Origin of the sequence: Streptomyces sp. NBC_01485 (assembly GCF_036227125.1) — a bacterium.
GTDB lineage: Bacteria > Actinomycetota > Actinomycetes > Streptomycetales > Streptomycetaceae > Streptomyces.
The window spans coordinates 7,038,972-7,269,657 of record NZ_CP109435.1; the positions used below are offsets into that span (position 1 = coordinate 7,038,972).

Consider the following 230,686-nt stretch of genomic DNA (forward strand, 5'->3'; position numbering starts at 1 on the left):
GGGATCGGTCCGGGGACGCCTTCCCCGTCCTGTGCCATCCTCGGCCGCTTCACCCGCACGCCCGTCGGACCCCGCAGAACCCGTCACGGGGACTGCGGGGTCCGACGGCCGATGTGGCCTGGATTCGGCCGCGGAGGCCCGATAGGCGCCACGGGTGACCTCTTCTGCCCGCGTCTGACCGTTTATGAACGCTTACGCGGTGTGACTCGGGCCACGAAGATTGGGCGTAACGCTTGTGGAAACAACGCGATGACCTAAGAGGTGACTGCCGCAGAGGGAATACGGACGCCGTTCAAGGCGCTGTGCATCCTCCCGGCCCCCGCCCGCGCCGTCGGCCCACCCCCAGGCCGGTGGTCGGCTCCTGTCCATCATGGACGGGGCCGGAAGCCGTTTTCCAACGTTCCGAGAGGTTGTTCGTGTCGGCCAGCACATCCCGTACGCTCCCGCCTGAGATCGCCGAGTCCGTCTCTGTCATGGCGCTCATTGAGCGGGGAAAGGCTGAGGGGCAGATCGCCGGCGACGATGTGCGTCGGGCCTTCGAAGCTGACCAGATTCCGGCCACTCAGTGGAAGAACGTACTGCGCAGCCTCAACCAGATCCTCGAGGAAGAGGGTGTGACGCTGATGGTCAGTGCCGCGGAGCCCAAGCGCACCCGAAAGAGCGTCGCAGCGAAGAGTCCGGCCAAGCGCACCGCCACCAAGACGGTCGCGGCCAAGACGGTGACCACCAGGAAGGCCACCGCCAGCACGGCCGCCCCGGCCGGACCCGCTGTGGACGACGCCGCAGAAGAAGCCGCCCCTGCCAAGAAGGCGGCTGCCAAGAAGACGACGACCGCCAAGAAGACGGTCGCGAAGAAGACCGTCGCCAAGAAGACGGCGGCCAAGAAGACCGCCAAGGGCGACGACGCCGAGCTGGTCGAGGAAGAGGCCATCGAGGACGCTCCCAAGCCTGGTGAAGAGGAGGAGGAAGGGGCCGAGAACAAGGGCTTCGTCCTCTCCGACGACGACGAGGACGACGCGCCGGCGCAGCAGGTCGCCGTGGCCGGCGCCACCGCCGACCCGGTCAAGGACTACCTCAAGCAGATCGGCAAGGTCCCGCTGCTCAACGCCGAGCAGGAGGTCGAGCTCGCCAAGCGCATCGAGGCCGGTCTGTTCGCCGAGGACAAGCTGGCCAACGCCGACAAGCTTGCCCCGAAGCTCAAGCGCGAGCTGGAGATCATCGCCGAGGACGGCCGACGGGCCAAGAACCACCTCCTGGAGGCCAACCTCCGCCTGGTGGTCTCCCTGGCCAAGCGCTACACCGGCCGCGGCATGCTCTTCCTGGACCTCATCCAGGAGGGCAACCTCGGTCTCATCCGCGCGGTGGAGAAGTTCGACTACACCAAGGGCTACAAGTTCTCCACGTACGCCACCTGGTGGATCCGTCAGGCGATCACCCGCGCCATGGCCGACCAGGCCCGCACCATCCGTATCCCGGTGCACATGGTCGAGGTCATCAACAAGCTCGCGCGCGTGCAGCGTCAGATGCTCCAGGACCTGGGCCGCGAGCCCACCCCGGAGGAACTGGCCAAGGAACTCGACATGACCCCCGAGAAGGTCATCGAGGTCCAGAAGTACGGCCGTGAGCCCATCTCCCTGCACACCCCGCTGGGCGAGGACGGCGACAGCGAGTTCGGTGACCTCATCGAGGACTCCGAGGCCGTCGTCCCGGCCGACGCGGTGAGCTTCACGCTCCTGCAGGAGCAGTTGCACTCCGTTCTCGACACCCTGTCCGAGCGTGAGGCGGGTGTCGTCTCCATGCGGTTCGGTCTCACCGACGGTCAGCCGAAGACCCTCGACGAGATCGGCAAGGTCTACGGCGTGACGCGCGAGCGCATCCGCCAGATCGAGTCCAAGACCATGTCGAAGCTGCGCCACCCGTCCCGTTCGCAGGTGCTGCGCGACTACCTCGACTAGGTCGTAGCCGTACGACACGAAGGCCCGGTTCCCCTGGGGGAGCCGGGCCTTCCGCGTGGGCGCGCGGGTGCGTGGTGACGCGCACTGAATCACCCTGGGTGTTCACCGATCACTCCAGAGTGAGGAGCGCGCATGCCTCGTCCCTTTGTCCGGGCCTTGTCCCGGCCGTTGATCCTGGCGGCCGTGGCGATGGCCATACCGTTGGCCTCCGCCGCCCCTGCGGCCTCCGACGGCGTCGTCGTGGGCGGTTTCCCGGTCGACGTCTCCCAGAGCCCGTGGACGGTCGCGCTGTCCAGCCGTGACCGGTTCGGAGGTATGCGCTCGGGGCAGTTCTGCGGAGGCGTGGCGGTCGGCCCGTCGACCGTGCTCACGGCGGCCCACTGCATGGCCGAGGACGTCCTGGGAGCGCCGCCGGGACGGGTGGCCGACCTGGAGGTCGTCGCGGGCCGTACGGACCTGTACGCGGACACGGGCCAGGAGGTCTCCGTGCGCAGTGTCTGGGTGAACCCGGGCTACGACAGTGCCAGCAACGCCGGGGACTTCGCCGTGCTCACCCTTGCCGAGCCGCTCCCGGCGGCAGCGGTCGTCGCCATGGCGGCGGAGGGCGATCCGGCGTACGCGTCCGGCGCGGAGGCCGTCGTCTACGGCTGGGGCGACATCACCGGGTTCGGTGCGTACGCCCACACCCTGCGGGCGGCTCGCGTGCATGTGCTGGCCGACGCGCTCTGTGAGCGGGCGTATCCCGGTTCGGCAGACGGCACGTACATCGCGCGGAGCATGGTCTGTGCCGGAGAGGTGCGGGGCGGCCGTGACGCCTGCCAGGGGGACAGCGGCGGGCCGCTGGTCGCCGGGGGTCGGCTCATCGGGCTCGTGTCGTGGGGCAGCGGCTGCGGACGGCCGGGGAGCCCGGGCGTCTACACGCGGGTCTCCGACGCCGTACGGACGCTGGGCTGGGGCGCAGGGAATCGGAGCCCCCACGGGGCGCCCGACCGCGCCTGAGCGGGTCTCCCTGCGCGGTCGCGATCTCTTCGTGCTGCGAGAAGCGGGTGGCCGTCCCTGAGAGCAGGGACGGCCACCCGCACATCGGCCTGTGCCGATTCTCGCTCGTCGTGAACGCGCAGGATCAGCGCTCTTCTTCGGGGACGGATGCCGGAACGGTCGTCAGCCGCTCCGTCTCATCCTGTATCTCGGCGGCGATCTTCTTGAGTTCCGGCTCGAACTTGCGGCCGTGGTGGGCGCAGAAGAGCAGTTCTCCGCCGCTGAGCAGGACGACGCGTACGTACGCCTGGGCGCCGCAGCGGTCGCAGCGGTCAGCGGCCGTCATCGGGCTCGCGGGGGTCAGAACAGTAGTCACGTCGCCTCTTCTCTAGCTCGACGAGCTGTCGTACCAGGGTCAACATCCAACCAGCCCCAAAACGTTCCCGCTCGTGGCTTCTCCTCGAAAAATCTTTCCGAGGCGGCCGTCTGCTGCCGGTTTGGCGGCGAATGTGCCGTATTGCGTGGTCTGTGGTGCTTACGGTTTCGCGCTGTCGGTCATGGTCCGATCCTCCCGGCTGGCTTGCCGGTTTGTTCATGAGGACGTGCCCGGAGCCTAAATGGTTCATGCCCCGAAGGGAACGTGATATGTACTTCACTCCAACGAGGGATCGAACACGCATGCGACGCTGGACTAGTCTGAGTTTCAGACCGAGGGTGGCGTTACAACGGCTCTACCAGGCCTCGGTACCCTCTTGGCGGCAACCCAAGCCGTGCCCTTACCCAGAAGGGCCTCAACTGAAATTCAGCGAGGAGCGAACCGCGTGACCGCCGAAACGTCCGTGCCGTCCACAGCGCTGCTGGCAGGAGCAGACCGGGACGGTTCCAACTACACCGCGCGGCACCTGCTCGTCCTCGAGGGCCTCGAGGCCGTGCGGAAGCGCCCGGGTATGTACATCGGCTCGACCGACAGCCGTGGTCTGATGCACTGCCTGTGGGAGATCATCGACAACTCCGTCGACGAAGCCCTGGGCGGATATTGCGACCACATCGAGGTGATCCTCCACGACGACGCCTCGGTCGAGGTCCGTGACAACGGCCGTGGCATCCCCGTCGACGTCGAGCCCAAGACCGGGCTGTCCGGTGTCGAGGTCGTCATGACCAAGCTGCACGCCGGCGGCAAGTTCGGCGGCGGCTCCTACGCCGCCTCCGGCGGTCTGCACGGCGTCGGCGCATCCGTGGTCAACGCCCTGTCCGCCCGACTCGACGTCGAGGTGGACCGCAGCGGCAACACGCACGCGATCAGCTTCCGGCGAGGAGTCCCGGGCTCCTTCGGCGCGGACGGCCCCGACGCCAAGTTCGAGACGGGCGGCCTGCGCAAGGTCAAGAGGATCGCCAAGAACCGCACCGGCACGCGCGTGCGGTACTGGGCCGACCGCCAGATCTTCCTCAAGGACGCCAAGCTCTCCCTGGAGCATCTCCACCAGCGGGCCCGCCAGACCGCGTTCCTGGTGCCCGGCCTGACCATCGTCGTCCGCGACGAGTACGGCCTCGGTGACGGAGGCAGCAAGGGCGAGGAGTCCTTCCGCTTCGACGGCGGCATCAGTGAGTTCTGCGAGTACCTGGCCACCGACAAGCCTGTCTGCGACGTCCTCCGCTTCACGGGGCAGGGCACGTTCAAGGAGACGGTCCCGGTCCTGGACGAGCACGGGCAGATGACCCCGACGGAGGTCACCCGCGAGCTCGGCGTGGACGTGGCGATGCGTTGGGGCACCGGCTACGACACGACACTCCGGTCGTTCGTCAACATCATCGCCACGCCCAAGGGCGGCACCCATGTGGCCGGCTACGAGCAGGCGGTCGCCAAGACGATGAACGAGGTGCTGCGCGCCAAGAAGATGCTGCGCGTCGCCGAGGACGACGTCGTCAAGGACGACGCCCTGGAGGGCCTGACCGCGGTCGTCACCGTCCGCCTCGCCGAGCCGCAGTTCGAGGGCCAGACCAAGGAGGTCCTCGGCACCTCGGCGGCCCGGCGCATCGTGAACACCGTGATCTCCAAGGAGTTCAAGGCGTTCCTGACCTCCACCAAGCGCGATGACGCAGCTCAGGCGCGGGTCGTCATGGAGAAGGCGGTCGCCGCCGCGCGGACGCGCATCGCGGCCCGGCAGCACAAGGACGCGCAGCGCCGCAAGACGGCACTGGAGTCCTCGTCCCTGCCCGCGAAGCTGGCCGACTGCCGCAGCGACGACGTCGAGCGCAGCGAGCTCTTCATCGTCGAGGGAGACTCCGCGCTCGGCACGGCGAAGCTCGCCCGGAACTCCGAGTTCCAGGCGCTGCTGCCGATCCGGGGCAAGATCCTCAACGTTCAGAAGTCGTCCGTGACCGACATGCTCAAGAACGCGGAGTGCGGCGCGATCATCCAGGTCATAGGAGCGGGCTCCGGGCGCACCTTCGACATCGACGCGGCCCGCTACGGCAAGATCATCATGATGACCGACGCCGATGTGGACGGTTCCCACATCCGGACTCTGCTCCTGACCCTGTTCCACCGCTACATGCGTCCCATGGTCGAGTCCGGCCGGGTGTTCGCCGCGGTGCCGCCGCTGCACCGCATCGAACTCGTCCAGCCCAAGAAGGGCCAGGACAAGTACGTGTACACGTACTCGGACCGTGAGCTGCGCGACAAGCTGATGGAGTTCCAGAGCAAGGGCGTCCGGTACAAGGACTCCATCCAGCGCTACAAGGGTCTCGGCGAGATGGACGCCGACCAGCTGGCCGAGACGACGATGGACCCCCGTTACCGCACTCTGCGGCGCATCAACCTCTCCGACCTGGATTCCGCGGAGCAGGTGTTCGACCTGCTCATGGGCAACGACGTGGCGCCGCGCAAGGAGTTCATCTCCAGCTCGGCGGCGACGCTGGACCGGTCCCGCATCGACGCGTAGCCGCTGCACCCGGCTCGGCGCGCAGTTCTACGGCTCCGCAGTCGGGACGGGCAGGCCCGGGTTCTCCACCCGCGGGTGGAGAACCCAGGCTCCCGCATATCCACCCACGATCCACCCCAGCGCCGATCTGCGGACCGGCATGGTTCCGTAGCGTCGAAGGCGTCGGCAGCACTCGCTGTCGGCACCCCCTTCCCGCTCACGGAGGCTGTGATGTCCGGGCTCGTCAACGCACTGGTGATCGTGGTCGTGGCCGCAGTGGTGATCGTGCGGCAGTTCCGCGCAAGCCGCATCGACACGGACCGGCGATGGTGGCTCCTGCCCGGGATCCTGGCCGTCATAGCGCTGCGCGAGCCCGACCTGCTCGACGCCCGTCACCACACCGCCTCGGCTCTGGTGCTCGCCGCCGAAGTGATCGTCGGCCTGGCCATGGGAGCCGCCTGGGCCTGGACCACCCGCGTCTGGGTGGAGCCGGACGGCGCCGTGTGGAGCAAGAGCACCAAAGCGAGTGCGGCCGTCTGGGCCGTTGGCATCGGTCTGCGGATGGGCCTCTTCGCGGTCGGTGCGCTGATGGGCATCCACCAGCACAGCTCGGCCCTGATGCTGGGGCTCGCGGCCACCCTGCTGGTCCGCTCCGGGATCCTGATCCGGCGCACGCAGTCTCTGAACCAGGCTCCCGCGCACGCCACGGCGTACGGTGACCACGTGCCCCGGTCCGCGTGGAAGGAGCGCGTGTGACGGAGAACGTCTGGACCCGCTGGCCCTCACGGGAGGCGCTGGGTCCCAAGGAGATCTCGCGGCCGAGGCGGCTGCTGGCCTGGGCCGTGCGGCTGCTGGTGCTGGGCGCGTTGCTGTGGAGCGCCTTCCACGACAGCCGCGTCCATGGGTGGGTCGCGGTCGCCGGGGCCGGCGGAGCACTTGTCGCAGGTGGACTGGCGTGGGCTTTGTTCCGCACCACGCTCGAGCACCGCCTGTGGCCGTCCCTGGCACTCGTCCTGATGCTGCTGGGGTTGGCGGCCGGAGTCGAGGCCGTCGACTTTCGCACCCCAGCCGTGGTCCTGTGGTGCGGGTGTGCCATCGCGGCGCTGGAGCGACTGCCTCTGGCGGCCGCGCTGCCGGTGGCCGCGCTCGCTTTCGCCGCCTTCGCCACGGTCAACGACGACACGGGGCTGACCTCGGCCGCCTCCATCGGAGGAATGGCCCTCGCCGGATACGCACTGCGTCTGGACGCCGAAGCCAGAGGCAACGCACAGCGACTGCTCGCCCAGGAGCGGGCGGCGCGTGCGGCCGAGGCCGAGTCGGCCGCACTCGCCGAGCGCGCCCGCATCGCCCGGGAGATCCACGATGTCCTGGCCCACAGTCTCTCGGCGCAGCTCGTGCACCTGGAAGCGGCCCGACTGCTGATCGAGCGGGGTGCGGACCGCGAGCAGATCCTCGAACGCGTGGTGGCGGCACGCGGGATGGCCCGAGACGGTCTCGAGGAGACCAGACAGTCGCTCTCCGCGCTGCGCGGTGAACTGACGCCGCTGGAGGACTTCCTGACCGACCTCGTCCGCACATCGGACGGTGCCGAGGTCACCGTGGGGGGTGAACGCAGACCGCTGCCGGTCGAGGCGTCGCAGGCGGTGCGCAGGGTCGCCCAGGAAGCCCTGACGAACGCCCGCAAACACGCACCGGGCGCGAAGGTACGCGTGCGGCTGGAGTACAGCCCGCGTGAAGTCACCCTGGATGTGCGCGACTCGGGGGGTTCGCCGGGCGAACTCGCCCAGGCGGGAGGCGGGTACGGTCTGCTGGGTATGCGGGAGCGCGCCGAACTGCTGGGCGGGTCGCTCGCTGCCGGACCGGACGAGGAAGGCTTCGTGGTGACGCTGAAGGTGCCGGTATGACGGAGGAGGCGGAGAAGAAGCCCGCCAGGGTGGTGGTCGCGGACGATCAGACGGTCGTCCGGGAAGGCATCGTGATGCTGCTCGGGCTGTTGCCGGGGGTCGAGGTCGTGGGCGCCGCCGGGGACGGGGACGAGGCGGTGCGGCTCGTCGCCGAACTCGCTCCCGACGTGGTGCTGATGGACCTGCGCATGCCCCGCTGCGACGGAGTGGAGGCGACTCGGCGCATCCGGTCGGAGCATCCCGGAACACAGGTCGTGGTGCTCACGACCTTCGCGGACGACGAGTCCCTGTTCCCGGCGCTGAAAGCGGGAGCGCGGGGATACCTCACCAAGGACGCGGACGGGGACGAGATCGTCAGGGCCGTGCACAGCGTGCTGTCCGGGGACGCGGGGCTGTCGCCGAGTGTCCAACGGAGGCTGCTGGAGCGTCTGTCGGCACCCGAACCGGAGCCGGCGGAGCCCGCTGCGGCCCCCGACGGGCTGACGACCCGGGAGGCGGAGGTGCTGGTGCTGATCGCCGAGGGTCTCAGCAACCAGGAGATCGCGCGCAGGCTGAGCGTGTCCACCGCGACCGTGAAGACCCACATCAACAACATGTTCACCAAGACGGGCATCAAGGGCCGTGCCCAGGCGGTGCGTTACGCATACCGGAAGGGGCTGGTGCGGCCGCCGACGGGGTGAATGGCTCTTTGGTCACCTGATGGGGTGAAGCGTGCAGGGAAGAAGTGTCGGGGATCTTCCCGTTCTGTCCATCCTTGGGCATGCAGTCAAGCAACGGCCGTGCCCGCGCCGACGGGGACGGCCCCGAGACCGGCGATCCCGCGCCCTCCGTGGGCGAGAACCACCAGAGTCAGGCCCAGGCGTTCGTCGAAGCGCCAGGAGAAGTGCGCTACGAGGACCCGTGGTACGACGCGCTCGCCTCGGGTTGGGGCGAGTCGGCCACCATGGGCCCGCCCGGGACAGAGTTTCCGGCGGCACGTCGCGAGCAGAAGACCGGAGCCGTGGCAGCGGCCCAGGTCTACCTCGAGGTGCAGCGCAGCGCGGCCTTCCAGGAGGTGCGCAGCCGGTACAGGCGGTTCGTGGTGCCTGCGGTCGCCGGGTTCTTCGTCTGGTACGTGGCGTACGTCGTGACCGCGACGACCGCGCCCGCGTTCATGGCGCGGCCGGTGGCGGGCGCGGTGAACGTGGCGTTGCTCGCCGGGCTCGGACAGTTCCTCAGCACGTTCCTGCTGACCTGGGCCTACGCCCGGCACGCGCGGCTGCACAGGGACCGGGCGGCGCTAGAACTGCGCTGGGACACCCAGGAGCTGACGCGCGGCGCGAGGGGTGGTGCGTCATGACCGGCAACCATCAGACGCCGGCGTTGCTGCTGTTCAGCGCCTTCGTCGCGGTCACGCTGGGGATCACGACCTGGGTGAGCCGCAACAGGCAAGGTTCTCAGGAGGAGTTCTACGCCGGAGGGCGGCTGTTCTCCCCGATGGAAAATGGTTTTGCCATCGCGGGCGACTACATGTCGGCCGCCTCCTTCCTGGGCGCCACCGGGCTCATCGCGCTGTACGGATACGACGGTCTGCTGTACGTGGTGGGCTTCCTCGTGGCCTTGCTGGTGGTGCTGTTCCTCGTCGCCGAACTGGTGCGCAACTGCGGGCGGTTCACACTCGCCGACGTGGTCGCCGCGCGCATGAGCGAGCGGCCGGTGCGGATCGCGGCGGGAACTTCCTCGGTCACTGTGTCCGTTCTCTATCTGGTGGCGCAGATGGTGGGCGCGGGCAGCCTGGTCGCGCTGCTGCTGGGGAACACCGGCGAGGCGGCCCAGTCCTGGGCCGTCATCGGGGTCGGTGCGCTCATGGTGATCTATGTGTCGTTGGGAGGGATGCGGGCCACCACGTGGATTCAGATCGTGAAGGCGGTTCTGCTGCTGGGCGGCACCATCGTGCTCACCGCGCTCGTCCTGGTGCGCTTCCACGGTGACTTCGACCAGTTGCTGCGCACGGCGGCCGAGCGCAGCGGGCACGGTTCCGCGTTCCTGGCACCCGGGCTGAAGTACGGCGGGGACTGGACCTCGCGCTTCGACTTCATGAGCCTGGGGCTCGCACTGGTGCTGGGCACGGCGGGGCTGCCGCACATCCTGTCCCGCTTCTACACCGTGCCGACCGCGCAGGCCGCCCGGCGCTCCGCCGTCTGGTCGATCGGGCTCATCGGCGGCTTCTACCTGATGACGATCGTCCTGGGCTTCGGTGCGGCGGCGATCGTCGGCCCGGAGGCCGTACGCGGCTCGAACGCGTCCGGGAACACGGCGGTTCCGCTCCTTGCCCTCGACCTGGGCGGCGGCGCCGACTCCACGGGGGGAACCGTCCTGTTCGCGGTCGTGGCGGCCATCGCCTTCGCCACGATTCTCGCCGTAGTCGCAGGGATCACGCTCGCTTCCTCGGCGTCGGTGGCGCACGACCTGTATGCCTCCTTGCGTCGCCGGCACGCCGAGCCTCGCAGCGAGGTCGCGGTGGCGCGGGTCGCCGCCGTGGGCATGGGCGTGGTCGCGATCGCTCTCGGCCTGCTGGCCCGCGATCTCAACGTCGCGTTCCTGGTCGGGCTCGCCTTCGCCGTCGCCGCGTCCGCGAACCTGCCCGTCCTGATGTACTCGCTGTTCTGGCGGGGCTTCACCACGCGGGGTGCCGTGTGGGCGGTGTACGGGGGGCTGGTTCCTGCCCTGGCGCTCGTCGTGCTGTCGCCGGTGGTGTCCGGGAGCCCCGAGTCGCTCTTCCCGACCGTCGACTTCCAGTACTTCCCCCTGCAGAACCCCGGCCTGGTCTCGATTCCGCTGGGCTTCCTGGCGGGCTGGCTCGGTACGGTCACCTCGGCCGAGGTCGCGGACGAGGCCAAGCACGCGGAGACCGAGGTGCGGTCACTGACGGGGGCGGGTGCCGCCTAGGTCCTGTCTGGAGTTCGGATCACGAGTGTGGTGCGATGCTGCGGAGCCAGAGCATCGCACCACACAGGTGCAGTCCGGCCTCGTAGCTCTCCGGGGTCTTGTCGTACCGGGTAGCGATGCCGCGCCAGTTCCGCAGCCGGTTGATGCACCGTTCCACGGTGTTGCGCTCTTTGTAGAGTGTCGCGTCGTGCGAGACCGGCCGGCCGCCGGCGCTGCCACGCTTCTTGCGGTTCGCGGCCTGGTCGACCTTCTCCGGGATCACGGCTCGGATCCCGCGTCGTCGCAGGTAGCGGCGGTTGTGTCGGGACGAGTACGCCTTGTCCGCGGCCACCGCATCCGGCCGGGTCCGCGGGCGCCCGATCGGGCCGCGCACCTTTACCCGTTCCAGGACCGGGGCGAACTGCGGACTGTCGCCGGCCTGCCCGGGCGTGAGGACGAACGCAAGCGGGCGACAGCGTCGGTCAGCCGCCACATGGATCTTGCTCGTCAGTCCGCCCCGGGAACGCCCCAGCTCGGCGGCTTTCAAGCGGGCCCGGTGTCGTCGGCGGACCCGTCGCCGCTCGACGCGCGCCTCATCCTCGGCCTGTCCGTCTTGCGTTCTTTGCTCCTTGTCCTCGCCCCCTTTTCGGCCTCGACGGCCAGTTCCAAGGCCGCCAGCTGCTCGGAGTCCAGGGCCATCCCGGCGGCGTGATGGTGGGCCCGGGCGGTCGCCGAGTCCACGCTGACCAGGCCCAAGTCGGCCTGGCCGCGGGCGGCGGCCTCGGCGATCACTGTTTGCATCAGGTCCTGGAAAACGCCCCGCGTCGCCCAGATCCGGAAGCGGTCGTAGGCGCTCTGCCAGGGCCCGAACTCGGCCGGCAGGTCACGCCAGGGGCTACCGGTCCGGAACCGCCACATCACCGCGTTGAAATGTTTCCGCAGGTCAGGGATGGGCCCAACCGCGGCAATCGGGAGATGGGGCTCGATCAGGGCCCACTGCTCATCGGTGAGATCGCCTCGCGCCATGACTGACGGCCTATCAAGACCGAGCCCTCGCGCGCAGGCGATCTGCCGAACTCGTGATCCGAACTCCAGACAGGACCTAGCGCGCGGCTCCTGCGCCCCGCCGTACGTGCCGCCGCGCGCTCGCCGTACTGCATCGCCCGTACGCGCCGCACTCTCCGTATCGCATCGGAGCCACGGCCTGTGGCTACGGCGCCACCCACGCGTACCGGTGTTCCGGGCGGCCCGTGTCGCCGTACTTGAGGGAGAGGTGCAGGCGGCCGGCCTGTTCCAGGTGGCGGAGGTATCGCTGGGCGGTGGAGCGGCTCAGGCCGGTCTCGGCGGCGACCTCGTGGGCCGACAACGGGTGGTTCGCGCGGTGCAGGACGGCGCAGATCAGGTCCGTGGTCGGTTCCGAGTGGCCGCTCGGCAGGCCGGGCGAGGACGGTACCGGTCCCGTGCGCAGGGCACCGAACATCCGGTCGACCTGCTCCTGGCCGGCGATGCCGTGACCGCCCGCCCGGTCCACCGTGCGGCGCAGGGCGGCGTACGAGTCGAGGCGCGTGCGCAGCGCGGCGAAGGTGAACGGTTTGACCAGGTAGTGCAGGGCGCCCAGGCGCATCGCGGTCTGTACGGTCGTGACGTCGCCGGCCGCCGTGATCATGATGACGTCGGTACCGTGCCCCTGTTCCCGCATGTGGTGGACGAGTTGGAGGCCGGTCTGGTCGGGCAGGTAGTGGTCGAGCAGCACCAGGTCGATGGTTCCGCGCTCGACGGCGGCCAGCGCCTGCGCGGCACTGTGTGCGCGGGCGGTCACCCGGAAGCCGGGAACCTTTCCCACGTACTTGGCGTTGATCTCGGCGACACGGAAGTCGTCGTCCACGACCAGGACGTCAATCATCGGGCCTCTCTCCGTGAAGGCCAGGCGGGCGTCAAGCCCGTGTCTCGGCTTCGCTGTTGTAGCGCGAGCAAAACGAGCACAACAGGCTACTGCAAGCATGGCGTTCAACCCGAACATCCAGAACACCGACGCGGGCCTGAGCAAGACCTGCACGACCGAGTTCGTCGACAAGTCGGTGGGCTGACGGTCGAGCAGGCGGCGGGTCGGGATCCGTATCCCAGGAGGGGCACGGTTCCTTCCCCCGCCGTCAAGAATCGGGCCCTCAGGCGCGGGTCGCCCACACGTAACGGTGTTCCGGGCGGCCCGCGTCGCCGTACTTCAGGGTCAGCCGGGCCCTTCCCGTGCGCTCCAGGAGCTTCAGGTAGCGCTGGGCGGTCTGGCGGCTCACCCCGGTCCGGTCGGCGATCTCCTGGGCCGACAGAGGCCCTTCGGCGTTCATCAGGGACTGGCGCACGAGTTCGGCGGTGGTGGGGGAGTGCCCTTTGGGCAGACCGGGCTCCGAGGGGGCGGAGAGCGCGCCGAAGATGCGGTCTACGTCGGCCTGTTCGGCCTCGCCGCCGCCGTCGAGCGTGCGGCGCAGGTCGGCGTACGCCTCCAGCTTGGCGCGCAGGCCCGCGAAGGCGAACGGTTTCACCAGGTACTGGAGGGCGCCCTGGCGCATCGCCGCCTGCACCGTCGAGACGTCCCGGGCGGCGGTCACCATGATCACGTCGGTCTGGTGGCCTCGCCGGCGCATCTCCTGGACGACCTCCAGACCCGTCTCGTCGGGCAGGTAGTGGTCCAGCAGGACGAGGTCCAGACGGGGCAGCAGTTCCAACTGGCGCAGCGCTTCGGCCGCGTTGTGGGCCTCACCGGCGACATGGAAGCCGGGCACCTTCTCGACGTAGGCGGCGTTGACCCGGGCGACCCTGGTGTCGTCGTCCACGACCAGGACCTCGATCATCGCGACTCCTCCTCGACGGCGACCTGCGCCGGTGCGGCCCATGCGGGTTCCGGGCCGGGTTCCAGACCGGCGTCCGGGCCGGGTTCCAGGTCGGGATCGGTCAGCGCCTCGGGCAGGACGACGGTGAACTCGGCGCCCCCGCCGGCCGCTTCGCCGACCGCCGCGCTGCCGCCCTGCCGCTCGGCGAGCCTGCGCACCAGGGAGAGCCCGATGCCGCGCTTGCCATGAGCCGGCGGCTTCTTCGTCGACCAGCCCTCGGTGAAGATCAGTTCCCGCTGCTCGGCCGGGACGCCGGGGCCGGTGTCCCACACCCGCAGTACGACGGCATGGCCCTCTGTGCGCAGTTCGACCTCCACGCGCGCGTGCGGCTTGCCGGCGACGGCGTCGAGCGCGTTGTCCACGAGGTTGCCGACGACCGTGACCAGCCCGCGCGGGTCGATCAGGCGGTCGGGCAGCCGGGTGCGGTCGGAGACCCACAGGGCGACGCCGCGCTCGGCCGCGACGGTCGCCTTGCCGACCAGCAGCGCGGCGAGCAGCGGGTCCTCGATCTTCTCGGTCACCTGCTCGGCGGTGGCCCGGTGATCGCCGACCACTTCCCCGACGAACTCCACGGCGTCGTCGTACATCTCCAGTTCGAGCAGCCCCAGCAGCGTGTGCATGCGGTTGGCGTGCTCGTGGTCCTGGGCGCGCAGCGCGTCGATCAGGCCGTGCGTCGAGTCGAGCTCGCGGCCGAGCTGTTCCAGCTCGGTGCGGTCGCGCAGGGTGGCCACGGCGCCGCCGTCGTCGGTGGGCATGCGGGTGACGACCAGGACGCGCTGTCCCCGGACGGCGATGAGGTCCGTGCCGGTCACCCGGCCGGCCAGGACGTCGGCCGTACGCCCCTCGCCGAGCGCCTCGTCGGGCGACGCGCCCACCGTCTCGTTCCCGATGCCGAGGAGGCGCTGGGCCTCGTCGTTGAGCAGCCGGACGCGGCCGGCCCGGTCCAGGGCGACGACGCCCTCCCGGATGCCGTGCAGCATCGCCTCGCGCTCGGCGAGCAGCGCCGAGATGTCCGAGAAGGCCAGGTCACGCGTCTGGCGGTGGACCCGCCGGGAGATCACCCAGGCGGCCAGCGCGCCCACGGCGAGGGCGCCTCCGGCATAGGCGAACAGCCCGGGGATCGCGTGGATCAGGCGGGCCCGCACGCTGTCGTACTCGATGCCGACCGAGACCGCGCCGATGATCCTTTCCTCGCTGTCGCGCAGGGGCACCTTGCCGCGGGCCGAGCGGCCCAGGGTGCCGCTGTCGATCTCCATCACGTCCTTGCCGGCCAGAGCCTCGCTCGGGTCCGTCGAGACGTGGCCGCCGACCTGCTTGGCGTCGGCGTGCGACCAGCGTGTGCCGTTGAGGTCCATCACCACGACGTACTCGGCGCCGCTTGCCTTGCGGATCCGCTCGGCCTGCCGCTGCACCGGTCCGCCGACGGTCGGCCGTGTGCTCCGGAGGTCCTCGGCGATCTGCGGTACCGCGGCGGTCGTCTGCGCGATGGCCAGGGCACGGCGCATCGCCTGGTCGTCCAGTTGATCGCTGAGCGGGGCGAGGAACAACCCGGTCGCGAGCACCACGACTCCCGCGGCGATCGCCAACTGCATCAGCAGCACCTGCGAGAACATGCGCCGCGGCATTCCGAGGCGCAGGCGACGGGCGGGGGGAGTCGGGCTCATACCCAAGACGGTACGTGGGCGGGCCGGTGCAGCCGTAGGGGTGGGTGGTGTGGATCTCTTGACCCGGTCAAGAGGAAACGGTTCGCCACTGTCCGCGCGGGGTGCGGTCGAGCCGTGTCCGGGGGTGTGTCAGCCCGCCAGTGCCGTCCCCGCCGGTTCACGCACCGCGACCACATCCATCCGCGCAGGTGAACCGAGGACCGACGTGCCGCAGCTTTCCGGCCGGGGTGGCCGGGAGTCGCCCTGAGCCACGTCGACCAGCCAGTGGCGTCCGTCGGTGTGTGCGACGGTCACCTCCCAGTGCGGCGCGCCGCCGGTGGTCCGCACGACTCTCAGCGCCTCCGCCGCGTCTTCGCCGGTGGCCGCGCGCACCGCCAGCTCCGCCGCCTGGCCGGGCCGCTCCCAGGCCGAACTCCCCCGGCACCCCTCCACGACGATCCGCCCCTCCTGGACGCCGTGCAGGACCTCCTTGACGGCATGGGCCTCGGCGCGGCCGTACGCGTACCCGTGCGGCAGGACGAGCAGGGTGGGGGAGAAGCGATGACCCCCCAGATGGGTGACCTCCCAGGCGCCCCGCACCCCGGAGGCGGCGAGTTCCGCGGCCAGCGGACGGCCGAGGAGGGCGCAGCAGCGGTCGCGCTTGCCGTTGGTGCAGACGAGGGCGAGGGGGTCGCCGGTGTGCGGCCGGCCCCGGAGCGCGCTGTCGAAGGTGTGGCGGTCGCCCCGGCCCAGCGCGGCGAAGTCGAGGTCCAGCAACTGCCGGGGGTCGTGGGTCGTGGCGCTGTGCAGCCACACCCTGCCGGGGACGGTGTGGGCCGCGTACACCTGCCGCAGGCGCGGTGCGCCGACGTCGGCGTGGCGTCCGGGCCGCCGGATGAGCGCGACGCGTACGCCGGTGTCCTGCGCGGCGGTCTCCAGGGCGCGGCCCAGGACGGGATCCAGGTGGCTCGAGACCAGCGCTTTCGCACCCCAGGGGCCGGGCTGTTCCAGGAGGAGCCAGGTCGTTGCCGTGGCCGCGGTTCCGGAGATGGGCTCGTCGAGGTCCCGAGAGACGGTCGCGCACGTACTCACAGAGGTGAGCCTAACCTGACTTGAAGCGGGGCGACTTCCGGGCGCGGCCCGGCCGGGGCACGTGTCCCGGCCGGGGCACGTGTCCCGCCGCACGGGTACGCGTGCGTGTGCCGGTGCGGGGCGTGACGGGGTGTTGCCCTGCTCGGGGACGAGGCGCACCCGCTGTCCCGGCCCGCCCTTGTCCTCTCCTGCCCCGTTCCTGCCCTGTCCCCGGGCGGCGCCGAGTAACCCGCGCGCGTGATCGGCCCCGCTACTCCGGCAGCGGCTGCGGCTGCGGCGGCTTAGGCCCCACGTAGTGTCCGCTCGGGCGCATCCGTAGCGGGCGTTCGCCGTATTCCTCCAGGGCGTGGGCGATCCAGCCCGCCGTGCGGGCCACGGCGAAGATCGTCTCGCCGGCCGAGGACTCCATCCCGCAGGACACCGTGAGGACGGCGAGCGCCAGGTCCACGTTGGCGTGCAGCGGCGCGTGGCGGGCTGTCGTGGCGACGATGTCCCGGGCCGCGGCGAGGGCGGGCGCGGCCTCGGGGATGTCGTCCAGGAGGGCGAACAGGGCACGCGCGCGTGGGTCCTCGCCGGGGTAGAGCCGGTGGCCGAGGCCGGGGACGCGGCGGCCGGCCCGCAGCTCCTCCGCGATCACCGGGGCGGCGCTGCCGAGGTCGAGCACCTCGAGCAGCATGCGGTGGGCCAGCCCGGCGGCGGCGCCGTGCAGCGGTCCCTCGATCACACCGAGCCCGGCGGAGACGGCCGCGTAGGCGTGCGCGCGGGCCGAGGCGGCGACGCGCACCGCGAGCGTCGAGGCGGCCAGGTCGTGGTCGACGAGCAGGCCGAGTGCCGTGTCGAGGGTGTGCAGCCGCGCTTTGTCGGCGGGGCGTCCGCTGAGCCGTGCCCACAGGCGCAGGGCGAGGGAGCCCTCGTCGCGGTGGCTGGGCCGCTTCGGGGGCAGGGCGGCGACGAGCGTGGGGATCAGGATGCGCGCCGTACCGAGCACGGCGTCCTCGGACAGGTCGAACCGCAGGGGGTCCGCGGCCGCGGCGGCGACGGCGGCGACCCGCAATCGATCGGTGGGACCGGTGTGTTCGGGCAGGGCCTCCACGACCCGGCGGGCGGCCGCGACGGATTCCTCGGGCGCGGTGAAGGTGATCCCGGTGCGCAGCCGACCGGTCCACAGCCACTCGGCGACCTCTTCGTACGAGTGCCGGGCGGCCAGTTCGACCGCGTCGACGCCCCGGAAGTAGTAGCGGTCCTTGTCGATGAACGTGACATGCGTGCGCACGGACAGCTCCGACCCGGACCCCGGACTCCCGCTGCCCTCCCGCCTGTTGCGCCGGGCGAGCGCCTCGACCTCCTTGGCGTCGAAGGTGCTGCCCCGGCCGCCGGGCGTGCGTCTGCTGCTCAGTTGGCCGCGGCTGACGTACGCGTACACGGTCTCGGGCTTCACGCCCAGCAGCTCGGCGGCCTCCTTGGTGGTCAGCCGTCGTTCGGGGTGGCCTGGGCCGGGTTCCTGATCACGCATGAGGGTCACCGTATCCACAAGGCACATGTATTGATTCAATCAATATTGACAGAGATTGAGTCAAGCATGGACAGTCAAATCAAGTCCAGGGAGGAAACATGTCCGTCAACATGGCCGCAACCACACGCCCCGACGTGCCGCGGGGCCTCGCGGGTGTCGTCGTCGCCGACACCGAGGTCGGCGACGTCCGGGGACGCGAAGGCTTCTACCACTACCGCCAGTACTCCGCCGTGGACCTCGCGCGCACCCGCCGGTTCGAGGACGTCTGGCACCTCCTGGTCCACGGCGCTCTGCCCGACGCGCGACGGAGCGCCGCCTTCGCCGCCGAGACCGCGGCGCTACGGCGCCTGCCGGACGCGGTGGCCGCCGCACTGCCCGCCATCGCGGCAGCCGGTGCGGACGCGAACCCGCTCGCCGGGATGCGGACGGCGCTGTCGCTGCTCGGCGCGGCGAAGGACTTCCGGCCGGTGTACGACGTCGACGCGGACCGGCGCCGTGAGGACACGGTCGTGGCGGCCGCGGCCGTACCGACGCTGCTCACCGCGCTGTACCGGCTGGGGTGCGGGCTCGACCCCGTCGAGCCGCGCGAGGACCTGTCGTACGCGGCGAACTACCTGTACATGTTGACCGGCGTCGAGCCCGATCCAGAGCGCGCCCGGGCTGTCGAGCAATACTTGATCGCCACCATTGATCACGGCTTCAACGCATCAACCTTCACGGCGAGGGTCATCGCCTCGACCGGGGCGGACATGGCCGCGTGCCTCGTGGGGGCGGTGGGGGCGCTGTCGGGGCCGCTGCACGGCGGCGCGCCCAGCCGCGCCCTGGACACCCTGGACGCGATCGGCACTCCCGACCGCATCGACCCGTGGATCCGTGAACGCGTCCTCGCCGGTGAGCGCATCATGGGCTTCGGGCACGCCGTCTACCGCACGGAGGACCCGCGTTCGCGCATGCTCCGCGCGATCGCCCTGCGCTTCGGGGGCCCGCGAGTCGCGTTCGCCGTCGAGGTCGAACGGCACGTCGAGGCCATCCTCGCCGAGCTGAAGCCGGGCCGGGAACTGCACACCAACGTGGAGTTCTACGCCGGCGTGGTCATGGAACTGTGCGGGCTGCCCCGCGAGATGTTCACTCCGACCTTCGCGGCGGCGCGGGTGGTGGGCTGGAGCGCCAACATCCTGGAGCAGGCGGAGGACTCGAAGATCATCCGCCCGGTCGCGCGGTATGTGGGGCCGGAAGCGCCGGCGGAGGTGCCGGCCCTGACCTGAAGAAGTCCCGTTCGAAGAGCGGGCGGACGCGAGGAAAGGCCCGGTGTCGCGGGCGGGCGAGCCGGGCCGTTTTGCTCGGGAGGCCTATCGGTGGCCTATCAGTGGCCTGTCGGAGGCCTATTGGGAGGGTCCAGAGGATCTAGAGGTCCGGAATATCGGCCTTCGCGCGGAGAAGAGTCTCGCGCGTGATGACGACAATGCGCTCGTGACCGCCGCGCGAAGCGTCGGCGGGAAGGTCAGGGTCCAGTGAGTTCGTGACGTCCGCGCCGATGACGGCGAAATTGCCGTCGGCAAGTTCGAAGATATCGGGGCAGTTTGCTCCGCTCACGCTCCCTCGATCGCGCGGAGACGCACCGATTCGTCGAATGATCTGGCTCACTGTTGCTTCCCTCGGGTCCGTTGGCTTGCGCACGACGACTGCGCGGTGCAAGGCGGGCCCTGTGGGGTCGCTCGTCATCCGGCGGCGTAGGCGACGATCTGGTGGGGTCCTCTACGCGATCAAGCGCGAGTCAACCTCCTGGCATCCCCCTCAACTCCCAACTTGACCTGTTCGTTATGGGCCGAGGGTGTGAACTCCGGGCGCGGGGAGTGCGGGCGAGCGCGTGAGCCCTCGGCCTCCGGAGTGCGCCGCGCGCGCCCGGCGCTCACGGGCTCGGCGGCTCGCCCACCACCCACCATTCGTCCGCGTCCGACTCCTCGAGTTGCGTCAGGAGTTCGTCCACCATGCGGCCGAGTTCCGCCTCGTCCGAACCGTCGGCCATGGTTGCCCGCTGGTGTCTCGTCGCATACCAGTACTCCCGTACGACAGAGTTCTGCAGAATGCCCCGGATGTACCCGAAGAACTCTTCGCGGGAGATATTGCCGATCCGGTAATAAAACAGCGCGTTCGTGTAGAGGGCGTTGGCGTAGAGGTACTGGCGCCGCTGCTTGGTGGAAACGGGGGCCTCGAAGAGGTCCAGCACTTCCGCCAGTTCGGGGTCGTCGATGGCTTTGCTCAGCAATTCCCAGTGCAGGCGCTGCTGGTTGGCCAGGTTGGTGTGCTGCTGGGAGTGGGCGGTCCGTTCCAGGTGTTCCAGTCGCACGCGGAGTGCCTCCAGCGCATGGCGTTGTGCCGCCATGGTGAGGAGTGCACCCGCGGCCATGCCGACGGCCGCAGCGGCGGCGGCACGAAGTCCGCGTACCCCAAACCTTTGTGTGGCCATGTCAAAAACCCCCGATCGGGCGGCCGTGCGCCGGTCGTCGGGGTGCGGGTGGACGTGACGGGGACCGGCGAGCGGTGGGCGGCGCTTGCCGTCTCCCAGAGTGCCGAGCGGCTCTGATCGGCGGGGGAGGCGGAGGGGAGGCGCACAGAGGGAAGCGAGGGTCGCACGCCAGGGCGCCTTGCCAGACGTCTGCCCCGCGAGTGCTGCTAACAATCGTTCACTTCGCGGTGTTTCTTCCGGCTCGTATCCTGGTGCCGCATTCAGTTCTCGTACGTGCGCCGGGCCGTGAGCCGGTGCACGCGTAGGTGTCAGAGAGGTCGCACGTGTCGCAGAGTCGCAGTCCGCAGCAGATCCCGGTCGTCGTACTCGCCGGATTCCTCGGCTCCGGCAAGACGACCCTGCTCAACCATCTCCTGCATCGCAGCGGCGGCAGCCGGATCGGCGCGATCGTGAACGACTTCGGCGCGATCGAGATCGACGCCATGGCGGTGGCCGGCGCGCTCGGCGACTCCACCGTCTCCCTCGGCAACGGCTGCCTGTGCTGCGCCGTCGACGCCAGTGAACTCGACGTCTACCTCGAACGGCTCGCCGCGCCGGCTGTCGGCATCGACGTCATCGTCATCGAGGCCAGCGGTCTCGCCGAGCCCCGGGAACTCGTGCGGATGGTGCTCGCCAGCGAGCATCCCGGCATCGTCTACGGCGGGCTCGTCGAGGTCGTCGACGCCGCCGAGTTCGACGAGACCCGGGCCAGGCATCCCGAGGTCGACCGGCACCTCGCCCTCGCCGACCTTGTCGTGGTGAACAAGCTCGACCGCGCGCCCGACGCCGAGCGCGTCCTGGGGCTCGTCCGGTCCCTCACCGACCGGGCCGCCGTCGTCCCCGCCACCTACGGCCGCGTCGACCCCGAGTTCCTCTTCGACTGCCGGCCGAGCGAGGAGCGGGTCGGGCAGCTCTCCTTCGACGACCTGCACGACCACACCGGCGGCGACCACACCGCGGACGATCACACCGACCACCTCCACACCGCCTACGACAGCCTCTCCTTCACCGCCGAGGCCCCCCTCGACCCGCGTCGCCTGATGGGGTTCCTCGACAGCAGGCCCGAAGGGCTGTACCGGATCAAGGGGTACGTCGACTTCGGCCCGCACGACCTGGCCAACCGGTACGCCGTACACGCCGTCGGCCGCTTCCTCCGCTTCTACCCGGAACCCTGGCCGGCCGCGGCCGCCCGCCTCACCCAGCTCGTCCTGATCGGTTCCGGCATCGACACCGCCGCCCTCGGCAAGGAACTCGAAGCGTGCGTGAACGACGCCCCACACGCCGACGAACACGGCATGTGGGGCGTCCTGCGCTTCGTCCAAGGCCCCGAGGAAGAGGCTTTCCCTGAAGCCGAAGCCGAAGCGGAGGCAGAAGCCGAGGTTTAGACCCAGCCCCCAGACCGAGGCTTAGACCGGGCCCGCCACCACCGAGATCGTCTTCGGCAGGGACACGCCCGATCCGTCGCGGCGCGGGTCGATCTCCGGCAGGTCGACCGGCAGGCCGTTCTTCTGGGCCGCCTTGGCGGGGACGGGGCCCGCCCAGGCCAGGGACAGGCAGTCCTCGCCCTTCAGGAACCGCTGGCAGCGCACACCGCCGGTGGCGCGGCCCTTGCGCGGATACTGGTCGAAGGGGGTGAGCTTGGCGGTCGTCTGCACGGAGTCGTCCAGGGTGCCGCGCGAGCCCGCGATCGTGAAGACCATCGCGTCCGCCGCGGGGTCCACGGCCGTGAACGAGATCACCTTCGCGCCCTCGGTGAGCTTGACGCCCGCCATACCGCCCGCCGGACGGCCCTGCGGGCGCACCTGCGAGGCCTGGAAGCGCAGCAGTTGGGCGTCGTCGGTGATGAAGACCAGGTCCTCCTCGCCGGTGCGCAGCTCGATGGCGCCGACGATCCGGTCGCCGTCCTTGAGGGTGATGACCTCCAACTCGTCCTTGTTGGTCGGGTAGTCGGGCACGACCCGCTTGACCACGCCCTGCTCCGTGCCGATGGCCAGGCCCGGGGACGACTCGTCGAGCGTGGTCAGACAGACCACCGTCTCGTCGCCCTCCAGGGAGACGAACTCCGCCACCGGGGCGCCGCCCGAGAGGTTCGGCGCCGCCGCCGTGTCCGGGAGCTGCGGCAGGTCGACGACGTTGATCCGCAGCAGCCGGCCCGACGAGATGACCGCGCCGATCTCCCCGCGCGCGGTGGCCGGCACCGCCGAGACGATCACGTCGTGCTTGGTGCGCTTGTCGTCGGCGTTCTCGGTGTCTTCGGCGTCCTCGGCGTTCGCCGCGAAGGGATCGCCGTTCGCCGTGCGGGCCAGCAGCCCGGTGGAGGACAGCAGGACGCGGCACGGGTCGTCCGCGACCTGGAGCGGTACGGCGGAGGCCGTGACGCCCGACGACTCCAGCAGGACCGTACGCCGCTCGGTGCCGAACTTCTTCGCCACCGCGGCCAGTTCGGCCGAGACCAGCTTGCGCAGCTCCGCGTCCGAGTCAAGGATCCGGGTCAGCTCGGCGATCTCCGCGTTGAGCCTCTCCTTCTCCGCCTCCAGTTCGATGCGGTCGAACCTGGTGAGCCGGCGCAGCGGGGTGTCCAGGATGTACTGGGTCTGGATCTCCGACAGCGAGAAGCGCTCCATCAGGCGCTCCTTCGCCTGCGCGCTGTTGTCGCTGGAGCGGATCAGCCGGATGACCTCGTCGATGTCGACGAGCGCCGTCAGCAGGCCATCCACCAGGTGCAGCCGGTCGCGGCGCTTGGCGCGGCGGAACTCGCTGCGGCGGCGCACGACGGTGAAGCGGTGGTCGAGGTAGACCTCCAGGAGCTCCTTGAGGCCCAGCGTGAGCGGCTGGCCGTCGACCAGCGCCACGTTGTTGATGCCGAAGGACTCCTCCATCGGCGTCAGCTTGTAGAGCTGCTCCAGGACCGCCTCCGGCACGAAGCCGTTCTTGATCTCGATGACCAGACGCAGGCCGTGCGCACGGTCGGTGAGGTCCTTGACGTCGGCGATGCCCTGGATCTTCTTCGAGCCGACCAGGTCCTTGATCTTGGCGATGACCTTCTCGGGGCCGACGGTGAAGGGCAGTTCGGTGACCACCAGGCCCTTGCGACGGGCCGTCACCGTGTCCACCGACACCGTGGCACGGATCTTGAAGGTGCCGCGGCCGTTCTCGTAGGCGTCCCGGATGCCGGAGAGGCCGACGATCCGGCCGCCGGTGGGCAGGTCGGGGCCCGGAACGTACTTCATCAGGGCATCCAGATCCGCGCCCGGGTAGCGGATCAGGTGCCGGGCGGCCGCGATGACCTCGCCCAGGTTGTGCGGCGGCATGTTCGTGGCCATGCCGACCGCGATCCCGGACGCGCCGTTGACCAGCAGGTTCGGGAACGCGGCGGGCAGCGCCACCGGTTCCTGCTCCTGGCCGTCGTAGTTGGGCGTGAAGTCGACCGTGTCCTCGTCGATCGACTCGGTCATCAGGCTCGTGGCCTCGGCCTGGCGGCACTCGGTGTACCGCATGGCGGCCGGCGGGTCGTCGTTGCCCAGGGAGCCGAAGTTGCCGTGGCCGTCGATCAGCGGCACGCGCATGGAGAAGGGCTGCGCCATGCGCACCAGGGCGTCGTAGATCGACGCGTCGCCGTGCGGGTGCAGCTTGCCCATGACCTCGCCGATGACCCGGGCGCACTTCACATAGGCGCGCTCCGGGCGCAGGCCCATCTCGTTCATCTGGTAGACGATGCGGCGGTGCACCGGCTTGAGGCCGTCGCGGGCGTCCGGCAGGGCGCGGGAGTAGATGACCGAGTACGCGTACTCGAGGAAGGAGCCCTGCATCTCGTCGACGACGTCGATGTCGAGGATCCGCTCCTCGTACGACTCGTCGGGCGGCGGGGTCTTCGTGCTGCGGCGGGCCATCGCTGCCGGCTCCTTGCTGGGGCGTGTGACGGGATCTGACGCGGACCATTGTGGACCGTGGCACTGACAGTGCGGGCGAGGGCCTGGCGTCGGCCGTCCGGCCCTGCGCCAGGAGGCATCTCCTTCACGGTTGCCCGCAGGCTACGCGATCTCGCTCTGGGCGTACGCCGTCCGGGAACTTCGCCGACCGTCCGCGCGCTTGCATACAGTGGCAGGACCGGCAGGAAAACCGCGGTTTCGACGACCGCGTCCGCGATCGGAAGGGACGTACATGCCCATGGGTCACACCGCCACAGCCCAGGCAGGCTCCGGGGGCCTGACAGCGACCGAGCACCGCCTGGCCAACGGCCTGCGCGTGGTGCTCTCGGAGGACCACCTGACCCCCGTCGCGGCGGTGTGCCTCTGGTACGACGTCGGCTCGCGCCACGAAGTCAAGGGGCGTACGGGCCTTGCTCACCTTTTCGAGCACCTGATGTTCCAGGGCTCCGGCCAGGTCAAGGGCAACGGCCACTTCGAACTGGTCCAGGGTGCGGGCGGTTCGCTGAACGGCACCACCAGCTTCGAGCGCACCAACTACTTCGAGACCATGCCCGCCCACCAGCTGGAGCTCGCCCTCTGGCTGGAGGCCGACCGGATGGGCTCCCTGCTCGTCTCGCTCGACGACGAGTCGATGGAGAACCAGCGCGACGTCGTCAAGAACGAGCGCCGCCAGCGCTACGACAACGTCCCCTACGGCACGGCGTTCGAGAAGCTGACCGCCCTCGCCTACCCGGACGGCCACCCCTACCACCACACGCCGATCGGCTCGATGGCCGACCTGGACGCGGCGACCCTGGAGGACGCGCGCGCGTTCTTCCGGACGTACTACGCGCCCAACAACGCGGTCCTCTCCGTGGTCGGCGACATCGACCCCGAGGAGACCCTCGCCTGGGTCGAGAAGTACTTCGGCTCCATCCCGGGCCACGACGGCAAGCCCGCGCCCCGGGACGGCTCGCTGCCCGACGTCATCGGCGGGCAACTGCGCGAGATCGTCGAGGAGGAGGTCCCGGCCCGCGCCCTGATGGCCGCCTACCGCCTGCCGCAGGACGGCACGCGCGCGTGCGACGCCGTCGACCTGGCGCTCACGATCGTGGGCGGCGGCGAGTCCTCCCGCCTCTACAACCGGCTCGTGCGCCGCGACCGTACGGCCGTCGCGGCCGGCTTCGGCCTGCTGCGGCTCGCCGGCGCGCCCTCCCTGGGCTGGCTGGACGTGAAGACGTCCGGTGACGTCGAGGTGCCCGTCATCGAGACCGCCATCGACGAGGAGCTCGCCCGGTTCGCCGAGGAGGGCCCCACGGCCGAGGAAATGGAGCGCGCCCAGGCCCAGTTGGAGCGCGAGTGGCTCGACCGGCTCGGCACGGTCGCCGGCCGCGCGGACGAACTGTGCCGCTACGCAGTCCTGTTCGGCGACCCGCAGCTCGCCCTGACCGCCGTCCAGCGCGTGCTGGACGTGACGGCCGAGGAGGTGCAGGAGGTCGCCAAGGCCCGCCTGCGCCCCGACAACCGCGCGGTGCTCGTCTACGAGCCGACCGCCGCCGAAGCCCCCGCCGACCAGGACGAGAACGAGGAGGCGGCCCGGTGACCGAGCTCGCCACGATGGACTACCGCCCCCAGCCCCAGGCGGGCGAGGCCAAGCCGTGGGCGTTCCCGGCGCCCGAACGCACCGAGCTGGCCAACGGCCTGACGGTCCTGCACTGCCACCGCCCCGGCCAGCAGGTCGTCGCCGTCGAGATCCACCTCGACGCGCCCCTGGACGCCGAACCGGCCGACCTCGACGGCGTCGCCACGATCATGGCGCGCGCCTTCGCCGAGGGCACCGACAAGCACTCCGCCGAGGAGTTCGCCGCCGAACTGGAGCGCTGCGGCGCCACCTTCGACATGCACGCCGACCACCCCGGCGTCCGCCTCAGCCTCGAAGTGCCGGCCTCGCGTCTGCCCAAGGGCCTCGGTCTGCTCGCCGACGCCCTCAGGGCGCCCGCGTTCACCGACAGCGAGGTCGAGCGCCTCGTCCACAACCGCCTGGACGAGATCCCGCACGAGCTGGCCAACCCCTCCCGGCGCGCCGCCAAGGAGCTCTCCAAGGAGCTGTTCCCGGCCACCGCGCGCATGTCCCGCCCGCGCCAGGGCACCGCGGAGACGGTCGAGAAGATCGACTCCGTAGCCGTACGCGCCTTCTACGAGAAGCACGTCCGCCCCGCCACGGCCACCGCCGTGGTCGTCGGCGACCTCACCGGCGTCGACCTGGACGCGCTCCTCGGCGACACCCTGGGCGCCTGGACGGGCTCCTCGGCGCAGCCGCGGCCGGTGCCGCCGGTGACCGCCGACGACACCGGCCGGGTCGTCATCGTGGACCGCCCCGGCGCCGTCCAGACGCAGTTGCTGATCGGCCGGATCGGCGCCGACCGGCACGACCGCGTGTGGCCCGCGCAGGTGCTCGGCACGTACTGCCTCGGCGGTACCCTCACCTCCCGCCTGGACCGCGTCCTGCGCGAGGAGAAGGGCTACACCTACGGCGTCCGTGCCTTCGGGCAGGTCATGCTGTCCGCCCCGGACGGCTCGGGCGCCGCGATGCTCGCCATCAGCGGCTCCGTGGACACCCCGAACACCGGTCCCGCGCTGGAGGACCTGTGGAAGGTGCTGCGCACCCTCGCCGCCGAGGGCCTGACCGACGCCGAGCGTGATGTCGCCGTGCAGAACCTGGTCGGGGTGGCGCCGCTGAAGTTCGAGACCGCCGCGGCCGTCGCGGGCACCCTGGCCGACCAGGTCGAGCAGCACCTGCCCGACGACTACCAGGCGACGCTGTACCAGCAGCTCGCCGCGACCGGCACCGTGGAGGCCACAGCGGCGGCCGTGAATGCCTTCCCGGTGGACCGGCTGGTGACCGTCCTCGTCGGCGACGCGGCTCAGATCAAGGAGCCGGTCGAGGCCCTCGGCATCGGCGAGGTGAAGGTCGTCTCCGCCGAGTAGCCGGCACGACGGACGCGGGCAACGGCACGCGCGCGTAGGGGCCCTGGTCGACGGACACGTCACCAGGGCCTCCTGGTGTCCGAATTGAGGTGGAGGCTGCCTGTCTGCCCTGTGGGATGCGCTACAAAAACCGGGATTCGTTTGAGGATTCAAAGGTGTCCCGCTTAGCTTCGTCCGGACTGTTCGTCAGGCAGTGCGCCGCAACCGCGGCACCGGACAGCCATCGCCGAGTCCCCGTACGGCGCGAGCCAGGGGAGCCGGGGACCCTCCCTCCTGTCGCCGCCTTCGCGGCTGGAGGGGCCCAGAAGTCCCTGGGGTGAATCGGACGCCCGCGCGAGCCGCGAGGGGGCCCGTAGGAGACCTTCCTGCTCCGAACCCGTCAGCTAACCCGGTAGGCGAGAGGGAAGGAAAGGACACCCCCCGCTTCATGGCGTCCACCAGTGCCGTCCGCTCCGGGAAGCACCGTCGGCCCAGCCGCATGCAGCGCACCACCGCGCGCGCGGCGGGCGTAGCGGCGCTCACCACCACCGGTGTCATGGCCACCGTCGCCTCCGTTCCGGCCTTCGCCGCCGAGCCCGCCCCCGAGCAGACCGGGCTGATCCCCGTCGTCACCGCCGGCGAATCCGTCATCGAGCAGATCGACGACCAGGTCGCCGTGCAGAAGAAGGCCGCCTACGAGGAGGCCGCGCGCGAGGCGGCCGCCAAGAAGGCCGTGGAGGAGCGCGAGGCACGCGTGCGTGCCGCCCGGGAGGCCGAGCGCAAGCTGCTCAACGCCTTCGTGCCGCCGATCACCGGCTCCTACGTCTCCACCGGCTACCACGCCAGCAGTTCCCTGTGGTCCTCCGGCAGCCACACCGGCATCGACTTCCACGCCGCGACCGGCACCACGGTGCACGCGGTCGGCCTGGGCACCGTCGTCGAGGCCGGCTGGGGCGGTTCGTACGGCAACCAGATCGTCATCAAGATGAACGACGGCACGTACACCCAGTACGGCCACCTGTCGTCCATCGGCGTCTCGGTGGGCCAGCAGGTCGCCCCCGGCCAGCAGATCGGCCTGTCCGGCGCGACCGGCAACGTCACCGGCCCGCATCTGCACTTCGAGGCCCGCACCAGCGCGGAGTACGGCTCGGACATCGACCCGGTCGCCTACCTCCGCCAGCACGGCGTGAACGTCTGACGACGCACGGCGACAGATCGTCCAGCCCCGGCCCTTCCGGCCGGGGCTTTCGCCGTTTTCGATGCCTTCCTGTCCAAAAAATATCCCTGGATTCCGGCCCGCCATCGGAAATTCCCGCTCATTGCAATAGAGTCACGGAACACACGTCAATCGTCGACGTTTCACGGGGATTAAGGCGGAGGTCCGTCATGCGTATTCCGGCGCACTCGGTGTGCACGGCCATCCGGGACGACATCGTCGCGGGTGTCTACGAGCGCGGCAGCCGCCTCACGGAGGAACTCCTCGCCCGCCGCTACGGCGTGTCCCGCGTCCCCGTCCGGGAGGCGCTGCGCACGCTGGAGGCGGAGGGCTTCGTCGTCACGCGGCGGCACGCGGGCGCGTGCGTCGCGGAACCGACCGAGCAGGAGGCCGCGGACCTGCTGGAGATGCGCATGCTCCTGGAGCCGCTCGGCGCCTCCCGGGCCGCCCAGCGGCGCACGGAGGCCCACTTGAAGGTGCTGCGCGGCCTCGTCCGGCTGGGCCAGGAGCGGGCCAGGAGGGGCAACAGCGACGATCTGCGCTCCCTGGGGGGCTGGTTCCACGAGACGCTCGCCCAGTCCTCCGGAAGCCACGCCCTGACGTCGATGCTCACCCAGCTGCGCCACAAGATCGCCTGGATGTACGCGGTGGAGGCGCCGGTCAACCCGGTGGAGTCCTGGGCGGAGCACGGCGCGATCGTGGACGCGGTGGCGCGCGGCGACGGGGAGCGCGCGCGGGCCGTCACGGCGCTGCACACCGAGCGCTCGACCGCCGTGCACCGGCTGCGCTTTTCCGGCGGACCGGAGCGCGCCGACCGCGTGAGGACTTCGCAACCTCCCGTAAACATGACGGGCCTGCGGCATTAACACGGGAGCCGTATACAAAGAGGGGGATAATTCGCGGGGGATTATTTCCGCTGCCCGTCAACGGGAAATGCGAAGGGCTCGCCCGATAATTTCGGACGAGCCCTTCGGAGTTTGCGGGACGACGTCTTTCAAGTGACGAGCACCGCGCCCCTCGAATAAGACAAGGCCTGCTCGGCCGGTCCTTGCTCAGACGGTCTCGGGGAGCTCCTCGAGACCCTCGGCGACCAGCTTCGCCAGCCGGTCGAGGGCGGCTTCCGCACCCTCGGCCTCGGAGGCGAGGACGATCTCCTCGCCGCCCGTGGCGCCCAGGCCGAGAACGGCCAGCATGGAGGCCGCGTTGACGGGGTTGCCGTCGGCCTTGGCGATCGTCACCGGGATACCTGCGGCCGTGGTGGCCCGGACGAAGATGGAAGCGGGGCGGGCGTGAAGGCCCTCGGCCCAGCCGACGTTGACGCGGCGCTCAGCCATGTGATGCTGCCCTTCAGTGTTCAGGTTGTCTAGACCAGTGTTCCACACGTGAAGCGTGTGAGGGACGGGTCCTCGCGACCCGTCCCGGTGCGCGGACGTCGGATCGCGGCCTCGATCCGACGTCCGTCCTCCACAGACTGCCTCGCGCCGTCGTCAGATGCGAGCCGTACTCTGGGCCCCATGCAGAGCGCGTCGGACCGGCACGAGTACCCCGCCCACTGGGAGGCCGACGTGGTGCTGCGCGACGGCGGCACCGCGCGCATCCGCCCCATCACCGTCGACGACGCCGAACGCCTGGTCAGCTTCTACGAGCAGGTCTCGGACGAGTCCAAGTACTACCGCTTCTTCGCGCCCTACCCGCGCCTGTCCGCGAAGGACGTCCACCGCTTCACGCACCACGACTTCGTGGACCGGGTGGGACTCGCGGCCACGGTCGGCGGCGAGTTCATCGCAACCGTGCGCTATGACCGCATCGGTGCCGACGGCATGGCCGCCTCCGCGCCCGCCGACGAGGCCGAGGTCGCCTTCCTCGTGCAGGACGCCCACCAGGGGCGCGGTGTCGCCTCCGCGCTCCTCGAACACATCGCGGCCGTCGCGCGCGAGCGAGACATCCGCCGCTTCGCCGCCGAGGTGCTCCCCGCCAACTCCAAGATGATCAAGGTGTTCACGGACGCCGGCTACACCCAGAAGCGCAGCTTCGAGGACGGCGTCGTCCGCCTGGAGTTCGACCTCGAACCCACCGAGCGCTCCCTCGCCGTGCAGCGTGCGCGGGAGCAGCGCGCCGAGGCACACTCCGTACGGCGGCTGCTGGCGCCCGGCTCCGTCGCCGTCGTCGGCACCGGCCGGACGCCCGGCGGCGTCGGCCGGAGCGTTCTCGGCAACCTCCGGGAGGCCGGGTTCACCGGCCGCCTGTACGCCGTGAACAAGGCCTTCCCCGACGACCTGAAGGAACTCGACGGAGTGCCCGCCCACCGCTCGGTGCGCGACATCGACGGGCCTGTCGACCTCGCGGTCCTCGCCGTACCGGCCGAGCACGTGACGGAGGCCGTCGCCGAGTGCGGCGAGCACGGCGTGCAGGGACTCGTCGTCCTCTCCGCCGGCTACGCCGAGAGCGGCCCCGACGGGCGCGAGCGTCAGCGCCAACTCGTCCGGCACGCGCGCGCGTACGGCATGCGGATCATCGGCCCCAACGCCTTCGGGATCATCAACACCTCCCCGGAGGTGCGGCTCAACGCCTCGCTCGCCCCGGAGATGCCGAGACCCGGCCGCATCGGCCTGTTCGCCCAGTCCGGCGCCATCGGCATCGCCCTGCTGTCCCGGCTCCACCGACGCGGCGGAGGCGTCACCGGCGTCACCGGGGTGTCCACCTTCGTCTCCTCCGGCAACCGCGCGGACGTCTCCGGCAACGACGTCGTGCAGTACTGGTACGACGACCCCGACACCGACGTCGCCCTCATGTACCTGGAGTCCATCGGCAACCCGCGCAAGTTCACCCGCCTCGCCCGGCGCACGGCGGCCGCCAAGCCCCTGGTCGTCGTCCAGGGCACCGGTTCCGCCCCACAGGGGCATGCCGTACGGGCGACGCGGCTGCCGCACGCGACGGTGTCGGCGCTGCTGCGGCAGGCCGGCGTGATCCGTGTGGACACCATCACCGAGCTGGTCGACGCGGGCCTGCTGCTCGCCCGTCAGCCGCTGCCGACGGGACCGCGGGTGGCCATCCTCGGCAACTCCGAGTCGCTGGGTCTGCTGACGTACGACGCCTGCCTCTCCGAGGGCCTGCGCCCGCTGCCCCCGCTGGACCTGACGACGGAGGCGTCCGCGCAGGACTTCCACGCGGCGCTCGCGCGGTCGCTGGCCGACGAGACCTGCGACGCGGTGGTCGTGACGGCGATCCCGGCGATCGGGGAGGCGTCGCCCGGGGACGCGGAACTGGCGCAGGCCCTGCGCTCGGCGGCGGCCGCGGCTCCCGCCAAGCCGGTGCTCGTCGTGCACGTGGAACTCGGCGGCCTCGCGGCCGCCCTGTCCGCCGCGACGAGCACCGCACCCCGTGCGGAAGCGACCCCACGCGCGCGTGCCGCCACGGAAGACACCGGCGCCCAACGGCCCACCGCCGCCGTCGAGGCGCCCGAGGGAACGCACCTCATCCCCGCATTCCCCGCCGCCGAACGCGCCGTCCGCGCCCTCGCCGAAGCTGTGAAGTACGCCCAGTGGCGGCGCGAGGCGGCCGACCCCGGCAAGGTGCCCGAGTACGAGGACATCGACGAGAAGGGCGCCGCCGAACTGATCGGCGGGCTCCTCGCGCGCGGGCAGGGCCTCACCCTCGGCACCGAGGAGACGTGCGAGCTGCTCGGCCGCTACGGCATCCGCACCCGCCGCGCGATCCCCGCGCCCACCCCGGACGAGGCCGCGCGGGCCGCCGGCGCCCTCGGCTACCCCGTCGCCCTCAAGGCCACCGCCCCGCACCTGCGCCACCGCGCCGACCTGGGCGGCGTACGCCTCGACCTGGCCGACGAGGAGCAACTGCGGCGGGCGTACGCCGAGTTGGCCGAGCTGTTCGGCAGACCGGAGGAGCTCCGCCCGGTCGTCCAGTCGATGGCCCCGCGCGGAGTCGACACGGTCGTCCGCGCGGTCATCGACCCGGCGGCCGGAGCCGTGCTGTCCTTCGGCCTCGCCGGAGCCGCCTCGCAACTGCTCGGGGACATGGCGCACCGCCTGGTCCCGGTCACCGACCGCGACGCGACCTCGCTGATCCGCTCCATCCGGACCGCCCCGCTCCTCTTCGGCTGGCGCGGCTCGACACCCGTCGACACCCCGGCCCTGGAGGAGCTGCTGCTGCGTGTGTCCCGGCTGGTCGACGACCACCCCGAGGTCGTCGCGGTCACCCTGGAGCCGGTCGTCGTCGCCCCGCACGGCCTGAGCGTCCTGGGCGCCTCCGTACGCCTCGCGCCCCCGCCCGCGCGCGACGACCTCGGACCGAGAACGCTGCCGGCGTACTGAAGAGACGGAAAGACCGGACAGCGGGCCTACGGAAGGGGCCGCGAGCGGTGCCTCGCAGGCAGTGGGTCCCCGTAGGATGGAGGGCATGGCCAAGACCAGTACGACGACCCAGGGGCTGCGCGCGGCGATCGAGCGCAGCGGCTACTACCCGGCACTCGTGGCCGAGGCGGTGGAGGCCGCTGTGGGCGGCGAGCCGATCCGGTCGTTCCTGGTCCACCAGGAGACCACGTTCGACCAGAACGAGGTGCGTCGCCACGTGACCGTGCTGGTCCTCACCGGCAACCGCTTCATCGTCAGCCACACCGACGAACAGGCCGCCGACACCACCTCCCCGACGCCGTACGCCACGACGTCGACCGAGTCCGTGAAGCTCGGCCGGATCTCCTCGGTCGTACTCAGCCGCGTGGTCGCCAACCCGGAGTCGTACACGCCGGGCACCCTTCCGCGCGAGGTCGTGCTGACCATCGGCTGGGGTGCCGTCGCCCGCATCGACCTGGAGCCGGCCGCCTGCGGCGACCCCAACTGCGACGCCGACCACGGCTACACCGGCAGCTCGACGGCGGACGACCTGAGCCTGCGCGTCAGCGAGGCCGGGGACGGCCCGGAGACGGTGCGCCAGACGCTCGCCTTCGCGCAGTCCCTCTCCGAGGCCACCGCGGACGTAACCCGCTGATGTCCCACCCGTCTCCCCCCTCCGCCCATGACCGAGGGCGCTCCGCGCCCACCCCTTCTGATTCCGTCCCCTGGGACTACCCCGAACCGCTCGCTGTCGGCTCCGCCCCCGTCCCCGAGTACGGCTCCGGCTCCCTCGCCGACCTGCTGCCGACGCTGGCGGCGGGCATGGGCGTCCCCGGCATGACCGCCGCGATCCCGGAGCTGACCCCGGCCGACCGCAACTGCGTCTTCCTGATCGACGGCCTCGGCTGGGAGCAGATCAAGAGCCACCCCGACGAGGCGCCCTATCTGCACGCGCTCCTCGGCAGCTCGCGCGGCGGCACCGGACGCCCGCTCACCGCCGGCTACCCGGCGACCACCGCGACCTCCCTCGCCTCCGTCGGCACCGGCCTCCCGCCGGGCGCCCACGGCCTGCCCGGCTACACCGTGCGCGACCCGGCCACCGGCGGGCTGATGAACCAGCTCCGCTGGCAGCCGTGGACCTCGCCGGGCGCCTGGCAGCCGTACCCCACGGTCTTCCAGCTCGCCCACGAGGCGGGCGTGCACGCGGCCCAGGTGTCGTCCCCCGCGTTCCAGAACACCCCGCTGACCAAGGTCGCGCTCAGTGGCGGAACGTTTCACGGGCGGCTGACCGGCGAGGAGCGCATGGACCTCGCCGCCGAGCAGCTCGCCGCCGGCGACCGCTCCCTCGTCTACACGTACTACGCCGAACTGGACGGCGCCGGGCACCGCTACGGCGTCGCCTCCGACACCTGGCGCGGCCAGCTCATGTACGTCGACCGGCTCGTCCAGCGCCTCGCCGAGCAACTCCCGCCGCGCAGCGCGCTCTACGTCACCGCCGACCACGGCATGGTCGACGTGCCCTTCGACGAGGAGCACCGCATCGACTTCGACGCGGACTGGGAGCTGCGTGCCGGCGTCGCCCTGCTGGGCGGCGAGGGCCGCGCCCGCCACGTCTACGCCGTACCGGGCGCCCAGGACGACGTCCTGACCTGCTGGCGCGAGGTGCTCGGGGAGCAGTTCTGGGTGGCCTCGCGGGACGAGGCGATCGCCGCGGGCTGGTTCGGGCCGCAGATCGACGAGCGGGTGTACGACCGCCTCGGCGACGTGATCGCGGCCGCCCGCGACGACGTCCTGATCATCGCCTCCGAGCGGGAGCCCAAGGAGTCGGCGATGGTCGGCAACCACGGCTCGATGACCCCTGCCGAGCAGTTCGTCCCTCTGCTCGAAGTACGCTCCTGAAGCTCCAGACCCGTTTCTCCCCTCCTTCATCTTCACCGAAAGGCGCTCGACTCCCCATGCCCGAGCTGGTGTTCTTCTCCGGAACCATGGACTGCGGGAAGTCGACGCTGGCTCTCCAGATAGAGCACAACCGCTCCGCGCGCGGGCTGCAGGGCATGATCTTCACGCGCGACGACCGCGCGGGCGAGGGCAAGCTGTCCTCCCGCCTCGGCCTGGTCACCGACGCGGTCGAGGTCGAGGACGGCCAGGATCTGTACGTCTCCCTCGTCGACCACCTCTCGCAGGGCGGCCGCGCGGACTACGTGATCGCGGACGAGGCGCAGTTCCTGGCCGAGGAGCAGATCGACCAGCTCGCGCGCGTGGTGGACGACCTCGACATCGACGTCTACGCCTTCGGCATCACCACCGACTTCCGCTCGAAGCTGTTCCCCGGCTCCCAGCGGCTCGTCGAACTCGCCGACCGTGTGGAGGTCCTCCAGGTCGAGGCCCTGTGCTGGTGCGGCGCCCGCGCCACGCACAACGCCCGCACGGTGGGCGGCGTCATGGTCGTCGAGGGCGCACAGGTCGTCGTCGGCGACGTGGACCAGGCCGACACGGTCGGTTACGAGGTCCTGTGCCGACGCCACCACCGGCGCCGGATGACCTCGGCATCGGCGCGGGCGGCAGCCCTGTCGCCGGACGTGCTGCCGGTGCAGCAGGCCTAGGAACCGCCGGAACCGCCCCTCAGCGCGGATCCTGGACCAGGACGAAGCGGGCCCCCTCGGGGTCGGTCACGGTCGCCACGCGCCCGTGCGCGCCGTCCTGGGCCGGCCCGAGGACGTGCCCGCCGAGGCCGGCGACGAGGGTGAGCGCCGCGTCGGTGTCGGCCACCTCGAAGTACGTCGTCCAGTGCGGGCCTTGGTCGCGGGGCAGGGCGCCGCCCACGCCGTGGATGCCGGCGACCGGGCGGCCGTCGATGTGCAGGGTCAGGTGGTCGGAGTCGGCGGACACCACCGACTCCTCCTCGTACCCGAAGACCGTCTCGTAGAACTTGCGGACGCTCGCGGTCTCGTACGTCACCAGCTCGTACCAGGCGGGGGTGCCGGGCACGCCGGTGACGGCCGTGCCGACGAGTGACGCCGCCTGCCAGACGCCGAAGATCGCGCCGGAGGGGTCCGAGCCGATCGCCAGGCGCCCGGCTTCGGAGGCGTCCAGGGGGCCGACCCCGATCGTGCCGCCGCACAGCCGGACCGTTTCGGCGGTCGTGTCCACGTCGTCCGAAGCGAGGTACGGCGTCCAGGCCACGGGGAGGTGGCGGTCCAGGGGCAGTTGGCCGATGCCGGCCACCTCACGGCCGTCGAGCAGCGCCCGCACGTAGGGGCCGAGCTGCTGCGGACCGGGTTGGAATTCCCAACCGAACAGCGCACGGTAGAACTCCTGCGTCGCGGTCAACCCGTGCGCCATCAGACTCACCCAGCAGGGTGTGCCTGGCGCGTACCGAGCGTGTGCTGCGCCGATCGGGCCGGCCGACCCGCCTGCCTCGGTCATCGTCACTCTCTCCTCGGCCCCTCGTGGCGGCCGTGTCGCTTCCGCCCTCGGAGGATGCCTGATGGGGGGTTTCTCATCGGTTCACGGGCGGTTGTCGCCGTATGCCGATCGCCTGTACGGCATGTGCCCGATCCCGTACGCCCCGTGATCGAGCCTGTCCGGCCGAGCAGAGTAGCCGGACATGAGCGACAGGGCCACCCCGTGCGCGAGGATGGTGACCATGAACGCCATCATCACCGCATCGGAACTGGCGGGCGACCTGGCGGGGGAGAACCCGCCCGTCGTCCTCGACGTCCGCTGGCAGCTCAGCGTGGCGAAGGCGGCCGGCGAGCCGCCCTTCGACGGCCGCGCCACGTACGGCTCCGGGCATGTGCCCGGCGCGGTCTACGTCGACCTGGACCGGGAGCTCGCGGGCGCGCCGGGCGGGCGTGGCCGGCATCCGCTGCCCGATCTCGGGGAGTTCGGCGCGGTGATGCGCCGAGCGGGTGTCTCGGCCGGCCGGCCCGTGGTCGTGTACGACGGCGGGCAGGGCTGGGCGGCGGCACGCGCGTGGTGGCTGCTGCGCTGGACGGGTCACCCGGACGTGCGGGTCCTCGACGGCGGGTTGCCGTCGTGGCAGGGGGACCTCTCGGTCGACGTCCCCGCGCGCGTGGAGGGCGATTTCGAGCCGATGCCGGGCGCCACAGGCCTTCTCGACGCGGACGGGGCCGCGGCGCTCGCCCGCTCCGGAGTGCTGTTCGACGCCCGCGCGGGAGAGCGGTACCGGGGCGAGGTCGAGCCGATCGACCGGGTCGGCGGTCACATTCCGGGTGCCGTGTCCGCGCCCACGAACGACAACGTGGCCCCAGGCGGCGGCTTCCTGCCCGCCGAGGACCTGAAGGCCCGCTTCAAGGCGCTGGGAGCGCCGGACGGCACCGAGGTGGGCGTGTACTGCGGTTCGGGCGTCTCCGGGGCCCACGAGGTGCTGGCTCTGGCCGTCGCCGGGATTCCGGCGGCTCTGTACGTCGGGTCCTGGTCGGAGTGGTCCTCGGATCCGGCCCGTCCGGTCGCCGTGGGCCCCGACCCCCAGTGACCGACCGCGCGGACACGTTCGGGGAGGGCCGCACCGAACAGGTGCGGCCCTCCCCGACGTATGTACCCACGTGCGAACCGACATCCGCGAACCGGCGGGCGCCCCGGGCGAGTTGCCCGGGGACCGCTCACGCCTGCCGTGCTTGTTACTCCTGCTTCTTCCGCCGTGTCCCGAACACGATCTCGTCCCAGCTCGGTACGGCGGCCCGGCGGCCCGGACGGACGCCGTCCGCTTCGGCCTGCCGGTCGGTCGCGCCGACGAGACGGTCGCGGTGACTGCCGACGGAACGCGGCATGAGGACGTCCGCGTAGGCGGAACCGGCGGAGGCGGCGGGCGCCGGGGGTTCCTCGGCGACCGGCTCCTGCTCGTCGGGCTCCTCCGTGGCGGGCTCCGCCGGGCGCTCCGGGACGACCATGTCGCCCCGGAAACTCGGCACCGCCTCCAACAGGCTGGTCAGCGAGTCCCGTTCGCGCTCGCCGATGTTCTCCTCGGCCGGTTCCGACGGCTGGGCCGGCAGACTCGGCCGGTCGAGGGCGCGGTCCAGCGGGCGATCGCGCGGCAGCCGGGCGATACGCGGGACGAACGGAAAGCTGGGCTCGGGGGCGGCCAGGTCGTCGGACTCGCCGATCAGCGAACGCGCCTCGTCGTCGACGGCCTGGACGAGCCGCCGGGGCGGGTCGTACGTCCAGCTCGCCGAGTGCGGTTCGCCCGCGACCAGGTAGACCAGCAGGACTTCCCAGGTGCCGTCGTCGCGACGCCACGAGTCCCACTGGACGGTGTCCTTCTCGGCGCCGCGCATCAACAGCCGTTCCTGGACGGCCTCGCCGAGCTGCGGCCCGGCGTTCTCACCGGGCCGACGGACCGGAGTCTTCCGGGCCCGCTCGGCCATGAAGGCGCGTTCGGCCAGCACGGGACCCTCGAAGCGGCGCACACGGTCGACGGGGATGCCGGCCATCTGCGCGACTTCTTCCGCGGTCGCACCGGCACGTATACGCGCCTGGATGTCACGGGGGCGGAGATGGCTCTCCACCTCGATCTCGATCTGGCCGAGGCGGGGACGGTCGCCGCGTACAGCGGCGCGCAGACGCTCATCGATCGGAAGCGTGTACTCCGTGCTGTCCGCAGCCTTCAGCACCAGCCGTGTGCCGTCATTCGAGACGGCCACGACACGCAGTTCGGGCATGGGGACCTCCCGGGTGGTGCCTGCCGACGTCACGTGCGTCGCTGCTTCCGCTAGTCGAGTGTGGCCTGCCCGGGTGCAGCCTGCCACAACCTTGCCGAGTTGCCCGGCGTGTCGGGCACAGGTCCTGCGCCGTCGTTATGGCACGGTTACCTATTCACCACGCTAAGTGACCAAGGCCGTCACCCTGTGCAACTAGTCCCCCTCCGGACGTTCCGGCGAGGCCCCGGACATCCTGGCGGGAGACCGGGCTCAGGGCTCGCAACAGTACTCCATTTGGGCCACGTGCGTGGATTGGCGCGCCACTCAACTTCTGGCAAGAGGTGGGACTTGACTGTCCGTGGCGCCCTTTTTGCGTGCCTGCGCGAGGCCGCCTTCACGTGATCTCCCGAAACGGAAGCAGTCGCTTCGTTCGTACGTATCGTCCGGCCGTACGTCCCCGCGCGCCCCCTCCGGCGGGGTCCGCTACGCCCCCAGGACCCGCCGCAAGTAGTCGTTCTGGAACCGGCGGTCGGGATCCAGCCGGTCCCGCAGCTCCGTGAACTCGCCGAAGCGCGGATACACCCCGGCGAAGTACTCCGCGTCCCGCGTGTGCACCTTGCCCCAGTGCGGCCGGCCCTCATGGGCGGTGAAGATGCGCTCGGCGGTGGTGAAGTACCCCTGGTAGGGCGTGCCCTTGACCATGTGGACGGCGATGTACGCGCTGTCGCGGCCGGAGGCGGTGGACAGGGTGATGTCGTCGGCGGGCGCGGTGCGCACCTCCACTGGGAAGCTGATCCGCAGGCCCGAGCGCTCGACCATCGTCTTCAGCTCGCGCAGCGTCTCGGCCACGGCCTCGCGCGGGACGGCGTACTCCATCTCCACGAACCGCACCCGGCGCGGAGACGTGAAGACCTTGTAGGGGATGTCCGTGTAAGTGCGCGCGGACAGGGCCTTGCTGGAGACCCGGGCGATCGTCGGGATCGTGGCGGGCACCGCCCGGCCGACCCACTGGGCCGCCTGGAAGACGCCGTTGGAGAGGAACTCGTCCTCGATCCAGCCCGTGACCGGGCTCACCGGCCTGGCGGGACCGGCGCTGCGGTTGTTGCGCTTGGTGTTGGTGCTGCCCGTGTGCGGGAACCAGTAGAACTCGAAGTGCTCGTTCTCGGCCCACAGTTCGTCGAAGTCGGCGAGGACCTTGTCGAAGGGCATCGGCTCCTCGCGCGCGGTGAGCAGGAAGACCGGCTCCACGGCGAAGGTGATCGCGGTGACGATGCCGAGGGCGCCCAGGCCGATCCGCGCCGCCGCGAAGACATCGGGGTTCTCCTTCTCGGAGCAGGTGAGCACCGAGCCGTCCGCCGTGACCAGCTCCAGGCCCCTGATCTGGGCGGCGATCGAAGCGGACTCGCGGCCGGTGCCGTGCGTGCCGGTGCTGGTGGCCCCCGAGACCGTCTGCTCCATGATGTCGCCCATGTTCGTGAGCGACAGCCCCTCGCGCGCGAGGGCCATGTTGAGTCTCTTGAGCGGTGTGCCGGCCTGGACCGTGACGGTCATGTCGTCGCGGTCAATGTTGCGGATGCCGGTCAAGAGTTGAGGGCGGATCAACACCCCGTCGGTCGCGGCGATCGACGTGAAGGAGTGGCCGGTGCCGACCGCCTTCACCGTCAGCCCGTCCTCGGCGGCCCGGCGCACGGCCGCGGCCAGTTCCTCGACGGAGGCGGGCATGACCTCCCGCGCGGGGCGTGCGGTGACATTGCCGCCCCAGTTACGCCACGTGCCGTTCTTCCCGCTCGCTGTGCTGCTCAACGGTGCCTCCCCGCCCCGGTGCCGGCCTGCTCAGCCGGCGGTACCCCAGGAAACCGACCGCGACCGCGACGGCTCCGGACACCGCCGGAACCCCGTACCCGGCCCGCGCGCCGGACGAGTCGATGACCCAGCCGGCGATGGAGGACCCGAGCGCGACCCCGACCGCGAGCCCGGTGCTGATCCAGGTCATGCCCTCGGTCAATTGTGCGCGTGGTACGTGCTCTTCGATGAGGGACATCGTGGTGATCATCGTCGGAGCGATGGCCAGGCCCGCAAAGAAGAGCGCCACGGCCAGGAACGGCAAGTTTCCGACCAGTAGGAGGGGGATCATACTCACGCCCATCATGAACACGCCCAGCAGCCAGCGCCGTTCCGGCGACCCCTTGAGGCGCAGCAGGCCGAACACGAGCCCGGCCGCGCAGGAACCGGCCGCGTAGAGCGCCAGGACGACACTGGCGGCGCCCTTGTGGCCCTGCTCGTCGGCGAAGGCGACGGTGACCACGTCGACCGCCCCGAAGATCGCCCCGGTCGCCACGAACGTGGCCACCAGGACCTGGAGTCCGGGCGAGCGCAGCGCCGAACCGCCGCCGCGCTGCTCGCGCGGGTGCGGCTGCGGCTCGGTGGCCCGCTGGGCGGTCAGCCAGAAGACGCCGACGGCGAGGAAGCAGGCGGCCAGCAGCGGTCCCGCCTCCGGGAACCAGACGGTGGACAGGCCGATGGAGATGATCGGCCCGAAGATGAAGCACACCTCGTCCACCACGGACTCGAACGAGTACGCCGTGTGCAGTTGGGGCGTGCCCCGGTACAGGGCCGCCCAGCGGGCCCGGATCATCGCGCCCAGGCTGGGCACGGTACCGACACCGGCGGCGCTCACGAACAGCACCCAGTCCGGCCACTCGAAGTGCGCGGCCAGCAGCAGCCCGGCCGCCGCGGCGAGCGCGACCAGCGTCGCCGGGCGCAGCACCCTGCGCTGCCCGTGCCGGTCCACCAGGCGCGAGATCTGCGGCCCGAAGGCCGCGGCCGCCAGCGCGATGGTCGCCGACAGCGCGCCCGCGAGCCCGTAGCGCCCGGTGAGCTGGGAGACCATCGTGACCACGCCGATGCCCATCATGGACAGCGGCATCCTGCCGAGGAACCCCGCGGCGGAGAAGCCCTTGGAGCCGGGGGCGGCGAACAGGGCGCGGTAGGGGCTCGGCACGGGGTCTCCGGTGGTCCGGTTCACGCGCGCGTGGCGGCTCGGCGCGACGTGAAGGAAGGCGGCTCGGCAGGGCTCGGTGCGGCGTGCGGTGAACCCGGCAGAACCGGTAAGGCGTGACTGCAGCTCATACAGCTTACGAAGTTAGGCAACCCTAACGCACAAGGGCGTACGGATGACGCGCCCCGACCGACCCCCGCCGTTTCCCGGCTGTCAGAGGCGGGTGGCAGGATCGACCCATGCGAGACGAGCACGATGCCACCCCCTACGACGCCCTGCTCCTGCTCTCCTTCGGCGGCCCGGAAGGCCCGGACGACGTGGTCCCGTTCCTGGAGAACGTGACCCGCGGGCGCGGCATCCCCAAGGAACGCCTCAAGGAAGTCGGGCAGCACTACTTCCTGTTCGGCGGGGTCAGTCCCATCAACGACCAGAACCGCGCCCTGCTGGACGCCCTGCGCAAGGACTTCGCCGAACACGGCCTGGACCTGCCGATCTACTGGGGCAACCGCAACTGGGCCCCGTACCTCACGGACACCCTGCGCGAGATGGCCGCCGACGGCCGCCGCCGCATCCTCGTCCTCGCCACCAGCGCCTACGCCTCGTACTCGGGCTGCCGCCAGTACCGCGAGAACCTCGCCGACTCGCTGGCCGCGCTGGAGGCCGAGGGCCTCGAACTGCCGAGGGTCGACAAGCTGCGGCACTACTTCAACCACCCGGGCTTCCTGGCGCCGATGATCGACGGCGTCGTCGAATCCCTCGCCGACCTCCCCGAGGACGTCCGCGCGGGTGCCCACATCGCCTTCACCACCCACTCGATCCCGACGGCCTCGGCCGACAGCTCCGGACCGGTCGAGGACCACGGCGACGGCGGCGCGTACGTGCGACAGCACCTGGACACCGCGCGGCTCATCGCCGACGCCGTCCGCGAGCGCACCGGCGTGGACCGTCCCTGGCAGCTCGTCTACCAGTCCCGCTCCGGTGCCCCGCACATCCCGTGGCTGGAGCCCGATATCTGCGACCACCTGGAGGAGCGGCACGCGGCCGGCGCCCCCGCGGTCGTGATGGCCCCCATCGGCTTCGTCTCCGACCACATGGAGGTCCTCTACGACCTCGACACGGAGGCGAAGGCCAAGGCGGAGGAGCTCGGCCTGCCGGTACGCCGCTCGGCCACCGTCGGCGCCGACCCGCGCTTCGCCGCCGCGATCCGCGAGCTCGTCCTGGAGCGCGCCGCGCAGGAGAGCGGCCTGGAGGTCACCCCGTGCGCCCTGGGGGCGCTCGGCGCGAGCCACAACCTGTGCCCGGTGGGCTGCTGCCCCGCCCGCGCCCCCAAGCCCGCCGCCGCGGGCGCCGACACCCCCTACGCGGGAGGAGCGGCGTGACCGACCCCCTGCACACCGAACTCCTCGTGCTCGCCAAGGCGGCCGCCCGCCGGGCCGGTGAGTTGCTGCGGGACGGCCGCCCGGCCGACCTCGCGGTCGCCGCCACCAAGTCGAGCCCGATCGACGTGGTCACCGAGATGGACATCGCCGCCGAGAAGCTGATCACGGGCCTGCTCTCCGAGCACCGCCCCGACGACGGCTTCCTCGGAGAAGAGGGCGCCTCCAGCGAGGGCAGCAGCGGCATCCGCTGGGTGATCGACCCGCTGGACGGCACGGTCAACTACCTCTACGGGCTGCCCACCTGGTCCGTCTCCATCGCGGCCGAACAGGACGGCGAGACGGTCGTCGGCGTCGTCGAGATCCCGATGCGCGGTGAGACGTACCACGCGGTGCGCGGCGGCGGTGCGCGCGGGACCGGGGCCTGGGAGGGCGAGCGGGTGCTGTCCTGCCGTCCGGCGGCGCCCCTGGATCAAGCCCTGGTCTCCACCGGCTTCAACTACGTCACCGAGGTCCGCGCCCACCAGGCCGACGTCGTGCAGCGGCTCATCCCGCTGCTGCGGGACATCCGGCGCGGCGGCTCGGCCGCGGTCGACCTGTGCGACGTGGCCGCCGGCCGCCTCGACGGCTACTACGAACGCGGCCTTCACCCCTGGGACCTCGCCGCGGGCGACCTGATCGCCCGGGAAGCGGGCGCGCTGACCGGTGGACGGCCCGGAGAGCGCCCCGCACGCGATCTGACGGTCGCGGCCACGCCCGGCGTCTTCGAGCCCCTCCAGCGACTCCTGGACGACTTCGGCGCCTGGCACGACTGAGCCGCCCTGGCGCGGACACGTGGAAGGGCCCCGGCGCTGGATTCGCCGGGGCCCTTCCGTCGTGCGCGGGAATTCCGTAGGAACTGCTCAGACGCTTGTCGCGCCGACCTCGACACCGTGCTCGGCGGCGAGGCGGCGCAGGTCGTCGAGCTCGGCCTGCTCCACCTCGGCGAGGAAGTCGTCTCCCTCGTCGCGAGCCCGTGTCAGGTCGGACTCGGTCGCCCTTATGCGCTGCAGAAGTCCTGCGGTGAATGCGTCCATGCTGCGCCCCCTCGTCCTGGGTCGTGGGTCGGTGGCACGGGGGTGTGCCGGTTGGGAAGGGGCGATCACGTCTGCGAACGGGTGCCCAGCGCTGCCTGCCGGGCGGCGACGGTGCCGGACACCCACGCCCACTCTGCGGCAAGCGGAACGCGGCGTACCACATGGTGCTGTGGCACATGCAGAGCGTGATCGCGGGGTGTAAAGCCGTCCTCCCCCCGCTCCCTTCCACGGAAACCTCAACCCGACGAGAAAATCTCGCATTCCCGGGCTTCACACCGGTCCTTCATCTGCCGCGCACCCGTCTTACCGCCGACTTATGGCCGAAACGGGCAGGATGGAGGCCACACTCACCAGGACTCCTGCCCATGTGCGCTCACGGAGCGCTACGCGGGTGGACAGAGGAAGGACAAGCGACGTGCGCGTACTCGTCGTCGAGGACGAGCAGCTGCTCGCCGATGCGGTGGCCACCGGACTGCGCCGGGAGGCCATGGCCGTCGACGTCGTGTACGACGGTGCGGCCGCCCTGGAGCGCATCGGCGTCAACGACTACGACGTGGTCGTCCTCGACCGCGACCTCCCCCTCGTGCACGGCGACGACGTCTGCCGCAAGATCGTCGAACTCGGCATGCCCACGCGCGTGCTGATGCTCACGGCGTCCGGCGACGTCAGCGACCGGGTCGAGGGCCTCGAGATCGGCGCCGACGACTACCTCCCCAAGCCCTTCGCCTTCAGCGAGCTGATCGCACGCGTGCGTGCCCTCGGCCGGCGCACCAGCGTGCCGCTGCCGCCCGTCCTGGAGCGGGCCGGCATCAAGCTCGACCCCAACCGCCGCGAGGTCTTCCGCGACGGCAAGGAGGTCCAGCTCGCGCCCAAGGAGTTCGCAGTCCTGGAGGTCCTGATGCGCAGCGAGGGCGCCGTCGTCTCCGCGGAGCAGCTCCTGGAGAAGGCCTGGGACGAGAACACCGACCCGTTCACCAACGTGGTGCGCGTGACGGTCATGACGCTCCGCCGCAAGCTCGGCGAACCTCCGGTGATCGTCACCGTCCCCGGTTCCGGCTACCGGATCTGATCCGCCGTGGCATCGACGCCCGCGCCTCCCCAGACGCCCCCGAAGCCCACCTGGGACCCCAGGAGGCCGCAGCCCGCGCTCCCGTGGCTGCGCCCGACCATCCGCATACGCCTCACGCTGCTGTACGGCGGCATGTTCCTGATCGCCGGCATTCTGTTGCTGTCGATCATCTACCTGCTCGCAGCGCAGGCCATCAGCACGGGCAACCAGCCGCCGTTCAAGATCGTGAGCGCCACCGGCGAGGTCAAGGTCGCCAGCGCCGGCTGCCCCGCGGTCACCAACGAGACGGGCCTGGCCCAGTTCAACTCCGTGATCAGCGCCTGCATCGACCACCAGCGCCAGGTGACCCTGGACAACCTCCTCAGCCGCTCCCTGCTCGCCCTCCTCGGCCTCGCGATCATCGCCTTCGCCTTCGGCTACGCGATGGCCGGCCGTGTGCTGTCGCCGCTGGGCCGGATCACACGCACCGCGCGCGCGGTGGCGAGCTCGGACCTGTCCCGCCGTATCGAGCTGGACGGCCCGGACGACGAGCTGAAGGAGCTCGCCGACACCTTCGACGAGATGCTGGACCGCCTGCAGCGCGCCTTCACCGCCCAGCAGCGCTTCGTCGGCAACGCCTCGCACGAGCTGAGAACACCGCTGGCGATCAACCGCACGCTGCTCGAAGTGCACCTCTCCGACCCGGGCGCGCCGATGGAGCTGCAACAGCTCGGTAAGACGCTGCTGGCCACCAACGAACGCAGCGAGCAGCTCGTCGAGGGCCTGCTGCTGCTCGCCCGCAGCGACAACCAGATCGTCGAGCGCAAGCCGGTCGACCTCGCGGAGGTCGCCGAACAGGCCGTCGACCAGATGCACGGGGAGGCGGCGGCCAAGGGCGTGGTGATCCGCGGCGAGCAGAAACCCGCCGTCGTCCAGGGCAACGGCGTCCTGCTGGAGCGGATCGCCCTCAACCTCGTACAGAACGCCGTACGGTACAACGTGCCGGACGGCGGCTGGGTCGAGGTGACCACCGACGTCCAGCACGGCCAGGCGGTTCTGGTCGTGTCGAACACCGGGCCGGTCGTGCCGGCATACGAGATCGACAACCTGTTCGAGCCCTTCCGCCGGTTGCGTACGGAGCGGACGGGTAGCGACAAGGGTGTCGGGCTCGGCCTGTCCATCGTGCGCTCCGTGGCCCGGGCGCACGGCGGCCATATCGCGGCACAGCCGCGCGAGGGGGGTGGGCTCGTGATGCGGGTCACTCTGCCCGTCTGAGATCATGTCGCCGACACACGCGAGGATGTTCGCTTTGCGCTGAATTTTCTGGGCCTCGACCGGGCCTGGTCGTGTGTGATCGATCACAAGGGCGAATTTCCGGCCATCTACTCTCCGTGATCATGATTGCTGCCCTAAAGCCCGGAAAATCCGGGTTTTCGGGGGTCCTGATCACGGGAAGTACACGGTGAGACGCCTTTGAAGTGCGGCATTCGGACCGTGTACGGTCCCGATCGCCATCCAAGCCGATCACTCGTGAGGAGTCCGGTTGGGTGTCGATTGAGTAACAGACCTTGATGTGAGGCAAAATCTCCGCCTCGAGGCGGGCACAAGTCCGGCCTCTCACGCGTTACGTGCGCTGGAGACACCGCAGAGACACCCAGAGGGGGAGAGGCGAAATGGCTACCGATTACGACACCCCACGCAAGACCGACGACGACGTCGATTCCGACAGCCTTGAAGAGCTGAAGGCACGGCGGAACGACAAGTCGGCCTCGGCCGTGGACGTTGACGAGTTCGAGGCCGCAGAAGGCCTTGAGCTGCCCGGCGCAGACCTCTCGAACGAGGAGCTGGCCGTCCGGGTGCTGCCGAAGCAGCAGGACGAGTTCACCTGCATGAGCTGCTTCCTGGTGCACCACCGCAGCCAGCTGGCCCGGGAGAAGAACGGCCAGCCGATCTGCCGCGACTGCGACTGAGGAGGGGTCGGCCGTGACTGGCTCGACCCCACCTCGGAAGCGCCGATTCCCCCTACGGGGAACGGACAAAGGGCCCTCCCGGGGCCCTCACGGCGTGCGTGACGGCGAGCGAGGCTCATCCGGAAAGGGAGCGATCCCCGCAGGATCGGCCTCGCTCGAACCCGCGACTGACCAGGGTGACCTCCCGGCGCCTACGCGGAACGCCGCCCCCGTCGCCAGGATGGGGGTCCCCCCGCTCGAGCGCAGTCGAGAGTGGGGGAGGGCGGCGGTCATCGGGGCGAGAGCCACGGTCCTGGCCAGGGAAGGCGTCCGCAAGGGCGGGAACCGCGCCAGGGCGGGGCTGGCGCATCTCGCCGACCGGATCATCGAGATCGCCCCGAGGATCCCCGTACGGGACCTCCAGACGCTCCGCAGACAGTTCCCGGGTCTCGGGCCCGAGCGGCTCGCGGACAAGCTCGTGACGGGCGCGGCGAACGCCACGTCCACCGTCGGCGCGGGCATCGGGGCGGCGGCGATGCTTCCCGTGCCGCCCGCGATGCCGGCCGAACTGGCCGCGGAGATCACCGGGGTCGCCGCGATCGAGCTCAAGCTGATCGCCGAACTCCACGAGGTCTACGGCGTGCGGCCGACGGGCGGCCTCAAGGACCGCAGCACCGCCTATCTGCGCTCATGGTCGGGCGAACGCGGGGTCGACGTCCTCAAGCCGTCCTCGATCAACGCGGCGCTCGGCGGCCAGATGAAGCGCGAGTTGCGCCAGCAGATCATGAAGCGCATGGTCCGGGACCTGCCGAACCTCATGCCCTTCATGGTGGGCGCCGCCGTCGGCGCGGTCATGAACCGGCGGGACACCAAGAAACTGGCCGGGAAGGTCCGGGCCGACCTGCGGAAGATGCAGGTGCCGTGGGACGCGCTGCCCGAACTGCCGCCCCTGGAGAAGCCGGTGGATCCACTGGCCCTGGGGGAGATCCCCAGGAATCCCCTGAACCCCGAGGGCACCGAGACCCCCGAAAACCCTGAGAAGCCCGAGAACCCCAGGGAACTCGGGCGCTGAGGCCTGTTCGAGGTCGCCGGCTACGCCGTCGTCTCGCGTGCTGCCTTGAGGGCCTGTGCGAGGCGCTCCGGCTCCCGCGTCGACAGGTACAGGTAGGGCGTGGGGTCGTCGGGGTCGGTGACCTCCACCCGCAGCGCCGTGGGGATGTAGGAGCGCAGCAGCAGGAAGGCCCGGGTGTCGGCCTTGTACGTGCGCCAGGCGCGCGCCTCCTCCGCGTCCAGGATCTCCGCCTCGCCCAGGGCCGCGACCGGGATCTTCGCCTCGCCCGCGATCAGGGAGTCGCCCACGACGCGGATGCGGAGGGATCCGTAGGAACTGGCCATGACCGCCGCGACCGCCGTGCCGCCGGCCAGGCCGCCGAGCAGGGGCAGGGTGCCGAAGGGCAGCAGGATCAGGGCGCACGAGACGCCCACCAGGAACGAGATGAACCACCAGGAGCGGGGGGCGGTGAGACGTTCGTCGTAGGGGGTGGCGGAGAGCTGCATGGAGCCAAGCTTGGCACGGTGAGGGTGGGCGACGGGCGGGCGGGTAAGGTCTGCGGCTGTGAGTGGTACTTCCGCAGCTCTTGAGCCTCCGGCCAATGCCGTGAAGCCCGTCCGGCACCCCGATGCTCCCGCGCCCGGCGAGCTTCTCGGCGCCCACTACGAACACTGTTTCGGATGTGGCGGCGAGCAGACTCACGGGCTGCACCTGGAGGCGCGGGCCGGCGAGGAGGTGACGGTCACCGCCGAGTTCACCGTGCAGTCCGCCCACCAGGGCGCGCCCGGTCTGGCGCACGGCGGAATCCTGGCCTCCGCCCTCGACGAGACGCTCGGCTCGCTGAACTGGCTGCTGCGGACCGTCGCCGTGACCGGACGGCTGGCGACCGACTTCGTACGGCCCGTGCCCGTCGGGACCACGCTGCACCTGGCGGCCGCGGTGACGGCGGTGGCCGGGCGCAAGATCTACTCGACCGCCACCGGGCGGATCGGCGGCCCCGACGGGCCCGTCGCCGTCCGGGCCGACGCGCTCTTCATCGAGGTCGCGGTCGAGCACTTCGTGAACCACGGCCGCGAGGAGGAGATCCGGGCCGCCATGAGCGACCCGGACCAGACCCGGCGTGTCCGCGCCTTCGAGGTGAACCCGTGAGCAGTGACTCCCTGAACGTGCTGATCCGGCGCATCGACCCCGACGTACCGCTTCCGGCGTACGAGCACCCGGGGGACGCGGGAGCCGATCTGCGCACCACGGAGAGCCGTGAACTGGCGCCAGGGGAGCGGGCCGTGCTTCCCACGGGTGTTTCCATCGCCCTGCCCGAGGGGTACGCGGCCTTCGTGCACCCACGTTCGGGGCTCGCCGCCCGGTGCGGCATCGCCCTCGTGAATGCCCCGGGGACGGTGGATGCCGGGTACCGTGGGGAGATCAAGGTGATCGTGGTGAATCTCGACCCGCGCGAGTCCGTGCGGTTCGAGCGCTTCGACCGGATTGCCCAACTGGTCGTCCAGCAGGTCGAGAGGGTCCGCTTCCAGGAGGTCGCGGAACTTCCCGGCTCGGCGCGGGCCGCGGGGGGCTTCGGGTCCACCGGCGGGCATGCCGCCGTGGGCGGCGCAAGCGGTACAAGCGGTCAGACCGCCGTAGGCGGCGCGACGGGTGGGAATCGATACGCTTCGGTCGTATCCGACCGGGAAGGACAGTGACGTGTTCGGACGTCGCAAGAAGAAGGGTGCCGCCGAGGACGCGGCCGGCGAGGCCGAGCAGGTCGTCGACAGTGTCGACGCTGAGGCGGACGACGTAGCGGGCGAGGGTGAGGGCCGGCGCGAGCGTGCGCGGCTCGAGCCCGAGCCGCGGCCCGACGGACCCTGGGACGACTCCGAGGTGCGCGACCCCGCCGAGGGCCGCGTGGACCTCGGCGGGATCTTCGTGCCCGGGGTCGACGGCATGGAACTGCGGGTCGAGGTCGCCGGTGACGCGATCGTCGCGGCGACCGTCGTGCTGCGCGACAGCGCCGTCCAGTTGCAGGCCTTCGCCGCTCCCAAGCGCGAGGGCATCTGGGGCGAGGTGCGCGAGGAGATCGGCTCCGGCATCACCCAGCAGGGTGGCATCGTCGACGAGGTCGAAGGCCCGCTGGGCTGGGAGCTGCGGGCGCAGGTGCCGGTGCAGTTGCCGGACGGCACGGGCGGCTTCCATGTCGTGCGGTTCGTCGGCGTGGACGGTCCCCGCTGGTTCCTGCGCGGGGTGATCTCGGGCCAGGGTGCGGTGCAGCCGCAGGCGGCCGGGCTGCTCGAGCAGATCTTCCGGGACACGGTCGTGGTTCGCGGCGAGGGCCCGATGGCGCCGCGCGACCCGATCGTCCTGAAGCTGCCGAACGACGCGCAGATGGTGCCCGAGGGCGTCCAGCAGCAGGACGACAGCTCCCGCTTCTCCGGCGGCATGGGCCAGTTGCAGCGCGGACCGGAGATCACCGAGGTCCGCTAGTCGGACCTCGGACGGCAGATCGACGGACGGCAGACCGTACGGCCGAAGGGGCCGCATCCCGATCAGGGGTGCGGCCCCTTCGCGTTCCCGTGGGGTGCGGCGACCCATGGGACCGATGGACCGATGGGTGTGAACCGATTCGGGGGGCTCGTCCGATGAAGGGGTGAGGGCCGCCGGTGTTCGTCTCACCGCGTCAGGGTTGTGTCAAAGGCGTCCCTCGCCTTTCAGCTCGTCCCTTTTGTCAGAACTGTTGGCCGTAAGGTCGACGCTGCGTACGCAGTAGTTACTGGAAGACAATGAGGCCATGGCACGCGGAAAGCTTCGGATCTACCTCGGTGCGGCACCGGGCGTGGGCAAGACGTACGCGATGCTGTCCGAGGCGCACCGGCGGGTGGAGCGCGGCACGGACTGCGTGGTGGCGTTCGTCGAGCACCACGGGCGGCAGCGCACCGAGGTGATGCTGCACGGCCTGGAGCAGGTCCCGCGCCGCGAGCTGGAGTACCGGGGCGGCGTCTTCACCGAGATGGACGTCGACGCGGTCCTCGCCCGCGGCCCGCAGGTCGCCCTGGTGGACGAACTCGCCCACACCAACGTCCCGGGTTCGCGCAACGCCAAGCGCTGGCAGGACGTGGCGGAGCTGCTCGCCGCCGGAATCGACGTGGTCTCGACGGTCAACATCCAGCACCTGGAGTCGCTGGGTGACGTCGTGGAGTCGATCACGGGGGTACGGCAGCAGGAGACGGTGCCGGACGAGTTCGTGCGGCGGGCCGACCAGATCGAGCTGGTGGACATGTCACCCCAGGCGCTGCGGCGGCGGATGGCGCACGGAAACATCTACAAGCCGGACAAGGTCGACGCGGCCCTGTCCAACTACTTCCGGCCCGGCAACCTCACCGCCCTGCGGGAGCTGGCCCTGCTGTGGGTGGCCGACCGGGTCGACGAGTACCTGAAGCAGTACCGCAGCGAGCACCGGGTGTCGGCGATCTGGGGTTCGCGCGAGCGGATCGTGGTCGGGCTGACCGGCGGCCCGGAGGGGCGCACCCTGATCCGGCGGGCGGCGCGGCTCGCGGAGAAGGGCGCCGGCGGAGAGGTCCTGGCCGTGTACATCGCCCGCAGCGACGGGCTGACCTCGGCCTCGCCCAAGGAGCTGGCGGTCCAGCGCACCCTCGCGGAGGACCTGGGCGGCACCTTCCACCACGTGGTCGGTGACGACATCCCGGCCGCGCTGCTCGACTTCGCCCGCGGGGTCAACGCCACGCAGATCGTGCTCGGCTCCTCACGCCGCAAGACATGGCAGTACGTCTTCGGCCCCGGAGTCGGCGCGACGGTCGCCCGCGAGTCCGGGTCCGACCTCGACGTGCACATCGTCACCCACGACGAGGTCGCCAAGGGGCGCGGGCTGCCGGTGGCCCGGGGCGCCCGGCTCGGGCGGGCCCGGATCCTCTGGGGCTGGCTGGTCGGAGTGGCGGGCCCGGCGCTGCTGGCACTGCTGCTGAACACCGTCCACCTCGGCCTCGCCAACGACATGCTGCTGTTCCTGGCGGTGACCGTGGCCGCGGCGCTGCTCGGCGGACTGCTGCCCGCCCTGGCCTCGGCGGCCGTGGGCTCGCTCCTGCTGAACTACTTCTACACACCGCCCCTGCACAGATGGACGATCGCCGACCCGAAGAACATCGTCGCCATCGTGATCTTCGTCGGGGTGGGGATCTCGGTGGCGTCGGTGGTGGACCTGGCGGCCCGGCGTACGCATCAGGCGGCCCGGCTGCGGGCCGAGTCGGAGATCCTGTCCTACCTGGCGGGCAACGTGCTGCGGGGCGAGACCAGCCTGGAGGCGCTCCTCGAGCGGGTGCGGGAGACCTTCGGGATGGAGTCCGCGGCGCTGCTGGAGCGGACGGAGGGCAGAGCGCCGTGGACCCGCGCGGGGCACGTCGGGGTCGGACGCCCGGTCGAGCGGCCCGAGGACGCGGACGTGGACGTGCCGGTCGGCGACCACCTGGCGCTGGCGCTCACCGGGCGCGTGCTGCCCGCGGAGGACCGGCGGGTGCTGGCCGCGTTCGCCGCTCAGGCGGTCGTGGTGCTGGACCGGCGGCGACTGCAGGAGGAGGCCGACCGGGCCCGTGCGCTGGCCGAGGGCAACCGCATCCGCACGGCGCTGCTGGCCGCCGTCAGCCACGACCTGCGCACGCCGCTGGCCGGCATCAAGGCGGCGGTCTCCTCGCTGCGCTCCGACGACGTGGCCTGGTCCGAGGAGGACCAGGCGGAGCTGCTGGAGGGGATCGAGGACGGTGCGGACCGGCTCGACCACCTGGTGGGCAACCTGCTGGACATGTCCCGCCTCCAGACCGGTACGGTCACGCCGATCATCCGCGAGATCGACCTCGACGAGGTGGTGCCGATGGCGCTCGGCGGGGTCCCGGATCCGCAGGAGAGCGTGGAGCTGGACATCCCGGAGACGCTGCCCATGGTCGCCGTGGACGCCGGGCTGCTGGAGCGTTCGGTCGCCAACCTCGTGGAGAACGCGGTCAAGTACAGCCCGGTCGGCGAACCCGTGCTGGTCTCGGCGAGCGCGCTGTCCGAGCGGGTCGAGGTGCGGGTCGTGGACCGTGGGCCGGGCGTCCCCGACGAGGCCAAGGAGCGGATATTCGCGCCCTTCCAGCGCTACGGCGACGCCCCGCGCGGGGCCGGGGTGGGGCTCGGCCTCGCGGTCGCCCGCGGCTTCGCCGAGGCGATGGGCGGCACACTGAACGCCGAGGACACCCCCGGCGGTGGCCTCACCATGGTCCTCACCGTCCGCGCGGCGGGCCCGCGCCCCGAGCCACAGCCCGTACAGCCCGATCCGCAACCCGTGCAACCCGACCCGCAACCGGTGCAACCCGCACAACCCGAGAGGCAGGCCTCATGCTGAGCCCGGCTGGGGCGACACCCCAGGCCCCCACGAGGGTGCTCGTGATCGACGACGAGCCGCAGATCGTGCGCGCCCTCGTGATCAACCTCAAGGCCCGCAAGTACGAGGTCGACGCCGCTCACGACGGCGCCACCGCCCTCCGGCTCGCCGCCTCCCGCCACCCGGACGTGATCGTCCTCGACCTGGGGCTGCCCGACATGGACGGCGTCGAGGTGATCAAGGGGCTGCGCGGCTGGACCCGGGTGCCGATCCTGGTGCTGTCCGCCCGGCACACGTCGGACGAGAAGGTCGAGGCGCTCGACGCCGGCGCCGACGACTACGTCACCAAGCCCTTCGGCATGGACGAGTTGCTGGCCCGGCTGCGGGCCGCCGTCCGCCGGGCCGAACCCGCCGGGGGCGGCGAGGACGAGGTGCTGGTGGAGACCGACGGCTTCACCGTCGACCTCGCCGCGAAGAAGGTCCAGCGGGCCGGGAAGGACGTACGGTTGACGCCCACGGAGTGGCATCTGCTGGAGGTGCTGGTGCGCAACTCCGGCCGGCTGGTCAGCCAGAAGCAACTGCTGCAGGAGGTGTGGGGGCCGTCGTACGGGACGGAGACCAACTATCTGCGGGTGTACATGGCGCAACTGAGACGGAAGCTCGAGGCGGACCCCTCGCATCCCGCGCACTTCGTCACGGAGCCCGGGATGGGGTACCGGTTCGAGCGCTGACACGGCAGCGATAGGCCAGCGATACGGCAGGTGGGAGGGCGGGTACGGCGGCGGGTACGGCTCTGTCGGTGCACCCCGGTACGCTTCAGATATGAGTGCTGTTCCTCGTCCCCAAAAGTCGGTGGGCCGGTTCCGGCGCATGCTCGACCGGCTCTCCTCGTCGCAGGAGGATCTGGAGTCCGAGGAGCTGCGGGAGGACACCGAGACGGCTGGCTGTACGCGGATCGGAGACTGCCAGGACCGCCAGATAGTGTCGGTTACTGGTACCTTGCGCACGGTCACCCTGCGGCCGCGTGCCGGAGTGCCGGCCCTGGAGGCCGAGCTGTTCGACGGCAGCGCCGCGCTGGACGTGGTGTGGCTGGGCAGGCGGTCCATCGTGGGGATAGAACCGGGACGCAGACTCATCGCATCGGGCCGGGTCTCCATGAGCCGGGGCCGCCGGGTGCTGTTCAACCCCAAGTACGAACTGAGACCCCTGGGTAGGGAGTAGCCGGTGACGTCGCTCGACAAGCCGACCGAAGACACGACTGCGGAAGACACCGCCGCGGCCGACGCCCGGGCGGTGACCGAGGCCGCCCTGTTCGAGGCGTTCGGCGGCGTGCGCGGCATGGTCGAGACGGTGGTGCCGGGCCTGCTCTTCGTCACGATCTTCACGATCAACAAGGACCTGCACATGTCCGCGATCGCCGCGCTCGCGGTGTCGCTGGTCCTGGTCGTGGTCCGGCTGGTGATGAAGGACACGGTCAAGCACGCCTTCAGCGGGGTCTTCGGCGTCGCCTTCGGCGTCGTCTTCGCGATGATGACCGGCAACGCCAAGGACTTCTATCTGCCGGGCATGCTCTACACGCTGGGGCTGGCGCTGGCGTACATCATCACCACGCTGTGCGGGGTGCCGCTGATCGGGCTCATCCTCGGGCCGGTGTTCAAGGAGAACCTCTCCTGGCGCACCCGCAATCCCGGCCGCAAGAAGGCGTACGCGAAGGCCAGTTGGGCGTGGGGGCTGATCCTTCTCGCCAAGTGCGCGATCCTCTTCCCGCTGTACTGGTGGGCGAACACCGCGCAGCTCGGGTGGGTGCTGGTGGCGCTGAAGATTCCGCCGTTCCTGCTGGCCGTGTGGCTGACGTGGGTGTTCCTCGCGAAGGCGCCCGCGCCGATTGATGTGTTTGCGGAGATGGAGGCGGAGGAGAAGGCGGAGGCTGAGCGGGAGGCTGCCGCCGGGGCCTCGGAGGTTGGGGCGCGGCACCGTCGGGAGGGGTAGTTGCCGGGGTTCGCTGACCGTCCCTGGGGGCTGCCGCCCCCAGACCCCCGCTTCGGCCCTTAAGGGGCCTCGTCCTCAAACGCCGGACGGGCTGAAAGGCCCTGACCGACGCTGGAAAACCGGCAATTCGCTGGAAACCTGACAACTGGAAACCTGACAAGGGGCGCCCTGAGAATTCAGGGCGCCCCTTGTCGCCGTCTGTCCCGAAGGTCAGTTGCCGGTGCCGGGCTTGCGTACCGACAACAGGTCCTCGAGTTGTTCCTCTCTTGCCTGGGCGGCGACGAAGAGTAGTTCGTCGCCCGGTTCGAGGGAGTCCTCGCGGGACGGGGTCAGGACGCGGGTGCCGCGGATGATGGTGACCAGGGAGGTGTCCTCGGGCCATTCCACGTCGCCGACCTGGGTGCCGGCCAGGGCCGATTCCTCGGGGAGGGTCAGTTCGACGAGGTTGGCGTCGCCGTGGCTGAAGCGGAGCAGGCGGACCAGGTCGCCGACGCTCACCGCCTCCTCGACCAGGGCGGACATCAGACGCGGGGTCGAGACGGCCACGTCCACGCCCCAGGACTCGTTGAAGAGCCACTCGTTCTTGGGGTTGTTGACGCGGGCGACGACGCGCGGAACGCCGTACTCCGTCTTCGCCAGCAGCGACACGACCAGGTTGACCTTGTCGTCGCCGGTCGCGGCGATGACGACGTTGCAGCGCTGGAGCGCCGCCTCGTCCAGCGACGTGATCTCGCAGGCGTCGGCCAGCAGCCACTCCGCCTGGGGGACGCGCTCGACCGAGATGGCGGTCGGCGCCTTGTCGATCAGCAGGATCTCGTGGCCGTTCTCCAGCAGTTCGCCCGCGATCGAGCGGCCGACGGCTCCGGCTCCGGCAATGGCGACCCTCATCAGTGACCGCCTTCCCTCGGGCCCTCGGCGAACGACGCCTCGACCTTCTCGAGCTCGTCCGTGCGCAGCATCACATGCACCAGGTCCCCCTCCTGCAACACCGTCTGCGAGGTGGGCAGGATCGCCTCGCCGAGGCGGGTCAGGAACGCCACACGGACGCCCGTCTCCTCCTGCAGCTTGCTGATCTTGTGACCGACCCAGGACGGGGCGGCGTGCACCTCGGCGAGCTGGACGCCCCCGGTGGGGTCCCGCCACAGCGGCTCGGCCCCCGAGGGGAGCAGCCGGCGCAGCATCTGGTCGGCCGTCCAGCGGACGGTGGCGACGGTCGGAATGCCCAGGCGCTGGTAGACCTCGGCGCGCCGGGGGTCGTAGATGCGGGCGGCGACGTTCTCGATGCCGAACATCTCGCGGGCCACGCGGGCGGCGATGATGTTGGAGTTGTCCCCGCTGGAGACGGCGGCGAAGGCGCCCGCCTCCTCGATGCCGGCCTCGCGCAGGGTGTCCTGGTCGAAGCCGACCCCCGTGACACGACGGCCGCCGAAACCGGAGCCCAGTCGTCGGAAGGCGGTGGGGTCCTGGTCGATCACGGCGACCGTGTGCCCCTGTTGCTCCAGGGTCTGGGCGAGAGCGGAACCCACTCTGCCGCAGCCCATGATGACGATGTGCACGACCGTCCTTCCGAGGTCAGGAAGTCAAAAAGATGTCAAGAAGTCAATGAGTTTTCTGGCCTGGCCGTTGGGGGGCGGCCTTGAACAGGGTCTCAGACCGTCGCCCAAGCTACACACGCGCGGTCCCCGCCGGGCACCCCCGTGCACGGTCCGTGCCCGGTGCTTGCGCGCTGTGCGCGATCAGCGACGGCTGATGCTCCAGAGACTGAGGAAGGTAAGGACTCCGAGGCCGACGAGGGTGCCGATGGCGCCGATGAGCTCCGCGGTCGTGTGCATGGACCCTCCGAGTGGGCGGCAGCGGGCAGGGATTGTCATATAGACATGTCGATCGGCGCGGCTGTGGAATCCGCAGCGCGGACCTGGCTGATTTCACCCGTGAGGCAGACGCGGCGGCCCCTCCGCCGGCCGAGCCAGGGGGAGGGTGGGCGGTCCCGTGTTCGAAGGCTTACGATCCTCTGTTGTGTCCAAACTGACCGACGTGCCCAAACGCATTCTGATCGGGCGCGCACTGCGCAGTGATCGGCTGGGGGAAACCCTCCTGCCGAAGCGCATCGCCCTACCCGTCTTCGCTTCCGACCCGCTGTCCTCCGTGGCCTACGCGCCCGGGGAGGTGCTGCTGGTCCTGTCCATCGCGGGCGTGTCGGCCTACCACTTCAGCCCGTGGATCGCCCTCGCGGTCGTCGTGCTGATGTTCACGGTGGTCGCCTCCTACCGGCAGAACGTCCACGCCTATCCCAGCGGCGGTGGCGACTACGAGGTGGCCACCACCAACCTCGGCCCCAAGGCCGGGCTGACGGTCGCGAGCGCGCTGCTCGTCGACTACGTCCTGACCGTCGCCGTCTCCATCTCCTCCGGCATCGAGAACCTCGGCTCCGCGATCCCGTTCGTCGTCGAGCACAAGGTGGCCTGCGCCGTCGCCGTGATCGTGCTGCTGACGCTGATGAACCTGCGCGGGGTCAAGGAGTCCGGCAAGCTCTTCGCGATCCCGACGTACGTGTTCGTCGCGGGCGTCTTCGTCATGATCGCGTGGGGGGCGTTCCGGGGACTGGTGCTCGACGACCAGATGCGGGCGCCGACGGCCGAGTACACGATCAAGGCCGAGCACCAGGGCCTGGCCGGTTTCGCCCTTGTCTTCCTGATGCTGCGCGCCTTCTCCTCCGGCTGTGCGGCGCTCACCGGTGTCGAGGCGATCTCCAACGGCGTCCCGGCCTTCCGCAAGCCCAAGTCGAAGAACGCGGCGACCACGCTGTTGGCGATGGGCCTGCTGGCCGTCACCATGTTCTGCGGGATCATCGTGCTGGCCCTGGTGACCAAGGTGCGGATGGCCGAGAACCCGGCCGTCGACCTGCTCGAGAACGGCGTCGGGGTCGGCGCCGACTACGTCCAGAACCCGGTGATCACCCAGGTCGCCGAGGCCGTCTTCGGCAAGGGCAGCTTCTTCTTCGTCGTGCTCGCCGCGGCCACGGCCCTGGTGCTGTTCCTGGCCGCGAACACCGCCTACAACGGCTTCCCGGTGCTCGGCTCGATCCTCGCCCAGGACCGCTACCTGCCCCGCCAGCTGCACACCCGCGGCGACCGCCTCGCGTTCTCCAACGGCATCGTGCTGCTGGCCGGCGCGGCCATGCTGCTGGTGGTCATCTACGGCGCCGACTCCACGCGTCTGATCCAGCTGTACATCGTCGGCGTGTTCGTGTCCTTCACGCTCAGCCAGATCGGCATGGTCCGGCACTGGAACCGGCACCTGGCGACCGAGACCGATCAGGCCAAGCGCCGCCACATGGTCCGCTCCCGCGCGATCAACACCTTCGGTGCCTTCTTCACCGGCCTGGTCCTGGTCGTCGTCCTGGTCACCAAGTTCACCCACGGCGCCTGGGTCGCCCTGCTCGGCATGGTCATCTTCTACGCGACGATGACCGCGATCCGCCGCCACTACGACGGCGTGGCCGCGGAACTCGTCGCCCCCGAGGGCCCCAGCGACGACAGCGTGCGCCCCTCCCGGGTCCACTCGGTGCTGCTCATCTCGAAGATCCACCGCCCCACCCTGCGCGCCCTCGCCTACGCCAAGCTGATGCGCTCCGACACGCTGGAGGCGCTCACCGTCAACGTCGACCCGGCCGAGACGAAGGTGCTGCGCGACGAGTGGGAACGGCGCGGGATCGACGTCCCGCTGAAGGTGCTGGACTCGCCGTACCGCGAGGTCACGCGGCCGGTCATCGAGTACGTCAAGAGCCTGCGCCGGGATTCGCCGCGCGACGCGGTGTCGGTGATCATCCCCGAGTACGTGGTCGGCCACTGGTACGAGCACCTGCTGCACAACCAGAGCGCGCTGCGGCTGAAGGGCCGGCTGCTGTTCACGCCGGGCGTCATGGTCACGTCCGTGCCGTACCAGCTCCAGTCCTCCGAGGCGGCGAAGAACCGGGCCCGCAAGCGGCAGGAATGGAACGCCCCGGGTTCGGTGCGGCGCGGTCCGCTGCAGGAGGGGCATCCGAAGGAGCCGTCGGGTACGTCCGGCGGGGGTAAGGCGGGGGCGGGCACGTCCGGTGCCGGTACGACCGGCGGGGGTACGTCGGCGGCGGGCAAGACCGGCGCGGGTACGTCGGGGGCGGGTACGTCCGGCGCGGGTTCTCCGGGGGCGGGTTCTTCGGACTCGGACGCCAAGAGCTGATCCGCCTCCCGAGCCCCCTGCTCCTTCCGAGCATCCCGCGCCCCGGCTCGTGGTGAACGGCCGGACGACAGCCACGTAGACTGGTCGGCTGTTGTCCGGCCGTTCCTCGTTCGACGTTGTGGAGTCACCCCGCCATGCAGGCAGAACCGAAGAAGACGCAGGCGGAGCAGGCGGTGCCGGCGGAGCAAGCGGTGCCTGCGGTGTCACTCGTGGGCGAGGAGTACGAGGTCGAGATCGGGCCCGTCGCCCACGGCGGGCACTGCATCGCCCGTACCGACGCGGGCCAGGTCCTGTTCGTCCGGCACGCGCTGCCCGGCGAGCGGGTCGTGGCCCGGGTGACCGACGGCGAGGAGGGCGCCCGGTTCCTGCGCGCGGACGCGGTGCGGGTGCTGGAAGCGTCCAAGGACCGGGTCGAGGCCCCCTGCCCGTACGCCGGCCCCGGCCGCTGCGGCGGCTGCGACTGGCAGCACGCCAAGCCGGGCGCCCAGCGCCGCCTCAAGGGCGAGGTGATCGCCGAGCAGCTCCAGCGCCTCGCTGGCCTCACCCCCGAGGAGGCCGGCTGGGACGGCACCGTGATGCCGGCCGAGGGCGACAAGCTGCCGCCCGGCGAGGTGCCGCAGTGGCGGACGCGCGTGCAGTACGCGGTGGACGCCGACGGCAACGCCGGACTGCGCCGCCACCGCTCCCACGAGGTCGAGCCGATCGAGCACTGCATGATCGCCGCGCCCGGCGTCAGCGAACTGGGCGTCGAGGAGCGCGACTGGTCCGGCATGGCGTCGGTGGACGCGATCGCGGCGACGGGTTCCCAGGACCGCATGGTGATCCTTGAGCCGCGGCCCGGCGCCCGCCTTCCCCTCGTCGAGCTCGACAAACCCGTCTCCGTGATGCGGGTCGAGGAACACGACGGCGGCATCCACCGCGTCCACGGCCGCGCGTTCGTGCGCGAGCGGGCCGACGGCCGTACCTACCGCGTCGGCAGCGGCGGCTTCTGGCAGGTCCACCCGCAGGCCGCCGACACCCTGGTCAAGGCCGTCATGCAGGGCCTGCTGCCGCGTAAGGGCGACATGGCGCTCGACCTGTACTGCGGCGTCGGCCTCTTCGCGGGCGCCCTCGCCGACCGCCTCGGCGAGAAGGGCGCGGTCCTCGGCATCGAGTCCGGCAAGCGCGCGGTCGAGGACGCCCGGCACAACCTCGCCGGCTTCGACCGGGTACGGATCGAGCAGGGCAAGGTCGAGGCGGTGCTCCCGCGCACCGGCATCACCGAGGTCGACCTCGTCGTCCTGGACCCGCCCCGCGCCGGCGCCGGCAAGAAGACCGTCGAGCACCTCTCGTCGCTGGGCGCCCGAAAGATCGCCTACGTCGCCTGCGACCCGGCCGCCCTGGCCAGGGACCTGGGGTACTTCCGGGACGGCGGATACCGGGTGCGGACGCTTCGGGCGTTCGATCTGTTTCCGATGACGCATCACGTGGAGTGCGTGGCGATTCTGGAGCCGGTAGCCAAGGTGTCCTGACCTGCGGTTTTGCGTGTGCGCGTTATGTGCGGTGTGGGCGTTACGGGCGATATCTTGACGCTGAAATGACGCTCGTGACGCTCATTTGACGCTCGTTCTGATGGGGTGTCAGGTGGCATGCTGAGCAGGTCGGACCCTGCCAAGTGGCGAGTGCCGATGGGGTGCCGAGGGTGGGCGACGCTGAGTGAAAAGCTGTTGGTTTCTGCTGATCGGATGTGGTGTGAGGGGTCGGGCGTGATCAGCCGATGTCCGGATCGTCGGCCTCTTCGAGGAGACGGGCCGCGAGGTCGTCGGCCCACTCCACGGCCCAAGCGCGGAGCGCGATGATCGTGGCGTCATCGAGGCCATAGGCGGCGAAGGCTTCGTCGTCGGTCCACTCGGCGCCCGTGAGGTTCGACTGCAGATCCTCGCGCTCGAAGCGGCCGCGGGCGTGGCGGCGGCCGAACTCCTCGAGCTCGGCATTGGTCCAGCGGCGGGAGGCTGCGAACACGTCGATCAGGTCGCGGGGCGCTCCGCGGTCGGCGAGGGCGCGGACCTTGGTCCCGATCACGTCCTCCTCCGCGAGGACGGGCCCGTACGCGCTCTGGGTGACCGGCCGCCAGAAGATCTCCTTGAGGATGTCGACTTCGCATTCTTGCCCGGTGGCCGGGTCGGTCACGGTGAAGCGGGCGGACAGCGGGGCGGTCTCCAGCGCGTGCACCTTCCACCCGCGCGACTCCAGGCCGGCGCGGAGCGTGGCGGCGATGTCGGCCATGGGCGCCGGGTTCTCGGTGGCGACGTCGAGGTCCTGGCTGGGGCGGTTCACGAGGCGGTGTGCTCGCACGGCGTATCCGCCGGTGAGGACCAGGGGGTATGGGGAGCCGAGGGCGATCACGTCCGCTAGGAGCCGCGTGTGCAGCTCCGGCATGTCCGTCACGCCGCTGCCTTGGTGGGGGTGGCGAGCTGGGGGAAGGCATCTTCCCATACGGTGCGGACGGTGCGGCCGACGAGTGTGCGCAGCACCGGCCACAGCTGGAGGAGCAGGTCCTGGTTGAGGTAGCGGGGCAGGTCGTCGTGCAGGCCCTCGTGTAGGACGGTGCGGTACAGGCCCATGCGCTGGCGAGGTTTGCCCAGGTCGTACGAGGTCATCCCGGACCAGGCCACGTGCAGGGGAAGCTCCACGACCCCATGGGTCGGGCCGTGCAACTCGTCGAGCGACTCCGGCAGACGCCGCCGGAACTTCTCCCGGTACAGCGCCAGGTCGTCGGCGTCCGCGCCCGGGAGGTCCCTCGGTGGGGGTGCGGCGTGCTGTGAGCTGGGGGGCATGAGTCCATTATGGCGGCCGGATGACGGGCGCGGGTCATGATGAGCGAGCCGGGTCCGGAGTGCGAGGGGCAGATCCTGCTGGGGGAGCTGGTTGTGACAGCTTCGTCTGCCCCGAGTAGGTGGGATGGGCTTTCGGCCGTGACGCTCGTTTGACGCTCTGGGCGCCCGCACGCCGCGCGATGAGCCGAGAAAGCGGCTCTGACCTGGTCTTTTCTCTGAATCACTCAGGCCGACATCTTTCCGATGACGCATCACGTGGAGTGCGTGGCGATTCTGGAGCCGGTGGGGAAGAGTGCCTGACCTCTGACCCGTTCCCCAGCTCCGGCACCGCCGCGCTCACTGCTGAGGGGCTCGGTGCCAGGGTGATCGCCGGGTCGTCGGGTCGCCTCCGTCGCGGTGATCCGTCAGAATGGGCGGCCCTTCGTTCGTATCGAAGCATCGAGGTTTTCCGTGACGCACTCCGTGGCTCGTGAGCCGCAGCGGCGTAATTCGCGGTCCAACCGGGCGCGGATCCTGGCCACGGCGCGTCAGGAGCTCGGCCGGAATCCGGACGTCACCCTGGAGGAGATCGCGCGGGCCTCCGGGGTCGTACGGCGTACGCTCTTCGGGCACTTTCCCGGGCGGGCCGCGCTGTTGGAGGCGCTTGCGGAGGAGGCGTCCGAGGCGTTGCGCGGGGTGCTGGCGGTCGCGGCGGGGCCTGAGGTGCCGGCCGAGCGGGCGCTCGCGCACTTCGTGTACTCGATCTGGCCGGTCGGCGACCGCTACCGGCTGCTTCTCTCGCTGGCCCAGCGTGACCTGGGCGTCGAGCGGGTGGCCGAGATCCTCGCCCCCGCTCGCGACGAGGTCACGGCCATCCTGGCGCGCGGGCAGCGCGACGGTGTCTTCCACACGCAGTTGCCGCCCGCCGTGCTGAGCGCCGGGCTGGAGGGGATGCACATCGCGCTGCTGGAGGAGGTCAACAGCGGGGCGCTGGAGGACGACGGGACGCGTACGGCCGTCGCCACGCTCGTCGCGGCGGGGGTGCCGGAGGGACGGGCTCGGCCCGTGGTCGACGACGTCCGGTCGGCGGCGGTAGCGGCAACAGCGGCGGTCGCGGACGATGTGGCAGCGGCGACCGGCTTGGAGCCGGGTGCCGCCGGGGTCTGAGGCAGGGTGAGACCCGTGGCGGGGCCTCGGTCTCGGTGGCGGTCTCGGTGGGGGTGGCAGCGGCGGTGTGAACGACATGCGCTGGCGATCGTGAAGGACTCGGATGCCCGCGTGGCGTCCTCCGTGCGCCGTCAGCCGCGTTGACCCGCCCCGTCGACGATCTCGGAGGAGACGCGGGTCGCTGTGGCGATCACCGTGCCCTTTGCCACGAAGGGGCCCCGGAGGCCTTGCCGCCCTGTTCGGAGTACAGGTCGGAATGCAGGTCGGAGGGGTGGTCAGCAGGGGACGCCAAGCTGGACGCGCACCTGCGCGGTGCGGACTTCTTCGACGTCGACAACCACCCCGAGATCATCTTCGCCGTGCGCCGACACCGTCACCCTGGATGCCGAATTCGCCGTGGACCGGGACGAGTTCGGCCTCGGGCGGAACTGAATGGGCATGATGCGCGGCCTGGCCACGGCCACCGTCAATACCATGCTCCGCTTCACGCGCACGACAGTCTGACGTAGCGTCAGCGCAGCGCTGTGCGGAGGGTGTTTCCCAAGTCCGTGCTCGACAACGTCTGCGGGGTCCCCGTGAAGGCCCGCAGTCGGATCCGGACATCGGCGCGAGGGAGGTGGAACTTCTCGGTGGGCGGCCGGAGTTCGTAGACGGCCGTGGTGTGGGCGGGGAGTGTGTGGGGGCCCTGGGTGATCGTCCAGTACGGGGTCATGCCCTGGCCGGTGGTGAGCGTGAAGTGGGGTACGAGGGCGTGGTCGCCGGTGTTCTTCACCTGAAGTGTCAACAGTGACACGGCAGTTGGCGTTGGCGAGGCGCGTCGGACGGACGTGACGCGCATGTCCAGCGGTGGCGTTCCCGTCGCCGCCGTTGTCGCGCTCGCCAGGGCCGGGACGACGACCAGCACGGCCGCGGCGATCCGGGCCGGGCGCCGGTGCGCTCCCGCCAGCGGGCGCGGGCGCGGCTGCCACGCGCCGGCGAACTCCGGCAGGGGCGCGGTGATCGCGGCTGCCAGCCACAGCGGCGTCATCATCAGGTAGTAGCCGTCCTGGGACCGCGTCGCCAGGAAGAAGGCACACCAGGGCAGCACGGTCGCCGCCGGACCGAGCCGCCGCACGAACAGCACGAACAGCGCCAGAAGTCCCGCCGCGAGCAGCTTGCTCGCATGGCCGTACCAGTCGAGCCGGTCGCTGCCGTTCGTGAAGTACAGGGAGACGTCCACCAGGCCCTGCCCGTGGATCACCGCGTCCTGGGTGAGCGGCAGCGCGATCCCGCCGAGCCAGGTCCGGGGCTCGCTCACGACGAAGTACGCGTTGATCAGCAGCCATACGGTGACGGCGATCCCGGCGACCCGCAGCAGCACGCCCGCCGCGGCTCGCGGCCCAGCTCACCGCGGCGTACCGCGTAGAGGCCGGCCAGCAGGAACGGCGTGACGAACCACGGCAGTTGCTGCGCCGCGCACGCCGCGCCCAGACACGCCGCCCGCGCGATCCCGGCCCCGCCGAGCCGCCCGCCCCGGCCGATCCGCGGCCAGCGCACCACCACCGGGATGAGCAGCGCCAGCGCCAGGATCGCCGGGTAGCCCTGGCGCCCGTACATCGGCAGGAAGGAGAAGCCGAGGCACACCATGGTCGCCGCCGGCCGCCACGGCGTCGGCAGCATCCGCCACAGCACCACCGCGCCGACCACGAGCGCGCCGGTCGCCAGGGCGGTCGCCGGGGCGCCGTCGTGGCCGATCCACAGCAGCGGCGCGGTCAGCAGCGGGGCGAGCGGGGGATAGCCGTACGTGTAGTCGTAGCCGCCGTGCATCGTTGGGGTGAGCGCGATGCCGTGGCCGAAGAGCCAGGGCCAGGGCTGTCCGTAGACGGGGTCGCCGTCGACGAGTGCCCGGGCGGCCTGGGCGGTGAGGACCGCCTCGTCGTTGCCGTGCGGGTTCATCACCCACGCGCACAGCACGAGCGTCACGGCGGTGAGCAGTACGGAGAGGTCGATGCGGGCCAGTGAACGGCTGCGCCGCACCGTCAGAGCGAGCACCCCGCAGACCAGGATCGACGCGTAGCACAGCGAGATGGCCGCGGCGACGAGGAGTCGGTGACTGGCCGCCTGCGCCCAGATCGTGCGGGTGCCGATGAAGAGGCTGACGGTGGCGAGCAGGGTCAGGGCGCGATGCCACTGCGGGGCCGGCTCCTGAGGGGTGGAAGTGGCGGAGGCGGCGGAGGCAGCGGATGTGGCGGACTCCGCCGGGTCGGGTGTTCGGCCGGGTGTCACCAGCGGGGTATCTGCCAAGTGCACGGTTCCACAACGTAATCAGGGCTGGTGAACGGGGTGTGCCTGGAGGTGAAGGTTCCGGTGTCGCGGGGGTAAGAGGCGGTTGTGCGCCATTTCGGGCTGTGGCGGTCCGTGTCGCTGTTGGGCCGAACGGGTGACTTGGCGTAAGAATTGACTGGTGCAGGCATTGAAGGCGAGTCAGTTCGGGGGGTGCCGGTGAACCGTTACGACGTCACCGATGAACAGTGGGAAGGGCTCGCACAAGTCGTTCCGTTGCGCGGCCGGGATGCGTGGCCTTCGGCGGTGGACCATCGCTTGCTCCCCGATTCGGAGACGGAGACCCGGCGCCGCTTCGTGGTGCTGCGGGTCAACGTCTTCGCGGATGCCCGCGAGGTCGCCGAGACGCTGATGTCGGGCATCCCGGTGCTGCTCGACCTCACGGGTGCGGAAACCGACACCGCCAAGCGCGTCCTGGACTTCTCCACGGGCGTGGTCTTCGGCCTGGCCAGCGGCATGCACCGGGTCGACCGCAACGTCTTCCTCCTCACCCCACCGGGCACCGAGGTGAGCGGGATCATGGAGGGGAGGGGAGGTCCTGGGGTCTGAGGCGGGGGAGGGCGGGGGCGCCGCTGAGCGGTGGCATGGTCGGGCAGCAAGGCATCTCTGACGGTGGCATGGCATGGCATGGCATGGCATGGCTGGGCGGGGCATCTCCCGGCGGTGGCATGCCGAGCGGCGACGACCGGACGCGTCCCGCTCGGCTTGTGCGACCGGGCGCGTAGCGAGCGACCGGCTGCGGGGTCGGATCGCGTCGTCGCTTTGTCGCGCTGCGCGTCCGGCTTGCTGCTGCTGCGCCCGCTCCGCTCGCCTCGCTGGTGCTGGCCGTGGTCGTCACTGGGCTCCGTGCGTCCGGCTAGCGCCAAGGCCGTTAGACCTCCAACCGCCTCAAACCGCCTCGACCAATAGCCCGGCGAACCTATGCGGTCACAGCACTGGTCCCGCGCCCCGCCCCGCGGCCCGCGCCCTGCGCCCCGCCCCGCGGCCCGCGCCCTGCGCCCTGCGCCCGTCCCGCGCTCCCCGCGCCCTGCGCCCGTCCCGCGCTCCCCGCGCCCGGCGACACGCTCCCGCGCCCCGCTCGTTGCACTCGTTCCCGCCCCGCGAGGGTCGTTCCCGCCCCTCTCAGTCCCTCGATCGTAGGAAGCTTGTCGGGGCGGAACGGTTCGCCTGGCGGTGGAGCCCTACCGTCCGGATATGTCCTCGCCGTTTGCCTCCTCCGCGCCCTTACCCCACGCAGCGTCCGACCGGGCGCCCTCCGGGCACGCGTCCCCTACCGTGCCCCCGCAGGCGTCGCCCCCGCAGGCCTCGCCCGTACAGGGGCCTCCGGCGCAAGGGCCTCCCGGACCAGGGGCGTCCCTCGACGAGTCACGCGCCCCGGCCGGAGTGGCTGGTCCCCGCGCCCCGTCCGCCCCGGTGCGCTACATCCGGCCCTGTGTCACCGAGTTGCGGCTCTCCGCCTTCGCGGGGCATCGGCGGGCCCGGTTCACGCTCGGGGCCGTCACGTTGTTCGTCGGGGACAGCGGGAGCGGTAAGAGCAGTGCGCTGCGGGCGTACGAGGCGTTGGCGCGGCTCGGGGGCGGGGCCCGGCTGGGTGAGGTGTTCGCCGATCCCGTCGCCTGCGTGCCGCAGGGGGCGCGGCCCGACGCCCAGCGGCGCCGCGGGTTCCGCATCGGGTGCACGGCCGACGGACCCGGCGGACCCGTCCTGCTCGACGTCGCCGTACAGGCCGAACCCGAACTGCGCATCGTGGGCGAGCGGTTGAGCGCCGGGGGCGTCGTACTGCTGGAGTCGGCCCTGCGCGATCCCGGGCGCCGTACGGTGCAGGCCGCCTGGCACACCGGCGGCGCCGCGCCGGTCACGCGCGCCCCGCTGCCCGACGACCGGCTCGGCACCGCGCTGCTGCCGTTGCGCGTGGCCGGCAAGACCGACGGACAGCGGCAGGTGCTCGCCGCCGCCGAACAGATGGTGGTCGCCCTGAGGTCCGTCTTCGCCTGCGATCCGCAGCCCGACTGGATGGGCTCCCCCGTCCCCACCGGCTCCGGCCGACTCCTCGCCGGCTGCGACAACCTCGCCGACGTGCTCTGGCGCACCCGCGAGGAGTGCGGACGGCGGCATGCCCAACTGGTCGCCGCGCTGTCCGCCGGATCCGCCGGACGACCGGTCGTGGACCTGCGTGCCGAGCCACTGGACGACGGCACGGTCCGTGCCGTTCTCGACCGCGCCGACGGCACCCGCACGGAACTCTCCCGACTCGGCTACGGCGAACTGCGCTACGTCGCCCTCGCGCTGGTGCTGCTCACCGGGCCGGGCGTCCTCGACGTGGACCCGGCGGGCGAGGTGCCCGCCGCGATGCAGACCCTCACCCTTCTCGCGGACGGCCTCGACCGGGGCCTCGACGTCCGGCAGCGCGCCGAACTGCTGCGGCTGGCGGTGCGGATGGCCGAACGCGGGCACATCCGCTGCGTCGGCGCGGTCAGCGACGGGTCCTGGGTCGCCCGGACGGACGGAGCGACGGTGGTACACCTGGGTCCGTGACAGAACAACACCTCGACGTGGCGAAGTTGCAGCGCAGGCTGGCCGAGTTCGCGGCCGCGCGGAACTGGCAGCCCTTCCACACCCCCAAGAACCTTGTCGCCGCCCTCAGCGTGGAGGCGTCCGAACTGGTCGAGATCTTCCAGTGGTTGACGCCGGAGGAGTCGGTACGCGTGATGGACGACCCGGACACCGCCCACAAGGTGACGGACGAGGTCGCCGACGTCCTCGCGTACCTGCTGCAACTGTGCGAGGTGCTCGGCATCGACCCTTTGGCGGCCCTGGACGCGAAGATCGACCGCAACGAGCACAGGTTCCCGGCGCCGTAGCGGCACCCCGGACGTGAGCCTCGCGATCCGTTTTCACTCTCCGCAGTCAACAGGCCGACCGAAACCGATTTGTTGTCCACAGATTTCGGTCTTCCTCTGGCTTTTCGTCCCACAGACCCTCACTCTGGGTAGTGGAGTGGATACGGGTGTTCGGGCGGACGTGCGGGCAGCACGTCGGGACAGACGGGGGCGGCGCATGGACGCGGTGCGGCTCATCCTGACGAGCAGACGCGCGCTCGCAGGCAGCGGCGGTGGAGCGGAGATTCTCAGGGAGGTGTGGCAGGCGCAGGCCCTTGCGCAGGCGATCGGCAGTCGCTTAGCCGTCTCGGGCCCGCCCGAACTGCGCGGCGAGGCCCTGGGGCTGACCGAGTTGGCGGGCAGAGGCTGCGGTGTGCTCGGCGCGCCGGACCTCGACCCCGGAGACATGCTGGCCGCCCGGCTCACCGCGCTGGACGACGCCCGGCGGGCCCTGCTCGACCTGGGCGGCCTGCTCGGCGAGGTCGGCATCGCCCTGGTCGGCCTGGCGAGCTCGGCGGACGACCAGGGCACGTACTGGCAGTGCATGGAGGCCATCGACGCGGCGGACGAGTCCAGGGACCGGGTCCTGGAGATGCTGCGCAAGCTGGCGGCGAGAGAGGAACGGGAGGAGAGGGAGGGCGCCTTGCCGGAGAGATGAGAAGCCGTGGGCCCTGGGGGCGGGAGCAGGGGCGCGGGGTGGAAATGGAGATCGAAATGGGAGGGGGGCGGCGCGGGCGGATCGGAGTTCGGGGTAGGGGGATCGGAGTGGGGGGATCTGCGCGGGCGGAGCGGGATGGGGGGATATCCGGGCGGCCGGAGGAGGCTCCAGGCTCAGCCCACGCCCCCTCCTCCACGCACACGTACGGAGCCCGGCCGGGCATCATCACCGGCCGGGCTCCGTGCTGTTCGGGGCTACTTCGCCCCCGGCCAGTGGCACGAGCAGCCGCACCGCCGCACGAGCAGGATGCCTGTCGAGTGCGGCAGCGGCACGTCCTTGGTCTGCTTGCACCAGTCGTGCATGTCCGCACATGCCGGCCGCTTCGCCACCGTGCATTCCGCTGACAACGTCGCCTCTCCGGTCACGGGGTCTCACCGCGACTGCGCGCGTTCGCCAGGGCCACGCCTGCTGACAGGCTGTCGGCCGCCGTAGCGGGCCGGAGAGGACCGCGTGTGTCCCACTCCCGTCCGCCGCCCGGAGGACGGGGCTGCCAACGCGTACCGATCCGGTCCATCACCCGGCCGACCCTCCGTGTCGAATCGTCATACACCAGGTCGCCGATCTCCGGCTCGTGGTCGATCACGCGCAACTCCCCTGGTGGATCCGCATCTCCACGTTGAGGTCGGACACCTTCGACAGATCCCCGACCCACCGGGCCGCTCTCCGCTGCTCGGTCAACGCCCCGCACACGTCGCACCCTTCGATCGGCACCGGCTCCGCCTTCGGAAGTCCCAGGTGCATCGGGCCGCTCACCGTCGTCTTAATCATGTCGCCGCTCCCTCAAAGCGTCGGCCACGCCCCGGCGAGTCGGTCAGGGCTCCCGGGGTACTTGCCTGTCAACCCTCGTGTGCTGCCCCATCCGTCACAATTGGGCCGCCCTATAGCCCGGCCCTATATCTTTGAATCCATGGGGGATTCCGGACCGGGCCTGTGGTCGCACCCGCAGCTCATCGCAGCCGTCACGGCCGAGGACTGGGGCGCCGCCTTCCGCACGTACCGCAAGCTGACCGGCCTCAGTCAGACCCGGCTCGGTGAGCGCGTCGGCCTGGTCCAGCCCGACGTCTCCGGTATCGAACGCGGGCACCGCCGGGTGACTTCTGTCGAGGTGCGGCAGCGCATCGTGTCCGGCCTGGATATCCCGGCGGACCTCACCCGTGCGGGGGCCCGCGCCCCGGCTCAGGCGGTCGCCGGTTTGGTGCTCCCCGGCCCGGGACCCGATGACGATCTGCTGACCCGGGTGACGACCGTGGTGGAGTCCGAACACCGTGTGGACGCTCCCACGTTGAACTGGCTCGACCGGCTGCTCGCCGAGCACCGCCGAGCCGAGGACGAGATCGGCTCGCGCCCCCTCGTACACGTGATGCGCCAGCAGCTCCGTACGGTCGTCGACCTGTACGCCGCGGCCCGTGGTCCGCTGGCCGGCCGGGTGATCCGACTCGCCTCGGAGCACGCTCAGTTTTTGGCCTGGATGGCGCAGGACCAGGGGCAGACGGCCGCCGCGCTGGCCTGGTACGACCGCAGCCACGAATGGGCGCTGGAGGCCGGAGACGCCAACATGGCCGCCACCACTCTCAGCATGAAGGCGCACATGGCGTGGTCCGGCGGCCGGGGCGACCGAGCCGTCAGGCTGGCCGAGGCGGCCCGCTGGTCCGCCCCAGGCACGTCCCTCGGGGTCCAGGGCATGGCGGCGCAGATGGCCGCCCGGGGCCACGCCCTCAACGGCGACGGCGACGACGCCGAACGGCTCCTGGACGAGGCGCAGTCACTCATTGGCCGGGCCGCCCAGCACCCCGAGGACGAGCCGGTCTGGATGTACTTCTACGGCGAGACCTGGTTCACCCTCCAGCGGGGCATGGCCGCGTTGCACCTCAAGCATTGGCGCACCGCCGTGGATCACCTGACGGTCGGGCTGGCCGCCCTGCCGGACGAGTACCGGCGTGACCGCACCTGGTACCGAACCTGCCTTGCACATGCCCTCGCCGGGGCCGGGGAAGCGGCGCAGGCCCTCACCGTGGCTCTGGAGGCGGTGCCGGACGCCGCTGCCGTCGGCCGCCCGCATTCGTGGAACGAGCTGCACACGGCGGCTGCTGTGCTGCTGCGCCGGGGTGCCCCCGAGGGGCCCCAGCTCGTCGCCGCGCTGCGTGAGTTCGACTGACCCGGACCCTGTTCGCCAGCCTTTAATTAATTCGGCTGAGCCCCCAGCTCAAACCCACTACCGTACGGCCCCGAAACCCCCTGGAATCCTGCCGTACGAAGCCGTGAGCTGGCGGCGCAGCACGACGACCAGACCACCGACCAGTTCCACGCTGGCGGTGGTCTCTCTCTTTACGCGGGTACGTGAATCGTTGGCGGGTCGCCCGGCTCGCCAACGATTTTGATCCGGCGTGCGCTGCCCGCCGGATCGGGCCGAACTAACTAAAGTAAATTGACGTCACCCCAGGTCACGCGTCTGTGATTCCTTGGGGAAAAACCCGCTTTGATCTCAAGGTCGGAGAGATCCGCGTTCAACGCCGCCATCAGTTCCTCCATCTGCTGCAGCAACCCCTTCGGCGGGGCTGCGGCGGTGGTCCCGCCCTGTTGCGGCACGGTCTCTTCGGACATGACGGCCTCCTCGGCCCTGGCCCCCCTGCGAGGAGGGCCGATGCGGGTGACGTTCCGGCGCTGACCAGCCGGGCGTGGGCGCCGGGCGGTCCGGCTCCGCCCACGCCAACGATCACCACGGGGGCGGGTCACTGGCCCGGGCAACCCCCCCACGCACGGCACGGGCGTTTTTCACCCGACCGGGGAGGGGCGGGGGCGAGGAGGCCGGTGGGGTTGACGGGACGGCCGGAGTGCAGGATGGAGGCATGGATCTTCGCATCTTCACCGAGCCCCAGCAGGGGGCGACCTACGACACCCTCCTCACCGTGGCCAAGGCCACCGAGGACCTCGGATTCGACGCATTTTTCCGGTCGGACCACTACCTGAAGATGGGTGACGTGAGCGGCCTTCCGGGCCCCACGGACGCCTGGATCACCCTCGCCGGACTCGCCCGCGAGACCAAGCGCATCCGCCTCGGCACGCTGATGACCGCCGGCACCTTCCGGCTGCCCGGCGTCCTCGCCGTCCAGGTCGCGCAGGTGGACCAGATGTCCGGCGGGCGCGTCGAACTCGGCCTGGGCGCGGGCTGGTTCGAGGAGGAGCACACGGCGTACGGCATCCCCTTCCCGAAGGAGAAGATCGGCCGCCTGGAGGAGCAGCTCGAGATCGTCACGGGCCTGTGGGCCACGGAGCTCGGCAAGACCTTCGACTTCCACGGCACGTACTACGACCTCACCGACTCGCCCGCGCTGCCCAAGCCCGCGCAGCCGAAGATCCCGATACTGATCGGCGGCACCGGCGCGACCCGCACCCCGCGGCTGGCCGCCCGGTTCGCCGACGAGTTCAACATGCCGTTCGGCTCGGTAGAGGACAGCGAGCGGCGGTTCGGCCGGGTACGGGCCGCCGCGGCGGAGATCGGCCGCGAGGCCGACGCGATCACCTTCTCCAACGCCCTCGTCGTCTGCGTCGGCAAGGACGACCAGGAGCTCGCCCGGCGCGCCGCCGCGATCGGCCGCGAGGTCGAGGAGCTCAAGGCCAACGGGCTGGCCGGTTCCCCGGCCGAGGTCGTCGACAAGATCGGCCGCTACGCCGAGGTCGGCTCCCGGCGGATGTACCTCCAGCTCCTCGACCTGCACGACCTGGACCACCTGGAACTGATCTCCGCCCAGGTGCAGGCGCAACTGTCGTAGGTCTGGGGGTGGAGGTGGAGGTGGGGGTAGGCGTAGGCGACGGGCGGCGAGCGTGCGAGCGCCGGCCTGATGTGGCGCAACACCACCGGCTCCGGCACCACGGTCGACGTCCCGTACGTCCGAGTGCGCGCCAGGCCCGGCGCCGCCCCGGTGACGGTGACCCCTCACCTGGACCTCGGCACCACCGGAAAGCTGGGCGTCAGCGCGTGGCGCAGCGCGGCGGAGTGAGCGGAGCAGCCCTTACTCGCATCTGACCAGGGCAGAAGGCTGCCGGCCGGTGTGAAAATTGGCGGGTACCGCCGGACCGTTCTCTGTACGTTGTAGGGGCGCGTGAGCGCACGACCAGCGCTTCCGCACCCCATCCGAACCCTTCCGAGGCACCCACCGTGTTCCTGACGATCAGCACCACCGGCACCCCCGAGCGCCCCGCCACCGATCTGGGCTTCCTGCTGCACAAGCACCCGGACAAATCGCAGGCGTTCTCCACCTCCTACGGCAAGGCCCATGTCCTCTACCCCGAGGCCGATGCCGAGCGCTGCACGGCGGCGCTGCTGCTGGAGGTGGACGCCGTTGCGCTGGTCCGGCGCGGCAAGGGCAAGGGGCGCGGCGGCGCCCCCGACGCGGCCCTCGCCCAGTACGTCAACGACCGCCCGTACGCGGCCTCTTCGCTGCTCGCGGTCGCGCTGAGCGGCGTGTTCTCCAGCGCGATGCGCGGGGTGTGCGCCGCGCGGCCAGAACTCCCGGCGCAGACACGGCCGTTGCGGGTCGAGGTGCCCGCGCTGCCGGCCCGCGGCGGCCCCGACCTCGTCCGCGGCCTCTTCGAGCCGCTCGGCTGGACGGTCGATGCCGAACCGATCGCCCTCGACAAGGAGTTCCCGGCCTGGGGCGACTCGCGGTACGTCCGCCTCGTCCTGGAGTCGGAGACGCTCACCGTCGCCGAGGCCCTGCGTCACCTGTACGTCCTGCTGCCGGTCCTCGACGACGCCAAGCACTACTGGGTTTCCTCCGACGAGGTCGACAAGCTGCTGCGCGCAGGTGAGGGCTGGCTGCCCGGCCACCCCCAGCAGAAACTGATCACCAGCCGTTACCTGTCCCGTCGTTGGTCGCTGACCCGGGAGGCGATGGAGCGGCTGGAGCTGGTCCGGCTCGCCGAGGCCGACGACAGCGAGGTCGAGGAGATCGACAACGCCGTCGAGGCGGAGGCCGAGACGGAGGAGCGTCCGACCCCGCTGGCCGTGCTGCGCCGCGAGGCGATCGTCACGGCACTGACGGCGTCCGGGGCCGCCCGGGTCCTCGATCTCGGCTGCGGCCAGGGCCAGTTGGTGCAGGCGCTGCTGAAGGACCCGCGGTTCACCGAGATCGTCGGTGTCGACGTGTCGATGCGCGCGCTCACCATCGCCTCCCGCCGGCTGAAGCTGGACCGCATGGGCGAGCGGCAGGCCTCGCGCGTCCAGCTCTTCCAGGGCTCGCTCGCCTACACCGACGCCCGCCTCAAGGGCTACGACGCCGCCGTGCTCAGCGAGGTGATCGAACACCTCGACCTGCCGAGGCTGCCCGCCCTGGAGTACGCGGTGTTCGGCGCGGCCCGCCCGCGCACGGTCCTGGTGACCACCCCGAACGTCGAGTACAACGTCCGCTGGGAGACCCTCCCGGCCGGCCATGTCCGGCACGGCGACCACCGCTTCGAGTGGACCCGCGAGGAGTTCCGCACCTGGGCCGGCACGGTCGCCGAACGGCACGGGTACGACGTGGAGTTCGTCCCGGTCGGCCTGGACGACCCGGAGGTGGGACCGCCCACCCAGATGGCCGTTTTCGAGATCAGCACAGCAACCCGGCAGTCCACGACCGACAAGTCCACGAAGGACAAGTCGACGACCCGCAAGTCCACGAACGAGAAGGAGGCGAAGGCCGCATGACTGAGACTCAGGTTTCCGAGAAGCAGGGACGTGTCCTGCCCGTCACCGACCTCTCCCTCGTGGTGCTGATCGGCGCGTCCGGGTCCGGCAAGTCCACCTTCGCCCGCCGCAACTTCAAGCCCACCGAGGTCATCTCCTCAGACTTCTGCCGCGGTCTGGTCTCCGACGACGAGAACGACCAGAGCGCGACGCGCGACGCCTTCGACGTCCTGCACTACATCGCGGGCAAGCGGCTCGCGGCCGGCCGCCGTACGGTCGTCGACGCGACCAGCGTGCAGCAGGACGCCCGCCGCCAACTGATCGACCTGGCCAAGCAGTACGACGTGCTGCCCATCGCCATCGTGCTGGACGTCCCGGAGGAGGTGTGCGCCGAACGCAACGCGGGCCGCGTCGACCGCGCCGACATGCCCCGCCGCGTCATCCAGCGCCACACCCGTGAACTGCGCCGCTCCCTGCGCCACTTGGAGCGGGAGGGTTTCCGCAAGGTGCACGTCCTGCGGGGCGTCGAGGACGTCGAGAACGCCTCGATCGTCACCGAGAAGCGCTTCAACGACCTGACCCACCTCACCGGACCCTTCGACATCATCGGCGACATCCACGGCTGCGCCCTCGAACTGGACTCCCTGCTGGGCAAGTTGGGCTACGCCGACGGCGTCCACCCGGAGGGCCGGCAGGCCGTCTTCGTCGGCGACCTGGTCGACCGGGGCCCGGACAGCCCGGGTGTCCTGCGCCGCGTGATGACGATGGTCAAGTCGGGCAACGCCCTGTGCGTACCCGGCAACCACGAGAACAAGTACGGCCGTCACCTGAAGGGCCGCAAGGTCCAGCACACCCACGGCCTGGCCGAGACCATCGAGCAGATGGAGACCGAGAGCGAGGAATTCCGTGCCGAGGTGCGGGAGTTCATCGACGGACTGGTCAGCCACTACGTCCTCGACGGCGGCAGGCTGGTGGTCTGTCACGCGGGTCTGCCGGAGAAGTACCACGGCCGCACCTCCGGCCGCGTCCGCTCGCACGCGCTCTACGGCGACACCACCGGCGAGACCGACGAGTTCGGCCTGCCGGTGCGCTACCCGTGGGCGGAGGACTACCGGGGCCGGGCGGCCGTCGTCTACGGCCACACGCCCGTCCCGGACGCCACCTGGCTGAACAACACCATCTGCCTGGACACCGGCGCCGTCTTCGGCGGCAAGCTGACCGCGCTGCGCTGGCCGGAGCGCGAGCTGGTCGACGTCCCCGCGCAGCAGGTCTGGTACGAGCCGGCGAAGCCGCTGCGGTCGGAGGCGCCGGGCGGACACGACGGCCGCCCGCTGGCCCTGGCGGACGTCCACGGCCGGCGCGTCGTCGAGACCCGCTACGACGGCCAGAGCCGCGTCTCGATCCGCGAGGAGAACGCGGCCGCGGCCCTGGAGGTGATGAGCCGCTTCGCGGTCGACCCGCGCCTGCTGCCCTACCTCCCGCCGACGATGGCCCCCACGGCCACCTCGCACATCGAGGGCTACCTCGAGCACCCGGCGGAGGCGTTCGCGCAGTTCGCGCGAGGCGGCGTCGCACAGGTGGTGTGCGAGGAGAAGCACATGGGCTCCAGGGCGGTGGCCCTGGTGTGCCGCGACGCGGAAACGGCGCGTAAGCGGTTCGGCGTGGACGGCCCCACCGGATCGCTCTACACCCGCACGGGCCGCCCGTTCTTCGACGACCAGGCGGTGACGGAGGAGATCCTCGGCCGGGTGCGGGCGGCGGTGGACGAGGCGGGCCTGTGGTCCGAACTGGACACGGACTGGCTCCTGTTGGACGCCGAACTGATGCCGTGGTCGCTGAAGGCCACCGGCCTCCTGCGCTCGCAGTACGCGGCCGTGGGCGCCGCCTCCGGCGCCGTCTTCCCGGGCGCACTTGCAGCCTTGGAAGGCGCGGCGGCGCGCGGAGTCGACGTCGCGGACCTCCTCTCCCGCCAGCGTGAACGCGCCGCGGACGCGGCCGCGTTCAGGGACGCGTACCGCCGCTACTGCTGGACGACGGACGGACTGGACGGCGTCCGCCTGGCCCCGTTCCAGATCCTCGCGGTCCAGGGCCGCAGCCTCGCGGCCCTGCCCCACGACGAGCAACTGTCGTTCCTCGACCGGCTGGTGGAGCACGACGGCACGGGCCTGCTCCAGACCACCCGCCGCCTGTACGTCGACACGGCCGACCCCGTGTCGGTCCGGGCGGGCGTCGACTGGTGGCTGGAGATGACGGGCCGGGGCGGCGAGGGCATGGTCGTCAAGCCGCTCGGCGCGCTGGCCCGCGACGGGGAAGGCCGCATGGTCCAGCCCGGTATCAAGTGCCGGGGCCGCGAGTACCTCCGGATCATCTACGGTCCGGACTACACCAGCCCCGACAACCTCACCCGCCTGCGCGGCCGTTTCCTCAACCACAAGCGGTCGCTGGCGATCCGCGAGTACGTGCTGGGCCTGGAGTCCCTGGACCGCCTGGCCGAGGGCGAACCCCTGTGGCGCGTCCACGAGGCGGTGTTCGGGGTGCTGGCCCTGGAGTCGGAGCCGGTGGACCCGCGACTGTGAGCGGGCCGACGGCCTTCGACGCGACGGCGGAGGAGCTGTCGGCCTGACACGCGGGGGCAGCGGACGGCGCTGCGACTCAACCGACGAGCCGCAGTGCCGTTCCCGCTCTCCCCACCCGCACCCGCTGTCCCCATGTCAGTTCCACCGCGTCGGATTCGATGCCGTCGCCGAAGGCGATGAGGCGTTCTGATTCGACGGTGAGGGTCAGGCGGGCGTCGGGGGTGAGTTCGCCTGCGATCAGGGAGGTGCCGGTGGCGGGGGACGGCCAGGCCTCGCGTACGAACCACACCAGGCGGTCTTCCGTCGGGGCCGGCAGCCGCAGACCGTCGTCGCCGCCGGACCGTTCCTGCCATACCGAGCGGATCCAGCCGGTCGCCCCCGTGCCCGTGCCCACCAGCACCCCGGAAGAAGCCTGGGCCTCGACGGCACCCCCGTCGTCGTCGAGGCCCAGGCGGTAGCGGGCGGTCTGGTGGCCCGGGGCGCCGAGGTAGATCTCGTTGAGGGCCAGCAGTCGCTGTGTGTCGTCGGCGACCGCCTCGACCATGGTCAGGTCGGTTGTGCCGGTGCCGGGTGTGAGCACGGAGGGGAGGAGCGTACGCGCGTCCGCCGGGCGGTGGCGGACCAGGACGCCCGGGTTGCGGCCGGGGTCCGTGTCGATGCCCACCACCGGTTGCCCGGCAAGGTACTTGGCGGCGTTCGCCACCAGTCCGTCCTGGCCGACCACGACCACCACGTCCTCGGGTGCGAAGAGGAAGCGGTCCAAGTCCCTTCGTTCCACTCGTGTTTGACGCCATGTCAGGGGGACCGCAGCCGTCACCTCCGCCAGCGCCCGTCTTGTGCGGCGGTGGCGTTCGGCGATCTCCTCGATGTCGCGGCCCCGCGAGGAGAGGAAGAAGGCGGCCTGGCCGTGCGTGCCGTGCCGGGCCACCAACTCCTCGTACTCCGTGGTGCGGTGGACCAGCACGGCCCGCGGGGCGAGACTCACTCCCGTTCCCCCGCGCCGAGCCTCGACAGGAGTCCGGTCAGGACGTCCGGCGAGATCGTCACGCTGTCGATGTGCGGCAGGTTCTCCGCGAGCCGTGTCCCGGTGAGGGCGTGCAGGGTCGCCACGTCGACGTCCCCGTGCACCCGCAGCCAGGCCGCCTGCGCCTGGGCCCGCGCCTCGCCGACCTCGCGCGCCGACTCCGCCTCGGCGCGGGCCAGTTGGACCACGCGGGCCGCTTCCGCCTCCGCGAGCCGGACCGTGCGCGACGCCTCCGCCAGGGTCAGCCGCTCCGAGCGCTGCGCCTCCGCCTCCGCCAGTTTCACCGAGCGGGCGGCCTCCGCCTCCGCGAGCCGTACGGTCCGTGTCGCCTCCGCTTCCGCCCGTACCTTGTCCGCTGCCGCGTTCTCCTCGGCCTCCCGGCGGGCGTTCGTACCGCGCTGCTCGACCAACTGCTCCTCGCGGCGGGCCAGTTCGATCTGGCTGGCGAGTTCGTTCTCGGCGATGGCGCGCTCCCGCTCGACGGCCACCGCGCGCCGCTCGTACGTCGCCCGGTCGGCCTCCTGCTGGATCTGCTCGCGCGCCGGGGTCCGCAGCGCGCGCTCCACCTCCGGCTCCGGGCGCAGCGCGACGACCCGGACGGCCACGATCTCGATGCCCGTGGCCGGCAGCCGCGGCTCCGCCGCCAATCCCGCCGCGACGCGTTCCCGCACCGCCGTCACACCGTCCACCAGCGCCGACGACAGCGACGTACGCGCGAGGACGTCCAGGGCGTGCTGCTGCGCCGTCTCCGTCAGCAGCGTGCCGAGCTGTTCCAGGGGCGCGCTGCGCCACACCCCGGTGTCCGGGTCGACGGAGAAGTCGAGGCGGGCGGCCGCCACGGCCGGGTCGCTGATCCGGTAGGTCACCGTCGCCTGCACCGCCACGTCCTGGAAGTCGACCGTACGGGCGTGGAAGGTCATGGCCAACTCACGGTCGTCCACCGGCACTTCGGAGAGCGCGGCGCTCAGCGAGCGGAACCAGAAACTGAGCCCCGGCCCGTCGTGCACCAGCTTGCCCGAGCGGTGGTGGCGGACGTGTGCCGTGGGGGCGCCGCGCAGATGCCGCCAGCCCAGCCGCCGGGTGATGTCGGCCATGAGTGGTCCCTCCCGTTGTCGTCAGTGCGACGATAATCGGGAGAGCTGGTTGTCGTCAAGGGGACGAGAACAAAAGCGGGTGCGGAAACGGTCGGGCGGCGGGTGAAGACGGTCCCCGATGGTCAGGATGGAGACATGGGATTCCATGTCGACTCCGAGACCGGGCGGCTGCGCCGCGTCATCCTGCACCGGCCGGATCTGGAGCTCAAAAGGCTCACCCCCAGCAACAAGGACGCGCTGCTCTTCGATGACGTGCTGTGGGTGCGCCGGGCGCGCGCCGAACACGACGGGTTCGCCGACGTGCTGCGCGACCGCGGCGTCGCCGTCCACCTTTTCGGCGACCTGCTCACCGAGGCCCTGGCGCTCCCGGCGGCCAGAGCGCTCGTCCTGGACCGCGTCTTCGACGAGAAGGAGTACGGGGTGCTCGCCACCGACCACCTCCGCGCCGCCTTCGAGACCCTCCCCGCCCCGGAGCTGGCGGAGGCGCTCGTCGGCGGCATGACCAAGCGGGAGTTCCTCCAGGCGCATCCCGAGCCGACGTCCGTGCGCTTCCACGTCATGGACCTCGACGACTTCCTCCTCGACCCCCTCCCCAACCACCTCTTCACCCGCGACACCTCCGCCTGGATCTACGACGGCGTCGCCATCAACTCCATGCGCTGGCCGGCCCGGCAGCGCGAGACCGTCCACTTCGAGGCGATCTACCGGCACCACCCCCTCTTCCGCGGCGAGACGTTCCACGTCTGGTCCGAGGGGCAGGCCGACTATCCGTCCACCATCGAGGGCGGTGACGTCCTCGTCATCGGCAACGGCGCCGTGCTGATCGGCATGAGCGAGCGCACCACTCCGCAGGCCGTCGAGATGCTCGCGCACAAGCTGTTCGCCGCGGGCTCGGCCGAGACCATCGTGGCCCTCGACATGCCGAAGCGGCGCGCCTTCATGCACCTCGACACCGTGATGACCATGGTCGACGGCGACGTCTTCACCCAGTACGCGGGCCTCGGCATGCTGCGGTCGTACACCATCGAACCGGGCGTCGGCGAGAAGGAACTCAAGGTCACCGACCACCCCCCGGAGCACATGCACCGCGCGATCGCCGCCGCCCTCGGCCTCAGCGAGATCCGCGTCCTCACCGCCACCCAGGACGTCCACGCCGCCGAACGCGAGCAGTGGGACGACGGCTGCAACGTCCTCGCCGTGGAGCCCGGCGTCGTCGTCGCCTACGAGCGCAACGTCACCACCAACACCCACCTGCGCAAACAGGGCATCGAGGTGATCGAGATCCCCGGCAGCGAGCTGGGCCGGGGGAGGGGTGGACCGCGCTGCATGAGCTGCCCGGTCGAGCGGGCGGCCGTATAGGACCGCCGCATGGAGTGCTGGATGAGGCGCTGTGTGGAGCGCCGTATGGGGGCGCCGCATGGGGTGCCGATTGGAACGCCCCAGGGGGCTGTATATAAATGCTGGTCATCGTATAGACTTCCATGGTCCCGCATCATCCTGGTCCTGTCCTGTTCTCGTACCTCTGGAGCGCCCCCATGGCGACTGTCCCGACCGCCCTCGCCGGGCGCCACTTCCTCAAGGAGCTGGACTTCACGGCGCAGGAGTTGCGCGGCCTGATCGAGCTGGCCGCCGAGCTGAAGGCCGCCAAGAAGGCCGGGACCGAGACGCGGCATCTGCGCGGGAAGAACATCGCGCTGATCTTCGAGAAGACCTCGACGCGCACCCGCTGCGCGTTCGAGGTCGCCGCCGCCGACCAGGGCGCCTCGACCACGTACCTCGACCCCGTGGGCTCGCAGATCGGCCACAAGGAGTCAGTGAAGGACACCGCGCGCGTGCTCGGGCGGATGTACGACGGCATCGAGTACCGCGGCGACAGCCAGCAGAAGGTCGAGGAGCTCGCCGCGTACGCAGGGGTCCCCGTCTACAACGGTCTCACCGACGAGTGGCACCCCACCCAGATGCTGGCCGACGTGCTCACCATGACCGAGCACAGTGCCAAGCCGCTGACCGGGATCGCCTTCGCCTACCTCGGCGACGCCCGCTTCAACATGGGCAACTCCTACCTGGTCACCGGGGCGCTGCTCGGGATGGACGTCCGCATCGTCGCGCCCAAGGCGTACTGGCCCGGTGACGAGGTCGTCTCCCGGGCGCGTGAGCTGGCCGAGGCCTCAGGCGCCACGGTCCTGCTCACCGAGGACGTCGCCGAGGGCGTGGCCGGCGCCGACTTCGTCGCCACCGACGTGTGGGTCTCCATGGGCGAGCCGAAGGAGGTCTGGGACGAGCGGATCACCGCCCTCGCCCCGTACGCCGTGACCATGGACGTCCTGCGCGCCACCGGCAACCCGGACGTCCGGTTCCTGCACTGCCTGCCTGCCTTCCACGACCTGGGCACGAAGGTCGGCCAGGACATATACGACAGCCACGGCCTCGACTCCCTGGAAGTCACCGACGAGGTCTTCGAGTCGGCGCACTCGGTCGTCTTCGACGAGGCGGAGAACCGCCTGCACACCATCAAGGCCGTACTCGTGGCAACCCTGGCCTGATCTGATCTGACCCGGGGTGCCGGGCGTCACACGTGACGCGGACGCCACTGTGGTGGAACGGCGGCCAGTCTGAACCACACCGCCTTGCCCCGGTCCGTGGGCCGGTGCCCGCAGGACGAGCTGAGGGCGCGGATCAGCAGCAGTCCGCGCCCGTGCTCCTGCCAGGGGTCGGGCGTCTCGCCGGACGGGCGGGTGAGGTCGCCGGGCGGCACCGGGTCGGGGTCGTGCACCTCGACCTGGCAGCCCGTCGGCTGCACCTCGACCACCAGCTCTATCGGGTCGTCCCCGGTGGTGTGCTCCACGGCGTTCGCCACCAGCTCGGCGGTGAGCAGCTCCGCGGTGTCGCTGTCCGCCGCGTGCTTCAGCTCCGCGAGCGCCGTACGGACCAGCGCACGGGCCACCGGCACGGCCGCGGCGGAGTGCGGCAGCGCGATACGCCAGGAGGCGGCGGAGTCGGAGGGGCGTTCGTGCAAGGCGAGTCCGTTCATGGCGCAGGTCCCCGTGATCGACATCGGTCGGTCCTGCTTTCAACTTTATGAATGGTAGCGGCGGCCTCCGGCAGAGATGCCCGGTGGGCTCCGTACGGGACCCTCGATCCCGCTATCAGCCGCTTACCCGGACCAACGGCTCCCCTCGCGCACCTGATCCCGTTGTTACCGGCTTATTGACGACCGGTGACGTGTGTGACGGGAACTCTGCGTGCGGTGACCTGACGCCGACCTCAGGGAACCCGTACCCCGGCGAACTCCGCCCCGGCGTCCCGCAACCGCTCGTGCAGCTCGTGGAACACCGCCGCCGAGCGGGTGCCCGGCCAGTCCTGCGGCAGCAGGCGGGCGGGCAGGCCGGGGTCGGTGTAGGGCAGGTGGCGCCAGGAGTCCAGGGCCAGGAGGTAGTCGCGGTAGGCCTCCTCCGGCGGGGTGTCCGGCCGCTGCTGCCAGGCGTGCAGGACGTGCGCGTGGCGGTCGAGGAACGTCTCGTGCTCCTTGGCGATCGCCGCCAGGTCCCACCAGCGGGCGACGGCCTCGGCGGTCGGCGCGAAACCGAGATGCTCGCCGCGGAAGAGGTCGACGTACGGGTCGAGGTGCAGCCGCCGGAGGGTGTGCCGGGTCTCGTCGTACAGTCGCGCCGGGGCGATCCACACGCCCGGAGTCGCCGTACCGAAGCCCAGACCCGCGAGCCGCGACCGCAGCACGTGCCGCTTCTGCCGCTCCGACTCCGGGACCGAGAACACCGCCAGCACCCAGCCCTCGTCCGCGGGGGTCGCCGTGGCGTAGATGCGCCGGTCGCCGTCGTCGAGCAACTGCCGTGCCTCGTCGGAGAGTTCGTACCCGGCCGCGCCCTGCGCCGTACGGGCCGGCAGCAGCAGTCCGCGCCGCTTCAGCCGGGACACCGAGGAGCGTACGGAGGGCGCGTCGACGCCCGCTGCGGCGAGCAGCCGGATCAGCTCGGCGACGGGCACCGGGCCCGGTGCGAAGCGGCCGTACGCGCCGTAGAGCGTGACGATGAGAGACCGGGGTGCGGGCTGGTCGGACACGTTGATCATCTTAGTTCTTCGGTATTACTGCTGGTCACCATTGGTGCAACCGTCTGTGCGATCGATGTCGGTGGGGTCGGCCGTCCGGTCGGCCCGCATGGGTAGACCATGCGCTCGGGCCGGGGGCATCGCCAGCGGGCGGCCGAAAGCGTGACAGCTCCAGGACACGGTTCGTCGACGACGGGCGCGGACTCGCCACCGAAGGAGTGACGATCACCGCTGCGAGCGCGCCAGCCCGGTACCAGTGGAGGCCCCCACAACAGGAGGTTCTTCCATGTCCAGGTCCATGCCTACGTCCACGTCCACGTCCACGTTCTTGCGCCCCGCTCTGTCCGTGGCCGCCGGTGCCGCCCTGCTTCTGCTGGCCGCCCCGGCGGTCACCGCCACCGCCGTTGCCGTCCCGTCGGAGTCCGTCACCGTCGACCCGGTGGGCCGTATCGCCGCCGACGGCACCGTGACGCTCTCGGGCACCTACCGCTGCACCGGCAACACGGGTCCCGTTCTCGTCAGCTCCTCCGTCGGCCAGAAGTCCGACGACGTCCGGCACGGCATCGGCGGCACCCGTGCCGTGTGTGACGGAGCCGAGCATGCCTGGGTGAACACCGGCAAGGCCACCCCGGACGACCTCGACCCCGGTGCGGCCCACGTCGAGGCCACGCTGATGGAACTCCGCCCCGAGGGCGGCCTGCCCCTGCCCCGCTTCCACGCGGCTCAGGAGCGGGACATCACCCTGACGGAAGGCTGAGCGGCGGGCTCGTGAGGAGGGGTTGAGGGGAGAGGAGGGGTTGAGGGGAAGGGAATCAGGTGTTCCCCTCCCCGTAGGAGAGTTCGGGGTGATCCGGTGATCCGGCTCTTCGGAGGCGGCGTCGACCGTCAGGCCGGGTAGGCGTGGGTCTGGGTTGCCTTGACCGTGGCCCAGACGGGGGTGCCGGGGTGCAGGCCGAGTTCGGCGGCGGCGACGGTGGTGAGGTCGGCGGCGAGGGGGAGTTCGCCGGTGAGGTCGGCGCGGATGCGGTCGCCGTGGGTCTCCAGGCCGGCCACCTCGCAGTGCCAGAGGTTGCGGGCGCTGGTACCGGTGGGGCGGTCGCGGTACAGGGTCACCGCGGCCGGCGGGAAGGTGACGAAGACCGGCCCGGTGAGGATCTCGGTGGTGGTGATCGCGGGCCCGGTGTCGAGTCGTACGGTGTGGCCGTCGGCGCGTCCCTGGTAGAGGTTGAGGCCGACGAGGTGGGCGATGTAGTCGGTGCGCGGGTGGCGGGCGATGTCGCCCGGGGTGCCCTCCTGCACCACGTGGCCGTCCTCGATGACGACCAGACGGTCGGCCAGGACCATGGCGTCCAGCGGGTCGTGCGTGACGAGGACCGCTACCGCCTCGAAGTCGGCCAGATGGCGGCGGAGTTGGGCGCGGACATCGAGACGGGTGCGGGCGTCGAGCGCGGCGAGGGGCTCGTCGAGGAGCAGCAGCCGGGGGTTCGTGGCCAGGGCGCGGGCGAGGGCGACGCGCTGGGCCTGGCCGCCGGAGAGGCGGCGCGGCTTGGCCCCGGCGTGCTCGGCGAGACCCATCCGCTCCAGCCACTCGGCGGCCTGCGCGCGGGCCGCCGCCTTGCCGACGCCGTGGCAGCGCGGGCCGAAGGCCACGTTGTCCAGGGCGGTGAGGTGGGGGAAGAGGAGGTAGTCCTGGAAGACGACGCCGACCGGGCGGGACTCGGGCGGCGTGCGCTCCAACGAGTCGCCGTCGAGCCGTAGATGACCGTCCGTGAGGGGGACGAGACCGGCCAGCGCGCGCAGGGCGGTGGTCTTGCCGGCGCCGTTCGGGCCGAGCAGGGCGACCACGTCACCGGGAGCGGCCGTCAGGGTGACGTCGAGGCGGAAGCGGTCCCGGTCGACCACGAGACGGGCGTCCAGTCCTTCATCACCGCCACCGCCACCGCCACCGCCACCGCCAGAACCGGTGCCGGTGTCGTGTGCGGTCTGTGCGGTCTTCTCCGCGTCGGTCATGAGGCGGTCATCCAGCGGTCGCGCAGGCCCGCGAGGACCGCGATCGAGACGGCCAGCAGGACCAGGCTGAGGGCGATCGCCGCCTCCGGGTCGCTCTGCAGGGCCAGGTAGACGGCGAGCGGCATGGTCTGGGTGCGGCCGGGGAAGTTGCCCGCGAACGTGATCGTCGCGCCGAACTCGCCCAGCGCCCGCGCCCAGGCGAGGACCGCGCCGGCCGCGACCCCGGGAGCGATCAGCGGCAGCGTGACCCGGCGGAACGCGGTGAACCGGGAGGCGCCGAGGGTGGTCGCGGCCTCCTCGTAGCGCGGGTCGGCGGCCCGTAGCGTGCCCTCGACGCTGATGACGAGGAACGGCATGGCGACGAACGCCTCGGCGATCACGACCCCGGCGGTCGTGAAGGGCAGGGTGATCCCGAACCAGGCGTCCAGCCACTTCCCGACGACGCCGTTGCGGCCGAGCGCCATCAGCAGCGCCACACCCCCGACCACCGGCGGAAGCACCAACGGCAGGGTGACCAGGGCGCGCAGCAGTCCGCGGCCGCGGAACTCCACCCGGGCCAGCAGCCAGGCCAGCGGCACCCCGAGCACCAGGCTCACCGCGGTGGCCGCCGTCGCGCAGAGCAGGGACAGCCGCAGCGCCTGCCACACGGCCGGGCTGGTCAACTGGTCCGGCAGGGTGGACCAGTTGGTCCGCACGAGCAGCGCGACCAACGGCAGGACCAGGAACGCCAGACCGACGAGCGCGGGCAGCAGCAACGGCAGCGGAACGGGGCTGCGCCGACGCCGGAGGGCCGCCGCCCGCCCCCGCCGGCGCCGCGGTCCGCCCGTCAGGGTGTCGGACGCGGCGCCGGACTCGTCGACCGGAATCACGGCTGGAGGAACCCGGCCTTGGTCAGGACCTTCTGGCCCTCGGCGGACTGCACCAGCGCGATGAACGCCTTGGCGGTGTCGGTGTTCTTCGCGTCCTTGAGCTGGACGATCGGGTAGTCGTTGATGACGTTGGCCGACTCGGGGAACTCCACGCCCTCCACCTTGTCACCCGCGGCGTTCACATCGGTCTTGTAGACGACCGCCGCGTCGGCCTCCTTCAGCTCGACCTTCGTCAGGGCGGACTTGACGTCCTGCTCGTACGACACAGGGGTGAGCTTCAGCTTGCCGGCGTCCAGCGCCTTCTGGGCGGCGGCGCCGCACGGCACCGTCTTGTCGCACAGCACCACCTTCAGGCCCGACTTCGTGAGGTCCTTGAGGGACGTGATCTTGTCGGGGTTGCCGGGCAGGGTGGCGATCTCGAGCTGGTTGCGGACGAAGGTGGCGGGTGTCCCCGCGGCGTCCCCCGCGTCCGTGACGATCTTCATCGTCTTGGGGCTGGCGGAGGCGAACACGTCCGCCGGGGCGCCGCCGGTGATGCTCGCGGCGAGGCTGTCGCTGCCGCCGAAGCTGAAGGTGACCTTCGTGCCGGGGTGCGCCTTCTCGAACTCCTTGCCCAGCGCCGTGAAGCTCTCCTTCAGCGAGGCCGCCGCGAACACGGTGACCGTGCCGGACAGCTTGGGGGAGGCGGACGCGGAGGCGTCGGAGGAGCCGGACGCGTCGGACTTGGCCGACGAGGAGTCGTCGGAGGAGGAGCAGGCGCTCAGGGCCAGCAGTGCGGCGGCGCTCACACCGGTCACCTGCAGCATCGTGCGGGTGCGGCGGGTCCGGCGCACGGAACGGGTCATCACGGATCTACTCCTTCTCAGGGACTCTTCCAGGGGCTTTCGGGTCTTTCGGCTCCTTCGACGACGACCGCGAGCGCCACTCCGAGCATACTGCCGCAAATGCGAGGTGTTAGTACCTTGTCGCATCGCATGAGCTGGGCTATCGATTGCGGCGGGTGGTATATGCGTTTGTACATACGGCCCGCTCGGGTACCGTCTTCCGGGAGGTGGTAGCCCGTGAGTCAGTCCCTCGCAACCGCCGGTACGGCCGCCGTTCCGATGCCGGAAGTCGTGCTCGCCGGTGACCTGGCCCGGCCGTGCCGGCTGACCGTGGCCGACCTGCTGGCCTGGCCCCAGCAGCGGGCGGAGGTCAGCTTCAAATGTGACACCAGCGGCGTCCAGTGTCACAGTTTCACCGGACCGCTCCTGCACGACGTGCTGTCGGCGGCCGAGCCCGGCTTCGACCCCGCCCGCCGCAAGGACCGGCTCCGCTTCCTCATCGCCGTGACCGGGGCGGACGGCCATCACGCCCTGCTGTCGTGGGCGGAGATCGACCCCGACTTCGGACACGCTCCCGTGCTCCTCGCGGTCACCATCGACGACACCCCGCTCGACCGGGCCGGCCCCCAACTCGTCCTGCCACAGGACCGTTGCGGCGCCCGGCACATCAGCGGGATCAACACGATCCGCGTGGACGGCGACTACCCCGCGTGGACGTGATCCGGGCCGTGACGCCGTCGACCGTGCCCTGCGCGGCGGGCGGTTGACGGGCTGCGCGGGCGACGTCCGGTACCCGCAGCCGGCCCCCGCCGACCACCCGTGGCGCGCCACGCCGCGCCACGGCGTCCGGCGCGTTCAGACGCGGTCGATGTGCACGTTCGTCGACTTCACCCGGGCGGTGGCCTCCATCCCGACCTCCAGGCCGAGTTCCTCCACCGCCTCCCGGGTCAGCAGCGACACCAACCGGTGCGGACCCGCCTGGATCTCCACCTGGGCCGCCACGTCACCGAGCTTGATCGCGGTGACGATCCCCGGGAACGCGTTACGGACGGAGGTGTGGGAGACGTCCTCCTCACCGCTCCCGGCCTTGGCCAGCTCGACGGAGAACGCGGCGAGATCCGTCCCGTCGACGACCCGCCGCCCGCCCTCGTCGCGATGGGTCACCACCCGCCCCGCGTCCGCCCACCGCCGCGCGGTGTCCGGACTCACCCCGAGCAACCGGGCCGCCTGACCGATCGTGTAAGACTGCATGCCCGCCAAGATATGCCAGGCCACGGCCGCCCCCGCCGTAAGCCCTGCGCACCGCCGGTGAGCACCGCGCACCGCCCGTGGGCTCAGTGGGCCGTCGGCAGCGGGGCGGCGGACACCTGGGCGAGCACATGGTCGACCAGGCTCAGCAGTACGTCACGGCAGGCGCCGCGTTCACGGGCGTCGAACATGACCATCGGGGACGTCGGGGGGAGCGCGAGAGCGCCGCGGATCTGTTCGACGCCGTAGTCCGGCCGGCCCTCGAAGCGGTTGACGGCCACGACGAACGGGATGCCGCGTTTCTCGAAGAAGTCGATGGCCGCGAAGCTCGACTCCAGGCGCCAGGTGTCCACCAGCACCACCCCGCCGAGGGCCCCGACCGCCAGGTCGTTCCACATGAACCAGAAGCGCTGCTGGCCGGGTGTGCCGAACAGGTAGAGCACCAGGTCGGGGGTGAGCGTGATGCGGCCGAAGTCCAGGGCGACCGTGGTGGTCGTCTTGGCTTCGACGCCGACCACGTCGTCCACCCCGACCCCCGCGGCGGTCAGCCGTTCCTCCGTATGCAGCGGAGTGATCTCGCTGATGGCGGCGACCATGGTGGTCTTGCCGACGCCGAAACCGCCGGAGATCAGGATCTTTACAGCCTCGGGGGCGTTGTCAGAGCCGGGCAAGGCCGTTCCTCACTTTCTGCAACAGGGCGATCTGTGGGCTTGCGGCCACGTGGATGGGCGGGCGGGCGAGGATCCTGCCCAGCTCCAGCAGGTCCGAGAGCAGGATGGTCGTCACGGAGACCGGCAGGTCCAGATAGGCGGAGATCTCGGCGACGGCCAGCGGCTGCGCACACATGCGCAGGATGCGCAGGTGCTCGGGCTGCAGGCGCTGGCCGACGGACGGCAGCGGCAGGTCGACCGTGCTCACCAGCGTGATGAGCGTGAAGACGTCCCGGCTGGGCTCGGTACGGCCGCCGGTCAGCGTGAACGCCCTTACCATCCTCCAGTGCGCGGCCCCCTCGGGCTGAGCCCAGGACTCCTGGGGGCCGTCGTTCACTGCTGGAAACCGCGCACGCCGGGCGGGGGCGAGAGTTCGGCCCGGGGAGCCGCGCTGAGGTGTTCCCCGACCTTCTTCACCAGCATGTTCATCTCGAACGCCACCACGCCGACGTCCGCCTGCGACTCCGTCAGCACGGCGAGGTGCGCGCCCGCGCCGGCCGACGTGAGGATGAGGAAGCCCCGCCGCATCTCGAGCAGCGACTGGACGACCGACCCGCCGTCGAAGTCGACGCACACGCCCCGGCCCAGGCTCATCAGCCCCGACACGGTCGCGGCCAGCCGCTCGGCCTCGGGCCTGGGGAAGGCCGCGGACTTGCTGACCACCAGCCCGTCCTCGGACACCACGACGGCGAACCGCACACCGGTCACCTGCTGTACGAGGCCGGTCAGCAGGAAGTCGAGGTTGTTGGAGGTGGCGGGGGAGCGGTGCGGGTGAACGGTCATCGTGGAGCCTTCGTCGAGGAATCGTGGTCGGGGGCGGGGCGTACCCCGAAGTCACGGGCGTGCGCGGTGCCGCGCTGGAAGGCGGACATCGTCCTGGCGACCTGCTCCGCCTGCGGCAGCGGTTCCGGTTCCGGCTCCGCCGGGACGGCGTCGGCGGACGGCGGGTCACGGCGCAACTCCTGGGCCAGGCTCGTCTGGGGGACGCGCTGCGGAAGGGGCGGAGCGCCGTGGAGAGGCTGGACGGACTGGATGGACTGGATGGACTGGGCGGGTTGGACGGGGAAGGAGGCCGCCGGGGACCCGTCCATCAGGACGGCGCTCGCATCCGGTGTGGTGACCGGGCGGCGCAGGGGGGTGAACACGGAGGGGCGCTCCGACACCGACCACTCGTCGTGGTGGGAAGCCTGCTGGGGAACGGGCAGGGGAACGGCCCGGGGCGTGGACTGCGAAGCGCGGTGGGGCGTGGGGTGGGGAGCGGGCTGGGCGTCCGGCTCCCAGGCCGTGCCGACGAGGGCCGCCGTGTGCCGGGTGTCCGCGTCCGCGTCCGCGTCCGCCACGAGCGTCGCCGGAGAATCCGGGACCGTCGCGGCACCGGGAACCATCGGAGCACCTGGAACCACTGCCGCACCCGGGACCATCGCGGATTCGTCGATCAGAAGTGGCGCGGGGATCAGGACCACCGCCGAGGTGCCGCCGAACGGCGACGAGCGGAGCGTGACCCGGACACCGTGCTGGGAGGCCAGCCGGGCGACCACGAAGAGGCCGAGGCGGGCGTCGTCGGCGAGGGCCAGGACGTCGAACTGCGGGGGCTGCGAGAGTCGCCGGTTGACGTCGGCGTACTCCTCCTCCCCCATGCCCAGCCCGCGGTCCTCGACCTCGATGGCGAGCCCCTTGCCGACCTGCTCCGTGCGGACCCACACCGGGCAGACGGGCGGCGAGTAGCGGGCGGCGTTCTCCATGAGTTCCGCGAGCAGGTGGATCACGTCGGCGACGGCGTGCGCGGCCAGCTTCAGGTCCTCGTCGGCGTGCACCGTGACGCGCTGGTAGTCGGCGACCTCCCCGACGGCGCTGCGTATGACGTCGATGAGGGTGACCGGCTGGGTCCAGCGGCGTCCGGGCTGCCCTCCGCTGATGATCACGAGGTTCTCCTCGTAGCGGCGTATCTGACTTGCCTGGGAGTCCAGTTCGTAGAGCCCCTTCAGCACCTCGGGCTCCTGGTGTTTCTGCTCCATGGTGTCCAGCAGGCTCAGTTGGCGGTTCACCAGGTTCTGGGTGTGCCGGGCGACGCCCAGGATGGCCTTCTGGAAGCCGCGGCGGGCGTCGGCCAGGCTCACCGCGCTGCGCAGCGCCGTGCGCTGGGCGGAGTTGAAGGCCTGGGCGACCTTGCCGAGTTCGTCGTCGCCGTAGTCGAGGTCCGCCGCCTCCGACTCGACGTCGACGTTCTCCCCGCGGTTGAGCCGGTCGACCAGGTTGGGCAGCCGGGTGTCGGCCAGCTCCAGGGTCGCTCTGCGCAGGCCGGCCAGGCGCCGCATCAGGGAGCGGGTGACGCGCCAGGACAGCAGGACCACCACGATGAGGGCGGCGAGCCCCGCCCCGCTGGTGAGCAGACCCTGCCACAGCAGTGAGTCGGCTCGGGTCTGGCTCATGCCGATGAAGGCGAAGATGGGGTCGACCGTGACCTTCTGCATCCGCGGGATGATCGTGGTCATGGTGGCGGGCCACTGCCGGGCCGGCGCGGGCAGGGCGGTGCTGTCGCCGTCCTGCTGGGCGATGACGGCGTCCTCGATCTTCTCCAGCGTCTTCCACGCCGGGCTGTCGGTGAGCTTCTCCACCGCCGCCATGTCCTGGGCGTTGAGCTGGTTGGGCAGGCTGCCCATCAGGAAACGACGGGCGCCCACCGCGTGGAGGAAGGCGGCCCGGTCCTGGGCGCTCAGCCGTCCGCTCGCGACGGCGGGGGCCAGCGTGGCGTCCTCCAGGAGCAGTTGCTCACGGGCGTCGATCAGGGTCGAGGTCGGTATGGACGCGGTCACCAGGGACGCGTCGTTCACCCGGAAGGCGAAGTCGGTGCCGACGATCTCGGCGTTGATGACGCGGGTGAACGCCGCGGTGGCCGTCCGGACGTCGGTGGACCGGTCGTCGATCCGCGCCCGAAGCTGGGTCAGGTTCATTGCCTGCACGGCGTCCGCGACCGGCTGGAACGCCGCCTTGGACTTCGCCGGGGCGTCCTTCAGAGCGGCCGGAAGCCCCGCCATCTCGGTCACGGCGGCGTCCGTCTTGCGGCGCTGCGCCTCCAAGGCGTCGCGCGAGGCGTCGGGGTCGGCCAGCCAGACCGCGCTGAGCGTCCGTTCCCGGGCCGCGGCGTCGATCATGTCGCCGAACGGCTTGGCGACCGCCAGGTTGGTGTCGAACTCGGCGCGCAGACCGAAGCCCTGTGACAGCACGCGTGCGCTGGTGGTGGCCCAGAGGCCGCCGAGTGCCAGGCTCGGGACCAGGGCCAGCAGCAGCAGCGAGGCGCGGATGGAACGGAGGCGCTGCAGGGCAGGGGTCCGTGACGGCATCGAGCGTCCTTGGGTGCATGGGGCCGAGCGCGACAACCAGAACTATGCGTTCCGCTTCGCGGCAGTGGTGAGGATGCTAGGTGATCTATCGATAAGAGTCATCAAAGTCCTAAAACTTTCTTGATTTCAGCATCATCACGATCGTTTGCGACGCCCGAACGCACAGCGCGTCCCCTGCGAGAAGTGGCGTAAGGGCAGGTCGGGGGCAGGTCAGGGGCACCTTGTCAGCGATGGTGGAGAGGTACGACCGCTGCGACCGCGAGCGGCGCCCACTGCCGGTGTTCGGTTCCGGCCACCGGCCGCTCTCGGCCCGAAGCCCCGGGGGAGGTCCCGGGGGAAGTCTCGTGGGGTCCCAGGCAAGCCAGCCCCGGACATGGCGCCGCACCCCGCCCGGACCCGCATTCATACAGGCCAAACGGGGTGCGGCGGTACTCGTTGCTCAGATGTCCCGGAACTCCTATACAACGCATCTGACCTGCGCAAACGAACCCGCCCGAAGATCATCTTGCACGGTCGTTGCACAAGCCGAACAGTGAGCCTCCGCCAACTTGAAGTCGCAGGTCAAAGGGCTGGTGTGACCAGTACTCAGCGTGCTCACGCTGGTCGTGGGCGGGAGTCTGTCGAGTAGATCATCTGTCAGCGGTTGACTTCGAGGTCCGCCGTTATCCGCCAGAGGCGCGCCGCCGGCGCGCAGCCGAGCATGTATCGTCGGGCGGCATCTGGGCCCCGGCTGCTTTCCTCAGACGCTGTTGCCAATTCGGGGTCTGCTTCGCCCCGCTGATCATTGGTCGAGTGGGGCGCAGGCAGTGCGCGGTACTGAACCGTCCGGACGCTGTGGAGCGGACGGTCGAGGCGTTCACCAACGGCCCGAATAAGTCGACGCCCGAGCAGGCGTAGGAGCTGAACGAGGTGATCCGCACGTGCATCTGTGATCACTAAACCGCACAGGCAGCCCCTGTCAGCCTCTGGGCCGGCGGGGGCTTCGTCGTTTTCTACCGGCCCGCTGGCAGCGGATGGGAGGGAACGATCAATTCCACGACTGGGAACCGGACAAACAACGGAAAGTTCGCGCCACGGATCTTGTGTGGCGCCTGTGAACCCATGAGGGTGGTCGGCGGTGAGACACACATTCGATTCTTCTTGGGGGGAAAGAATGAAGGCGCGTTTTATCGTCCCCCTTCTCGCGGCGGGGGCCCTGCTGGTGCCGGCTGCCACGGCGTCGGCTGCGGCAGCTCCGAGCGGCAGCACGGGAAGGGCCGTCGCGAGGACTGCTGCCTTTCCCGTGTGGTGCACGTTCCAGGGTGAGAAACCGTTCCAGGTCACCCATGGCGGCCCGCTGTACGCCCAGGGCCATTACACGGGTTGCTCAACTCCGGCACCCGACCAGTGCCGGGTCCAGGTCGACCTTCAGGAGTACGTGCGCGACGGGTACTGGCGCGCGGTGAAGCACAAGGACAGCGGGTGGACGAGGTGCAGCGGGCGCTACACCACTCCAGGGCTCACGTGCGTGCATGATGGTGAGAAGGAGACGTACAACACTCAGGTGACCTTGCAGGTCGAGTACCACGGACGCTTCAGCGAACCCGGAATCGCAGACACGCACAACACCGTGATCGACTGCTGAAGTCCGTTCACCCGTAACGGCCTGCCGGATTGATTCGGTAGGCCGTTTTCGGCTTCGGTCGCACAGATGAAAGTGAGACAGCAGCATGCACGTTCATTTTGAAGCAGTAGACCCAGAGAAAATGATCGGGTTCTGGGGCGGCATCCCGGGTTGGGGTGGGTACAGCGTCGGCGAAGCGGAATCTCCGGCTGTGCTACCGGTCGTCACCGTCCTTGTCGGAACGATCGCCGAACAGGTTCAGACGCTGATCGCCAAGGGCGCCTCTCTCGTGGAACCTCACGATTGCATGCACGCCCTGATGACGGATCCGGAAGGCAACAGGTTTATGGTGGTGCTCGACCCCGACCACGAAGCATGACGTTCTCCAGCGTGGATGCGGCCCGGCGTACGGCACTAGCCCTTCAAGGGCGCCGGGTCGACGATCCGGTGTGGGGGGCGCCTTCACCGTCGTTCCAACGTCGAGGCCGACGGAACCTGCCGGCCAATCCAGGTCGCTTTCTCGGCGGCCGGATGGCGTTGGGAGACGGCCTGCACCGCTACGTGAATCGACGGCGACGCGAGGGCGCCGACAGCCAGCGCGGGTGAGGGACGTGCGGGAGGCCGCCGAGTAGGAGCAGGCAGCTCTGCGGTTCCCGCTCGCTGAGGCCGGGTGGCCTTCTACGATCCAGTGCATGGATCCCGAGCTGCTGGAACGGATCACCGCGCGGCGTGCGGAACTGGACGAACTCGAAGAACAGCTGGCCAAGCAGTTGGCGGAGGTGCGGGCCGAGCGGGACGAACTTGCCGTCGCCGAGCGGGTCCTGGAGCGGGTGAGCGAACAACTCGCCGACGAGCGCGCCTCAGCCGCGCCGATGCCCGGGCAGGTGGGTGGACGGTCGGTGATGCTGATTCCGCACCGCGAGCCGGGCCTGGAGGAGACCATGCTCCCGCCGGACTATCAGCGCATCCTCGCCGCTGTGCGGCAGGCTGCCGGACCCGTCATGGCCCGGCATGTCGGCGAGATGCTGGGAGTCGACGTCAGAGTGCGGGCCAAGCTGGAACCGCTGCGCGGGAGACTGGTCAGACTCGTTGATCGCGGCTGGCTGCGCAAACTGCCCGACGGCCGGTTCACCACCCGCCTGTGACCGGGGACGCTGTCGCCCGGAGCAGTCCGGCGCGAGCGTAACCGCGGTGCCCCCGGCGGCCGTTGGAATTGTGTGACGAAAACCAAAGGACGCGCCGAGGACACGAGCACGCTTGTCTACCAGTGCCGTCTGCCGCTGTCCACGCACACCGTCAACCACCTCGCCGGTCTGCTGCGCCGCCATCTGAAGGCGATACGGCAATGCCGTTGTCTGTCCTATGAAGCGAGTGCGGGTTCCAAGGTCAGCGACTTCTCCGGGACGTGTCGGGTGGGGCGGCGGGGCTTCCCCGCGGGGCGGTAGGTGTACTTCAAGTACGGGCGCTTGACGAACCGGTCCGCCTCGCGCAGGCGTCTGGCACCGCTGTCGAGCTTGCGGTGCACCTTATCGGCCAGCATCGTCATGAACTGCTTGACCTGCCAAGAGGTCTGCGTGCACTGGCGGATGACGCTGCGTCGCACGTGCTTGATGACCTTGACGAAGGAGATCCGGTCCGGGTCGATCCCTTCTTCGTCGGCCAGGAGCATGATGATCCGGGTCATGCAGTGGTGCACCACCAGATGCGCCCATACCTCCTGCCGGATCAAAGCTGGGCTGACGGACCGTAAGACCTCCTGGGGTCCGCGCTGAAACGTCTTGACCTGCCGAAACGCCGACTCACTCTCCCAGCGATCATGGTAGAGGGCGGCCAACTCGTCCGCGGGGAAGGCCACCGGGTCCAGCAGGTCGGTCAGCAGTCGGATGACCTCGCCCCCATCGATGCGGTACTCGACCACCCGCACCAGCACCCCGCCGGGATGTGCACGCTTCTGCCCGGCCAGGTTCATCCGGGCCAGATACGTCCCGTCCACGAGGACCGTCACCGGCTGGTGGGCCACCGTGGAGCGCGCCCGGATCAGCAGGTGAGCCCCGGCCTGCGTGAACGCCTTCCACAGTTCCACCCCGGGGAAGCCCCGGTCCATGATGACGAACATCCCGGCAGCGCTGGCGGCCATCGGGATCGTCAACTCCCGCTCCCCGGTGCTGAACCCGCCCACTCTCGCGTCGATCGTGGAGTGCGTCCCGGTCTCGGTCAGCGTCACCACCCTGGCCTGAGGATTTCCCGCCCGATGACCCCTGGCGTCCCGCGTCCCGCCGAACGTGGCCCGGTTGACCTCGTTCTCCTTCACGTCGAGGAGGAACCCGTCCACCGCGGCGATCCGCATCCCCTGGTAGTAGGCGTCGGCAAGCCCTGGCGGGGCTACCGGCCCGGCCAGGCGACGGAACAGCGTCTCCAGCACGGCCGGCCCGAGCCGCTGCCTGGCCCGCGTGAACGAGGACCGGTTCGGGATCGACACGCTCATCTCCTCCAGCGCGCCCACCAGATTCTCCGCCACGTCGTCATAGGAGTCCTGCTGGAAGAGGGCCGACGCGAGCACGAAATAGACCATGAACCTGACCGGCAGCGCCCCAGGCTTCTCATCCCGCTTTCCGCACGCAGCCAGCACCTCGTCCACCAACTCGGCGGTCACCCACCGGGTGAGAATTCCCAACCGCACGTCGTCCGATAATCCGGTCCATGGATGCTGCATAACTGTCAGCATCCTCGCGCCGACGCCGCAGCGGAACGCTGCGTGCAGCCCACAGACAACGGCATTGGGCGATACGGTCCAGGTGGCGGATCCTGCCGCCCGGCCGGATCGCGGTGATCGTCCTGGCCGTGCTGCGGCACGATCAGCGCCTGGCCGACATGGCCGGCGGCAACAACGTGTCCGAGTCCACCGTCCGCCGTTGGCGCGACGAGCTGATCGCCCTGCTCGCAGCCCAGGCACCGTGCCTGGACCGCGCCTTGAAGAGGGTCGCTAAGACAGGCGGGGAGGGGGTCCTGATCGACGGCACCCTCATCCCCACCCAACGTCGCACCGGGAAGGCCAACCGGCGGAACTACTCCGGCAAACACCACCATCACGGCCTGCACTTTCTCGCCTTGACCGACGAACGCGGCCGCCTGATCTGGATATCCGCCGCCCGGCCCGGCCGCACCCACGACATCACCGCCGCCCGCCACGACCACATCCTGGCCCACCTGCGCGCCGCCGGCCTCGGCGCCCTCGCGGACCTAGGCTTCCGCGGCCTGGACAACGACGTACGCGACCCCGTGATCGTCACCGGCTTCCACGCCGGCCGCACCCACAAGCTCACCCCAGGCCAGAAGGACGCCAACCGTGTCCTCGCCGTCGGACGCGCGCCAGTCGAACACGGCTTCGCGCACCTCAAGAACTGGCGGACCCTCACCAAGCTCCGCACCGACCCCGCCCGCGCCACCCGCCTCCTGCGAGCCTTGCTCGTTCTGACGAACCTCGAAGTCAACCGCTGACAGACGATCTACTCCACAGGCTCCCGCCCACGACCAGCGTGAGCACCCTGAGTACCGGTCACACCAGCCCTTTGACCTGCGACTTCAAGTTGGCGGAGGCTCACTGTATCGAACAGCCTTGAGATTCAAGGCCGTTGAGTCCAGACGGTGCGGGGTAGCTCTTGTGGATGGGCGGCTGGCGCTCTGGCGCACCCGCAGGGTGCCGCGCTGGGCTGGTGCCCCCAGTCACGACGTCATCGAGGCAGCGGGAGAACCAGAAACCGGAATCTTTCCTGCCGTAGATGGGCCATCGGAAGCCCACGCCGAAGGCCGCCACCGCAATCCGCCCGAGCGTGCGGTGGTGCTCTGTGTCGACGAGAAGTCCCAGGTGCAGGCCCTGGACCGGTCGCAGCCCGTGCTGCCGGGGATGCCCGAGCGCCGCACCCACGACTACCTGCGGCACGGCGTTACCAGCCTGTTCGCCGCATTCGACGTGGGTGCCGATGGTCGACCAGATGCGGTCGGCGTGGCACGACCGATATCGGACGCTGCGAGGCCACTTCGGCGACAACCCTCCGTGAAGGCTGACGGATACTCAGGTTCTCTGGCGCATCGTCAACCATTCAAGATCATCTTGCACGTGTGTTGCACAAGGTACTGAAAAACAACAATGATCAATGGAGGGTCGTGAAGGTGGGTATCCGCAGGTCAACTGGCATGTTGAGGTGTCGTGCCCTTTGCCTCCAAGGGGCACGACACTCCGCCGATCAGATGTCCCGGAAGATCTCGATCTGCGCCCCGATGGAGTTGAGCCGCTCGGCCAGGTCCTCGTAGCCGCGGTTGATGACGTACACGTTGCGCAGCACCGACGTGCCCTCCGCCGCCATCATCGCCAGCAGGACGACGACCGCCGGACGCAGCGCCGGCGGGCACATCATCTCGGCGGCGCGCCAGCGCGTCGGGCCCTCGACCAGTACCCGGTGCGGGTCGAGGAGTTGGAGCCGCCCGCCGAGCCGGTTCAGGTCCGTCAGGTAGATCGCGCGGTTGTCGTAGACCCAGTCGTGGATGAGGGTCTTGCCCTGCGCGACGGCGGCGATGGCCGCGAAGAACGGCACGTTGTCGATGTTCAGGCCGGGGAACGGCATGGGGTGGATCTTGTCGATCGGCGCCTCCAGTTTGGAGGGCCGGACCGTGAGGTCCACCAGCCGGGTGCGGCCGTTGTCGGCCGGGTACTCCGGCGTACGGTCGTGGTCGAGCCCCATCTCCTCCAGGACCGCCAGCTCGATCTCCAGGAACTCGATGGGCACCCGGCGCACCGTCAGCTCCGACTCCGTGACGACGGCGGCGGCGAGCAGGCTCATCGCCTCGACCGGGTCCTCGGAGGGCGAGTAGTCCACGTCGACGTCGATGTCGGGGACGCCGTGCACGGTGAGCGTGGTGGTGCCGACGCCCTCGACCTCGACGCCGAGTGCCTCCAGGAAGAAGCACAGATCCTGGACCATGTAGTTGGAGGAGGCGTTGCGGATGACGGTCACGCCGTCGTACCGGGCGGCCGCGAGCAGCGCGTTCTCGGTGACCGTGTCCCCGCGCTCGGTCAGCACGATCGGCCGGTCCGGGCGGACGGCACGGTCGACGACGGCGTGGTACTGCCCCTCCGTCGCCGCGACCTCCAGCCCGAACCGGCGCAGCGCGATCATGTGCGGCTCGATGGTCCGCGTGCCGAGGTCGCAGCCGCCGGCGTACGGCAGCTTGAAGTGGTCCATCCGGTGCAGCAGCGGGCCGAGGAACATGATGATGGAACGGGTGCGCACGGCAGCCGCCGCGTCGATCGCCGCCATGTCCAGCACGGCCGGCGGCACGATCTCCAGGTCGACGCCGTCGTTGATCCAACGGGTGCGTACGCCGATGGAGTTGAGGACCTCGAGCAGGCGGTAGACCTCCTCGATGCGGGCGACCCGGCGCAGCACCGTGCGTCCCTGGTTGAGCAGCGAGGCGCACAGCAGCGCCACGCACGCGTTCTTGCTGGTCTTCACGTCGATCGCGCCGGACAGCCGACGGCCGCCCACGACACGCAGGTGCATCGGTCCCGCGTAGCCCAGAGAGACGATTTCGCTGTCCAACGCTTCACCGATTCGAGCGATCATCTCAAGGCTGATGTTTTGGTTGCCTCGCTCGATGCGGTTGACTGCACTCTGGCTGGTGCCGAGCGCCTCGGCCAGCTGCGCCTGTGTCCAGCCCCGGTGCTGCCGGGCGTCACGGATGAGCTTGCCGATGCGTACGAGGTAGTCGTCTGCCATGGGGCTGAGGTTATCTCAGATATGAGATGGCACCTGTTGGGTGGTCCATTCGGGTGACACCCTGTCAACGCCGCCCGGTTTGTGCCACGTCATGATTTCGGTCGGTGGGAAGTGCTCCGTGAAGCGGCTGTCGGGGGATGCCTGGCGGAGTACTGCACGCAGGCCCCGTTCGAACTCCGCCGGCCTGGTGCCGAACAGGTGAGGGGTCGAGTCGGAGCGGGAGAGCGTCCACGCCGCGATGTCGTCCGGAACAGGGTCCTGTCCCACTGCCATCCATCAGGCATGCCGTTCCGCTTCCGTCCGCCTGCCGGAACTCCGCCTGTCGGAGGCGCATGGTCGCAGACTCGCCGTGAACACCGCACACCGTTTCCAGGCAAGGCCAGGCCAGGCCAGGCAAGGGAAGGGAAGGTAAGGCGAGCCCGGGCATGACCATTCCGCCCTCATGTACTAGAGTTATCTCGACATCGAGATATCTGCCGAGGCGCCCCGCAGCCGCCCACCCTAGTAAGGGTTGCCTAACTTAGCCTGACCTTAGCGGATCGGCCAAGCCCGCGTGACGGCAGGATGCGGTGGTACGCGCACATCAATGAAGGAGACTGTCGTGTCGGCGAACAGCTTCGACGCCCGTAGCACGCTCAGCGTGGGCGACGAGTCGTACGAGATCTTCCGGCTGGACAAGGTGGAAGGCTCGGCTCGCCTTCCGTACAGCCTGAAGGTGTTGCTGGAGAACCTGCTCCGTACCGAGGACGGCGCGAACATCACCGCCGACCACATCCGTGCCCTCGGCGGCTGGGACTCGCAGGCCCAGCCCAGCCAGGAGATCCAGTTCACGCCGGCCCGCGTGATCATGCAGGACTTCACCGGCGTGCCCTGTGTCGTCGACCTCGCCACCATGCGTGAGGCCGTCAAGGAGCTCGGCGGCGACGCGGCGAAGATCAACCCCCTCGCCCCGGCCGAGCTGGTCATCGACCACTCCGTCATCGCCGACAAGTTCGGCACCAACGAGGCCTTCGCGCAGAACGTCGAGCTGGAGTACGGCCGCAACCGCGAGCGCTACCAGTTCCTGCGCTGGGGCCAGACCGCGTTCGACGAGTTCAAGGTCGTCCCGCCGGGCACCGGCATCGTCCACCAGGTGAACATCGAGCACCTCGCCCGCACGGTCATGGTGCGCGGCGGTCAGGCCTACCCCGACACCCTCGTCGGCACCGACTCGCACACCACCATGGTCAACGGCCTCGGTGTGCTGGGCTGGGGCGTCGGCGGCATCGAGGCCGAGGCCGCGATGCTCGGCCAGCCGGTCTCGATGCTCATCCCGCGCGTCGTCGGCTTCAAGCTCACCGGCGAGCTCCCCCCCGGCACCACCGCCACCGACCTCGTGCTGACCATCACCGAGATGCTCCGCAAGCACGGCGTCGTCGGCAAGTTCGTCGAGTTCTACGGTGAGGGCGTCGCCGCCACCTCCCTCGCGAACCGCGCCACCATCGGCAACATGTCGCCGGAGTTCGGCTCCACCGCCGCGATCTTCCCGATCGACGACGAGACCCTGAAGTACCTGCGCCTGACCGGCCGCGACGCGCAGCAGGTCGCGCTCGTCGAGTCGTACGCCAAGGAGCAGGGCCTCTGGCTGGACCCGAAGGCCGAGCCGGACTTCTCCGAGAAGCTGGAGCTCGACCTCTCGACGGTCGTCCCCTCCATCGCCGGCCCGAAGCGCCCGCAGGACCGCATCGTCCTCGCGAACGCCGCCGAGCAGTTCAAGCAGGACGTCCGCAACTACGTCGACGCCGCCGACGAGGCGGGCAAGGAGTCCTTCCCGGCCTCCGACGCCCCGGCCAACCACCCCAACGGCGCCCCGTCGAACCCGGTCACCGTGACCGCCGCCGACGGCTCGACGTACACGATCGACCACGGCGCGGTGACGGTCGCGGCCATCACCTCCTGCACCAACACCTCCAACCCGTACGTCATGGTCGCCGCCGCGCTCGTCGCGAAGAAGGCCGTGGAGAAGGGTCTGACCCGCAAGCCCTGGGTCAAGACCACCCTCGCGCCCGGCTCCAAGGTCGTCACCGACTACTTCGACAAGGCGGGGCTCACCCCCTACCTCGACAAGGTCGGCTTCAACCTCGTCGGCTACGGCTGCACCACCTGCATCGGCAACTCCGGCCCGCTGCCGGAGGAGGTCTCCAAGGCCGTCAACGACCATGACCTGGCCGTGACTTCGGTGCTCTCCGGCAACCGTAACTTCGAGGGCCGGATCAACCCCGACGTCAAGATGAACTACCTGGCCTCCCCGCCGCTGGTCGTCGCGTACGCCCTCGCGGGCTCCATGAAGGTGGACATCACGCGCGACGCCCTCGGTGTCGACCAGGAGGGCAAGCCGGTCTTCCTGACCGACATCTGGCCGACCGAGGCCGAGGTCAACGACGTCGTGGCGAACGCCATCGGCGAGGACATGTTCAACAAGTCCTACGCCGACGTCTTCGCGGGCGACGCCCAGTGGCAGGCGCTGCCGATCCCGACCGGCAACACCTTCGAGTGGGACCCGCAGTCCACCTACGTCCGCAAGCCCCCGTACTTCGAGGGCATGACGATGGAGACCACCCCGGTCTCCGACATCACCGGCGCCCGCGTCCTCGCCAAGCTGGGCGACTCGGTGACGACGGACCACATCTCGCCCGCCGGCGCCATCAAGGCCGACACCCCGGCCGGCAAGTACCTCACCGAGCACGGTGTGGAGCGTCGTGACTTCAACTCCTACGGCTCGCGCCGAGGCAACCACGAGGTCATGATCCGCGGCACGTTCGCCAACATCCGCCTGCGCAACCAGATCGCGCCGGGCACGGAGGGCGGCTACACCCGCGACTTCACCGTGGACGGCGGCCCGGTCGCCTTCATCTACGACGCCTCGCGCAACTACATCGAGCAGGGCACCCCGCTGGTCATCCTGGCCGGCAAGGAGTACGGCTCCGGCTCGTCCCGCGACTGGGCGGCCAAGGGCACGGCGCTGCTCGGTGTCAAGGCCGTCGTCGCCGAGTCCTACGAGCGCATCCACCGCTCCAACCTCATCGGCATGGGCGTCATCCCGCTGCAGTACCCGGCGGGCCAGTCCGCCGAGTCCCTCGGTCTGACCGGCGAGGAGGCCTTCTCCATCGCCGGCATCACCGAGCTGAACGACGGCACCACCCCCCGCACGGTCAAGGTCACCACCGACACCGGTGTGGAGTTCGACGCGGTCGTCCGCATCGACACCCCCGGCGAGGCGGACTACTACCGCAACGGCGGCATCCTGCAGTACGTGCTGCGCAGCCTGATCACCAAGTAAGCGGTCTCGTAGGGCAGTTGAGGGCCGCATCCCCGGTGACGGGGGTGCGGCCCTCCGCGTGCGCCCTACCTCTGCACCTCCACGGCCAGCCCCGCTCGAAGCATCGCCTCCTTCGGCCAACGCCTGTTTCCACCAAGGCAGTTGGCGGATGTCCGGCATCCCGGGAAACGCCGTCGTAGCCGGTTGGTCACCATTTCGCACGGCTGCGGCTCAGGCGCAGCACAGCATTCCCCCAGCCGACCGGGACAGGATCAGGACATGGCTGGCATCTCCGGTACCCGCAGCGGACGGGTCCGCGTTCCGATCGTCGACGACGAGCCCGCGCTCACCGTACGGGGGCTGGGGCACGCCTTCATGCCGGTGGAGGACGGGAGATGAGGATCCGCCCCCGGGGCACCCGTCCGTGGGGCGCCCGCACCCGGGGCGGCTCCCTGCGCACCCGGCTCCTGATCCTCATCGGCGCCGTCCTCGTCGCCGTGTGCGCCGTGATGGCCCTCACCACCGTCTTCGCCCAGCGCGCCTACCTGCTGGGCAACCTGGACGACCGGGTCACCGACGCCGCGCAGCGCGGCCTCGGCGACGCCTCACTCCACCCGGACCTGCCGAGAGACCTGACCTTCCTCGACGGGAGCGGCCACCCGGCCGGCCTGCTCGCCGCCCGCCTCGACGCCGACGGCACCGTCCTCGCGGCGGCGACGGTACGCCAGGACGCCCCGCCGCAGAACCTGACGAAGCCTCAAATCACTTCCCTGGCAGGCATGGAGACCGGCGACGGCCCGTACACGAGGACGGTCCCCGGCCTGGGCGCCTACCGCATCACCGTCCTCGACGCCAACGGCGTCCGCGTCCTCACCGGCCTTCCGATGGGTGACGTCCAGGACATGATCCGCGGCCTGGTCGCGGTGGAGGCGGCCGTGGCCGCGGCGGGCCTGACGGTCGCCGGCTGCGTCTGCGCGCTGGTCGTACGACGGCAGCTACGCCCCCTCGGCCGGGTCACCGCCGCAGCCGTCGAGGTCTCGCAGGCTCCGTTGCACCGCTACGAGGCAACCGCTCTCCCCAGGGTTCCCGAGCGGGACACCGACCCCGGCAGTGAGGCCGGCCAGGTCGGCGCGGCCCTCAACCGCATGATCGACCACGTCGAGTCCTCGCTCGCCGAACGCCGCCGCAGCGAGGAACGTATGCGCCGCTTCCTGGCCGACGCCAGCCACGAACTGCGCACGCCGCTCGCCTCCATCGCCGGCTACGCGGAACTGATGAACCGCGGCGCCGACCGCGTCGAACCGGGCCTGGCGTGGCGCCGGGTCACGGCCGAGTCGGCGCGTATGACGGGCCTGGTCGAGGACCTGCTGCTGCTCGCCCGTCTGGACGAGGGCAGGCCGCTGTACTCCTCCGAAGTGGACCTGGCGGCGCTGGTCGCCGAGGCGGTGTGGGACGCGCGGGCGGCGGGAGGCGGTCACGACTGGCAGCTCGAACTGCGCCTGGACGAGCAGCCGTTGGTCCTCGGTGACGAGGTCCGCCTGCGTCAGGTGGTCGCCAACCTGCTGGCCAACGCGCGCGTGCACACGCCCCCGGGCACGAGCGTCGTCGCCGTCGTGGAGGCGCGCCGGGGCATGTGCGTCGTGCGTGTCCGGGACGACGGCCCCGGCATCCCGCCCGACCTGCTCCCGACGGTCTTCGAGCGCTTCACCCGCGCCGACGCCTCCCGCGCCCGCGCCACCACGGGCAGCGGCGCCGGTCTGGGCCTCGCCGTCGTCGCCGCGATCACGGCGGCGCACGGCGGCCACATCGACGTACACAGCGAGCCGGGCCGCACCGAGTTCACGGTGGAACTGCCACTGACGGGGGAGCCGGGGGAGCTGGAGGAGGCGGGGGAGTCTGGGGAGACGGTGGCGGACACGCTGACCTGGAGTCCGCGGGTGCCGGTGCGGTAGGCGAGGCGCGGCCCCCGCCCTCACCGCACCGCCGCGGAAAGCCCGACGCTCACAGGAACGCCGTACGGACCCGTTTACAAGTGGGCCGTACGGCGCTACCTTCCGCCACAGGTGGAGTGGGAGCGCTCCCATATGTGTGCTCGTGCCCGGCGGACCGGAACCCGCCGGACCCGACTCCGGGACGCTCCCGCTCCGCGCACCCGTACCCGCACCCCCCACTCGGACCCCCACCCGCCCCCCACGCGCACCTCCACCCCCGCACCTCCACCCGCAGTGCACCCCATGCACGCACGGTCCGTACCTGGAAGGCGGACTCATCTGCCATGCAAACTGTCATGATCACGCCAGATTCACCATCGAGGTTACGTACTCGAGCCCTGTTCCTCGTCCTCATGGCCCTGTTGGCCACGGTCCCGGCCCTCGGTCTGATCGTCACGACCGGCGGCAAGGCCGAGGCGCACGGCACCCCCATGAAGCCCGGCAGCCGTACTTTCCTGTGCTGGCAGGACGGGCTGACCGACACCGGTGAGATCAAGCCGGTCAACCCGGCCTGCAAGAACGCGCAACAGGTGAGCGGCACCACGCCGTTCTACAACTGGTTCTCGGTGCTGCGCTCCGACGGCGCCGGCCGCACCCGCGGGTTCGTGCCGGACGGCCAGTTGTGCAGCGGCGGCAACGCCAACTTCACCGGGTTCAACGCGCCCCGCAACGACTGGCCGCTCACCCACCTCACCTCGGGTGCGAACGTCGACTTCTCCTACAACGCCTGGGCGGCGCACCCGGGTTGGTTCTACGTCTACGTCACCAAGGACGGCTTCGACCCGACCAAGGCCCTCACCTGGGACGACATGGAGGCCCAGCCCTTCCTCTCCGTCGACCACCCGCCGCTCAACGGCAGCCCGGGCACGGTCGAGGCCAACTACTCCTGGAACGGCAAGCTCCCGGCCAACAAGTCCGGGCGGCACATCATCTACATGGTCTGGCAGCGCTCGGACAGCGCCGAGACCTTCTACTCCTGCTCCGACGTCGTCTTCGACGGCGGAAACGGCGAGGTGACCGGCATCCACGAGCCGGGCAACCCCAGCGAGCCCGTCCCCGGTGCCTGCACCGCGACCCGCAGGACCACCGGCACCTGGAGCGGCGGCTATCAGTCCGAGGTGACCGTCACCAACTCCGGCGACGTCCCGATGCTCGGCTGGATGGTCGACTGGTCGCTGCCCGGTGGGCAGTCGGTGGCCAGTCTCTGGAGCGGCAACGCCACGTACAACGGGCAGGCGGTGATGGTCCATAACGCCGACTGGAACGGCTCGTTGAGTCCGGGCCAGAGTACGACGTTCGGATACGTCGTCTCCGGTTCGGGCGGTGACAGCGCCACGAGCCTTCCCTGCAGGGTCGGTTGAGCAAGACCCGCTCTGGGCGGACCTGGTGGGCGGCGAGCCGCGCCACCGGGTCCGCGAGCCGGGCCTGTCCCAAGGGGGGAGTGGGGCGGTCCGGGGTGTCCCCGCCCGGACGGTGCAACGGGTCGGGGGTCGCGTGATACGACAACGTTGTCTCGACGTCGCGCGGGCATGACTCTACCGGGTCAACGGGTGTAGGGGCCAACCGAGTTGACGGAGGGGCCGCCGTGAGCCGGAGGTGAGGCGTGGCGCACGTCAGTCGGCCAACTTCCCTGCCAGCCAGTGAAGTTGGCGTCGTACCTGTTCGGCCTCGCCCCCCTCGTGACCGTTGAACGGATACGGGTGGATCTCCCTGTGTGGATCCGCGCCGCCGGTCAGCTCCCCGTACCGGTTGAAGGCGGCGTACACCCCGCTCGGCGGGCAGACCGTGTCGCGCAGGCCCGTGCCGAAGTGGGCGGGGGCGTGGGCGCGGCGGGCGAAGGAGACGCCTTCCACGTAGGAAAGCGTGCGGTAGGCGGTTTCCTCGGCGCCTCGGTGCACGGAGAGGTAGGCGGCGATCTCGCCGTACGGACCCGCGTCGGTGAGGTCCAGGGCACGCCGGATGCCGCACAACAGCGGGGCCGTGACGAGGACGGCGGCCAGGTCGGGAACCAGGCCCGCGACGGCGAGGGCGAGTCCGCCGCCCTGGCTGTTTCCGACGGCGACGGTGCGGCCGGGGTCCACGCCCGGCAGTGCACGGACCGCCGCCACCGCGCGCACCGCGTCCGTGATCAGGCGGCGGTAGTGGTAGTCCCGTGGGGCGAGGAGGCCGCGGACGGCCGGGCCGGGACCGCCGGGCGCGGTGGCGTGCGGGTCGGGGGTGGCGCCCCCGTTGCCGTACTGGTCGCCCTGGCCGCGGTTGTCCATCAGCAGGTGCGCGTAGCCGGCGTTCACCCAGGTCAGGCGCTCGTGAGGGAGACCGCGGCCGCGTCCGTAGCCGGCGTACTCGACGACCGCGGGAAGCGCTTCCCGCGCGCCGGACGTGACGCCGGACGTGACGTCGGACGGGAGGCCGGACGTGACGTCGGACGGGAGGCTGAACCAGGCCCGTACCGGATCCCCCGCGAAGCCCCGGAACGTCACGTCCCAGGTCCGTGTCAGACGGAGACCGGTGTCGACGGGGTGCGCCGACACCAGTACGTCCCGCTGCTCGGCCTCCTTCAGGGTGTCGCTCCAGAACGCGTCGAAGTCGGCGGGCTCGTCGGGCTCGGGCCGGTGGCGTTCCAGCTCCGGCAGCGGCAGGTCGAACGCGGGCACGGGGACACCTCGCAGAGGTTGTGGGCGATCGATCGTTGCGTAGGTCATACAGAAATTTGCGGAGGACGGTAACACCCAACTCCCCGGTTCTACCCCGCTCGTGAGGGATTCCAACGCCGTGCGAAGTCCCACCAGCCCACCGTGCAGCACCCATTGACAGCGCTTTCCGTCAGCCCTTACGTTGCCGCAGAGTTACCGGTAAGGGCACGAAAGTTTCGAGATCACGCGCTGCGCGTCGAGCGTTTCGAAGATCGCCCCGGGAGGCCCGAGCATGAGCACCTCCACCACATCGGCCCCACCCCCAGGGACCCAGGACCCGCCGCCCAAGACCCGGCACGGTCCCGCGCGTCCGGCCGCGCGCCGCGGCTGGCGGCGATCCCTGCGCCGGGACTGGCAGTTGTACTCGCTGGCCGTGCTGCCGCTGCTGTTCTTCCTGGTCTTCCGCTACCTGCCGATGATCGGCAACGTGATCGCCTTCCGGCGCTTCGAGCCGGGCGGTTCGATCCTGGGGGAGCAGTGGGTGGGGCTGCGCTATGTGCGGATGTTCCTGACCGACCCGACGTTCTGGCAGGTCTTCCGCAACACGCTGTGGCTCGGCGGGCTGACGCTGCTGTTCTGTTTTCCCCTCCCGATCGTCCTGGCGCTGCTGCTCAACGAGGTGCGCCGGCGCTCGCTGAAACGGTTCGTCCAGTCGGTCTCGTATCTTCCGCACTTCCTGTCGATCGTGATCGTCGCGGGCATCACCCTGCAGATGCTGGGCACGGACGGCCCGGTCAACCATGTGCTGGGCAGGCTCGGCCACGACCCGGTCCGGTTCATCCAGGAACCCGGCTGGTTCCGCACGATCTACGTCGGCTCGGAGATCTGGCAGACCGCCGGCTGGGGCACGATCCTCTACCTCGCCGCGCTCACCACGATCGACGAGGACCTGTACGAGGCCGCCCGCATCGACGGCGCGAGCCGCTGGCGGCAGATCTGGCACGTCACGCTGCCCGGCATCCGGCCCACCATGATCACGCTGCTGATCCTCAACATCGGCACGTTCATGGCGGTCGGCTTCGAGAAGGTGCTGCTGCTGTACAACCCGCTGACCTACCCGACGGCCGACGTGGTCTCCACCTACCTCTACCGGGCCGGCGTCGAGTCCAACAGTTTCAGTTACGCCGCCGCGATCGGCCTGTTCGAGGCGGTCATCGGCCTGGTGCTGATCACCGGCGCGAACCAGTTGTCGCGACGCACGGTGGGGACGAGCGTGTGGTGAGCCTCCTGACCCCCCGCGCCCCGCGTCCGCGCACCTCCGTGAACCAGCCGACGCGCGGCTACCGCGTCTTCCAGGGCGTCAACGGCGTGATCCTCACCCTGGTCGTGCTGGTGACCCTCTACCCCTTCGTCAACATCGTCGCCCGGTCCTTCAGCGGCGAACGGCAGATCCGTGCCGGTGAAGTGAACCTGTGGCCCAAGGGGTTCAACCTCACCACGTACGAAATCGTCTTCCAGGACTCGATGTTCTGGCGGAACTACGGCAACACCGTGTTCTACACGGTCGTATCCACCGTCATCGCCATGGTTCTGACGACCTGTTACGCCTATGTCCTGTCGAAGAGAAACCTCAGGGGGCGCGGTGTCCTTGTGGGCGTCGCCGTGTTCACCATGTTCTTCACCGGCGGACTGATCCCCAACTACGTCCTGGTCACCAGCCTCGGCCTGAAGAACTCCGTGTGGGCGATCGCGCTGCCGAACGCGATCAGCGTCTTCAACCTGCTGGTGATGAAGGCCTTCTTCGAGAGCCTGCCGACCGAGCTGGAGGAGGCCGCCGAGATCGACGGGCTGAGCACCTACGGCGTCCTGCTCAGGATCGTGCTGCCGCTGTCCAAGGCCGTCATCGCGACGATGGTGCTCTTCTACTCGGTGTCGTTCTGGAACTCCTGGTTCTCGGCGTACCTGTACATGGACCGGACGGATCTCATGCCGGCCACCGTCTATCTGCGCAACCTCATCTCGGGCGCCACCACGGGCGGCAACGCCGGCGCCGGCACGGAGCAGCTCAGCCAGGTCGGGGCGAACATCCAGGCGGTCACGATCGTGCTGACGTCGCTGCCCATCCTCTGCGTGTACCCGTTCGTCCAGCGCTTCTTCGTCTCGGGCGTGATGCTCGGCGCGGTCAAGGGCTGAGAGCCGTAGCCGTACCTCTGACGGAACAAGGGAGTATCCGTGAAGAACGCAGGTCAGCTGTCACGCCGTCAACTCCTCGCCGCAGCAGGCTTCATGGGCCTCGCCACCCTCACCGGGTGTGGCAGCGGCGAGGACGGAGGGGATTCCAAGGACCTCTCCAAGAAGCAGAACGGCGCGATGAAGGAGTACCGGGCCGGCCAGCAGTTCAAGGCGTCGAAGCCGCTCTCGTTCTCGGTGCTGCACAACAACAACCCGAACTATCCGATGAAGGACGACTGGCTGTTCTGGAAGGAACTCACCAAGCGCACCGGCATCACCCTGAAGCCGGTCGACGTCCCGCTCAGTGACTACGAGAAGAAGCGCAGCGTCCTCATCGGCGCGGGCGACGCCCCGTTCCTGATCCCCAAGACGTACCACCCGTCGGAGGTCGCCTTCGTGTCGTCGGGCGCGATCCTTCCCATCAGCGAGTACGTGCACCTGATGCCCAACTTCCAGGACAAGGTCAGAAAATGGAAGCTGGAACCGGAACTCGACTCCATCCGGCAGTCCGACGGCAAGTACTACCTCCTCCCCGGTCTGCACGAGAAGGTCAAGTCCGGATACTCGCTGTCCCTGCGCACGGACGTCCTCGAAAAGCTCGGGCTGAGCCTGCCCACCACCTGGGACCAGGTGTACGACGTCCTCAAGGCGATCAAAGCCGAATACCCGGACCGCTACCCTCTTTCCGACCGCTGGAGCACCAACACGCCTTTCCCCGCAGCCGCGTTGCTCAGTTACCTCGGCCAGGCGTACGGCGTGCGGGCCGGCTGGACCTACGACAACATCAGCTTCGACTCCAAGGCCGGGGAGTTCGTCTTCACCGGCGCCACGGACGCCTACCGCCAGATGGTCGAGTACCTGAGAAAGCTGGTCGCCGAGAAACTGATGGACCCGGAGAGTTTCACCCAGACCGATGACGAGGCGGTGCAGAAACTCCTGGGCGAGAAGTCCTTCGTCATCAGCGCCAACCCGCAGGAGCTGGTCCAGAACTACCGCTACAACCTCGAGAAGCAGGTCAAGGGCGCCAAGATCGAGATGGTGCCGGTGCCACTGGGTCCGGCCGGCCCGGTGGTGATGGGCGGCGCCCGGCTGGAGAACGGCGTCATGATCTCCACCAAGGCCCTCAAGAGCGACACCTTCGTCGCGATGATGCAGTTCGTCGACTGGCTGTGGTACTCGGACGAGGGCCAGCGTTTCTCCAAGTGGGGTGTCCAGGACGTCACTTACGCGTACACCGGCGGCCAGTACAAGCTGGAGCCCGGCATCTCCCTCATGGGGTCGAACCCGGACGCCCCGAAGGACCTTCAGAAGGACTACGGCTTCTTCAACGGCGTCTTCACCTACGGCGGCAGTTGGGCGCTGGTCTCCTCCTCCTTCGGCCCGGACGAGAAGAAGTTCCAGGACGCCATGGCCCAGCGCGAGCAACTGCCCATCGACCCGGCCCACCCGTTGCAGTCCGTGGAGCAGGAGCAGGCCTCGCTCTGGGACACCCCCCTGCGCGACCACGTCACGCAGAACATGCTCAAGTTCGTCCTCGGTAAGCGCCCGCTGTCCGAATGGGACGACTACGTCAGCGAGTTGAAGGCCAAGAACATGGATCAGCTCGTCGGCCTGCACAACAAGGCGCGCGAGCGCTTCAAGAAGGAGAACGGGTGAAGGGAGAACGGGTGATCAGCGTCCCCGCCGAGCCGACCGGCCGCCTCTCCGACGCCTGGCGGCACTGCGTCGGCACCGGCCGCGTCGAACTCGCCCTGCGCCGCGACTACCAGGACTCCCTCGCCCTGCTCCAGCGCGACATCGGCTTCCGGTACATCCGCGGCCACGGCCTGCTCAGCGACGGCATGGGCGTGTACCGCCCGTACGACCACGAGGGCGTCCGGCACCGCCACCACTCCTTCACCTACGTCGACCAGGTCGTCGACGCCTATCTGGCGGCCGGCATCCGCCCCTTCCTCGAACTCGGCTTCATGCCCGAGGAGTTGGCCTCCGGAACGCAGACCATCTTCTGGTGGCGCGGCAATGTCACCCCGCCCCGCTCCCACCGCGAGTGGGCCGATCTGGTCCGCGCCACCCTCGCCCACCTCGTCGACCGCTACGGCCTCGACGAGGTCCGCACCTGGCCGATCGAGGTGTGGAACGAGCCCAACCTGCCCGGCTTCTGGCAGGACGCGGACGAGAAGGCGTACCACCGGCTGTACGAGGTCACCGCGCACGCCGTGAAGGAGGTGGACGCAGGTCTCCAGGTCGGCGGCCCGGCGATCTCCCCGGGCGCCGACGACTGGCTGGACAGGTTCGCCGAGTTCGCCGAACACCGGGACGTCCCCGTCGACTTCGTGTCGAAGCACGCCTACACCTCCGGCCCCGCACAGCACGTACCGTTCGGCGTCCACCAGACGCTGGCCCCGGCCTCCGGCCTGCTCGACCAGTTCGCCACCCCCCGCGACCGCCTCAAGGGCACCCGGCTGGCCGAACTCCCCGTCCACATCACGGAGTTCAACTCCTCCTACCGTCCCGACAACCCGATCCACGACACCGCGTTCCACGCCGCCTACCTGGCCCCGGTCCTCGCGCACGGCGGCGACCTCGTCGACTCCTTCTCGTACTGGACGTTCAGCGACATGTTCGAGGAGACCGGTGTCCCCACGGCCCTCTTCCACGGCGGGTTCGGGCTGCTCACCCACCGGCAGGTCAGGAAGCCGACGTACCACCTGTACGCGTTCATGGCCCGGATGGGCCCCGACCTGCTGGCACGCGGCGACGACCACCTCGTGACCCGCCACCCCGACGGCCGGGTCACCGCCTTGGCCTGGGCGCCCGTCGACCCGACCGGCGAGACCCCCGGCCCCGACCGGCACGTGCTGCGCCTGTCCCTCCCGGTCGCGGCCCGGGAGGTCTTCGTGCGCCGCTCCACCGTCGACGAGGAGCACGGAAACGCCTACGCCGCCTGGCGGCACATGGGCAGCCCGCGCTCGCCGAAACGCGGGCAACTGGACGTCCTGCACGAGGCCGCCGAGCCCGCCCGCACCCACCGCCGACTGCCCGCGCCCGAGGGCCGCGCCGAGCTGCGACTCACCCTGGCCCGCCACGAGATCACCCTCGTCGAACTCAGCCCGGTCACCGACGAGACCCCACCCTGGTGGGACGAACGACGACTGCTCGGCGGGGCGGCGTCATGAGCCCGGCATCCGCTTCGCGACCGCGTACTCCTCCCCCCGCCGCCCGCCTGGCGAGGCCACGCCATGAGCGGCCCGGTGAGCGACTTCCGGCAAGGGCGGCGTCATGAGCACCGTGCAGCACACCGTGGGCTTCGGCGCCGGGCCGCTGTCCCGCGCCGCCGCCCTCCTGCACACCCTCCTCACCGTCGAGGCCCTGCTCCTCGCGACGGTCGCCCCGGGCCTCGCCGGCCTGCTCTTCCTTGGCCCCGACCCGGCCAACCTGCCGCTCGCCGCCGGCTGCCTGCTGCCGCTCGGCCCGGCCGCCTCCGCCGCGCTGTACGCCCTCCACCACCGCAGCCGCGACCTCACCGACCTGCACCCGGCCCGCGCGTACCTGCGCGGCTGGCGGCTCAACGCCCGCCCCGCGCTGAAGCTTTGGGCGCCCTTGCTGGCCTGGCTGACCGTGATCGCGTTCACCCTCACCCACTTCGCCGCCACCGGACTGCCCGGCTGGTGGGCGGTGCTCCTCGGAGGCATCGGCGTGGCCTCCCTCCTCTGGGGCGCCCATGCGCTCGTCCTCACGTCGCTGTTCACCTTCCGCGCCCGTGACACCGCCCGCCTCGCCGCGTACTTCCTGCTCCGGCGGGGCCGCGCCACCCTCGCCGCGGGCTCGTTGCTCGTCCTGGCCGCCGGTCTGACCGCCCTGCTCACGGAGGCCCTGCCCGCGCTGCTGGCCGCACCGCTGCTGCTCTCCCTGCTGCGGTCGAGCCGCCCGGTGATCGCCGAGACCCAGGAGGACTTCACCGCATGACCGCCCCCGGCAACGGCAACGGCAACGACGGCCGCCTCCCGCGCACCGACAAGATCCCGTACGGCGGCGACTACAACCCCGAGCAGTGGCCACAGCAGGTCTGGGACGAGGACCACCGCCTGTTCACGCAGGCCGGCATCGACACCCTCACCGTCGGCGTCTTCACCTGGTCGCTCACCCAACCCGCCGAGGACGTCTACGACTTCACGATCCTCGACGCCGTTCTCGACCGCGCGGCCGCCGAGGGCCGCCAGGTCTGCCTCGCCACCGCGACCGCCGCACTCCCACCCTGGCTCGCGAAGAAACACCCCGAGGTCAACCGCACCGACTTCGAGGGCCGACGACACCGCTACGGCCAACGGCACAACTTCTGCCCCAGCGCGCCCGTGTACCGCCGACTGTCCACCGCCCTGGCCGGCCGCCTCGCCGAACGGTACGCCGCACACCCGACGTTGCTCGCCTGGCACATCAACAACGAGTACGGCGGCGCCTGTTACTGCGACCTGTGCGCCGAAGCCTTCCGTGGCTGGCTGCGCGAACGGCACGGCACACTCGACACCCTCAACGACGCCTGGTGGACGACCTTCTGGTCGCACCGCTACACCGACTGGGCCGAGATCGAGCCGCCCAGCGCCCTCACCGAGCACTGGCGCGGCCCCGACCACACCGCCTTCCAGGGCCTCACCCTCGACTACCAGCGCTTCATGACCGACGCCCTGCTCGGCTGCTTCACGGCGGAGAAGGCGGCCATCCGCGCCCACGACCCGGACACGCCCGTCACCACCAACCTGATGGGCGCCTACCGCCCGCTCGACTACCACCGCTGGGCGCCCCACCTCGACTTCGCCTCCTGGGACAACTACCCGCCGCTCGACGCCCCGCCCACCCGTCCGGCCCTCGCCCACGACCTGATGCGCGGCCTCAAGGACGGCGCCCCCTTCTGGCTGATGGAGCAGACCCCGTCCACCACCGCCTGCCGCGACGTCAACCCCCTGCGCCGCCCCGGCGAACTCCGCCTCGCCACCTGGCAGGCCGTCGCCCACGGCGCGGACGCCGCCCTCTACTTCCAACTGCGCGCCTCACGCGGCGCCTGCGAGAAGTACCACGGCGCGGTCATCGGCCACGCGGGCCGCGACGACACCCGAGTCTTCGGCGAAGTCGCCGCTCTGGGAAGGGAGTTGACCGAGTTCGGGGCGCTCGCCCTCGGTGCCCGGACCCCCGCGCGGACCGTCCTCCTCTTCGACTGGGACAGCTGGTGGGCCCTGGAGATCTCCGACGGCCCCTCCCGGCTGGTCCGCTACACCGACGTCGTACACGCCTACTACCGGGCCGCCCGCGAGGCCGGCGCCGACGTGGACGTCGTGGCGGTGACCGCAGACCTCACACCGTACGACGTGGTCCTCGCCCCGTTGCTGCACCTCGTCAAAGGCGATCTGGCCGAGCGCCTGGAGTCCGTGGCCCGGCGCGGCGGCACCGTCCTCGCGACCTTCCTCACCGCCCGCTCGGACGAACACGACCGCGCCTTCCTCACCGACGTCCCGGGCCCGCTGGCCCCCCTCATGGGCATCCGCGTCGACGAGTGGGACGCCCGGCCGATGGACGTCGAACAGCCCATAGATCTGGGGGAGTTCACCGCCCTGGCCCGACTGGTCTTCGAGATCGTCCAGTTGCGCGGCGCCGAACCGGTCGGCACCTACGGCGCCGACTTCTACGCGGGCACCCCGGCCGTGACCCGCAACAACTTCGGCGCGGGGGAGGCCTGGTACGTGGCGACCGCCCTCGACCAGCCCGGCGTCGACCACGTCGTCCGCCGCGTCCTCGCCCGCCACGACCTGATCGGCCCGTACGCCGACCACCGCACCGTCGAGACCGCCACCCGAGTCGCCCCCGACGGCACGCGCCTCCTCTTTCTGCTCAACCACGCAGCGGAACCAGCCCGGTTGACCGCTCATACCCCCGCCACCGACGTCTTCACCGGCAAGCGGCTGGACCAGGGCGAAGCCCTCACCCTGGACCCGCTGGGCGTCGCGGTACTGCGGCTTCGGTAACCGTCCCCGCGGCTTCAGTGAATCGTGCGTCCCCGCTCGTCGGGGATGCCGGACTTCCGCAGGAAATAACTGTTCACCTGGTCCCGCCACTCGCGCGCGCAGCGCACCTGCTCCTCGAACCGTTCCGCCACGCGCGCATGCCGCGCCGGTTCCACCAGGTCCGCGAGGCCCGCCCACACCCGGCGGGCCTCCTCTGCCTCCTCGACGCCCTCGAAACGCGTGTCGTAGATGTGCTGGACGACCGTCTTCCCGCTCCTCAGCACATGCCCGTACGGCACGTGGTGGAAGAACAGCAGCAGCTCGTCGGGGCAGGAGGCTACCGACTCGTACAACTCGGCCCACGGCTTGGCGTACTGCGCCGCGTAGCCGGTGCCGGTCGCCGCGCTGCGGTCGACGCCGATCCCGTCCCGGTCCGCGAAGTGGTACGTCCCCCAGGGGCTGTACTCGTAGCCGTCGACACCGGGCCCGTAGTGGTGCCCCGGCTGCACCATGAAACCGACGCCCAGCGGCGCGGTGTACTTCTCGTACGTCCGCCAGGAGCCGTGCAGCACCGCGCGCAGCCCGGCGGCCAGCCGCTCGGACGTGGACGCGGACGGGAGGGTGAGCGCGATCCACTCGTCCAGGATGTGGTGCGGGTCGGCGTCCGGTCGCCAGGCGAGCCGGCCGAAGGTGTACAGGTTCGCCTGGGCCAGCGGATGCCCGGTCCAGAACGGGTCGTCACCGACGTTGGACACCGCGACCAGCCCGCCCTGCGCCAACTCCCCTACAGTCGCTCCCTGTTCACCGTCCGGCCGGAAGCGCAGCACCTCGCTCCACATCGGCCCGAGCCAGCACACGTGCCGCTGCTGCCCGGTGTACTCCTGCGTGGCCTGCACCTCCACGGCGAACCGGGTGCGCGGCAGCGCGCCGAGCACCGGTGAGACCGGCTCGCGCACCTGGAAGTCCATCGGCCCGTGCTTCACCTGGAGCACGGCGTTGTCGGCGAACTCCCCGTCGAGCGGGGCGAAATGGTCGTACGCGGCCCGTGCTCGGTCCGTCGAGCGGTCCCGCCAGTCCTGCCGGTGGTCGTACACGAACGCCCGCCAGTGGACCGTGCCGCCGAACGGCGCGAGCGCCGTGGCCAGCATGTTCGCGCCGTCCGCGTGCGAGCGGCCGTAGGTGAACGGGCCCGGCTGACCCTCCGAGTCGGCCTTCACCACGAACCCACCGAAGTCCGGGATCGCCTCATACACCCCGTGCACGGCCTCCGCCCACCAGCCCCGCACCGCCTCGTCGAGCGGGTCCGCCGTGGACAGCCCGCCGAGCACGACCGGCGCGGCGAAGGTCACCGACAGATGCGTCCGTATCCCGTACGGCCGCAACGCGCCCGCGAGGTCGGCCACTTCGCCGATGCGGTCGGTCAGCAGGCGGGCCTCGGCCTCGTGCACGTTGACGTTGTTGACGGAGACGGCGTTGACCCCGCAGGCCGCCAGCAGCCTGCCGTACGCCCGCACCTGAGCGAAGTCCCCACGTGCCCGCCCGTCCCGCCAGAACAGCGAACCTCCCGCGTATCCTCGCTCCACCTGGCCCATGACCGGGTGCACGGCCACGTTGTCCCAGTGGTCCAGCATGCGCAGCGCCGCCGCCGGGCGGTGAACCTCGCGCGCGCGGGTGCCCCGGAAGGCGTCCTCTCCGACCCGTACGACATGGAACAGCCCGTACAGCACGCCGTGTTGACCGGACGCGGTGACGGTCGTCGTACCGCCCGCCCGGGCGAACGCGAACCCTTCCGCGCCGAGCCCAAGGTCGTCGCCGGCCACCAGATCGAGCAGCAGGTCGTACGGACCGTCCCGCACGACCTCCCCGCCGAACCGCTCGCAGGCACTGGTCACTTCGGCGCGCACGGTCTCGACGAGGGGGCCGGTTCCCCGGATCAGGGTCCGCCGGGTTCCCAGGGGTCGGAAGGCATCCATGGGCAGCCATGCGGGGTCCGGTAGGTCAGGTCGGTCCGGCAGGTCTGGTCGGTCCGGTCGGTTCAAGAGAGCAACTCCACTTCGGACAACTGGACTTGGCCGTCGAACACCAGGCGGTACCTCTCGTACGTACCCGGCGACCGCACGGTGAACGCGCGAGTCTGCCGGTCCCAGGCGAAGGTCTGCCCGGAGCGGCGGTCCAGAGGCTTCCAGGTCGTCCCGTCGGACGAGCCCAGCAGGGTCCAGCCGGCGGGCGCCGAGGAGTGGCCGGCCGAGGTGAGCGTGTACTGCACCGCCTTCCCGGAGCCGTCGACCGGCAGACCGACCGGAGACGGTCCCGTCCGCCGTACAGGTTGGCCAGGCCCCGGCCGTCCGACGACGTGCCGGTCATCAGGTCGGCCTACCCCGCCACGCGGGCCGTGCAGGGGGCCTTTCGTCGTGCCCGGCCCTAGCTCGACTTCTCGCCCAGGACGGCGCGCAGCCACTCGAGGGGGTCCATGCCGAGGAGCTGGTCCGCGAGATCGTTGGCAGTCTTGGTCACGAGGCGGCTGCGGCTGTTGTCGATCCACCGCTGGGCCAGCTCGTACCCCTGCGCCTTGTACTCGATGCCCTGCAGCATGCATTCCAGCTTGTCCGCGTCGCGGGCGCAGACGGCCTCAGTCGACTCGCGGCCCTCATACTCGCCGATCAACTCGCGGATCGTGGAGGCGAGGACCTCGGGCATGCCCGCCGTCTGGTCGGCGGTCACGGCCTGTGGGTCGGCCTCGCCGCCCAGGTACTTCTTACCGAGGTGGTTGACGTCCCCGGTCCTCGTCTCCTGGGAGTCGTGCCAGACCGCGAGGAACGCGGCTCGGGCCGGGTCCGCGCCCTCCAGCTTCGCGATGATCGACGCGATCAGTGACGTCCGCCAAGCGTGCTCGGCCACGCTCTCCGGATCCCGTACCCCGGCCATCCACCAGCCCGTACGCCTGGACTGTTTGAGCGTCCCCGCCTCGTACAAGAACCGTGCCACCTGGTCCAGCTCAGTCACTGTCGGACTCCTCTCACGCCTCGGCGAGGCGGACTGCATATGCGACACTCTCCAGCTCACGGCGCGCGCGAGGGGAGAGCTCCGGGCTATCCAACATCATGGGGAGCCGCTCGCGAAGGGCGCGGCTGGCTGTCCCCGACCGGAGAAGGTTCGGGCGGACGGCGAGGAGAGACCACAGCGAATGGATGTTGAGGTCGACGTAACCGTGCACCGTCGAAAGCCCGTGGGCGAGGTGCGTGAGCAGCCTGTCGCCGGGCCAGGGTCCTGGGTTGGGAGAGGCGATGAAGTCGTCCGAGAGCTCCAGTTGCCCCATCTCGCCGATCCAGTAGGCCCAGTAGCTGAGGTTGGCGGCCTTGCCGCGGTCGTCGCCGAGGGCAGTGTCGATGAAGTGGCCCATGCGGTCGCGGTCGCCGTGGCGCGCTGCCACGGCTGCGACGGAGCGGGCATTGAGCCAGTCGATGAGCCAGCCACTCGGCCGCTCCGCGGCCTGCTGGTGGGCAAGCCAGTCCGCGGTGTCGTCCTGGTCGTCGTAGCCGGACAGGTAGAGCGCCTGACGTCGTAACAGGAACTGCCGATCGCCGCGGGCCTGCTCGGCGGTCTGACGCATCCGTGCGAAGAACACCTTGCGGTCGACGGCTGACAGCTCAGGCGCCGAGGGCGCGGGCCCGCGTCGCGGCCGCGACGCCGCTGGCAGGTCGCGCACCGGCTGCGGTGGCACGCTGTTGAGCGGCCAGGCGAGGACCCCCACCAGGTCGCGCTGCATGACCCGTGCCCCCAGCGGACTGTCTTCGATGGGGGCCTCGTCGTCGAGTGCGCTGGACAGGAGTACGTCCGCCTCTATCGCTCGCTCTAGAGCCTGGAGCAGCGCGGGTGACGTACCCATCTGCATGAACCGGTGGCGGTAGACGAGCATCTGGCCGACGGAGACCGCGGTCAGTGGCCGGCGCCCGGACTCCCATCCCGCGATGCTGTCGGCCGAGACGCGTAGCTGCTCGGCCATCGTGTCCTGGGTGTGGCCCAAGTGCTCGCGCATTACCCGGAAGACGTAGCCGGAGATGACGCCGACTCGGGGCTTTGAAGGCGAACCCTGACTGCCGGTCAGGGTTGGTCCTGGACTCGACGGCATGCAACCACCATTCCCCGTGCGGTACGCCGTGCCTACCTGTACTGGCGGTCACTTCAACGCGTGAGCGCGACTTCCTACTCTCCAGGTAGTCACCCGAAAACAGAGCGTATAGGGACGGTGCAGTCGTGGATGCCGATATGCCGGTGAGTGCCCGGCCAGAGCAGGAACCCCCCACCAGAACCCGCGCGCTGCGCCCCGGCGACGGCGGCCCTGGCGTTCTCGTACGCCCTGCTGCCCACCGCCGCCTGATGACCGGGAACTGGCTGCTGTCCGGCCTCCCGGGGCCTGGCCGGAACCGCGCCCGGATGGAGTGGGACAAGAACCAGGCGACCCTGATCCCCACCGGGACCCTGTTCGCGGCCGTAAAGCTGCCCGGACGACTCATGCTCGCTGCGGCCTCCCAACAGGAGGCTCCTTCCCCGAGGCTCGACGAGTTCCTGCGTGAGGCCCTCGTGGGAGGCACCCCGGTCATCTGCGACCCGCGCAGCCTCACCTACTACGCGCTGGTACCAGCCGGCCTACCCGTGATGTGGCGCAGGGCTGCAGTGGCGTGGCGGTACGTGGGAGTCGAGTGCCTGGGACGTACCAGCTACGTTGGCGTGCCGCGACCAGACATCACCGAGTTCGACCCGGAAACGAGATCCTCGTACTGGGCGGTCCCGATGATCGGGATGGGCCTGCTCGGCGATGTGGCCGCCGTGGCACGGCTGATCGCCGCTGGATGCCATGAGCCCGCCGAGGAGGCCGGCCATGCGCAGGCCTGACTGGCGCGTCGTGCTGTACCTCGCCGTACTGCTCGCGGTGGCTGCGGCCCTCGCCTGGCGCATCGCCAACTGCTGTTGCCCGGAGGGGACATGACCCGGAGTCCGCTGCACTGGCGAGGCCTGCGAGTACCGTTCATCACGCCCTGGTCCGCCGAGGCACCGGGGGAGCCGCCGATCGTGCCGCGCAGGTGGGGCGGTCCGGGCATCGGCTATCAGGACGAGCACCACACCGACCGCCGTGACGACGTGCTGTGGCTCCGGGTACCGGTCGCGCCCGGCCGTGGCACGCCGCACTTCGCAGGCGTGCACGCCCTGCGCCAGCGGCAGGCCATGGACCGCGACCTGTGCCAGGTGTGCGGCGGACCGACCGTCGGTGACCGCCCCGATGGCCGGCTGCTGTTCCTGATGCACTCCACCTCGGGACGCCCCGTCAGCGAGGGCGAGCTGTCGGCGGCTCCGCCCGTACACGAAGCGTGCGCACGGGAAGCTGTCCAGGAGTGCCCCCATCTGCGCCGTGGGTGGACCGCGGCGCTCGTCAAGCACACGCCGGCCTGGGGCGTCGCAGGCATCCTCTACGAGCCCAGGACCCTGCGGCCCCGCCCCACCTCGAGCGCCGACAGTGACGGCCTGGACCTCGTGCCGTACGAGGACGATGCGCGGCTGCGATGGGTCCTCGCCGCCCGCAGGGTGGTGGCTCTCCACGGCGTCGAGGAGGTCGCCCTCAGTGCCCTCGTAGGGGCTGCAGAACAACGTTTTTCTCCTGGTTGCGCAGGAATCAGTAGTGGTCCAAGTGGACAGTGATGTCAAGGATGCTGATTGCGCCAGGCGGGACCCATGTCCTGCGATTTTCCGACAGGCCACCCACCGCCCGGTCATATTTCCATGAGGTCTCAACTCGGAAAAGACCGATGGCCAACCTTGCATTCGATCTTGCTCCGTCGGCAAGAAGTGGACTATACCTGTCGCGATCCATACGACCCTGCTTGACCTGACCGCGGTGCCGGGAAGGATCCGGTTCACCGCCTGAGTCCTGGAGAAGGCGAGGACTTGAGCATGGGATCCCACTCCGAGTACAAAGGCTCCGAAAACAACGGCTCCGAGTACGAAGGCTCCGAGAAGAACAGTTTTGCCGGTGTCGGCCGCAGAGATCTGATCAAGAGGTCGGCGGCACTCGGCCTGATCTCCGTCCCCGCGATGAGTTTGCTGTCCGCCTGCGCCAGCAGCGCCGGGGGTGACGAGCAGAAGGCGAAGGCCGGAAAGAAGACCACGAAGAACCCCCTCGCGGTCAACGAGACCGCCCAGATGGAATTCGTCCTGTTCGACGGCGGTTTCGGCAAGGAATACGCCGAGGACGCGGTGAAGATCTACGAGGAGAACTTCCCCGGTGCGAAGGTGAAGTTCTCCGCCACCCAGAAGATCCAGTCGACGCTTCAGCCCCGTTTCAACCAGGGCACCCCGCCCGACCTCATCGACAACTCGGGCGCCGAGCAGATGGACATGGGCGTCCTGGTCGGCAAGAACCAGCTCGCCGACCTCACCCCGCTCCTCGACGCCGCGTCCTACGACGACCCAGGCAAGAAGGTCCGCGACACCCTGCGCCCCGGCATCGTCGAGATGGGCCAGTTCGACGGCGCCCCGGTCTGGATCATGTACTACGCCTACACCGTGTACGGCGTCTGGTACTCGCACAAGGCCCTCGACTCGCTCGACGCCACGTACCCCGAGACCTGGGACGAGATGCTCGCGGTCTGCGAGAAGGCCAGGAAGAAGGGCATGGCCGGCTGGACGTACGCGGGCAAATACCCGTACTACCTGCCCTTCTCGCTGTACCCGATGATCGGCAAGGTCGGCGGGCGCGAGGTCCTCGACGCCATCGACAACCTGGAGCCGAACGCCTGGAAACACCCGGCGGTCAAGGCGTGTTTCGAGGCCTACTACGAGCTGTACAAGAAGGGTTACGTCCTCCAGGGCACCCCCGGCCTGGACCACATCCAGTCGCAGACCGCGTGGGCCAAGGGCAAGGCCCTGTTCATCCCCAACGGCTCCTGGGTGGAGAACGAGTCGGCGAACGTCACCCCCGCCGACTTCGACCTGGTTGTCTCCGCGCCCACCGGCATCGACTCCTCCGACAAGCTGCCCTTCGGCACCATCTGGGCCTCCGGCGGCGAGCCGTTCGTCGTACCGGCGAAGGCGAAGAACACGCCGGGCGGTATGGAACAACTGCGCGTCATGCTCAGCGAGGCGTCGTCCAAGAACTTCACCGCCAAGGTCAAGTCACTGACCGCGTACAACGGCGGTACCGACGGCATCACCCTCACCCCGGGACTCAAGTCGGGGGTCGCGGCGCTGGACAAGGCCGGCGCCAACGTGGTGAATCCGCGACTGCAGGACTGGTATGTCCAGTTGCAGAAGGAGAAGATCGGCGTGTCCGGTCTCGGCGAGATGATGGCCGGCCGGCTCACCCCGGCCGAGGCGATCAAGAAGATCCAGGGATATGCCGACGCCACGGCCCAGGACACGACGATCAAGCATTACAAGCACCAGTGACGGCGAGAATTACGGCCAACTGTCCATAAAAGCACCGGAGTGGCGATGCAGCACGGCAAGTACCGGTTCATCGTGGGGTTTTTGGCGCTGCCCCTGGGGCTGTACGCGCTCTTCGTGGTGTGGCCGTTCATCCAGTCCATCTACTATTCGTTCACGGACTGGACCGGCCTGAGCCCAGAATTCAAGATGGTCGGCCTGGACAATTACCGGAGGATGCTGGAAGACGACGTCTTCTGGAAGTCCTTGCAGCACAGCTTGATGTTCGCGATCGTGCTGCCGCTGGTGACGATCGGTCTGGCGCTGTTCTTCGCCTTCATGATCAATGTCGGTGGCCGCAGAAGGAAGGGCGGCCCGGTCGTCTCGGGGGTCCGGGGCTCTTCCTTCTACAAGATCGTGTACTTCTTCCCGCAGGTGCTGTCGATCGCCATCGTCGCGCTGCTGTTCGCCTTCGCGTACAACCCGGACAGCGGGGCGATCAACTCGTTCCTGCGGGGGATCGGACTGGACGGCGTCCAGCCCCTCTGGCTCGGCGACCCGGACCTCGCGCTGTGGTGTGTGATGGCGGTGCTCGTCTGGTCCACGGTCGGCTTCTTCGTGGTCCTGTTCTCGGCGGGCATGGCCTCCATCCCGGTCGACCTGTACGAGGCCGCGCTGCTGGACGGCGCGGGCCGGGCCGCGACGTTCTTCCGCATCACCCTGCCCCTGCTCTGGGACACGGTGCAGTCGGGCTGGGTCTACATGGGCATCCTCGCGCTCGGCGCCGAGTCGTTCGCGGTCGTACAGATCATGACGACCGGCCCCGGCGGCCCCGACTACTCGACCACCGTCATGGTCCTGTACGTGTACCAGAAGGCGTTCCGGGACGGTCAGGCCGCCTACGCCACCACCATCGGCGTCGCCCTGCTCGTCGTGACGCTGGCCTTCGCCGCGGTCGTGATGCGGCTGGGACGGCGCGAGCGGCTGGAGTACTGACGTTGAAGACCACACAGACCCCCGCCCCTCTGCCGGCCGAACCGGGCTCCGGCGTTCCCGTCACGAAGATCGACCTGCCCTCCGGGAAACCGCCCCGGGAGACGAAACCGGAGGGAAAGGTCCTCAACGCCTTCTCGCACGGCATCCTGGTCCTCTGGGCGATCATGGTCGTACTGCCGCTGCTCTGGGCGGTGATGACGTCCTTCAAGGACGACAGCTCCATCTTCGGCTCGCCCTGGTCGCTGCCGGACACGCTGCACCTCGACAACTGGTCGCGGGCCTGGACCGAGGCCAACATGAGCGACTACTTCCTCAACACCGTTGTGGTGGTGGGCGGTTCACTCATCGGCACGCTGGTCCTCGGCTCCATGGCGGCCTATGTCCTCGCGCGCTTCGACTTCCCGGGCAACCGCTTCGTCTACTTCCTCTTCATCGGCGGCATGAGCTTCCCGATCATGCTGGCGCTGGTCCCGCTGTTCTACGTCGTCAACAACATGGGCCTGCTGAACTCCCTGCCCGGCCTGATCCTCGTCTACATCGCCTACTCGCTGCCGTTCACGGTGTTCTTCCTGACGGCGTTCTTCCGCACGCTGCCGACGTCGGTGGCGGAGGCGGCCTTCGTGGACGGCGCCTCGCACAGCCGTACGTTCTTCCAGATCATGCTGCCCATGGCCAAGCCCGGCCTGATCAGCGTCGGCATCTTCAACTTCCTGGGCCAGTGGAACCAGTACATGCTGCCCACGGTCCTCAACACCGACCCCGACAAGCGCGTCCTCACCCAGGGGCTGGTCCAACTGGCCGTCAGCCAGGGCTACAAGGGTGACTGGTCGGGCCTCTTCGCGGGACTGGTGATGGCCATGCTGCCGGTGCTGGCCGCGTACGTCGTCTTCCAGCGGCAGGTGGTGCAGGGGCTGACCGCGGGTGCGCTGAAGTAGTCACGCCCACGCCTCCGGAGCACGGGCGGCGCCCCCGCCCCCGCCCGTCGAAACGCTGCTCGGGCCAACGATCTCGCCTTCACTACCTGGCCCCGCCCGCGCCCCCACCTACCCCGCCCGCCCCGCTTCGCAACACCCCGCACATGCCCCCATACGCCCCGTAACCACAGCCCCGGCCACCCGCTGTGTCTCTCCGCAACCACGTGGATACCGTTCAACCTCTTGACGGGAGGCGACCCGAACAGCTCAGCTTAGAGTTCACTAGTTGGACATAGACGGGGCCTCATCGAAGCGGCCCCGCGCGCAGGAGGTCGTCGTGGAGACTCCCGGGTCGCAGTCGTCGCTGCACCGAGCCAACCTGGAGCGAGTCGTGCGCGCCGTGCGGCTGGCCGGGTCCCTCACGCAGGCGGAGATCGCCCGGACGACCGGTCTGTCCGCCGCGACCGTCTCCAACATCGTGCGCGAGCTCAAGGACGGCGGCACGGTCGAGGTGACGCCCACCTCGGCCGGTGGACGCAGGGCCCGCAGCGTCAGTCTCAGCGGCGACGCCGGCATCGTCATAGGGGTCGATTTCGGCCATACTCACCTGCGTGTCGCCGTGGGCAACCTGGCCCACCAGGTCCTCGCCGAGGAGTCCGAGCCGCTCGATGTGGACGCCTCGGCGGCGCAGGGGTTCGACCGGGCGGAGCAACTGGTCACCCGGTTGATCGAGGCCACCGGGGTGGACCGTACGAAGGTCGCCGGAGTCGGTCTCGGAGTACCCGGACCGATCGAACTGGAGTCCGGCACGCTCGGTTCCTCCGCCATCCTGCCCGGCTGGATCGGCACCAGGCCGGCCGAGGAGATGAGAGTCCGGCTCGGCGTTCCTGTACACGTGGACAACGACGCCAACCTCGGCGCCCTCGGCGAGATGGTCTGGGGCAGCGGCCGAGGCGTTCGTGATCTTGCTTACATCAAGGTCGCGAGCGGTGTCGGCGCCGGTCTGGTGATCGATGGCAAGATCTACCGGGGGCCCGGCGGAACGGCAGGAGAAATCGGACATATTACACTTGACGAATCCGGCCCTGTCTGCCGCTGCGGAAACCGGGGCTGCCTGGAGACCTTCACGGCCGCGCGCTATGTGCTGCCGCTCCTCCGGTCCAGCCACGGCACGGACCTGACGATGGAAGGCGTCGTGCGGCTGGCCAGGGACGGAGACCCGGGCTGCCGTCGGGTGATCGCCGACGTGGGCCGACACATCGGAAGTGGAGTGGCCAATCTCTGCAACCTGCTGAACCCGAGCCGAGTGGTCCTGGGCGGTGATCTCGCCGAGGCCGGTGAGCTGGTGCTCGGTCCGATAAGAGAGTCCGTCGGCCGCTATGCGATTCCGAGTGCGGCGCGTCAACTCACCGTTCTTCCAGGGGCACTTGGGGGTCGTGCGGAGGTACTGGGAGCGCTTGCTCTCGCGCTGAGCGAGATGGGCGATTCCACCCTTTTGGACGGCACCCTGCATGCAGCGACACCTGTCTTCACTTAGAGAACGAATGACTCGTTGCCATCTCGTTAAGTATTTACTTCTTGACGTCGCACGTGTGGCCGAGTTGACTTCCAGCCACCTCGGCCGCAGCGCTGCGGCCCTGTCAGGGAGGCACAACCCAAATGAACGCAACGATGCGTAGAGTCGTGATCGGCGCCACCGCCGTCTCCATGGCGTTGTCGATCGCCGCGTGCGGCAAGGCCGGCGACGACAAGGCCAGCGACTCCGGCAGCAGCGGCTCGGGCGACAAGTCCATCGGCCTGCTGCTGCCCGACAGCGTCACCGCGCGGTACGAGAAGTTCGACAAGCCGTACTTCGACGCCAAGGTCAAGGCGCTCTGCTCGGACTGCAAGCTCGAGTACGCGAACGCCGCCGCCGACCCCGCCAAGCAGGCGCAGCAGGTCAGCAACATGGTCACCAAGGGCGTGAAGGTCATCGTGATCTCCGCCCAGGACTCCGCCGCGATCAAGTCGTCGATCCAGTCCGCGGTGGCCAAGGGCGTCAAGGTCGTCGCGTACGACCGCCTCGCTCAGGGCCCGGTCAGCGCCTACGTCTCCTTCGACAACGTCAAGGTCGGCGAGCTCCAGGGTCAGGCCCTGCTCGACGCCCTCGGCGCCAAGGCGACCCCCGCGTCGAAGATCGTCATGATCAACGGTGACGACGCCGACCCGAACGCCGCCCAGTTCAAGAAGGGCGCGCACCAGGTCCTCGACGGCAAGGTCACGGTCGCCTACGAGCAGTCCGGCCTGTGGAAGGACACCATCGCCGCCCAGAAGATGTCCGCGGCCATCACCCAGCTCGGCGCCAAGAACATCGCGGGCGTCTACGCGGCCAACGACGGCATGGCCGGTGGCATCGCCAACACCCTCAAGGGTGCGAAGATCAGCAGCATCCCGCTGACCGGTCAGGACGCCGAGCTCGCGGCCATCCAGCGGATCGTCGCCGGCACCCAGTCCGCCACGGTCTACAAGGCCTACAAGCCCGAGGCCGAGACCGCCGCCCAGCTCGCCGTCAACCTGCTGGAGGGCAAGGACATCAAGTCCCTGGCCACCACCACGCTGACCAGCGGCTCCGGCGACAAGGTGCCCTCGCAGCTGCTGACCCCGGTGTCGGTCACCAAGGCCAACATCAAGGACACGGTCGTCAAGGACGGGCTGTACACCGTCGCGGACATCTGCACCCCCGAGTACGCCGCCGCCTGCAAGGCCGCAGGCCTCCAGTAGGCACCCGGCCGACGCGGCCCCGCGAGACCTGTCCGACGCCCGCCCCACCTTCACACCCCGCTGCCGGGGCGGGCGTCGGACGGAACCGTTGCCAAGCGCAGCGGATTCGCGCATGTTCATCTTGTAAACCTCGTGCGTCGACGTCGCGTGCACGCGCGTCGCCCACATCCCTCCGCGCCTGGTTCTCTGCGCGCGGCATCCCCGCCGGTCAGGCGGCGAAGGAGATGGTTCACGTGTCCGCTACGCCCGTGCTGGCGTTGCGCGGAGTCTCCAAGCGATTCGGTGCGGTGCAGGCGCTCACCGACGTCGAGCTGGAGGTTCACGCCGGAGAAGTGGTCGCCCTGGTGGGCGACAACGGCGCAGGAAAGTCCACCCTGGTCAAGACGATCGCGGGTGTCCACCCCATCGATGAGGGCGTCATCGAGTGGGAGGGCAAGCCCGTCAGCATCACCAAGCCGCACGACGCCCAGGGACTCGGCGTCGCGACCGTCTACCAGGACCTCGCCCTGTGCGACAACCTCGACGTGGTCGGCAACCTCTACCTCGGACGCGAGCTGCTGCACCGCGGCGTCATCGACGAGGTGACGATGGAGAAGAACTCGCGGGAGCTGCTCTCCACGCTCTCCATCCGCATCCCGAGCGTCCGTATCCCGATCGCGAGCCTCTCCGGCGGTCAGCGCCAGGTCGTCGCCATCGCCCGCGCGCTGATCGGCGAGCCGAAGGTCGTCATCCTCGACGAGCCGACCGCCGCTCTCGGCGTCGAGCAGACCGCGCAGGTCCTCGACCTGGTCGAGCGGCTGCGCGAGCGCGACCTCGGCGTCATCCTCATCAGCCACAACATGGCCGACGTCAAGGCGGTCGCGGACACCGTCGCCGTCCTGCGCCTGGGCAAGAACAACGGCTCCTTCCCCGTGAAGGACACCAGCCACGAAGAGATCATCGCCGCGATCACGGGTGCCACGGACAACGCCGTGACCCGTCGTGCGGGGCGCACCGCGGAGGCGGCAAAGTGAGCGACACGTCGAAGACCGTGAAGAGCGACTCCCCGAAGCCCGAGGGCTTCGACGAGGACCAGGCGACGGTGGCGCCCGCGGACGACCCCACGGCCGCCGGGGTGTCCGTCGTCGACCCGCGTCTGCTGGTCCGCGAAGAGGGCCTCAAGGGCTACGTCACCGAGTTCAAGCGCAAGGTCAAGGGCGGTGAGCTGGGCCAGATCCCGGTCGTCCTCGGCCTGATCATCATCTGGACCATCTTCCAGCTGAAGAACGACCGCTTCCTGAGCGCCGACAACCTCTCCAACATCAGCTACTTCCTGTCGGCCACCGGCATGCTCGCCATCGGCCTGGTGTTCGTGCTGCTGCTCGGCGAGATCGACCTGTCGGTCGGTTCCGTCAGCGGTCTGGCGTCCGCGCTGTTCGCCGTGTTCGTGACGGACCACGGCGTGGGCCCATGGCTCGCGCTGCTCCTGGCGGTCGTCACCGGCGTCGGGGTCGGCGCCCTGCAAGGATGGTTCTTCGCGAGGATCGGCGTACCGGCCTTCGTGGTGACCCTGGCCGGCTTCCTCGGCTGGAACGGTCTGATGCTGTGGCTGCTGGGCTCCAGCGGCACGATCAACCTGCCGTCGGACTCCGGCCCGATCCACCTGCTCGGCCAGAACTCCTTCTTCATGGACCAGGCCATCATCGGCGCGTACATCCTGGCCGGTCTCGCCGTCGTGCTGTCCGCGGTCGGCAACTTCGGTGAGCAGCGCCGCCGCCGGGCGGCGGGCGTGCCGTTCCGTGCGACCAGCGAGATCCTGCTGCGCGTCGGCCTGCTGGCCCTCGCGGCGTTCGTGTCGGCCGCCGTGCTGAACAACGCGTCCGGTGTCTCCAACGCGCTCGTGATCTTCCTCGCGGCGCTGGTGATCGTGGACTTCGTGCTGCGCCGTACGCGCTACGGCCGCAAGGTGTTCGCGGTCGGCGGCGGCATCGAGGCCGCCCGCCGCGCCGGTATCAACGTGCCGATGATCCGCATCACCGTGTTCGCCATCTCCGGCGGCTTCGCGGCGGTCGGCGGCATGTTCTTCGCCGGTCAGACCGCGGGCGCGTCGCTGAGCGCCGGCGCCGGCAACACGCTGATGCTCGCCATCGCGGCGGCCGTCATCGGCGGCACCAGCCTCTTCGGCGGCCGCGGCACCGTCTGGTCCGCCCTCCTGGGCATGCTGGTCATCCAGTCCATCCAGACCGGTCTCGACCTGCTGAACATGAACACCTCGATCCAGTACATGATCACCGGTGGTGTGCTCCTCGGCGCGGTCGTCATCGACTCCGTCTCCCGCAAGAGCCAGAAGGCCGCCGGTCGCGGCTAGGACAGCTGCTGGTCCGTCAGGCGACCCGATGTGCCCGGTATCCGAACGGATGCCGGGCACAGTCGTTCCCACGTTTGCCGAGCCGCAGTCGTGTCATAGGAAGGGCCCGTTGTGGGTACGGCCGTTCGCGTGACCTATGACGCATGGGCCGGAGTCCGTCCGCCCGGGCGGAACATTAGACTCGACGAGCCCGGCAACAGCTCGATCAGCTCTTACTGCAAGGAGGCACGGGTGCCGCTGCTGACCCGCATCAGGGGACCGCGCGATCTGGACCGGCTCAGCCCGGAGGAGCTCGACCAGCTGGCCGAGGAGATCCGGACCTTCCTCGTCGACGCCGTGTCCAAGACCGGCGGCCACCTCGGCCCCAACCTCGGCGTGGTCGAGCTCACCATCGCCCTGCACCGGGTCTTCGAGTCCCCCAAGGACAAGGTGCTGTGGGACACGGGCCACCAGTCCTACGTGCACAAGCTGCTCACGGGCCGGCAGGACTTCTCGCGGCTGAAGATGAAGGGCGGCCTCTCCGGCTACCCCTCGCAGGGGGAGTCCGAGCACGACGTCATCGAGAACAGCCACGCCTCCACCGTCCTCGGCTGGGCCGACGGCCTCGCGAAGGCCAACCAGATCCTGAAACGCGACGACCACGTGGTCGCAGTCATCGGCGACGGGGCGCTCACCGGCGGCATGGCCTGGGAGGCGCTGAACAACATCGCCGACGGGGACCGCCCGCTGGTGATCGTCGTCAACGACAACGAGCGCTCGTACGCGCCGACCATCGGCGGCCTCGCCAACCACCTCGCCACCCTCCGCACGACGGACGGCTACGAGCGTTTCCTCGCCCGGGGCAAGGACCTGCTCGAGCGCACGCCCGTCGTCGGCAGGCCGCTCTACGAGACCCTGCACGGCGCGAAGAAGGGCCTGAAGGACTTCATCGCCCCGCAGGGCATGTTCGAGGACCTCGGCCTGAAGTACGTCGGCCCGATCGACGGCCACGACATCGAGGCCCTGGAGTCCGCCCTCGCCCGCGCCAAGCGCTTCGGCGGCCCGGTGATCGTGCACTGCCTCACCGAGAAGGGCCGCGGCTACCAGCCCGCCCTCCAGGACGAGGCGGACCGCTTCCACGGCATCGGCCCCATCCACCCCGACACCGGTCTGCCGGTCAAGGCCTCGGGCGCCGACTGGACGTCCGTCTTCGGCGACGAGATGGTCGCGCTCGGCAAGGAGCGCGAGGACATCGTCGCGATCACGGCGGCGATGCTCCAGCCGGTCGGCCTGAAGAAGTTCGCGGACGCCTTCCCCAACCGCATCTACGACGTCGGCATCGCCGAGCAGCACGCCGCCGTCTCCGCCGCCGGCCTGGCCACCGGCGGGCTGCATCCGGTGTTCGCGGTGTACGCCACCTTCCTCAACCGCGCCTTCGACCAGGTGCTCATGGACGTCGCCCTGCACAAGTGCGGTGTGACGTTCGTCCTGGACCGGGCCGGTGTCACCGGCACCGACGGCGCCTCGCACAACGGCATGTGGGACATGTCGATCCTCCAGGTCGTCCCGGGCCTGAGGCTCGCGGCCCCGCGCGACGCCGACCAGGTCCGCGCCCAGCTCCGCGAGGCCGTCGCGGTCGAGGACGCGCCGACCGTCGTCCGCTTCTCCAAGGGCGCCGTCGGCCCCGCCGTACCGGCCGTGGGACGCGTCGGCGGCATGGACGTGCTGCGCGAGGCCGGCACCGACACCCCGGACGTGCTGCTGGTCTCCGTGGGCGCCCTCGCCCCGATGTGCCTGGAGATCGCGACCCTCCTCGACCGGCAGGGCATCACCACCACGGTCGTCGACCCGCGCTGGGTCAAGCCCGTCGACGAGGCCATGGCGCCCCTCGCCGACCGGCACCGCGTCGTCGTCACCGTCGAGGACAACTCCCGTGTCGGCGGCGTCGGTTCGGCGATCGCCCAGGCCCTGCGCGACGCGGGCGTCGACGTCCCGCTGCGCGACTTCGGCATCCCGCCGCGCTTCCTCGACCACGCCTCCCGCGCCGAGGTCATGACGGAGATCGGGCTCACCGCCCCCGACATCGCCCGCCAGGTCACCGGCCTCGTCTCCAAGCTCGACGGAAGGTACGGCAGCACGGCCGCCGAAGTCGACTCGATCGAGCCCGTGCGCGACTGACCCGCCGCGACCGACCCGCCCGACTGCTGCGAACGGGCCGGGTTCACCACCGTCAAGGGTGGTGTACCCGGCCCATTTGCGTGAATCCGCTCGCGCCGGGGCATACGTACCACGCCCCCTCTCGATCATGTCGAGGACGACACAGCGTGGGAGGTAAACCCGTGAGCAGCACCCTCTTCCGGACGAAGAAGGTCGAGCAGTCCATCCTCGACACCGAGGAACCCGAGCACGCGCTCAGGAAATCCCTGACCGCGCTCGATCTGACCGTCTTCGGCGTCGGCGTCATCATCGGCACCGGCATCTTCGTCCTCACCGGCACCGTCGCCAAGAACAACGCCGGTCCCGCCGTCGCCCTGGCCTTCGTGGTGGCCGGGGTCGTCTGCGCGCTCGCCGCGCTCTGCTACGCCGAGTTCGCCTCCACCGTCCCGGTGGCGGGCTCCGCGTACACCTTCGCGTACGCCTCCCTCGGCGAGCTGCCCGCCTGGATCATCGGCTGGGACCTGGTCCTGGAGTTCGCGCTCGGCACGGCGGTGGTCGCCGTCGGCTGGTCCGGGTACGTCGCCTCGCTGCTGGACAACGCGGGCTGGCATCTGCCGGCGGCGCTGAGCGGGCGGGAGGGCGCCGACGGCTTCGGCTTCGACATCCTCGCCGCCGCCCTGGTCCTGGTCCTCACCGCCATCCTCGTGGTCGGCACGAAGCTCTCCGCGCGGGTGACCTCCGTCGTCGTCGCCATCAAGGTGACCGTCGTCCTGACCGTGATCGTCGCGGGCGCCTTCTTCATCAACGGCGACAACTACGACCCGTTCGTCCCCAAGGCGCAGGAGGTGCCGGCGGGCGACGGGCTGCACGCCCCGCTGATCCAGCTGATGTTCGGCTGGGCGCCGTCCAACTTCGGTGTGATGGGCATCTTCACCGCCGCGTCGGTCGTCTTCTTCGCGTTCATCGGCTTCGACGTCGTCGCCACCGCCGCCGAGGAGACCCGCAACCCGCAGCGGGACATGCCGCGCGGCATCATCGGCTCCCTCATCATCTGTACGACGCTGTACGTCGCCGTGTCGATCGTCGTGACCGGTATGCAGAACTACCGCGAACTGTCCGTGGACGCCCCGCTCGCCGACGCCTTCAAGGCCACCGGGCACCCCTGGTTCGCCGGCTTCATCAGCTTCGGCGCCGCCGTCGGCCTGACGACGGTCTGCATGATCCTGCTGCTCGGCCAGACCCGGGTCTTCTTCGCGATGAGCCGCGACGGACTCCTGCCGCGCTTCTTCTCCCACGTCCACCCGCGGTTCAGGACCCCGCACCGGCCGACCATCCTGCTCGGCGTGATCATCGCGATCCTGGCCGGCTTCACCAGCCTCAGCGAACTCGCCGAACTGGTCAACATCGGCACGCTGTTCGCGTTCATCGTGGTCGCGATCGGCGTCATCATCCTCCGCAACTCCCGCCCCGACCTGCCCCGTTCGTTCCGTACCCCGTGGGTGCCGGCCCTGCCGATCGTGTCGGTGCTGGCCTCGCTGTGGCTGATGCTGAACCTGCCCGCCGAGACCTGGCTGCGGTTCGGCATCTGGATGGCCGTCGGCGCCGCCGTCTACTTCCTCTACGGCCGCTCCCACAGCCGACTAGGACGGGAGCAGCAGGCGGCGGGGCAGACCCCTCCGGCGTAGGGGGACGCGGGGGAGATGCTCAGCCGCGTACCGAGCGCGGGCCCGTGACGTCCGCGCCGAGTTCCGTCACCCGGCGGCGCAGCTCGCGGTCGGCCGTGACGACCAGACGGGGGCGCCCGCCGGCGCCGGCGACCAGTTCGACGATCCGGTCGTCCCCGCTGCCGGGCGCCGCCTCCACCCGTACGCCGGGCACCGCCTCCACCCCGCGGGCCGCGCCCTCGACGACGAGGACGATCTCCACGGTCCCGGAGTGCCCCGGCAGCCCGTCCACGGCCAGCCGGTCCCGCAGCCGCTCGGCGGCCCCCCGCCGATCCCGCCACCACCCGTCGGGCACCGACCCGACGACGTTCGCGCCGTCGACGATCACGAGCAACGCGGCGGTGTCGTCAGGGGAGCCGTCCATGGCTCCCAGGGTCGCACGGGCGGCCCCCGTCGCGCTCATCTCGCAGCGACGGCAGAGCGACCGGCAGAGCAACGGCAGAGGGCCCCCGCCGAGTGGCGGAGGCCCTCCGTACAAGCGGTTACGGCGGTTACGCCGGGACCGACGCCACGCCCGGCGCCAGGAACTTCTTGCCGTTCACGCGGTCGGAGACGCCCTCGCGGTCCAGGTACGGGGTGATGCCGCCCAGGTGGAAGGGCCAGCCGGCGCCCGTGATCAGGCACAGGTCGATGTCCTGGGCCTCGGCGACGACGCCCTCGTCGAGCATGAGCCCGATCTCCTGCGCCACCGCGTCCAGGACGCGCGCCCGCACCTGCTCCTCCGTCAGGGCGGTGTCGCCCTGCTTCAGCAGCGCGGCGACCTCGGGGTCCAGCTCCGGCTTGAAGCCGTTCTCGGCGGAGTAGACGTAGAAGCCGCGCTTGCCCGCCTTGACGACGGCCGCGAGGTTCGCGGAGACCGTGAAGCGGTCCGGGAACGCCCGGTGGAGGGTCTCCGAGACGTGCAGACCGATCGCCGGACCGACCAGCTCCAGCAGGACCAGCGGGGACATCGGCAGGCCCAGCGGCTCCACCGCCTTCTCCGCCACCTCGACCGAGGTGCCCTCGTCGATGACGTTCTGCACCTCGCCCATGAAGCGGGTCAGGACGCGGTTCACGACGAACGCCGGGGCGTCCTTCACCAGGACCGCGGTCTTCTTCAGCTTCTTGGCGACGGCGAACGCGGTGGCCAGCGACGCGTCGTCGGTCTGCTCGCCGCGGACGATCTCCAGCAGCGGCAGGATCGCGACCGGGTTGAAGAAGTGGAAGCCCACGACCCGCTCGGGGTTCTTCAGCTTCGACGCCATCTCGGTGATCGAGAGCGACGAGGTGTTGGTCGCGAGGATCGCGTGCGCCGGGGCGACCGCCTCGACCTCCGCGAACACCTGCTGCTTGACGCCGATCTCCTCGAACACGGCCTCGATGATGAAGTCCGCGTCCGCGAAGCCCTCGGCCTTGTCCAGGACACCGCTCACCAGGGCCGTCAGGCGGTTGGCCTTGTCCTGGTTGATCCGGCCCTTGCCCAGCAGCTTCTCGATCTCGGCGTGGACGTAGCCCACACCCTTGTCGACGCGCTCCTGGTCGATGTCCGTGAGGACGACCGGGACCTCCAGGCGGCGCAGGAAGAGCAGCGCGAGCTGCGAGGCCATCAGGCCCGCGCCCACGACGCCGACCTTGGTGACCGGGCGGGCCAGGTTCTTGTCCGGGGCGCCCGCCGGGCGCTTGCCGCGCTTCTGCACCAGGTTGAACGCGTAGATGCCGGAGCGCAGTTCGCCACCCATGATCAGGTCGGCGAGGGCGACGTCCTCGGCGTCGTAGCCCTGCTGCAGGTCGCCGTTCTTCGCGGCGGCGATGATGTCCAGCGCGCGGTACGCGGCCGGGGCCGCCCCGTGCACCTTGCCGTCCGCGACGGACCGGCCGCGCGCGACGGCCTGGTCCCAGGCGGCGCCGCGGTCGATCACCGGACGCTCGACCTCGACGTCGCCCTTGAGGACGTTCGCCGTCCAGATCAGCGACTGCTCCAGGAAGTCGACGCCCTCGAAGAGCGCGTCGGCGATCCCCAGGTCGAAGACCTGCTGGCCCTTGAGCTGCTTGTTCTGGTTGAGGCTGTTCTCGATGATCACCGAGACGGCCTTGTCGGCGCCGATCAGGTTCGGCAGCAGCGCGCAGCCGCCCCAGCCGGGGACCAGACCGAGGAAGACCTCGGGGAGGGAGAACGCGGGAATCGCCTTCGAGACGGTGCGGTACGCGCAGTGCAGACCGACCTCGACGCCGCCGCCCATCGCCGCGCCGTTGTAGTACGCGAAGGTCGGGACCGCGAGGCCCGACAGCCGCTTGAAGACCTCGTGGCCGCCCTTGCCGATGGCGAGCGCGTCGGCGTGCTCCTTGAGGAGCTCGACGCCCTTGAGGTCCGCGCCGACCGCGAAGATGAACGGCTTGCCGGTGACGCCGACACCGACGATCTCGCCGGCCTTGGCCTCCTTCTCGACCTGGTCGATCGCGACGTCGAGGTTCGCGAGGGACTGCGGCCCGAAGGTGGTCGGCTTGGTGTGGTCCAGCCCGTTGTCCAGCGTGATCAGGGCGAAGCGCCCCGCGCCGGACGGCAGGTCCAGGTGGCGTACGTGCGCCTGCGTGACGACCTCGCCGGGGAACAACTCGGCCGCGCGCTTCAGGAGTTCGGTGGTGCTCACTTGTCGCCTCCGTCGAAGTGCGGGTTCTCCCAGATGACCGTCGCGCCCATGCCGAAGCCGACGCACATGGTGGTCAGGCCGTAGCGGACGTTCGGCTGCTCCTCGAACTGGCGGGCCAGCTGCGTCATCAGCCGGACGCCGGAGGAGGCCAGCGGGTGGCCGAAGGCGATCGCGCCGCCGTACTGGTTGACGCGCTCGTCGTCGTCCGCGATGCCGTAGTGGTCGAGGAAGGCCAGGACCTGGACGGCGAACGCCTCGTTGACCTCGAAGAGACCGATGTCGGAGATGGACAGACCCGCCTGCGCGAGGGCCTTCTCCGTGGCCGGGATCGGGCCGTAGCCCATGACCTCCGGCTCGACGCCCGCGAAGGAGTACGCGACGAGGCGCATCTTCACCGGCAGGCCGTGCTCGCGCGCGAAGTCCTCGGACGCGATGAGGGAAGCGGTCGCACCGTCGTTCAGACCGGCCGCGTTACCGGCGGTGACCCGGCCGTGGACGCGGAACGGGGTCTTCAGCCCGGAGAGGTTCTCCAGGGTGGTGCCCGGACGCATCGGCTCGTCGGCGGTGACCAGGCCCCAGCCCGTCTCACCGGCCTCCGGGTTGGTGCGGCGGACCGAGATCGGCACCAGGTCGGCCTGGATCTTGCCGTTGGCGTACGCCTTGGCGGCCTTCTCCTGGGAGCGCACGGCGTACTCGTCGGCGCGCTGCTTGGTGATGTGCGGGTAGCGGTCGTGCAGGTTCTCCGCCGTCATGCCCATGAACAGGGCGGACTCGTCGACCAGCTTCTCGCTGACGAAGCGCGGGTTGGGGTCCACGCCCTCGCCCATCGGGTGGCGGCCCATGTGCTCGACACCGCCGGCGATGGCGATGTCGTACGCGCCGAAGGCGACGGAGCCGGCGACCGAGGTGACCGCGGTCAGGGCGCCCGCGCACATGCGGTCGATCGAGTAACCGGGCACCGAGGTCGGCAGACCCGCGAGGATGCCGGCGGTGCGGCCGATGGTCAGGCCCTGGTCGCCGATCTGCGTGGTCGCGGCGATGGCGACCTCGTCGATCTTCGCGGGGTCGAGACCGGGGTTGCGGCGCAGCAGCTCCCGGATCGCCTTCACGACGAGGTCGTCGGCCCGGGTCTCGTGGTAGATGCCCTTCGGGCCCGCCTTGCCGAACGGGGTACGGACGCCGTCTACGAAGACGACGTCCCTGACGGTACGAGGCACGATGGCTCTCCTCCAGGTGCGGGGTGGCACTGCTGCGACTCACAAGCGCTGAGCGCGCGCTCATAACCCATGCTACTTGTGGGTAACGTGGCTGCCCAGTCCGGGAGGGCCAAGCGGCGAAGGTCACACCCGGGAAACGTAAGCCATCCCGCCCGCAGTCCCGTTCGAGCTCACCCTCGGGGCGGTGCGGTCGACCCTCTCGGCGTCAGCACCGGCGTGGGCACGGGGTGCGATCCCGGACCCGCCCCCGTGATCACCCCGAACAGCGTCCGGGCCGCCTCCGCGCCGAATCCGTGCACGTCATGGCTCATCGCGGAGAGCGTCGGATGGGTGAGCCGGCACAACTGCGAGTCGTCCCAGGCGAGCAGCGAGACGTCCCCCGGCACGCCGAGTCCCATCTCGGCCGCCACCGCCAGCCCGGCCACCGCCATGATGTCGTTGTCGTAGACGATCGCCGTCGGCCGGTCCGGCGGAGCGGCGGTCAGCATCGACCGGGTCGCCCGCGCCCCCGCCTCCCCGGAGTAGTCCGTGGCGACCTGCCACGCCCCGGCCAGCCCCAGGCTCCGCGCCGCCGCGTCGAAGGCCGCCGTCCGGATCGTCGTGTGCCCGAGCGCCGCCGCGCCCCCGACCCGCGCGACCCGCCGGTGCCCGAGCGCCGCCAGATACCGCACCGCCTCCGTCACCGCCGTCGCGTCGTCGGTCCACACGGACGTCAGGTTCCCGGTCAGCGACGGATGCCCGACCGCGACCACCGGTATCCCGAGCCGCTCGGCCGCCGCCACCCGGGGATCGTCGGCCCGGAAGTCCACCAGGATCGACCCGCCGATCTGCCGGCCCCGCCACCACGACTCGTGCAGCCCGACCTCCTCCTCGACGCTGCGCACCAGCCGCAGCAGCAGCGAGCAGGAGTGCTCGGTCAGCACGCTCTCCACCCCGGAGACGAACTCCATGTAGAACGGCTCCAGGCCCAGCATCCGGGCCGGCCGGCAGATCGCGAGCCCCACCACGTCCACCCGGGAGCTGGACAGCGACCGGGCCGTGAGGTTCGGCTCCCAGCCCAGCTCCCGCGCCGCCGCGAAGATCCGGTCCCGGGTCGCCTCCGACAGCCCCGGCTTGCGGTTGAAGGCCAGCGACACGGCGCCCTTGGACACTCCGGCGCGCGCGGCGACGTCCTTGATGGTGACGCGAGGCGACGGGGACGCTGTCATCGAGCGGGCTCCTGGCAGTACAGCGCGGCCCGGGCGGCGGCGGCGTCCGGAGTCTCCCAGCCCACGACGTGGATGGTCACCCGCTCCCCGGGCAGCAACGTCACCAGCCCCCGGTCGGCGCGCGCCCCCGGATCCAGCCGGTCGGCCTGCAACAGCAGGTCCCGGACCAGGGTGCGGGCCGTGACCGTGACGGCCCCCGGCGCCACACTCACCTCGAACTCGGGCTGCGGATACGGGACTTCACGATCCGGCACCGGAAAGTGCACGGCCCGCAGCCTGTCCACGTCCGCCACGAGAAGCTCCTTCGCCCCGGCCGGCGCCAGCTCCACCGGCACCCGCACCTCACCCACCGCCCGCGCGCCGACGGCCAGTTCCACGCTCGCCGCGCCGACCACCTCCCCCGACACGGACACCCGCCGCAACGACACGGTCCCCGTCCACTGCTCGGCGGACTGGTTGACGGCCGCCAACACCAGCCCGTCGCCACGCACTTGGAGTGTGAGCAGCCGGTCCGCGTACAGCCGGCGCAGCTCGTGGTACAGCGGCTTCTCCCGCCCGTCCCCGTCGATCGCCGCCCAGGACGTCACCGGCCAGCAGTCGTTGAGCTGCCAGACGATCGTGCCCGCGCACACCGGCCAGTGCGACCGCCAGTGCTCGATCCCCGTCGCCACCGCCCGCGCCTGGTTGACCTGCGTGAGGTAGTGCCACCGGTCGAAGTCCCCCTCGGGCACGGCGAAGTGGCGGGCGAGCCCGCGCTCCAGCTTGCCGTTGCCGTCCTCCGCCTTCTGGTGGTGCAGCATGCCGGGGGAGTCCGCCGCGAGCTCCTCACCCGGCAGCGCCCGCCGCAGCGTCGCGTGCGCGGGCGGCGCCTGCCACCCGAACTCGGCGACGAACCGCGGCACTTCGCTCCGGTACTCCGCGTAGTCCTGCCGGTTCCACACCTCCCACGAGTGGTGCGTCCCGTGCGCCGGATCGTTCGGATGGTGCTCCCACGAACCCGACCACGGACTCCCCGCCGTGTACGGCCGCGTCGGATCCAACTCGCCCACCACACGCGGCAGTACGCCCAGGTAGTACCCCTCGCCCCAGGAGTCCCCGCCGAGCTGCTCCGCCCACCCCCAGTCCCGGAACCCCCACAGGTTCTCGTTGTTCCCGTTCCACAGCACGAGCGACGGATGCGGCATCAGCCGTACGACGTTCTCGCGGGCCTCCGCCTCCACCTCGCCGCGCAGCGGCTGCTCCTCCGGGTAGGCCGCGCACGCGAACGGAAAGTCCTGCCACACCAGCAGACCCAGCTCGTCGCAGGCGTCGTAGAAGTCCTCGCTCTCGTAGATCCCGCCGCCCCAGACCCGGACCAGGTCGACCCCGGCGCCGGCCGCCTGCCCGAGCCGCGTGCGGTAGCGCTCCCGGCTCACCCGGGACGGAAACACGTCGTCCGGGATCCAGTTGACCCCCCGCGCGAAGAGCCGCTCCCCGTTGACGACCAGGGTGAACCCGGTCCCGTGCGCATCGGCGGAGGTGTCCAGTTCGACGCTGCGGAAACCGACGCGCCGCCGCCAGACGTCGAGCGGCGCGCTCCCGTGATGCAACGTCAACTCGACGTCGTACAACGGCTGTTCGCCGTACCCGCGCGGCCACCACAGCTCCGCGTCCGGCACCTCCACCCGTACGACGCCGCTCGACCCCGTCACCTCGGCCCGCGCCCGCACGCCCCCCACCCGGGCCTCCAGGGTGAGCCCGGCCTCCACCCGGGTGCGCTCCACGTCCACCCGCAACTCGACGACCCCGACGCCCTGTTCGACGGTGACCAGCGGGCGCACCCGCGCCAGCCGGGCCGTCGACCAGCGCTCCACCCGCACCGGCCGCCAGATCCCGGCCGTCACCAGGGTCGGCCCCCAGTCCCAGCCGAACGAGCAGGCCATCTTGCGCACGTACTGGTACGGCTCGGCGTAGGCGGCCGGGCGGTCGCCGACCTTCCCGCGCACGGCCTCCGCCTCGGCGTAGGCCGAGACGAACCGGACGGCCAGCGGCCCGCCCAGCCCCGTCACGTCGAAGCGGTACGAGCGGTGCATGTTCCGCACCCGGCCCAGGAGTTGACCGCCCAGCGTGATCTCCGCGACCGTGTCGAGTCCGTCGAAGACCAGGTCGGTCTGCTCATGCCCGGACGCCGCGGCCGGCAGCTCCGTCTCGTACGTCCACTCGCGCCGCCCCACCCACGCGACCTCGGTCTCACCCGTGCCGAGGAACGGGTCCGGGATCACCCCGGCGGCGAGCAGATCGGTGTGCACACAGCCCGGCACCACGGCCGGGAGCGCCTTTCCCTCGTGCCGCAGTTGCCATCCGTCGTCGAGCGGTGAGGCCTCCAGCATGCGCACTCCCTAAACCGGTCAAGCCCATAACTGAGCGCCATTTATTCATCGTTGGCGGGAATGGGACTTTACCGGTTGAGGAAAGCGCTGTCAGAGTGCCGAATCAGCCAACCCGCTCGTGTCCGATCGACCCGCAGGTGCGCGTCCGTCCGAGAACGTCCCGAGAACGTCCGGAGAACGGAAGTGATGCACATGAACCGGCAGCTGAACCGGCACACGAACCGCCGTACAGTCCAGGTCCTCGCCACGGTCGCGGGAGCCGCCCTGCTGCTCCCGGGCTGCACCGGCACCGGAGCCAGCACGAAGGGCGCGGACGCCGAGGCGCCCGCCGACCCGGCGAAGGTCAGCGGCACCATCACGGTCCTCACCGTGCGGACCGACCTCGTGCAGGACGGCACGATGAAGAAGTACGCCGCCGAGTTCAACAAGACCTATCCCAAGGTCAAAGTGGAGTTCCAGGCCCTCACCAACTACGAGTCCGAGATCAAGATCCGGATGAACACGGACGACTACGGCGACGTCCTGCTGATCCCCGCTGTCATCAAGAAGGACGACTACCCGAAGTTCTTCGCCTCCCTCGGCACCGCCGCCGAACGCAGCAAGAAATACCGGTTCACCGAGTTCACCACCGTCGGCGGCAAGGTCTACGGCCAGAGCCCGGTCGGCGTGATGCCCGGCTTCGTCTACAACAAGCGGGTCTGGAAGGAGGCCGGGGTCACCCAATGGCCCACCACCCCGGCCGAGTTCCTCACCGACCTGAAGGCGATCAAGGCGAAGACCGACGCGGTCCCCTACTACACCAACTTCGCCGCGCAGTGGCCGCTGACCTCGTGGACGTACGTCGACGGCTCGGTCCACTGCGACCCGCAGGCCACCACGAAACTCGCCGCGGGCGACCCCTGGGCCGCGGGCTCCGACCTGCGCGTCGGGGACACGCTGCTGTACGACATCGTCAAGCAGGGTCTCGCCGAGAAGGACCCGACGACCAGCAACTGGGAGGAGTCCAAGCCCCGCACGGCCAAGGGCGAGATCGCCACCCAGTGGCTCGGCACCTGGGCGATCATCCAGTTCCAGGACGCCGCGAAGAAGGCCGGCGTGAACCCGGACGACATCGGCTTCATGCCGTTCCCCGCCCAGACGGACGGCGCGTACTGCGCGACCGTCGGCCCCGACTACAACCAGGCCGTCAACGTCCACTCCCCGCACAAGGAGGCGGCCCGCGCCTGGATCGACTGGTTCACCGACAAGTCCGGCTACGACAAGGACAACCTGGCGATCTCCCCGCTCAAGGACGCGGCGATGCCCGAGGTGCTGAAGCCGTACGAGACGGCGGGCGTCAGACTCATCGAGCTGGACGACGCGGCGGGTGCGAAGGTCAAGCTGATCGACGACGAGTCCGAGGTCGGCATCTACAAGCCCGAGTACCGCCAGGACCTGGTCGACCTCGCACGCGGCGCCAAGAAGGGCAGCCTGGACGACTTCCTCGGCGGCCTCACCAAGAAGTGGACCGGGGCGCAAGCGAACGTGGGCGACTGATGACACACACTCCCCTGCACGCCCGCCCCCGCACTCACCCGCACACCCCCGCCCGCGGCACCCCCGCCCGCAGCACCCACAAGGCCTGGCGGCTGCTGACCCCCTGGCTGTTCCTGCTCGCCCCGCTCGCCCTGCTGATCACCTTCACCTACGCGCCGATCGCCAACATGGTGGCCTACAGCTTCACCGACTGGGACGGCGTGAGCCCCGAGCTGCACTACACGGGCGCCGGGAACTACACGGAGATCTTCACCAGGGAGGACCTCTTCCAGGTCTTCTGGGTGAGCGGCTACTACCTGGCCGCCTCGGTGATCCAGATCGTCGCCGCGCTCTACTTCGCGACGATCCTGAGCTTCAACATCCGTTTCCGGAACTTCTTCAAGGGCGTGCTCTTCTTCCCGTCCCTGGTCAACGGCGTGGCGATCGGTTTCGTCTTCCTCTACTTCTTCCAGGACCGCGGCACCTTCGACACGGTCCTCGGCCTCTTCGGCTACCACACCGACCACGCCTGGCTGGGTACCCCCACCTCGGCGAACGTCTCCCTGGCCGGCGTCTCGATCTGGCGCTACCTCGGCATGAACTTCGTCCTGTTCCTCGGCGCGATCCAGTCCATCCCGGGGGAGCTGTACGAGGCGGCCGAACTGGACGGCGCCGGCCGCTGGCACCAGTTCCGCTACATCATCCTGCCCGGCATCAAGCCGGTGCTGACCCTGACGGTGATCCTGTCCGTCTCCGGCTCCCTCTCGGCCTTCGAGATCCCGTACATCATGACCGGCGGGGCGACCGGCACCGAGACCTTCGTGATCCAGACCGTGAAGCTGGCCTTCCAGTTCAACAAGACGGGGCTCGCCTCGGCGGCGGCCGTCGTGCTGCTGCTGATCATCCTGCTGGTCACCTGGGTGCAGCGACGCCTCGTCCCGGACGACAGGGTGGATCTTGTATGACACGCCGAGCCGTGGCCCGCGCCCTCGTGTACCTGTCGCTGATCGCCGCGACGCTGATCGTCCTGCTCCCGCTGGGCGTCGTCCTCCTGACGTCCCTGAAGACCGAGAACGAGACGGCGAACGGCGGCGGAGCGCTCACGCTCCCGCACGACCTGCTGAACTTCCACAACTACGTGACGGCGTTCCAGGACGGCGGCATGCTCAGGGCGTTCGGGAACACCGCCTTCATCCTCGTCGTCTCCGTCGGCGGAACGGTCCTGATCGGCTCGATGACCGCGTACGCGATCGACCGGTTCACCTTCCGCTTCCGGAAACTGGTGATCGCCCTGTTCCTGGTCGCCGCGCTGGTCCCCGGGGTGACCACCCAGGTGGCCACCTTCCAGATCGTCCACAGCCTCGGCATGTTCGACACCCGGTGGGCGCCGATCGCCCTCTACATGGGCACGGACATCGTCTCGATCTACATCTTCCTGCAGTTCGTGCGCTCGATCCCGATCTCCCTGGACGAGGCCGCCCGGCTCGACGGCGCCAACGCCTTCACGATCTACCGGAAGATCATCTTCCCGTTGCTGAAACCCGCGATCGCGACGGTCGTGATCGTGAAGGGGATCGCCGTCTACAACGACTTCTACATCCCGTTCCTCTACATGCCGTCACAAGATCTTGGCGTGATCTCGACGTCCCTGTTCCGCTTCAAGGGCCCCTACGCCGCCCACTGGGAAACGATCTCGGCAGGAGCGGTCCTGGTCATCCTGCCGACACTGATCGTCTTCCTGGCCCTCCAGAAATACATCTACAACGGCTTCATGAGAGGAGCGACGAGGTGAGGGTCCTTGAGAAACGGCAGACGACCCGCAGCCGCCGTACGACGGAAGGCCCTACGGCGGCTAGGCATCCTTCTCGGACAGCGCCGCGACCAACACGGGCGCGACCTGCTCCACCTGCCAGGCCCGCGCTCCGTACGCGACAAGCGCACCGGCAACGGCTTCCTGGTCGACCGCCGGAGGCTCCCAGCACACCCTGCGCACCGAGTCCGGAGCGATGAGGTTCTCCTGCGGCATGTTCAGCTCCTCGGCCAGCGCCGAGACGGCCGACCGCGCCGCACTGAGCCGCGCGGCCGCCGCCGGATCCTTGTCGGCCCAGGCCCGCGGCGGCGGAGGCCCCGTCACCTGCTGCCCCGGCTGCGGCAGTTGGGACTCGCTGAGCGCCTTCGCCCGGTCGACCGCCGCCTGCCACTGCTCGAGCTGCCGTCGTCCCGTCCGGTGCCCGAACCCGGTCAGCGCGGCCAGCGCCTGCACGTTCACCGGAAGGGCGAGCGCGGCCTCCACGATGGCCGCGTCCGACAGCACCTTGCCCGGCGACACGTCCCGCCGCTGCGCGATCTTGTCCCGGGTCTGCCACAGCTCCCGCACGACGCCCAACTGCCGCCGCCGGCGCACCTTGTGCATGCCGGACGTGCGGCGCCAGGGGTCCTTGCGGGGCTCGGGCGGCGGGGCGGACGCGATCGCGTCGAACTCCTGGTGGGCCCACTCCAGCTTGCCCTGCCGGTCCAGCTCCTTCTCCAGCGCGTCGCGCAGGTCGACCAGGAGCTCGACGTCGAGGGCCGCGTACCGCAGCCACGGCTCGGGCAGCGGCCTCGTCGACCAGTCGACCGCGGAGTGGCCCTTCTCGAGGACGAAGCCCAGCACGCCTTCGACCATCGCGCCGAGGCCGACCCGCGGGAATCCGGCGAGCCGTCCGGCCAGCTCGGTGTCGAACAGCCGCGTCGGCACCATGCCTATCTCGCGCAGACACGGCAGATCCTGGGTGGCCGCGTGCAGCACCCACTCGACGTCGGAGAGGGCCTCGCCGAGCGCGGAGAGGTCGGGGCAGGCCACGGGGTCGATCAACGCGCTGCCGGCGCCCTCGCGACGTAGCTGCACCAGATAGGCGCGCTGTCCGTAGCGGTAACCGGAGGCCCGCTCGGCGTCGACGGCGACGGGACCGGAGCCGGCGGCGAAGGCGGCGATCACCTCGGCGAGCGTCGTTTCGTCGACGATCACGGGAGGAATGCCCTCGCGCGGTTCCAGCAGAGGTGTCGGCGCCCCGGAAGCAGTGGATCCGCCATCGTCCGGAGGGGCGCCTCCGGTGGTTCGCAGTGAGCTGGCTGCTGCGGTTTCTTGGGCGTCGGTCACCTGTCAAGGGTATCTGTGTATGGACGGCGCCCGCCGACGGAACGTTCCGTCGACGGGCGTCAGAGGGTCGTAAACCAGTCAGCTCGGTGAAGTCGGGGTGAAGGAGGGGGGAAGGAGGGGGCGGGGGAGCGCGGAAGGGAGCGCGGGAGAGAGTGCGGGGGAGGGCGGGTCAGTGGATGATGCCGGTCCGCAGGGCCACCGCGACCATGCCGGCGCGGTCGCCCGTGCCGAGCTTGCGGGCGATGCGGGCGAGGTGGCTCTTGACGGTCAGCGCCGACAGGCCCATCGAGACGCCGATGGCCTTGTTGGACTGGCCCTCCGCGACCAGTCGCAGCACCTCGACCTCACGGCCGGAGAGCTCGCGGTAGCCGCCCGGGTGGCTCGGGGCGCCCGGGGGGCGGCGGTGCAGACGGGCGGCCGAGCCGATGGGCGCGCCGCCGGGCCGGTTGGGGAGCCCGAGGTTGGTGCGGGTGCCGGTGACGACGTAGCCCTTGACGCCGCCCGCGAGGGCGTTGCGCACGGCGCCGATGTCGTCGGCGGCGGAGAGGGCGAGCCCGTTGGGCCAGCCCGCGGCGCGGGTCTCCGACAGCAGGGTGAGGCCGGAGCCGTCGGGCAGGTGGACGTCGGCGACGCAGATGTCGCGGGGGTTGCCGATGCGGGGACGAGCCTCCGCGATGGACGAGGCCTCGATGACGTCGCGCACACCGAGCGCCCACAGGTGACGGGTGACGGTGGAGCGGACGCGCGGGTCGGCCACGACCACCATGGCGGTGGGCTTGTTCGGGCGGTAGGCGACCAGGCTTGCGGGCTGCTCGAGGAGAACGGACACCAGGCCTCCTGGGTGGGGGACGGGAGCCGGCTCGTGGGGCTCGTGGGGATGAAGCCGGGACGAACCGTGCTTTCAAGGTCACAGTCGTCTTCGGCAGCGAACCCGGGGTCCTTTAGAGAATGATCACGATCTAGTGAGTAACAATCTGTGCAATTCGGACACGCGATCGATCATCCGAAGATCGAGTCGGTTTTAAGTGGGTGTCTTACGGGACCGAAAATGGCCGTATCGACAAAGAGATGGGCAGAGAGACGGTCAACGTGACTGCGGCCCCCTGCGCTGTGGCAGCGTCACCACCGACGCGTCCCCCGGACCGGCCGGCGGCAGTCCCGCCACCTGCGCCAGCAGATCGCACCAGGACGCCAGGTGCGCCCCCGCGTCCGGCACCCCGCCCAGGCCCTCGCGCGGCGTCCACGAGGCCCGGATCTCGATCTGCGAGTTCGCCGGGCGCTCCGCGAGCCCGCCGAAGTAGTGCGAACTCGCGCGCGTGACGGTCCCGCTCGCCTCGCCGTACGTCAGCCCGCGCGCCTGGAGCGCGCCCGTCAGCCACGACCAGCACACGTCCGGCAGCAGCGGGTCGGCGGCCATCTCCGGCTCCAGTTCGGCCCGCACGAGGGTCACCAGCCGGAACGTTCCGCGCCAGGCGTCGTGCCCGGCCGGATCGTGCAGCAGCACCAGCCGTCCGTCGGCCAGATCCTGCTCGTCGTCCACGACCGTCGCCTCCAGTGCGTACGCGAACGGGGCGAGCCGTTTGGGGGCCGGTGTCGGCTCGACCTCGATCTGCGGCCGCAGCCGTGTCGCCCGCAACGCGTCGACGGCGGCCCGGAAGGGCAACGGAGCCGACGCACTCCCATCCCGGTCCCCCTCGTTCGCGTCATCCATCCCGCCAGCGCCGTCCGACAGTCGTCCCTGAGCCGCAGCCATGCGGGGAAGATTAAGGGGAACGGGGCCTTCGCGCAGGGCAAGACACCCGCGCGGGGCTCGCGAACGGGTGCGCGCTGGGCGAACAGGCGCACGGACCGCGCACACCCGAGAGGTGCTACAGGTACCGCAGGGGGCGGACCCGGCGTCTCGAGGGCCGTGCGAGACTTGCCGTCGTGAGCGCGAACGAGAGCCCCGCGGGCCGGCAGCCGACAGCGACGTACGACAGTGCCTTCCTGAAGGCGTGCAGGCGCGAGCCCGTGCCGCACACGCCCGTGTGGTTCATGCGGCAGGCCGGGCGCTCGCTGCCCGAGTACCTCAAGGTGCGCGAGGGCATCCCCATGCTGGAGTCCTGCACGCGGCCCGAGCTGGTCACCGAGATCACCCTCCAGCCGGTGCGCAGGCACAACGTGGACGCGGCGGTCTACTACAGCGACATCGTCGTCCCCCTCAAGGCCATCGGCATCGATCTCGACATCAAGCCCGGCGTCGGCCCGGTCGTCGAGAAGCCGATCCGCACCCGCGCCGACCTGGCCCAGCTCCGCGACCTCACCCCCGAGGACGTCTCCTACGTCACGGAGGCCATCGGCCTGCTGACCGCCGAGCTCGGCTCCACCCCCCTCATCGGCTTCGCCGGCGCTCCGTTCACCCTCGCGAGCTACCTCATCGAGGGCGGCCCGTCCCGCACGTACGAGAACGCGAAGGCGATCATGTACGGCGACCCCGAGCTGTGGGCCGACATCCTCGACCGTCTCGCCGACATCACGGCCGCCTTCCTCAAGGTCCAGATCGAGGCGGGCGCCAGCGCCGTCCAGCTCTTCGACTCGTGGGCCGGCGCGCTCGCCCCGGTGGACTACCGCCGCTCGGTGCTCCCCGCCTCCGCGAAGGTCTTCAAGGCCGTCGAGGGCTACGGCGTCCCGCGCATCCACTTCGGCGTCGGCACCGGCGAGCTGCTCGGCCTGATGGGCGAGGCCGGCGCGGATGTCGTAGGCGTCGACTGGCGCGTCCCGCTCGACGAGGCCGCCCGCCGCGTCGGCCCCGGCAAGGCGCTCCAGGGCAACCTCGACTCGACGGTCCTGTTCGCCCCCACGGAGGCCGTCGAGGCGAAGACCCGCGAGGTCCTCGACTCGGCGAAGGGCCTGGAGGGGCACATCTTCAACCTCGGGCACGGTGTCATGCCGTCCACCGACCCGGACGCGCTCACCCGCCTCGTCGAGTACGTCCACACGCAGACGGCCCGATAGGAGCGCTCACCACGTGTGCCGGGGCCGGGCCCGTCTGCCGAACAGCAGGCCGCGCGGTTCCGGCGGCGGGGGTGTGCCCGGCTTGAGCGGCCAGGCCAGCAGCATGCCCACGAGGAAACCGGCGACATGCGCCGCGTACGCCACGGTGCCCGCGTCGGAGACGCCCTCGCCGGACGAGTACACGGCCTGGAGCCCGAACCAGAAGCCCAGCACCAGCCAGGCCGGCAGGCGCAGCGGCAGGAACACCAGGAACGGGACGAGCACCCACACCCTGGCCTTCGGATACAGCACCAGATAGGCGCCCAGCACCCCCGCGATCGCCCCCGACGCGCCGATCAGCGGGTCGGTCGAGCCGGCGTTGAGCAGGGCGAAGCCGTACGACGCCGCGTAGCCGCAGACGACGTAGAAGAGCGCGAAGCGGACGTGGCCCATCCGGTCCTCGATGTTGTTTCCGAAGATCAGCAGAAACAGCATGTTGCCTAGCAGGTGCAGCCAGCCGCCGTGCAGGAACATCGCGGTCAGGACGCTCAGCGCCGGCGACTTGTCGTAGCCCGGCGGCCCGAGTTGGCAGGTCGCGCCGCGCACCTCGCCGGTGGGGACGAGCTGCGGCAGCTGATGGTGGATCAACTCGCGCGGTACGGCCGCGAAGTGCTCCAGGAAGGCGTGCAGATGGCAGCTCTGCGCGAGGTTGCTGTCACCCGCCACGGAGCCGGACAGGCCCGGCATGAACCAGAACACGAAGACGTTCACCGCGATCAGCGCGTACGTCACCACGGGGGTGCGGCGCACGGGGTTCACGTCATGGACGGGGATGACCACAAGAAATTACTGCCCCCGATCCGTTCGGCGAATCGGTGAACGCGTCTCTCCACGAGCGCGTATGAACCGGCAACATCTCGCGGCACGAAGGAAGGCGGGCCGCGGGGACGACGTGAGGAACAGGCGATGAACGACCGAGTTACTCCCCCCATGCACGCCACGCCCGACGGCGAGGCGGAGATCTCCCTGGTGATCCGGCTGCCCTGGGAGGACGTGGCAAGGCTCGGCCAGGAGGCCGGGCGGCTCGCTTCGCAGATGCAGCGGCCGGTGACGCTGGACGAGGCCGTCAGCAACCGGCTGCGCACGCGGCCGGCCGCCGCGGCGCACGCGAAGCCGATGGAACAGCACGCGGCGCCGGCCGCGGTCTCCGCTCTGCCGCGGCTGAGTGGGACTGCCTAGGAACGTCGCGAGGTGCGGCCGCGTGGGGGCTGGTCGCGCCCACGCGGCGGAGCCGCGAAACGAACACAGCCCCGCGCTCCTTCAGGGAAGTCGCCCTGACGCCCACCTACAAGCTCCGGATCTTTGTTGATGCTTTTCTTGCCGCCACCAGCACCGGGTCCCACACCGGACTGAACGGCGGGGCGTAGCCCAGGTCCAGGGCGGTCATCTGTTCCACCGTCATGCCGGCCGTCAGGGCCACTGCCGCGATGTCCACGCGTTTGCCCGCGCCCTCCCTCCCGACGATCTGGACGCCCAGCAGACGGCCCGTCCGTCGCTCGGCGAGCATCTTGACCGTCATGGGGGAGGCGCCGGGGTAGTAGCCGGCGCGGTTGGTGGACTCGACGGTGACCGTTTCGAACTGGAGACCGACCCTGCGCGCGTCCTTCTCGCGCAGACCCGTGCGGGCGATCTCCAGGTCGCACACCTTGCTCACGGCGGTCCCGACGACGCCCGGGAAGGTCGCGTACCCGCCGCCGGCGTTGGCGCCGATGACCTGGCCGTGCTTGTTGGCGTGGGTGCCGAGGGCGATGTGGCGTTCCTGGCCCGAGACCAGGTCGAGGACCTCCACGCAGTCGCCGCCCGCCCAGATCTCCTCATGGCCGCGCACCCGCATCGCCCGGTCCGTGAGCAGCCCGCCGTGCGCGCCCAGAGGCAGACCGGCGGCCTTCGCGAGCGCGGTCTCCGGGCGGACGCCGATGCCGAGGACCACCACGTCCGCCGGGTACTCCGCGTCCTTCGTGACCACCGCCCGTACCCGGCCGTCCTGGCCGGCGAGCAGCGCGGTGACCTCGGCGTCGTTCACCATGGTGATGCCCAGGCCCTCCATGGCCCCGTGCACCAGCCGGCCCATGTCCGGGTCGAGGGTCGACATCGGCTCGCTCCCCCGGTTGACGACGGTCACCTCATACCCGCGGTTGATGAGCGCCTCGGCCATTTCCACGCCGATGTAGCCGGCCCCCACGACGACGGCCCGCCTCCCACGCGCGCGTGCCAGCGTGTCGAGCAGCGCCTGCCCGTCGTCCAGCGTCTGCACCCCGTGCACGCCCTCGGCGTCCATCCCCGGCAGGTCCGGCCGGATCGGGCGGGCCCCGGTCGCGATGACGAGCTTGTCGTACGACGTCCAGGACTCCGCCCCGGAATCCACGTCACGCGCGCGTACCCGCCGTCCCGCCACGTCGATCTCCGTGACCTCGGTGCGCAGCCGCAGGTCGATCCCCCGCGCGCGGTGCTCCTCGGGCGTACGGGCGATCAGATCGTCCCGCTCGGTGACGTCGCCGCCCACCCAGTACGGGATCCCGCACGCCGAGTACGAGGTGAAGTGGCCGCGTTCGAAGGCGACGATCTCCAGTTCCCCGGGCCCCTTCAGACGGCGGGCCTGGGACGCCGCGGACATGCCCGCGGCGTCACCGCCGATCACGACCAGTCGCTCGATGCTCATATGAACACGCTACGGGGGACCCGCAGTTCAGTCCTGTTCAGGCGCGCTCGCCCCCGCCCCGCTCACCTGTGCCGCCCGCTGCCGCTGCCGCCGCGGCCGTACCAGCCGCAGCCACGCCAGCAGGAGCAGGACGGCCACCGCGAGGAACGGCAGCACCGCGCCGAACGCGACGGTGATCCAGCGGAGCATCGTCACGAACGCGTCCCAGCCGCCCGCCAGCGCGTCGGTGAACCCCGGGTCGTCGTCCTTCTCGGCGGCCGGGGCGACCGGCTTCTGAGACAGGGTCAGGGTGACGGTCGCCAGGCTCGTGCGGTCCTTCAGGGACGACTGCTGCGCGAGCAGCGCCTCCAGATCGGCTTCCCGGCTGCTCAACTCGCCCTCCAGGGTGACCACGTCGCTCAGCTTGGTGGCCCGGTCCATCAGATCGCGGACCCGGGCGACGCTGGCGCGCTGCGAGGCGATACGGCTCTCGACGTCGACGACCTGGTCGGTGACGTCCTGCGCCTTCGCCGTGCGCTCCAGGAGCTTGCCCGCGCCCTGGAGGGCGGCGAGGACGTCGTCGTACTTCTCGACGGGCACCCGCAGCACCACCCGGCTCCGCTCGGCGCCGTCCTCGTCCCGGTCGGTCGTCTCGTCGCCGACGTAGCCGCCCGCGTTCTCGGTGGTCGCACGGGCCTCGTCCAGGGCTTTCGGCACGTCCTTGACCTGCACGGTCAGGGAGGCCGTGCGGATGATGCGGGCGGTGTTCAGCTTCGGTGCGGCGGTGGCCTTCGAGCCGCTCGCGCCCGCGCCCTCCTTCGCGTCCTGGGCGGCGCCGGGCTCTCCGACGGCGGCCTTGTCGCCCGTGCTGCTCGCGCCCATGTCGTCCGCGCCGCTGCATCCGGTGAGCGCGAGGGCCGCGGCCAGCAGGAGCCCGGCCAGGGCGTGGCCGGGCCGGGCGGAACGTCGTACGTCGTGTCGTGCGTCGTGGCGTGCGGATCGTCGTGTGCGCATGCGGGTGTCCCCCCGGGGTTGTGACGACTGACGCTTCTTCGACGCCCGGGCGGGCCGGGACGTTGGCGGGGATCGGTTCCGAACAGGTCACGGTCGGGACGCGGGGAGGACACCGGGGCGCGGCGGGAGCGGCGGCGGGAGTGCCGGTGGGTCTGTCAGTGGGGTCTGAGAGAGTGGGAGGCATGAGCACAACGGGTACGGGCACGGGGCGGCACGTCGTCGTCATCGGAGCCGGAATCGCCGGGCTGGCCGCCGCCCACCGGCTGTTGCGGCGCGGCGCGCGGGTGACCGTGCTGGAGGCGTCCGAGCGGGTGGGCGGCAAACTGCTGCCCGGTGAGATCGCGGGCGTGCGGGTGGACTTCGGCGCCGAGTCGATGCTCGCCCGCCGGCCCGAGGCGATCGCCCTCGCGCGCGAGGTGGGCCTCACCGACCGCCTCCGGTCGCCGGCCACCGCCACGGCCTCGATCTGGACCCGCGGCGCCCTGCGCCCCATGCCCAAGGGCCACGTCATGGGCGTCCCCGGCACCGCCGCCGCCCTCTCCGGCGTCCTGTCCGACGAGGGCCTGGCCCGTATCGACCGCGACGCCGACCTGCCCCGCACCGAGGTCGGGGAGGACGTGGCGGTCGGGGAGTACGTGGCCGCCCGTCTGGGCCGCGAGGTCGTCGACCGCCTCATCGAACCGCTGCTGGGCGGGGTGTACGCCGGTGACGCCTACCGGATCTCGATGCGCTCGGCCGTCCCGCAGCTCTTCCAGGCGGTGCGCACGCACACGTCGTTGACGGAGGCCGTCCGCGAGATCCAGGCCAAGGCGGCGGCCAACCAGCAGACCGGGCCGGTGTTCATGGGCATCGAGGGCGGCGTGGGCTCCCTCCCGCGCGCGGTCGCCGCGTCCGTCGAGGCGCGCGGCGGAGAGATCCACACGCGCGTGCCCGTGACCGGACTGCGCCGGGAGCCCGCGGGCGGCTGGCAGGTCACCGCGGGGGAGCGGGTGCTGCACGCCGACGCCGTGATCGTCGCCGTCCCCGCGCCGGCCGCCGCCGCACTGCTGGCCGCCGAGTCCCCCGGGGCCGCCGCCGGACTGCGCGCGGTGGAGTACGCCTCCATGGCCCTGATCACCCTCGCCTACCGGCGCGCGGACACCGCCCTGCCCGACGGCAGCGGCTTCCTCGTCCCGCCCGTCGACGGACGCACCATCAAGGCGTCCACGTTCGCCTCCCAGAAGTGGGGCTGGATCGCCGACGAGGACCCGGACACGGTCGTGCTGCGCACCTCCGTCGGGCGCTACGGCGAGACGGAGATCCTCCAGAGGGACGACGCCGCACTCGTCGACGTCTCCCGGCACGACCTGCGCGAGGCCACCGGCCTGGACGCGTCACCCGTCGAAACCCGCGTCACCCGTTGGACGGACGGCCTGCCGCAGTACCCGGTCGGCCACCACGCGCGCGTGGCCCGCATCCGCGAGGACGTCGCCAAGCTCCCGGGCCTCGCCGTGTGCGGCGCGCCGTACGACGGCGTCGGCATCCCGGCCTGCATCGCGAGCGCGTACGCCGCGGTGGACCGGCTCGGCGGCGACCTGGACGCCGTCCGGGAGCTCACGGCCAACCCGGTGCAGAGTCTGCACGGCGGAGCGGGAGAATGAGCACCATGAGCGACGACGCCCCCACCACCGAGTCCGGCCGGGTCCCGAACAAGGGCAAGCTGGCCAAGGACCTCAACGAGGTCATCCGCTACACCCTGTGGTCCGTCTTCAAGCTGAAGGACGTGCTCCCCGAGAACCGCGTGGGCTACGCCGACGAGGTCCAGGAGCTGTTCGACCAGCTCGCCGCCAAGGACGTGACGATCCGCGGCACGTACGACGTCTCCGGCCTGCGCGCCGACGCCGACCTCATGATCTGGTGGCACGCCGAGACCGCCGACCAGCTCCAGGAGGCGTACAACCTCTTCCGCCGGACGAAGCTGGGCCGCGCCCTGGAGCCGGTCTGGTCGAACATGGCGCTGCACCGCCCCGCCGAGTTCAACCGCTCGCACATCCCGGCGTTCCTCGCCGACGAGACGCCGCGCGACTACATCAGCGTCTACCCGTTCGTGCGCAGCTACGACTGGTACCTGCTGCCCGACGAGGACCGCCGCCGCATGCTCGCCGACCACGGCAAGATGGCCCGCGGCTTCCCCGACGTCCGCGCCAACACGGTCGCCTCGTTCTCGCTGGGCGACTACGAGTGGCTGCTGGCCTTCGAGGCCGACGAGCTGTACCGCATCGTCGACCTCATGCGCCACCTGCGCGCCTCGGAGGCCCGTATGCACGTCCGCGAGGAGGTCCCGTTCTACACGGGCCGTCGCAAGTCGGTGGCCGACCTGGTCGCCGGCCTCGCCTGATCAGTTCCAGCTCTCGGGCCCGTCGGCCTTCTCCTCCGAGGGGGCCGACGGCTTCGGCGCCGGGTGCGGTGCGCAGGCCGCGCGACGCACCGGGAGCCGGCCCTCCAGCAGGTACGCGTCGAGGTGGCCGTTGACGCAGGCGTTCGGGCCGCCCGCGATGCCGTGCGTGCCCGAGTCGCGCTCGGTCACCAGCACCGAGCCGGTCAGCCGCCGGTGCATCTCCAGGGCGCCCGCGTACGGCGCGGCGGCGTCCCGCTCGGCGGCCAGGATCAGCGTCGGCGGCAGCTCACCCGGCCCGGTCCGCACGTCGAGCGGCTGCTGCCGGGGCGCCGGCCAGTACGCGCACGGCAGGTTCGCCCACACGTTGTCCCACGTCTCGAACGGCGCGACGCGCGCGAGCCGCGTGTTGTCGCGGTCCCACACCTTCCAGTCCGTCGGCCAGGACGCGTCGTTGCACTCCACCGCCGTGTACACGGCATTGGCGTTCTCCGCCTCCGCGGCGGCCTCCCGCACCGGCCCGGCCTGCGCGACGAGCTGCGTCGGGTCGCCCTTCAGGTACTCCGACAGCGCCTGCGCCCGGGCGGGCCAGTAGTCGTCGTAGTACCCGGCCTGCAGGAACGCGCCCTGGAGCTGGCCGGGGCCGACCTTCCCGCCGGCCGGCTGCGCGGCCAGCCGGGCGCGGGCCCGCTCGTAGCTGGTCAGCACCGCCTCCGCCGTGTCGCCGAGGCCGTACACGTCGTCGTGCTCGGCGATCCACTCCCGGAAGTCCGTCCAGCGGCTCTCGAACGCCGCCGACTGGGCGAGGTTGTTGCGGTACCAGATCTGCGCCGGGTCCGGGTCCACGGCCGCGTCGAACACCATCCGCCGCACGTGCGAGGGGAACAGGGTCGCGTACAGCGCCCCGAAGTACGTGCCGTACGACGCCCCCATGAACGTCAGCCGCTCCTCGCCCAGCGCGGCCCGCAGCACGTCCAGGTCACGGGCGTTGTTGAGCGAGTTGTAGTGCCGCAGGGCGCTGCCCGCCCGCTTCCCACAGCCCTGCGCGTACGCCTTCGCCTGCGCGACGCGCTCCCGCTTGTACGACTCGGAGGGGTGGACCGGGGCGGGGGAAGGGCCCTTGAAGAAGCGCTTGGGGTCCTGGCAGGACAGGGGCGCCGATTTTCCGACGCCGCGCGGGTCGTAGCCGACGAGGTCGTAGGCCGCCCCGATCCGCTTCCACTCCGGCAGCAGCCCGATCAGCGGGAAGTACCGCCCCGAGCCGCCGGGACCGCCCGGGTTGAAGACCAGCGCGCCCTGCCGGGGCACCCGGCGCTTGCTGTTGTGCGGGTCCCGGTGGGTGGCCTGCACCCGGCTGACGGACAGCTTGATCTGCTTGCCGTCGGGGCGCGCGTAGTCGAGCGGGACGGCGACCGTGCCGCACTGCATGCTGCCGGGCAGGTCCTGGGCGTCGGAGCAGCTCCCGAAGTCGACGCCCCGCGCCGCGGCCCGCACGGCGGCGAGCGCGACCCCGGGGACGACACCGGAAGCCGTGGAACGGCCGGGGGCGCTCGGGACGCCGCCCGCCGGGACGGCGGAGAGTGCGGTCAGCAGCAGGGCTCCTGCGGCCGAGTGGAGGGCGGCGGCTCTCATCGGGGGTCCCTTCGGTGCACGGCGGCGACACAAGGGATGGTTGGTTCGGTCGAGGGGGAAGGCAAGCACCGTCGGCGGGTGTCGGCGTCAATGCCCCTTGTGCGCCCACCGGTGGTCGAGCGCGCCCTGCCTCAGCGCCTCAGTCGCGCCCGAACGGCTCACGGTGCGCGAAGGCCGCCCGCAGGTCCGGCTCACCGACCGCGCGGATCCCGCGCACGGCGACAGAGGTCAGATACGTACGGTCGTCCCCCGTGCCCCCAGTGCCCCCGTCGCCCTTCGTGCCCCCGGTGCGCCGGGCCAGCGCGCCCAGCAGCCGCTGCCCGGCCGGGGACGCCCAGCGCGAGTACGGGTGCACCTCGACCCGCGCCACGGCCAGGCAGCTCAGGGTGAGGGCGAGGGGCAGCGCGAACCAGAGGGCGACGAGGTCGCGGGGCATGTCGGACGTGGCCGGGACCAGCAGCGCGGTCGCGCCCAGCACGAGGACGACCACGGCGGCGACCCGCACCTGCCGCACCCCGGCCGTGACCGTCGTACGGGCCCCGTCCGGCACCGCCAGCCCGGCGCTGACCAGCCGGTCGGCGAGGCCGCGCACCGCGTCCGCGGCCGATGCCGCGGCCCGCACCGGCGCGATACGGGACTGTCCCTCCGGGCCGATGGCCCCGATGACCGACCGCTCCATCTCGTCGCGCCCGCGCGGATCCACGACCGTCGCCCAGCCGGTGCGGGCCAGCAGCAGCCGCCGCTGGCGCGCCATGGAGACCATGGTGAGATCGGCGACCCGGCCGGGCCCGCCGGACAGGAAGGCCGCCTCGTAGAGCGTCAGGTCACGCCGCTGGGCCGCTGCCGTGTCCGCGTCGTCGTTCGCCTGCTCCTGGACGGCCGCCGCGCGTACGGCGGCCAGGCACAGCCGGGTGCACGCCGCGCCGGCGACGCTCCATGCCAGCAGCAGGAGAAGGACCCAGAACATGCCCACGTTTCTATGTCACACCCACGGGAAACGCCATGCCTTGTTCACCGGGTTCCTCCGAGGATGCCCCGGCCTTGAGGCCGGGGAGGAATCGGACTCCTGTGGAGCAGGGCAGGAAAAGCCGAATCGTCGTCAGGGCGATTCGGCGTCAGCTCCGGCGGCGGCGCGCTCGACCTCCAGCCGGTAGACGATCTCGGAGTTGAGGGACCTGCGGGCGGCCTTGGCCTGAGCGGCAAGCCACTCATGCAGATGGGCGGGCAGACGGAGCGTGATGCGCTTCTCTTCATCCATGACTTCAGACTAGTGGGTTTCGAGTGGTCTGCGAGTGGTAGAGTGACACCATGACGACACGACGGCAGGTTTCGGGGGATACGGGGCATGCCCGGTACACCTACCGGCTCCGCGTGTCGTCGACCGCCCGCACCGGCCTTGAGGCCGAGTGGGCGCGCTGCCGGTGGATCTGGAACGAGTGCGTTGCCATGTCCCGCAAGGTCCACCACCTGAACCGGGAGACGGCCGGGAAGACGACGTGCGGCCCGGCTCAGCTCGACAGGATGCTGACCGGGGCCCGCACCGCGATGGCCTGGCTGCATGAGGGCGCCTCGGTGCCGCAGCAGCAGACCATCCGCGACTTCGCGAAGTCCCGCGCCAAGGCGATGAAGGACATCAGGGCCGGACTGCCGATGCGGCAGCGCGCGGGCATGCCCAGGGTGAAGAAGAAGCGTGAGGCCCTGCCCACGCTGAACTACACAACCCGTGGATTCCGGCTGAAGGACGGCCGCCTGCACCTCGCGGGCGGGATCGTGCTGATGGTGGTGTGGTCGCGGGACCTGCCCTGCGTACCGTCCTCGGTGCGGGTGTACCGCGACAGCGTCGGGCACTGGTACGCGTCGTTCGTCGTCGCCACCGAAGCCCAGCCGCTTCCCGCGACCGGCCGCGTCCTCGGTGTCGACTGGGGCGTCAAGGAGACCGCGACCACCACGTCCGACGCCCACGACCTCCCGCACGCCCAGCACGGGAAGAACGCCGCGCAGCGCCTCGCGCGCTGTCAGCGGATGATGGCCCGCCGCCGCCCCGCCAAGGGACAGGCCGCGTCCAAGGGCTACCGGCAGGCCCAGACGCAGACCGCGAAGCTGTACAAGAAGGTCGCCCGACAGCGGCAGGACACCGCCCGCAAATGGGCCAAGTCCGTGGTCCGCGACCACGACGCGATCGCCGTCGAGGACTTCCGCCCGAAGTTCCTCGCCAAGACCACCATGGCCCGCAAAGCAGCGGACGCCGCGATCGGCGCCACCAAGACTGCCCTCATCGACATGGGCCGCAAACACGCACGGGACATCCACCTCGTGCACCCCGCGCACACCACCATGGACTGCGCGTCGTGCGGAGCGAGAACCAAGCACGCACTGCCCCTTTCTGAACGAATCTACGCATGCACCGCGTGCGGAGCCGTGTCCCCCAGGGACAAGAACTCCGCCCGCGTGATGCTCGTCCGGGCTGGTCTCAACCCGGCTGGCGCTGAGGGCGCAAGACCCCCGGGAGCGCTGCTCCCGGAGGCAGCCTGAGCCAGGAATCCCCCTGCTTTAGCTGGGGGAGGATGTCAATATCCGAAAAGGAGTGTTGTGGGTATGTGACGTTCCGTTTCAGCATCGGCCGACGGCGACGAAGACGGAGACGGCGACGCTGGCGGGCTGGCCACGGCCGGCGGCAGCGGATAGCTGGGATCCGGCGACGGATCCACCGGGGCCGGCGGAGTCACCGGCAGGGCGGGCAGGGCCGGCGGGGCGGGAGGGAAGGTGATCGGTGGCGTGCTGGTCGCCGCCAGGTCCCGGGCGAGGGCGTCGTAGTCGCCGTACCCGGTGGCCTCCAGGATCACGGGCGAAACGGGAGAGTGCATCCGTCACCGCCCGATCAACGACCGCCCCACCCGCCCCACTTGGCCCAGCCGTGACTTCGGTCGTGGTGCGGGGCCCGAGCGGTCCAGCCACCAGCGGCGCAGTTCGCGGCGGGACCGGCCCTCCGTCAGCCGTCCGCCCAGGAGCAGTTCCTCGGCGAAGTCGAGGGCGTCCTGCCGGTAGCCGCCGCGCATCGGATGCCCCTGGGCGTACGCGACGAACGCGGCCCGGTAGCCGTCGCCGAGGAGGAGCGGCAGCTCCGGGGCCACCTTCGCCACGACGTCCGCCCGCTTCGCCGCCAGCGCCCGGGACTGCACGCCGAGCCGCACCCGGTCGAAGCCCTCCGGCACCGGCGTCCCGGCCACCAGCGCGGACAGCAGGGCCGTCTGGGCGAGGCCGAGGCGCTGACGGGTGGCCTCGTCGGGGGCGACCGGCTCCGTCTCCCGTGCGGGCGGGGTGAGTTCGGCCTCCGTGGGGCCGAGTTCACGCACGCCCGACCGGGCTCGGGCGGCGCGGGCACGCGCGTCCGCACCGAGCTCGACGGCCTCCCGGATCGCGCCCAACTCCCGCTCCAACACGGCCGGTTCGGGGAAGTTCTCGTCCCGCTCCAGCAGCACTCCGGGCGGCGACACCCGGGACGCGAGGTCGGTCAGGATGTCGAGGACCGGCCGGGGTACCGGGTGGGCGTGGCTGTCGTGCCAGACGCCGTCCCGCTCGAAGCCGCCCGCCACATGGACGTAGGCGATGGCCTCCAGGGGCAGTTCGGCGAGCGCCTTGGCGGGGTCCTCGCCCCGGTTGACGTGGTTGGTGTGCAGGTTGGCGACGTCGATGAGCAGCCGTACGCCCGTGCGGTCGGCCAGTTCGTACAGGAACTGTCCCTCGGTCATCTCCTCGCCCGGCCAGGCGACGAGCGCGGCGATGTTCTCGACGGCGAGCGGTACGGGCAGTGACTGCTGCGCGATGCGCACGTTCTCGCACAGCACGTCGAGGGCGTCACGGGTGCGCGGCACGGGCAGCAGATGCCCGGCCTCCAGCCGCGGCGACGCCGTCAGGCGGCCGCCCGCGCGGACGAACGCGATGTGCTCGGTGACCAGCGGCGACCCCAGCGCCTCGGCCCGCTCGGCGAGGGCCGCGAGCCGCCCGGCGTCGGGCGGCTCCGCGTCACCGAGTCCGAGCGAGACGCCGTGCGGGATCACGGTGACCCCGCGTTCGCGCAGCCGCAGCAGGGAGTCGGGCAGATGCCCGGGACACACGTTCTCGGCGACGGCCTCGACCCAGTCGATGCCCGGCATCCGTTCCACGGCGTCCGCGATCTCCGACCGCCAGCCGATCCCCGTCCCCAGTCGCATCATGACCCCCGCCTCCTTCGTGTCTTCCGTGGCCCTCCGTGGTGACGGTGGTATGACCCCACTGATACCGACCGAACCGCCCGCCGCCCTCCTTCAGAGCAACATTTGAGGTTCGGGCGATCACGGAGACCGACGAAGGATCAGACGAAGGATCAGCGGGCGCGCAGGGCCGGATGCTCGGCGACCACCGTGCAGCTGCCTGGCGCGATCTCCGTGAACCCCGCGTCCCGCACCAACGGCAGCCCGCTCGCCGTCAGTTCACGCCACCGCCCCGGCTCCGCCGTCCGCACGGCGAGGGGGAAGCCCGCCTCGCGCCAGGCGGTGCGCTCCTCGTCCGACAGTTCCCACCAGGCGAGCTGCGCGCCGTGCCCGGCCTGCGCCATCGCCTTGCCCGCCGACATGTCGACGTCCGGGCTCATCCACAGGACGACCGTCCCGGCCTCGGCCTCCGTCGGCGGCTCGGGATCGTCGAGGTCGGTGCCGGACACCTGGAGCTTGGCCAGCTCCTTCGGCCAACCGTCCAACGGCACCGGCGGAAACACCCGCACTTCCGCCGACTTCCCGGTGAGGGTGATCCCCGGCAGCTCCCCGGCCCGCCGCCACTCGGCTCCCCGGGCCCGCCGGACGACCTTGCGGATCCGCGCGTCCTGCCAGTCGAGCATCACCTGCGCCCACTCGCCGTCCCCGACGGACCGCTCGTCGCCGAGCAGCACGAGCACGGCACGAGCGGCGGTCTCGAGAGCGTCGGTACGGGCAGGAGGCGCGGTCTTCTCCACCCGCACGACGAGCGGCAGCACGAACTGGGGAGCCTGGTCACGGGGGTTCGGCTCGGTCTGAAAGGGGCTCTCACTCACAGGCGCAGGCTACTGGACGACGCCGTACGAGAGGATGCCCGCATGGAACGCGAACGCGAACCCGAACTGCGTCTGGAGAACGTGGGCCGCCGCTACGGCTTACGCGGCCCGTGGGTGTTCCGCGCCGTCGACCTGACACTCGCGCCGGGCACACTCACCCGCGTCGAGGGCCGTAACGGCACGGGAAAATCCACCCTCCTCCGCCTCCTCGCCCGCATCGACGCCCCCACCGAGGGCAGACTCACCGGCCGCCCCCGCACCGCGTACGTCCCCGAACGTTTCCCGGCCGCGCTCCCCTTCACCGCGCTCGGCTACCTCACCCACCTCGGCACGGTGCACGGCCTGTCCCGTACGAGTCTCAGTGCGGCGCCCGCGCCGCCCCGATCAGCTCGGACACCTTCACGAACCGGTACCCCTGCCGGCGCAGCTCGGGCACGATCGCGCGCACCGCCCGCTCGGTCGTCGGAGCGGCGCTGCGCGTGCAGTGCATGACGACGACCGAACCCGGCCGCACCCCGTCCAGCACCTGCCGGGCCACGGCGTCCGCGTCCGTCGCGAAGGCGTCCCCGCTCACCACGTCCCACTGCACCGCGGTCACGCCCGTGCCGCTCACCGCGCGCAGCGCCCGCTTGTCGTAGCAGCCGCCGGGGAAACGGAAGTAGGGCATCGCGTTCGCCACGCCCGCCTTGCGGAAAGCGGTGTAGGCCCGTTCCACGTCCGCCCGCATCCCGTCCTCGGGGACGGTCGGCAGGCCGTAGCAGTCGTCGGTGAAGGCGTAGTGGCTGTAGGAGTGGTTGGCGATCTCGAACCGCGGGTCGTGGCCGATCGAGCGGGCCTGGTCCGGGTACTCCTCGGCCCACCGCCCGGTCATGAACACGGTGGCCGGCACCTTCAGCGCCCGCAGCGCCGCGATCAGCCCCGGGTTGTCGAAGCGCTCGCCGGACGCCGCCCGGGGCCCCTGGTCGGCTGTCATGTCGGCGTCGAAGGTGAGGGCGACGGTCTTGTCGGCGGTGCGGGGGGCGTGCTCGAAGACGGGGGTGAGACCGGCCGGGCCCGGGGCCAGGGTGGGGGGCCGGGACGGAGCGGCGGCAGGGGGGGGTGTGGCGTGGGCGGGGGTCGGCCGAGTGGTGTGCGGCTTCGGTTGCTGGGACTGGTGCGGCTGCTGAGGGGCCTGGGAGGTGCCGCAGGCGGCGAGGGCGGCGCCGAGGGCGCAGACGGCGGCGAGACGGCGTACGGGAACGATCACGGTATGAAGATATGAGAAATGGGTGGCCGGTCCCGTCCACGAGCGTGCGCGCCCGGGCGTCAGTCACCCGCCCGGGCCACGCCGGTCAGCCGTACCGGCCGTGCTGCTCGGCAGTGCCGGTCAGCCGCGCCAGGGTCCCGTCACCGCGAACGTCGTCCCGGGGGTCGGGTACGAGGGGGCCGTAGCCGGTGTGGCCGACGCTCTGCGCGGTCGCGGTGCCCGCGAAGAGATCGGAGAGGGCGCCGGTGAAGGCGATCCCCACCCCCGCTCCCAGGGCACCGGTACCGGCGAGGATCTGACGTCGTGTCGCGGACATGGGAAAACCTTCCTGCTGGCGGACAGGAACTGTGATCCCACTGTGTCTATCACTCGTGGTGCGGAGGGGGAGGCTGTTGTTGGGCCTTTTCCAGGAAGCGGAGCAACTCCACCGGGAACGGCAGGACGAGCGTGGAGTTCTTCTCGGCGGCGACCGCCACGACCGTCTGGAGCAACCGCAACTGGAGTGCGGCGGGCTGCTCGGACATCTCCTTGGCCGCCTCGGCGAGCTTCTTGGACGCCTGGAGTTCGGCGTCCGCGTTGATGATCCGGGCCCGCCGCTCACGGTCGGCCTCGGCCTGGCGGGCCATGGAGCGCTTCATGGTGTCCGGCAGGGACACGTCCTTGATCTCGACGCGGTCGATCTGCACGCCCCAGCCGATGGCGGGACTGTCGATCATCAGCTCCAGGCCCTCGTTGAGCTTCTCGCGGTTCGACAGGAGGTCGTCCAGCTCGCTCTTGCCGATGATCGAACGCAGTGAGGTCTGGGCCATCTGGGAGACGGCGAAACGGTAGTCCTCGACGTTGATGAGCGCGGCCGCCGCGTCCACCACCCGGAAGTACACGACCGCGTCGACCCGTACGGTCACGTTGTCGCGGCTGATGCCCTCCTGGGCGGGGATCGGCATCGTCACGATCTGCATGTTGACCTTGCGCAGCCGGTCCACGGCCGGGACGACCAGCGTGAACCCCGGCGGGCGGACCTCGCCGCGCAGCCGGCCGAGCCGCAGGACCACCCCGCGCTCGTACTGCTTGATGACCCGCGCGGCGGCCCCGAGATACACGAGACCGCCGGCGGCGACCGCCGCGGCCGCGCCCAGCAGCTCCTGGAGCATGACGACCTCCTCAACAAGAGGTCCGTAAGAGCCGTAGCCGTTCCGGCTGCTTCTGCTTGTGTTTGTGTTTTTGCTTCTGTTCTGGCTGCTTCTGCAACGATATGCCCGCCGACCGGCCCGGGGCCACGCCCCGAGCCCCGGTCCGGACGGCGAGCGGGCGGTGGACTACGCCGTCGTCACCGGTTCCGTGACCTTGACCGGCTCCGTGCCGACCGCGCTGTGGCGTTCGGCCCAGGACTCCAGGGCCGAGCGGCAGGCGTGGTCGAGGTGGTGCAGACCGGAGAGGTCCACTTCGACGGGGCGGTCCTGCGGGAGGGCCTCCAGGTTGTCGAGGATCTTCGGCAGCCGCAGGAAGGTCGCGTTGCCCGACAGGTACGCCTGGACGGGCCCGGCGCCCTTGTCGACGACCTCCAGCTTGATGTGCGAGGCCTCCCACGCCGTCTTGGCGACGGCCAGCGCGAGACCGATGAGGACGCCCTCGAACATGCTGACCGCGACGATCGACACGGCCGTGACGACGAGTATCAGCGCCTCGCCGCGGTGCTCGCGCCACAGCCCCGCGATCGCCCGTACGGGCACGAGCTTGGCGCCCGCGTGGACGAGGATGCCGGCCAGCGCCGGGATGGGTATGTACGCCAGCACGTCCGGCAGCAGGGCCGCGAACAGCAGCAGCCACAGGCCGTGCAGCACGCGGGACGCCTTCGTCCGCGCGCCCGCCTGCACGTTGGCCGCGCTGCGCACGATCACCGCGGTCATCGGCAGTGCGCCGAGCATTCCGCAGATCGCGTTGCCCGCGCCCTGCGCCATCAGTTCCTTGTCGTACTCGGTGCGCGGACCGTCGTGCAGCCGGTCCACCGCCGCCGCGCTGAACAGTGACTCGGCGGACGCGATCAGGGTGAACGCGACGATCGTGCCGAGCAGGCCGACGTGTGCCAGATCGCCGAAGGCGGACAGTGACGGCGGCTGGATGGAACCGAGCAGGCCCTGCACCTCGACGGTGGCCACGGGCAGGCTCAGCAGCAGGGCGGCGAGCGTGGCCAGGCCCACCGCGGCGAGCGGGCCGGGCACCGTACGCACCTTCGCCGGCAGCCGCTTCCACAGCACCAGCACCGCGATGGTGCCGGCGCCGAGGGCGAGCGAGGACAACGCGGCGGCGCTGCCGGCCGCGTCCACGAGCGCCTCGGGCAGCCCGGCGATCTTGCCGAGGCCGGACGACGGCGCCTTGGTGCCGATCACCGAATACAGCTGACCGGCGATCAGCACCAGACCGATTCCGGCCAGCATGCCTTCGACGACGGAGACGGAGATGGCCCGGAAGTAGCGGCCCAGTTTCAGGGCGCCCATGGCGAGTTGCAGGGCGCCGGTGGCGAGGACGATCACTCCGAGGACGGGCAGGCCGAACTCCTGTACCGCCTCGAAGACCAGCACGGTCAGACCGGCCGCGGGACCGGACACCTGGAGGCTGCTGCCTCGCATGAACCCGGTGACGATGCCGCCGACGATGCCGGTGACGAGTCCGAGCTCGGCCGGCACGCCGGAGGCCACGGCCACGCCCACGCACAGCGGGAGCGCGACCAGGAAGACGACGAGTGAAGCGGCGAAGTCCTGCTTGAGGTGGGGGAACCTGGATATGAGGCGGGGGTTGCGGTCGGTCATCGCGGCGCTCACAGAGCCTCGAAGCCGTCGGTGTCGACGCTGTGTTCGCGTACGGCACCGGTGTGCACCTCGTAGTACCAGCCGCGCACCCGCAGCCGGCCGTCGGCCAGCCGCTTCTCCACGCACGGGTAGGAGCGCAGCCGCAGCAGTTGGGCGAGCACGTGGTTCTGCACGGCCTGCATGACCGTCGGGTCGTCGGGGTCGTTGGCACCCGGCTCGTCCGCGGCGTGCGCGAGCCAGTCGCGGACGGCGGGAACGGCGTCGAGGTCGTCGCCGCGCACCAGCGCGCCGACGGCGCCGCAGTGCGAGTGGCCGCAGACGACGACGTCGCTGACGCCGAGGACCTCCACCGCGTACTCGATGGTGGCGGCCTCGCCGGTGGGACGGTCGGAGCCGTACGGGGGCACGATGTTGCCCGCGGTGCGCAGCTCGAAGAGCTCGCCGGGACGGGCGCCCGTGATCAGGGCGGGAACGACCCGCGAGTCGGAGCAGGTGATGAAGAGGACCTGCGGAGACTGGCCTTCGGCCAGCTTGGCGAACTCCTCAGGGCGCTGTCCGAACGTACGGGCGTTGTCGATGAGGGGCTGCATGACGTGGTGACTCCTCCTGGCGCGCCGTGGGGGCGCGTCGGATGTGCAGGACACAGGACAGGTGGGGGATTGCTGTTCTGCTCTGCTCTCTCAGCAGCGGAAAACTTGAAGTGCCGCCGGAGAGTGGGCTGTCGAGGATCTCGACGAGCGGTGATGGGGGTCGCCGGGCCGGGCCGGCTGGTGCGCGGCGGCGGGATCCTCCGCCAGCAGCACACGCTCGGGCTCCTGGGGCGCCGTGGCGACGGAGACGGAGGTGGCGGCGCGGTGTCCCTCGCGGGTACGCAGGGGGCCGGTCGGGTCGTCCGAGTGGTCGCAGTCGCGCAACGTGACGATCTGGTCGCGCTTGGTCTTCCCGGAGAGTTTGATTCCGGGCTGAGCTTTGGCCTCGACCTGACGCGCCGTGTGCGCTTGTGCGAATGGTGAAGTAGGAGTGAAGAAAGGGAGCGCGAGCAGGACGGCGGCGAGGATCGAAATCAGGGTCCGGGCCGTCGCACCTCGGAACATACGCCTCCCTCCAGGCAGTTCACACTTCTAGTCCAGACCAACGGCTGGTCAATTGCTGGTCAAGAAACACGTTAACCCTGCGAAGTTGTTTGCAGGGTTAACTTGACGTTTCCAGAAGAAGTGCGCCTCAAAAGCGTGGGGTACTTGGCGTGAACCGACTCTTGACCCGGATGGTCCGGACCAGTTAGTAGTGCTCGACGAGTCGCCCCGCGTCGCGGGCCAGCGCGGTGAGCCGGGAGATCGCACGGAAGTACTTCTTGCGGTAGCCGCCGTTCAGCATCTCCTCGCTGAACAGCAGGCCGAAGGGGCGTCCGGAGGCCAGGACCGGGACCTCGCGGTCGTAGAGCCGGTCTGCCAGGACCACGAGCCGGAGGGCCGTCGACTGGTCGGGCACCGGCTGCACATCGGTGAGACAGACCGCCTTCAGGCCATCCGTGAGCGCGCCGTAACGGCTCGGGTGGACCTTGGCGAGGTGGTCCAGCAGATGCGGGAAGTGGTCGAGCGAGGCGCCTGCGGTGGCGTACGCCGTCTTCGTCACCTGTTCGTCGGAGTACGGCGCCGGCGCCTCGGGCAGGCCGCGGTGGCGGTAGTCCTCGCCGTCGATGCGCAGCGCGCGGAAGTGCGCCGACAGGCCCTGGATCTCGCGCAGGAAGTCGACGGACGCGAACCGGCCCTCGCCGAGCTTGCCGGGCAGGGTGTTGGAGGTGGCGGCGAGCGCGACGCCCGCGTCGACCAGCTTGCCGAGCAGCGTCGAGACGAGCACGGTGTCGCCCGGGTCGTCCAGCTCGAACTCGTCGATGCACAGCAGCCGGTGCCCGGAGAGGGTCCGCACCGTCTGCTGGAAGCCGAGGGCGCCGACCAGGTTGGTCAGCTCGACGAAGGTGCCGAACGCCTTGAGGGCGGGCTCGGCCGGGGTGGCGTGCCACAGGGACGCCAGGAGGTGCGTCTTGCCGACGCCGTAGCCGCCGTCGAGGTAGACACCGCGCGGCCCGGCGGGCGCCTTGGCCGCCTTCGCCCTGCCGAAGCCGAGGAACCCCCGTTTGGCGGTACCCGTGGCGTGCGCCCCGCCGAGGCCGGTCGCGAAGCCCTCCAGGACGCCGACCGCCTGGGTCTGACTGGCCTGGTTCGGGTCCGGGAGGTACGTGCTGAAACGGACCGAGTCGAAGCGCGGCGGCGGCACCATCTCGGCGACCAGCCGGTCCGCGGGGACATGCGGCTGACGGGTGCAGAGGGAGACGGGGGCCGCGTCGGCTATCGGGCCGATGCCGGGGGCGGGGGAGGAGGACGACACGGTTGCCCATGCTACGGGGCGTGCCAGACTGCCTGGCATGCGACGGCTGTTCCCTGTGACCGACCAGACAGTCCAGACCGACCAGACAGACGAGACGGGCGAGGCAGGCGAGACGGTGACGACCCGCTTCGGCGCGGCGGCGGACCGTGAGTGGAGTCTCGACGAGCTGGCCGATGCCTACGCCTACCCGGAGACCGGGTCGGGGGCGGGGTCGGGGACGGGATCCGGGGCCGGGCCCTCCGGGTTCACGTCCGGGGAGCCGCGGGCCTGGCTGCGGGCCAACATGGTGTCCACGCTCGACGGCGCCGCCCAGCACGACGGCCGCTCGCAGCCCATCTCCACCGCCACCGACATGCGGATCTTCGGCACGCTGCGGGCGCTCGCGGACGTCGTGATCGTCGGCGCGGAAACGGTACGTCTGGAGGGCTACCGCCCCGCACGCGCGCGTGCCGAGTTCGCCGCGCGGCGCGAGGCGGCCGGGCAGGGGCCCGCATCCGCCGTCGCGGTGGTCACCGCAAGCCTCGACCTGGACTTCTCGCTCCCGCTCTTCACCTCGCCGCTGGTCCCCACCCTGCTCCTGACGGGCGCCGCGGCGGACCCCGACCGGGTCGCGGCCGCGGAGAAGGCGGGCGCGCGGGTGGTGATCGCCGGTGACGGCATGGGCGTGGATCCGCCCCGGGCCGTACAGGCCCTCGCCGCGCTCGGGCACACCCGGCTGCTGACCGAGGGCGGGCCGCGGCTGCTGGGGCAGTTCATCGCCGGCGGAGTGCTCGACGAGCTCTGTCTGACCGTCTCCCCGATGCTCACCGCCGGTGGCGCGCAGCGGATCGCGGGCGGGCCGTCGGTCGCGGTTCCGCAGCGGTTCGCACTGGCGTCCCTCCTGGAGGAGGAGGGTTTCCTGTTCTCCAGGTACCGGCGGCCGTGATGCCGGAAACGAGTTCGATCGTGGTCCATGGTCCTGAAATCGGCGGAATCTGCCGTTCCGTATCGCTTCCGAGGGGCACACTGAATCTCGCAGTACCCGTGCGAACGCGGGGAAGGATGGTTTCCGCAGGGCCGCGAACGGCCCACGGAGGAGAGAGGGCCACGGGGGTCCTCGAAGGAGAATGGGGCGCTGGTGTTCACAAGCGTTTTGATGATCGAGAAGGCCCTGACGTCCGCCGACGTGGAGTTCGTCACCACCTTGCACGGGGACGAGCCGGTCTCCTTCCACGTGCTGCTCCAGCCGCGCGGCGACCAGGCGGACCGCTTGCTGCGGGCCATCGACGACGTCGCCCTCGGCGAGCTGGACGAGGCGGCGCGGGAGCGGGAGACGCCGGAGGGGGACGACGCGAAGGGGTTCGGCGAACGGGCTCTTTCCGTGTCTTTGCAGGCGTTGCACGTGGCGGGCAACGAGGCGGTGGGGCGGCTGGTCGAGGACCATCCGCTGGACGCGCTGAAGTCCCTGGTGGCGGAGGTGGGGGCGGACGAGGTGATCGTCCTGACCGATCCGCACTACGTGGAGGAGTTCTTCCACCGGGACTGGGCGTCCCGGGCCCGGCACAAGGTGGGGGTGCCGGTGCTGAAGCTGTTCTCGCACAGCAAGGCGTGAGGGTAGGCGGGGGCGCCGTTCGGGGTGCGGTGCTTTTCGGGCTGCGGGTTCGCTGTGGCTGGTCGCGCTCGCGCGGCGGAAGCCGCATATCGGCACAGCCCCGCGCCCCTAGGTCGGCTGGGCGACCCCTTGCGGAATAAGGTGGGGCGCACTTGTCGCCGTCACCGCACCCTGGGAGAACACGCATGGCACCCGGCCTTCCTATCGCCATGGACCGACCGCACTTCATCGGCATCGGTGGGGCCGGGATGTCGGGGATCGCGAAGATCCTGGCCCAGCGTGGGGCGAAGGTGGCCGGGAGTGACGCCAAGGAGTCCGAGACCGCGGCGGCGCTGCGGGCGCTCGGGGCGACCGTGCACATCGGGCATGCCGCCGGGCACCTGGCCGACGACGCGAGCTGTGTCGTCGTGTCGTCGGCGATCCGCGCCGACAACCCGGAGCTGGCCCGCGCGGCCGAGCTGGGCATCCCGGTGGTCCACCGCTCGGACGCGCTCGCCCGCCTGATGGACGGGCTGCGTCCGATCGCCGTCGCCGGCACGCATGGCAAGACGACCACCACGTCCATGCTGGCGGTGTCGCTGTCCGAGCTGGGGCTGAACCCCTCGTACGCGATCGGCGGCGACCTGGACGCGCCCGGCTCCAACGCGCTGCACGGCGCCGGCGAGATCTTCGTCGCCGAGGCGGACGAATCGGACCGCAGCTTCCACAAGTACGCGCCCGAGGTCGCCATCGTCCTCAACGTGGAGCTCGACCACCACGCCAACTACGCCTCGATGGACGAGATCTACGAGTCCTTCGAGACCTTCGCCGGGAAGATCGTCCCCGGCGGCACGCTGGTGATCACCGCCGACCACGAGGGCGCGCGGGAGCTGACGCGGCGCGTCGAGGGCGTGCGGGTGGTGACGTACGGCGAGGCCGAGGACGCCGACGTTCGGGTGCTCGCGGTCGTCCCCCAGGGGCTGAAGAGCGAGGTCACCGTCCTGCTGGACGGGCAGCAGCTCACCTTCACGGTCTCCGTGCCCGGCCGGCACTACGCGCACAACGCCGTCGCCGCGCTGGCGGCGGGCGTCGCCCTGGGCGTCCCAGCCGCCGAACTCGCCTCCGCCCTGGCCGCGTACACGGGCGTCAAGCGCCGGCTCCAGCTCAAGGGCGAGGAGGCGGGCGTCCAGGTCATCGACTCCTACGCCCACCACCCGACCGAGATGGCGGCCGACCTGGAGGCGATGCGCGCGGCGGCCGGCGACGCCCGCATCCTCGTCGTCTTCCAGCCGCACCTGTTCTCCAGGACGCAGGAGCTCGGCAAGGAGATGGGCCAGGCCCTGGCGCTGGCCGACGCCTCCGTCGTCCTCGACATCTACCCCGCCCGCGAGGACCCGATCCCGGGCGTGACCAGCGCGCTGATCATCGACGCGGCGCGGGCGGCGGGCGCGGACGTGACCGCCGTGCACGACAAGGACGAGGTGCCCGGCGCGATCGCGGGAATGGCGAAGGCCGGTGATCTCGTTCTCACCATGGGCGCGGGCGACGTGACGGACCTGGGCCCGCGCATTCTGGACCGTCTTTCCAGTTGAGGGGCTGAGCTCATGTCGTACGACGTCGAAAAGCCGGACGAGCAGTGGCGGGCGGAGCTGACCCCGGCCGAGTACGCCGTCCTGCGCCAGGCCGGGACGGAGCCCGCCTTCGTCGGCGAGTACACCGACACCAAGACGCGGGGCGTCTACTCCTGTCGCGCCTGCGGGGCCGAACTGTTCACCTCCGCCACCAAGTTCGAGTCGCACTGCGGCTGGCCGTCCTTCTTCGACCCGAAGGACACCGACGCGGTGGAGCTGATCGAGGACCGCACGCACGGGATGCTGCGCACCGAGGTGCGGTGCGCCCGCTGCGGTTCCCACCTCGGGCACGTGTTCGCCGGCGAGGGGTACGCGACCCCGACCGACCAGCGGTACTGCATCAACAGCATCTCGCTGCGCCTCGCGGCGGACGAGAGCTGAGCACGGCTGCGGCTGACGCGGCTCACAGGTGCTCGCGCTGCACCAGCGCCGACAGCACCAGCATCCCCGGCAGCAGGGGCAGCCAGACCGTCAGCACCCGGTAGCCGATGACCGTCGCCGTGGCCAGGCTCAGCGGGGTGCCGTAGCCGGCCAGGGTGAGGATCAGGGCCGCGTCCATGGGGCCGATCCCGCCCGGCGCGGGGACGGCCCCGGCCGCGGTGCTCGCCGCGAGGTACGCGAAGAGCAGCTGCGCCCAGGACAGCGGGACGCCCAGCGCCGTTCCCACCGAGGCCACCACACTCGCCTGCACCAACGGCGCCGCGAGCGCCCCGCCCCACAGGGGGAGGAAGCGGGACGGACGGGCGTGCAGGTGCCGGACGTCGGTCAGGGCCGTCCGCACGAAGTCCAGGGCGGGGCGGCGCAGCGGCCGTACGAGGGTGAGCAGTATCGCGACCGCTGTGGGGGCCAGCAGCAGGCCCACGGCGGCCAGGAGCAGCGTCCGCCCCTCCGGCAGGAGTCTGGCGGTGGGTACGGCGCTGGGCGCGGCGAGCAGGAAGACCAGCACCACAGGTGTCTTCGCCACGGCTCTGACCAGGGAGTACAGGGCGATCGAGGCGGTGGCGCGGGGGAGGGCGACGCCCTGGCGTTGCAGGAAGCGGACGGTGACCGCGTGCGCGCCTATGCTCGCGGGCAGTACGTGGTTCGCGGCGCCCGCGGCGATCTGGGAGGCCACCAGCAGGCCCGGCGGCAGCCGGTCGGGGATCGCGCCCTGGCGGACACAGGCCGCGACGACCGCGCCCAGGTAGGTGAAGAGCAGCCCGGCCAGCAGCCACCAGGGATCGGCGGTGGCCAGCCGGGCGGTGCCGTCGCGCACGGCGTGCCAGTCGACCGCCGCCCACACCGCGAGGAGCAGCAGCGGGAGCAGGCCGAGGGCGCGGCGGGTGGCGGTGGCGGTCAGGGGGCGGGGGCGGTCGTCCGCGAGCGGGGGCGGGGGCGGGGGCGGGGTCGACGGTTCGTCGAGGGGCAGCAGGGACACGGCGCACGTCGTCCTTCCGCGTCGTGACCGCGCGCGGCGGCTGGACGGATCGGGGGTTGGGCCTGCCGGGGGAGGGGGACGGGGGAGTGGTTCCCCTCCGGTGTGACGGTGCGGTGTCCGGAAGCCGACGGAGTGCGGGCGGAAGGGCGACCGCGGTGCGGTGGGGCGGGGGGAGACGCGGTGGGGCTGTGGGATTTCTGCCCGTACCCCCAGGAGTTCATCCCGGCCGCCCCCCGAGGTTCACCCGGCCCGCAGTACGGTCGACGACTCCTGTGCGGCTGCCGCTGCCGCTGTCGTCAGCGCACCGCCACCCTCAGCGTCAGCGCGGCGGGGTCGACGTCGACGGCAGTGTCACGGTGAACACCGTCGCGCCCTCGCTGTCGCCCAGTTCCAGTGCGCCGCCGTGTGCCCGTAGCAGGGAGCGGGCCACCGACAGGCCGAGGCCGCTGCCGCCGTGGTCGCGGCTGCGGGCCTTGTCGACGCGGTAGAAGCGGTCGAAGACGCGTGCGCGGTCGCCGGGCGGGATGCCGGGGCCCTGGTCGGTGACCTGGACCCGCGCGGTGTCCGGGGAGACGGTCACCCCGATGGAGACCGGGGTGCCGGCCGGGGTGTGCACGGCCGCGTTGGTGAGGAGGTTGTCCAGGACCTGGCGGATGCGGTGCGGGTCCATGCGCAGCCGTACGGACGTCGGGCCCGGCGTCACCGTGAGCGGATGGCCGGGGTGGCTCGCGCGGAACGCGTCGGCCGCCTGCTCGACCAGTTCCACCAGGTCGGCGTTCTCCATCCGCAGGGGCGTCTCCACCTCGGCCGCGTCCAGCCGGGCCAGCAGCAGGAGGTCGTCGAGGAGGACGCCCATCCGGGCGGCCTCGGCGCGCAGCCGGGCCAGGTGCTTGTCCCGCTCCTCGGGCGCGTTGGCGGCCGCGTACTGGAAGAGGTCCGCGTAACCGCGGACCGACATCAGCGGCGTGCGCAGCTCGTGCGAGGCGTCGGCGACGAAACGGCGCAGGCGCTGTTCGGCCTCCGCGCGTACGGCGAGGGAGTCGTCGATGTGCTCCAGCATCGTGTTGAAGGCCGTGCGCAGCTCCTCCACCTCGGGGCCGCCGCCCGGCGCGTCCGCGCGCAGGGGGAGGCGGGACGCCGACTCGGTGAGATCGTGCGAGGCGATGCCGTGCGCGGTGTGCGCCATGTCGCTCAGCGGTTTCAGACCGCGCCGCAGCAGCGCCCGGCCGAACACCACGAGGGCGAGCAGCGCCAGGCCGAAGGTGACGACCTGGATCGTGATCAACTGCCGGACGGTGTCCTGGAGGTCGTCCAGGGGCGCGGCGCTGACCAGGATCACGCCCGGTTCGACCTCGCAGGCGCGCAGCCGGTACCGGCCCTCGCCCCGGAGATCCTCGGTGCGCAGGAGCTCGGTGTCCGCGACGGTCTGCGCCTCGGCCAGCGCGTCGAGGTCGGCGACGTCCTTCGGGACGTCGGCGGGGTCCTCGGGCTTGCGCAGCACGGGGGTGCCGTGCGACACGTCGTACACGGCGTAGTACCAGCGGTAGTACTTCTTTCCCGCCAGGGTGCCGGAGGTCGCGATGCTCTTGGACTGGGCCACCTGCGCGAGCTTCAACTGGTCGTTTATCTGGGCCGACAGATAGTCCCGCATATAGGTCGTCAGGGCCGTCCCGACGACCGCGAACACCACCAGCGACAGCGCGCCCAGCCCCAGCGCCAGCCGGGTGCCCAGCCGCAGCCGGCGATACGACTGGCAGAACCGGCTGATCACCCGGCCGCCTGCCGGATCACGTACCCGAAACCGCGGACCGTCTGGATCAGCGGGTCGTCGCCCGTTGCGTCGAGCTTGCGGCGCAGCCGGCTGACGACCAGTTCGACGACGTTGGAACGGCCGCCGAAGCCGTACTCCCACACGTGGTCGAGGATCTGCGCCTTGGTGAGCACGGTCGGGGACTTGCGCATCAGATAGCGCAGCACCTCGTACTCGGTGGGCGTGAGCGTCAGCAGCATTCCGCCGCGCCGGACCTCCCGGGTGTCCTCGTCCATGGTGAGATCCGACACCCGCAGCACGGAGCGCTGGAAGGCGGGGCCGGAGCTGCGCCGCAGCACGGTCCGCAGCCGGGCCATCAGCTCCTCCACGGCGAACGGTTTCACCAGGTAGTCGTCGCCGCCCCGGGTCAGCCCCGCGACCCGGTCGGCGACCCCGTCGCGGGCCGTGAGGAACACCACCGGAACCATCGTCCCGGTGGTGCGCAGGCGGTCGAGCACGCCGAAACCGTCGATGTCGGGCAGCATCAGGTCGAGCACCACGATGTCGGGATGGAACTCGGCGGCCCGGCGCAACGCCTCCTCACCCGAGTTCGCGGTGACCGCTTCCCATCCCTCGTAGCGGGCGACCGTCGCCACTAGATCGGCGATCGGCGGGTCGTCGTCCACGACGAGGAGGCGTACTTTTTCCACCCGCCCATAGTGCGCCACTCGGCCCGCAGCGCCAGACCCGCGGCTCACGCGCGCGCGAATCGATAAGATCTTGAAAGTTGTACGACAGGAAAACGACAGCGAAGCACGGACAAGCTCTGTGTTCTGAGGACCCGAACTAGGAGTTTCCGTCCGTGACGACCGTCCAATCGCCTCCCGTACCCCCCACGGCGATACGTCCCAAAGTAGTGGCCCGCACCGGCCTGTACGCCGTGCTCGCCGCGAACGCGGCCGTCGTGACCCTCTTCGCAGTCCAGGCGGGCTTCGCCGCCAACGCGCTGGTCGTGGTCGGCCGGTTCGCCGGCCTGTACGCCTCCCTGCTGATGGCGTTCCAGTTGCTGCTGGTGGCCCGGCTGCCCTGGCTGGACCGCCGTATCGGCATGGACCGGCTGACCAACTGGCACCGCTGGACCGGCTTCGGCCTGCTGTGGACGCTGGTCGGCCACATGGTGTTCATCACCTTCGGCTACACGGATCTCTCGGCGGACTCGCCGCTGGACCCGGTGAGCCAGCTCGTCGACCTCGCCGAGACCGTCGAGGGCGTGCTGCGCGCGACCGTCGCGATGGCGCTCATCCTGGTCATCGGCGGCGTCTCGGCCCGCTGGGCCCGCCGCCGGCTCGCCTACGAGACCTGGCACTTCATCCACCTGTACACGTACGTCGCCGTGGTGCTGGCCTTCACCCACCAGGTCGCGGTCGGTACGACGTTCACCGCGTCGTCCGCCGCCACGGCGTACTGGTACGGCGTGTGGGGCGTCGCCCTCGGCTCGGTGTTCCTCGGCCGGGCCGTCCTGCCGCTGTGGCGCAACTGGCGTCACCAACTGCGCGTCGAGGCGGTCGTCCCCGAGGCCGACAACGTCGTCAGCGTCTACATCACCGGCCGTGACCTGGACAAGCTCCCCGCCCGGGCCGGCCAGTTCTTCCTGTGGCGGTTCCTGACCAAGGACCGCTGGTGGCAGGCGAACCCCTTCTCCCTGTCCGCCGCGCCCGACGGCACCCGGCTGCGGCTGACCGCGAAGGCGGCCGGCGCCGGCTCCGCGGGCCTGCGCCACATCAAGCCCGGCACCCGGGTCTTCGCCGAGGGCCCCTACGGCGCCTTCACCGCGATGCACCGCACCCGCCCCGAGTCCCTGCTCATCGCCGGCGGCGTCGGCGTCACCCCGATCCGGGCGCTGCTCGAGGAGATCCACGGCCACGCGGTGGTCGTCTACCGGGTGTCCGGCGAGCGCGACGCCGTCCTCTACGACGAGCTGCGCGACCTGGCCGTCGCCAAGGGCGCCGAACTGCACCTGGTCACCGGGCCGCCGGTGCCCGACCGGCTGGCGCCGCGCGAACTCGCCGCGCTCGTGCCGGACATCGCGGAGCGGGACGTCTTCCTCTGCGGGCCGCCGCCGATGATGAACGCGGTCCTCGGCACCCTGCGCGAGCTGGACGTGCCCAAGACGCAGATCCACTTCGAGCGTTTCAGCCTGGCGGGATGAGAGAGACACCGTGAAGCGAGCAATACCTGTCCTGGTCCTGTCCGTGGTGGGCCTGATCCCGGTCTGGCGCTACGAGCCGTCGACCGGTACGACGACCACCACCGAGGCCGCCTCGACACCCTCCGTGTCCTCATCCTCGGGCTCCTCGGGCTCCTCGGGATCGACCACCTTCGCCGGTACGACCGTGACCACGGAGAAGGGCGACGTGCAGGTCCAGGTCACCTTCGAGGGCGGCAAGATCACGGCTGTGGCGATGCTGAAGCAGCCGAACCATCCGCAGACGACGGCGGCGGTGCCGAAGCTGATCGCGGAGACGTTGACGGCGCAGAGCGCGAAGATCGACACCGTGTCCGGTGCGACCATCACGAGCGACGGTTACCGGGAGTCCCTCCAGGCCGCGATCGACGCCAAGGGCGCCTGACGTGCACCGCGTCGAGCACGTCATGGGGTTCCCGGTCTCGCTGCGGGTCGACGACACCGTCGTCCCCGACGACACCGTCGTCCCCGACGAGGCCGGGGACGCCGTGTTCGCCTGGCTGCGCGAGGTCGACGCCCGGTTCAGCCCGTTCAAGGCCGACAGCGAGGTGTCCCGGTACGGCCGGGGCGAGCTGTCGGCCGGCGAGCTGAGCGCCGACCTCGTGGAGGTCCTCGCCCTCTGCGAGCGGTACCGGGTGGCCACCGGCGGCGCCTTCGACGTCCGGCTGCCCGGCCGCGCCCTCGACCCCTGCGCGGTGGTCAAGGGCTGGTCCGTGCAGCGGGCGGCCGAACTGCTCACCGGCGCGGGGCTGCGCCGCTTCTGCCTCAACGCCGGGGGCGACGTGGTCGTGTCCGGCGGGCCCTGGCGGGTCGGCGTACGGCACCCGGAGATCGCCGACAAGCTGTGCACCGTCCTCGACCTCACCGACGCGGCGGTCGCCACCTCCGCGTGCTACGAGCGCGGCGACCACATCCTCGACGGCCGCACCGGCCGCCCGGCCACCGGCCTCGACAGCCTCACCGTCGTCGCCCCGACCCTGACCGAGGCCGACACCGTCGCCACGGCCGCCTTCGCCATGGGCGCGGAGGGCGTGGACTGGGCGGCGGCCCAGGACGGCTGCGAGGTGTACGCCGTACTGCCCGGCGGGCGTGTGCTGCGCACCGGCGGATTCCCCACGGCGGCGGGGGCGGCGGCTGCGGTCGCGTAAGGGTTTCAGGGCATGCGAAGGGCGGGCCGCCGGTTTCACCGGGGGCCCGCCTCTTCGTGTGTACGGTCCACGCCGTACGGGGTTCTCAGCCGACGTCGGAGGCGTCCAGGCGGTAGAGGCCGCTGTAGTCGGACACGGCCGTGGCGTTCGCCTTGACCCAGGTCGAGATCTCGGTCTTCGAGGAGCCTTGGCCGCTGTCGCTGACGACGATGTAGTGCAGCTTGCCCGCCTTCACGAGGCTCTTCAGCTTGGCGAGCGTCATCGCGTCGTCGCTGCCGGACCAGCCGCCCATCGAGATGACCGGCTCGCCGGACTCCAGGATGATCGAGGAGGCCGTCTGGTCGGTGGCCACCGCCACCAGCCAGGTCGCGCCGTCCTGGTTCTTCTTCAGGTACGTGATCATCGCGGACGACACCTGGGTGCCACCGCCGCCGCCCATGCCACCACCGGTACGGCCTTCGGCGCTGCCGGACTCGGTGGAGCCCGATTCCGACGTGCCCGATTCCGTCGTCCCGGACTCGGTCGTCCCGGACTCCGTCGTGCCGCTGCTGCCCGACGGGGGCTGGCCCATCTCCTGGCCGCCGCCCGAACCACTGGGCGCCTCACCGGAGTTGGTGCCCTGCTTGCCGCTCGTGCCGCTGGGGCGCTGGCCGCCTCCACCGCCGCCCATGCCGCCCATGCCGCCACCCGTGCTCGGGCCGGCCGTCGGGTTGGTGCCGTTGGTGCTGGAGGTGGCGGCCGAGGCCGAGTAGGCGGCCGGGCCGGCGAGCAGGGCCACGACCGCTGCCAGCGCCGCGACGACCGTCAGCCGCTGCCGCCCGGTGAACCGGCCGACCAGCAGCCCGATCACCGAGGTTGCCCCCGCGACACCGGCCACGATCTCGGCGACCGTGTACAGCGTCCCGGAGCCGGAGACCCGCTGGAGCAGGACGACCGCCCACACCGAGCTGGCCGCGACCGCGCCCGGCAGCACCCAACCCCACTTCGCCGCCGAGCCGTTGCGGAAGGCGTCGTAGAGCATGACGCCGCCCGCGCCGGCCAGGGCCGCGATGCCGGGGGCCATGGCGGTGACGTAGTACGGGTGGAAGGTGCCCTCGGCGAGGGCGAAGGTCAGGTAGTGCAGGACGAACCAGCCGCCCCACAGCATCAGCGCGGCCCGCCTGGCGTCGGTGCGCGGGGCCCGGCCGCGCAGCACCAGGCCGCCGACCAGCGCGATCGCCGCGAAGGGGATCAGCCAGGAGATCTGGCCGCCCATGATGGTGTTGAACATCCGGTAGAGGCCCGCCTCGCCGCCGAAGCTCGCGCCGTTGCCGGCCGAGCCCACCGACGAACTCGCCCCGAAGATCCGGCCGAAGCCGTTGTAGCCGATGACCAGGTCCCAGACCGTGTTGTCGGTCGAACCGCCGATGTAGGGGCGGGAGGAGGCCGGGATCAGGTCGACGACCACCATCCACCAGGCGCTGGAGACCACCAGCGCGACCGTGCCGGCCGCGAGGTTGCGCAGACGCTTGCCGAGGGAGGCGTTCGCGGCCCACAGGTAGACGAGGAAGAACGCGGGCAGGACGACGTACGCCTGCATCATCTTCGTGTTGAACGCGAACCCGATGGCGACGCCGGACCACACCAGCGGCATCAGCCGGCCGGTGCGGACGGCCTTCAGCAGCGCGGCCGCGCCCAGCAGCATCAGGAAGACGAGGATCGGGTCGGGGTTGGTGTCCCGGGTGATGGCGACCGTGATCGGGGTGAGCGTGAGGGCCAGCGCGGAGACCGTCGCCGCGACCGCGCCGAAGTCCCGCTTGACCAGCCGGTACAGCAGTGCGACGGAACCGGTTCCCACGGCGACCATCGGCAGCGTCAACTGCCAGGTGCCGTACCCGAAGACGCGGGCGGACAGGCCCATCACCCACAGGGCGAACGGCGGTTTGTCGACGGTGATGAAGCTGCCGGCGTCCAGGGCGCCGAAGAAGAACGCCTTCCAGCTCTTGGTGCCGCTGTAGACGGCCGCGTCGTAGAAGGTGTTGCCGGTGATCGAGGAGAGGTTCCAGGCGTACAGCACCGTGGCCAGGACGAGGATCGCCCAGAGGGCCGGGCGGGCCCAGCGCGGGTCGTCGGGGGCGCCGGTGAACAGGCGCCTGGCGCGGGCGGCGGGTCCGCCGTCGCCGGGCGGGGTCACCCGGTGGCGGGGGCCGTCCTCCCGGACGGGGGAGGGCGGCGGGGCGAGGGTCGTCATGACGCGTACTCCAGGTGGGTGTTCGCCCCGGTGGGCAGGATGGCGGGGGACGTGGCGCGGGTGGCGGGCACCTGGGGGGTGCTCGTGCGGCGGGGTACGGCGGGGACGCGGGTGCGGCCGGTGAGGGTGGAGCGGAGCATGCGGCCCATGCCCTTGAGGTCGTCGACGGCCGTGCGGACGATGTCGACGCGGCCACGATCTCGACCGACCGCTGCCGGACGCCTCCCGCGTTCGTTTCGTTCATGGCCCCGACGATCGGGGCCGTGTCTGGGGGATCTCTGAGCCGCCCCTGAGGGAAGAGTGAGAATCAGCCGACTCACAGGTCGCGCACAGATGTAACGGGAGAAACACAGGGCGAAGTTCGGCCGCTCCCCCCAAAACGCCCGTAACACGAGCCGTCTAGACTCGAACCGCAACGGCCCGAAACCTCGTGGTCGAGTGCGGGCAGAAAATGCCAGACCCGAAGGGTATTCGGCGCTTTGATACGGATAGATTCAGTCACCAAGCGATACCCGGACGGCACGGTGGCGGTCGACCGGCTCTCCCTCGACATACCGGACCGCTCGATCACGGTCCTCGTCGGCCCCTCCGGCTGCGGCAAGACGACCACCCTGCGGATGATCAACCGGATGGTCGAGCCCAGCGAGGGCACGATCCTCATCGACGGCGTCGACAGCCGTCAGCAGCCGGTCAACACCCTGCGCCGGTCCATGGGCTACGTCATCCAGAACGCCGGACTCTTCCAGCACCGCACGATCGTCGACAACATCGCCACCGTGCCCCGGATGCTCGGCTGGAGCAAGGACAAGGCCCGCGCCAGGGCCCGGGAACTGATGGAACGCGTCGGCCTCGACGCCTCGTTCGCCAAGCGCTACCCCTACCAGCTCTCCGGCGGTCAGCAGCAGCGCGTCGGCGTGGCGCGGGCGCTCGCCGCCGATCCGCCGGTGCTGCTCATGGACGAGCCCTTCTCCGCCGTCGACCCCGTCGTCCGCAAGGGCCTTCAGGAAGAACTCCTGCGCATCCAGGCCGAGTTGGGCAAGACCATCGTCTTCGTCACGCACGACATCGACGAGGCGGTCAAGCTCGGCACGATGGTCGCCGTGCTGCGCACCGGCGGCCGGCTCGCCCAGTTCGCGCCGCCCGCCGAGCTGTTGTCCGACCCCGCCGACGAGTTCGTCGAGGACTTCCTCGGCGCCGACCGCGGCATCCGGCGCCTGTCCTTCTTCTCCTCCGCCGGCCTGGAGCTGCTCACCGCCCCGATCGTCGCGATCGACGCCACCGCCGAGCAGCTCGCCGCCCGCGGCGCGGCCGACGCCCCCTACCTCCTCGTCACCGGACTCGACGGCCGTCCGCTCGGCTGGAGCGAGCCCGCCGGGCTGACCGCCGGACAGGTCGACGCCGGCCGACTGCTGCCGTACGGACGGCCGTTCGTCGCCGGCCGCGACTCGCTGCGCGCCGCGCTCGACTGCGCCGTCCTGTCGCCCACCGGCTGGGCGGTCGCCGTGGACGCCGAGGGCCGGGCCGCCGGAGTCGTCTCGCAACGGGCCATCGGCGAGGCCATCCGCGGCGCCCACGCGGCAGGGCGCGAGGACCCGCAGGCCACCGCGGCAACCGCGGCAACCGCGCAGAAGGTCATCCGGTGAACCGCTTCTTCGACATCCCCAGCGACCTCCAGCACGACTGGCTCGGCCTGATCGGGCTGCACCTGCGCGAGGCCCTGCTGCCGGTGCTGGGCGGGCTGCTGCTCGCACTCCCGCTGGCCCAACTGTGCGTGCGGCTGCGCTGGTTGTACCCGCCCGTGCTGTGGGTGACGACCGTGCTCTACGCCATCCCGTCGCTGGCCTTCTTCGTCGTCCTCATCGACTACACGGGCCAGACCGAACTGACGGTGATGATCCCGCTCACCGTCTACAGCCTCGTCGTGCTCGTCCCGGCGATCGTCGACGGCGTCCGCTCGGTCCCGCAGGAGACCCTCGCCGCCGCGACCGCCATGGGCTTCGGACCCGTACGCCGTTACCTCCAGGTCCAGTTGCCGATCGCGGTGCCCGCCATCATCGCCGGTCTGCGGGTGGCGACCGTGTCGAGCATCAGCCTCGTCAGCGTCGGCATGCTCATCGGCAACCAGGGCGCGCTCGGCAACCTCCTGCACGACGCGCAGATCTACAACCGGCCGGAACTCGCCTGGAACTCCGTACTCACCAGCGCCGCCCTCGCGGTCCTCGCGGACGCCCTGCTGGTCGTCGTACGCATCCTGCTCACCCCCTGGATGCCGAGCGCCACACGAGCCGGGAAGTCCAGGGCCACCGGCACCGCGGTCCGGCCCGAGCCGGCCGTGCCCGCCCTGGAGGACGCAGCCCGGTGAACGTACTCAACTTCGTGAACGCCTTCTTCAGCGACAGCGCGCACTGGCACGGCTACGACGGGATCCCCGCCCGGCTGTGGGAACACGTCCAGTACTCCGTGGAGGCGCTGGCCCTCGCCGCCCTGATCGGTCTGCCGATCGGCCTGGTCACCGGCCACTACGGGCGCGGCGGAAACGTCCTCTCCCTGGTCGCCACCGCCGGCCGCGCGCTGCCCACCTTCGGCCTGCTGGTGGTGGCGACCATCGCGCTCGGGTTCGGCATGCTGCCCGTGATGATCCCGCTGGTCGTCCTCGCGGTGCCGCCGATCCTGGTCACCACCTACGAGGCGATGCGCTCCGTGGACCCGTCCCCCGTGGACGCCGCGCGGGGCATGGGCATGCGCGAGTCCGACGTCCTGCTGCGCGTCGAACTGCCCGTGGCGCTCCCGCTGATCCTCGGCGGCCTGCGCTCGGCGGCCATCCAGATCGTCTCGACGGCCACCATCGCCGCGTACGTCAGCCTCGGCGGCCTCGGCCGCTACATCGTCGACGGCCTCTACCAGCACGACTACGAGAAGGTCGTGGGCGGCGCCACGCTGGTCGCCGGCCTGGCCCTCGCCACCCTCGCCCTGTTCTGGGCGGCGACCAGGACGGCGGTCTCACCGGGGGTACGCAGGACCAACTAGGTCCGCGAGGAAGACACGACGGGGACGACTCCGGTGCGCGGGAAGGTCGTTCCCGCGCACCGGAGTCGTCCCCGTGGCTGTGCCCGTCAGCCCTCCGAACGGGCCAGCGCCTGTTCCAGTACGACGAGCAGGGCGTCGCGCACCGAGCCGCGCTCGCGGGCGTCGAAGACCAGCAGCGGGACGCCCTCCGACACGTCGAGGGCCCAGCGGACCTCGTCCAGCGTGTGCGCGACCTGGCCGTCGAAGGCGTTCACGGCGACGGCGAACGGGATCTGCTTGTGCTCGAAGTAGTCGACGGCGGCGTAGCAGTCGTCGAGCCGGCGGGTGTCGACGATGACCAGCCCGCCGATCGCGCCCTCCACGATGTCGTCCCACATGAACCCGAACCGTTCCTGCCCGGGCGTGCCGAACAGGTACAGCTTCAGGGTCGGGTCGATGGTGATGCAGCCGAAGTCCATCGCGACCGTGGTGGTGGTCTTGCGCGGGGTGTGGCTGAGGTCGTCCACACCCGCCGCGACCTCGGTGATGGCGGCCTCGGTGGTGAGCGGCTCGATCTCGGAGATCGAGCCGACGGCGGTGGTCTTGCCCACGCCGAAGCCGCCCGCGATGACCAGTTTCACCGGCAGCGGCGGCCGTACGGCGCCCCGGCCGGCCGAGGTGCGGACCAGCGGTTCGGTCGGTGTCACGGAAGTACCCCCCGGGAGTCGGGGATGGCCCGCAGGCCATCGATAACCCTGCGCAGAACGGACGCCTCGTGGGTGACGCCGGAGTCGGGCACGTGCACCGAGAGCTGCCCCGCCGAGCGCAGGTCCTCGGCGAGGACCCGCACCACGTTGAGGTGCAGCCGCAGCCGGGCCGCGATCTCCGCGATCGACTGCGGCACCCGGCAGGCGGCGACGATGTCGTGCTGTTCGAAGGCGAGCCGCTCGAGTACGTCGAGCCCGTCGGTGGTGGCCACCAACTGGGTCTCCACGGGCATCGTCCGGCCGGACGACGCCTCGCCGGCGCCCGCCACCCGGCCGGCGGTGACCAGGAAGGGCCGGACGGCGGGGGCGGGGCCGACGGGTGCGACGCCGTCCTCGCCCCCGCCGCTCGGTGTGCGGCCGTCCCCCATCGGTGTTCGCTCTCTCTCCGGTGGCACGCGGGTCAGCGCGTACGCGTGACGCCGACGCTGTTCTTCAGTTCCAGGACGAGCTGCGGGCTGAGCGCCGTGCCGGCGCGGTTGGCGAACACCGTCATCTCGTAGGCGATGTTGCCCAGCTTGGCCTCCTTGTCGGTGACCACGCCGAGGACGGCGCCGCTGCCGATCGCGGAGACCAGGACATGGCCGCCCTCCAGGTCGATGATGACCTTGTTCAGGCCGCCCAGACCGTAGTTGCCCGAGGCCCCCGCGGCCAGGCTGGTGATGCCCGAGACGATCGCCGCCAGCCGTTCGGAGTCGGCGTGCTCGCGCAGCTCCGACACGGCGATCAGCAGCCCGTCGGAGGACACCGCGATGGCGTCCACGACCCCCGCGGTCTCGGTGGCGAAACGGTTGAGCAGCCAGGTGAAGTCGGCTGCGGCGGCCCGCAGATCGGTCGGCTTGGCGTCTCCGGCGGGAGTCTCACCTGTCGACGTGCTCACTGCTCGGCTCCTTCCGGAAGGTGGTTCTGGTGGTGCGTGGTGTCCCGGACGTCGATCGGGTCGGTCCGGTCGGACGAGGCGGACGGCTCTGTCCGGTCGGTCCGGTCTGTTCGGCCTGCTCGGTCGGGCCGGTCGTCGCGCCGGCGGTCGTTCCGGCGCGCGATGAGGGCTTCGGTGGGGACGGGGTGCTCACCGGTGTCGCGGTGCGCGCGGGCCACGGCCGCCTCGAACTCCTCCAGCTCGCTGCGCACGGCGTCCGCGTCGGCGGGACGGGCGGCCTGCCGCGCGGTCTGCTGGGCAGCGGCGTCGCCGGTCGTCCGCAACGTGGCTCCACGCACCCGCCGACGGAGCGGACGGGCACCGTCGGCTGCGCCAGCTTGGCCGGGGGTCCCTGGCCCGGGGGCCGGGACCCCACTGCGGGTGGGGAACGGACCTGCGGTGCCTGCCGCGCCGTCGAGCCGCGACAGCTCACCGGCGACCGGCTCGACCGGCTCCGCCCTGCGGGCGGGGGCCGGGGCCTCGGGGCTGCCTGCCGGGTGGGCGGGGCTGCTTTCGAGGCTGGCCGTACGGACGGGGGGTGTCGGCTCCGCCGTACGGCCGGGGTGCGTCGGGTCCGCCGTAAGGGCGACGTGTGTCGGCTCTGGGGCCGTGGTGGCGAAGGGCTGGGGCTCGGCCGGGCGGGTGTGCGTGTCCGGGGCGGACGTACCTGCCGGGGTGGCGGTCGTGGCGGGCTCGTACGGCGGGTGCTCGGTGATGGTTGCCGGGGTGCGCGGGGGCCCGTACGGCGGGTGTTCCGGGTCGGGCGCACGGGTGTACGCGGGCTCGGGCTGCTCGGCGGGTGACGGGTCGCGGCGGGGGACCCGGCGGGGGAGCGTGGTCGGGTCGTCCTCGCTCGTGGCCCAGGACGGGACCGAGGCGGACGGGGACGGGCCGGCCGCGGGGGCCGACGGGGCGGCGAGCGCGGTGGCCGGGGAGGACGGAGTGCCGGTGGGGGCGGGGCTGCCCGCCGGGCCCAGCTCGCTCATCGTCAGGAGCAGCGTCGACGGGATCAGCACCTCGGCCGTCACGCCGCCGCCGGGGGTGCGCGACAGGGTGACGTCGACGTCCCAGCGGCGGGCCAGCGCGCCGACGACGAACAGGCCGAGCACCTTCGTCGGGACGACGTCGAGGCGTTCACGGCGCACCAGACGGGCGTTCTCCTCGGTGAGGCGCTCGGCGCTCATGCCCAGACCGTGGTCGGCGACGGTGATCGACGCGCCGTCGTGGTCGGAGCCGACCGCCACCTCCACGGGGCTGCCCTCCGGCGAGAACGACACGGCGTTCTCCAGGAGTTCGGCGATCATCAGCGTCAGGTCGCCGATGATGTCGGGCTCCACCATGGCCTCGGTCGCGGCCCGCAGCCGTACCCGCTGGAAGCCCTCGATCTGGCCCAGCGCGGCGCGTACGACGTTGGTGAGCGCGGTCGGACCGGAGTCCAGGACGGTCTCACGGATGCCGGCCAGCAGCATCAGGCTGTCGGCGTTGCGGCGCAGCCGGACCGCGATGTGGTCGATGGAGTAGAGGCGTGCCAGCAGCGCCGGATCGGTCTCGCCGCGCTCCACCGCGTCGATCAGGGCGAGTTGACGGGTCGTCAGGTTGCTGACGCGGCGGCCGACGTTGCCGAACATCTCGGCGATGTTGCGCCGGCTGAGCACCTGGCGCTCCAGCAGCGCTGCCGCCGTGGTCTGCACGTTGTTGAAGGCCTCGGCGAGTTCACCGATCTCGTCGTCCGCGGTGACCGGCAGCGCGCGCAGCCGTGGCGGGCCGGACTCCTCGGCGTCGTCGTCGGCGACGCGGGCGAGCTCGCGGCCCGCGACGTCGGCGACCTCCTGGGCGGCCCCGGTCAGCGCCAGCACCGGGCGGACCACGGAGCGCCGGACCAGGATCGAGAAGGCGATCCACAGGGCGAAGCAGAGCAGCGCCATGGTCAGCAGCAGGCCCGCGCGCCACTGGGCGACCGAGGCGGTGTGGTCGGCCCGGTCGGCGATCTGGTCGATGAGCGACGCGGTGATCTTCAGGCGGGTCTCGGCCTGCGCGCTGTAGTCGGGATAGGAGGCGAGGGCCGTCCGGAACGACGTACGGATCTCGCTCTGCGACTCGGCCTGCAACGCGCTGGGATCCACGGCCAGTTCGGCGTAGTGCTTGCCGATCGAGGCCTGCGAGGAGTTGTGTTCGATGCCGCCGAACTCGTCGGCCTGCGCCGGGGTGGCGAACTGCTCGAACCGCTCGGCCTGGTAGGTGAACACCGCGTAGGAGCCGACCGCGCCGGTGAACTCGATGAGCGCGTTGCTGTCGCCGGTCCGCGCGGAGAACACGCCGGTCTCGTAGGCGCCGTGCGCGGCGTCGGCGCGCAGCAGCGAGTCGAGGAGGCTGCCGGTGAAGGTCGTGGCGAGGGCGGAGTTGCGCTCCAGGCCCAGGCTGTCGATGAGGCCGTCGGCCGCACCCGAGTACGCGGGGTCGATGTTGTCGGCGGGCAGATAGCTCTGCTCGATGGTGGCCCGCAGGCCGCTCAGGCCCTGGACCTCCCGCAGTGCCTGCGCCTCGGGGCCCGGCAGGCGGTCGTCGAAGGCCTCGATCACCTTCTGCACCTGCGCGTCCACGGCGGCCTGCGCCTGCCGGTAGCCGTCGGTGGAGGGGGCGCCGCCGTCGACGGACGCCTCGTGCCGTACGGAGAGCAGGATCGCCTGCTGGTGTTCGTTCTGCAGATCGGCGACGAGCTGGGCGACCTCGGTGCTGTCGCGCACCAGGTGGGCGGTCTCCTCCGCGCGGTTGGACTCCTGCACCAGGTCGACGATCAGATACGTCAGCAGCAGGGCGATCACCGTCAGCGGGATACCGACGAGTACGTTCAGCTTGCGCTGGAAGGGCCACCGGTCGGCGAAACCCCGCAGTCCCCGGCGCACGGACGACGACGGTGCCGAGGATCCCGACCGGACGGGCGCGTCCACCTCTTTCGTGGACACCGGGCCTCCTTCAAGAGGGTGTTGCAGGCGTGCAGGGGCGGTGCGTGCGTGCCGACCTGCCGCACGCGCGTGTCCGAATGTGATCGACACGAAAGCGGCCCCCGCACACCGCCGTGGCCGACGCCGACTGCTGTGGCGGACGCCAACCTCGGCGACACTACCGTCTATTCGAACGGCCGAGCGCGTGGCCCTACGTCAAGAATCCATTACGAAGCGGTGTACTACGGCCATCCGGGGGCCTCGGGAGAGGTACACAGGTGTCTCCCGATCCGTACACAAGTGATCACGGATCGAAGCCGATCGGTAACCCGGCTGCTCTTGACTGACCAAGAAGCCGGTGGATTGGATCAGGCCACAGTGTTTGAGCTCTCATCAACCCCACAGCCCGGAACGGGAACCGTGACTTCCAACTCGCGCAGCAGCAGGTCCATCAGGAACCACCCCGGTGCGGCGGTCGTCGCGCTGGCCGCGATGACGGCCCTGCTGGCGGGATGTTCCTCCTCGTCCGACGACTCCGACAACCCGCTCGCCGGCGACAAGGCGGCCGGCGACACGGTGGTCGTCGGTTCCAACAACTTCGCCGAGAGCATCCTGCTCGCCGACATCTACGGCGAGGCCCTGAAGGCCAAGGGCATCAAGGTGTCCTACAAGCCCAACATCGGCAGCCGTGAGACCACCTACGGCCTGCTCAAGAACGGTTCCATCACCGTCCTGCCGGAGTACAACGGCTCGCTGCTGGCCTACCTGGACGCCAAGGCCGCGCAGACCTCGCTCGCGACCGTGAACGCCGCGGCGAAGGCCAAGCTCGACCCCAAGCTGACGCTGCTGGAGTCGTCGCCCGCCGAGGACAAGGACTCCGTCACGCTCAACGCGGAGACCGCGAAGAAGTACAACCTCACCGCGACGTCCACGCTCGCCGACCTCAAGGACATCGCGCCGGACCTGGTGCTCGGCGGTTCGCCGGAGTTCCAGACCCGCCAGCAGGGCATGCTCGGTCTGGAGTCGGAGTACGGGCTGAAGTTCAAGTCCTTCAAGGCCCTCGACGCGGGCGGCCCGCTGACCCAGGCCGCGCTGAAGAAGAACACCGTGCAGGCCGCGGACCTCTTCACCACGGACCCGACGATCGTCAAGGAGAAGTTCGTCGTCCTCCAGGACCCGAAGAACCTCTTCGGGTTCGCGAACGTGACGCCGCTGGTCTACAAGAGCGGCCTCTCCCAGGAGGGCGTCGCCGCGCTCAACGCCGTCTCCGCCAAGCTCGACACGAAGACCCTGCTCGACCTGGACTCCCAGGTGCAGTTGGAGAGCAAGGACCCGCTGGACGTCGCCAAGGCCTGGCTCAAGTCGGCCGGCCTGGGCTGAGGTTCCCCTGGATCCTGCGAATCGCCGGATCGCCGAATCGTTGGACGCAACAGTGAACGGGCCAACCCGGGTTCCTCCGCAGCTGGAGCGCACCCGGGTCGTCCTGAACGGAACCGCCCCCACCGTCCGGCGCCGTGGCGGCGGCGACCGAACCGCTGTCGGCTCTCGCCGAGTTGTGAGCGTGAGCCGGACGTCTCTCCTGACGGCTCCGGCTCAGCTCAGCTCAGTAACCCACGTAGAACGTCGCGTCCTGCTGCTCCGTGGCCGTCGAGACGGGGTCGATGCGCAGCGCGTAGTTCGAGTGCCGGATGTAGCGGGTCGGGTTGTTGTACGAGCGGAACGACGACCACCCGGCGTCCGCCAGGCCCGCCGTACGGTGGAAGGTCGCATCCCCGGCGAACGTCGACGTGCCGTCGCCCACGTCGAGTTGGAGCTGGTAGTTGTAGTGCCGTAGGTAGCGGGTCGGGTGGTTCACCGACTGGAAGGAGACCGCTGAACTGTCTGCCAGGCCGGGGACGAGCTTCCACTGCGAGTCGGTGTATGGATCGAACGGGTAGGTGTCGATCCGGCCGACGTAGTTGGAGTGGCGGACGTATCGGTCAGGGAAGTTGTAGGACTTGAGCCGGTTCCACGCCGGCGCGCCCCACTTGGCGACCAGGTTGTCGTACTGGGCGGTGGTGATCGTCGTGATGCCGCAGTGCTTGGAGTTGACCGGCTGGGTGTAGGTCCTCTGGTCGAGCGCGGTCCAGGTGCCCGCCGACAGGTCGGTGGACTGCCAGGCGTAGAAGACGCCGTTGGGGGTGTACGTGTCCCCCCAGAGCCACCAAGTGCTGGACGTGAGGGACTTGACCACGGTCGGCGCCTCGGTGCCGCCGTGGGCGACCCCTGTGCTGAAGACCGTGAAGCTGCCCGGGGCGAGGGAGCTGGATCGCGCGCCCACCAACGTCTGGTCCTTCTTGAAGTAGAGGTAGTTCACGCCGTTCACGCCCACGGCCATGTCGCCGTCGATGACGTCGTAGCCGGGGTCGAAGAAGACCTGTGGCGCCGAGACCGTGACGAAGTCGGTCGTGTAGTTCACCATGATCACGTTGTGGCCGCTGGAGTCGACCGCGGAGTAGATGAGCGCGTACTGCCCCCGGCTCGCGTCCCAGAACGCCTCGGGAGCCCAGCTATGGGTGTTCATGTCGTGCAGCTTCAGCCGGTGGTAGCCGGTGAAGGTGCGCAGGTCGGTCGAGTTCCACACGTGGACGTACTGGCTGACGTAACTCCAGTCCGTGCCCTTGAGGTCGGTGGCGAGCACCACGAAGGTGCCGTCCTGCTTGCGCAGGATGAACGGGTCGCGCAGCCCGCCGGCGCCCCCGGTGGGCGTGACCACGGGGTTGTTCTGGTTGAGCGGCATCCAGCGCAACCCGTCGGTGCTGACGGCGAGATGGAGGCCGTAGTCGGTGCCGTCGCCGAAGTTGGCCGACTCGGTGAAGTAGCCCATCACGTACGCCGAGTCGGCCGCGTGGGCGGCCGGGGCGCCGAGGGTGAGGGCCAGGGGGACGGAGGCGGCCGCGCCGAGGAAGAGGCGGCGGGACGGGTTGGGGGTCATGTGCGCTCCAGGGGGTACGGGGGTGCCCTTTACTGTCGACGTTAGTTCGAAATATCGAACTAGGTTCGGTGGCTCGGTCAGAAGGTAAGGGGAGGGAGAGGAGCAGGTCAATCACTGCGATGCGCTTGGCGGTTTCACGCCTTGTGCCTGTGCGCGGCCCAGGGAAAACCCGGCGATCCGGCCGACGGGCCGGGCTGGTCTCGGCGACCGTGAACCGACGACGACGGAAGAAACTGGCGAGGCGTCTGGTGGCGGCGGCGATGTTCGACGCGGTTCCTGAGGCCGACCGGCTTCTCCGGGCCGGCGCGGACCCCGCGGCAGCCGACGTGGACGGCACAACTCCGTTGTACGCGGCCTGAGTTCAGGGTTCCGCCGGTGCCGCCCGCAGGCTGCTCGCGGCCGGTGCGCCACCCGACGCCGAGAGCGCCGGCCCCGGTGCCGAGGGAACTCCCCTGTGCGCGGCGGCCTGTTGGGGCCACACCGAGACGGTCCGCACCCTCCTCGCCCACGGCGCCGACCCCGACCTCCGCGAGGACCACGGCACCGGGCGGACGCCGCTGGAGTGGGCGACCGCCGGACCCCACCCGGAGACCGCGGACGTCCTGCGCGCAGCGGGAGCCCACTGACGACGCTGTGGAGTCGGCGGGTCAGCGGGTCGGTGGGCCGGCAGGCCAGAGGGTCAGTGGTTCGGCAGGTCAGCGGGTCGGGCTCGGGTGAAGTCCCACCTCGTCGGCGTCGTCGATCAGTCGGTCGATCAGGGCGATCAGTACGTCCCGGCACGACTCCCGTTCCCGCGCGTCGCACAACAGCACGGGAACGTGGGGCGGCAGCGCCAGCGACTCCCTGATCTCCTCCGTCGGATAGGGATGCAACCCGTCGAAGCCGTTCACCGCGACGACGAAGGGGATGCACCGGCGCTCGAAGAAGTCGATCGCGGCGAAGCTGGACTCCGGCCTGCGCACGTCGATGAGGACCACCGCCCCCAGCGCGCCGACCGCCAGGTCGTTCCACATGAACCAGAACCGCTGCTGGCCGGGCGTGCCGAAGAGATACAGCACCAGGTCGGCGCTGATGGTGATCCGTCCGAAGTCGAGGGCCACGGTGGTGGACCGCTTCTCCTCGATGCCCTTCAGATCGTCCACCTCCAGCCCGGCGATGGTCAGCGGCTCCTCCGTGCGCAGGGGCGCGATCTCGCTGACCGACCCGACCATGGTTGTCTTGCCGACGCCGAAGCCGCCCGCGATGAGGATCTTCACCGTGTCGGGCGCCCCTGCCGCGGGCTCGGCGGAGGCGACGGGGTGGGTGATGCGAGTGGGGTGAGTGGTGGGAGCGGGGTAAATGGTGGGATCAGATCCGGCCAAGGCCGTCCCTCACTTTCTGCAGCAGGTCCAGGTCCCCGGCGCCGGTGACGGGACGGGGCGGCCGGGCCGTGATCAGCCCCGCCTCCAGCAGGTCGCAGAGCATGATGACGACCACGCTCACCGGCAGGTCGAGGTGGGCCGCGAGCTCCGCCACGGCGACCGGCCGGGCGCACAGCCGCAGGATCCGGGCGCGCTCCGGCTGCGGCCGGGGGACCCGCGCGGGCGGCGGGTCGACCGCGGTCACCGTCGTGATGAGCGTGAAGTCGGCGCGGCTGGGCCGGGTCCGTCCACCGGTGAGGGTGAACGGCCTGACGAGCCGGCCCGCTTCGTCGCCTACGCTCACCTCACCCGCCGTTGGTGCGGACGGCGGGACCGACATGGGCCCGCGGTGCCGCGCTGAGGTGCTCGCCGATCTTCTTCACCAGCATGTTCATCTGATACGCCACCACGCCGACGTCCGCGTTCTTCCCGGCCAGCACGACGAGATGGGCCCCCGGGCCGGCCGAGGTCAGGATCAGGTACGTGTTGGCCATCTCGATGAGGGCCTGGCGCACCGGGCCGCCGCGGAAGTCCATGCTGACGCCCTTGCTCAGGCTCATCAGGCCGGACGCGGTCGCCGCCAGCCGCTCGGCGTCCTCCCGCAGGAAGCCGGTGGACTTGCTGACCACCAGCCCGTCCTCGGAGAGCACGACGGCCTGGTTCACGTCGGCGACCCGGTCCACGAGACCGGTGAGCAACTGGTCGAGCAGGGTGTTCGTGCCGGGGATGGAGTGTGTCATCGGGGTGTCCTTCATGAGCGGTCGGTGGGGGGTTTCGGGGTGGGGGTCTGGGCGGTGCCGGCGGCGGTGACCGGCGCTCCGGGGGCTGCCTCCTCGGCGGACGTGTCCTGCGGGCCGGACAGCGGGACGTCGACGTGGGAGCCGGCGTCGAAGTCGACGGCGTCAGTATCGGCGTCGGTGTCGCCGTCGGTCTGTGCTCGCAGCGTGCCGCGCTGGAACCCGGCGAGGGAAGAGGCAGCACGCTCCGCGTTGAAGTCGTCGTCCGGGAAACCGTCTCCCTCGGCGGCCGCGGATTCCTCGCGCAACTCGGTGGCGAGGCTGGTCTGCGGGACCCGGCGGGGCAGCGGTGCGAGGCCGGCGGGGCGGGCGGTCGGCCCCGTGGCCCGGACCGTCGCCGTCGCAGCCGCCACTCCGCGAGCGACCCCGCGACCGTGCGGTGCCGGCTTCGACCCCGACTTCGACGTCGTACGCCTCGGGAGCGGGGCGTGGCCTGCCGGGGACGTACCGCCCGTCGGGGACGGCGAGGCGGGTGCCGGGGGTTCGAGGGCCGGGGGCGGGGAGTCGGATGCCCGGTCGGAGGTGTCCGGTGCCGGGAAGGCCGGCTGGTCCCGCTCGGGGGCGGACCTGCTGTGCTCCAGCCGTTGTTCCCGCCCGTGTTCCCGTCCGTAGTCCTGCCCGTGCTCCCGCTCCCGGGGGGCGGACACGGTCTGGGCGGCCCGGGGGGCCGTCCGCCGCGCCGCGTCCGACCGGGATCCGGTGGTCACGGGTACGCGTCCGGCGCCGGCCGCCGGGGTTTCGGAACCGGGGGCCTCGCGGACCACGATGTCGTGCGGGACCAGGACGATGGCGGTGGTGCCGCCGTACGGCGAGGGGCGCAGGGTCACGGAGACGCCGTGCCGCGTCGCGAGCCGGGCGATCACGAACATGCCCAGCCGCAGGTCGTCGGCGAGCGCCACCACGTCGAACTGCGGAGCGACCGCCAACTGCGCGTTGAACGAGACGTAGTCCTCGTCGGACAGCCCGAGGCCCCGGTCCTCGACCTCGATCGCCAGGCCCCTGGCCACCAGCGTGGCCCGCACCCCGACCGGACTGGGCGCCGGCGAGTAGGCGGTCGCGTTGTCGATGAGCTCGGCGAGCAGATGGATCACGTCGGCCACGGCGGGCGGCGCGATGCAAACCTCCTCCTCCGTGTGCACCTCCACCCGCTGGTACTCGGCGACCTCTCCGACGGCGCTGCGCAGGATGTCGACCAGCGCCACCGGCTCCGACCAGCTACGTCCCGGCCGGCCGCCGCTGATGATGACGAGGTTCTCCTCGTAGCGGCGCAACTGGCTTGCCGTGGAGTCCAGTTCGTACAGGCCGCTCAGGACGTCGGGGTCCTGGTGCCGGCGTTCCAGCGAGTCGAGCTTGCTGAGCTGGAGGTTGACCAGGTTCTGGCTCTGCAGGGCGATGCCGAGGATGACCTTCTGGAAACCGCGCCGGGTGTCGGCGAGTTCGACCGCGGTGTGCACGGCGGTGCGCTGCGCCGTGTTGAACGCCTTGGCCACCTGGCCGAGTTCGTCGTTGCCGTAGTCGAGCTGCGGGGTCGCCGAGTCCACGTCGACGGTCTCCCCGCGGTCCAGCCGGGCGACCACGTCCGGGAGCCGTTCGTGCGCCAGGCTCAGCGTGGCCATCCGCAGCCCGTGCAGCCGCCGGGACAGCGAGCGGGTGATCCGCCAGGACATGCCGACGCACAGCAGCAGGGCGACGAGACCGCCGGCGCTCAGCGAGCCGGCCTTGATGAGCAGATCGCGCGCGTCGTCCGCGCTGTGCTGCAGCAGCGTGCGGGTCTGCCGCATGATGAGTGCCGCGTACTGGTCGGAGACGTCGATGAGAGCGGCGCGCCACTGCTTCTGCACGTCCGGCAGCACGATGGCACCGTTGTCGCTCGGCTTCGCCCGGGCCGCGAGCACCTTGTTCTCGATGGACTCCAGGACCTGCCACTGGTAGCTCGTCAGGATCTTCTCGGTCTGTGCCTTCGCGGGGCCGTTGAGCAAGGGGACGATCTGGTCCTGCACGAGCCAGCGGCGCGTGTTCACCAACTGCGCGAACGCGGCCCACTCCTCCTCGTCCATCCGCTGCTTCGGCCCGGCCAGGGTGAGCTGCAGGTCCTCCTCGGAGACCAGTTCGGCCGCGTGTTCCAGGGCGACGAGCGGGCCGGCCTGCGAGGTGAGGTCGCCGTCGTCGACCTGGGACAGCTCCTGGAAGGCGTGGATCTGGTCGTCGATGATCGAGGTGTACTGGTCCAGCGCCTGCGCCGAGGTGATGTCGGTGGGATCGTCCACCTGGCCCCGGTAGTACTCCAGGCTGCCCACGGAGGCGACGACCGAGTACAGCCGGTCCTTGATCCGGGCGGGCGCCCGCTTGATGTCGTCGGCGCGGGCGGCCAGCTTGGCGACCGCCGCGTCGGTCTGCTTGCGCTGTGTCTCCAGCGCGGCCCGGGAACCGTCCGGGGTGGACACCCACACGGCCGACAGGCTGCGTTCCCGTTGCAGCGCGAGCGTGGCCTCGGTGCCCATGGCGCCGGTCGACCGGCTCAGTTCGGTCTGCGCGCGCAGCCGCAGCCCCTCCGAGAACATCTGGGTCGTCGTCACACCCCACATGGCGGTGAGGGTGATGCTGGGCACCAGCGCCAGGAGAATCAGGGAGAGACGTATGGAGCCGAGACGGCGGCGCCGGGCACCTGTCCGTGGAGACATAGTCGTCCTAGGGCGATCAGCGGGGCGGGGGGAGCGGGGAACTGCCTGGTCAGCGGGTTTCCGGCGGCGAGGCGCGGGACGGGAGTGGTCATGGGGGTTGCACCGCCGCCGGAGCGAGGGGGTGTGCCCCGGCGGGAGACATCTTTGGCTCGGAGCCAACCGTGTGTGACCGGTGGTAGTCAAGTGAGCAACCACATGGGTGAGATGCCGCCGCCGCATTGTGATCTGGGACGGGGGTGGGAGGCCGTAAATGAGCCTGTCCGCAGATGAGTTGACTGATCGTCAATAACAAGTCGGCTGAAGGCCAATTCCGTTGGGCTCGGGGTTCAGGGCTGAGGGCGCGGGGTTCAGGGGTTCACTGCTCAGGGCTGAGGAGTCAGGGCTTGCGCGCCACCGCCCCGTACATCGCGATGTCCTCGTCGCGGATCACCTCGGTGCCGGTGCCGGTGCCGGTCTTGGTGCGGGTGTCGTCGGGTCGCCAGCGGTGGACCTGGACGATGCCCGGGTCGACGAGGTCGAGGCCCGCGAAGAACTCCGCCGCCTCCGCGCGGGTGCGCAGCCGCATCGGCATGCCACGGGCCGCGTACTCGCGGGCGACCCGGCCGACCTCCTCGGGCGCGAAGTCCGCGGTGCCGATGGACATGGCCAGGTGGCTGCCCGGCGGCAGCGGGTCGAGCAGGCGGCGGACGACGCCGACGGCGTCGTGCTCGTCGAGCAGGAAGTGGACGATCGCGATCACGGTGAGGGCGACGGGCCGGCTCAGATCCAGTGCCGTACGGAACTCGGGCGCGGTCAGGATGCCCGCCGGGTCGCGCATGTCGGCCTCCAGGTACGCCGTGCGGCCCTCGGGCGTGCTGCCCATCAGGTTCCGGGACAGGCCGAGGACGAGCGGGTCGTTGTCGACGTACACGACCCGGGCGTCGGGGGCCGTCGCCTGGACGATCTCGTGGAGGTTGGGCGAGGTGGGAATGCCGCTGCCGATGTCGAGGAACTGGCGTATCCCCGCCTCGCGCGCCAGGTGGCGCACGGCGCGGTTCATGAAGTCGCGGTTGGCGCGCATGTGGACGGGGAGCGCGGGCCACTCCCGGACCATCGCGTCCCCGGCCTCGCGGTCCGCCGGGAAGTGGTCCTCGCCGCCGATGATGTAGTCGTAGATCCGCGCGGAGTGTGCCGTCCCGGTGTCGATGACGTCGTTCTCGTCGCTGTCCATGCGCCTCAACCTCCCACTACCGGCGGCATGGTGAAAGACGATGTGCGTTTTCTTCACCGTCGGCCCCGCGATGGAGGAAATCCCTCCGAACCTGAAGGCGCCCGTCTCGCAGGCGCTGATCGCGCTGCCGTACTACCGGACGACGAACCCGGCGATGGCACACAACGCGCGGCACGTGATCAAGGCGGTGCTCGGCGAGGAAGGAGGAAGGCTGAGGCGTCCCGCCGCGCACGCGGGGCCGGGAGCGGCCCCGCAGTGTGCAGGTCGTCCCGGCCCCGCCGGTGAAGTGCTGAAGAGCTGAGGTGCTGACGTGCTGAAGGGGTGGTGTGGTGAAGCGGCCTGTGGACGGATGACCGACGTCAGGCGTGCTTCCCCGCCCCCGGCAGGGAACCGCCCTGCAGGATCGACTCGGCCGCGTGGTCGCCCTGTGCCTCCTTGCGGCGCAGGCGGCGGCTCTTGCGCGGGTCCTGGTCGGGCAGCCACCCGAAGGCCAGGCAACTGCCCACGACGCCGCACAGGAGGCCGATGACGAAGCCGCCGATGTTGGACGTGAGCCAGGTGCCCAGGGAGACCGCGACCGCGATGATCGAGTAGAACAGCCGCTGATCCGGGTTGAAGAGGATCAGCAGGCCGCAGAGGAGCATCACGGCCGGCAGGAGGTAGCCCGCCAGGCCCTGCGCGCCGACGTGCAGGATGACCGGCAGCGGTGCCTTCATGGTCACCAGGATCTCGGCGCCGCCCAGGACGAGCAGCAGACCGCCCGCGAAGGGCCGACGGCCCCGCCACTCTCGGAAGCTGTCCCGCCACTGGGTGGAGTTCACTGCTTACAGCCCTCGCTGGAGAAGCTCATGTGCAGGCCGGGAAGCTTGAACACGGCGGCGGTGGCGGCGTAGTTGTGCTGGTACAGGTTCTTGATGACGACCGTGTCGGCCTGCTGGCCGTAGACACCGGCGGGGCCCTTGACCCCGCCCTTGTTGAACTCGCTCGAGTCGCCGCCGATCTCGATGCCGTTGAACTCGGCGTCGCCCGTGATGACGTCGGAGTCGATGGCCAGGTTCGACACGCTCACCGGCTTGGACCCGGTACCGGCGGTGAGGATCAGCTGGATGCCGCCGAGGTCGACGCTCTGGCACATGTTGGTGATCGTGCCGTCCTTCACCACCGAGGTGATGACCAGGACCTGGCCGCCGGTGTCGCCCTCGTTGGGGCTGTCCTTGATCATGTGGTCCAGCGCGCCGAACTGCTCGAAGCCCTTTCCGTCGAGCCTGTCGGCGGTGACCACGAACGGCATCCCGGAGATCGCGAACTGCACTCCCAGGGCGCCCTGCGCGGTGAGGACCGCGAGTCCCGCGGCGACGAAGGTGGCGGGCACCGCCATGACGGCGGCCCGGCGCAGCCGAACCCGGCCACGTCTGACTGCGGAACCGCTTTCGGGGTTCTCGGGGGTGTTGTCGGCGGACGACGTGACGTCCGGGGACGAGGCCATGTCTGCTCCCATGCGCTTGGGTGTGCGGGTTTGGGCTTCAGTGGCACGTTGTCCTGGCGCGGACAGCGGCTGCCGCGCACGCTTCCTCACAACTCCCGGAAGCCGTAGGGCCTTTCTCGTTACGCAGCAGTAGCCGACTCGGAAGTTACCGATGGTTACAGCGACGGGTCAAGGGAGATGTGGAAAAAGAGTGTTCATTTTGTGCCACGTGTGGGTCAGGTTCTCAGTTCGGTACTGCACCCGGTGCTCCACCCGTGTTCCACCCCGTGCTCCACCCGGTTCCCCAACGGCCCATATTCGGATATTCGGCTCTTGAATATCCATCAGATCATCAACTTCCGCTCTTGGTCTTGACGTTGACTGATCCTCAGGTCTACAACTCTCCCTGGCCCAGCCCGGATCCGTGGCGCCGGATCCGCAGCGCGGCGACACCGTCCGCGCCCCGGACTCTTTTCAGCCAGTACGGGCCCTCGGTCCCGCAGTTCGATCCCTTCACGGCACCGGCACGGCCGCTTCCCCCCGGCGGGCCGCGACCGGTCGCCTCTTCCGCCCGGCCCGGCCGGAGCACTCGCCAGTGCCTCCTGCCGGTCACCGGCCGGAGGCCGTTGCCGGTCCGTCACGTACGGAGAAGGCGTGACGGACCGGCAACGGCGGACGCCGACCCGCGTCCCCCATCTCCCCCGCAAAAAAGCCCCACTTGAGAAAGAGGCACCCGCATGCGTACCCGCTCTCGCTCCCTCCTCGCCCTTGCCGGAACCGTCGCCGCGCTCTCGCTCACGGCCGTCACCCCGGCCGCCGCGGCCGGCGCGGTGCTGACGACCGCCAACGGTGACGTCGCCGTCGGTGACGTCCTCAACGCGACCCTGGCCACCGGCACCGCCGCCACGCTGTACTCCAGCGCGACCGGCACCAGCGGCGTCTCCTGCGCGACGTCCGGGTTCAACGCCACCGTCACCGACAACCCGACCGCGCCCGGCACCGCCACCGAGTCGCTCACCGCGCACTCCTTCAGCGGCTGCACCGCGAACGTGATCGGCGTGCTCGGTGTCACCAGCGTCACGGTCAACAACATGCCGTACATCGCGACTGTGGGTTCGGGCAACACCATCACGGTGACCCCGGCGAGCGGCTCCACCATCCAGACCACGGTCGTGCTGCGCACCCTGCTGGGCAGCATCAACTGCGTCTACCAGGCGGCCAGTCTGACCGGCACGACGAGCAACACCGACAACAGCATCACCTTCACCGGCCAGCAGTTCGCCAAGGCGTCCGGCTCGTCGCTCTGCTTCGCCAACGGCTACTTCACCGCGAAGTACGCCCCGGTGACCGACGGTGGCGCGGGCGTCAACGTCAACTGATCGCCGTAAGAACGGAGTTCAGCGCCTCCGCATACGCATGACCAGGGCGGCGCCGCCGGTGAGCACCAACACCGCCGCGGCGCCGCCCGCCAGCATGGGCGCGGACGGTCCGGAGTCGGCCGTGCCGGTGGACGCCACCGGGGTGCTGTCCGCACCGGCCGCGTCGGCCTGCGCGGGAGCGGCGTCGGACGCCGCGGACGCCGACCCGGACGCGGACGGGGTGCCGGCCGCCGGGGTCGGCGTCGCGCTCGCCTCGGGCGTGGCCGCGGCGGGAGTCTTCGTCGCCCCGCCCGCCGGCTCGCTTTCCGGTTTGCTCGCCGAAGCCGCCGCCGAGAACACCACGTCCGAGCACGAGTAGTACGTGTCGGGCGTGCTGCTGTTCTGCCAGATCGTGTACAGCATCTGACGTCCCGTCCGGTCGGCGGGCAGCTTCGCCGTGAGGTGGTAGGCGCCGTCCGTCAGCGCCGGGTCCTTGACCTCGGCGAACGGCCGCTCCGGCAGGTCGGACCAGGTGAGCGGCTTCGACGCGTCGTATCCGGGCTTCGTCAGATACATCTTGAACGTGCCGGTGTGCGCGATCGTCGAGGCGTATGTCATCCGCAGCGTCCCACCCGGCGTCAGCCGGGTGGACGGCCAGTCGGCGCGGGCCAGGTCCAGCCCCTTGTACGCGGCCAGACCGCCGCTGCACAACTGCCCGTCGGGGATGGTCTGCCGGTCGCGACCGTTCACGTTCGCGACCCGCAGGTTGTCCCAGGCGGCGAACGACGTGCCGTTCGCGTCGACGGCCGCCCGGCAGGCCGCGGTCCGCGCGTCGGCGCCGCCCTCGGGGGAACAGGCGTACACCCGGCTGACCGGATCCGTGGGGGCGCCGTGCGCCTGCGCCGGGCCGGCGGCCCACAGGCCCAACAGGAGCGGACTCACGGCGGCGGCCGCCAGTGCCGCGGTACGGCGTGCGCGGCACGCGCGTTGTGCGCGATCTGCGCGGTATGTGCGGTGTGCGGTGCTGCGGGGCATCGGGGACGTCTCCTCGGCCGGCGCGGGAACGGTCTGCCGTCAGTACGCGAACGCGTCCCGGCGCGTTCAGCGCGCCCTCGTCCGTCCGTTGTGCGGTGAGCGGTAGTTCACGTCGTGGACCACGTCGTGGACCAAGTTGCGGACCAAGTCGTGGATCAAGTTGTGGATCAAAACGGGCGATCTTTAATCGATCTATGACCGATCTCTGACCGGTCTTGATCGTCAAGGGTGTGTTTCCGGCCGGATCGAGGGTTTCCCCTGTATACCCATGACTCTTTCTTTGCTTATCGTTCCTGCACAGTCGATCCACAGGTAACCCCCGACGGGGTCGACGCTCGCGCTGGCCGGCCTTCCGCGCTGCTTTCGATTCACCCCCTGCCGCTTCGACGCCGAAGCGAATCGACCGCCGCTCCGTCCTGTCCGGAGCGGGCCACGAAAGGCACGCCCTTGCGCACGTCACCCGCCCTGCGACGGAAGCTGATATCCGTCGCCGCGGTCTCCGCGGCCCTGCTCACCGCCGCCTCCACCGCGTCGGCCGTCGCCGTCCAGGACTCCGTCTCCCCGGGTTCCGCCGTGCCCGCCGCGCAGACCGAGGCCGCGCCCGGCACCCCCGCCGAGCGCCTCATCGTCGGCTACAAGTCCGGTGCCACCGAGGCCAGGTCGAACCCGGCCGCCGAGGCCGACGCCGCCGCCAAGGGCAAGCAGGCCGGCGAGGACGTCGACTTCCAGCGCCGTCTCGGCACCGGCGCCGCCCTGGTCGACCTGGGCGACGACCTCTCCAAGGCGGACGTCGCCGACGTCGTCGCCCGCTACCAGGCGGACCCGCAGGTCGCCTACGTCGTCCCGGACCGGCTGAACAAGCCGAAGGCCGACCCGAACGACACCGAGTACGCCAAGCAGTGGGACCTCTTCGAGTCCACCGCCGGCATGAACGTTCCTGCAGCCTGGGACCAGACGACCGGCACCGGCGTCACGGTGGCCGTCATCGACACCGGTTACGTCACGCACTCCGACCTCGCCGCGAACATCGTCGGCGGCTACGACTTCATCGCCGACACCGCGGTCTCCGTCGACGGCGACGGCCGCGACAGCAACCCGGCCGACCCGGGCGACGGTTACAACGCCAACGAGTGCGGCTCGGGCGTCCCGGCCGGCTCCTCCTCCTGGCACGGCACCCACGTGGCCGGCACCATCGCCGCCGTCACGAACAACGGCAAGGGCATCGCCGGTATCGCGTACGGCGCGAAGATCTCCCCGGTGCGCGTGCTCGGCAAGTGCGGCGGCTACGACTCCGACATCATCGACGCGATCACCTGGTCGTCCGGCGGCACCGTCTCGGGCGTGCCCGCCAACGGCAACGTCGCCAAGGTCATCAACATGAGCCTCGGCGGCGACGGCGCCTGCTCCTCCGCGACCCAGAGCGCGATCAACGGGGCGGTCGGCCGTGGCACGACCGTCGTCGTGGCTTCGGGCAACGACAACGAGAACGTCGCGAACCACAGCCCGGGCAACTGCAACAACGTCATCTCGGTCGCCGCGACCAACCGCGCGGGCGCCAAGGCGTCGTACTCCAACTTCGGTTCCCTGGTCGACATCTCGGCCCCCGGCGGCCAGACCAGCACCGGTACCGCCAACGGCATCCTGTCCACGCTGAACTCCGGCAGCCGGACGCCGTCCACCGAGTCGTACGCCTACTACCAGGGCACCAGCATGGCCGCCCCGCACATCGCGGGCCTGGCCGCGCTGGTGAAGTCGGCGAACTCCGCGCTGACCCCGGCGCAGATCGAGACGGCCATCAAGAACAACGCCCGTGCCTTGCCCGGCGCCTGCTCCGGCGGCTGCGGCGCGGGTCTGGCCGACGCGGCCAGGACGGTGGCGGCCGTGAGCGGCTCCGGCGGCTCCACGGCGGGCACCACCTTCTCCAGCACCACCACGGCCGCCATCCCGGACAACGGTTCCGCGATCGAGTCCTCCATCGCCGTCAGCGGCCGCACCGGCAACGCGCCGAGCGCCCTGCAGGTCGGCGTCGACATCACCCACACCTACCGGGGTGACCTGGTGATCGACCTGATCGCCCCCGACGGCACCGCCTACCGCCTGAAGGCGGCCAGCTCCTCGGACTCGGCCGACAACGTCAACACCACCTACACGGTGAACGCCTCGAGCGAGACCGCCAACGGCACCTGGAAGCTGCGCGTCCAGGACACGTCCGCGCAGGACGCGGGCCGGCTCAACAGCTGGAAGCTGACCTTCTGAGCGAACTCTCGCGGTCACCGCGAGCGATGAACGGGCGGGCCGGACGGTGTGGATGGACACCGACCGGCCCGCCTCACGTCTGTTTCCGGAACCGTTCGCCGGGCGTGCCCGCGGTCCCTCGGTGTTCAATGACACGTGTCACGCTCCTCCTCCAGGGCTTCACCCTCCGGTAGTTGCGTGCAGAAACCGCGCGCCCCGTCTTTTTTGCTGGTCTTCTCGACTATGCCCACGGTACGTTTCCTGTGGGAGGCTGCCTCCCGGAAGGCCCATGATCCACGGGCAAGTCGGGCGATCGCAGGGGGAGTCGGCGGTCCTCGCGTACATGCCCACTACCGCCGTACGGTGAACTATTGTGTACGGTGGGTAAGAAAAAACGGCATGACCCGTTCTTTACCGCCCGGGAGAGTACCAGTCGATGGCGAGGCAGTTACGCGCCGAACAAACCCGCACGACGATCATCACGGCCGCCGCCGACCTGTTCGACCGGCACGGCTACGAGTCGACAAGCCTCAGTGACATCGTCGAGCACGCCCATGTCACCAAGGGCGCCCTCTACTTCCACTTCGCGGCCAAGGAGGATCTGGCCCACGCCATCATGGAGTTGCAGTCCCAGGCCGCGCGCCGGGTCGCCGGCGACATCGACGACCGCGGCTACTGCTCCCTCGAAGCCCTGATACGCCTGACGTTCGGTCTGACGCGCCTGTCGGTCGAGGGCCCGATCGCCCGGGCCGGCCTACGGCTCGCCACCGGGGGAGTGTCGGTCCGGCCGCCCCTGCCGCACCCCTTCACGGAGTTGCTGGACCTGATCTCCCGGCGACTCGTCAGCGCGGCCAGGGAGTCCGACATCCATCCGGACGTCGATGTGGACGCCGTGGCGCACTCCCTGGTCTGTTTCTTCGTCGGCACCCGCGTCGTCGGCCGCTCCCGCGAACCCGTCGGCCGACTGCCCCGCCGGATGGCCGAGATGTGGCACGTCCTCATCCGGGGCCTGGTACCGGTACCGCGCCGACCGCGCTATCTGAGCCTCGCGGCGCGACTGGAGCGGGAGATCATGGCGGTGGTGTGAGGGCCGGCAGGGCGCGGCGCGGGGGCGCCAAGTAGAGGGCAGGTGGAGGGCAGAGGGCGCGTACGGCCGGGGGCGGTCGGGAGAGTCGCCCCCGCGATACGGTGATCGGCATGCCCGACACCTCCGCCCCGCCCGTGATCCTCGGCAACGAACCCGGCTCGTTCCCGCACAGCGTCCTGGCCGAACGGCACCCGGCGATCATCCGGCAGGTGCGGGACGCGTTCCCCTACGGACCCGAGATCCACCAGGCCCTGGACGCGCTGCTGGCGGGCTGCGCCAAGGGCGTGATCGAACCGCTCCCCGCCGACGCCCACGACCGGGACCGGTGGCGGGCCTGGGGTCTCGACGCGTACGCCGGCCGGTCCTGGTTCGACGTTCCCTGGCTGTGGTCGGAGAGCTACTTCTACCGGCAACTCCTCGACGCGGTCGGCTACTTCGGCCCCGGCCCCTGGCAAGGCATCGACCCCTTCCGCCCGTTCAAGCTCGCCGAGCTCAACGCCCCCGAGACGGACGAGGAACTGGCCGCGCTCGACACCCTCGAGGACCGCCCGGTCGAGGAGCGGGACCGCGCCCTCCTGCACGGCTCCCTCTGGGGCAACCGCGCCGACCTCGGCTTCCGGCTGTCCGACGCCGAGGCCGAGGAACGGGCCGCCGTACCGGGGCTCGTCGCCGACGACAGCGAGAAGCTGTGGTCCCTGCTGCCGGGTGCGGAGACGGGAACCAGGACCGTCGTGGACACCTTGTGCCTGGTGGCCGACAACGCGGGCCGTGAGCTGATCCCCGACCTCCTCCTTGCCGCGCACCTCCTCGCCCACGGGCGGTGCGGCCGGGTCGTCCTGCACGTCAAGCCGTACCCGTACTACGTCTCCGACGCCACGACGGCCGACGTCGTCGACGCGCTGAGGAAACTGGCGGGCGCGCGCGGAGTGGCCGGCGACCACGGCCGGCGTCTGTGGGCGGCCATGGCGGACGGCACCCTGACGGTCCGCGCCCACCCGTTCGCCGCCGCCCCGCTGCCGTACGCGGAGATGCCGGACGACCTGCGGGCCGAGTTCGCCGCGGCCGGCCTGACGATCGTCAAGGGCGACCTCAACTACCGGCGCCTGGTGGGCGACAGCCGCTGGGCCCCGACCACCCCCTTCGCGGACGTCACCGCCTCCTTCCCCGGCCCGGTGGCGGCCCTGCGCACGCTCAAGTCCGAGGTGATCACCGGCCTCGCCGCCGACACGGAGGCCGCGCTCGTCGCCGCCGAGGGCCAGGGCTGGCGCATCGGCGGGACACACGCGCTGATCCAACTGCGGGAGTGAGACATGCCGACTCCCGTACGGTTCACCGCTTTCGGTTGATTCACGCGATGGTGTGATCATGTGCCGCCCCGGGGATGGCGGTTCGGGCCCCCGGGTAGGGCCCGGCCATGACGCAACCGTTCGAACTCCCGCACTTCTACATGCCGCACCCCGCGCGCCTGAACCCGCACGTCGAACAGGCGCGGGCCCACTCCACGCAGTGGGCGCGCGACATGGGCATGCTGGAGGGGTCCGGGATCTGGGACCAGGCCGACCTGGAGGCGCACGACTACGGCCTGCTCTGCGCCTACACCCACCCCGACTGCGACGGCCCCGCGCTGTCGCTGATCACCGACTGGTACGTGTGGGTGTTCTTCTTCGACGACCACTTCCTCGACATGTTCAAACGCACCCCCGACCGCGCCGCCGGCAAGGCCCACCTGGACCGGCTCCCGCTGTTCATGCCGCTGGACCTGTCGACCGCCGTGCCCGAGCCGCAGAACCCGGTCGAGGCGGGCCTCAAGGACCTGTGGGCGCGCACGGTGCCGGCCATGTCGCAGGACTGGCGCCGCCGTTTCGCCGTCGCGACGGAGCATCTGCTCAACGAGTCGATGTGGGAGCTGTCCAACATCGACGAGGGGCGGATCGCCAACCCGGTCGAGTACATCGAGATGCGCCGCAAGGTGGGCGGCGCGCCCTGGTCGGCGGGGCTCGTGGAGTACGCGACCGCCGAAGTCCCCGCCGCCGTCGCCGGAACGAGGCCGCTGCGCGTGCTGATGGAGACCTTCTCCGACGCCGTGCACCTGCGCAACGACCTGTTCTCCTACCAGCGCGAGGTGGAGGACGAGGGCGAGAACAGCAACGGCGTCCTCGTCCTGGAGACGTTCTTCGGCTGCACCACCCAGGAGGCCGCCGACACCGTCAACGACATCCTCACCTCCCGCCTCCACCAGTTCGAGCACACCGCCTTCACCGAAGTGCCCGCGATCGCCCTGGAGAAGGGCCTCACGCCCGGCGACGTCCTCGCGGTCGCCGCCTACACCAAGGGGCTCCAGGACTGGCAGTCCGGCGGCCACGAATGGCACATGCGCTCCAGCCGCTACATGAACCAGGGCGCCACGTCCGACGCGCCCTGGCAGAAACTCACCGGCCCCGGCACCTCCGCCGCCGACGTCGGCGCGCTGCTCGCCTCGGCCGCCGCCGAACGCCTGCGCGCGTACGCGCACGTGCCCTTCCAGACGGTCGGCCCGTCCCTGCTGCCCGACTTCCACATGCCGTTCCCGGTCGAGCTCAGCCCGCACCTGGAGGCGTGCCGCCCCCGCCTGACCGCCTGGATGCACCGGATGGGCATGCTCCAGGAGGGCGTCTGGGACGAGGACAAACTCGCCGCCTACGACCTCCCGCTGTGCTCGGCCGGCCTCGACCCGGACGCCACCCCGGAGGCCCTCGACCTCAGCGCCCACTGGCTGGCCTGGGGCACCTACGGCGACGACTACTACCCGCTGGTCTTCGGCGCCCGCCGCGACCTGGCCGCCGCCCGCCTCACCACCGCCCGGCTGTCGGCCTGCATGCCCGTAGACGGCGAGGAGACGCCCGTCGTCCCCGTCAACGGCATGGAACGCGGCCTGATCGACCTGTGGGCGCGCACCACCGCCGACATGGCCCCCGACCAGCGGCGCACCCTGCGCGAGGCGGTCGACGCCATGACCGAGAGCTGGGTGTGGGAGCTGTCCAACCAGCTCCTGAACCGCGTCCCCGACCCGGTCGACTACCTGGAGATGCGCCGCGCCACCTTCGGCTCCGACCTCACCCTGAGCCTGTGCCGCATGGGCCAGGGCCCCGCCATCCCGCCGGAGGTCTACCGCAGCGGCCCCGTCCGCTCACTGGAGAACGCGGCCGTGGACTACGCGTGCCTCGTCAACGACGTCTTCTCGTACCAGAAGGAGATCGAGTACGAGGGCGAGCTGCACAACGCGATCCTCGTCGTGCAGAACTTCTTCGGCTGCGACTACCCGACCGGACTGGGCATCGTCCACGACCTGATGACCCAGCGCATGGAGCAGTTCGAGCACGTCATCGCCCACGAACTGCCCGTCCTCTACGACGACTTCGACCTCTCGGCCGAGGCCCGCGCGGCGATGGGCAACTACGTCGCCGACCTGCAGAACTGGCTGTCGGGCATCCTGCACTGGCACCGCGAGGTCGACCGCTACAAGTCCGAATTCCTGGCCGGCCGCACCCACGGTTTCCTGCCGGACCTCGTGCCGACGGCACCCGCTCCACGCCTGATGATCTCCTGACTGTCACTCGTTCGTGGCTCGTGGTGCGCCGGTGCGCCGGGTAGAGCACCAGCCGGAGGCGATCCATGGAACAGACAGCGTTGCGTCCCAAGCCCATGCCGGGTCAGGAGCCCGGCGGTGGCAGCGGCGGTGGCGGACCGGGCGGCCGGGAGCGGCGTCCGCACGCCTCCCCCGGCCGCCGCGGCCGACGGCTGACCACCCTGCTGCTCGGCCTGTTCGCCGGCACCGTCCTGCTCCTGTCCGGCGTCGGACTCGGCACCCTGGGGGCGACCGTGATCGGCGTCAGCAGACTGGCCGAACTGCAGCGGCAGGCGGCGCAGGGCGTGCCGGGCGCGCAGGGGACGCGCGGGACGCAGGGCGGGCCGGGTGCCGGGTCCGCCTCCGGCCGGGGCGGTCCCTCCGCGCAGGTTCCGTCTCCGGCCGGGGCGACCGGCGCGGCGCCGGGTCTCGCCGAGGCCACCCTCGGGCTGGAGGTCGTGGACGCGGAGAAGGCGGGGGCGAAGATCGTCGCCGTCCACATTCCGGGCCCCGGCTACACGGCGGGTCTCGTCCGCGGCGACGTCCTGCTGACGTTCGGCGGCGCCCGGATCGACTCGGCGACGGACCTCGCCCGGGCCGTCGACGAGGTCCGCCCGGGTAAGGAGGTGGACGTGACGGTGCGTCACCGAAGCGGTGGGTACCAGCGGCTGATGGTCGTCCCCGGCATCGTCACATGAGGCGGGCGGAGCCGGTGGGGCTCCTGCCGGGCCGGGTCGCCGCTCGACCCCGCCGACCCCGAGGCGGCCGTGTTCGCGCGCGGGGTTCCCGTGCGGTGTTCCCGTGCGAAACCTCCGCAACCGGCTCGCGCGACCCCCGCCGTACGGGCAGGATGCTGCCCGTGGTCACCGCGCCGGTGTCACCGGGTTCCTCCGAGGATGCCCCGGCCTTCAGGACTCTGCTGAGGAATGCCTTCAGGCCGGGGAGGATGTCAAGATGTCCGCCACACGTCAGTCGCCACGTCCTGTCTGGGAGGCCCGGATGACCGGCACCGCCCCCGCGCCCTTCACCGCCGACGACTACCGGGCCCGTATGACGCGGGCCGCGCGCGAGGCCGCCGACGCCGGGCTCGCCGGACTGCTCGTGGCGCCCGGCCCCGACCTCGTCTGGCTCACCGGCTACGCGCCCACCGCCGTCACCGAACGGCTCACCCTGCTCGTCCTGGCCGCCGGCCGGGACCCCGTCCTCGTCGTGCCGGCCCTGGAGGCGCCCGACGCCGCGAAGGGAGCCGGCGCCCCGGCGCTCACCCTGCGGGACTGGACCGACGGCAAGGACCCCTACGCCGCCACCGCGGGCCTCCTCGACCCGGGCGGCCGGTTCGGGGTCAGCGACAACGCCTGGGCGATGCACCTGCTGGGCCTGCAGAAGGCCCTGCCCGCCGCCTCCTACGCCTCCCTCACCGACGCCCTGCCCATGCTGCGCGCCGTCAAGGACACGGCGGAGCTGGAGCTGATGGCGGCCGCCGGAGCGGCCGCGGACGCCACGTTCGAGGAGATCCGGAAGGTTCCCTTCGCCGGGCGCCGGGAGACGGAGGTCGGCGCCGACCTCGCCGGCCTGCTGCGCCGGTTCGGGCACTCCCAGGTCGACTTCACCATCGTCGCCTCCGGGCCGAACGGCGCCAACCCGCACCACGAGGCCGGCGACCGGGTCATCGAGCGCGGCGACATGGTCGTCCTCGACTTCGGCGGCCTCAAGGACGGCTACGGCTCCGACACCTCCCGCACCGTCCACGTCGGCGAGCCGACCGACGAGGAGCGGCGGGTCCACGACCTCGTGCGCGCGGCCCAGGAGGCCGGTTTCCGGGCGGTCCGGCCCGGCGTCGCCTGCCAGGAGGTCGACCGGGCCGCCCGCGCGGTCATCGCCGACGCCGGCTACGGCGCGTACTTCATCCACCGCACCGGACACGGCATCGGCGTCACCACCCACGAGCCGCCCTACATGGTCGAGGGCGAGGAGCGGCCCCTCGTGCCCGGCATGTGCTTCTCCGTGGAGCCCGGCGTGTACCTGCCGGGCCGGTTCGGGGTCCGCATCGAGGACATCGTCACCGTCACCGAGGACGGCGGCCGCCGTCTCAACGACACCACCCGCGAGCTGGTCATAGTGGACTGAGCCACCCCCAGGAGTCCCCGGCACCCACCCCGAACGGCAGCGGCGCGACCATGACCCAGGCACCGACACCCACCGCGGACACCGTCCGCCGACTGGTCCGCGCCCTCCTCGCCGAGGGCGTCGCCGGCGGCTTCGGGCCGGAGGTACGGCCCGTCACCGAGGGCGGCGCGCACACCACCTGGTGGGTCGGCTCCCGCCACGTGCTGCGCCTCGCCCTGGACCGCGAGGCGACCCGGCGCCGCCGCCGCGAACTGCGGCTGCGCGACCTCGTCCGCCCGCACGTCCCCGTGGCCGTGCCGAGCAGCGTCGCGCACGGCGACTGGTCCCCGGGCCTCGCCTGCACCCTCGACACCAGGCTGCCCGGCGGCACGGCCGAGGAGCACGACGTGTCGGCCGTCGGCGAGGCCGACCTCGCCGGGCTGCTCAGGGGGCTGCGCGAGGTGCCGCCCCGGCAGGCCGAGACGCTCGGCGTGCCGCGCGCCGCCCCGCGCTCCCTGGAGGCGCTGCGCCGGATGGCCGTGGCCGCCGCCGAACGCCTCGCCCGCGCCGACGAGTTCGACCCCGCCCGCCTCCACCAGCTCACCGCGCCCGGCGCGGCCCAGTTCGCGACGCAGCCCGGCGCCGCCGTCCTCGTCCACCACGCCCTGCGGGGCGAGCACCTCGTGGTGAGCGCCGACGGCCGGGTGCGCGGCGTCCTCGACTGGACCGACGCCGTCATCGGGGACCCCGCCGAGGACATCGCCGGGCTGGCCCTGGCCCTCGGCTCCGGCGCCGCCGTCCGTGCCGCCACCCTCGCCGGCTACGGCGCCCGACCGTGCCTGCGCGGCCTGTGGCTCGCCCGCTGCGACACCGTCGTCCACCTCGCGGAACACCTCGACGCCCACGCCCCCGTCCACCCCCACGACACCGGCCCACGGGCCGCCGAGGCGCTCGCCCTCCCCCGGACCCGCCTGCTACGGGCCTGGGAGCCGATCCTGCTGGAACGGGTCACGGACCTCCGCGAGGACGAGGAGGGCGCGGCCGGCGAGGAGGAGTAGCCGAGGAGCAGCCCCTCACTGCTGCTCCAGCACCACGCACGCCTCCCCGGGCACATGCAGCAGTCCGTCCGGACCCGGGGTGGTCACCGGGTCCCACGCGGCGAGTACGCGGGCCGGGCGCGGGCCCAGGGGGATCGCGGCCGGTTCCCTGACGAGGTTGACGGCCACCCGGACGTCGCCGCGCCGGAAGGCCAGCCAGCGGGCTCGCGCGTCGTGGGCGACCTTGATGTCGGACAGGTCGGGATCGGTGAGGTCGGGCTGCGCGTGGCGCAGCGCGATCAGCTCGCGGTACCAGGCCAGCACGCGCGCGTGCGGCTCGCGCCCCGGCTCGGACCAGTCCAGGCAGGAGCGCTCGCGCGTCGCCGGGTCCTGCGGGTCGGGCACGTCCTCCTCGGCCCAGCCGTGCGCCGTGAACTCCCGCCGCCTGCCCCGCCGTACGGCCTCGGCGAGCTCCGGGTCGGTGTGGTCGGTGAAGTACTGCCAGGGCGTGCCCGCCGCCCACTCCTCGCCCATGAACAGCATCGGCGTGAACGGCGCGGTCAGCGTCAACGCGGCCGCGCACGCCAGCAGCCCGGGGGAGAGGGACGCCGACAGCCGGTCGCCCTGGGCGCGGTTGCCGACCTGGTCGTGGGTCTGGGCGTACCCGAGGAGCCGGTGCGCGGGCACGAGGGAGCGGTCCAGCGGGCGGCCGTGGTGCCGGCCCCGGAAACCGGAGTACGTGCCGTCGTGGAAGAAACCGCCGGTGAGGGTCTTGGCGACCGCGGCGAACGGGTCGCGCGCGAAGTCGCCGTAGTAGCCCTGGGACTCACCGGTGAGCGCGGTGTGCAGGGCGTGGTGGAAGTCGTCGTTCCACTGCGCGTGCAGGCCCAGGCCGCCCGCCCGGCGGGGGGTGATCAGCCGTGGGTCGTTGAGGTCGGACTCGGCGATCAGGAACAGCGGCCGGCCGGTCTCCGCGGCGAGGGCGTCCACGGCCGCCGACAGCTCCTCCAGGAACGGGTACGCGCGCGTGTCCGCCAGCGCGTGCACCGCGTCCAGACGCAGCCCGTCGAGCCGGTGGTCGCGCAGCCAGGCCAGCGCGCTGCCCAGCAGGTAGGCGCGCACCTCGTCCGAGCCGGGCGCGTCCAGGTTGACGGCCGCGCCCCACGGCGTGTGGTGCGTGTCGGTGAAGTACGGGCCGAACTCGGGGAGATGGTTGCCGGACGGGCCCAGGTGGTTGTGCACCACGTCCAGGATCACGCCCAGACCGAGTTCGTGGGCCCGGTCGACGAACCGCTTCAGCGCCTCGGGACCGCCGTACGGCTCGTGCACCGCCCACGGCGACACCCCGTCGTACCCCCAGCCGTGCCGGCCGGGGAACGCGCACAGCGGCATCAACTCGACGTGCGTGACGCCGAGTTCGACGAGATGGTCCAGACGCTCGGCGGCGGCGTCCAGGGTGCCTTCGGGGGTGTACGTGCCCACGTGCAGCTCGTACAGGACCGCGCCCGACAGCGGGCGCCCGGACCACCGCGTCCGCCACGCGTAGCGGCCCTGGTCGACGACCGCGCTCAGCCCCTCGGGGCCGTCCGGCTGGCGGCGCGAGCGCGGGTCGGGGCGGACGGGGCCGTCGTCCACCGCGAAGCCGTACCGCGTGCCGTCGGAGGCCTCCGCCTCGCCGGTCCACCACCCCTCCCGTCCCGGATCGCGATCCAACGCGCGCGTGACGCCGTCGCACTGGAGCGTCACACGTTCGGCCTGCGGTGCCCACACCTCGAACTGCACGGACGGTTCCCCTTCGTCTGCTCACCGTGATGTAGCACCGCCATCGTCCTCCACACCGGACCGATGCGCTCCGCAGACACCCTCTTTCCCGTTTTCTGGACACCCAGGGTTCACTGACCGACAATCACCACCGTGACGTCGTCATTCGAGTTCAACACGTACCCCGCGCGACTGTCCGACGCGGAGCGCGACCGGGCGCTGAAGGTGCTGCGTGACGGCGTCGCCATGGGGCGGCTGTCGCACGACACGTTCATCCGGCGCATGGAGCTGGCGCTCACCGCCCGCCGCTCGGACGAGCTCGCCGTCCTCACCGCCGATCTGCCCAAGGAGAGCCGCCTGTCCCGCGCGGTCTTCGGCAGCGTCGAGGCGCTCTCCGGTTTCACGGTCCGGCTGCGCCGGGCCTGGCTGGCCGAGCGGCTGCCCAAGCTGCTGCTGCCGCACCCGGGCACCGAGCAGGCGCTGCGCATCGGCCGCGACCCCGTGAGCGGCCTGCGGCTGACCCACGAGAGCGTCTCGCGCGTGCACGCCGAACTCAGCCGCCAGGGCGGGATGTGGGTGCTGCGCGACCTCGGCTCGACCAACGGCACGACCGTCAACGGACGCCGCGTCATCGGCGCGGCCGTGGTCCGCGAGGGCGACCAGGTCGCCTTCGGGCGGATGGCGTTCCGGCTGTCCGTGAGCTGAACCCGCCTCCCGGTCCACCGATCCGGGTGCACGGGTGCACGGCGGCACGGTGCCCAGAACCCGCTCAAGTCCCGTCCCCCGTCGCGGTGTTGACGTACCCCGGGCCCATGACTCACTGTGCGTACACCAGACACGCCAGGTGAACCCGACGGCGCCGCCTTGTGGAGGTGTGCCCTGCCGCCACTCCTCCGCTACCCGACCGTCGACGAACTCGCGGCCCGCGCCGCCGCGCTCGCCGTCCGCAGCTCCGGGGACGTCCGGCTGCGCCGCGTCGGGGTCTCCCGCGCGGGCACGCCCCTGTGGCTGCTCTCCCTCGGCCGGGGCGCCCGTCAGGCCCTCGTGGTGGCCGGACCGCACGCCAACGAGCCCGTCGGCGGCGCCACCGTCCTGCGGCTGGCCCACCGCGTCCTCGGCGACCCGCGGCTCACCGTCGGCGCCGACGCCACCTGGAACCTGCTGCTCTGCCTCGACCCCGACGGCCTGCGCCGCAACGAGGGCTGGCTGACCGGCCCCTACAGCCTCGGCCGCCACTTCCGGAACTTCTTCCGGCCCGGTTTCCTGGAACAGCCCGAGTGGCTGCCCGACGGCGCGGCCGCCGCCGCGCTGCCGGAAACCCGTACGCTGCTCCGTCTCCAGGACGAACTGAAACCTTTCTTCCAGTGCTCGCTGCACGGCGTCGACATCGGCGGCGCCTTCGTCGAACTCACCCGCGACCTGCCCGGACTCGCCCAGCGGGTCGCCCACGCCGCCGCGCGCCTCGGCATCCCCCGCGAACTCGGGCCCTACGACACCCTGTACTGGCCCCGCCTGGGACCGGCCGTCTACCGGATCCCGCCGCCGCGCCCGGGCGATCTGGCCGCCGCCATCACCGAGGCCGCCGTCGAGTCGACCTGGTACCACCCGCACCGGCACGGCACCGTCACGGCGGTCGTCGAGGCGCCCATGTGGGGCGTCGCCGCCGTCGAGGACGGCTCGCCGCCCGCCGACCGGGACGCGGTGCTGCGTACCGTGAGCGCCGCCCTGCGCCATGACGCCCAGGTGCTGGAACGCATCCTCGCGCGCGTGCGGCCCCACCTCGCCGGCGCCCCCGACGCGGCGCGCCTGCTCGCCCCGGTCGACGACTACCTCCTGGTCTGCCCCGGCCTCGCGGACGCCTGGGACCCCGCCACCTCCGACCCGGCCCGCCCGCTCCCACCGCTCAGCAGCGGCCATCTGACCGCGCTGCGCATCGCCGGCCGCCGGATCGCCGTCCGGACGGCGGGCCTGCTGCACCAGCTCGTCACCGGCGCCGGACACGACCCCTGCGGTGCGCTGCCGGAGCTGGACGGGCTCATCGACGCGTGGTGCGCCGGCTACCACGACGACTGCGGGGCGCGCTGGATCCCCGTCGCGCGCCAGGCGGAGTACCAGACGCGGGTCGTGCTCGCCGCGTTCGAACTGGCCAGGCGGTACGCGGCCGAACCCGCCGGTGCCCGTTCGGGTGAGTCGGACTGGGGTACCCGGCCCGCCGTGCCGATGCACGGGGAATGACGTACTTCCTCGACAACCTCCGCAATCTCGGCAATCTCCGGGATCTCCGGCCGGCGAAGGCCGTGCGGCGCGCCCTGCCGGCCGCGGCCGCCCTCCTCCTCGCCGTCGGCGCCGCCCCGGCCCTGGCCGCCTCCGACGACGCCCTCCCCGGCAACTGGCTCCAGCTCACCGTCACCCGTGGCGACACCCGGTCCGGCGACACCCGCGGCACCCTGCTGCTGTGCGACCCGCCCCAGGGCCACTCCCGCGCCGCCGAGGCCTGCGACGTCCTGGCGAGGGCCGGCGGGGACGTGAACGCCGTCCCCGGGGACGGCAGCCGCATCTGCCCCCTTGTGTACGCCCCGGTCACCGTCCGCGCGGAGGGGTGGTGGAACGGCCGCCTGGTCGACTACCGCCACACCTTCGGCAACGACTGCGAACGGGAGGCGCTGACGGGGGCGGTGTTCGCCCTGGACGACGAAGAGGTGCCCGAGGTCTGAGCCGGCCGGACCGCCGGGCGGTAGGCGGCCGGGGCGGCTGCGGGCACGCGCGTGTGCCCGCAGCCGCCCCGGTCCCCCTCCGTCCCTACGCCGTCCCTAGGCTGTCCGTTCGCGGGCGTGCAGGGCCGCCGCGACGACCGTGCGGGACTGGTGCTCGACCTGGTGCTCCAAGGGCACCCAGCGGGCCCGGAAGCGGTAGGCGAAGGCGTCGCTCCAGGTCTCGACGAGCCGCTCCAGGCGCGGTGCCGCGTGGTCGTCGCTCTCGCGCAGGACCCGCCACAGCATCGCCGCCGCCCGCAGCGGCAGCCGGCGGGCGAAGGCGTCCACGCTGCCGACGTACGCCATCGTCGTCGCGGCGGGCGGCGTGTCCGTCCAGTCCGCGGCCAGCCCCGGCACCAGCTCCAGCGCCCACCGGGCCGCCCGCAGCAGGGGCCCGTCGACGCCCTCCAGCCGCGGCAGCGCCTCGACGAGGATCCGCTCCACCTCCGTCGCGTCCCGCAGCAGCCGCCGCGCCAGCCGTCGGATCGCCGCGGCCGGGTCGGGATGCGGGGCCGGGTCGTCCACCATGTCGCTCGCCCACATCGGCACCTCCACCACCGCCGTCAGGCCGCCGTAGCGGTGGGCGTGGTACCAGGTGCTGTGCCGGGCGTCGTCCGGCATGCTCGGGTACGCCGCGTCCGCCCCGGCGGCCGGCATCACGTGCACGCCGGGTCCGGACGCCGGCCAGCCCACCGCGTCGGAGGCGCCCGTCTCCACCGGGATGTGCAACTGGGCCGCCGACTTGGCGAACGGCTCGGCCAGTCCCGGTATGTCCTTCGTCAACTGCACCCAGCTGCCGCCGAGATCGGTGCCGTGCAGGGTCACCTGGAGGTAGGGCCGCAGCTCGTCGATGACCCGGGTCAGCGCCCGTGTCTCGGGTGGCAGCCGGTCCGGCGGCAGCACGGCGGGGGACCACTCCGGCTGCTCCGGAACGGCGGGCCGGAAGAAGCCGAGGTGGTACTCCAGCAGGCTGCGCGGCGCCGGGGTCACATGCAGACTCGCCCCGTCGGGGTCCGCGCAGAGCAGGAAGTGCCAGGACGTGCCGTCCCGCAACTCCCGCTCGTACAGCACCCGTTCGGCGAGCGTCAGCAGCGTCGAACCCCCGGTCGGCTCGTTGGCGTGGGCGCCCGCGACGACCAGCACGGCCCGCCGGGCATGTCCCACGGACAGCAGGTGCAGGGGCCGGCCCGCCCGGGAGACCCCCACCTGCCGCAGCGCGCACATGCCGGGCCGGTGTGTGGTCAACGCTCGTGCAAAGGAGGTCAGTTCGGCCACCGTGGGGTAGCGCAGCTCCGGCAGGAGACTCACCCCCGTACTCGTCCGCCCGGCCTTCGCCTCCGCAGTACCCCACGGCCGCTGTGAACTGTCAAGAACGCCTGGGGGGAGGCTCCGGGGGGCGCTCGGAAGCGCGCGCCGGCGGCCAGGGGACATGCGCCAACAGGGGGACGACCGTCTTCTCCTCGTGGTCGAGATGGGCGTTCAACTCCCTTGCCATCGCGTCCAGTTCCGTACGGAAGCGCTCGGGGTCGGCGATGGTGATGCCGGCCAGCAGGGCCGCCAGCTCTTCCTGGATGCGCGCGACCGTGCGGTGTCGGTCGGCGTCAAGCGACACCACCCCATTACGTGCACCTGACCGTCACCTGTCACGGCCGAAGATCACCGGCGCGCTCCAGCAGCGCCACCGGCAGCCGTTCGAAGAGTTCCGCCACGCGCGCGTGCCCCGTGAACTCCCGTGTGGACCCCTGCTCCGCGGCCAGGACGTCGACCCACCTGCCCGGCGGCAGCGCCAGCCGGGTCTCGTGCCAGCCGCCCGCCTCCGCCAGCCGCAGCGACAGCCGGGTCACGGCCGTGACGACCCGCCCGGAGCGGGCGAACGCCAGACAGTGGTCGGCGGCCGCTCCCTCGGCGGGCAGCGGCTCGTACGTCGCCGAGTCCCCGAAGACGTCCGGTCGCCGTCGGCGCAGCCGCAGCGCCGCCGCCGTCACCGCGCCCTTGACGCCGGGATCCTCCGGCGGGAACCGCGCCGGGCGCCGGTTGTCGGGGTCCACCAGTGCCCGGCACTCGCTCTCCGTGCCCTGGTAGACGTCCGGCACCCCCGGCATCGTCAGATGCACCAGCGCCGTGCCGAGCACGTTCGCCCGGACGTACGGCTCCAGGGCGGCGCGCAGCGCGGCCACCCGCTCGCCCGGCGCCCCGCACGGACCCGCCGCCACGAACGCGGCCACCGCCTCCTCGTACGACGGCTCCTGCTCCGTCCAGCTCGTGTACATTCCCGCCTCGCGCGCGTGCTTCAACAGCGTCTCCTGGACGCGCTCCCGGACGTGCTCCGGGGCCGCCGGGCCCAGCCCGAACACCGTCTGCCAGGCCGCCCACGCCACCTGCCCGTCCGTCGCGCGGTCCGCCGCGGCCTCCTCCGCGTGGGGGACCTGTTCCAGGACGTCCGTCCAGCGCCGCGGGCACTCGGTGAGCACGGCGAGGGCGGCGCGTACGTCGGCGCTGCGCTTGGTGTCGTGCGTCGACACGACCGTCCCGGTGGCCGGCCAGTCGCGCTGCACGCGCGCGCAGTACGCGTGGAAGCCGTCGGGGGACACGCCCGGGCGGCCGGGGGCGCCGCCCACCTCGTTCGCCGACAGCAGCGGCACGTACCGGTAGAACGCCGTGTCCTCCACCGCCTTGGCCCGCAGCGCGGACGACGTCTGCGCGAACCGCGCCCGGAACTCCGCCCCCGCCGGACCCTCCCCGCCCAGCACCAGGCCCCGCACCACGTCGACCGCGCCCGCCTCCTCCGGCACGGCGAACGCCTGCCGCGCCTGTTCGGCCGCCTCCTCGGTGACGACGGCCGCCGGGTCGCCCGAGGTGTACGGCCGGTACACCTCCAGACGGACGAGCAGCTCCTCCAGAGCCGTGCGCAGCGCCCAGGGCGCCCGGTCCCGCAGCGTCGGGTCGGCCGACGCGGCGCACACCCGGGACGCCAGCCGGGTCAGCCGGTCCGTCTCGGCCGCCAGTTCGTGGCGGAGCACCCCGTACGCCGCCCGCCGCACAGTCGCCGCCCAGTCGCCGCCCCGGTCCGGCTGGGGGGCCGCGAAGCGCCGGTAGCGGGCCAGGAGCTCCCCGGCCCCCGCGGGGTCGGTGAAGAGGCCGTCGACGCGGCGCAGGGCGTCGTAGCCGGTGGTGCCGGCGACGGGCCAGGTCTCCGGCAGCCGCTCCCCGTCGGCCAGGATCTTCTCGACGACCGTCCAGCGGCCGCCGCTCGCCTCGTGCAGCCGCTCCAGGTAGGCGTCGGGGTCGGCGAGGCCGTCGGGGTGGTCGACGCGCAGCCCGTCGACCACGCCCTCGTGCAGCAGCCGCAGGATCGTGCCGTGGGTGGCCTCGAACACCTCCGGGTCCTCCACCCGCACCCCGATGAGCTCCGAGATGCTGAAGAAGCGCCGGTAGTTCAGCTCGGTGCGGGCCAGCCGCCACCACACCGGCCGGTACCACTGGGCGTCCAGCAGCCCCGGCAGCGGCAGGTGCGCGGTGCCCTCGCGGAGGGGGAAGGCGTGGTCGTGGTAGCGCAGCACGTCGCCGTCCACCCGGAGCTGCTCCAGCTCCGTGCCGACGGGACCGCCGAGCACCGGGAGCAGCATCTGCCCGCCCCGCGCCTCCCAGTCGATGTCGAACCAGCGCGCGTACGGCGACTTCGGGCCCTCGCGCAGCACCTCCCACAGGGCGCGGTTGTGGCGCGGGGCCATCGCCATGTGGTTCGGCACGATGTCCACGACCAGCCCGAGCCCGTGCTCCCGCGCGGTGCGCGCCAGCGCCCGCAGCCCCTCCTCGCCGCCGAGCTCCGCACGCACGCGCGTGGGGTCCACGACGTCGTACCCGTGCGGGGAACCGGGCACGGCCTCCAGGACGGGGGACAGGTGCAGGTGCGAGACGCCGAGCGAGGCCAGGTACGGCACGGCCGCCGCCGCGGCCTTGAACGGGAACTCGGGCTGCAACTGCAGCCGGTAGGTCGCCGTGGGCGGCACGGGAACGGAGGCGTCACGTCGCTCAGAGGTCATGACCACCTACGTACCCGCCCTGCCGCGTTTCGTGTCACGCCCCCTCTCCCGTATCCCCCTCCGGGCGGGTCGGGCCGGCGCCCGTGAGCCGGTCAGGTCGGCCGTTGCAGGACCGTCATGCTGCGGTCCACCAGCGTCAGCCGGGCCCCGGCCTGCACCTTCGGGCCCGCGCCCTGCGCCACCGCCGCCGGGTTCGCCGTGTCCACGACCACCTGCCACTGGCGGCCGTGGTCGACCGGGACCACGAACTCCAGGGTCTTGGCGGAGGCGTTGAACATCAGCAGGAAGGAGTCGTCGGTGATCCGTTCGCCGCGCGAGCCCGGCTCGGAGATCGCGTTGCCGTTGAGGAACACCGACAGCGCGGACGCCTGCGCCCGGTCCCAGTCCCGCTGTGTCATCTCCGCGCCCTCGGGCGTGAACCAGGCGATGTCCGACAGCTCGTCGTGGGTGCCCTCCACGGGCCGGCCGTGGAAGAAACGGCGCCGCCGGAAGACGGGGTGCTCCTTGCGCAGCCACACCAACGCGCGCGTGAAGTCCAGCAGCTCGGCCGCGCCTCCCCCGGCTGCGGCTCCCCCGGAGTCGGGCTCCTCGCCGTCGCCTTCCTCGCCGTCGGGCCACCGGACCCAGGCCAGCTCGCTGTCCTGGCAGTAGGCGTTGTTGTTGCCCTTCTGGGTGCGCCCGAACTCATCCCCATGGCTGAGCATGGGCACGCCCTGGGACAGCATCAGCGTGGCGATGAAGTTGCGCATCTGACGGGCCCGCAGCCGCAGCACCTCCGGGTCGTCGCTCTCGCCCTCCGCGCCGCAGTTCCACGACCGGTTGTGGCTCTCGCCGTCCCGGTCGTCCTCCCCGTTGGCCTGGTTGCGCTTGGCGTCGTAGGAGACCAGGTCGTGCAGGGTGAACCCGTCGTGGCAGGTCACGAAGTTGATGGAGGCCAGCGGGCGCCGGCCGTCGTCCTGGTAGAGGTCCGAGGAGCCGGTCAGCCGGGAGGCGAACTCGCCGACCGCGCGCGCCTCGCCCCGCCACACGTCCCGCACGGTGTCGCGGTACTTGCCGTTCCACTCGGTCCACAGCGGAGGGAAGTTCCCCACCTGGTAGCCGCCCTCGCCCACGTCCCACGGTTCCGCGATCAGCTTCACCTGGGACACCACCGGGTCCTGCTGGACCAGGTCGAAGAACGACGACAGCCGGTCCACCTCGTGGAACTGGCGCGCCAGCGTCGCCGCGAGGTCGAAACGGAACCCGTCGACGTGCATCTCCAGGACCCAGTACCGCAACGAGTCCATGATCATCTGGAGGACGTGCGGGGACCGCATGAGCAGCGAGTTCCCGGTCCCCGTGGTGTCCGTGTAGTAGCGCGGGTCGCTCGCCAGCCGGTAGTACGACTGGTTGTCGATGCCCCGGAAGGACAGCGTCGGCCCCAGGTGGTTGCCCTCGGCGGTGTGGTTGTAGACGACGTCGAGGATGACCTCGATGCCCGCCTCGTGCAGCGCCCGCACCGCCGACTTGAACTCCAGCACCTGCTGCCCGCGGTCGCCCCAGGAGGCGTACGCGTTGTGCGGGGCGAAGAAACCGATCGTGTTGTAGCCCCAGTAGTTGCTCAGGCCCATGTCGGACAGCCGGTGGTCGTCGACGAACTGGTGCACCGGCATCAGCTCCAGGGCCGTCACCCCGAGCCCCGTCAGATGCTCGATGACCGCCGGGTGCGCGAGGGCCGCGTAGGTGCCGCGCAGCTCCTCAGGGAGCCCCGGGTGGCGCATCGTCAGGCCCTTCACATGCGCCTCGTAGATCACCGTGTGGTGGTACTCGGTGCGCGGCCGGCGGTCGTCGCCCCAGTCGAAGTAGGGGTTGACGACGACCGACGTCATCGTGTGCGGCGCCGAGTCGAGGTCGTTGCGCCGCTCGGGGGCGTCGAAGTGGTAGCCGTACACCTCCTCGCCCCACCGGATCGCTCCGCTGATCGCCTTCGCGTACGGGTCGAGCAGCAGCTTCGCCGAGTTGCAGCGCGGCCCGCGACCGGGGTCGTAGGGGCCGTGCACCCGGAAGCCGTAGCGCTGCCCCGGCATGATGCCCGGCACGTACGCGTGCCGTACGAACGCGTCGGTCTCCCGCAGTTCCACCGCCGTTTCCGAGCCGTCGTCGTGCAGCAGACACAGCTCTACTCGGTCCGCGGCCTCCGTGAAGACCGCGAAGTTCGTGCCGGCGCCGTCGTATGTGGCACCGAGGGGATACGCCTCTCCAGGCCAGACCTGCATGGACACGACTCTTTCAGGTGAGCCGCCCCGCCGGGGGCGCCTTGGCGTCGAGTCTCCGGGAAACTGAGGGAACCACCGGTGACTTGCGTCCCTCTTATCGATCGACCAGTGCATACGACGGCATACGACGGCATACATGGTGGTTCGTCAGCGTGCGTCGTAGGACGCCGCAGGACGTCGTATGCCGAACCAGTGGGGCAGACACGTACTCCCGGGCAACAGGGGGAGTAGGGGGAGATTGTGCGCACGACAGTGCGCCGCCATCTGGGCAAGGTGGTGGCGGGAACGGCCATCGCGGTGGCGGCGACGGCCCTGATGGTCGGGATCACCCTGCCGGGCACGGCGGGGGCGGACGACACGGGCGGCGGCAAGGGAAGCGGCAAGGCCGGGCAGAGCACCGGGCAGGCGGCCGGACAGCAGCAGGGCGACCCGGCCGCGGCCGTACAGCCCGGCGTCGTCCAGGAGGCGCCCGCCGAGGGCGCGAAGGGGCGGGGCCGAGACCCGCTGACCGACGACGAGATCGCGCGCGTCGAGAAGATAGCGCTCAACCGGCAGCAGCTCGGCGCCGGTAAGGACGTGGAAGGCGACCGCGGCCCGCAGCGCCTCGGCGTGGACCTCGCCGAGCCGGAGGCCGACGAGGTGGACGACCCCGGCGCGCCGCGCCGCGCGGAGGTGTCGTTCTACGACTACAAGGACGACACGCTCCTCACGAAGACGGTCAACCTCGGCACCGGCAAGGTCGAGGCCACCGGTACCGAGCACGGCGTCCAGCCGCCGCTGAGCGCCGCCGAGCAGACCGAGGCGGCCCGGCTGCTGATCGCCGACCCGCTGGGCGCGGGCCTGAAGGCCGACTTCAAGGACGCCACCGGCAAGGAGCTCACCTCCCCGGACCAGCTGCGGCTCGCCAGCATGGTGTACCGGGCGGTGCCGGGCGCCGAGCCCGCCGCCCTCGACAAGTGCGGCGAACACCGCTGCGTACGGCTGCTGCCGAAGGTGAAGAACGGCCCGTGGATCGACGCCCGGTCCCTGGTCGTCGACCTCAGCACCCGTAAGGTCGCCCGGCTCGCCGGCTGAACCGCACCGCATCCAAGGGGCCCTGCCCTCAGTCCGTTTTTCCAACTTGCCTCCCGTGAGGGACGCAAAGGGAGTCATGTCCTCATGCGCGTCAACAGCATCACCCGTGCCCGCAAAGGGGCGGTCGTCGGTCTCTCCGTAGCCGCGCTGGCCGCCGGGGTGACCGCCGGAGCCGGTCCGGCCGCCGCCCGGCCGAAGGCCGCCCCCGCGGCCCCCGCGGCGGCCGCCGACTGCAGCGCCGCCTACCGCATCGAACAGAAGCTCTCCACCGGCACGACCTGGCGCATGTGCTGGCGCTTCGAGGCCAAGTCGGGGCTCGTCCTGGAGAAGGTCTCCTACCAGCCGCCCGGCGAGGCCAAGCCGATCAGGGTCCTCAACAGCGCCAAGATCGCCCAGATCCACGTGCCGTACGACGACGGCAAGAACGAGTACAACGACATCACCGACTACAACTTCGGCTCGGGCCTGGTCAATATGACACCCGCCGAGTGCCCCGGCGGCACCATCAGGTCGGTGAAGGTCCCCGACCCGTTCGACGCCGGGAGCCCGAACGTCAAGGGCCTGTGCACCACGACCCGCGCGCGGGGCCACGCCTACCGCATGCAGTCCGACACGGGCAACAAGGTCTTCCAGGCCCAGGGCAAGGATCTGCTCGTCTACACCGTCAACCAGGTCGGCTGGTACGAGTACATCACCGAGTGGCGCTTCTCCGACGACGGCGCCATCAACATGAACGTCGGCGCCACCGGCAGCCTCTCGCCCTTCGACTACGACGCCGGGGACGGCCGCGGCTGGCCCATAGGCAAGGGCGCCAAGGCCTACGCCACCAGCCACAACCACAACGTCTTCTGGCGGCTCGACTTCGGCCTCGACGGCTCCTCCAACTCAAAGGTGGAGCAGTACGACTCGGTCGTCAGCCCGCCCGCCGGCGCACAGCAGGGCCCGACCAACAAGACCACCCGCACCGCCGTCACCAAGGAACTCGCGGGCGACGCACAGAACATGCGCTGGTGGCGGGTGGTCAGCGCGACCGGCAAGAACAAGGACGGCCACGCGCGCTCCTACGAGCTCGTCCCCGGCGCCACCACCAAGTACCCCGGGCGCTCCTTCACCCGGCACGACGTCTACTTCACGCAGTACAACAAGTGCGAGCAGTACGCCAGCAACAACGTGCGCATCTGCGGCAGTCCGCTGCACGGCACCTCCGTCGACAAGTGGGTCGACGGCCAGACCCTCACCCACCCCGTGGCCTGGGTGAACGTGGGCTTCCACCACATCACCCGCGACGAGGACCAGCAGCCCATGCCGGTCCACTGGCAGGGCTTCTCCCTCGCCCCCAGGGACGTCACCGCTATGAATCCGCTCACTCCGCCCGCCCTCGCGGGACAGAACGGACAACCGAACAACGGTAGTTGAGAAACGACCTGTCCATCCGGCTGCACCGCCCACCGCTCCCGGAGTACCCTTCCTTGATCGTTGGGACGGGGAGTGCTCGGGGGAGCGGAAGGCGGTGCGCGGGTGGGCTCGGGAGGGCTGGAGCTGCCCCCTGGTGACGAGGGTCACGGGGGAGGCTCCGCAGACGCCCCGCCCGGCACGGTGTCCCTGGCCCGGCCGATGGAGACGAACGCCATCGGACCGGAGCTGGACTGGGACGCCGAAGCCTGGCGGGAGGTGCGCACCCGCGCCCAGCGGGCCGGCCGGGCCTACATCTGGCTGAACCTCGTCGAACAGCGGCTGCGCGCCGTGGTGGCCGCCGTGCTGCGGCCCATCTACGAGCCCGTCAACGGCGACGAGTGGGTGGTCGCCGCGGCCGGCCCCGCCGGGCAGGAGTGGGTGCAGCGCGCGGTCGCCGTCCGCGAGGTCAGCCGCCGCAAGGGCTACCTGCTCGACCCGGCCGACGACAACGTCATCTCCTTCCTCACGCTGCCGCAACTGCGCGAGCTGATGGTGCAGCACTGGCCGTGCTTCGAGCCGTACTTCGACGACCGCCGGGACGTCGAACTCGCCCTGGACGAGCTGGAGGTGACCCGCAACGTCGTCTCCCGCAACCGGGCCCTGTCCGAGGCCGTCCTGAACCAGGCCGAACGGGCCTCCTCGCGCCTGCTGGAGATGCTCGGCACCAGCGGCGACGTGCCCTCCGCGCGCCGGCTGCCCGTCGACGCCGTCGAGGACCTCATCGGCGACCGGTACGCGGACGTGGTCGCCGTCCACACCGACCGGGTGCGGCTGCTGCGCCAGTTCCCCGCCGAGGACATGTTCGACGGCGCCCGCCGCCTCGACGCCATCGGCATCGGCCTCAACCTGCTCGTGCAGAACTTCTCCGGCCGCCGGCTGGTCCGCCTCGCCGAGGCCGGGGCCCGCGTCCGGCTGCTGTTCCTCAACCCCGCCTCCAGCGCGGTCAAGCGCCGCGAGCGCGAACTCGGCATGAAGCGGGGCGAGTTGAGCCGGGCGGTGGAGATGAACATCCTGCACATGCGCCGGGTCCGCGCCCGGCTGCGCGACCCCGGCGCCTTCCAGATCCAGGTGTACGACGAGACGCCCCGCTTCACCGCCTACCTCGTCGACGGCGACGGCACCGACGGCATCGCCGTGATCCAGTCCTACCTGCGACGCATGCGCGGCATGGAGGCGCCGGTGCTGGTGCTGCGCAACGGCAACCGGGTGGTCAAGTCGGGCGACGTGGACGAAGGCGGACTTTTCTCGGCATACCGCGAGGAGTTCGAGCTCGCCTGGGCCGATTCCCGACCGGTGTCCTGAACCGGGTGGACCGGGTAAGCGGACCGGGGTAAGCGGAACGCGGTCCTCTGATTGTCAGTGGTGCATGCGAGGGTGGAGACCACTGGGGGAAGCACCACCAAGAAGGGGGGCCATCATGGCCTGGTACCGGGAGCTGCTGATCGGCTTCGACCTGGAGACGACCGGGACGGATCCGCGCGAGGCGCGCATCGTCACGGGAGCCGTGATCGAGGTCAGGGACGGGCAGGTTCTGGGCCGCCGCGAATGGCTGGCGGACCCGGGCGTGGAGATCCCGGCGGACGCGGTCGCGGTGCACGGGATCAGCAACGAGCGGGCGGCCTCCGAGGGCGCCCCCGCCGACCGGGTCGCGGACGCGATCGCCGAGGTCCTCGTGGGGTACTGGCGCACCGGAGTCCCGGTCGTCGCCTACAACGCCGCCTTCGACCTCACCCTCCTCTCCGCCGAGCTGCGCCGCCACGGCCTGCCCTCGCTGCGTGAGCGCCTGGGCGGCCCGGACCCGGCGCCGGTCGTCGACCCGTACACCATCGACCGCTCGGTCGACCGCTACCGGCGCGGCAAACGCAACCTCGAAGCGGTCTGCGCCGAGTACGGCGTCCCCCTCGCGAAGGCCCACGACGCCTCCGCCGACGCCCTCGCCGCGGCCCGCCTCGCCGGCGCGATAGCCGCCCGCCACCCCAAGGTCGCGGCCCTCGGCCCGGCGGAGCTGCACCGCCGCCAGATCGAGTGGTACGCCGAGTGGGCGGCGGACTTCCAGGACTTCCTGCGCCGCAAGGGAGACGCGGACGCGGTGGTGGACGGGGTCTGGCCGATGCGAGAGGTGGCGGGGGAAACCGTCTGACGCCCTCCGGGGGAGAGGGAAAGACGGGGGCGGGGGCGGGGGCCGGGGCCGGTGGGGAGATCGCCCTTACCGCTCGCCTGACCGCCGCTCGCCCGACCGCCGCTCGCCCGACCGCCGTGCGGCCCGCCACGCCCGCAGCGCGCGGATCAGAACGAGTACCACCGCACCGCCTCGTCCCCGTCCCGCAGCGACGCCACCCGGCGCCGGAACTCCGCCAGCGCCTTGGGGTTGGTGGGCGCGTGCTGGGCGACCCAGGCACAGCTCGCGGTCTCCCGGGCGCCCCGCAGGACCGCGCAGCCCGCCCACTCCCGTACGTCCCAGCCGTATGCCTCGGTGAAGGAGTCGTACGCCTGGGCGGGCAGGCCGTAGCGGTCGCGGGAGAGCGCCATGACCACCAGGTCGTGTTCGCGCAGATCGGCGGAGACGGTCTCCAGGTCGACCAGGACCGGACCGTCCGGGCCCATGTGCACGTTGCGGGGCAGCGCGTCGCCGTGGATCGGGCCGGGCGGCAGGTGCGGGGTGAGCGCGGCGGCGGCCGTGGCGAAGCCGTCGCGGCGCTCGCGCAGGAACGCCGCGTCCGCCGGGTCGATCGCGTCGCCCGCGAGCCGCAGCCAGCGTTCGACTCCCGACAGCAGTTCGCGCGGGGGCAGTCCGAAGGAGGGGGTGGGCAAGGCGTGCACGAGGCGCAGGAGTTCGGCCAGATCCCGTGGCTCGGCGGGCCGTACCGGGTCGGGCAGCCGGTGCCACACCGTCACCGGGTGTCCCTCGGCCAGCAGCGGCTTGGGCTCGGCCGCCCGCACCGCCGGCACGCCCGCCTCGGCGAGCCAGGCCGCGACGTCCAGCTCGCGCCGGGCGCGGTCGAGGAGTTCGGCGTCCCGGCCCACCTTCACCACCAGGTCACCGGCGGCGAACACCGCGTTCTCGCCCAGGGCGAGCAGCCGCGCGTGTGCCGCCGGGCCGGGCAGTACCCCCGCCGCGGCCAGTACGTCCCGCGCCCGTGCCTCGTCCATCGCCCGCCTCCGTGTCGTTCTGCGCGTTCTGCGCCCGGCCCCACCGGATGGCGTCGGGATCCGGCCATCCGACGGTCAGTGTCGCATTCGCACAGATCACGGTGTGCGCGCGGTGTCTTGACGGCGTACAGCACCTTCACGACCATGGCGGGGCCCGTCACAGCCGCGGGAAGGGGGACGTCTTCGTGTCGTTGGCGACCGAGAAGAGACGGACGGAGAAGAGAGGAACGGCCAGGAGACGGACGGTGCGCGGACGGGCGGAGCGCCGCGCTTCCGGCACCGGCCCACCGCGCGCGACCGCCGGCCCCGGCGCCTGGTTCCTCGTCCTCCCCGCCCTGATCCCCATCCTGGTGCTGAGCGTCGGCCCGCTGCTGTACGGGATCCTGCTGGCGTTCACCGACGCCCAGTCGGGCCGCACCTCGCCCACCCGGTGGATCGGCGCCCTCAACTTCTCCGACCTGCTGCACGACACCCTGTTCTGGGAGTCGTTCCGGATCGGCCTGGTCTGGGCGGTCGGGGTGACGGTTCCGCAGTTCCTGCTCGCCCTCGGCCTCGCCCTGCTGCTGAACGAGGACCTACGGCTGCGCCGACTCGCCCGCGCCCTGGCGATCATCCCGTGGGCGATGCCCGAGGTCGTGGTCGGCGTCATGTGGCGGCTCGTCTACAGCCCGGACGCCGGCATCCTCAACGAGACCCTGCGGGACCTGGGTCTGGGCGACGGTCGGGACTGGCTCAGCGGCCTGGCGACCGCCCTGCCCGCGGTGATCGTCGTGGGCGTGTGGGCGGGCATGCCGCAGACGACGGTCACGCTGCTCGCCGGACTGCAGAACACCTCCCGGGACCTGCACGAAGCGGCAGCGGTGGACGGCGCGGGCGCCTGGCGCCGCTTCCGCACGGTCACCTGGCCGGCCCTCAGACCCATCGCCCTCGCCGTCACGGCGCTGAACTTCATCTGGAACTTCAACTCCTTCGCCCTCGTCTACGTGCTGACCAGCGGCGGACCCGGTGGCCGCACCCGGCTGCCCATGCTCTTCGCCTACGAAGAGGCCTTCCGCTACGGCCAGTTCGGGTACGCGGCGACGATGGGCTGTGTGATGGTCGCGGTGATCTCGGTGTTCCTGGCCCTCTTCCTGGTGGGCCGGATCAGGGGAGGTGACGACGCGTGAGGACCCGCCCCGCGGCCCGCGCCGGCCAGTACACGGCCCTGCTCGCCTACCTCGTCTTCCTCGCCTTCCCCTTCCTCTGGCTGCTCTCCGTCGCGTTCAAGCCGCCCCGCGAACTGGGCAGCCTGCACCCCACCTGGATCCCGCAGCATCCCACCCTCGCCAACTTCCGCCAGGCGTTCGACGAACAGCCCCTGCTGCACGCCGCGTTCAACTCCCTGCTCGCCGCGCTCGGCGCAGGCGTGATCGCCGTCGCGCTCGCCCTGCCGATGGCGTACGTCATGGCCCGGCAGCGCAACCGGCTCGCGCGGGCCGTGTCCGGGTGGGTGGTGGTCAGCCAGGCGTTCCCGTTCGTGCTGGTGATCATCCCGCTGTTCCTGGTGCTGAAGAACCTGCGGCTGATCGACTCCGTGCCGGGGCTGGTGATGGTGTACGTGGTGTGGGCGCTGCCGTTCGCGCTGTGGATGCTCGTCGGATACGTCCGGGCCGTGCCCGTCGAACTGGAGGAGGCGGCGGCGATCGACGGGGCCGGGCGGCTGCGGACGCTGGTCTCGGTGACGGCGCCGCTGCTGGCACCGGGGATCGTCGCGACGGCGCTGTTCACCTTCATCACCGCGTGGAACGAGTTCTTCTTCGCCCTGGTGCTGCTGAAGACGCCGGAGAAACAGACGCTGCCGGTCGTCCTGACCCACTTCATCGGCGCGGAAGGCGTTGCCGACCTGGGGCCGCTGGCCGCCGCCGCGTTCCTCGCCACCCTCCCCTCGCTGGTCGTCTTCGCGCTCATCCAGCGGCGGATCACGGGCGGCATGCTCGCCGGGGCGGTGAAGAGCTGATGCGGACGAGACTGCTGGTCGCCGTGGTGCTGCTGCTCCTCGCGGGCTGCTCCTCGGGCTCGGAAGTACGGCGTGGCCTGGCCGCTGAAGGAGCCCGTCTCCGCCACCCTCAACCTCTCCCTGTCGGCGGGCGGGCAGTTGTTCCACCGGGGCGCGGACGGCAAGGTCACCGTCCGCTTCCAGGCCGGCGACGAGGTCGTCCCGCGCACCGTCCACGACCAGGTCGGCGCCGACCACAGCGCCTCGCCGACCACGCTGGGCAGCGGCGGTTCGGACACCCTGCCCGGCTTCTTCGGCGGCCGGTACGCGATGGTCCCGCTCGGCTTCTCCTACCGCCAGCAGATCGTGCAGCAGGCGCCGAAGGGCTTCGACTGGCAGGTGCTGCCGGCCCCGGCGGGCGCCGACGGACTCGCCCAGGGGGTCAGTCCGCAGACCCTGTCCGTCGCCGAGGACAGCCCCCACAAGGCGGAGGCCGTCGCCTTCGTCGACTTTCTGCTGCGGCCGAAGAACATGGTGCGCCTCGCGCTCGGCGACTGGATGCTGCCCACCGGCACCCGGGCGCTCGCGGACCCCGCCCTGCACACGGCGAAGGACGACTGGGCGACCGGCACCGCCCTCGCCGCGCACCTGCGGCCGGCGCCCGCCCAGTCGGTGCGGGGCTACCCCGAGTGGAAGGACAAGGTCGCGACCCCCGCGTTCCAGGAGTACTACAGCGGCGCGATCG

The 230,686-nt window shown here is 70.9% G+C and carries 194 protein-coding genes, 10 pseudogenes and 1 riboswitch (1 of these 205 running past the window's edge); of the genes and pseudogenes, 114 read left to right on the forward strand and 90 right to left on the reverse strand.

Translation table 11 applies throughout. The annotated features are described in order from the left end of the window. Positions 1–416: 416 nt before the first annotated feature. Both OG352_RS31900 and OG352_RS31905 read left to right on the forward strand, forming a co-directional pair. Complete coding sequence (locus tag OG352_RS31900) at positions 417–1,955, forward strand: RNA polymerase sigma factor (protein ID WP_329221689.1); 1,539 nt, start codon at positions 417–419, stop codon at positions 1,953–1,955. A gap of 132 nt (positions 1,956–2,087) precedes the next feature. Then, positions 2,088–2,954: a serine protease gene (locus OG352_RS31905; RefSeq protein ID WP_329221691.1), complete on the forward strand. Its 867-nt coding sequence runs from the start codon at positions 2,088–2,090 to the stop codon at positions 2,952–2,954. 124 nt (positions 2,955–3,078) lie between these two features. Here the strand turns inward: OG352_RS31905 and OG352_RS31910 are convergent, their stop codons facing one another. Then, positions 3,079–3,309: a DUF7455 domain-containing protein gene (locus OG352_RS31910; RefSeq protein ID WP_329221692.1), complete on the reverse strand. Its 231-nt coding sequence runs from the start codon at positions 3,307–3,309 to the stop codon at positions 3,079–3,081. A gap of 445 nt (positions 3,310–3,754) precedes the next feature. Between OG352_RS31910 and OG352_RS31915 the strand changes: the two genes are divergently transcribed. The 6 genes from OG352_RS31915 to OG352_RS31940 all read left to right on the forward strand — a co-directional run bounded on the left by OG352_RS31915 (position 3,755) and on the right by OG352_RS31940 (position 10,686). Next, positions 3,755–5,875, forward strand: a complete 2,121-nt coding sequence (locus OG352_RS31915; RefSeq protein WP_329221693.1) for a DNA gyrase/topoisomerase IV subunit B — start codon at positions 3,755–3,757, stop codon at positions 5,873–5,875. A 210-nt stretch (positions 5,876–6,085) separates the two neighbouring features. Then, positions 6,086–6,610, forward strand: coding sequence for a DUF1453 domain-containing protein (locus OG352_RS31920; protein WP_329221694.1), 525 nt, complete (start codon positions 6,086–6,088; stop codon positions 6,608–6,610). After that, positions 6,607–7,758: a sensor histidine kinase gene (locus OG352_RS31925; RefSeq protein ID WP_329221696.1), complete on the forward strand. Its 1,152-nt coding sequence runs from the start codon at positions 6,607–6,609 to the stop codon at positions 7,756–7,758. Before OG352_RS31920 ends, OG352_RS31925 begins: the two co-directional genes overlap by 4 nt. Beyond that, entirely contained in the window at positions 7,755–8,438 is a 684-nt protein-coding gene (locus OG352_RS31930) for a response regulator transcription factor (RefSeq protein WP_329221698.1), read from the forward strand. Before OG352_RS31925 ends, OG352_RS31930 begins: the two co-directional genes overlap by 4 nt. A gap of 80 nt (positions 8,439–8,518) precedes the next feature. Further along, on the forward strand, positions 8,519–9,097 hold the full coding sequence (locus tag OG352_RS31935) for a DUF485 domain-containing protein (protein WP_329221699.1): 579 nt from the start codon (positions 8,519–8,521) through the stop codon (positions 9,095–9,097). After that, complete coding sequence (locus OG352_RS31940; RefSeq protein WP_329221700.1) at positions 9,094–10,686, forward strand: solute symporter family protein; 1,593 nt, start codon at positions 9,094–9,096, stop codon at positions 10,684–10,686. The genes OG352_RS31935 and OG352_RS31940 overlap by 4 nt, the downstream gene beginning before the upstream one ends. 19 nt (positions 10,687–10,705) lie before the next feature. On the opposite strand, the gene OG352_RS31945 is transcribed toward OG352_RS31940, so the two are convergent. The 6 genes from OG352_RS31945 to OG352_RS31970 form a co-directional block, all read right to left on the reverse strand. After that, positions 10,706–11,691, reverse strand: a protein-coding gene (locus OG352_RS31945; RefSeq protein ID WP_443072116.1) for an IS5 family transposase whose coding sequence is annotated in 2 segments (ribosomal slippage) — positions 10,706–11,281 and positions 11,284–11,691 — 984 coding nt in all. Because the reading frame shifts where the segments join, the coding sequence is not laid out codon by codon here. 184 nt (positions 11,692–11,875) lie between these two features. Further along, positions 11,876–12,568: a response regulator gene (locus OG352_RS31950; RefSeq protein ID WP_329221702.1), complete on the reverse strand. Its 693-nt coding sequence runs from the start codon at positions 12,566–12,568 to the stop codon at positions 11,876–11,878. A gap of 262 nt (positions 12,569–12,830) precedes the next feature. Then, a complete protein-coding gene (locus OG352_RS31955) occupies positions 12,831–13,511 on the reverse strand; it encodes a response regulator (RefSeq protein ID WP_329221703.1) in 681 nt (226 codons plus the stop codon). Then, complete coding sequence (locus OG352_RS31960; RefSeq protein ID WP_329221705.1) at positions 13,508–15,214, reverse strand: sensor histidine kinase; 1,707 nt, start codon at positions 15,212–15,214, stop codon at positions 13,508–13,510. Before OG352_RS31960 ends, OG352_RS31955 begins: the two co-directional genes overlap by 4 nt. Before the next feature lie 129 nt (positions 15,215–15,343). After that, complete coding sequence (locus OG352_RS31965) at positions 15,344–16,285, reverse strand: sucrase ferredoxin (protein ID WP_329221706.1); 942 nt, start codon at positions 16,283–16,285, stop codon at positions 15,344–15,346. Between the two features lie 250 nt (positions 16,286–16,535). After that, complete coding sequence (locus OG352_RS31970) at positions 16,536–17,798, reverse strand: citrate synthase (protein ID WP_329221708.1); 1,263 nt, start codon at positions 17,796–17,798, stop codon at positions 16,536–16,538. Positions 17,799–17,896: 98 nt separating this feature from the next. Between OG352_RS31970 and OG352_RS31975 the strand changes: the two genes are divergently transcribed. Then, a complete protein-coding gene (locus OG352_RS31975; protein ID WP_329221710.1) occupies positions 17,897–19,063 on the forward strand; it encodes a citrate synthase/methylcitrate synthase in 1,167 nt (388 codons plus the stop codon). A gap of 139 nt (positions 19,064–19,202) precedes the next feature. Here OG352_RS31975 and OG352_RS31980 read toward each other — a convergent pair whose 3' ends face one another. Together OG352_RS31980 and OG352_RS31985 are read right to left on the reverse strand one after the other, a co-directional pair. After that, positions 19,203–19,442, reverse strand: a complete 240-nt coding sequence (locus tag OG352_RS31980; RefSeq protein ID WP_329221711.1) for a hypothetical protein — start codon at positions 19,440–19,442, stop codon at positions 19,203–19,205. A gap of 265 nt (positions 19,443–19,707) precedes the next feature. Further along, a complete protein-coding gene (locus tag OG352_RS31985; protein WP_329221712.1) occupies positions 19,708–20,265 on the reverse strand; it encodes a DUF6082 family protein in 558 nt (185 codons plus the stop codon). 323 nt (positions 20,266–20,588) lie between these two features. Here OG352_RS31985 and OG352_RS31990 point away from each other — a divergent pair, with 323 nt between their 5' ends. After that, positions 20,589–21,689: a CobW family GTP-binding protein gene (locus OG352_RS31990; protein WP_329221714.1), complete on the forward strand. Its 1,101-nt coding sequence runs from the start codon at positions 20,589–20,591 to the stop codon at positions 21,687–21,689. Between the two features lie 21 nt (positions 21,690–21,710). Here the strand turns inward: OG352_RS31990 and OG352_RS31995 are convergent, their stop codons facing one another. Continuing rightward, the gene (locus OG352_RS31995; RefSeq protein ID WP_329221715.1) at positions 21,711–24,194 is read right to left on the reverse strand and encodes a DNA gyrase/topoisomerase IV subunit A; all 2,484 of its coding nucleotides are present in this window, start codon (positions 24,192–24,194) and stop codon (positions 21,711–21,713) included. 271 nt (positions 24,195–24,465) lie between these two features. Here OG352_RS31995 and OG352_RS32000 point away from each other — a divergent pair, with 271 nt between their 5' ends. The 4 genes from OG352_RS32000 (at position 24,466) to OG352_RS32015 (ending at position 29,261) form a co-directional block, all read left to right on the forward strand. Continuing rightward, positions 24,466–25,815, forward strand: a complete 1,350-nt coding sequence (locus tag OG352_RS32000) for a M16 family metallopeptidase (RefSeq protein WP_329221717.1) — start codon at positions 24,466–24,468, stop codon at positions 25,813–25,815. Beyond that, on the forward strand, positions 25,812–27,200 hold the full coding sequence (locus OG352_RS32005) for a M16 family metallopeptidase (protein WP_329221719.1): 1,389 nt from the start codon (positions 25,812–25,814) through the stop codon (positions 27,198–27,200). Before OG352_RS32000 ends, OG352_RS32005 begins: the two co-directional genes overlap by 4 nt. A 214-nt stretch (positions 27,201–27,414) precedes the next feature. Continuing rightward, a riboswitch (cyclic di-AMP (ydaO/yuaA leader) is annotated at positions 27,415–27,613 on the forward strand. A gap of 14 nt (positions 27,614–27,627) precedes the next feature. Beyond that, a complete protein-coding gene (locus OG352_RS32010) occupies positions 27,628–28,377 on the forward strand; it encodes a M23 family metallopeptidase (protein WP_329221721.1) in 750 nt (249 codons plus the stop codon). Between the two features lie 188 nt (positions 28,378–28,565). Further along, positions 28,566–29,261, forward strand: a complete 696-nt coding sequence (locus OG352_RS32015) for a GntR family transcriptional regulator (RefSeq protein ID WP_329221722.1) — start codon at positions 28,566–28,568, stop codon at positions 29,259–29,261. 186 nt (positions 29,262–29,447) lie between these two features. Here the strand turns inward: OG352_RS32015 and OG352_RS32020 are convergent, their stop codons facing one another. Next, positions 29,448–29,729: an HPr family phosphocarrier protein gene (locus OG352_RS32020; RefSeq protein WP_329221723.1), complete on the reverse strand. Its 282-nt coding sequence runs from the start codon at positions 29,727–29,729 to the stop codon at positions 29,448–29,450. Positions 29,730–29,909: 180 nt separating this feature from the next. Here OG352_RS32020 and OG352_RS32025 point away from each other — a divergent pair, with 180 nt between their 5' ends. The 4 genes from OG352_RS32025 to OG352_RS32040 all read left to right on the forward strand — a co-directional run bounded on the left by OG352_RS32025 (position 29,910) and on the right by OG352_RS32040 (position 35,347). Beyond that, positions 29,910–32,726: a bifunctional acetate--CoA ligase family protein/GNAT family N-acetyltransferase gene (locus OG352_RS32025; protein ID WP_329221724.1), complete on the forward strand. Its 2,817-nt coding sequence runs from the start codon at positions 29,910–29,912 to the stop codon at positions 32,724–32,726. 76 nt (positions 32,727–32,802) lie between these two features. After that, entirely contained in the window at positions 32,803–33,399 is a 597-nt protein-coding gene (locus tag OG352_RS32030; RefSeq protein ID WP_329224039.1) for a DUF5998 family protein, read from the forward strand. Further along, entirely contained in the window at positions 33,399–34,643 is a 1,245-nt protein-coding gene (locus OG352_RS32035) for an alkaline phosphatase family protein (protein WP_329221725.1), read from the forward strand. Before OG352_RS32030 ends, OG352_RS32035 begins: the two co-directional genes overlap by 1 nt. Before the next feature lie 56 nt (positions 34,644–34,699). After that, positions 34,700–35,347, forward strand: a complete 648-nt coding sequence (locus OG352_RS32040; protein WP_329221726.1) for a thymidine kinase — start codon at positions 34,700–34,702, stop codon at positions 35,345–35,347. 19 nt (positions 35,348–35,366) lie between these two features. Here OG352_RS32040 and OG352_RS32045 read toward each other — a convergent pair whose 3' ends face one another. Then, entirely contained in the window at positions 35,367–36,170 is an 804-nt protein-coding gene (locus tag OG352_RS32045; protein WP_329221728.1) for a VOC family protein, read from the reverse strand. Between the two features lie 220 nt (positions 36,171–36,390). Between OG352_RS32045 and OG352_RS32050 the strand changes: the two genes are divergently transcribed. Further along, complete coding sequence (locus OG352_RS32050) at positions 36,391–37,242, forward strand: sulfurtransferase (RefSeq protein ID WP_329221730.1); 852 nt, start codon at positions 36,391–36,393, stop codon at positions 37,240–37,242. Positions 37,243–37,387: 145 nt separating this feature from the next. Here the strand turns inward: OG352_RS32050 and sepH are convergent, their stop codons facing one another. The 3 genes from sepH to OG352_RS32065 all read right to left on the reverse strand — a co-directional run bounded on the left by sepH (position 37,388) and on the right by OG352_RS32065 (position 41,405). Beyond that, the gene (gene sepH / locus OG352_RS32055) at positions 37,388–38,425 is read right to left on the reverse strand and encodes a septation protein SepH (RefSeq protein ID WP_329221731.1); all 1,038 of its coding nucleotides are present in this window, start codon (positions 38,423–38,425) and stop codon (positions 37,388–37,390) included. A gap of 462 nt (positions 38,426–38,887) precedes the next feature. Next, positions 38,888–40,207, reverse strand: a complete 1,320-nt coding sequence (locus tag OG352_RS32060; protein ID WP_329221733.1) for a D-arabinono-1,4-lactone oxidase — start codon at positions 40,205–40,207, stop codon at positions 38,888–38,890. Then, a complete protein-coding gene (locus OG352_RS32065; protein WP_329221734.1) occupies positions 40,167–41,405 on the reverse strand; it encodes an MFS transporter in 1,239 nt (412 codons plus the stop codon). The genes OG352_RS32060 and OG352_RS32065 overlap by 41 nt, the downstream gene beginning before the upstream one ends. A gap of 236 nt (positions 41,406–41,641) precedes the next feature. On the opposite strand from OG352_RS32065, the gene OG352_RS32070 reads away from it, so the two are divergent. Then, positions 41,642–42,781: a ferrochelatase gene (locus tag OG352_RS32070; protein WP_329221736.1), complete on the forward strand. Its 1,140-nt coding sequence runs from the start codon at positions 41,642–41,644 to the stop codon at positions 42,779–42,781. Continuing rightward, positions 42,778–43,593 (forward strand): inositol monophosphatase family protein, encoded by an 816-nt coding sequence (locus OG352_RS32075; RefSeq protein ID WP_329221738.1) that lies wholly within the window; start codon positions 42,778–42,780, stop codon positions 43,591–43,593. The genes OG352_RS32070 and OG352_RS32075 overlap by 4 nt, the downstream gene beginning before the upstream one ends. An 87-nt stretch (positions 43,594–43,680) precedes the next feature. Here the strand turns inward: OG352_RS32075 and OG352_RS32080 are convergent, their stop codons facing one another. Further along, complete coding sequence (locus tag OG352_RS32080; protein ID WP_177244520.1) at positions 43,681–43,854, reverse strand: hypothetical protein; 174 nt, start codon at positions 43,852–43,854, stop codon at positions 43,681–43,683. Positions 43,855–44,269: 415 nt separating this feature from the next. Between OG352_RS32080 and OG352_RS32085 the strand changes: the two genes are divergently transcribed. From OG352_RS32085 to OG352_RS32100, 4 genes are all read left to right on the forward strand, one after another. Beyond that, a complete protein-coding gene (locus OG352_RS32085) occupies positions 44,270–44,923 on the forward strand; it encodes a response regulator transcription factor (protein ID WP_003993508.1) in 654 nt (217 codons plus the stop codon). 6 nt (positions 44,924–44,929) lie between these two features. Next, positions 44,930–46,177, forward strand: a complete 1,248-nt coding sequence (locus OG352_RS32090) for a sensor histidine kinase (protein WP_329221744.1) — start codon at positions 44,930–44,932, stop codon at positions 46,175–46,177. A gap of 398 nt (positions 46,178–46,575) precedes the next feature. Next, a complete protein-coding gene (locus OG352_RS32095; RefSeq protein WP_003993510.1) occupies positions 46,576–46,872 on the forward strand; it encodes a DUF4193 domain-containing protein in 297 nt (98 codons plus the stop codon). 13 nt (positions 46,873–46,885) lie between these two features. After that, a complete protein-coding gene (locus OG352_RS32100; protein WP_329221745.1) occupies positions 46,886–47,923 on the forward strand; it encodes a hypothetical protein in 1,038 nt (345 codons plus the stop codon). Positions 47,924–47,943: 20 nt separating this feature from the next. Here the strand turns inward: OG352_RS32100 and OG352_RS32105 are convergent, their stop codons facing one another. Then, positions 47,944–48,408, reverse strand: coding sequence for a DUF3093 domain-containing protein (locus tag OG352_RS32105; protein WP_329221747.1), 465 nt, complete (start codon positions 48,406–48,408; stop codon positions 47,944–47,946). 58 nt (positions 48,409–48,466) lie between these two features. Here OG352_RS32105 and OG352_RS32110 point away from each other — a divergent pair, with 58 nt between their 5' ends. From OG352_RS32110 to OG352_RS32140, 7 genes are all read left to right on the forward strand, one after another. Beyond that, positions 48,467–49,051: a PaaI family thioesterase gene (locus OG352_RS32110; RefSeq protein WP_329221749.1), complete on the forward strand. Its 585-nt coding sequence runs from the start codon at positions 48,467–48,469 to the stop codon at positions 49,049–49,051. Next, positions 49,048–49,599: a dUTP diphosphatase gene (dut, locus tag OG352_RS32115; RefSeq protein WP_329221751.1), complete on the forward strand. Its 552-nt coding sequence runs from the start codon at positions 49,048–49,050 to the stop codon at positions 49,597–49,599. Before OG352_RS32110 ends, dut begins: the two co-directional genes overlap by 4 nt. A gap of 1 nt (position 49,600) precedes the next feature. Next, positions 49,601–50,377, forward strand: coding sequence for a DUF3710 domain-containing protein (locus OG352_RS32120; RefSeq protein WP_329221752.1), 777 nt, complete (start codon positions 49,601–49,603; stop codon positions 50,375–50,377). Positions 50,378–50,681: 304 nt separating this feature from the next. After that, complete coding sequence (locus OG352_RS32125; RefSeq protein ID WP_329221754.1) at positions 50,682–53,282, forward strand: sensor histidine kinase KdpD; 2,601 nt, start codon at positions 50,682–50,684, stop codon at positions 53,280–53,282. Next, positions 53,276–53,992, forward strand: a complete 717-nt coding sequence (locus OG352_RS32130; RefSeq protein ID WP_329221756.1) for a response regulator — start codon at positions 53,276–53,278, stop codon at positions 53,990–53,992. The genes OG352_RS32125 and OG352_RS32130 overlap by 7 nt, the downstream gene beginning before the upstream one ends. A gap of 91 nt (positions 53,993–54,083) precedes the next feature. Beyond that, positions 54,084–54,482: an OB-fold nucleic acid binding domain-containing protein gene (locus tag OG352_RS32135; protein WP_329221758.1), complete on the forward strand. Its 399-nt coding sequence runs from the start codon at positions 54,084–54,086 to the stop codon at positions 54,480–54,482. A gap of 3 nt (positions 54,483–54,485) precedes the next feature. Next, positions 54,486–55,250 carry a DUF3159 domain-containing protein gene (locus OG352_RS32140; RefSeq protein ID WP_329221760.1) on the forward strand — a complete coding sequence of 255 codons (765 nt, stop codon included), beginning with the start codon at positions 54,486–54,488 and terminating at the stop codon, positions 55,248–55,250. Between the two features lie 210 nt (positions 55,251–55,460). Here OG352_RS32140 and OG352_RS32145 read toward each other — a convergent pair whose 3' ends face one another. Then, complete coding sequence (locus OG352_RS32145; RefSeq protein ID WP_329221762.1) at positions 55,461–56,138, reverse strand: potassium channel family protein; 678 nt, start codon at positions 56,136–56,138, stop codon at positions 55,461–55,463. Next, the gene (locus OG352_RS32150; RefSeq protein WP_329221764.1) at positions 56,138–56,806 is read right to left on the reverse strand and encodes a potassium channel family protein; all 669 of its coding nucleotides are present in this window, start codon (positions 56,804–56,806) and stop codon (positions 56,138–56,140) included. Before OG352_RS32150 ends, OG352_RS32145 begins: the two co-directional genes overlap by 1 nt. A gap of 460 nt (positions 56,807–57,266) precedes the next feature. Between OG352_RS32150 and OG352_RS32155 the strand changes: the two genes are divergently transcribed. Next, positions 57,267–59,471 carry an APC family permease gene (locus tag OG352_RS32155; protein ID WP_329221765.1) on the forward strand — a complete coding sequence of 735 codons (2,205 nt, stop codon included), beginning with the start codon at positions 57,267–57,269 and terminating at the stop codon, positions 59,469–59,471. Positions 59,472–59,605: 134 nt separating this feature from the next. Then, positions 59,606–60,982, forward strand: coding sequence for a class I SAM-dependent RNA methyltransferase (locus OG352_RS32160; RefSeq protein ID WP_329221766.1), 1,377 nt, complete (start codon positions 59,606–59,608; stop codon positions 60,980–60,982). 238 nt (positions 60,983–61,220) lie between these two features. On the opposite strand, the gene OG352_RS32165 is transcribed toward OG352_RS32160, so the two are convergent. Together OG352_RS32165 and OG352_RS32170 are read right to left on the reverse strand one after the other, a co-directional pair. Beyond that, positions 61,221–61,889 (reverse strand): nucleotidyl transferase AbiEii/AbiGii toxin family protein, encoded by a 669-nt coding sequence (locus OG352_RS32165; RefSeq protein WP_329224040.1) that lies wholly within the window; start codon positions 61,887–61,889, stop codon positions 61,221–61,223. A gap of 5 nt (positions 61,890–61,894) precedes the next feature. Beyond that, complete coding sequence (locus tag OG352_RS32170) at positions 61,895–62,287, reverse strand: hypothetical protein (RefSeq protein WP_329221767.1); 393 nt, start codon at positions 62,285–62,287, stop codon at positions 61,895–61,897. A 450-nt stretch (positions 62,288–62,737) separates the two neighbouring features. On the opposite strand from OG352_RS32170, the gene OG352_RS32175 reads away from it, so the two are divergent. Together OG352_RS32175 and OG352_RS32180 are read left to right on the forward strand one after the other, a co-directional pair. Beyond that, complete coding sequence (locus OG352_RS32175) at positions 62,738–63,433, forward strand: TetR/AcrR family transcriptional regulator (RefSeq protein WP_329221768.1); 696 nt, start codon at positions 62,738–62,740, stop codon at positions 63,431–63,433. A gap of 227 nt (positions 63,434–63,660) precedes the next feature. Further along, positions 63,661–63,942 (forward strand): YceI family protein, encoded by a 282-nt coding sequence (locus OG352_RS32180; protein WP_443072402.1) that lies wholly within the window; start codon positions 63,661–63,663, stop codon positions 63,940–63,942. A 2-nt stretch (positions 63,943–63,944) separates the two neighbouring features. Here OG352_RS32180 and OG352_RS32185 read toward each other — a convergent pair. Beyond that, positions 63,945–65,590, reverse strand: a pseudogene (locus OG352_RS32185) (hypothetical protein). 318 nt (positions 65,591–65,908) lie between these two features. On the opposite strand from OG352_RS32185, the gene OG352_RS32190 reads away from it, so the two are divergent. The 4 genes from OG352_RS32190 to OG352_RS32205 all read left to right on the forward strand — a co-directional run bounded on the left by OG352_RS32190 (position 65,909) and on the right by OG352_RS32205 (position 69,292). Beyond that, a complete protein-coding gene (locus OG352_RS32190; RefSeq protein WP_329221770.1) occupies positions 65,909–66,304 on the forward strand; it encodes a cell division protein SepF in 396 nt (131 codons plus the stop codon). Positions 66,305–67,168: 864 nt separating this feature from the next. Continuing rightward, a complete protein-coding gene (locus OG352_RS32195; protein WP_329224041.1) occupies positions 67,169–68,290 on the forward strand; it encodes an ATP-binding protein in 1,122 nt (373 codons plus the stop codon). Then, on the forward strand, positions 68,287–68,616 hold the full coding sequence (locus OG352_RS32200) for a nucleotide pyrophosphohydrolase (RefSeq protein WP_329221771.1): 330 nt from the start codon (positions 68,287–68,289) through the stop codon (positions 68,614–68,616). Before OG352_RS32195 ends, OG352_RS32200 begins: the two co-directional genes overlap by 4 nt. A gap of 196 nt (positions 68,617–68,812) precedes the next feature. Further along, positions 68,813–69,292, forward strand: a complete 480-nt coding sequence (locus OG352_RS32205; RefSeq protein WP_093776249.1) for a DUF6099 family protein — start codon at positions 68,813–68,815, stop codon at positions 69,290–69,292. A 639-nt stretch (positions 69,293–69,931) separates the two neighbouring features. Here the strand turns inward: OG352_RS32205 and OG352_RS32210 are convergent. Continuing rightward, positions 69,932–70,120 (reverse strand): hypothetical protein, encoded by a 189-nt coding sequence (locus tag OG352_RS32210; protein WP_329221773.1) that lies wholly within the window; start codon positions 70,118–70,120, stop codon positions 69,932–69,934. A gap of 139 nt (positions 70,121–70,259) precedes the next feature. Here OG352_RS32210 and OG352_RS32215 point away from each other — a divergent pair, with 139 nt between their 5' ends. Next, a complete protein-coding gene (locus tag OG352_RS32215) occupies positions 70,260–71,507 on the forward strand; it encodes an XRE family transcriptional regulator (RefSeq protein ID WP_329221774.1) in 1,248 nt (415 codons plus the stop codon). Between the two features lie 260 nt (positions 71,508–71,767). Here OG352_RS32215 and OG352_RS32220 read toward each other — a convergent pair whose 3' ends face one another. Continuing rightward, complete coding sequence (locus tag OG352_RS32220) at positions 71,768–71,953, reverse strand: hypothetical protein (protein ID WP_329221776.1); 186 nt, start codon at positions 71,951–71,953, stop codon at positions 71,768–71,770. A gap of 245 nt (positions 71,954–72,198) precedes the next feature. Between OG352_RS32220 and OG352_RS32225 the strand changes: the two genes are divergently transcribed. The 4 genes and pseudogenes from OG352_RS32225 to OG352_RS32240 all read left to right on the forward strand — a co-directional run bounded on the left by OG352_RS32225 (position 72,199) and on the right by OG352_RS32240 (position 77,593). Continuing rightward, positions 72,199–73,122 (forward strand): LLM class F420-dependent oxidoreductase, encoded by a 924-nt coding sequence (locus tag OG352_RS32225; protein ID WP_329221778.1) that lies wholly within the window; start codon positions 72,199–72,201, stop codon positions 73,120–73,122. Between the two features lie 45 nt (positions 73,123–73,167). Continuing rightward, positions 73,168–73,350, forward strand: a pseudogene (locus OG352_RS32230) (DUF4232 domain-containing protein); the annotation flags it as partial. Positions 73,351–73,508: 158 nt separating this feature from the next. Continuing rightward, positions 73,509–75,038: a 3' terminal RNA ribose 2'-O-methyltransferase Hen1 gene (locus OG352_RS32235; protein WP_329221780.1), complete on the forward strand. Its 1,530-nt coding sequence runs from the start codon at positions 73,509–73,511 to the stop codon at positions 75,036–75,038. After that, positions 75,035–77,593, forward strand: a complete 2,559-nt coding sequence (locus OG352_RS32240) for a polynucleotide kinase-phosphatase (protein WP_329221782.1) — start codon at positions 75,035–75,037, stop codon at positions 77,591–77,593. Before OG352_RS32235 ends, OG352_RS32240 begins: the two co-directional genes overlap by 4 nt. 76 nt (positions 77,594–77,669) lie before the next feature. On the opposite strand, the gene OG352_RS32245 is transcribed toward OG352_RS32240, so the two are convergent. Beyond that, complete coding sequence (locus OG352_RS32245; protein WP_329221783.1) at positions 77,670–78,578, reverse strand: hypothetical protein; 909 nt, start codon at positions 78,576–78,578, stop codon at positions 77,670–77,672. Next, positions 78,575–79,711 carry an SPFH domain-containing protein gene (locus OG352_RS32250; protein ID WP_329221784.1) on the reverse strand — a complete coding sequence of 379 codons (1,137 nt, stop codon included), beginning with the start codon at positions 79,709–79,711 and terminating at the stop codon, positions 78,575–78,577. Before OG352_RS32250 ends, OG352_RS32245 begins: the two co-directional genes overlap by 4 nt. Positions 79,712–79,846: 135 nt before the next feature. On the opposite strand from OG352_RS32250, the gene OG352_RS32255 reads away from it, so the two are divergent. Continuing rightward, complete coding sequence (locus OG352_RS32255; protein ID WP_329221785.1) at positions 79,847–81,070, forward strand: arginine deiminase; 1,224 nt, start codon at positions 79,847–79,849, stop codon at positions 81,068–81,070. Positions 81,071–81,246: 176 nt separating this feature from the next. Continuing rightward, a complete protein-coding gene (argF, locus tag OG352_RS32260) occupies positions 81,247–82,254 on the forward strand; it encodes an ornithine carbamoyltransferase (protein ID WP_329221787.1) in 1,008 nt (335 codons plus the stop codon). Positions 82,255–82,280: 26 nt separating this feature from the next. Here the strand turns inward: argF and OG352_RS32265 are convergent, their stop codons facing one another. Continuing rightward, positions 82,281–82,742 (reverse strand): ATP-binding protein, encoded by a 462-nt coding sequence (locus OG352_RS32265; protein WP_329224042.1) that lies wholly within the window; start codon positions 82,740–82,742, stop codon positions 82,281–82,283. A gap of 233 nt (positions 82,743–82,975) precedes the next feature. After that, a complete protein-coding gene (locus tag OG352_RS32270; protein WP_329221789.1) occupies positions 82,976–83,797 on the reverse strand; it encodes a PaaX family transcriptional regulator in 822 nt (273 codons plus the stop codon). Between the two features lie 265 nt (positions 83,798–84,062). Between OG352_RS32270 and OG352_RS32275 the strand changes: the two genes are divergently transcribed. Further along, on the forward strand, positions 84,063–84,533 hold the full coding sequence (locus OG352_RS32275) for a DUF6299 family protein (RefSeq protein WP_329221791.1): 471 nt from the start codon (positions 84,063–84,065) through the stop codon (positions 84,531–84,533). Between the two features lie 128 nt (positions 84,534–84,661). On the opposite strand, the gene OG352_RS32280 is transcribed toward OG352_RS32275, so the two are convergent. Genes OG352_RS32280 through modA form a run of 3 tightly spaced genes read right to left on the reverse strand, consistent with a single transcriptional unit; the run spans position 84,662 to position 87,500 of the window. After that, complete coding sequence (locus OG352_RS32280; RefSeq protein WP_329221793.1) at positions 84,662–85,786, reverse strand: ABC transporter ATP-binding protein; 1,125 nt, start codon at positions 85,784–85,786, stop codon at positions 84,662–84,664. Continuing rightward, positions 85,783–86,655 carry a molybdate ABC transporter permease subunit gene (modB, locus tag OG352_RS32285; RefSeq protein ID WP_329221794.1) on the reverse strand — a complete coding sequence of 291 codons (873 nt, stop codon included), beginning with the start codon at positions 86,653–86,655 and terminating at the stop codon, positions 85,783–85,785. Before modB ends, OG352_RS32280 begins: the two co-directional genes overlap by 4 nt. Further along, complete coding sequence (gene modA, locus OG352_RS32290; RefSeq protein WP_329221796.1) at positions 86,652–87,500, reverse strand: molybdate ABC transporter substrate-binding protein; 849 nt, start codon at positions 87,498–87,500, stop codon at positions 86,652–86,654. Before modA ends, modB begins: the two co-directional genes overlap by 4 nt. Before the next feature lie 216 nt (positions 87,501–87,716). On the opposite strand from modA, the gene OG352_RS32295 reads away from it, so the two are divergent. Then, positions 87,717–88,199 carry a molybdopterin-dependent oxidoreductase gene (locus tag OG352_RS32295; RefSeq protein WP_329221797.1) on the forward strand — a complete coding sequence of 161 codons (483 nt, stop codon included), beginning with the start codon at positions 87,717–87,719 and terminating at the stop codon, positions 88,197–88,199. Positions 88,200–88,334: 135 nt separating this feature from the next. On the opposite strand, the gene OG352_RS32300 is transcribed toward OG352_RS32295, so the two are convergent. The 5 genes from OG352_RS32300 to OG352_RS32320 form a co-directional block, all read right to left on the reverse strand. Next, positions 88,335–88,730, reverse strand: coding sequence for a TOBE domain-containing protein (locus OG352_RS32300; RefSeq protein ID WP_329221799.1), 396 nt, complete (start codon positions 88,728–88,730; stop codon positions 88,335–88,337). An 83-nt stretch (positions 88,731–88,813) separates the two neighbouring features. Continuing rightward, positions 88,814–89,398, reverse strand: coding sequence for a GTP-binding protein (locus OG352_RS32305; RefSeq protein WP_329221800.1), 585 nt, complete (start codon positions 89,396–89,398; stop codon positions 88,814–88,816). Further along, positions 89,385–89,717, reverse strand: coding sequence for a DUF742 domain-containing protein (locus OG352_RS32310; protein WP_329224043.1), 333 nt, complete (start codon positions 89,715–89,717; stop codon positions 89,385–89,387). Before OG352_RS32310 ends, OG352_RS32305 begins: the two co-directional genes overlap by 14 nt. Before the next feature lie 53 nt (positions 89,718–89,770). Continuing rightward, the gene (locus OG352_RS32315; RefSeq protein ID WP_329221801.1) at positions 89,771–90,220 is read right to left on the reverse strand and encodes a roadblock/LC7 domain-containing protein; all 450 of its coding nucleotides are present in this window, start codon (positions 90,218–90,220) and stop codon (positions 89,771–89,773) included. After that, complete coding sequence (locus OG352_RS32320) at positions 90,217–92,778, reverse strand: sensor histidine kinase (RefSeq protein ID WP_329221803.1); 2,562 nt, start codon at positions 92,776–92,778, stop codon at positions 90,217–90,219. Before OG352_RS32320 ends, OG352_RS32315 begins: the two co-directional genes overlap by 4 nt. Positions 92,779–93,931: 1,153 nt before the next feature. On the opposite strand from OG352_RS32320, the gene OG352_RS32325 reads away from it, so the two are divergent. The 3 genes from OG352_RS32325 to OG352_RS32335 all read left to right on the forward strand — a co-directional run bounded on the left by OG352_RS32325 (position 93,932) and on the right by OG352_RS32335 (position 95,526). Beyond that, positions 93,932–94,402: a hypothetical protein gene (locus OG352_RS32325; RefSeq protein WP_329221804.1), complete on the forward strand. Its 471-nt coding sequence runs from the start codon at positions 93,932–93,934 to the stop codon at positions 94,400–94,402. A gap of 85 nt (positions 94,403–94,487) precedes the next feature. Continuing rightward, positions 94,488–94,760 carry a VOC family protein gene (locus OG352_RS32330; protein ID WP_329221805.1) on the forward strand — a complete coding sequence of 91 codons (273 nt, stop codon included), beginning with the start codon at positions 94,488–94,490 and terminating at the stop codon, positions 94,758–94,760. Between the two features lie 313 nt (positions 94,761–95,073). Continuing rightward, on the forward strand, positions 95,074–95,526 hold the full coding sequence (locus OG352_RS32335; protein ID WP_329221807.1) for a hypothetical protein: 453 nt from the start codon (positions 95,074–95,076) through the stop codon (positions 95,524–95,526). Between the two features lie 215 nt (positions 95,527–95,741). Here the strand turns inward: OG352_RS32335 and OG352_RS32340 are convergent, their stop codons facing one another. Further along, positions 95,742–97,094, reverse strand: a complete 1,353-nt coding sequence (locus tag OG352_RS32340; protein ID WP_329215245.1) for an IS4 family transposase — start codon at positions 97,092–97,094, stop codon at positions 95,742–95,744. Positions 97,095–97,222: 128 nt separating this feature from the next. Here OG352_RS32340 and OG352_RS32345 point away from each other — a divergent pair, with 128 nt between their 5' ends. Both OG352_RS32345 and OG352_RS32350 read left to right on the forward strand, forming a co-directional pair. Next, positions 97,223–97,879: a transposase family protein gene (locus OG352_RS32345; RefSeq protein WP_329221808.1), complete on the forward strand. Its 657-nt coding sequence runs from the start codon at positions 97,223–97,225 to the stop codon at positions 97,877–97,879. A gap of 307 nt (positions 97,880–98,186) precedes the next feature. Next, positions 98,187–98,354, forward strand: a pseudogene (locus OG352_RS32350) (IS630 family transposase); the annotation flags it as partial. A gap of 271 nt (positions 98,355–98,625) precedes the next feature. On the opposite strand, the gene OG352_RS32355 reads toward OG352_RS32350, so the two are convergent. Beyond that, positions 98,626–100,155, reverse strand: coding sequence for a helix-turn-helix domain-containing protein (locus OG352_RS32355; protein WP_329221809.1), 1,530 nt, complete (start codon positions 100,153–100,155; stop codon positions 98,626–98,628). 601 nt (positions 100,156–100,756) lie between these two features. Here OG352_RS32355 and acnA point away from each other — a divergent pair. The 3 genes from acnA (at position 100,757) to OG352_RS32370 (ending at position 106,805) form a co-directional block, all read left to right on the forward strand. Then, positions 100,757–103,474 (forward strand): aconitate hydratase AcnA, encoded by a 2,718-nt coding sequence (acnA, locus tag OG352_RS32360; RefSeq protein ID WP_329221810.1) that lies wholly within the window; start codon positions 100,757–100,759, stop codon positions 103,472–103,474. A gap of 374 nt (positions 103,475–103,848) precedes the next feature. Then, positions 103,849–105,405, forward strand: coding sequence for a sensor histidine kinase (locus tag OG352_RS32365; RefSeq protein ID WP_329221812.1), 1,557 nt, complete (start codon positions 103,849–103,851; stop codon positions 105,403–105,405). Positions 105,406–105,740: 335 nt separating this feature from the next. After that, entirely contained in the window at positions 105,741–106,805 is a 1,065-nt protein-coding gene (locus tag OG352_RS32370) for a lytic polysaccharide monooxygenase auxiliary activity family 9 protein (RefSeq protein WP_443072404.1), read from the forward strand. 252 nt (positions 106,806–107,057) lie between these two features. Here the strand turns inward: OG352_RS32370 and OG352_RS32375 are convergent, their stop codons facing one another. Then, entirely contained in the window at positions 107,058–108,098 is a 1,041-nt protein-coding gene (locus OG352_RS32375; RefSeq protein WP_329221816.1) for an acetylxylan esterase, read from the reverse strand. 271 nt (positions 108,099–108,369) lie between these two features. Between OG352_RS32375 and OG352_RS32380 the strand changes: the two genes are divergently transcribed. From OG352_RS32380 to OG352_RS32405, 6 genes are all read left to right on the forward strand, one after another. Further along, positions 108,370–109,359 (forward strand): ABC transporter permease, encoded by a 990-nt coding sequence (locus tag OG352_RS32380; protein ID WP_329221817.1) that lies wholly within the window; start codon positions 108,370–108,372, stop codon positions 109,357–109,359. Continuing rightward, entirely contained in the window at positions 109,356–110,270 is a 915-nt protein-coding gene (locus tag OG352_RS32385) for a carbohydrate ABC transporter permease (protein WP_443072406.1), read from the forward strand. The genes OG352_RS32380 and OG352_RS32385 overlap by 4 nt, the downstream gene beginning before the upstream one ends. A gap of 39 nt (positions 110,271–110,309) precedes the next feature. After that, complete coding sequence (locus OG352_RS32390; RefSeq protein ID WP_329221818.1) at positions 110,310–111,965, forward strand: ABC transporter substrate-binding protein; 1,656 nt, start codon at positions 110,310–110,312, stop codon at positions 111,963–111,965. Positions 111,966–111,976: 11 nt separating this feature from the next. Continuing rightward, complete coding sequence (locus tag OG352_RS32395; protein WP_329224045.1) at positions 111,977–113,485, forward strand: GH39 family glycosyl hydrolase; 1,509 nt, start codon at positions 111,977–111,979, stop codon at positions 113,483–113,485. 103 nt (positions 113,486–113,588) lie between these two features. After that, on the forward strand, positions 113,589–114,275 hold the full coding sequence (locus OG352_RS32400; RefSeq protein WP_329221819.1) for a hypothetical protein: 687 nt from the start codon (positions 113,589–113,591) through the stop codon (positions 114,273–114,275). Then, a complete protein-coding gene (locus OG352_RS32405) occupies positions 114,272–116,323 on the forward strand; it encodes a beta-galactosidase (protein ID WP_329221820.1) in 2,052 nt (683 codons plus the stop codon). The genes OG352_RS32400 and OG352_RS32405 overlap by 4 nt, the downstream gene beginning before the upstream one ends. A 14-nt stretch (positions 116,324–116,337) precedes the next feature. Here the strand turns inward: OG352_RS32405 and OG352_RS32410 are convergent, their stop codons facing one another. The 4 genes and pseudogenes from OG352_RS32410 to OG352_RS32425 form a co-directional block, all read right to left on the reverse strand. Next, a complete protein-coding gene (locus OG352_RS32410; protein WP_329221821.1) occupies positions 116,338–118,275 on the reverse strand; it encodes an alpha-glucuronidase in 1,938 nt (645 codons plus the stop codon). A gap of 62 nt (positions 118,276–118,337) precedes the next feature. Continuing rightward, positions 118,338–118,601 (reverse strand): annotated as a pseudogene (locus OG352_RS32415) (hypothetical protein); the annotation flags it as partial. A gap of 122 nt (positions 118,602–118,723) precedes the next feature. Further along, the gene (locus OG352_RS32420) at positions 118,724–119,305 is read right to left on the reverse strand and encodes an HD domain-containing protein (RefSeq protein WP_329221824.1); all 582 of its coding nucleotides are present in this window, start codon (positions 119,303–119,305) and stop codon (positions 118,724–118,726) included. A gap of 13 nt (positions 119,306–119,318) precedes the next feature. Next, a complete protein-coding gene (locus OG352_RS32425; RefSeq protein WP_329221826.1) occupies positions 119,319–120,431 on the reverse strand; it encodes a helix-turn-helix domain-containing protein in 1,113 nt (370 codons plus the stop codon). Positions 120,432–120,679: 248 nt separating this feature from the next. Between OG352_RS32425 and OG352_RS32430 the strand changes: the two genes are divergently transcribed. The 11 genes from OG352_RS32430 (at position 120,680) to OG352_RS32480 (ending at position 134,556) form a co-directional block, all read left to right on the forward strand. After that, positions 120,680–121,195 (forward strand): hypothetical protein, encoded by a 516-nt coding sequence (locus tag OG352_RS32430; protein ID WP_329221828.1) that lies wholly within the window; start codon positions 120,680–120,682, stop codon positions 121,193–121,195. A gap of 90 nt (positions 121,196–121,285) precedes the next feature. After that, complete coding sequence (locus OG352_RS32435) at positions 121,286–121,996, forward strand: hypothetical protein (protein ID WP_329221830.1); 711 nt, start codon at positions 121,286–121,288, stop codon at positions 121,994–121,996. A 252-nt stretch (positions 121,997–122,248) separates the two neighbouring features. Beyond that, positions 122,249–123,742, forward strand: a complete 1,494-nt coding sequence (gene ngcE / locus OG352_RS32440; protein ID WP_329221831.1) for an N-acetylglucosamine/diacetylchitobiose ABC transporter substrate-binding protein — start codon at positions 122,249–122,251, stop codon at positions 123,740–123,742. A 45-nt stretch (positions 123,743–123,787) separates the two neighbouring features. Further along, on the forward strand, positions 123,788–124,714 hold the full coding sequence (locus OG352_RS32445) for a carbohydrate ABC transporter permease (RefSeq protein WP_329224046.1): 927 nt from the start codon (positions 123,788–123,790) through the stop codon (positions 124,712–124,714). 2 nt (positions 124,715–124,716) lie between these two features. After that, entirely contained in the window at positions 124,717–125,649 is a 933-nt protein-coding gene (locus OG352_RS32450) for a carbohydrate ABC transporter permease (protein WP_329221832.1), read from the forward strand. A 316-nt stretch (positions 125,650–125,965) separates the two neighbouring features. Next, positions 125,966–127,165, forward strand: coding sequence for an ROK family transcriptional regulator (locus OG352_RS32455; RefSeq protein WP_329221833.1), 1,200 nt, complete (start codon positions 125,966–125,968; stop codon positions 127,163–127,165). Positions 127,166–127,299: 134 nt separating this feature from the next. Continuing rightward, on the forward strand, positions 127,300–128,388 hold the full coding sequence (locus OG352_RS32460) for a sugar ABC transporter substrate-binding protein (protein ID WP_329221835.1): 1,089 nt from the start codon (positions 127,300–127,302) through the stop codon (positions 128,386–128,388). Positions 128,389–128,612: 224 nt separating this feature from the next. Then, positions 128,613–129,401: an ATP-binding cassette domain-containing protein gene (locus OG352_RS32465; protein WP_329221836.1), complete on the forward strand. Its 789-nt coding sequence runs from the start codon at positions 128,613–128,615 to the stop codon at positions 129,399–129,401. After that, complete coding sequence (locus OG352_RS32470; protein ID WP_329221838.1) at positions 129,398–130,735, forward strand: sugar ABC transporter permease; 1,338 nt, start codon at positions 129,398–129,400, stop codon at positions 130,733–130,735. The genes OG352_RS32465 and OG352_RS32470 overlap by 4 nt, the downstream gene beginning before the upstream one ends. Before the next feature lie 231 nt (positions 130,736–130,966). Next, positions 130,967–132,892: a 1-deoxy-D-xylulose-5-phosphate synthase gene (dxs, locus tag OG352_RS32475; RefSeq protein WP_329224047.1), complete on the forward strand. Its 1,926-nt coding sequence runs from the start codon at positions 130,967–130,969 to the stop codon at positions 132,890–132,892. A 161-nt stretch (positions 132,893–133,053) separates the two neighbouring features. Continuing rightward, a complete protein-coding gene (locus OG352_RS32480) occupies positions 133,054–134,556 on the forward strand; it encodes an amino acid permease (protein WP_329221840.1) in 1,503 nt (500 codons plus the stop codon). A 19-nt stretch (positions 134,557–134,575) separates the two neighbouring features. Here OG352_RS32480 and OG352_RS32485 read toward each other — a convergent pair whose 3' ends face one another. From OG352_RS32485 to OG352_RS32505, 5 genes are all read right to left on the reverse strand, one after another. Continuing rightward, the gene (locus OG352_RS32485) at positions 134,576–134,959 is read right to left on the reverse strand and encodes an NTP pyrophosphohydrolase (RefSeq protein WP_329221842.1); all 384 of its coding nucleotides are present in this window, start codon (positions 134,957–134,959) and stop codon (positions 134,576–134,578) included. 127 nt (positions 134,960–135,086) lie between these two features. Next, positions 135,087–137,222 carry a 3-hydroxyacyl-CoA dehydrogenase NAD-binding domain-containing protein gene (locus OG352_RS32490; protein WP_329221843.1) on the reverse strand — a complete coding sequence of 712 codons (2,136 nt, stop codon included), beginning with the start codon at positions 137,220–137,222 and terminating at the stop codon, positions 135,087–135,089. Further along, positions 137,219–138,439: a thiolase family protein gene (locus OG352_RS32495; protein WP_329221845.1), complete on the reverse strand. Its 1,221-nt coding sequence runs from the start codon at positions 138,437–138,439 to the stop codon at positions 137,219–137,221. The genes OG352_RS32490 and OG352_RS32495 overlap by 4 nt, the downstream gene beginning before the upstream one ends. Before the next feature lie 170 nt (positions 138,440–138,609). After that, entirely contained in the window at positions 138,610–139,647 is a 1,038-nt protein-coding gene (locus OG352_RS32500; protein WP_329221846.1) for a LacI family DNA-binding transcriptional regulator, read from the reverse strand. Next, a complete protein-coding gene (locus tag OG352_RS32505; RefSeq protein WP_329221847.1) occupies positions 139,644–142,016 on the reverse strand; it encodes a glycoside hydrolase family 2 protein in 2,373 nt (790 codons plus the stop codon). Before OG352_RS32505 ends, OG352_RS32500 begins: the two co-directional genes overlap by 4 nt. A 192-nt stretch (positions 142,017–142,208) precedes the next feature. On the opposite strand from OG352_RS32505, the gene OG352_RS32510 reads away from it, so the two are divergent. The 3 genes from OG352_RS32510 to OG352_RS32520 are packed head-to-tail and all read left to right on the forward strand — an operon-like array spanning position 142,209 to position 145,323. Then, positions 142,209–143,552: an extracellular solute-binding protein gene (locus tag OG352_RS32510; protein WP_443072407.1), complete on the forward strand. Its 1,344-nt coding sequence runs from the start codon at positions 142,209–142,211 to the stop codon at positions 143,550–143,552. Beyond that, positions 143,552–144,496 carry a carbohydrate ABC transporter permease gene (locus OG352_RS32515; RefSeq protein WP_329221848.1) on the forward strand — a complete coding sequence of 315 codons (945 nt, stop codon included), beginning with the start codon at positions 143,552–143,554 and terminating at the stop codon, positions 144,494–144,496. The genes OG352_RS32510 and OG352_RS32515 overlap by 1 nt, the downstream gene beginning before the upstream one ends. Continuing rightward, entirely contained in the window at positions 144,493–145,323 is an 831-nt protein-coding gene (locus OG352_RS32520; protein ID WP_329221849.1) for a carbohydrate ABC transporter permease, read from the forward strand. The genes OG352_RS32515 and OG352_RS32520 overlap by 4 nt, the downstream gene beginning before the upstream one ends. A gap of 60 nt (positions 145,324–145,383) precedes the next feature. On the opposite strand, the gene OG352_RS32525 is transcribed toward OG352_RS32520, so the two are convergent. From OG352_RS32525 to OG352_RS32535, 3 genes are all read right to left on the reverse strand, one after another. Beyond that, positions 145,384–146,670, reverse strand: coding sequence for a ribonuclease D (locus tag OG352_RS32525; protein ID WP_329221850.1), 1,287 nt, complete (start codon positions 146,668–146,670; stop codon positions 145,384–145,386). Between the two features lie 169 nt (positions 146,671–146,839). Continuing rightward, positions 146,840–147,499, reverse strand: coding sequence for a helix-turn-helix transcriptional regulator (locus OG352_RS32530; RefSeq protein ID WP_093776155.1), 660 nt, complete (start codon positions 147,497–147,499; stop codon positions 146,840–146,842). 255 nt (positions 147,500–147,754) lie between these two features. Further along, positions 147,755–148,381: a DUF3000 domain-containing protein gene (locus OG352_RS32535; RefSeq protein WP_443072514.1), complete on the reverse strand. Its 627-nt coding sequence runs from the start codon at positions 148,379–148,381 to the stop codon at positions 147,755–147,757. A gap of 215 nt (positions 148,382–148,596) precedes the next feature. On the opposite strand from OG352_RS32535, the gene hemE reads away from it, so the two are divergent. Beyond that, positions 148,597–149,664, forward strand: a complete 1,068-nt coding sequence (gene hemE, locus OG352_RS32540) for a uroporphyrinogen decarboxylase (RefSeq protein WP_329221854.1) — start codon at positions 148,597–148,599, stop codon at positions 149,662–149,664. Positions 149,665–149,670: 6 nt separating this feature from the next. Here the strand turns inward: hemE and OG352_RS32545 are convergent, their stop codons facing one another. Beyond that, positions 149,671–150,483, reverse strand: a complete 813-nt coding sequence (locus tag OG352_RS32545; RefSeq protein WP_329221856.1) for a rhomboid family intramembrane serine protease — start codon at positions 150,481–150,483, stop codon at positions 149,671–149,673. Between the two features lie 126 nt (positions 150,484–150,609). Between OG352_RS32545 and OG352_RS32550 the strand changes: the two genes are divergently transcribed. Continuing rightward, on the forward strand, positions 150,610–150,882 hold the full coding sequence (locus tag OG352_RS32550; RefSeq protein ID WP_329221858.1) for a hypothetical protein: 273 nt from the start codon (positions 150,610–150,612) through the stop codon (positions 150,880–150,882). Between the two features lie 106 nt (positions 150,883–150,988). On the opposite strand, the gene OG352_RS32555 is transcribed toward OG352_RS32550, so the two are convergent. Next, positions 150,989–152,362 (reverse strand): FAD-dependent oxidoreductase, encoded by a 1,374-nt coding sequence (locus OG352_RS32555; RefSeq protein WP_329221860.1) that lies wholly within the window; start codon positions 152,360–152,362, stop codon positions 150,989–150,991. A 27-nt stretch (positions 152,363–152,389) separates the two neighbouring features. Then, positions 152,390–153,355, reverse strand: coding sequence for a DUF4349 domain-containing protein (locus OG352_RS32560; protein ID WP_329221861.1), 966 nt, complete (start codon positions 153,353–153,355; stop codon positions 152,390–152,392). 182 nt (positions 153,356–153,537) lie between these two features. On the opposite strand from OG352_RS32560, the gene hemG reads away from it, so the two are divergent. Together hemG and hemQ are read left to right on the forward strand one after the other, a co-directional pair. Beyond that, on the forward strand, positions 153,538–154,995 hold the full coding sequence (hemG, locus tag OG352_RS32565; RefSeq protein ID WP_329221862.1) for a protoporphyrinogen oxidase: 1,458 nt from the start codon (positions 153,538–153,540) through the stop codon (positions 154,993–154,995). A gap of 5 nt (positions 154,996–155,000) precedes the next feature. Further along, positions 155,001–155,732 carry a hydrogen peroxide-dependent heme synthase gene (hemQ, locus tag OG352_RS32570; protein ID WP_329221864.1) on the forward strand — a complete coding sequence of 244 codons (732 nt, stop codon included), beginning with the start codon at positions 155,001–155,003 and terminating at the stop codon, positions 155,730–155,732. Here the strand turns inward: hemQ and OG352_RS32575 are convergent, their stop codons facing one another. The 3 genes from OG352_RS32575 to OG352_RS32585 form a co-directional block, all read right to left on the reverse strand. After that, the gene (locus tag OG352_RS32575; protein WP_329221865.1) at positions 155,733–157,361 is read right to left on the reverse strand and encodes an alpha/beta hydrolase; all 1,629 of its coding nucleotides are present in this window, start codon (positions 157,359–157,361) and stop codon (positions 155,733–155,735) included. A 139-nt stretch (positions 157,362–157,500) separates the two neighbouring features. Continuing rightward, on the reverse strand, positions 157,501–158,328 hold the full coding sequence (locus tag OG352_RS32580) for a TIGR04222 domain-containing membrane protein (RefSeq protein ID WP_329221867.1): 828 nt from the start codon (positions 158,326–158,328) through the stop codon (positions 157,501–157,503). 132 nt (positions 158,329–158,460) lie between these two features. Then, positions 158,461–158,619 carry an Arc family DNA-binding protein gene (locus tag OG352_RS32585; protein ID WP_329221868.1) on the reverse strand — a complete coding sequence of 53 codons (159 nt, stop codon included), beginning with the start codon at positions 158,617–158,619 and terminating at the stop codon, positions 158,461–158,463. Positions 158,620–158,669: 50 nt separating this feature from the next. Between OG352_RS32585 and OG352_RS32590 the strand changes: the two genes are divergently transcribed. Then, positions 158,670–159,893 (forward strand): RNA-guided endonuclease InsQ/TnpB family protein, encoded by a 1,224-nt coding sequence (locus OG352_RS32590; protein ID WP_329216605.1) that lies wholly within the window; start codon positions 158,670–158,672, stop codon positions 159,891–159,893. A gap of 335 nt (positions 159,894–160,228) precedes the next feature. Here the strand turns inward: OG352_RS32590 and OG352_RS32595 are convergent, their stop codons facing one another. Beyond that, entirely contained in the window at positions 160,229–161,575 is a 1,347-nt protein-coding gene (locus OG352_RS32595) for a DUF692 domain-containing protein (protein ID WP_329221870.1), read from the reverse strand. Positions 161,576–161,724: 149 nt separating this feature from the next. Further along, the gene (locus OG352_RS32600; RefSeq protein ID WP_329221871.1) at positions 161,725–162,426 is read right to left on the reverse strand and encodes an aminoacyl-tRNA hydrolase; all 702 of its coding nucleotides are present in this window, start codon (positions 162,424–162,426) and stop codon (positions 161,725–161,727) included. A gap of 42 nt (positions 162,427–162,468) precedes the next feature. Between OG352_RS32600 and OG352_RS32605 the strand changes: the two are divergent. Then, positions 162,469–162,795 (forward strand): annotated as a pseudogene (locus OG352_RS32605) (ATP-binding cassette domain-containing protein); the annotation flags it as partial. Here the strand turns inward: OG352_RS32605 and OG352_RS32610 are convergent. The 7 genes and pseudogenes from OG352_RS32610 to zapE all read right to left on the reverse strand — a co-directional run bounded on the left by OG352_RS32610 (position 162,785) and on the right by zapE (position 168,903). Continuing rightward, a complete protein-coding gene (locus OG352_RS32610) occupies positions 162,785–163,672 on the reverse strand; it encodes a polysaccharide deacetylase family protein (protein ID WP_329221872.1) in 888 nt (295 codons plus the stop codon). The pseudogene OG352_RS32605 and the gene OG352_RS32610 overlap by 11 nt on opposite strands. A gap of 160 nt (positions 163,673–163,832) precedes the next feature. Then, positions 163,833–163,988: pseudogene (locus OG352_RS32615) on the reverse strand (Tat pathway signal sequence domain protein); the annotation flags it as partial. Positions 163,989–164,037: 49 nt separating this feature from the next. Then, positions 164,038–164,823 carry a slipin family protein gene (locus OG352_RS32620; RefSeq protein WP_329221873.1) on the reverse strand — a complete coding sequence of 262 codons (786 nt, stop codon included), beginning with the start codon at positions 164,821–164,823 and terminating at the stop codon, positions 164,038–164,040. Between the two features lie 165 nt (positions 164,824–164,988). Next, entirely contained in the window at positions 164,989–166,479 is a 1,491-nt protein-coding gene (locus tag OG352_RS32625; protein ID WP_329221875.1) for a SulP family inorganic anion transporter, read from the reverse strand. A gap of 8 nt (positions 166,480–166,487) precedes the next feature. Then, complete coding sequence (locus OG352_RS32630; RefSeq protein WP_329221876.1) at positions 166,488–167,069, reverse strand: carbonic anhydrase; 582 nt, start codon at positions 167,067–167,069, stop codon at positions 166,488–166,490. Positions 167,070–167,159: 90 nt separating this feature from the next. Further along, positions 167,160–167,573, reverse strand: coding sequence for a hypothetical protein (locus OG352_RS32635; protein WP_329221878.1), 414 nt, complete (start codon positions 167,571–167,573; stop codon positions 167,160–167,162). A gap of 184 nt (positions 167,574–167,757) precedes the next feature. Then, the gene (zapE, locus tag OG352_RS32640; protein ID WP_443072408.1) at positions 167,758–168,903 is read right to left on the reverse strand and encodes a cell division protein ZapE; all 1,146 of its coding nucleotides are present in this window, start codon (positions 168,901–168,903) and stop codon (positions 167,758–167,760) included. Between zapE and OG352_RS32645 the strand changes: the two genes are divergently transcribed. From OG352_RS32645 to msrB, 4 genes are all read left to right on the forward strand, one after another. Beyond that, complete coding sequence (locus OG352_RS32645) at positions 168,902–169,789, forward strand: pyrimidine reductase family protein (protein ID WP_329221881.1); 888 nt, start codon at positions 168,902–168,904, stop codon at positions 169,787–169,789. The genes zapE and OG352_RS32645 overlap by 2 nt on opposite strands. A gap of 192 nt (positions 169,790–169,981) precedes the next feature. Then, the gene (locus tag OG352_RS32650) at positions 169,982–170,455 is read left to right on the forward strand and encodes an indole-3-glycerol phosphate synthase (protein WP_329221882.1); all 474 of its coding nucleotides are present in this window, start codon (positions 169,982–169,984) and stop codon (positions 170,453–170,455) included. Between the two features lie 185 nt (positions 170,456–170,640). Beyond that, entirely contained in the window at positions 170,641–172,026 is a 1,386-nt protein-coding gene (murC, locus tag OG352_RS32655; protein ID WP_329221883.1) for a UDP-N-acetylmuramate--L-alanine ligase, read from the forward strand. Positions 172,027–172,038: 12 nt separating this feature from the next. Further along, positions 172,039–172,446 (forward strand): peptide-methionine (R)-S-oxide reductase MsrB, encoded by a 408-nt coding sequence (gene msrB, locus OG352_RS32660; protein ID WP_329221885.1) that lies wholly within the window; start codon positions 172,039–172,041, stop codon positions 172,444–172,446. A gap of 22 nt (positions 172,447–172,468) precedes the next feature. On the opposite strand, the gene OG352_RS32665 is transcribed toward msrB, so the two are convergent. From OG352_RS32665 to OG352_RS32675, 3 genes are all read right to left on the reverse strand, one after another. Continuing rightward, the gene (locus OG352_RS32665) at positions 172,469–173,482 is read right to left on the reverse strand and encodes a lysylphosphatidylglycerol synthase transmembrane domain-containing protein (RefSeq protein ID WP_329221886.1); all 1,014 of its coding nucleotides are present in this window, start codon (positions 173,480–173,482) and stop codon (positions 172,469–172,471) included. Positions 173,483–173,801: 319 nt separating this feature from the next. Then, positions 173,802–175,253 (reverse strand): sensor histidine kinase, encoded by a 1,452-nt coding sequence (locus tag OG352_RS32670; RefSeq protein ID WP_329221887.1) that lies wholly within the window; start codon positions 175,251–175,253, stop codon positions 173,802–173,804. After that, entirely contained in the window at positions 175,250–175,942 is a 693-nt protein-coding gene (locus tag OG352_RS32675; RefSeq protein WP_329221889.1) for a response regulator transcription factor, read from the reverse strand. Before OG352_RS32675 ends, OG352_RS32670 begins: the two co-directional genes overlap by 4 nt. A gap of 152 nt (positions 175,943–176,094) precedes the next feature. Here OG352_RS32675 and OG352_RS32680 point away from each other — a divergent pair, with 152 nt between their 5' ends. From OG352_RS32680 to OG352_RS32690, 3 genes are read left to right on the forward strand one after another with little or no spacing between them, the layout of a single operon-like run. Further along, positions 176,095–177,441, forward strand: coding sequence for a ferredoxin reductase family protein (locus tag OG352_RS32680; RefSeq protein ID WP_329221890.1), 1,347 nt, complete (start codon positions 176,095–176,097; stop codon positions 177,439–177,441). A gap of 10 nt (positions 177,442–177,451) precedes the next feature. Next, complete coding sequence (locus OG352_RS32685; RefSeq protein WP_329221891.1) at positions 177,452–177,862, forward strand: FMN-binding protein; 411 nt, start codon at positions 177,452–177,454, stop codon at positions 177,860–177,862. A 1-nt stretch (position 177,863) separates the two neighbouring features. Next, entirely contained in the window at positions 177,864–178,625 is a 762-nt protein-coding gene (locus OG352_RS32690) for an FAD:protein FMN transferase (RefSeq protein WP_329221893.1), read from the forward strand. 85 nt (positions 178,626–178,710) lie between these two features. Here OG352_RS32690 and OG352_RS32695 read toward each other — a convergent pair whose 3' ends face one another. Both OG352_RS32695 and OG352_RS32700 read right to left on the reverse strand, forming a co-directional pair. Beyond that, a complete protein-coding gene (locus OG352_RS32695; protein ID WP_329221895.1) occupies positions 178,711–180,855 on the reverse strand; it encodes an ArnT family glycosyltransferase in 2,145 nt (714 codons plus the stop codon). Beyond that, positions 180,852–181,004: a hypothetical protein gene (locus OG352_RS32700; protein ID WP_329221897.1), complete on the reverse strand. Its 153-nt coding sequence runs from the start codon at positions 181,002–181,004 to the stop codon at positions 180,852–180,854. The genes OG352_RS32695 and OG352_RS32700 overlap by 4 nt, the downstream gene beginning before the upstream one ends. 330 nt (positions 181,005–181,334) lie before the next feature. Between OG352_RS32700 and OG352_RS32705 the strand changes: the two genes are divergently transcribed. Genes OG352_RS32705 through OG352_RS32715 form a run of 3 tightly spaced genes read left to right on the forward strand, consistent with a single transcriptional unit; the run spans position 181,335 to position 183,882 of the window. After that, on the forward strand, positions 181,335–182,498 hold the full coding sequence (locus OG352_RS32705; RefSeq protein ID WP_329221898.1) for an ABC transporter ATP-binding protein: 1,164 nt from the start codon (positions 181,335–181,337) through the stop codon (positions 182,496–182,498). Next, positions 182,495–183,217: an ABC transporter permease gene (locus OG352_RS32710; protein ID WP_329221900.1), complete on the forward strand. Its 723-nt coding sequence runs from the start codon at positions 182,495–182,497 to the stop codon at positions 183,215–183,217. The genes OG352_RS32705 and OG352_RS32710 overlap by 4 nt, the downstream gene beginning before the upstream one ends. Further along, positions 183,214–183,882, forward strand: coding sequence for an ABC transporter permease (locus OG352_RS32715; RefSeq protein WP_329221901.1), 669 nt, complete (start codon positions 183,214–183,216; stop codon positions 183,880–183,882). Before OG352_RS32710 ends, OG352_RS32715 begins: the two co-directional genes overlap by 4 nt. A gap of 86 nt (positions 183,883–183,968) precedes the next feature. On the opposite strand, the gene OG352_RS32720 is transcribed toward OG352_RS32715, so the two are convergent. From OG352_RS32720 to OG352_RS32735, 4 genes and pseudogenes are all read right to left on the reverse strand, one after another. Further along, positions 183,969–184,568, reverse strand: a complete 600-nt coding sequence (locus tag OG352_RS32720; protein WP_329221903.1) for a GTP-binding protein — start codon at positions 184,566–184,568, stop codon at positions 183,969–183,971. After that, positions 184,558–184,996 (reverse strand): annotated as a pseudogene (locus tag OG352_RS32725) (DUF742 domain-containing protein); the annotation flags it as partial. The pseudogene OG352_RS32725 and the gene OG352_RS32720, both read right to left, overlap by 11 nt. A gap of 32 nt (positions 184,997–185,028) precedes the next feature. After that, a complete protein-coding gene (locus OG352_RS32730) occupies positions 185,029–185,505 on the reverse strand; it encodes a roadblock/LC7 domain-containing protein (protein WP_171400113.1) in 477 nt (158 codons plus the stop codon). Next, complete coding sequence (locus OG352_RS32735) at positions 185,502–188,507, reverse strand: sensor histidine kinase (RefSeq protein ID WP_329221905.1); 3,006 nt, start codon at positions 188,505–188,507, stop codon at positions 185,502–185,504. Before OG352_RS32735 ends, OG352_RS32730 begins: the two co-directional genes overlap by 4 nt. Before the next feature lie 399 nt (positions 188,508–188,906). Here OG352_RS32735 and OG352_RS32740 point away from each other — a divergent pair, with 399 nt between their 5' ends. After that, positions 188,907–189,866 (forward strand): ABC transporter substrate-binding protein, encoded by a 960-nt coding sequence (locus tag OG352_RS32740; protein WP_329221907.1) that lies wholly within the window; start codon positions 188,907–188,909, stop codon positions 189,864–189,866. Positions 189,867–190,089: 223 nt separating this feature from the next. Here OG352_RS32740 and OG352_RS32745 read toward each other — a convergent pair whose 3' ends face one another. Further along, entirely contained in the window at positions 190,090–191,460 is a 1,371-nt protein-coding gene (locus OG352_RS32745; protein WP_329221909.1) for a glycoside hydrolase family 43 protein, read from the reverse strand. Between the two features lie 209 nt (positions 191,461–191,669). Here OG352_RS32745 and OG352_RS32750 point away from each other — a divergent pair. Next, a pseudogene (locus OG352_RS32750) lies at positions 191,670–192,086 on the forward strand (ankyrin repeat domain-containing protein). Between the two features lie 69 nt (positions 192,087–192,155). Here the strand turns inward: OG352_RS32750 and OG352_RS32755 are convergent. The 5 genes from OG352_RS32755 to OG352_RS32775 all read right to left on the reverse strand — a co-directional run bounded on the left by OG352_RS32755 (position 192,156) and on the right by OG352_RS32775 (position 197,548). Next, positions 192,156–192,767 carry a GTP-binding protein gene (locus tag OG352_RS32755; protein ID WP_329224049.1) on the reverse strand — a complete coding sequence of 204 codons (612 nt, stop codon included), beginning with the start codon at positions 192,765–192,767 and terminating at the stop codon, positions 192,156–192,158. A gap of 40 nt (positions 192,768–192,807) precedes the next feature. Next, entirely contained in the window at positions 192,808–193,164 is a 357-nt protein-coding gene (locus OG352_RS32760; protein ID WP_329221910.1) for a DUF742 domain-containing protein, read from the reverse strand. 1 nt (position 193,165) lies between these two features. Continuing rightward, positions 193,166–193,600 carry a roadblock/LC7 domain-containing protein gene (locus tag OG352_RS32765; protein WP_329221912.1) on the reverse strand — a complete coding sequence of 145 codons (435 nt, stop codon included), beginning with the start codon at positions 193,598–193,600 and terminating at the stop codon, positions 193,166–193,168. Positions 193,601–193,611: 11 nt separating this feature from the next. Beyond that, a complete protein-coding gene (locus OG352_RS32770) occupies positions 193,612–196,338 on the reverse strand; it encodes a sensor histidine kinase (protein WP_329221913.1) in 2,727 nt (908 codons plus the stop codon). 376 nt (positions 196,339–196,714) lie between these two features. Next, entirely contained in the window at positions 196,715–197,548 is an 834-nt protein-coding gene (locus tag OG352_RS32775; protein ID WP_329221915.1) for an SAM-dependent methyltransferase, read from the reverse strand. Positions 197,549–197,651: 103 nt separating this feature from the next. Here OG352_RS32775 and OG352_RS32780 point away from each other — a divergent pair. Continuing rightward, positions 197,652–197,747, forward strand: a pseudogene (locus OG352_RS32780) (phosphotransferase); the annotation flags it as partial. Positions 197,748–197,907: 160 nt separating this feature from the next. Here the strand turns inward: OG352_RS32780 and OG352_RS32785 are convergent. Next, positions 197,908–198,369 (reverse strand): DUF6114 domain-containing protein, encoded by a 462-nt coding sequence (locus tag OG352_RS32785; protein WP_329221917.1) that lies wholly within the window; start codon positions 198,367–198,369, stop codon positions 197,908–197,910. Then, positions 198,366–199,034, reverse strand: a complete 669-nt coding sequence (locus OG352_RS32790) for a DUF6230 family protein (RefSeq protein ID WP_329221919.1) — start codon at positions 199,032–199,034, stop codon at positions 198,366–198,368. Before OG352_RS32790 ends, OG352_RS32785 begins: the two co-directional genes overlap by 4 nt. A 716-nt stretch (positions 199,035–199,750) precedes the next feature. On the opposite strand from OG352_RS32790, the gene OG352_RS32795 reads away from it, so the two are divergent. Continuing rightward, positions 199,751–200,392, forward strand: coding sequence for a Tat pathway signal sequence domain protein (locus OG352_RS32795; protein WP_329221921.1), 642 nt, complete (start codon positions 199,751–199,753; stop codon positions 200,390–200,392). A gap of 18 nt (positions 200,393–200,410) precedes the next feature. Here the strand turns inward: OG352_RS32795 and OG352_RS32800 are convergent, their stop codons facing one another. Further along, positions 200,411–201,406 carry a lytic polysaccharide monooxygenase gene (locus OG352_RS32800; protein WP_329221922.1) on the reverse strand — a complete coding sequence of 332 codons (996 nt, stop codon included), beginning with the start codon at positions 201,404–201,406 and terminating at the stop codon, positions 200,411–200,413. 447 nt (positions 201,407–201,853) lie between these two features. On the opposite strand from OG352_RS32800, the gene OG352_RS32805 reads away from it, so the two are divergent. The 7 genes from OG352_RS32805 to OG352_RS32835 all read left to right on the forward strand — a co-directional run bounded on the left by OG352_RS32805 (position 201,854) and on the right by OG352_RS32835 (position 211,496). After that, the gene (locus OG352_RS32805) at positions 201,854–203,662 is read left to right on the forward strand and encodes a S8 family peptidase (protein ID WP_329221924.1); all 1,809 of its coding nucleotides are present in this window, start codon (positions 201,854–201,856) and stop codon (positions 203,660–203,662) included. Between the two features lie 415 nt (positions 203,663–204,077). Further along, positions 204,078–204,728 carry a ScbR family autoregulator-binding transcription factor gene (locus OG352_RS32810; protein ID WP_329221926.1) on the forward strand — a complete coding sequence of 217 codons (651 nt, stop codon included), beginning with the start codon at positions 204,078–204,080 and terminating at the stop codon, positions 204,726–204,728. 110 nt (positions 204,729–204,838) lie between these two features. Then, positions 204,839–206,035, forward strand: a complete 1,197-nt coding sequence (locus tag OG352_RS32815) for a damage-control phosphatase ARMT1 family protein (protein WP_329221928.1) — start codon at positions 204,839–204,841, stop codon at positions 206,033–206,035. A gap of 107 nt (positions 206,036–206,142) precedes the next feature. Then, positions 206,143–208,314 (forward strand): germacradienol/geosmin synthase Cyc2, encoded by a 2,172-nt coding sequence (gene cyc2 / locus OG352_RS32820; RefSeq protein ID WP_329221930.1) that lies wholly within the window; start codon positions 206,143–206,145, stop codon positions 208,312–208,314. Positions 208,315–208,379: 65 nt separating this feature from the next. After that, a complete protein-coding gene (locus tag OG352_RS32825) occupies positions 208,380–209,030 on the forward strand; it encodes a PDZ domain-containing protein (protein WP_329221932.1) in 651 nt (216 codons plus the stop codon). A 301-nt stretch (positions 209,031–209,331) separates the two neighbouring features. Further along, positions 209,332–210,459, forward strand: coding sequence for an aminopeptidase P family protein (locus OG352_RS32830; RefSeq protein WP_329221933.1), 1,128 nt, complete (start codon positions 209,332–209,334; stop codon positions 210,457–210,459). Positions 210,460–210,509: 50 nt separating this feature from the next. After that, complete coding sequence (locus tag OG352_RS32835; protein ID WP_329221935.1) at positions 210,510–211,496, forward strand: phosphotransferase family protein; 987 nt, start codon at positions 210,510–210,512, stop codon at positions 211,494–211,496. Between the two features lie 15 nt (positions 211,497–211,511). Here OG352_RS32835 and treZ read toward each other — a convergent pair whose 3' ends face one another. Further along, the gene (gene treZ, locus OG352_RS32840; protein ID WP_329221936.1) at positions 211,512–213,257 is read right to left on the reverse strand and encodes a malto-oligosyltrehalose trehalohydrolase; all 1,746 of its coding nucleotides are present in this window, start codon (positions 213,255–213,257) and stop codon (positions 211,512–211,514) included. Between the two features lie 132 nt (positions 213,258–213,389). On the opposite strand from treZ, the gene OG352_RS32845 reads away from it, so the two are divergent. From OG352_RS32845 to OG352_RS32855, 3 genes are all read left to right on the forward strand, one after another. Next, complete coding sequence (locus OG352_RS32845; protein ID WP_329221938.1) at positions 213,390–213,941, forward strand: DUF1707 and FHA domain-containing protein; 552 nt, start codon at positions 213,390–213,392, stop codon at positions 213,939–213,941. Between the two features lie 159 nt (positions 213,942–214,100). Further along, on the forward strand, positions 214,101–215,471 hold the full coding sequence (locus OG352_RS32850; protein WP_329221939.1) for a M14 family zinc carboxypeptidase: 1,371 nt from the start codon (positions 214,101–214,103) through the stop codon (positions 215,469–215,471). Continuing rightward, positions 215,468–215,950 (forward strand): SSI family serine proteinase inhibitor, encoded by a 483-nt coding sequence (locus tag OG352_RS32855; RefSeq protein ID WP_329221942.1) that lies wholly within the window; start codon positions 215,468–215,470, stop codon positions 215,948–215,950. Before OG352_RS32850 ends, OG352_RS32855 begins: the two co-directional genes overlap by 4 nt. 96 nt (positions 215,951–216,046) lie before the next feature. Here the strand turns inward: OG352_RS32855 and OG352_RS32860 are convergent, their stop codons facing one another. From OG352_RS32860 to glgX, 4 genes are all read right to left on the reverse strand, one after another. Continuing rightward, a complete protein-coding gene (locus OG352_RS32860) occupies positions 216,047–217,297 on the reverse strand; it encodes a M14 family zinc carboxypeptidase (RefSeq protein ID WP_329221943.1) in 1,251 nt (416 codons plus the stop codon). Positions 217,298–217,355: 58 nt separating this feature from the next. Further along, positions 217,356–217,604, reverse strand: coding sequence for a hemerythrin domain-containing protein (locus tag OG352_RS32865; protein WP_329221945.1), 249 nt, complete (start codon positions 217,602–217,604; stop codon positions 217,356–217,358). Between the two features lie 28 nt (positions 217,605–217,632). Then, entirely contained in the window at positions 217,633–220,032 is a 2,400-nt protein-coding gene (gene treY / locus OG352_RS32870; RefSeq protein WP_329221947.1) for a malto-oligosyltrehalose synthase, read from the reverse strand. A 92-nt stretch (positions 220,033–220,124) separates the two neighbouring features. Then, positions 220,125–222,287: a glycogen debranching protein GlgX gene (gene glgX, locus OG352_RS32875; protein WP_329221949.1), complete on the reverse strand. Its 2,163-nt coding sequence runs from the start codon at positions 222,285–222,287 to the stop codon at positions 220,125–220,127. A 240-nt stretch (positions 222,288–222,527) separates the two neighbouring features. Between glgX and OG352_RS32880 the strand changes: the two genes are divergently transcribed. The 4 genes from OG352_RS32880 (at position 222,528) to OG352_RS32895 (ending at position 226,956) form a co-directional block, all read left to right on the forward strand. Then, the gene (locus tag OG352_RS32880) at positions 222,528–223,361 is read left to right on the forward strand and encodes a Tat pathway signal sequence domain protein (protein ID WP_329221950.1); all 834 of its coding nucleotides are present in this window, start codon (positions 222,528–222,530) and stop codon (positions 223,359–223,361) included. Between the two features lie 84 nt (positions 223,362–223,445). Continuing rightward, positions 223,446–224,777 (forward strand): copper amine oxidase, encoded by a 1,332-nt coding sequence (locus tag OG352_RS32885; RefSeq protein WP_329221952.1) that lies wholly within the window; start codon positions 223,446–223,448, stop codon positions 224,775–224,777. Positions 224,778–224,849: 72 nt separating this feature from the next. Then, positions 224,850–226,118, forward strand: a complete 1,269-nt coding sequence (locus OG352_RS32890; RefSeq protein WP_329224050.1) for an SAV2148 family HEPN domain-containing protein — start codon at positions 224,850–224,852, stop codon at positions 226,116–226,118. Between the two features lie 115 nt (positions 226,119–226,233). Next, complete coding sequence (locus tag OG352_RS32895; protein WP_329221954.1) at positions 226,234–226,956, forward strand: 3'-5' exonuclease; 723 nt, start codon at positions 226,234–226,236, stop codon at positions 226,954–226,956. A 146-nt stretch (positions 226,957–227,102) separates the two neighbouring features. On the opposite strand, the gene OG352_RS32900 is transcribed toward OG352_RS32895, so the two are convergent. Then, positions 227,103–227,966, reverse strand: a complete 864-nt coding sequence (locus OG352_RS32900) for a phosphotransferase enzyme family protein (RefSeq protein WP_329221955.1) — start codon at positions 227,964–227,966, stop codon at positions 227,103–227,105. A gap of 245 nt (positions 227,967–228,211) precedes the next feature. Here OG352_RS32900 and OG352_RS32905 point away from each other — a divergent pair, with 245 nt between their 5' ends. The 3 genes and pseudogenes from OG352_RS32905 to OG352_RS32915 all read left to right on the forward strand — a co-directional run. Beyond that, positions 228,212–229,132: a carbohydrate ABC transporter permease gene (locus tag OG352_RS32905; RefSeq protein ID WP_329221957.1), complete on the forward strand. Its 921-nt coding sequence runs from the start codon at positions 228,212–228,214 to the stop codon at positions 229,130–229,132. After that, the gene (locus OG352_RS32910) at positions 229,129–229,962 is read left to right on the forward strand and encodes a carbohydrate ABC transporter permease (RefSeq protein WP_329221959.1); all 834 of its coding nucleotides are present in this window, start codon (positions 229,129–229,131) and stop codon (positions 229,960–229,962) included. Before OG352_RS32905 ends, OG352_RS32910 begins: the two co-directional genes overlap by 4 nt. Positions 229,963–230,025: 63 nt before the next feature. Further along, a pseudogene (locus OG352_RS32915) lies at positions 230,026–230,686 on the forward strand (extracellular solute-binding protein) (its annotated part continues 68 nt past the right edge of the window); the annotation flags it as partial.

What these genes read in the sequence shown, in the direction of transcription:
- OG352_RS31905 (WP_329221691.1), top strand. Translation starts at nt 2,088, where the DNA reads ATGCCTCGTCCCTTTGTCCGGGCCTTGTCCCGGCCGTTGATCCTGGCG.
- OG352_RS31920 (WP_329221694.1), top strand. Translation starts at nt 6,086, where the DNA reads ATGTCCGGGCTCGTCAACGCACTGGTGATCGTGGTCGTGGCCGCAGTG.
- OG352_RS31930 (WP_329221698.1), top strand. Translation starts at nt 7,755, where the DNA reads ATGACGGAGGAGGCGGAGAAGAAGCCCGCCAGGGTGGTGGTCGCGGAC.
- OG352_RS31935 (WP_329221699.1), top strand. Translation starts at nt 8,519, where the DNA reads ATGCAGTCAAGCAACGGCCGTGCCCGCGCCGACGGGGACGGCCCCGAG.
- OG352_RS31940 (WP_329221700.1), top strand. Translation starts at nt 9,094, where the DNA reads ATGACCGGCAACCATCAGACGCCGGCGTTGCTGCTGTTCAGCGCCTTC.
- OG352_RS31950 (WP_329221702.1), bottom strand. Translation starts at nt 12,568, where the DNA reads ATGATTGACGTCCTGGTCGTGGACGACGACTTCCGTGTCGCCGAGATC.
- OG352_RS31955 (WP_329221703.1), bottom strand. Translation starts at nt 13,511, where the DNA reads ATGATCGAGGTCCTGGTCGTGGACGACGACACCAGGGTCGCCCGGGTC.
- OG352_RS31960 (WP_329221705.1), bottom strand. Translation starts at nt 15,214, where the DNA reads ATGAGCCCGACTCCCCCCGCCCGTCGCCTGCGCCTCGGAATGCCGCGG.
- OG352_RS31970 (WP_329221708.1), bottom strand. Translation starts at nt 17,798, where the DNA reads ATGCGTGATCAGGAACCCGGCCCAGGCCACCCCGAACGACGGCTGACC.
- OG352_RS31975 (WP_329221710.1), top strand. Translation starts at nt 17,897, where the DNA reads ATGTCCGTCAACATGGCCGCAACCACACGCCCCGACGTGCCGCGGGGC.
- OG352_RS31985 (WP_329221712.1), bottom strand. Translation starts at nt 20,265, where the DNA reads ATGGCCACACAAAGGTTTGGGGTACGCGGACTTCGTGCCGCCGCCGCT.
- OG352_RS31995 (WP_329221715.1), bottom strand. Translation starts at nt 24,194, where the DNA reads ATGGCCCGCCGCAGCACGAAGACCCCGCCGCCCGACGAGTCGTACGAG.
- OG352_RS32000 (WP_329221717.1), top strand. Translation starts at nt 24,466, where the DNA reads ATGCCCATGGGTCACACCGCCACAGCCCAGGCAGGCTCCGGGGGCCTG.
- OG352_RS32010 (WP_329221721.1), top strand. Translation starts at nt 27,628, where the DNA reads ATGGCGTCCACCAGTGCCGTCCGCTCCGGGAAGCACCGTCGGCCCAGC.
- OG352_RS32015 (WP_329221722.1), top strand. Translation starts at nt 28,566, where the DNA reads ATGCGTATTCCGGCGCACTCGGTGTGCACGGCCATCCGGGACGACATC.
- OG352_RS32020 (WP_329221723.1), bottom strand. Translation starts at nt 29,729, where the DNA reads ATGGCTGAGCGCCGCGTCAACGTCGGCTGGGCCGAGGGCCTTCACGCC.
- OG352_RS32025 (WP_329221724.1), top strand. Translation starts at nt 29,910, where the DNA reads ATGCAGAGCGCGTCGGACCGGCACGAGTACCCCGCCCACTGGGAGGCC.
- OG352_RS32030 (WP_329224039.1), top strand. Translation starts at nt 32,803, where the DNA reads ATGGAGGGCATGGCCAAGACCAGTACGACGACCCAGGGGCTGCGCGCG.
- OG352_RS32035 (WP_329221725.1), top strand. Translation starts at nt 33,399, where the DNA reads ATGTCCCACCCGTCTCCCCCCTCCGCCCATGACCGAGGGCGCTCCGCG.
- OG352_RS32040 (WP_329221726.1), top strand. Translation starts at nt 34,700, where the DNA reads ATGCCCGAGCTGGTGTTCTTCTCCGGAACCATGGACTGCGGGAAGTCG.
- OG352_RS32045 (WP_329221728.1), bottom strand. Translation starts at nt 36,170, where the DNA reads ATGACCGAGGCAGGCGGGTCGGCCGGCCCGATCGGCGCAGCACACGCT.
- OG352_RS32050 (WP_329221730.1), top strand. Translation starts at nt 36,391, where the DNA reads ATGAACGCCATCATCACCGCATCGGAACTGGCGGGCGACCTGGCGGGG.
- sepH (WP_329221731.1), bottom strand. Translation starts at nt 38,425, where the DNA reads ATGCCCGAACTGCGTGTCGTGGCCGTCTCGAATGACGGCACACGGCTG.
- OG352_RS32070 (WP_329221736.1), top strand. Translation starts at nt 41,642, where the DNA reads ATGCGAGACGAGCACGATGCCACCCCCTACGACGCCCTGCTCCTGCTC.
- OG352_RS32080 (WP_177244520.1), bottom strand. Translation starts at nt 43,854, where the DNA reads ATGGACGCATTCACCGCAGGACTTCTGCAGCGCATAAGGGCGACCGAG.
- OG352_RS32095 (WP_003993510.1), top strand. Translation starts at nt 46,576, where the DNA reads ATGGCTACCGATTACGACACCCCACGCAAGACCGACGACGACGTCGAT.
- OG352_RS32105 (WP_329221747.1), bottom strand. Translation starts at nt 48,408, where the DNA reads ATGCAGCTCTCCGCCACCCCCTACGACGAACGTCTCACCGCCCCCCGC.
- OG352_RS32125 (WP_329221754.1), top strand. Translation starts at nt 50,682, where the DNA reads ATGGCACGCGGAAAGCTTCGGATCTACCTCGGTGCGGCACCGGGCGTG.
- OG352_RS32130 (WP_329221756.1), top strand. Translation starts at nt 53,276, where the DNA reads ATGCTGAGCCCGGCTGGGGCGACACCCCAGGCCCCCACGAGGGTGCTC.
- OG352_RS32135 (WP_329221758.1), top strand. Translation starts at nt 54,084, where the DNA reads ATGAGTGCTGTTCCTCGTCCCCAAAAGTCGGTGGGCCGGTTCCGGCGC.
- OG352_RS32145 (WP_329221762.1), bottom strand. Translation starts at nt 56,138, where the DNA reads ATGAGGGTCGCCATTGCCGGAGCCGGAGCCGTCGGCCGCTCGATCGCG.
- OG352_RS32160 (WP_329221766.1), top strand. Translation starts at nt 59,606, where the DNA reads ATGCAGGCAGAACCGAAGAAGACGCAGGCGGAGCAGGCGGTGCCGGCG.
- OG352_RS32165 (WP_329224040.1), bottom strand. Translation starts at nt 61,889, where the DNA reads ATGCCGGAGCTGCACACGCGGCTCCTAGCGGACGTGATCGCCCTCGGC.
- OG352_RS32170 (WP_329221767.1), bottom strand. Translation starts at nt 62,287, where the DNA reads ATGCCCCCCAGCTCACAGCACGCCGCACCCCCACCGAGGGACCTCCCG.
- OG352_RS32205 (WP_093776249.1), top strand. Translation starts at nt 68,813, where the DNA reads ATGGACGCGGTGCGGCTCATCCTGACGAGCAGACGCGCGCTCGCAGGC.
- OG352_RS32210 (WP_329221773.1), bottom strand. Translation starts at nt 70,120, where the DNA reads ATGATTAAGACGACGGTGAGCGGCCCGATGCACCTGGGACTTCCGAAG.
- OG352_RS32215 (WP_329221774.1), top strand. Translation starts at nt 70,260, where the DNA reads ATGGGGGATTCCGGACCGGGCCTGTGGTCGCACCCGCAGCTCATCGCA.
- OG352_RS32220 (WP_329221776.1), bottom strand. Translation starts at nt 71,953, where the DNA reads ATGTCCGAAGAGACCGTGCCGCAACAGGGCGGGACCACCGCCGCAGCC.
- OG352_RS32225 (WP_329221778.1), top strand. Translation starts at nt 72,199, where the DNA reads ATGGATCTTCGCATCTTCACCGAGCCCCAGCAGGGGGCGACCTACGAC.
- OG352_RS32240 (WP_329221782.1), top strand. Translation starts at nt 75,035, where the DNA reads ATGACTGAGACTCAGGTTTCCGAGAAGCAGGGACGTGTCCTGCCCGTC.
- OG352_RS32250 (WP_329221784.1), bottom strand. Translation starts at nt 79,711, where the DNA reads ATGGCCGACATCACCCGGCGGCTGGGCTGGCGGCATCTGCGCGGCGCC.
- OG352_RS32255 (WP_329221785.1), top strand. Translation starts at nt 79,847, where the DNA reads ATGGGATTCCATGTCGACTCCGAGACCGGGCGGCTGCGCCGCGTCATC.
- argF (WP_329221787.1), top strand. Translation starts at nt 81,247, where the DNA reads ATGGCGACTGTCCCGACCGCCCTCGCCGGGCGCCACTTCCTCAAGGAG.
- OG352_RS32265 (WP_329224042.1), bottom strand. Translation starts at nt 82,742, where the DNA reads ATGAACGGACTCGCCTTGCACGAACGCCCCTCCGACTCCGCCGCCTCC.
- OG352_RS32270 (WP_329221789.1), bottom strand. Translation starts at nt 83,797, where the DNA reads ATGATCAACGTGTCCGACCAGCCCGCACCCCGGTCTCTCATCGTCACG.
- OG352_RS32275 (WP_329221791.1), top strand. Translation starts at nt 84,063, where the DNA reads ATGTCCAGGTCCATGCCTACGTCCACGTCCACGTCCACGTTCTTGCGC.
- OG352_RS32280 (WP_329221793.1), bottom strand. Translation starts at nt 85,786, where the DNA reads ATGACCGACGCGGAGAAGACCGCACAGACCGCACACGACACCGGCACC.
- modA (WP_329221796.1), bottom strand. Translation starts at nt 87,500, where the DNA reads ATGACCCGTTCCGTGCGCCGGACCCGCCGCACCCGCACGATGCTGCAG.
- OG352_RS32300 (WP_329221799.1), bottom strand. Translation starts at nt 88,730, where the DNA reads ATGCAGTCTTACACGATCGGTCAGGCGGCCCGGTTGCTCGGGGTGAGT.
- OG352_RS32310 (WP_329224043.1), bottom strand. Translation starts at nt 89,717, where the DNA reads ATGGTAAGGGCGTTCACGCTGACCGGCGGCCGTACCGAGCCCAGCCGG.
- OG352_RS32315 (WP_329221801.1), bottom strand. Translation starts at nt 90,220, where the DNA reads ATGACCGTTCACCCGCACCGCTCCCCCGCCACCTCCAACAACCTCGAC.
- OG352_RS32320 (WP_329221803.1), bottom strand. Translation starts at nt 92,778, where the DNA reads ATGCCGTCACGGACCCCTGCCCTGCAGCGCCTCCGTTCCATCCGCGCC.
- OG352_RS32325 (WP_329221804.1), top strand. Translation starts at nt 93,932, where the DNA reads ATGAAGGCGCGTTTTATCGTCCCCCTTCTCGCGGCGGGGGCCCTGCTG.
- OG352_RS32330 (WP_329221805.1), top strand. Translation starts at nt 94,488, where the DNA reads ATGCACGTTCATTTTGAAGCAGTAGACCCAGAGAAAATGATCGGGTTC.
- OG352_RS32335 (WP_329221807.1), top strand. Translation starts at nt 95,074, where the DNA reads ATGGATCCCGAGCTGCTGGAACGGATCACCGCGCGGCGTGCGGAACTG.
- OG352_RS32340 (WP_329215245.1), bottom strand. Translation starts at nt 97,094, where the DNA reads ATGCAGCATCCATGGACCGGATTATCGGACGACGTGCGGTTGGGAATT.
- OG352_RS32355 (WP_329221809.1), bottom strand. Translation starts at nt 100,155, where the DNA reads ATGGCAGACGACTACCTCGTACGCATCGGCAAGCTCATCCGTGACGCC.
- OG352_RS32365 (WP_329221812.1), top strand. Translation starts at nt 103,849, where the DNA reads ATGAGGATCCGCCCCCGGGGCACCCGTCCGTGGGGCGCCCGCACCCGG.
- OG352_RS32370 (WP_443072404.1), top strand. Translation starts at nt 105,741, where the DNA reads ATGATCACGCCAGATTCACCATCGAGGTTACGTACTCGAGCCCTGTTC.
- OG352_RS32380 (WP_329221817.1), top strand. Translation starts at nt 108,370, where the DNA reads ATGAGCACCTCCACCACATCGGCCCCACCCCCAGGGACCCAGGACCCG.
- OG352_RS32400 (WP_329221819.1), top strand. Translation starts at nt 113,589, where the DNA reads ATGAGCACCGTGCAGCACACCGTGGGCTTCGGCGCCGGGCCGCTGTCC.
- OG352_RS32405 (WP_329221820.1), top strand. Translation starts at nt 114,272, where the DNA reads ATGACCGCCCCCGGCAACGGCAACGGCAACGACGGCCGCCTCCCGCGC.
- OG352_RS32410 (WP_329221821.1), bottom strand. Translation starts at nt 118,275, where the DNA reads ATGGATGCCTTCCGACCCCTGGGAACCCGGCGGACCCTGATCCGGGGA.
- OG352_RS32425 (WP_329221826.1), bottom strand. Translation starts at nt 120,431, where the DNA reads ATGCCGTCGAGTCCAGGACCAACCCTGACCGGCAGTCAGGGTTCGCCT.
- OG352_RS32430 (WP_329221828.1), top strand. Translation starts at nt 120,680, where the DNA reads ATGACCGGGAACTGGCTGCTGTCCGGCCTCCCGGGGCCTGGCCGGAAC.
- OG352_RS32435 (WP_329221830.1), top strand. Translation starts at nt 121,286, where the DNA reads ATGACCCGGAGTCCGCTGCACTGGCGAGGCCTGCGAGTACCGTTCATC.
- ngcE (WP_329221831.1), top strand. Translation starts at nt 122,249, where the DNA reads ATGGGATCCCACTCCGAGTACAAAGGCTCCGAAAACAACGGCTCCGAG.
- OG352_RS32445 (WP_329224046.1), top strand. Translation starts at nt 123,788, where the DNA reads ATGCAGCACGGCAAGTACCGGTTCATCGTGGGGTTTTTGGCGCTGCCC.
- OG352_RS32460 (WP_329221835.1), top strand. Translation starts at nt 127,300, where the DNA reads ATGCGTAGAGTCGTGATCGGCGCCACCGCCGTCTCCATGGCGTTGTCG.
- OG352_RS32465 (WP_329221836.1), top strand. Translation starts at nt 128,613, where the DNA reads ATGGTTCACGTGTCCGCTACGCCCGTGCTGGCGTTGCGCGGAGTCTCC.
- OG352_RS32485 (WP_329221842.1), bottom strand. Translation starts at nt 134,959, where the DNA reads ATGGACGGCTCCCCTGACGACACCGCCGCGTTGCTCGTGATCGTCGAC.
- OG352_RS32500 (WP_329221846.1), bottom strand. Translation starts at nt 139,647, where the DNA reads ATGACAGCGTCCCCGTCGCCTCGCGTCACCATCAAGGACGTCGCCGCG.
- OG352_RS32505 (WP_329221847.1), bottom strand. Translation starts at nt 142,016, where the DNA reads ATGCTGGAGGCCTCACCGCTCGACGACGGATGGCAACTGCGGCACGAG.
- OG352_RS32510 (WP_443072407.1), top strand. Translation starts at nt 142,209, where the DNA reads ATGAACCGGCAGCTGAACCGGCACACGAACCGCCGTACAGTCCAGGTC.
- OG352_RS32515 (WP_329221848.1), top strand. Translation starts at nt 143,552, where the DNA reads ATGACACACACTCCCCTGCACGCCCGCCCCCGCACTCACCCGCACACC.
- OG352_RS32520 (WP_329221849.1), top strand. Translation starts at nt 144,493, where the DNA reads ATGACACGCCGAGCCGTGGCCCGCGCCCTCGTGTACCTGTCGCTGATC.
- OG352_RS32535 (WP_443072514.1), bottom strand. Translation starts at nt 148,381, where the DNA reads ATGGATGACGCGAACGAGGGGGACCGGGATGGGAGTGCGTCGGCTCCG.
- OG352_RS32550 (WP_329221858.1), top strand. Translation starts at nt 150,610, where the DNA reads ATGAACGACCGAGTTACTCCCCCCATGCACGCCACGCCCGACGGCGAG.
- OG352_RS32555 (WP_329221860.1), bottom strand. Translation starts at nt 152,362, where the DNA reads ATGAGCATCGAGCGACTGGTCGTGATCGGCGGTGACGCCGCGGGCATG.
- OG352_RS32560 (WP_329221861.1), bottom strand. Translation starts at nt 153,355, where the DNA reads ATGCGCACACGACGATCCGCACGCCACGACGCACGACACGACGTACGA.
- hemG (WP_329221862.1), top strand. Translation starts at nt 153,538, where the DNA reads ATGAGCACAACGGGTACGGGCACGGGGCGGCACGTCGTCGTCATCGGA.
- hemQ (WP_329221864.1), top strand. Translation starts at nt 155,001, where the DNA reads ATGAGCGACGACGCCCCCACCACCGAGTCCGGCCGGGTCCCGAACAAG.
- OG352_RS32575 (WP_329221865.1), bottom strand. Translation starts at nt 157,361, where the DNA reads ATGAGAGCCGCCGCCCTCCACTCGGCCGCAGGAGCCCTGCTGCTGACC.
- OG352_RS32580 (WP_329221867.1), bottom strand. Translation starts at nt 158,328, where the DNA reads ATGTTCTGGGTCCTTCTCCTGCTGCTGGCATGGAGCGTCGCCGGCGCG.
- OG352_RS32585 (WP_329221868.1), bottom strand. Translation starts at nt 158,619, where the DNA reads ATGGATGAAGAGAAGCGCATCACGCTCCGTCTGCCCGCCCATCTGCAT.
- OG352_RS32590 (WP_329216605.1), top strand. Translation starts at nt 158,670, where the DNA reads ATGACGACACGACGGCAGGTTTCGGGGGATACGGGGCATGCCCGGTAC.
- OG352_RS32595 (WP_329221870.1), bottom strand. Translation starts at nt 161,575, where the DNA reads ATGATGCGACTGGGGACGGGGATCGGCTGGCGGTCGGAGATCGCGGAC.
- OG352_RS32620 (WP_329221873.1), bottom strand. Translation starts at nt 164,823, where the DNA reads ATGCTCCAGGAGCTGCTGGGCGCGGCCGCGGCGGTCGCCGCCGGCGGT.
- OG352_RS32625 (WP_329221875.1), bottom strand. Translation starts at nt 166,479, where the DNA reads ATGACCGACCGCAACCCCCGCCTCATATCCAGGTTCCCCCACCTCAAG.
- OG352_RS32630 (WP_329221876.1), bottom strand. Translation starts at nt 167,069, where the DNA reads ATGCAGCCCCTCATCGACAACGCCCGTACGTTCGGACAGCGCCCTGAG.
- OG352_RS32635 (WP_329221878.1), bottom strand. Translation starts at nt 167,573, where the DNA reads ATGTTCCGAGGTGCGACGGCCCGGACCCTGATTTCGATCCTCGCCGCC.
- OG352_RS32645 (WP_329221881.1), top strand. Translation starts at nt 168,902, where the DNA reads ATGCGACGGCTGTTCCCTGTGACCGACCAGACAGTCCAGACCGACCAG.
- zapE (WP_443072408.1), bottom strand. Translation starts at nt 168,903, where the DNA reads ATGCCAGGCAGTCTGGCACGCCCCGTAGCATGGGCAACCGTGTCGTCC.
- murC (WP_329221883.1), top strand. Translation starts at nt 170,641, where the DNA reads ATGGCACCCGGCCTTCCTATCGCCATGGACCGACCGCACTTCATCGGC.
- msrB (WP_329221885.1), top strand. Translation starts at nt 172,039, where the DNA reads ATGTCGTACGACGTCGAAAAGCCGGACGAGCAGTGGCGGGCGGAGCTG.
- OG352_RS32695 (WP_329221895.1), bottom strand. Translation starts at nt 180,855, where the DNA reads ATGACGACCCTCGCCCCGCCGCCCTCCCCCGTCCGGGAGGACGGCCCC.
- OG352_RS32700 (WP_329221897.1), bottom strand. Translation starts at nt 181,004, where the DNA reads ATGGGCCGCATGCTCCGCTCCACCCTCACCGGCCGCACCCGCGTCCCC.
- OG352_RS32745 (WP_329221909.1), bottom strand. Translation starts at nt 191,460, where the DNA reads ATGACCCCCAACCCGTCCCGCCGCCTCTTCCTCGGCGCGGCCGCCTCC.
- OG352_RS32765 (WP_329221912.1), bottom strand. Translation starts at nt 193,600, where the DNA reads ATGACACACTCCATCCCCGGCACGAACACCCTGCTCGACCAGTTGCTC.
- OG352_RS32770 (WP_329221913.1), bottom strand. Translation starts at nt 196,338, where the DNA reads ATGTCTCCACGGACAGGTGCCCGGCGCCGCCGTCTCGGCTCCATACGT.
- OG352_RS32775 (WP_329221915.1), bottom strand. Translation starts at nt 197,548, where the DNA reads ATGGACAGCGACGAGAACGACGTCATCGACACCGGGACGGCACACTCC.
- OG352_RS32790 (WP_329221919.1), bottom strand. Translation starts at nt 199,034, where the DNA reads ATGGCCTCGTCCCCGGACGTCACGTCGTCCGCCGACAACACCCCCGAG.
- OG352_RS32795 (WP_329221921.1), top strand. Translation starts at nt 199,751, where the DNA reads ATGCGTACCCGCTCTCGCTCCCTCCTCGCCCTTGCCGGAACCGTCGCC.
- OG352_RS32800 (WP_329221922.1), bottom strand. Translation starts at nt 201,406, where the DNA reads ATGCCCCGCAGCACCGCACACCGCACATACCGCGCAGATCGCGCACAA.
- OG352_RS32810 (WP_329221926.1), top strand. Translation starts at nt 204,078, where the DNA reads ATGGCGAGGCAGTTACGCGCCGAACAAACCCGCACGACGATCATCACG.
- OG352_RS32815 (WP_329221928.1), top strand. Translation starts at nt 204,839, where the DNA reads ATGCCCGACACCTCCGCCCCGCCCGTGATCCTCGGCAACGAACCCGGC.
- cyc2 (WP_329221930.1), top strand. Translation starts at nt 206,143, where the DNA reads ATGACGCAACCGTTCGAACTCCCGCACTTCTACATGCCGCACCCCGCG.
- OG352_RS32825 (WP_329221932.1), top strand. Translation starts at nt 208,380, where the DNA reads ATGGAACAGACAGCGTTGCGTCCCAAGCCCATGCCGGGTCAGGAGCCC.
- OG352_RS32830 (WP_329221933.1), top strand. Translation starts at nt 209,332, where the DNA reads ATGACCGGCACCGCCCCCGCGCCCTTCACCGCCGACGACTACCGGGCC.
- OG352_RS32835 (WP_329221935.1), top strand. Translation starts at nt 210,510, where the DNA reads ATGACCCAGGCACCGACACCCACCGCGGACACCGTCCGCCGACTGGTC.
- OG352_RS32855 (WP_329221942.1), top strand. Translation starts at nt 215,468, where the DNA reads ATGACGTACTTCCTCGACAACCTCCGCAATCTCGGCAATCTCCGGGAT.
- treY (WP_329221947.1), bottom strand. Translation starts at nt 220,032, where the DNA reads ATGACCTCTGAGCGACGTGACGCCTCCGTTCCCGTGCCGCCCACGGCG.
- glgX (WP_329221949.1), bottom strand. Translation starts at nt 222,287, where the DNA reads ATGCAGGTCTGGCCTGGAGAGGCGTATCCCCTCGGTGCCACATACGAC.
- OG352_RS32885 (WP_329221952.1), top strand. Translation starts at nt 223,446, where the DNA reads ATGCGCGTCAACAGCATCACCCGTGCCCGCAAAGGGGCGGTCGTCGGT.
- OG352_RS32895 (WP_329221954.1), top strand. Translation starts at nt 226,234, where the DNA reads ATGGCCTGGTACCGGGAGCTGCTGATCGGCTTCGACCTGGAGACGACC.
- OG352_RS32900 (WP_329221955.1), bottom strand. Translation starts at nt 227,966, where the DNA reads ATGGACGAGGCACGGGCGCGGGACGTACTGGCCGCGGCGGGGGTACTG.